Here is a 230,686-nt window from a genome sequence, read left to right as displayed (position 1 = left end):
ACTTCTTACAGACCTATTCCTATCCCCTGTATAAAGATTGTCTCCCTGGAAGCTCATGCTGGCAAAGCCGATATGGAGCTCCATCGACGAATCGAATCATTAATGTGGATGGCTCAACAGATTCAATTGCTCCTGCAGGTGCTCCTAAGAACGGCTTAAAAGAAACGCTTGGAAAGTTCATGGGCCAATATCAAAACCAAAACAAGCCTTTAGTCGTTGAGTTTGGCTTCCATACGCAGTGGTTTAACAACAATACGCCTACTGACCAAACGGCAGGATTGCAATACGATATCGCCGCTAAGAACACGGCCCTTACGGCAGCATACAATTACTTTAAATCATACTCACCTAATATGATAAAAGGTGCAATGTATTTTGGATGGAACCTTGTTAAGGATGAAGGAAATCCATCAGCAGCTATGGATTGGAGTCTGCAGTATCCCTACTCGGGATTTCTTGAAGCTGAAAATCCAATAACGACATCAACAAATGCCATAACTTTTAACGATGCCAGCACTGGGATAAATGGCGTTGCTTTAAGTGCTTTAGGGAAATATGCTGTTTTTTTTAACTCAAGGAAAGATACTATTCTAGCTATAACCTATTCCAATGGTGCAGCTGCGGATGCGAAATTGCATCTCTATATCAACGGCGGTACAAATGGAATACCCGTAACTTTTCCAACAACCGGAGCTTGGACAGGGCCAGGCCACTACTCAACAATTTATTTAGGCAATCTTAATATACCTTGGGGAGCTAGCATTAAATTACAATTTGATAATGGGGATCAGCCTGTAAATATTGATAAAATTTTTATAGGTACGTAATCAAGGTCAAGAAAAAGTTTCGTCACGGAATAGCATTTATTAAAGTGAGCGCCCCTATAGGATGGGTTAGTTCAAGGGTATATTTTACCCTGACCATCATGGAGGCGCTCTTCTTATTTCAAGTTTAAACTGCGGGACATGTAAGAATTGACATCCTCGTGACCGTAGATCATGATGTATAAACAACAATGGACATAGATGGGGAGCAGATCGTACAGATGAAATTGAACTTCTCTTCGAAAAAACAAGTAATCTTGATCATGATGATTTTTATTGTACCGCTTGTCTTGCTGTTGATTCTTTATAATTTCTATGTGATTCAAGTCTTGAATAACAAAATCGAACAAACGAATCGAAACTCCATATTGCTCTACCAGGACGCGTTCGAAAAAAATTTAAGAAATGCCGATTTATTTATGTCCAATTTAGTATCTAACGATATCAGTTTCATGAAATTGTTCATTACGCAAGATCCGATTGATCTGCAGTATTATGCACAAGACATTATGAACAAATATCAAGGCTATTTTGACACGAATGAAATGGTTGGGGGCATGTTCGTGTATTCTAAATCGAACCAGCTCTTTTATAAAACGTATAGTCAAAACTATGTGCATAACATACGCCAGGGAGCCGAAAGCTATTTGAAAACCATTCTCCAAACAAAAGAGAATTATCGGTCATGGGGATGGTTTGTACATGAGATTGACGGTCGCTATTATTTGTTTCGGTTACTGGGGACACGGGATACGTATACGATCTGCATGATCGATTTCGCTAACGTAATCGTGCCTCAAAGCTTCAGCCAGAACCAAGGAGGCGGTTTTTTTGCTTTCGCCAATCAGGAGGGCGAACCGCTGACTTCAATTGATGAAATCAAGGCCAAGGGAATTTTGATTCGTTCTCATAGCGACTCTCATTATATTTCCGGCAGTTCCCATAAGTTTTTTGTCGTTCAGAACTATTCGGCGTCGACCCAGTTGAACTATATTTATATTATGCCTTACCGTGGACTTTTGTTTTATTTGGATGCGGTGCAGATTGCTTTTCTGGTTGGTTCCGTTTTTATCTTGCTGTTGATGCTTATCTCGTTCCAGTTATTGGAGCGCTCTTATTTCAAACCTCTTAAGCGAATGATGGCCACGATGAGGCAGATCAAGAACGGACATCTGAACGCCACGATGAACACGACTTCTGGGGTCATCGAGTTTAGGCAAATGAGCAGCACCTTTAATCAAATGATGGCGGAAATCAAAGATTTGAAAATCGAGAGCTATGAGAATGAGATGAAAAAGCAGCAGGCAGAGCTGCAGTTCTTGCAAATCCAGATCAAACCGCATTTCTACTTGAATGTGCTTAAAAACTTGTTCGGCATTGCGGAACAGAAGAAATATGATCAAATTCAGGAGATGATCCTCCTGCTATCACGGCATTTAAGATACATGTTCCATGAGAACGACTCGCTGGTGTCGCTGCAAGATGAAATAACCAATGTGCGAAATTATATGCAGTTGCAGCAAATGAGCGCTTCTCGCGAATTGATCTGCAAAGTGTATGTGGACGAGCGGTTGAAGGAGTTTCGGATCCCGCCGATTTCGATTCTAACATTCATTGAAAATGCCATAAAACATGCCGTTCCGATTCATAACCAGCTGATCATTTCGATTAAAGCCAGCTTGCTTGAAAATGAAGACGGTCATTTTGTGAATATTTCAATTATTGATAATGGGACTGGATTCTCGGACGCAACGCTGTCTTCGTTGAACAATAAATCTCCCAATGCGTCAAAGGAGAATGTCGGGATTATGAATGTGATACGAAGATTCAACGTAATCTATCAAAACCAGTGCACTTTTCTATTCAGTACTTCGAATGGTGCTTGCATTGATATTTTTATACAATTTCATATGGATAACACGACAGGGAGAGTTTTCAAGTGAACGTACTCATCGTTGATGATCAGACACAAGTGGTGAACGGATTGATATTCGGAATCGATTGGACGAAAATCGGAGTGAATGAAGTACTGAAAGCGTATAATGCGTTCGAAGCGCGCGAAATTATTAACAGCTACTCGATCGACCTTTTATTATGTGATATTGAAATGCCGGCCGAGAGCGGTTTGGATTTATACCAGTGGATTAAGGAACAGAACATCGATATCGAGTGTATTTTTCTGACTGCTCATGCGGACTTTACTTATGCAAAGATGGCGATGCAGTTGGGAGGGTTCGATTATATCCTTCAGCCTGCCAAATATGAAACGATTGAACTTACGATTATGAATGCGATTCAGAAGATCACCTTGAAAAAAGAAACAAAAAAGTACTACGCTTACGGCAAACTCCTCCAGCAAAACACAGAAATCCTGCTTGATAATCTGGTCAAGGATTGGATCATTCGCAAAAATAAAGATTCCTCGCGATTCATCGAGGTTTTAAGTCAAATTCACGTTTCCCTGGATTCGAGTGACCACATTTACCTCGTGATGTTGGACGTCTTCCATGTGAAAGAAACGATGAAATCGTGGTCCAACGGGTTGTTGAAATTTTCAATCGGCAATATTGTCAAGGAACTGTTCGCGCGATACGGCCAGAACGTATTGGTTGCCCAAGTCGACGATCAAAAACTCGTATTTATCATTTATGCAATGAATCGTCGACTCATCGATCCGGAAGGTGTTACGCGTCAGCTAAACCGATTGATTGAGGTATACCAATCCTATTACGGGTGCGATATCGCCTGTTATACCGGCGATAAAATAGTCGTTGCCGAAGCGCCCGATCTAGCAGCACAGCTACGGGAGATGATGCAAAATAACGTTTCCTTAACGAGCAAAGTATTTCAGTTGAAAGATCGAACCGATCAACAGACCGTAACCAATCCAATTCCGAATATGAAAATTTGGAGCAAATTGCTTGAACAGGGCGACTCGGAGGTCGTGCGCGATCAGGCGTGCGAATTGCTAGATCACCTTGCAATGCAGGGTAAAATCGATGCCGAGTTTTTGAAACGGTTTTATCAGCAGTTTATCCAAATGCTTTATACAACGGCGGAGATTGTGGATGTTCCGATCCACCGAATACTCCAAGAGGAAGATCGTCTAGAGAAATGGTTAAGTTCATATACGAACGTGGACAACATGAAAGAACTGATCGCATACGCCTCGCAATGTTTCAAGTCGTTTCCAGGATCTGAAGATGAAATGAAAAATCAAGTGGACATCATCCTTCAATATATCCGCGATCACATCGATCAAGATATTCGGCGAACGGATATTGCCCGGGAGGTGTACCTGAATCCGAACTACGTTTCACGTTTGTTTAAGTCTGAAACGGGCATCTCTTTAAAGGAATTTATTATTATGGAGAAAATGAAATTGGCGCAAGCATTATTGAAATCAACTAAGCTTCCGATCAGTATCGTTGCCATGAAGGTCGGATATACGAATTTCTCGCACTTTTCGCAGGTGTACAAGAAGACCTGGAATGTCACGCCCGCCGAGGAGCGCCAATAACGGGATAATGACAATGAATGCCCTCCGAATGCCAGCTAGCATTTGAGAGGGTATTCGCTTTTTTCGCAAAAGTAACAATTTTTATAATAGAACGATACATTTTCGACAATTATCGGTTTTATTGGTTCGAGATCGGATTAAAAGTGATAATGTCCGTCACAAGTTTGGTAGAGCGGCAACCTGCTTTTCATTAAGATGAATATGAGCTCAAAAATCGAGGGGAGTCTATAAGAAATGAAAATGAGACGGATGTTAACTTTAATGTCGGCAATTGCTTTATCGGCCGGATTGCTGACCGCCTGCGGCGCCAATTCGAATGTCAACGACGGAATGAAAGCGAGCGGAAGCACGAATGCAAGCGCAAACACAAGCGCAAACACAAGCAAGGAGAAGCCGTACACAATCGATATCATGATGGTAGGTGACGCCAAAACGGAGGATACGGAAAAAGTATCGGAAGCCGTCAGTGCAATTACAGAAAAACTGATAAATGCAGATGTCAACATTACAAGAGTCGGCTTTGGATCGTTCCAAAAACAAGCAAACCTGGCGCTTACCTCCGGCGAAAAAATGGATCTCTTCTTAACCTTCGCTCTGGATATCAGCACACTCGCGAATAACGGCGAGATTATGCCGATGACAAAATTTCTGGAGAGCCATGGCCAAGATATTATGAATGACTTGAGCGAAGGGGACCGGCGTGCGGTGTCGGTTAACAATGAAATCTACTCGATCCCTACCGCAAAAGAAAAAGCAACGAATTACGGTTATATAATGCTGAAAGATGTTGCCGATGAAATCGGCCTGACGCCTGAAGCGGTTACGAATTACGATCAGCTTGAAGCATTCTTGGTCAAAGCGAAGAATCTTCATCCTGACATGTATCCGATCGGGGTTGATTTCACGAACGTTTACCGTCCGAATTCGGAAGACAATTTGGGTACGGGCGCAGGCGTTATCGACGCCTTGGGAACTAGTACGAAAGTCGTCAATCAGATCGAAATGACCGGCTATAAAGACTTCGTGAACCATATGTATAAATGGTCCCAAGCAGGATTGACCTTGCCTGATGCAGCCAACAATTCCGAAAGCGAAGTGAGCTTGTTCAAAGCCGGAAAAATCATGGGCAGTTTCAGAGGACTTAACCCGGGTAACACGGACGATCTTGCGAAACAATCGGGCAAACAATTCGTAGTCATCCCTCTGAACAAACCGTTCTCCGTAACTGGTCATGTTTCGGGATTGGGTTATGCGTTGGCGAGCGGCAGCAAAAATCCTGAAAAAGCAATCGAGTTTTTGAACCTTACGCATACGAATAAAGAGATTTCGAACTTGCTCACGAACGGAATCGAAGGTCAACATTACGTGTTCTTAGATAAAGATAAAGGCATTATTGATTACCCGCAAGGTATCGATTCTAGCACCACGGGTTATAGCTCATTGCCTTGGGCCGCTCCAGATGCTGCGATCACCTATCTCTGGAAAGGCGAACCTGAGGATAAATGGCAAGTTTTGCAGGACTATAACAGCTCGGCGCATCAATCTCCAGGGAAAGGCTTCCGTTTCGACCCGACAAGTGTAGCAAACGAAATTACGATGGTTAGCAACGTGGACGCAAAATACGCTTTGGCGCTCGAAACGGGCATTCTCAATCCGGAGACGACACTTCCTAAATACATGGATGAGCTGAAGGCGGCCGGCGTCGATAAAATTATCGCTGAGAAGCAAAAGCAGCTTGATGCATGGCTGGCACAACAAAACAAATAATCGGTATCGATTTCTTCAGGTCAGAGAGGATTGAGGACACAATGAATCGGGAAACAAATTCAATGCCGCTATTTCTAAAAAAAAAAGAATCACTAAATTCATAAATTTCCTTCCGCTATACTTAATGCTCATTCCGGGATGTATTTATATCATCATTAATAACTACATCCCGATGGGCGGTCTTCTGATCGCTTTCAAAAAGATAAACTATCGGGTAGGGATCTGGAACAGCCCTTGGGTCGGGTTCGAAAATTTCGAATTCTTGTTTAAAACAAATGTGGCTTGGACGATTACCCGAAATACAATCCTGTACAACATGGCTTTTATTTTGATTGGAACTATTTTCGCAGTTGGCGTTGCCATGCTGCTCAATCAAATTCGAAGTAACTCGGCGAGGAAGACCTACCAAACGGCGATTCTGCTGCCTAATTTGATCTCGATCGTCGTCGTCAGCTATCTTGTGTATGCTTTTTTAAGTTCGGATGCTGGTTTTATTAACAATAGTATTTTAAAGCCTCTAAAGATGAAACCGATCTCTTGGTATGCGGCTTCTGCATATTGGCCGTATATTCTCGTTATCGTTAGCGTTTGGAAATCTTTCGGGTATAGCTGCATTATTTATTACGCGACGATTGTCGGCATCGATAGGTCTTATTACGAGGCCGCGGTAATCGACGGGGCAAATCGTTGGAAACAAATGTTGCATATCACGCTTCCGGGATTGAAGTCGGTCATCGTGATTTTGACGCTTTTGAGTATCAGCAGAATCTTCTACTCCGATTTTGGATTATTTTACCAAGTGCCGTTGAATAGTGGGGCTTTAATCGATGTAACCAACACCATCGACACGTATGTATTCCGAGGATTAGTTCAATTGAACAATGTAGGTATGGCATCTGCAGCCGGATTCTACCAATCGATTGTCGGATTCTTCCTCGTCCTGATCGCGAATTTTGCGGTCAAGAAAATAGACGAAGACAGCGCCTTGTTTTAACGGATTGGAGTGAAACCATATGATTGAGACTAAAAACGGGTTTCGAGTTATCGCGCATGTCGTAATGATTTTACTGGCGCTATTTTGCTTGCTGCCTTTTGTACTGCTTATCGCCTCTTCCATTACGGATGAATCGGCGCTCATCCGAAACGGATATTCTTTTCTACCGGCGGCATTTGATTTTTCAGCCTATCGATTTCTTTTAATGGATTCGAACTCGATCGTTAGAGCCTATGAAATCACTGTGCTCATAACGGCAATCGGTACAGCAGCGAATATTGGATTGACCACTTTAATGGCCTATCCGTTATCTAGAAAAGAACTGCCGGGCAGAAACGTTGTCGCCTTCTTTATTTTCTTTACCTTGTTATTCAGCGGGGGGTTAGTGCCTTCGTACATCATGTGGACGCAATATTTCCATATTAAAAATACGCTGTCGGCACTTGTCGTTCCCGGCTTGCTGCTTAACGGGTTTAATGTAATTCTGATGCGAACCTACTTCACGACAACGATCCCTTCTGAGGTCGTAGAAGCCGCGAAAATCGACGGGGGAAGCGAGTACAACATTTTAATGAAAGTTGTCCTTCCATTGTCGTTGCCAATTATGGCCACTTTGGGCGTTCTTGTGGGTTTGTCCTATTGGAACGATTGGTTAAACGGACTCTATTACGTAACGGATGACCGTTTGTTTAGCATTCAGTTCCTATTGAATAAAATGCTATTGGACGTTCAATTTTTGACAAGCAGCGCTTCAGCCGGCCTTAGCAGCGACTTGTCTGCAAGATTGCCTTCCACCGCGATTAAAATGGCCGTAGCGGTGCTGGGCGTGCTGCCAATCATGGCAATCTATCCGTTCTTTCAAAAATTTTTCGTCAAAGGCGTTACTGTAGGCGCTGTCAAAGGATAAGAAAGTTTCAGGAACAACGGGGGATGTGGTTGATAATGCCGCATCCCCTTTTTTAAATCCGACTCATGCTGATGCAAATCAAGGAGGCATTTTTTGAATGCAAAGACAAATATCAATCTTGATTCTATCACTAAGCATCATGCTTTCTCCTCTAGCAAGCGCAATAGGGGCATCTTCTACCGCATACGCCGATCCGATCGACACGGGAACCGTGACACCATATGAGGCGCCGTTCGTCGATTTGTACGACAATCCGGATGGAGCGCTAACTGGAAGCACTTATATTTTTAACCCCAATGCCAATTTTTATGAAAGAATCGCTTTCGATTTTAAGCGGATGAGAGAACGCGATCATGTGAATGCCGTTGGCTTCTATGATATTGTGCATATGACCGATGGGGATCGTAATAGTCTGTTCGACGAGCTCGAAAAAAATCGCCAAAAGGCCGTCATCCGTATCGAAAATTATGACGCAGGCACCTTCGATTGGGATTTCAACGACCCGACCCATCATGATGCGATCAACGTGATCAACCAGTATAATACGGACGATGCGGCGCACGGATACACGGCACTGCTGCATTATTTGGTCGCTAACGACCGGTTGAAAGACGTCGCTTATTTCGCGGTGAATATGCCGGTTGACGATGGCACGGTTGCGAACCATTTCAAGAACGATACCTACGCAGACGGCAGAGCAAACCCGGATTGGTCCACGAGCCAAGTCGCGTACGTGGATGATTTGATCAGCCGCTTGAGGGGTATTGTCGGCTCAGCTAAATTATACCTTAGTGTTTTCTATGGCTGGGACTTCGTTTACAATACGCCGTCTTATGCCAATATCGCGCATAAAGCCGATGGATACTTCCTTAATAATTACAGCTATCCAAGCGGCAGTCCTCCGGATGAAAGCGCTTTACCATCCGAACTGATTAATCAGCCGAGGCTGCAGCAGGGGATGGACCGCTTCATGGCGCAGTATCCCGACGACCTCAAAATCATCGAGTACGGGTTCCATACGAATGAGTTCAACAAAGGAAAGCCGAATAATCAAACTGCAGGTCTGGTGAAGACCCTAGCGGCGAAAAAACTGGCGACGAAAGCTACGACCGCTTTCTATCAGAACGGTTCATCGAATGGGAAACTGTTCAATGTAAGAGGGACGCTATACTTCGCCCAGAACCTGTACAAAGAAGAAGGCAGTCCGCTGACGGTCAGCGACTGGTCGCTTAATTATCCGTATACCGGAGATATGGAAGCCGAGGATCCGCTATCGGCGATTCAGCTCATGAACGGCGATGTTGTCGATGCCGTCTATGCAGACGACAGTACGGCTTCAGGCGGCCGGTACGTCGACCTTGACTCGGAAGGCAAGGCAGTTGAATTTTTCGACACAAACGCGGGATCGATTCTGAAAATGAGGTACGCCGCGAGCAGCCCTGCCACCTTGAGTCTTTATGTGAACGGCACTTTCCGGCAAAAAATCAATTTCCCTGCTTCCGCAACTTGGACGGATACATACGCTCATATCGCGGTACCGCTTCTTGGCTCTATTGAGCTGAAACGGGATTCCGGCGACGGGGAAATCTACTTGGACACGCTGCGAGTGCTTGCCCACGACGAAGCGGAAATCAGCACGCTGACGGACGGCGTTCCATATATCGACACTGATGCTTCGGGCGGCCAAGGGATTACGTTGTCCCCATCTGAAGGAAGCTACTTGGCATATAGCGCCGGCGAGGTGTCGCCAGGTACACAATTGTTGATTCGTTACACGTCAGAAGCCGATACCGAGCTTGGCCTATATGTGAACGGCAAACGAGTCCGGACTGTAAGTCTGGAAGCAACCGGCGCAATGACGGGCAGCGATGCCTACGTCTCGGCGATGGTGCCGGTCTCTATTCCCCACAATGCCGTTCTGCAGCTCAAACGGGATTCGGCGGAATCAGGCGATGTAAATATCGACTATATTCAGATAAGCGGCCAATATGAAGCGGAGTTTGCCTCCGGGTTGTACAACGGCGCCCATGGACAAACAAATATGGCCGCTTCAGGCAATGGCACGGCAACGGATCTGGATGTAGTCGGGGCGTCTGCCGTCTTTAATGGCATGCAAGAAGGGAAGCAGCTCAAAATTCGCTATTCGAGCACGCAGAACGACAGCATGACCGTGTACATCAACGGAGATGGGACTCGTTTGAATTTGCCTAGCACCGGTAGCGAAAGCCAGTTTAAGGAGGCATTTATCAATCGTCCGATACCAAGCGACGCAACGGTCGTCATTCAGCGAAACGACGATAACAGTGCGGCAGGCTTGCAGTTGGACGCCATCTCCAGCTTGAACTGGTACGAAGCGGAATCCGGCGCTCTTGCCGGGGGGACAGTCTTGAACAGTGACCCGGATGCCTCGAACGGCGAACAGACGGTTCTTAGCGGTACGGCCGATTCGGTTTCCTTCGATAACGTCGCGGAGGGAAGCCAGCTGCAGCTGAGATATGCCGCAGCGAGCGACGCGCAGCTGTGCTTACTCGTAAACGATCGATGGATCGCGAACGTTGACTTGCCTTCCACGGGTGCGGCAACGGGCAGCTACTTGACGACAACAGTGAATGCGGACATTCCGGCGAACGCAGCCGTCAAGTTCCAACTCCGTCAAGGAAGCAATCCGGTAAGCCTGGACTCGATCTCGGTGATTTTGAACAACGAGGCTGAAACGGCGAATTTGATTCAAGGTACGGCTCTATACGCCGATGCTGCCGCTTCCGGAGGAATGGGCGCAGACGTGCAGCATGACGGAGATGGCATCTCGTTCGCGAATCTCAAAGCAGGTAACAAGCTGCTGGTAAGATACGCGGCCGACGGAGACGGCAAGCTTGCCTTATATGTCAATGACGTGAAGAAACAAGACGTCGTATTTCCGTTCATCGGCACTTGGAAGGGCCAATACAACATCCGGACGATTGATGCGGACATCCCATCCGGCGCAACCGTCAAACTCGTGTACGAGAACGGTGGGGGACGGGTTCGAATCGACAATGTGAACGTAACCGGCGTTACCGAAGCGGAACATTTCGCTGACAAATCGGCGGACGTACAGCTTCAGCTCGACGAGGACGCTTCAAGCGGGGCCGGAATGACCGGATTTGGCGCGGACGGCAGCTATATCGCTTTCCTGAACAAGAACGGAGCAAGCTCGCTGTCTGTACGGTATAAAGCCGCTGCGGACTTCGAATTTACCGTTTACGCCAAATACAGGGATAACGTGGACGACGCCTCGATTTACAAAACCGACACGCTTGGCGTGCTGAAGCTGCCTGCGACAGGCAATGTTTATCGTATGGCTGTTCTGAATGCGTATATTCGAGACGGCATGCAGATTATTTTGAAGAAAGAGACTCAGAATGCGGTTGATGCTTCACTCGTCGTGGATGACATCGGATTCTCCGATAAGATGGAGGCGGAATCGGCGATTCTGAGCGGAGGAGCAACAGCGCACGATGAAGGTCCTGGATCGTCCGCCTCCAATCAGATGCAGGTCATCGGGACCGACGTGCAAGGCGCATCCGTCACTTTCGAGCATGTCAAAGCCGCTAACCGGCTGATTATCGGCTACACTGGCGAGAATACCGGCACGACAAGCCAATTTAGCTTATACCTTGCAAAACCCGGTCAAGACTTTGTTTTCTCGCAGAAAGTAACGTTTGATCCAACGGGCAGCTGGAGCGGGCCTTTCGCAGAGCGTACCCTTGACGTCGACATCCCTTACGGGTCGAGCATCAAGCTTCAGAACGACGGAAACGGAGATACGCCCGTTCACTTCGATTACATCAAGCTGACAGGCGTCTATGAAGCGGAGAACGGGAACTTCTACGGAAATGCGAGAACCTGGTACAATGCGGTGACAGATCCGAACGGCCCCTCAGGAAATTATTGGGCATGGGCCTTCGCCGATATCGGGGATGGTGTAGAGATTCCTCAAGTTCGCGGCGGAAACGTGATAAAGGTTCGTTACTCCGAAGGTGAAAAGCCAGGGACGGACGGCCAACTCGGGCTATTCTTGAACGGCAATCTCCTTCAAGATGTAGTGATGCCTTATACGGGCTCATGGGGCAATTACAGAATCGCAGAAGCGGATGTTTCCGTAGCGGACGGGTCCGTTTTAAAGCTTCAGAATACGAAACAGGCGGACCATACGGCACCAATCGACGAGATCGAGGTTCGGGACAAGCAGCGCGAAGCGGAGAACGCGAACCGGTATGGCGCGGCGCAAATTACTGCGGACGCGCAAGCCGTTTATGGTTATTCCGTGAATGCGTTGGGCACAGATGGCGCCTCCGTTGAATTCCCCGGCATGAACGCCGGCAGCAAGCTTGCGATCCTTTATGCTGGCGCAAATGACGGCACGTTGAGCTTGTATGTCAATAACATGAAGAAAAAGACGATCGAATTCCCGCCAACGTCGGGCAGCGACTATGGAACGTTGACGATCGACGCGGTAATCCCGCAAGGCGCAACCGTGAAGCTCCAGCATGACGGTGACGATACGTTCGCCGATTCGTCGGCCATCGATTCAATTGAAGCTGAAGGTTCGTATGCTGCCAACCGGCATTACGAGGCGGAGAATGGTGTACTGAACGGAAATGCAGCTGCCGTTACTGGCAACGGGCTCTCGGATGGATGGAAGGTCAGTTTGGCGGACGAGGGTGATTCCGTGCAGTTCCCGGAAGTTTCGGGCGGCAATGCCATTCTTCTTCGGTATGCCGCAGCGAACGGCGGAACGCTGAATCTGGATGTGAATGGCTTACTCCTGCAATCCATTCCGCTCGCATCAACGGAACCGGGAGCGTTTGCTACCCAAGAAGTGAAATTGCATGTCCCGAAAGGCGCAAGCTTAACGTTCTCGAAATCGAGAGGCACCGGTGCAATCGAGCTGGACGCCATCCAAATTTCCGATCGTTACGAAGCGGAATATGCGAAGATGAACGGCCAGTCGGATGACGGCTATTCGCCAATTGCCGTGGATGACGCGGCTGCTTCGAACGGCAAAGCGGCTGCCAGATTATGGGCTCCGCCTAATGGAACGGGATCTTTCGAGTTCCCGGCGGTCAAAGATGGCACACAGTTGACAATCGCTTATGCGAACGGTGATACCAACACGCGGAAATTGACATTGTACGTGAATGATATCAAAGTGCAGGACGTCGAATTCCCGGCCTATGAAGGCGGCGGTTGGGACGGGAAATACAACGTGATTTCCGTACCGGTTCGCCTTCATGAGGGCGATATCGTCAAGCTGCAGAAGGATGCCGGCGACAGCGAAGTCAATCTCGACTATATTCAGGTCGACGGCGATTACGAGGCGGAAGACGCAGCATTGTTCGGCAGCGCTTATGTATCGACGGATGTTAGCGGCAATACCGCGAATGCCTCGAGAGGGCTTGCAGTCTCTAGCATCAATACAGCGGGCTCCGGCATTGAATTCGTCAATGTCATTGCGGGCAATAGCGTTCGTATTCGCTACGCAAGCCAAGATACCGGCACGCTCTACATGTATGTGAACGACGGCTCTAAGAAGAAGGTTGTTTTCCCGAGCACGGGAAGCTTTACGGGCACCTATAACGAGATATCCGTCTCGGCGGACGTTCATGCCGGCGATTCCGTAAAGTTCGTGTTCGAACAGAACCCTGGAGAAATGCCGGTCAGTCTGGACCGAATCGCGATTGAAACAAACGATGATCAAGCGCCTATCAACGGTATGACCGTAACAAGCACCTCCGCAGGCATATCCTTGCTGGTTAAATACGCAAGCAGCGTTGCGGGGCAAATGAGCTTATACGTAAACGGCACATTTAGCCAAAAGATCATTTTCCCTAATACGAATGGCCAAGATGGTGTTGTTGAGGTCAAAACTCAAATTCCGGCCGGCGCGGAAGTGAAGCTTCAAGATGACGGGGCTCCGGATGTCGCGGTCAATCTCGTCGACATGACCGTCTCCGACAAATACGAAGCGGAATATGCGAATCTATTCGGACAGGATGCGGAAGGGCATCAGACATCCGCTTTCAATGACAGTCCTGCGGCTTCGAACGGCGAAGCGGTTCATTTCATCTGGGGAGACGGCAGTTATTTGGAGTTTCCTGGCGTCATTGCGGGCAACAAGCTGATCGTCGGCTATTCCAGCGGCGAGGATGGTCGCCACTTAAGCTTCTACGTCAACGGCACGAAAGCGGCGGACATTCCATTCGTGAACACGGGCGGTTGGACAGGGCAGTATAAAGAGGCCACGGTTCACGTGGATATTCCGACGGGAGCTACGGTCAGAATTCAAAGGGATTCGGGCGATTCGGACGTCATCATCGACTATATCAAAATAACGGGCGGTGAAGGCAGCACCACAGATCCTGTGGATACGGAAAGGCCGACTGCGCCGCAAGATTTGACTATCTCCGGCAAGTCGGCTCGTACGGTGAACTTATCGTGGACAGCATCCACGGATAATGTTGGTGTCATGTCCTACGACATCTATCAGGATGCCGTGAAGATCGGGTCCGTTCAAGGAACGAGCTTTAACGCAAGAGGACTTGCACCGAGCACGTCGTATCATTTTGCGGTAATGGCCAACGATGCGGCGGGCAACATCTCGGAGGCCGCCACGGCAGAAATCGCGACGAATGCCGTGGAGACCGGCTCCGACGTTCGTTATGAAGCGGAAGAGTCCGTATTGTTCGGCGTCGACGGTGACGGTCACCGCACCTCGGCATTCGAGGATGGATCGGCTTCGAACGGCGAAGCGGTTCATTTCATCTGGGGAGACGGCAGTTATTTGGAGTTCCCGAGCGTGATCGCGGGCAACAAGCTGATCGTCGGCTATTCCAGCGGCGAGGATGGTCGCCACTTAAGCTTCTACGTCAACGGCACGAAAGCGGTCGACATTCCGTTCGTGAACACGGGCGGTTGGACAGGGCAGTATAAAGAGGTCACGGTTTCCGTAGATATTCCGGCCGGAGCTACAGTCAGAATTCAAAGGGATCCGGGCGATTCGGACGTCGTCATCGACTATATCAAAGTAACGGGCGGCAAAGGTGGCATCATTATGGATACGGAAAAGCCGACTGCGCCGGTCATTCATCTCTCGGGTAAAACAACGACATCTGTCATGCTGTCGTGGACAGCTTCGACGGACAACGTGGCCGTTACTGGATACGATGTTTATCTAGGAAACACGAAAGTGGGCTCCACGGCCGATACTCAGTATACAGTTACACAATTGCATGCTAATACGTCATACAACTTTACGGTGACCGCGAAGGATGCGGCAGGGAATGTTTCCAATCCAAGCCAAATCTTAACGGTGAGCACCAAGGAGACGGTTTCTAACCCGCCGCAGACCAATCCGCCTGCGGATCAACAGCCGCCTGCGGTTCCGATGCCAACGGACGGAAACATCGTAGTGAAGCCTTTGGGAACCGACGGGAAGGCCAAGGTTGAGGTCGTTGCTTCCACGATTACGGCGGCATTCGATCAAGTGACTGCCGACGCTGAGGGAGTCAAGACGATTCGGATGGACATCCAGGCATTGGAAGGCAGCTCGGAATACATGCTCCAATTGCCGATTGAGCCTTTCGCCGGAGGAGATGCCGAACTGCCGAATAGGCTGGACAAACGGATCGAAGTGACTACGCCGATTGGCACCATCGTCATTCCGAATAATATGTTTACTTCGAACGAACTTAAGAATCATCAATCGCTTCAATTCAGCATAAGGTCTGCCGATCTCACCGGTCTGGACGCCGCAACTGCAAGCTTGCTTAAAGGCAAGCCCGTTATCGAATTACACGCCGCAATCGACGGCAATGACGTGGCATGGAATAACGCGAACGCGCCTGTACAAGTTCGGTTGGCTTACAGTCCGAACGCAGAGGAAAGGAACAATCCAGAACAGATCGTTGTCTGGTATATTGACAAGGAAGGCGGTATTCACCCGATTACGAATGGCAGATATGATACGGCAACAGGGGAAGTTACTTTTAAGACAACTCATTTCAGCGAATTTGCTGTCGCCTACCATCCCGTAGCGTTCCGTGATACGGGTAAATACACATGGGCGAACCTGCAAATCCAAACGATGGCAGCGAAAGGGATCCTCTCGGGTAAGTCCGATCAAGAATTCAGTCCGAATAAGGAAATTTCGCGGGCAGGGTTTTTGGATGGCTTGATCAAGGCTCTCGATCTCTCGGTTGCATTTGATTCCAATTTTGCAGATGTATCCGTCGACAATCCGTATTATCATTCGCTTGGCATCGCAAGGAAGCTCGGCATTGCGCGGGGCACTTGCAGCGGCTCGTTTATACCTAATGCCTCGATTACAAGAGAAGAAATGGCCGTGTTGGTCATTCGGGCGATGACTGCGGCACAGCGGACATTCTCGGCAGGATCAGTAGCCGAGTTAACCACATTCAAAGATGCCGCCCGTATTTCCAAGTATGCAGAGGCTGATATGGCCTCGTTGGTCAAATCTGGAATTATTATCGGTAGTGGCGGTGGCCTGCTTGATCCGAAAGGCAAGGTCACAAGAGCGCAAACCGCGGTCTTGCTGTACAAAATCTACATGAACTCGTAACTTGAATAGAATTTCGGAGAAATTGGGGCGATGCAATTCATTTTGCATCGCCCTTATTATAGAAGAACTACACGCCGCGAAAGGACTAAAGCAAAGGGGAGTCAAAGCTACCTAAATCCGGTTGCCTTTAGCAAAGGCATTGGGGCAATGGTATCGCTTGAGGCTTGGTTCCGTTATCTGGACAGCAAGGAATACGAGAACACGACATCGAATAGAAAAATATGTTGGTCACCTCTTGTCTATATCCAGTGTGCCAGTCAAAGGTCAATCTTAGACAATCAACCTTTTTGGTTTGAACGACCAGACTTAAATGTAAAATGGTTCTGCTAATTTATTATGGGGAGAGAGAAGAGTGGCTGATACCAGAGAAAATTTTTATCGACATATGGGAGTTTATGGGGTTTGTGTATCTGATAATAGTATTTTAGTCATTCGGAAAATCTTAGGTCCCTACACAGGGAAATATGATTTACCTGGTGGTCGGCTAGAAAAGATGGAATCCTTGGAGCAAGGAATTACAAGGGAACTCCGAGAAGAAACGGGATATACAATTCAAAAACTTGAAAATATAGGTATCTGTGATTTTTCTGTGGTGTGGACACCACAAGAAAATAGGGTCGAAAATTTACATCATATTGCAATTTTGTATAAAATAGATGTCTCTTTAGAAGAGATAACTAATACCGTTGAATCCTTTGAAGGGCAAGATTCAAACGGAGCTATATGGTTGGCTCTTAATGAAGTAACAACTAACAATTCATCGCCCCTCGTTTTGCAGGCGATTGAATGGATACGTTCTGGAACTATTCCTATCGTGAGTGGTTCTTTTGATTATAGAATTTAATAACCGCCTTTATTTGTAACAGATCCGCATTGAAAGTGAACCTCTTCCAAAAGTTCGCACCTCGAGGACATTACAGAATGTCGAAGAATACGAACTCTATCTCGAAGTTGATGGCGACGAGGAAACCGAGTTGATTCCAGACGATGGTCCGGTTGTAGTCCTGGTTGATGACATGACGTTCTTCGTGAAACACCTCGTCAATCCAGACGTTCGCATTACAATTGACGCTGTTGAGTATACCTCACTTAAGCATGTGATGAAAGGCCGGGAACTGAAGCAACTTGCTCAGATTCCTCCAGAATTCGCTTTATACTTAATTCAAAGTTCGCGCAGCGACATTCAAATCGCTGACGAACAAAAAATGTACCTAATTACGGACGAGCAGTTCGTTTCAATGAAAAGCAACATTAATAACGGTAATTTGGTTATTAATGCAGCGACAGTACTCCCATCGCGCGAAGTAAGCTATCTAGAAGCTCAAGGTTATCAGTACGAACTGCAGCGTAACCCAATGAATCAGAATGAGTTGTTCCTGATTATTAAAAATTTCGACTTAGGCGAGAAATATGTGCCTAATGATGTGACTTTAATGGTGAAGATCCCTGCAGGTTTCCCTACAGCTGAAATGGATATGTTCTGGGTTCAGCCAGCTGTTCAAAAGAAGGACGGCCAGCAGCCGGCTGCCGTGTGCGATGAACAATATCTGGGTACCACTTGGCAGCGCTTTTCACGTCACAGAGATGGTGGAAGCTGGAATCCGCTTATGGGCGGACTTCGAACACATTTCACCTTTGTCGCGGAGGCATTGCTTAAAGGTGAGTAATGTATCCGAACTACCAGCAGGGTAAGAAGGAGGCTCCTCGAGGAGCCTCTAACCATTTTAATGTAGGAGATCCCAATGAAATATACGATGACGTTTATGGAACGTGAATTTGAACGGCTGGTTTGCTGTCTTTTCGGTGATGACTCCGTGGAGCAAGCAGCAATCGTTTTCTGTAAAAAGTCTATCACCGATTCTGAGACACGCCTGTTGGTGAAAGAAATACAGCATATTTTGCCAACTGAAGTGCTTGAACAAACTGCATTAAATATCCGGGTCCCCGTCTCCGTTTATTCAGAAGCATTTCAGAAAGCAGCTAGGGGAGGGTACTGTTTCTTTTGGATACATACCCATCCTGGGGGCTATCTTGAATATTCTGACGTGGATAATATAGAAGAACCACACATGTTCAAACCCGCCTATGTTCGAGCTCCTGGACAAGTTCATGGTAGTTTGCTCATGAACACTCCAACTAGCATGACAGGTCGTGTTTGGTTACAGGATGGTCGTGGTGGCGTATCTGCAGAGATGCTCGATATCATCCGAGTTATAGGTAGTCAATATCGCTTCTTTTTCCCAACCGGACGACCAGATCTCGATTTATCCGCTTTCGACCGTAATGTTCGTGCCTTCGGGAGTGACATGCAGAAGCTCCTTCAAAATCTTCACATCGGAGTCGTTGGCGCTAGCGGGACGGGATCGCCTATGATTGAACAATTAGCACGACTTGGGGTAGGGACAATTAGCATTTATGATGATGATACATTATCCGAAACAAATCTGACCTCCAGTCGATACTCCCGTAGTAAGAGGTGGTCGATCTGATCCATGAGCTCCCGGAACTTGCGGGAGAAAACGCCGATTTCATCCTGGCTGTTTATTGGGATGCGGATCTGCGGATTACCGGCTTGCATGACCTGTATGGAACGGTTCAGCTGTTTGATGGGCTTGGTGATCCGGTAAGAAATGTAAATCGTGGCCGCAGCGGAAATAATCAAAAAACAACCGAATATAAGGCCATGGATTAGGCTCATCTGATTGGCGAAGAGATAGAGATGACTGTAGGGAATCCGTTTCACGATCGTCCAGTTCACGTAGGGCGTCTTGAGCTTCTCGTACAGGATGATGCCGTCGAACGAACCGGAATGCGATCTGTATTGGCCGTGGGGCATCGTCGTTCCTGATGCTTGGATTGCCCAGTTCTCCTGAAGTTTGTCGCCTATCCGACGCTCATCCGAGCTATAGACGACCTGATCCTGCCCATCCAATATCCACAATTCTTCGGAGCCGCCGTATAGCATTTCGCCAACGGAGCGAATGAAATCGAGCGTGATATCGATGGAGAGGAAGCCGATTTGCTTCTCGGAAGACAAATCAAGGATTGGACGATGCAGGGAAACGACCGTTTTCGGAGCGTAATAGGGGAATTTTATCCTTTCGTCAATGCCATAGGTATGGCTGGTATGGGAAGCTTCCATAGAGCCCGAAGGTTTCCGGTCAGCCGAATTGCCGAATGGCGATCGAACGTTCGTCTCGCTGCGAATGAGATCGTTGACTAACAAATAGGTGCGCTTGTCCTTATCCACATTCAGACGGATCTGGTAGATGTCCGGATTCGTCTTCGCCATGCTGCGTAAAGTTTTATTCATTTCACTTTCTTTCATGTACCGATCATTGCCGATTGTTACGCCGTCCCTAATGATTTTGAACAAAGTGAATGTTTGATTTGACAGGTTTTCATAATAGACCGAAAGGGACAGCTGCTTAAACAGCTCGAGGTAATTGTGCAGGTTCGTCTTCCCTTGATAGAGAAGCTTGGAATTCTCCTCAATCGCGTGATCCGATATGGATGAGGTCGAAATCCGGCAGGCCATGTACATTGAAATGGAAATAGGCAGGATCGTGGCGGCCAATAAGAATAAAATCATTTTTTTGCGAATGCTGGATTTCAATGCGCCCTCCCCTTTCAAATCGATCTGCCGTTGTAAACGATACTCAGATGATGAGTTTCCTCGCCTGTTGCCAACACCTAAGTATAGTAGCCATACACTATGATTATCGGTATAAAATATTAGCTCGTTCTAGAAAGATATTGACAAGATTGAACCCTAGCGCATCAGAAGAGTCATGACTTCAGGGCGTTCCGATAGTGCTGAGGCGAATTTCCAGTCGTTTTCTTGAACACCTTGGTGAAATATTTCATATCTGGATAGCCCACCATTTCGGCGATCTGCGAGATTTTGAGACAAGGACTCGATAAAAATTGCTTGGCCTTAGCGATTCGGATTTGCTCTAAATAATCCGATACGTTCACGCCGAAATCCTGTTTAAAACGCCGTGAGATATGCTCGCGACTAAAATGGAACGTATTCGAAAGATGCATGAGCGACAATTCGTTAAAATAGTGCGTTTGGATGTATTTCTGAATGTCTGTCATTACGTTGCTGTCTTGCGCGCTTTCAAGTACATAAATACGGTCGTTTGCCTTTTGAACATTGCGCTGATGCAGCGCGGCTTTCGCCTCAAGATAAGCCTGCTGAACTTCATGGTGGAACTTTTTCTCCGTGCCGATTCCGAAGTCGAATCTGGCGCCTAGGGATTTGAACAAGCTATGATTGATCTCCTCGATGATTTTCTCCGCATGGTCCAGCTTATTCCAGTGCAGGAGCACGATCTCATCCTCGCTTGACCAATAACGGAAGGCAAACCCGGACATGGACTTTCGCAGAATTTCATTGCACACATTGGTGAGCGCGAAGAAGAGCAGGTCGTGATGCTTCCCAAACTCATGTTGGATGCGCTCGTCAATCGTCGTTAGGCTGAGTATGGAGCATCTGCACGAGGCCATGTCCCCGAAGGACGAGAACTCTCGTTTGATTTCGGATATTTGCTTGTGGTTATCGTCCGGGTGCTGGATTAATTGCGTGAACAACTTCTCCCAACATATCGGTTTGAGCTGATTTACCTCAATATTAATGCTGCACTGCAACTTGCGCGAGTCGGCTTCTTGTTTCCAAAGCAGAACGGCCCGCTTGACCGCTGTTTGAATTTCACTCTCGTTGATCGGTTTGAGCAAATAATCCAAACCTCCGGTCTTCATCGAATGCCGTACGAGCCGGAAATCATTATATCCGCTAATCACGATTGTCTTGCTGCAAGGCGCATGTTCCTGGATCCAACTCAGCAGTTCGGTTCCGTCTACGCCGGGCATCATCATATCCGTTATGATAACTTCCGGATGATGCTCCCGAATCATCAGAATGGCCGACTCTCCATCCGTTGCCTCGAATACATCCCGAATGCCGTGCCTTTCCCATTCTACCAACAGCTGTACAGCTTGCCGGACATGTCGTTCGTCATCGATGATGAGCGCCTTGAGACCTTGACTTCTATCGCCATCGGTTTCAATCAAAACGCTGCTTTCATAAGGTGGGGAGCTTATGGCTCTGTCATGGTTGAACTTCTTTTCCACGAGCGGCTGTAGTATCATGTTGATTCCCTCCAAGTTGTCAAGTCTGATGTTTCTTCGAATACTTGATCCCGTTTCGTTAACCAGGCTGCCTTCCCGGCATCAATATATTCTACCTAACCCATCATTGCTATCTGTTTATTTTTTAATATTTAGTTATTAGTATATAATATATATTAACAATATCTTAATTTTCAAGTGAAAAGGAGTGAACATTATGCGCGGAACTCGCACATATAAAGGCCGAACAGGCGAATGGTAACTAGTCCCATCGATCGAAGAACGCTGGATTACCCATACGGAACAGTCTTTTCGTCGATACCTGGGGCTATCAAAACACAATGCAACAGGAGGGCTATATGAGGAGAAGCTTTGGATTCTTGGCCATAAGCGCAGTCCTAACCTTCTCTCTTCAGACGGCAAACGGCAGTATGAAAGAGACGACATCCAACGCCAATCAAGACGCGCCGTCCAGTGCTTCTTCAGTACCGAGCGCAACGCCGAATTCGCTGCAGGCAGAGCGGCTATGATGCAGCAGGGGAACTGGACGCAAGTTAAGCTCGACAGCATAGACAAGGAATTGAATCTCGGGCTTGCGCCGATGCCGATCAATGATGACCCTGCTCTGAATGACAAGATTTTCGTAGACGTGCCGTCCAACTGGGTCGTAAATAAGCACTCGAGCATGAAACAGGAGGCGAAAGACTTCCTGAACTGGATGGTCACTTCCGAAACGGGCAGACGTTATATCGTCGAAGAGTTTATGTTTATTCCGGCTCTAGCTACCATTCCGTTCATTCCCGATCAACTGGGAGATATCGGCTAGCGCTGTTTACGAATATAGTAAAGCAGGCAAAACCCTGCCATGGGCTTGGTATAGAATGCCGGACGGCGCCACGCAGGAATTCGGATCATCCATTCAGGCGTATATTGCGGGCAAGCTGACAAAGGACGAGCTGTTGGAGTCGTTTGATGCGGCGAGAATAGAGTAATGCACGAAGTGGTTGTTCATAATGCTTCATGGAGGACATGTTTAATGAGATTAACGTTATCGATCGAAACCGATACGGTATCGCGTTCCGGTACTGCCTGCTATTATCATTAGGAAATTTATTGCATGAAAGTCAGCAGGCTTGGATATCGGAAGAGGATTGAAGGAGGAACACTGAAATGTTGGAAACCATCGAGAAGCAAGAAGAGTTCGCACGGCAGACAAAAGAGGTAAACGTCGTCCTGAATCATCTATCGAAGCCGGAGGTCCAAGAGGCGTTGACGGTTCTGGTTACGAACTTGCCAAAACTCGCCGAGATGACGACGTTGCTAACCAAGACCTACGATTTGGCCAAACAGGCCGCTGGCGACCGCGTACTGGTTCAGGACACGCTGGGCGCCATCATGGAAGTTATGAAGCCTATCGAGGAGAATGTGAAGCATTACGCGTCGGCTGCGATTGAAGCCCGCGGCCGGGCGGAGAAAGACGATTCCACGATCGGCCTGTTTGGTATGCTGGGACTGCTCAAAGATCCGGAGTTTCAGCGGGTGCTTCGCTTCGGTCAAGCGTACTTGAACATCCTTGGCGATAGAAGGAAACAGGAATAGGAGGATGAGAACAGTCATGAGCAAACACATTATTATTCTTGGCGCTGGTTACGGCGGACTTCTCAGTGCGCTATCCGCTCGCGAGTACTTCTCGGTGGAGGAAGCAAAGATTACAGTGATTAGCCAGTACGAATCTCACCAAATCATTACTGAGCTTCATCGTCTGGCGGTGGGCAACGTCACCGAGAAAGCCGTTTCTTTGCCGCTCGCCAGTCTCTTTAAAGGCAAAGATATCAACCTGCACATCGGTATGGTGACCGCGGTAGATCCGGAAGGCCATAAAGTCGTTTTGGCCGATGGAATGGCCTACGCATACGACGCGCTCGTGCTTGCGCTCGGAAGCGAATCGAACTTCTTCGGCGTCCCGGGTCTACAGGAGAATAGCTTCACGCTGAAGTCCGTCGCGGACGCGAACAGGATTTTCGCTCACGTTCATAATAAAATCGCCGCGTATGCAAAATTGAGCAACAAAGCGGATGCAACCTTCGTAGTCGGCGGCGGCGGCTTAACTGGGGTTGAACTCGTTGGCGAGCTAGCGGACGAGCTCCCGGGCATTTGCCGCGCGCACGGAGTCGACTTTGGGGACGTATCCTTGTACCTCGTCGAATCCAAGCCGTTTATTCTCTCGTCGTTCTCCCAGGACCTGATCGGGCGCGCGACGAAGAGCCTTAAAGCGCGCGGCGTTCGATTTCTGACAGGGCTCACGATTACGGCGGTGGACGGTTCGACGGTCACGCTGAAAGACGGCCGTACGATCGAAACGAGCACGCTCCTATGGGCCGGCGGCGTAAAGGGCAACTCAATCGTGGCAAACTGCGGAATCGAAGTAAGCCACGGACGCGCGACGGTCAACGAGTTTCTTCAGTCCGTCTCGCACCCGGACGTATTCCTTGCCGGCGACTGCGCCGTCGTCATCGGGCCAGATGGCCGCCCGTATCCGCCAACCGCCCAGCTATCTTGGCAAATGGGCGAACGCGTCGGCGGCAATCTGTTCGCCCACTTCAAAGACGCTAGAATGGCGGCATTCAAACCCGTCAATTCCGGTTCGCTCGCCAGCTTGGGCCGAAAGGACGGCATCGGCTGGATCGGTGAGAGCGGTATTGAACTGAAAGGCATGCCGGCGACGCTGATGAAAAAAGCGAGCGACGTGCGGTATTTGGCGCATATCGACGGGTTGTCGCTGCTGGCTTACTAAGCCGGTCGGCTATTGTGAATAACCACCCCCCGGTCCTCTAACCGGGGGTTTCTTTAACGGCAGGCTTTCTGGCATGGTTGTTTATTTCATTCCCATGAGGGAATAAAGATTAAGAAAGAAATAATTCCGTGAATAGTTTACTAGATTTTGTTACGATGATTTCATGCAACGATGCGGAAGAGACGGGATCGGGCGTAAACCTCGAATGGACATTCAGTAACGTTGTTACTTTACTCATTGAATATGTACATGGAGGAGAACCAATCAATGCCGCAAGAAATAAAAGGGCAAGGGATACAGTCATTGGAGGTAGGGCTGGCGATCTTAAAAAAGATAGCTGCGGAAAAAAGACCTCTGACGATAACGCATATTGCTGAGATTTGCGAAATGCCGAAGAGCAAAGTACATCATTATTTAACGAGCTTCTGCAGATCCGGATTTCTAATCAAAGGCGAGGACCTTAAGTATACGCTCGGATCGGAACTGGTATTATTAGGCCTCGAAGCAGTCGATGCCATGGATATTAGCGAAGTGGCGGTGCCCTACCTAAAAGAAATTAGCGATGCGGTCAATGAAACGGTGTATTTGTCGCTTTGGGGACTGAATGGTCCGTTTTTTGTCCGAAGCATCGAAAGCAAACGTGCCATAAACATAGGCATTCGCGTGGGATCGCAAGTAAGCGTAACGAAGTCTTCTTCGGGGAAAGTGTTCGCTGCCTTTTTACGAAACGAAGAAACAGCGGCCTTAATCAAAAGGGAACTAGAACAGAATCAGATGGAGCCGGAGTCGTTCGAGCAAGATATTCGGGAAATTCAAGAAAAAGGATATGCGCGAAGCGATTCAACTATTGCTCCCGGAATAGCAGGAATTTCATGTCCTGTGTTTAATAGAAAAAATCAAATTGTTGCTACCGTGACGATCCTCGCTTTGAGCGGGACAATGGACACATCCGAGAATGCCGTAACGGTCCGTTCGCTGAAAGAGAATTGTTTGAAGTTGTCTATTGCGATGGGTTTTAAAGGATAGTACGAGGTTGAGGGCCAATTCGGCCCTTTTTTTTTGTGCGGATAAACGGAGTCGGAGCAACCGGTCACGCCCTTGCGTACCTATAACCTTATCAATATTTTACTTTAAGGAGCTAATATATTGTACCGAAAAAAGCGGGGATTTCTTCTATACTGGGGGTGCCGGTAAAAGAGAAGAAAGGAGGTGCTCCGATGTCGAACATAATTCCAATGATCGCCAAGTGGCTGAACTGGATCGGAATCGCAGCAGGTATCGTAGGTTTGTTCTATGCATCCGAATGGCTGGGCAGTATGGCTGTTATTCTCGGAGTGATTTGCTTGGTGGCCCCTAACAAGAGGCTGGCATGGATTTCGATCAGTCTTGGTGTAATTGCGCTTATCATCCCTAACATTTGATAAGTAAGCTCGGTATGAAAGACCACGAACAGACTAGACTAGGAGGAAACTGAAATGAAAATTGTAATTATTGGCGGGACCGGATTTATTGGAACTAAGCTCGTGAACATCCTTCGCGGACTCGGCCACGAGGTCATCGCGGCTTCGCCTTCCCTGGGCGTCAATACCATTACCGGTGAAGGGGTGATCGAAGCGCTGAGCGGCGCGCAGGTTGTCGTGGACGTGTCGAACTCCCCGTCCTACGAGGACAAGGCGGTGCTTGAGTTCTTCGAGACGTCGACCCGCAACCTGCTTGCGTCAGGAGCGGCCACCGGCGTGAAGCATCATATCGTCTTGTCGATCATAGGCACCGATCGGCTTCCGGAGAACGGATATTTCCGCGCAAAGCTCGCCCAAGAGAAGCAGATCGCCGCTTCGGGGATTCCTTATACCATCCTCCGCGCATCGCAATTCTTCGAGTTCATTGATGGCATCGCCAATTCGTTTACGGAGGGGAACTTGGTCCGAGTACCGTCGGCCTCCGTACAATTCCTCGCCGGGGATGACGTCGCCTCCGCCCTTGTCGATTGTGCACTCGGCGCACCGGACAACGGCATCGAAGAGCTGGCTGGTCCGGAACGTTTGCGCTTTGACGAGCTCATCCGCCTCTATCTAAGTGCGAAGGCGGACATTCGCCAAGTGATAACGGATGATAACGTACGCTACTTTGGGGCATTGCTGGACGACCGTTCGCTTATCCCCGACGACCATTTGAAGCTTCGCATCGCCCAAACAAGATTCGAAGATTGGCTTCACAACCTTTCGCTGCGGGGAAAATAGACCTGCACGGCATGATTATGATACGGACGAATGAAATGGAGGATATCAACATGACCCAAACAGCAGGAATTCACCACATCACATCATTTGTCCGCTCTCCTCAACTGAATGTCAAGTTTTACTCCGGCGTGCTGGATCTTCGTCTCGTGAAGAAAACCATTAATTTCGATGCACCGGAAGTGTATCATCTTTATTATGAAGTCGGCAGCCCAGGGACAACCATGACGTTCTTCCCCTCCAAAGAAGCCCATCGCGGCCGAGTAGGAGGAGGCCAAGTGGGTTATACGACTTTTGCCGTTCCTATGGGAGCGTTGGGATTTTGGGAAGAACGCCTAGCAAGCAAGAGGGTTGAGTATGAGCGTAGGCAACGCTTTAATGAAACTTATTTGCAATTTACGGATCCTGACGGCTTGCAGCTGGAGATTGTGGAGAGAGAAGCGGGGGCTTGGAGTAATTGGTCGTTCGGAGGCGTACCTTGCGATAAAGCGATCAAAGGTTTAGGCGGGGCAATCCTGTACAGCGTCGATCCGGAACAAACGCAGAGGACGCTGCGGCACATCGTCGGCTTGGAAAAAGTCGATCGAGATGGCGGACTGGTTCGTTATCGTGCTCATGGCGATATTGGAAACATCATCGATATCAATGCCGAGCCCATGCTATGGGGAGAAAGAGGCGCCGGAACCGTTCATCATATCGCTTGGAGGGCCCGGAATGACGAGGATCATACGATGTGGCGCGAACAGATCATCAATCATGGTTTCAATGCGACATCCATTATTAACCAACAGTGTTTTAACGCCATTTATTTTCGTGAACATGGCGGAATCCTATTCGAAGTTGCCACCGACGTGCCGGATATCGTAACGAATGAACCTTCTGAAAATCCCATGGACAAGCATCAGCTTCCTCCTTGGTCGGTAGTCCATCGCGAAGTTATCGAGGGTAACCTCATGCCTATATAAGTGCGCATCTGGAAGGAAAACAAGAACTCGTTCTACCCTATTATCGCTTGTTGGAGAAGAGAAAACATGAACAATTACGATGAAGAAGTCGTCTTGCTTTTGCAGGATAAAGTCCGTCTGATTCCATCCGGAAGAACATCCATTTACCTGGTAGGACCCATTAAAATGCCGATCAATCTGCAAGGAAAAGTGGTCGATTTTACGTGGTATTCCTGGTTGAAGGGCGAAGAAACGATGGGAAATATCACGTGCATGATAGACAGATTGTCACGCGCCAATTTAGCCGAATTACAACAATCGAGCGTACTGGTCTATGGCGATATTCAACATGCCGAGCAATCCTTGATTCGCTTCCACTCCATTTGTCACACCGGGGATATATTCGGAAGCAAACGCTGCGACTGCGGATATCAGCTGAAGCAGTCGATGGCGCAAATAGTCGATCACGGCCATGGTGCGTTATTTTATTTGGCCAATCATGAAGGCAGAGGTATTGGATTGTTCAGTAAAGCCATTGCCTACATTTTGCAGGAAAATGGCTATGATACCGTGGATGCGAACCTTAAGCTTGGATTTGTCGATGATGCACGCGATTACGGCGATGCGATTGAGGTGCTTAAAACATTTCGAACAAAGCCGGTTACATTGATTACCAACAACCCGAGAAAATTAGAAGCCTTGCTCAAGGCGGGCATGTCCATAAGGGGCCGCGTTCCGCTGTGGGGAGACGTATCCGAATATAATGAAAAATATTTAAAAACCAAAATGGAGCGATCCGGTCACCTTAATTCTAGAGGAGACCACAAAGGCTTATTCACTCTAAATTGATCGAAATCAATTCTAAATGAAACTCTAAGGATGCTGCTACGAATGGATCACGAATTTTATATGAGACTGGCGTTGGAGAATGCGATGGCTATGAAAGGTCAGACAGATCCCAACCCGCTTGTCGGCTCCGTAATTGTGAAATGGAATCGAATTGTAGGTGTAGGGGTCCATATGAAAGCAGGCGAACCCCACGCTGAAATTCATGCGATCCATATGGCTGGAGATCATGCCCGGGGAGCGACAATTTACGTCACGCTTGAGCCTTGTTCCCATTACGGCCAAACGGGTCCATGCGCTATGGCTATTATAGAAGCCGGCATAAAGGAAGTTGTGATTGCGACGTTGGATCCTAATCCGCTTGTGTCGGGAAAGGGAGTACAACGTCTGAGAGACGCCGGCATAGACGTGATAATCGGAGTTTGCGAGAATGAATCCCGCAAGATGAATGAAGTGTTCAACAAATTTATCGTTCATCAGATCCCGTTCGTCACGCTAAAGTCCGCAATCACGATGGATGGCAAGATCGCGAGCTTCTCGGCAGATAGTAAATGGATTACATCCCATCAGGCCAGGGAGGACGTCCACTTGCTGCGAAATCAAAACGCCGCGATATTGGTCGGTGTCAATACTGTAATCTTAGATGATCCGCAGCTGACAACAAGATTACCGAACGGGAGAAATCCCGTTCGCGTTATATTGGATTCGACGCTGCGCTTACCGTTGAAATCAAAGGTTGTCGTCGACGGCCAAGCCCCGACGTGGGTGTTTACGACAAAGTCTCATGACCCCGAAAAGAGGAAAGCGCTGAACGAAGCAGGCGTCCACGTAATGGTGACCGAGCATCCCAGCAAGGTAAATCCGTCCGAAGTTCTGCAGTTGTTGGGCGAGCGGCATATCGCTTCTCTATTAATAGAGGGAGGCAGCGAGATCAACAGCTCATTCGTTGAGCGCAGGCTCGTCGATAAAGTTGTTCTTTATATGGCTCCTAAATTAATCGGCGGTCGAAATGCACCGATGTTTCTAGCAGGAACGGGGATTGAGAAAATGAGAGACGCGATTGACCTATCGGATGCAAGTGTTCATTCATTAGGTAACGATTTCAAATTTACCGGTTATCCGGTGTATGTTAAGGGATAGCATGAATTAAAATAGCTGCAACGGGCAATAACAGTGGAATAAATTGACAGGGTAAGTTGAGTGTGCTAAAGTTGCTTTAATTTAAAATGAAAAGGCTATGATGAGAAATAGTAGGTATTAGGGATCTCACAGAGAGAAGATGGTTGGTGCGAATCTTCAGTGATCTAATAGTGAAGCAGTCTCGGAGCTGTGAACCGAACAGAGAAATCTTAGTAGGCTTCAACGGAGTTCCACCGTTACTCAGGAAACAATATCGGAGATATCCCGTATTGATAGAGTGCAGAGAAATCTGAATTTAGGTGGTAACACGGACATAATAGTTCGCCCTAAGTTGACAAGAAATATGTCAGCTTAGGGCTTTTTTGCTTTTATTTCTATTGGTTTGGATTTTTCCATAATAAATAACAATTCAAATGGAGGTATTGAGCATGGTGAAAATGACACCGGATGAGTTAAGAAGATCATATCTTGCTTTTATGAAAGGAATAGGGGCTAGCCAAGTGCCCTCTTCCAGCTTGTTACCAGAAAATGATCCCTCAACGTTATTTACAGGAAGTGGAATGCAGCCTATGGTTCCCTATTTATTGGGGGAAAAGCATCCTATAGGCAATGAGATTATTAATATTCAGAAGTGTTTAAGGACAGTGGATATTGATGAAGTAGGAGATACGTCGCATCTGACATTTTTTGAAATGATAGGTCGATGGGAATTTAAAGCAAATGAAAATAACTATAAGAAAAAGCAAATCGATGCTATTTGGAATTGGCATATTATCGAATTAGGAATTGATCCTGGCCGGCTGTATATCAGTGCTTTTATAGGAAGTGATGATTTGAATATACAGAAAGATACGGAAGCCATTCAAATCTGGTCAGAAAAATTTAAATCAGTTGGGATCGAACCGATCATCGAAGATGATCCCTATCAATATGGGGCATCTAGAGGTGGAAAAATATTCTTATACGATGAAAAAGAAAATTGGTGGAGCCGAGCCGGAAGTCCATTGGATATGCCTGTCGGTGAACCGGGTGGGCCTGATAGTGAGATGTTCTATGATCTTGAACCAGACGGTGATCCACTGGATCATCCAGCTTCTGAAAGTGAGAGGTTTCTAGAAATTGGGAACAACGTATTTATGTGTTACAAAAAAGAAGGCACAGGATTTGTAAAAATGCAAAATCCAAATATTGATTATGGAGGCGGATTAGAAAGGGTTGCAACTGCCCTTAATGGTGACAAGGATATTTATAATACGGCTTTCTTCCTTAACCCTAAGAATAAATTGATGGAGTTAAGTGGTAAACAATATACGGAAGATTTAAAGTCGTTTAGAATCATACTTGATCATGTGAGAGCGGCTACTTTTCTAATTAATGATGGTGCGGAGCCAGCTAATAGTGATGCAGGGTATATAACAAGAAGGTTATTAAGAAGAGCGATCCGTGCAGGTAAAAAAATCGGTATACAAGGAAGTTTTGTAGGTGAGTTGTCTGAAGTTTATATAGATGAAGCAACGGCTTATGAAGATTTGATCGGGAATAAACAGAAAGTGATCGAAATCGTAAATAAGGAAGAGAATCTTTTCTATAGAACGTTACTGCAAGGAGAAGTTGAAATACAAAAACATCTTAAGAATAAGGGTAAAGTTACAGGCGCAGATGCCTTTTATTTTTACGAAACATATGGGTTTCCCTTGGAGTTGACGGAAGAGTTCCTAACAGAAAGTGGATACAGCATGGAGGACAAGGCGTCTTATATAGAGGCGGCAAAGAAACATGCTGAAAAGAGCAGAACTGCTTCTGCGGGTAAATTTAAAGGCGGATTAGCGGAACATTCAACAGAAACAACAGCGCTGCACACGGTATCTCATTTATTACTTGCTGGTTTAAGGGAAGTTTTGGGTAATCATGTTCATCAACAAGGAAGTAATATTACTTCAGAACGATTACGGTTTGACTTCAACCATGATGAAAAACTTACACCAGAGCAAATAGCTGAGGTGGAAAAGTATGTGAATGATGCGATTTCGTCAAAAGCAGTTACCTCTATTTCAGAGCTGCCTAAAATGGAAGCGAAAGAAAGTAATGTTGAAGGGAATTTTTGGGATAAGTATCCGGATATCGTCAAGGTGTATACAATCAAAGATAACGAAGGAAAAGTTTGGAGTCGAGAAGTATGTGGAGGACCTCATGTAGAAGATACAACAAACTTAGGAAAGTTCAATATTAAGAAAGAGCAATCTTCTGCTGCCGGAGTTAGAAGGATTAAAGGCGTAATTAATAAAAGTCCCGAGGAATAATTACTCGGGACTTTTATTTCATCTAATGAAGGAGCCGCTATTTGCTACTAATGATTTTAGGCACGTGCTGTTCAGGACTTATGAATCTCCCTGAACTGCACCGGCGTCATCCCCTCCATCTCCCGAAAACATTTGCTGAAATAGCTCGTCTGCGAGAAGCCGGTTTGGAGCGCGATCAGCTTAATCGATAAGCTGGTCGAAGCAAGCAGCCGCTTCGCTTGTAAAATCCGGGATTCCAGCAGAAAATCGGAGAAGGACATGCCGAATGTGCGATTAAACCTCCGGCTGAAATAATGCGGGCTGTATCCGGCTATGGATGCAGCCTGTTCGAGCGTGAAGGGCTGGCTGCAATGGGAGCGCACATAATTGGCTGCCGCACGGATCTTGTCCGTCGCCTGATGAACAGATACGTTCAGCTGACTGGCCGTCGTCTGAATTCTCGTAAGCAGCTCGTATAACGTTCCGGCCGCCGCATATTCGTCATCCACCTCATACGTTCTGCCCAGCTCCAGCAGCTTCTCGATTAACGGCTCGATCGGCGCAGGATCGGACAGGTCAAACAGCCACGGTTCATCCAATCCCTTCCCATCGAGCAATTCCTCCAGCCTGATTCCGAAAAAATGAACCCATCGGATATCCCAAGGGGTAGCAGCGTCTGAATGATAGCTTTGTCTCAGCCCGGGACCGTAGAGAAAGCCTTGGCCTCTGGTCAACTCATAGGACATGCTGTCCGTATGCAAATAGCCTTTGCCGCCCAAAACAATGTGCAGGTTGTAATAGCGATCGAGATTGTTTTCCTTCGTCGCATACTCGCGGTTGACGGCGTGCTCGGGGAAATCGCTGTAACCGCCGACAAAATCGGGGAAGCAGCTATGTCTCGGGAAAATCGGCTTCGGCAGGAAGATATGCTCTTTCACAGGCGATCTGAAACCTCCTTTAACGCAATATTTTCACATATCGATTATTAATTAGAGAATTTACAGGAAGATGCAACACATTGTATGACAATATATTAATACAGTTCGCATCTTTTTGTCATATCGTTCTACCTGGCACGTCGACTAGAATGGAAGGAGTTACGAGATCTGTTAGGGGGATGCTGGCATGGGACAATCGATCCAAATGAACGAATTAACGTTAGGGGTCTGTTATTATCCGGAGCATTGGCCGGAGGAACTGTGGGAAGATGATTTCCGGCGCATGCGGGAAATGAATATTACGGTTATTCGTTTGGCAGAGTTCGCATGGGCGATGATGGAACGCGAAGAAGGCGTGTTTGATTTCAGCTTCTTCAACCGGGTGATGGACCTTGCGCATCAATATGGCTTGAAGGTCATTCTCGGCACGCCGACAGCAACGCCGCCGGCATGGTTGACGCATAAATACCCGGAAGTGCTGAATGCCAAGATAGACGGAACGCCAATCAAGCACGGCATGCGCCGCCACTACAACTATTCGAGTCCTAAGTATCGGGAGCTGTGTGAGCGAATTACGCGCGAAATGGTGAGTGCTTACAAGGATCACCCTTCTATTATCGGCTGGCAGCTGGATAACGAGTTCAATTGCGAGAAGAACGTCTTCTACGCCGAGGCTGATCATGCTGCTTTCCGTGTATGGCTGAAGGAGAAGTACGGTACGCTTGATGAGCTGAACAAGGCTTGGGGAACGGTGTTCTGGAGCCAAACCTATACGGACTGGGAGCAGCTGCATCTCTCGCAGACCGAATCGCCCAATCCGCATTTGGCGCTGGATGAGAAACGATTTATTAGCGATAATGTCATCTCGTTTGCCAAGCTGCAAGCCGACATCATCCGCGAACTGGCGCCACAGCACTGGGTCACGACGAACGGATTGTTCGGCCATCTGAACAACCACGAGATGACGGACCAGCTGCTCGATTTCTTCTCGTACGATTCGTACCCGCAGTTTAGCACGGTCTTCTACAACGGGAATGAGGATAAGCCGATGCTGGACCGTCAATGGAGCATCAATCTGACGAATGTGAGGTCCATCTCGCCGAACTTCTGCGTCATGGAGCAGCAGTCCGGACCCGGCGGCTGGTATGACCGGATTGAGATGGGTACGCCTAGACCCGGTCAAATTCGGTTATGGTCGTACCAGTCGGTTCTTCACGGAACGGATCTTCTCGTCTATTTTCGCTGGCGGACGGCGACATTCGGCACCGAGATTTACTGGCATGGCATCAATGATTACCACAATCAGCCGAATCGGAGAGTCCGTGAAGTGGCGCAGGTCGGCAGTGAATTCGCGAAGATCGGCACTCTGATCGCGGGAACGACTTATCAAGCAGAAATCGCTTATTTGCAAGATTACGATAACAACTGGGATGCGGAGATGGACGTCATGCATGGTCCTCTGCAGTGGCAGAGCATGCGCTCCTGGTTCAAGCAGCTGCACTATCGGCATATTCCGATTGACTCGCTATTCTTGCGTAACGATACGAGACTAGAGGAGCTGACCAAGTATAAAATCATCGTTTATCCGCATGCGGCTATTATGACGGATGATACGGCGGCGTTGTTGACGCAGTACGTGGAGCAGGGCGGCAAGCTGTTCTTCGGCGCTCGAACCGGCTACAAGGATAAGCGCGGCCAGTGCTACATGCGGCCTTTCCCGGGTCCGGTTGCCGAGCTGTGCGGCATCAACGTCGAAGATTTCACGCTAGTGAAAGGGCTGGTGAAAGCGGCTGCTTTGAGTTGGGAAGAGCGTCTGCCTGGAGGGACTGCAACGGTAGGCTTTAACGAGGTTATTAGTGTGCTAAATCCCGAGGCGCAAGTTGTAGCCCGCTATTCCTCGGAGTATTACAAAGGCGAGCCGGCCTTAACCCGCCGCTCTGTCGGCGACGGCCAAGTCTGGTACTATGGCTCCGCCTACAGCGAGCCGGTTGTGGATGCCATCATCGATGAGCTAAGATTATCGTCGCTTATTGATGCGCCGGCTGAAGTTGAATTCGGTATTCGAGCATCCAAGGATGCTTCAGCTTCGTATGCATTCCTGTTGAACTATTCCGAGCAGCCGGCGACCGTTCAGGTGAAGCAGTCTGCGAAGGACCTTCTTACAGGCGCAATGATCGACGGTACTGTCGAGCTGCCCGGTTATGGCGTTACGATATTGGAGCTGCTGTAATAAGGAGTCCCCGCGGAATTGTTTGAGAAGGGAAACATTCTAAGGTAAACAAGAAAGAGGCAAGCATCGGATCGCTGATGCTTGCCTTTTTTGCTTTGTCTCATTTCCACCGCCTGAATCGTTTACTTAGAAGGACAAAAAATTAAACATAAACAACACGATTTCTTTTATTGTGCGGTGGAATCGCGATGGTATAATCGACTAGCACATGATTAGCATGCCATATTCCCGCTATAACGAAGGAGACCCGAATGATCAAGCGGCTGTTTATCAACCGGAGCATACGTACCAAACTCGTCATGAGCAGCGTGGTCATCTCCCTTATCCCCATGCTCTTCCTATCTTTCCTATTCTACAGGTCAAGTTCGCTGTCGCTGGAGCGCACCATGGTCAGGAGCGCCGATCAGAACGCCGAATATCTGTCCAATTACTTGGATCAATTCTTCCGCGGCTTCTCTTCGTCTGCCTTGCAGGTCTATGGCTTCAACCAATTGGTCAATCTGATGCGCTTTGGTGCGAATAACAACAATGCGGATTTCTTTCAAACCAAGGATGCGCTCGACAGCTACTATCGCCTCGTTCAAAGCAAGAATAAAGATGTGATCAAGATCATGATGTACGGTCAGGACAATCAGCTGAGGGATTCATGGTCGAGAGCGGCCAGCTACGAATCGATTCGGTTCGACGATTCCGTCCCCCATGCTGATGAAATATTGGATTTGCCGTTTCAGCATGCCCTGATGTTCACCTATTTGGACAAGGAGCAGGGGGAGCGGTTTTTCGTGTATGCCATCACGATCTATGACCCTTTCTATCGAAATAAATACGGGACTTTAGTGTTCTATACGAAAATGAGAGATTTCGTGAAACAAATCGAAACCTATAATCGATCCCCGAACAATATTGTCCTTCAGAACGATAAAGGCGAAACCTTCTATCGCACGAACGATCAATTCAGTGACGCAGTTCAAACCTACTTTCGCTCCGATAACTTTGCCTCTTACGGCAAGCGCGAGCTTCAATTCACGGACCACCGTCAGGCTTTGATCAGCACGTCTTCACTTGATAATGGCAACGTCGGGCTTACGCTCCTATACTCGAGCAGCGAGCTCGCGCAGAACCGTAAAAATACGCTGTGGCTGACGGTCGGAGCTCTTGCCCTCGTGATGCTCATTATTGCGTTATTCTCATCGATGGCGCAGCAGTTTATAACGAGGCCGGTACAGTCGCTAAGCAAGGCCATGCGGGCTGTCCGTAAAGGGGATTTCCATGTCACACTGAAGCCGAGCCCTTGGCGCGACGATCTGTCCGAATTGACAAGAAACTTTAATTTCATGACCAACAAGATTCAAGAATTGATCGAGCAGGAGTATCAGCTGCTCATTCGTAACAAGGAAGCGCAAATCATGGCGCTGCAAATGCAAATCAACCCGCATTTTCTATACAATACTCTCCAAACGATCGGTGGCAAAGCCGTATTGGTCGGGGAATATGACATCCATGAAATGTGCAGGGCGCTTGGTGATCTGTTCCGTTACAATTTCTACGAAGGGAACAGCGAGTCTACAATCGGCCTGGAAATGGTGCACCTGAAGAATTATCTGTATATTCAGCAGCTTCGTTTCGAAGAATCGCTCGTGACCGAATTCGATGTGGAGCATGCGCTGCTAGAGTGCAGCGTCATTCGCTTCGTCCTTCAACCGATTGTAGAGAACGCAATTGTTCATGTACTGGGCAAAACGCAGGATAGACAGCTTCATCTGCAAATAACAGCGATGCAGCAGTCGGATCGGGTCATCATTAAGGTGCGGGATAACGGCCCAGGTATAGACGCCCAGCAATTGGCGGGGCTTAGAGCGGTTCTGGAGCATAGAAACACCGAAGTATTCAGCGGCATATCGATCGGCTTGAAGAACGTAAACGAGAGAATTCGCATGTACTACGGAACCGAATACGGGCTCAGAATCGAAAGCAGCGAAGGTGAGGGCACGGAAGTTATGGTAACGATTCCCTACAGGAATAGAGGTATGCAGCATGTATAAGGTGATGGTAGTGGACGATGAGCAGTGGAGCCGTAAATCAATCAGTAGAATGATCAGTGAGCTTGCGCTGGACGTCGAGGTCATCGCGGAAGCGAGGAACGGTGAAGAGGCGCTTGCGCTGATCCCGATTCGACGCCCCCATATCGTTGTGACCGACATGCATATGCCGGTATTGGATGGCCAACAATTCTTGGAAGCGCTTCATGATCGGTTCGGCGACATCAAGGTCATCGTCATTAGCGGGTATTCGCAGTTTGAATATATGAGGGCGGCTGTCACGTACCAAGCATGCGAATATGTACTAAAGCCGGTTTCCGTTACGGATCTTGAGCATGCCTTCCAGAAGGCGATTGAAGCCTGCAACACGTATATGAGCATTCAACAGCAGAAGCGGTTCAATCAGGAGGCACGGCATCTCAAGCGGGAGACCTTTCTGCAAACTGTTACAAGCCATCGGATTACGAATACGGCGGATATTCAGCGGGAGGCAGGAGAGCTCGGTATAGCCGTGGACGGCGGTTATCGGGTGGCTGTGTGCATGTTCAGGCAGTTCAACGAGGTGTCCCGAACCAAATTTCACGGTAACGCGGATCTGTTCTTATTCAGTCTGGAAAATATTCTGTACGAAGTGATGCGGGAAGACAAGCTGCATGTCTATAAATCGGATGACCGCACTCGCATATGCCTGCTCTTCCCGGCTGCCTCCTATGATGAACGACAGGCTCGGCAGCTATTGCTAGAATATCATGAAGCTGTTAGCAGAATGCTGCTCGTCGGCGTGGTAGTCGGGCTTAGCCGTGCTTATACAAGGCTCGAAGAGCTGCCTGCCGCTTATCAAGCGGCGAATGATGCGCTCCGCAATAATCGCCTGCTGGAGGAGTCGTTCGCATTCTCATCGGCTGAAAACCCGGGAGCGGTATCGCCGCTAGAGCTGCTGGGCTCCTTTGATCTCAAATCGATGAGGCAAGCGATCGGAGCGAATAATGCGAAAGACTTCAAGCGGCTGTTGAACGATTACGGCCAGAAGGTCGGCAGGCAGCCTACGATTGCGATTCGCCAGATCCAACGAGATTTGAGGCAGATCATAGAGCTGTCGCTTTCGGAATTGAAGGGGATTGAGGCCACCCAGTCCGCGTGGCTTGACGCTGACGAAGCATCCCGAATCTTGGATGTGAAGGAGCTTCAAGCGTTCCTCGATCAGCTCTCGCAAGCCATAGAAGCCTATTGTGCCAGCGCGGGTGAAGCGGAGAACGTTCGCTCGGTTCGCGAAATCGCGCTGTTCCTGGACGAGCATTATTTTGAGGATTTCAGTCTTATCGATGTCGCGACGCGGTTCCATATGGATGCGGCGTATTTGAGCAAGCTGTTCAAAAGCATCACGCGCGAGAACTTCACCGAATATGTCACCCGTAAACGAATGGAGAAGGCTTGCGAGCTGTTGAAAGCGTCCGAAAGCAAAATCAACGAAATATCCGAACTGGTCGGTTATGAGAATCAGCGTTATTTCAGCCAGGTATTCAAGCGGTTCACCGGGCAGACGCCTTCCGAGTATCGGGATGGAGTGATCGGAGCAGCGGAAATCACAAAATATTGAACATGGCAAACACAAATTAATTCATTACGTGAAAAGTAACCGACCGATAAGATAGACTCATGGACGAAACAACGTCCTCAGACAATACACGAAAAGGGGACTGGAACATGAAAAAGAGTTTGGTCGGTCTGAGTGCCATCATCGCGATGCTTTCACTGGCGGCATGCGGTAACGCGAACAATGATGCGTCGAATGCCGCGAATACCTCTTCAAATGCAGCATCGAATACCGCTTCAACGGAGAACACTTCCGAGGGTGCTTCAAACACAGCCGCAAACAACACAGCGTCGTCTAATGCAACGGAAGCGAGCACGGAACCGGTAACGATTTCGTTCATGCACTTCAAGAGCGACGTGACGGACGGCATTCAGAAAATCGTCGATCAATTCGAAGCGGCGAATCCGAACATTAAAGTCGATGTTCAGCCCGTGAAATATGACGACTACTACACGATTCTGAAAACGAAACTGGCTGGCGGAGACATTCTGGACGTGTTCACGCTGAATGCCGGAGCGCAAGCCAAATTGTTTGTAGACGGCGGTTACGTGGAGGATTTGACCGGACAGGAATTCCTGAATAATTTCGATGCGGACGTGCTGACTTCGCAGGCATCGGACGGCAAGAACTATATTATGCCGCTGAACGCCGGACCTATCGCCGTATTCTATAACAAGAATATCTACAATGAATTGAATCTTGAAGTACCGAGAACGTTCGACGACATGATCGAGAATGCAAAGAAGATCAAAGCAGCGGGTAAAACGCCGTTTGCGCTCGGCTGGAAGGATGGCTGGCCGCTCGGCATGTGGATCGGCCGCGATTTGCCGAGCAACACGGCGCTTGCCGTGAACCAGCCGGACTTCTTCGACAAGCTGGAGACGGGCGGAGCCAAATTCGCTGACAATCCTGCGATGCAAACCACGCTTGACCATGCTCAGCAAATATTCGATCTCGGCAACAAGGACCAGCTCGGTCTCGGCTATAACGACGTCGTCGACCTGTTCGCCAAAGGCGATGTCGGCATGATGTACATGGGCACTTGGCCGCTTGCGGATATTCAGAAGAAGAATCCGGACTTGTACAATACCGGCATCGGGTACTTCCCGTATCCGTTCAGCAATGACGAAAGCTTGAACAAATTGGAGTTTAATCCGGATGCGTCGCTTGCGCTCGGAAGCAAATCCCAGCATAAAGAAGCGGCATTGAAATTCCTTGCATTCATGGCGAGCAAAGAAGGCGGAGACGCTTGGGTTAAGAATACGAACACGCTGAGCTACGTAAAAGGCGCAACGACCGACATCGCGCCGGCGTTGAACGATCTAAAGCCTTACTTCGACAACGGTCAGCTGTACAACTCGCAAGCGTATATGGCGAAAACGACGATCGACTGGACCGGTCAGCTCATTCAACATCTCCAAAAAATGTTCTTTAAGAAAGAAACGCCGGAACAAGTCATTACCGCACTGGATGATTGGGTGTCCAAGAACCATAAATAAATGTATCTCAGATGACGGCATAGGCGGCGCCTATGCCGTTACCTATCGGAAAGGAATTCGTCTATGAATAGCTTAAAGCGATCGATCCGCAGCGAGATGTGGTATGTGCTGTTTATACTCCCGGGGTTGTGTCTGTTTGCATTTGCGGTAATCGTCCCGTTAGTCATCGGCGCGAAATATTCGTTCACGGATTGGGACGGAGTCGCACCTACTGCCAAATATATCGGGTGGGACAATTATGCGCAGGCATTGCGTGATCCTGACCTGTGGGCGGCGCTTCGCAATACATTCAAGTACGCGATACTGGTAACGGTGCTTGTGAACCTCGTGTCGCTGCTGCTTGCCGTATTGCTCGACTCTTATTTGAAATTCAGAAAGGTATTCCGCACGATCTTCTTCTTGCCCGTTGCGATCTCCACGGTGCTGTCCGCTTATATTTGGAGCTACAACTACAGTAACGGACTGCCGAAGCTGCTCAGCTATTTCGGCGTCGATATGACAAGTCCGCTCGGCAATCCGGATCATGCGATGACGGCGCTCATCGTCATCTCGCTATGGCAAGGAATCGGTTCTCCCATGATTATCTACATCGCCGGTTTGCAGGGCATTCCCGGGGAGCTGACCGAGAGCGCGCGGATTGACGGGGCCGGCTGGTTCGGCGCTTTCCGTCATATTACGCTGCCGCTGCTTGCGCCTTCGGTCACGATTAATTTGCTGCTCGTGCTGACAGGCTCGCTCAAAGTGTTCGATCTCGTCTTCTTGACGACCGGCGGCGGTCCTGCCTTCTCGACTCAGGTCATCTCGACGTTTATTTACAATGTCTCCTTCAACTCCGCCAAAGCGGGGTACGGTACGGCATTGTCGATGCTGTTCTTCCTCATTCTCGTCATCGTCACCATCGTGCAGCTGACTATATTTAGAAGACGGGAGGTGGATATGTAATGAAACTGACGCATGCGATCATCCTTACACTGGTTGCCTTGCTGGCGCTCCTATTTGTTTTTCCGCTGTACGTCGCACTGCTCATGGCGCTGAAGTCCGCGAAGGAAACGTTCGATTCCTTCTACGCGCTGCCGACAACCTTGCATCTTGATAATTTCGTGCACGCATGGAAAACGTCGAAGTATCCGTCCGCGATCCGAAACAGCCTGTGGGTCAATCTGATTTCCGTAGCGTTGATCATCTTCGTATCCGCGCTTGCCGGGTATTCAATCGCTCGGCGGAATAAACCCATCTATAAATTCATCTATGTGCTGTTTCTCTCCGGACTGATGGTACCATTCCAGGTCATCATGCTTCCGCTGTATAAGATGGGCAAGATGGCGCATATGATCGATACCCACTGGGGAATCGCTTTGATTTACGGCGGCTTCGGCGTTCAGATGGGGGTGTTGTTCTATGCGGGCTTCATTCGGGGCATTTCGCTTGAGATCGAGGAAGCGGCGCGGATCGACGGCTGTACGACACCGGGCATATTTGCCCGCATCGTGCTTCCGCTGCTGAAGCCGGTCACTGCTACCGTCGTCGTGCTGAATGCGCTGTATATTTGGAACGACTTTCTGCTCCCGCTGCTGTATCTGCAGGATAAAGCCTATCGCACCATTCCGCTGCAGCAGTATTACTTCTTCGGCCAGTACAGCAGCGATTTGAATTTAGCCTTCGCTTATGCCGTCATGGGGCTAATTCCGATTATTGTCTTCTTCCTCTTCATGCAGAAATTCATTATTAAAGGCATTGCAGCAGGCGCGATTAAAGGATAATTCAGCATCATCATTATGGGAGGGGCGTACAGAATGAAACGAAGCTATCTGGGATTGTTCGTTTTGCTGCTCATATTTACGATGATTGGACCTATTAACGTTGCGGAGGCTAAACCAACCAAAGTATCCGTAGGACAGACGGGATCTGTCGTAACCGCTGACAATGGCGCGATCGCGCTCACGTATGATTTGGCAACGGGGCGCGGCAGCTTCAAGCAAGGCAGCACTACGCTGATCTCCAATTTCTATTCCGATTATGAGCTTTACGGGACGAGCTCCCGCATTCATTCCTACGATCCCGGTACGCGTTCGGCGAAGTGGGAGGCCATCGGCAATGACGGATATGGCAAGCATGGCGAGCGCATAACGATCAAGAGCGTACTCGATTCAGGCTCAACCATCACGCTGCGGCTGACGATGTACGAGGACCAGCCTTATTTTCTGTCCGACATGACAGTGAGCAATGCGGCAAGCCAAACGATTAGTGTGCTGGAGCCGATTGCATCCGACAATCTCGATATCGGATCGGGCACGGACAAACGGATCTATACGACGCCTTATACGAATAATTATGATTTTGGCGTAGCGCCTGTGGACAATTTCGGCAAAAGCCAGAATGGCTATGATCGCCCCTACGGTGTAGAGGATCAGTGGAGTGCGTTCAATGGAACAAGCTACTGGGTTGCTGCAGTATTCGACAATACGGCGAAGAACGGCATCGTTGCCGGAGCAGCCACGACAAAAGCTTGGAAAAGCATGCAGCATCTAGGCCAGGCGGCAGCACCGAACGGCCCGCTGACCGGCTTCTCCATCTACAATGCCGGCGGACAGCAGAGCGGTACTTCGGTGTCGTCGGATGCATTCTTTATGGGGTATTTTGATAATTATGAGACGGGCCTTGAGACTTTCGGGGAAGCGTATGCCGTCGAAGAGCCGATGCTGCAGTGGAAGGGCGATGTACCGAGGGGCTATAACACGTGGTACAACTTCTACAGCCAGTACGCCACAGCCGATGCGATGTATGCCATGACGGATTACTTCGTTGCGCATCTGAAGTCGCTTGGCTACACCTATATGAATTTGGACGCCAGCTATCAGGGAATCAAAGGGCAGGAGCAAATCCGAAATTTGAAGGATTACGTTACTTATGTACATAGCAAAGGCATGAAAGCCGGCTCCTATGAAGCGCCTTTTGCGATTTGGAATAAGCTGACTGACACTGTACCGACGACGAACTATACGTTCGGCGATATCGCGCTGAAGGATACGAACGGCAATCCGGTCATGTCCTATCTCAACACGCCGATTGTCGATGCGACGCATCCGGGCGGACAGGTGTATTTGAAGTGGTTGATGAATACCAATCATGTCGAGCCCGGCTTCGACTACGTCAAGCTCGACTTTATTGATTTCGGCATGTACGAAGGCAGCTTCTACGACAAAAGCAAGAACGGGATACAGGCTTACCGGATCGGAATGAAAATCATGCGGGATGCGCTTATCGGTGCGCGGCAGAAGATCTTCATCGACGAATCGATCGCACCGCTGCTGCCTTCGGGATATGCCCACGGCAGAAGAACCGGCTGCGATACGGTCATCGGTCTCGATGACGGTGCAGGCATCCGTTATTCAGGCATTGAACGCCAAGCGTTTAATGCGGCTGCATCGTGGTGGACTAACGGTACGTTGTACCCGTTTAACGATGCGGACATGTCGATGCCTGAAAATATCGTGCAAGGCGTGTACGGGAAAACGACGCTGAATCAAGCAACGCTGCTAACGACTGCGATCGTAATGGGCGGCGGTCATTTGCTGCTAGGCGACGATATTCCGTTCATCTCGGACGACCGGATGAAGAGGCTCGTCATGAACAAGGAGCTGCTGGACGTTGCGAGTCTGGGCAAAGCGGCAAGACCGCTGAGCATGACGAACTTCTATTTGAAAGGCGAGCATTCGCCTGCGGTTACGTATTTGAAGGACAAGAACGGAGATATCCTCGTCGGCATTTCCAACTGGGACATGAATAACAGCCAGCCGGTCACTGTTCCGTTCCCGGATCTGGAGCTCAGAGCGGACAAAGCTTATACGCTCTCCGAGCTATACAGCCAGACAACGATAGGATCGTACACCGGCAGTTACTCACGCATGTTGAGAGCGGGCGAGTCGATTATCATTCGGATCTCGGCTAAAGGCCCCCGCGGTAACACGGAAGCGCCTCTCAACTTAGCGCTCGGGGCAGGTGTTACGGCGTCGGCATCCACCTCCTACGGTGCCGGTTATGAAGCCTCCAACATTATAGATGGGAACCTTGCGACACGCTGGAGCGCTGGTTGGCCGGCGAATAATGATTTCAGCAACCAGTGGCTTGAAATCAACTTTGGCGCTCCGGTGAGTGTAAACCGCGTTGTTGTCAGCGAGTACGGTTACGATAAGCAAGAATATGAAACTTGGGCTTATGCGCTCCAGTATTGGGATGACGCTGCATCGCAGTATGTCGACCTGACCAAAGGACTGACGCTTGGAGACAGGAGAGAGTTGGACTTCAAGACGGTCACGACTTCCAAAATCAGACTGTATATGAAGACCAGCCACTGGCTTGGCTCAGTTAACGAAATCGAAGCGTACAACATTCCGGGCAATACTGGTTCTGTCATCGCTCAGGACGACAGCAACGAATCGTTCTCGGGTTATTCGGACATCCGCGGGCAAACGCAGAGGATGCAAACCTTCACGCTGACGAGTAGATCTCTGCCTAAGTTGGACGTGTATTACTATGAAAGTTACGTCAGTAAGGTACCGGAAGACAATTTGTATATCGACATCGTGGAGCTCGATAGCAACTTAAGACCGGCGAAGAAACTGTTTACCGCTGCTGTTCCGCCTTATAATCTCATGGGATCTCCGCAGCCGTATTCGATTTATCCAAGGCTGAGCGGACTTGATACGGCGAAGAAGTACGGATTTATTCTGCGATCCCCGAATACGCTCGATGATGGTTCAACCGATAACAAATATGGCTTCGGCTACAGCAGCGACGTTTATGCCGGCGGGATCGCTCAGTATTCCGGCGATGGTGGGCAGACCTGGTCGCCTCAAACGGATACGGATTTAATCTTCACGATCTATCAGTAAAGCAACTTAACAGCGAAGAGGAGTGCTGGATGTGCCGATCAGCTATTTAGAAGAATCTCATATTTTCGCGATCCGCACTGCACGGTCGTCCTATCTGTTCGGCATTAATGATAGCGGAACTGTGCAGCATCTCTATTGGGGGTCCCCGGTTCATGCCGGGGATTGCGCTGACTTGCTTCGAGCGAAACATCACAGCTCCTTCGATGCGGCCGTAGACCGCGAAACGGAAGAGTACGGGGGCTGGGGCGGCCTCTTATATGCGGAGCCAGCATTGAAGGTGACGTTCGGCGACGGTGTGCGCGATCTGTTGCTGCGATATGACGGCTACTTGATGGATAAGCCCGAGGAGCTTGTCATCCGTCTTGCTGATGAGTATTACGCACTGAAGGTGAATCTGCATTACCGCGTGTTTCCCGAATTCGACCTGATCGAGCGGTATGTAACGATAACCAACGGCGAGCCTTCAGCTGTTCGCATCGAGCAAGCGATGTCAGCCATCTGGTCGGTGCTTTCCCTGCCCGCATACCGTTTGACACATGTCACGGGGCGGTGGGCAGGCGAGTATCAATTAAGGTCAGATGTGCTCTCAGAAGGCAAGAAAGTGCTGGAATCAAGAAGAGGCTTTACAGGTCCGCACGCCAATCCATGGTTTGCGATTGATGACGGGACCGCCAGCGAAACGAGCGGTCATGTGTGGTTCGGCGCGCTTGGCTGGAGCGGCAATTGGAAGATCGCAGCCGAGAAGACGACGTTCGGGCATCTGAGAGTGAGCGGAGGCATTAACGATTTCGATGGAAGCTTCGCGATCGCACCGGGCGAATCTTATACGTCGCCCGTCTTCACGGGGGGATTCTGCGAGAATGGCTTTGGCGGGATGAGCCGCCAGCTTCACCGCTATCAGAAAGCAGCGATTCTACCGGGCTCTCGCGAACGCAAGGTGCTCTACAATTCCTGGGAAGCGACGGAATTCGCGGTGAACGTGCAGGACCAGAAGGTACTCGCGCACAAAGCGGCGCGAATCGGCGTCGAGCGGTTCGTCGTCGACGATGGCTGGTTTGGCGCGCGCAACAGTGACCGAGCAGGCCTTGGGGATTGGCAGGTCAATCCCCAGAAGTTCCCGAAGGGCTTGAACGAGCTGATCGACGAGGTCAAATCGCTAGGCATGGATTTCGGAATCTGGGTAGAGCCCGAATCGGTGAATCCGGACAGTGATTTGTACCGTGCGCATCCGGAATGGGTTTATCAGTTCCCTACGCGTGCCGGTTCTCAGCTGCGGAATCAATTGCTGCTGAACCTCGGGCTTCCGGAAGTGAAGCAGTTTGTTCTCGATTTCATGACGAATCTGCTGAGCTCGTATGACATTTCCTTCATTAAGTGGGATATGAACCGAACGGTAACCGAGCCGGGAATAGCAGATGAGCGGCAGCAAAGGGAGCATTCGGACTGGATTCGACACGTGAACAACCTGTATGAAATCTGGGGCGAGCTTCGCAGGCGGTTCCCGAACGTCGAGTTTGAGACTTGCGCGGGCGGCGGAGCCCGAATCGACCTCGGAATTCTGCGTTTCGCGGACCAAGCTTGGATCAGCGATAATACGGACGCGCTCGATCGGCTTCATATTCAGGAAGGCTTCACTTACGCCTATGACCCGTCTGTCATGATGTGCTGGGTCACGGAGTCGCCTCACGGCATGAATGGAAGAAGGCTGCCGCTTTCCTTCCGGTTTCATAGCGCCATGATGGGCGGTCTCGGTATTGGTGCGAACATCGACCGCTGGTCGGAGGATGAGCTGGCCGAAGCGAAGGACTACGTGGAGCAATATAAACGAATCCGATTGATTACGATGCATGGCGACTTGTACCGCTTATCGTCATTGCGGCATTCGAACGTTGCGGCATGCCAGTATGTAGCCAGAGACGGGCAAGAGTCCGTCGTGTTTGCTTTCCAGAACGCGCAGCATTTCGGCGCTTGGGAACGCCGGCTTACTCTGCAGGGGCTTGATCCGGATGCCTTGTATGAGGTTGATGCCGGAGACGGACGAGCGGTTACTCAGCACGGAAGCACGCTCATGCAAGTTGGCGTGGCGTTAGGGTTCTCCGGTGATGGTCAGAGTCGAATGATCCGCATCGCTCGAGTTGAGAGATAATCATAAACATCTAAGTAGGCTGCGTACCACGCAGCCTGCTTTTTTTTATAAGTTAGCCTTTCGGGATTTTGCGATATTCGGTAGGCGAGTAGCCCATGAGCTTCTTGAATAGGCGGGAGAAATAATAGGGGTCGGCAAGTCCGACGGAGACGGCGATCTCACGCACGGTTAAGTCCGTTAAATCGAGCATGCTCGCGGCATGCTGCATCTTCATGCGAAGGAAATAATCGATGGGGGAGAAGCCGGTTTCCTTATTGAAGAGGTGGATCAAATGCTGCGTCGAAATGCCGGCGTATCTGGCAAGCTCAGGCAGCCGAACGGCAGTCCCCACGTGTTCGTTCATATACCGCATGGCTTTCTCAAGATACTGGTCCCGTTTATGGTCCTGGCTTACGTTCATAAGCTCTTGGCCGATGACACTCAACACCCAGCGCATGGTCTGCGAGACGTATACATGGGAGTGAATCGAATAGGGTCTGTCCGAGATGATCGCAAGCGATTGTTCGATGTTGGAGACGAATTCGGAAACAATGGAGCGAGGAAGCGGGACAGCCTTGCACTCCAATCCATACAGGCGGGTCAACTCCTGAGCGTGCTCTCCCTTCAGGTGGAACCAATAAATACTCCATGGTTCTTGTTCGGAAGCCCAATAGCGGTGAGGCATGCCCGCCGGAATCACGATAAGGCTTCCTGGCCCGATATCGAGAGGTTCTCCGCCATTTAGTTGCACGTTCCCTTGGCCGTCGATGCAATAGATGAAGATATAGGCGTCCGTGCCTTCCGGCCGCTCCCTGTAGTGGTGCTTGGCATGCGGGAAGAAACCGATATCGCTAACGTACAGCTGCCGGGTCAGCTCGGTTCCGGCAAGCTCGCGCTGCATGTACTCAGGAAGGACGAAGAGACGCTGTTCTCGAAATCCTTCCATTTTCTTCGTAGCGTTTATAAGATCAAATCCCTTCACTCTCAAAGGTGCAATATTACTGCTATTGTATAGAGAGTTGTGTTGGGATGCAATATCAGTAAATCAGAATATAGTCCATCATTATCAGTTGATGCTCAATTGTTCTTATAGACGCCGTTCGTTAAAGTAGGGATAAGAAATCATACTTTACAAGGGAGTGACTGCAATTGACTCACCAAATGGGACGTTCCCGCGTCTGGGAAGAGGTCGTCGAAATTCCTACGTACGATATAGGGAAACCCGACAAAAATCCAATGTTTCTGGAAAAGCGCGTATATCAGGGCAGTTCCGGCAAAGTGTATCCCCATCCGGTCATCGATAAAATAGAGGACGAGAAAAAGCCGCATCCCTATCGCATCGTCATCCTAGAAAACGATTATTTGCGCATCGAAATCATGCCCGAGCTCGGCGGCCGGATCTATCGCGCGGTCGATCGTACGAACAATTACGATTTCGTTTACTATAACCAGGTGATCAAGCCTGCGCTCGTCGGATTGGCGGGACCGTGGATTTCGGGAGGCATCGAGTTTAACTGGCCGCAGCATCACCGTCCGAACACGTACGGCCCGGTAGAATACCTGCTGGAGGAAAATGAAGACGGCAGCGCCACCGTATGGGTGAGCGAAATCGACCGCATGCACGGGACGAAAGTTACGGCCGGTTTCACGCTATATCCGGACAAAGCGTATCTGGAAATAGCAGCACAGCTCTACAACCGGACGCCGGAGCCGCAAACCTTCCTGTGGTGGGCAAACCCCGCGGTAGCGGTCAATGATCATACGCAATCGGTGTTTCCGCCGGACGTGAACGCCGTATTCGACCATGGCAAACGCGACGTGTCCAAATTTCCGATCGCTACAGGCACATATTACAAAATGGACTATTCCGAAGGCGTCGACATCTCCAGGTACAAGAACATTCCCGTTCCAACCTCTTACATGGCCTACAAATCCGATTACAACTTCGTTGGAGGTTACGATCATGCACGGCAAGCGGGCTTGCTGCATGTCGCGAATCATCATATTTCGCCGGGCAAGAAACAATGGACGTGGGGGAACGGGGAATTCGGGCAAGCGTGGGACCGGAATTTGACCGATGAAGACGGACCGTACATCGAGCTGATGACAGGCGTGTACACGGACAACCAGCCTGATTTTACATGGCTGCAGCCTTACGAAGAGAAGTCCTTTAAGCAATACTTCATGCCGTACAAAGATATCGGAGTCGTCAAGAACGCGACGACCGAAGCCGCGATAAACTTGGAAGTCGACGAGAATCTTGCTCTGGCTGCCATTCAAGTCTACACGACATCCCGAGTGGAAGGCTCGACTTTGGTGCTATCGGGCAATGGCCAGTCGTATTACTGCGAAGTCTTGACGCTCACTCCGCTGCAGGGCTTTCGAGCTGAAGTTCAGCTTGATGCAGGCGTTAAGGCGCACGAGCTAACGTTGTCATTAAGAGATGTGTCCGGTTCATCGCTCGTGAGCTACACGCCTAAGAAACCGCAAATCGAAGAAATGCCCGAGGCGGCGAAACCTCTTCCCGAGCCAGAGGAACTGAAGACAAACGAGCAGCTGTATTTGGCGGGGCTTCACCTAGAGCAGTACCGGCATGCGACCTTCGAGCCGGAAGCCTATTACCTCGAAGGACTGAAGCGGGATCCCAGCGATATCCGTATCAATGTCGCTTACGGAACGCTGCTGCTTCGCAAAGGGCTATTGGAAGAGAGCGAGCTTCACTTCCGCGCTGCGATTAAGAGCTTGACTTGGCGCAATCCTAATCCTTACGACGGCGAAGCTTACTATCAATTGGGCGTTTCTTTAAAGCTGCAAGGTAGGCAGGAAGAAGCGTTCGCGGCCTTCTACAAATCCGTATGGTCGGCAGCATGGCAAGACAGCGGCTACTTCTCCTTAGCACAAATCGCCACCGAGCAAGGGAGGTTGTCCGAAGCATTGGAGCTGGTCGAACGTTCGCTCGTCCGTAACTCGCGTAATTACAAAGCAAGAAATGTGAAGGCGGCGCTGCTGCGCAAGCTCGGTCGCACGGAGGAAGCGATTACGTTCGGCAACGAAACCATCCGACTGGATATTGCTGACTTCGGCGCGTATAACGAACTGCGGTTGGCCTTGGAGACGGCAGGGGATATCGAGAAAGCGGAATCGGTGTATGAGGAATTCCTATTCTTGTTGAGAGCGGACGCACATAACCACTTGTCATTAGCTTCTGACTATGCCGACGCCGGGCTTTACGCCGAGGCGATTGAAGTATTGAATATGATAGCAGACAACCAATCGGACAATACGTATCCGATGATTCATTACACGCTTGGCTATTTGTATGGCAAGACGGGTCAAACAGAGCTGTCACTCCAGTATTTGCAATCCGGAGGAGAGGCGTCCTCGGACTATTGTTTCCCGAATACGTTATTCGATTTAACGGTGTTAACATATGCAACGAGCAGGATGCCGAAAGATGCCAAAGCGCACTATTACATGGGCAACCTATATTATGACAAGAAACTCGCAGACAAAGCGATCATGCATTGGGAGAAGTCGCTGTCCATGGATTCGACCTTTCCGACTGTGAGCCGCAATTTGGCCTTGGCATACTACAACAAACGCGGCGACCGTGATGAGGCTCGCCAAGCATTGGAACGAGCTTTCGCTTACAATCAAGACGATGCAAGGGTCTTCTACGAGCTGGATCAATTGGTTAAGAAATTAGGTGTCTCACCTGAAGACCGACTCGCTCGATTGTCCGCACACGTACATCTCGTAGAGCGCAGAGACGATCTCTATTTGGAGTATGTCACACTCCATAATCGACTTGGCCGCCATCAGCTTGCCTATGAACTTCTTGCAGCGCGGCAGTTCCATCCGTGGGAAGGCGGGGAAGGTAAAGCGACAGGCCAATACGTTCTCTCTCACGTAGAATTGGCAAAGGTATGCTTGTCCGAAGACAAATATGACGAAGCGATCGATTGGCTGAAGAAGGCACTCGTCTATCCGGACAATCTCGGCGAAGGTAAGCTCACGGGAGCGCAAGAAAACAACGTTTACTATTATCTCGGCTGTGCTTATGCGGCGTTAGGTCAAGCGGAAGAGGCCGAAACTGCATTCCGCGCCGCATCGGTTGGACTCGAGGAACCGGCCAGTGCGATGTTTTATAACGATCAGCCGCCGGATATGATTTATTATCAAGGCTTGGCGTGGTTAAAGCTCGGTGATGTCAAAGAGGCCAAAAGACGCTTCTACAAGCTGATCGACTACGCGGAGAAGCATGTGTTCGCCGAAGTCAAAATCGATTATTTCGCGATTTCGCTGCCGGATTTCCTCGTCTTCGAGGACGATTTGAACTTCAGGAACGAAATTCACTGCCGGTATATGAGAGGGCTGGGCTTGTTGGGACTCGGACAGGGCGGGGAAGCAGCCGAAGAGCTTGCTGCCGTTCTGCGACTTGACGTCAATCATCTCGGCGCATACCATCATTCCTTAAATGCCACCTATCTAAATAAGTCATCATAATCTTGTCCGAGATAGAAGCCTCCATCCTCTTATATAGAGGATGGAGGCTTATTTACATTCTTCAGTCGGTATTCCGTTAAGGACACGCCGAAGTATTTCTTGAACGTGGTATAGAAGTAGTTCGATTTCTCGATGCCGCATCGCTCCAAAATATCATTGATCGGCAGGTTGGTCGTTTCAAGATAGCCCCCGATCTTCTCCATACGAATCATTGTAATGTATTCGGCTACGGAGTTTCCGGTGGCGCTTTTGAACAGTTTGCCAAGGTAGACAGAGGAGATGGACAGATGTTCTGCGCAGCTGCCTAGCGATAGATTCTTGTCCGAATAGTTGGATTGTATAAGTTCAACAGCAGACTCGACGATTTCATTCTTTTTCTTATCCTTGTTGCCATCCTTTAACTGAACGATCTCATCGATCAGAGCGCTGAATCTCTGCTCAATCAGTTGAAGCGTTTCGAATGTCGGGATCTTGTTGAGAAACTCCAGTGTAAAGCTGTTTATACGTGAACTCGTACCGTCTTCGACCCTGTTAAGTGAATTGTAGATGGAGAAAGACAAGTACAGGATGGATCGAATGATGTTATCGTAGGACGAATGCTCAATGGCTCGCATCAGCTCTCTATAAGTTTCCTTGGCACTCTCCCCGTTACCTAGCCGGAGCGCATCGAGGAGCTGCTTCTCTTTGGATGATGGGAATAAATTAGCCCCATCGTCGATTTGCTTCAGTATTTCCGGCGTAATGATACTTTGGTGTCCGACTTTTAATCGGTACATCGAGAGGTTCAATGTTTCTTCATAAATTAGTTTGAGCTGCTCGTAAGATTCAATTACGTAACCGAGTGTGACGGATACCGTGAAAGGCAAGAAGCGCTGAATATTCAATTGAATGTCCGTGACGAGCGCGCGGAATATATCGTCATTTAACTGCTCCTGATTAACCTCCAAATGCTGCATATCAACGAGAACGGTAAAATGATCAGAATCATGATTAATGATTTCGCATTTGTAATGGGCAGACACGATTTCTTTGGTAATATTTTCAATAGAGTATTTGAGCAAAACGCGATCTTTCTCATTATGTTTATTGACAAACTCATGATAGTCATCGATTTTTAGAATAAACAGAAATAATGAATGCGTAAACGAGATATCGAAATGATGTTCTTGTTCTTTCGCCATTACTTTCTCAATGGGAAGCATCGCTGAGGCTGATAGCATTTGCTTCATAAATTCATTCTTCAATACAGCCGCGCTGTCTCTCTTCTGACGTTCGAGCAGTGTAGTCTTATCCATAAGTACAGCAAACGGATGGTAGAGCTTCTTGGACGCGATGACCGCAATGAAAAGTCCGAGAACGAGCACAATCACACAGAACAGCAGCGTTAGCCAGCCATTCCACTGCACACTGGAGAAGACGGAGCTGTAGGGCGTCAGACTGACAAACTTCCATTTGAGAATGTCGGAGGATACATAGGAAACTACATATTTCTTGCCGTTTAGGACATTGAAGAAGGTGCCTGACCCGTCTGCTGTGGTAAGCACTTTACTCGCGTAGGGCTCCCCGGACACATTATTCATGAACATACTCTTGGTCGGATGACTTACGATGGTTCCATTCTCGTCCAAGATCAGAATGTCTCCGCTGCTGCCGGAGCTGTTCTTCTTCTGATCGAGTGATGAAATGGTTAGTCGCAGCCAATCGGCATCGACATTCAGCACGATGGCGTTCGTGGAATTACCATTGTAGTCGCTGGTGTCAAACAGGATATAGGTGTAGACGTTATAATTATCGATTTTACGCGGAATTGGATATAGGATCGGTGTAAAGTTTTTTCGTTTCTGTGCATCTTCGAGCAGCTGCTTGATTTCTTTGTCCGGGAAATCGGAGCTGCTAAAGAATGTGCTGGGAGGCGAAGAGATGAACGTATCGATCTTCTTATTATAAATATAGGCGGAATGGATGTAGGTGTTCGGCAGCGTCAGTGAATCAAGCGTTCGGATGGCATTGCCGGTCGTTATGATATCGAGCTCATTGCTATTGGCGAATGCAATGATGTAATTATTGAGCGAGAGCGATTGGCAGAATTTCCTTGCCATGTTATCCATATATACCGAGCTGTAGCTGATTTTGGATAAGACATTTACGTTCATGTCTTTAATTAAGGAAATGGACGAGCTCTTATAACTGTAGAAAAGCACGGAAGAGAGAATTAGGATTAATGCGGTCATACATACGACAAAGGTTAGCAGAAGTTTTTTGTACAAAGAGAACCACCCTTATCGAATATATTGTTTATTTAAAAGTCTAACTACCATTTAAAAGTTTCAACTTGATTGTGCCAAACGGAGGCCGTTTTGACAATATCAGTTCCGTTTTTCAGAGAAAAATCAATTTTTAGAGAAGGATTTTGCCCTGATATCAGTGATTATTCGAATTTTGTTGTATCCGCTTTCGCTTGATCGGTCGTATGCTGAGCTTACCAAAACCGATGCTGCAGCACGTGAAGGAGGATACCCATGCAAGACAGCAAGTTAAGTCGCTCGCTCCCGAGATCGATCCCTATTATAAACGAGCTTCTGAGAAACAAAACCTTCTATATGATGATGCTTCCGGGCTTGCTCTTCATCATCGTTATGTACTACTTGCCCATGATTGGCGTTGTTATCGCATTTCAACAGTTCAATCCGTTCAAAGGAATTGGCGGCAGCGACTGGATCGGCTTTACCAACTTCAAGTTCTTATTTCAATCCGACAGCGTTCTGAAAGTTACCTTGAATACGATCTCTTATAATTTGATTTTTCTCGTAACCGGCATTGGCCTTGCGCTTGTAATGGCGATTCTGATTAACAGTATCGGCAATCGCTTCTTGGCCGGTGCGTACAAGAGTATCCTGCTTCTTCCCTATCTGTTGTCTTGGGTTGTTGCGGAGTATTTACTCTTCTCTTTCCTGAGTATGGATAAAGGCATTCTGAATCAAGTCCTTACTTTAATTGGCATGGAGCCGATTCAATGGTACATGGAGTCGGAGTACTGGAGATTTATTTTGCCGGCCGCCTATATATGGAAGAACGTGGGCTATTTTGCGGTCATCTACGCGGCTGGAATTGCCGGCATTTCCTCCGAGTATTACGAAGCAGCCGAGCTTGACGGAGCTACGAAATTTCAACAAGCGCTGAGGATTACGATTCCTATGCTCATGCCGATCACGTTGACGTTGGTACTGCTGCAAGCAGGTAAAATCTTCTATGGCGCGTTTGGAGATTGGGGATTATTCTACAACCTTCCCATGGAGTCCGGCGTGTTATATAGTACCACCGATGTCATTGATACCTATATTTACAGATCGTTAAAGCAAATGGGCGACTTTGGCATGTCGTCGGCAGCGGGACTGTACCAGTCGTGCGTAGGCTTCGTGCTTGTCCTGGTATCCAATGCTATCATCAGACTCTATGATCGCGACAGCGCATTATTCTAGGGGGAAATTAGGTGAAGTCGTTATCTGTATCCAAGCTCGTCATCAATGTAAGCTTCATGGTGTATTCGGCAATCTGCTTGATTCCGTTGATTGTGGTCCTATCGATTTCGTTATCGGAGGAACAGTCCATCTTTCAAGGCGGGTACAGTCTGATTCCCGAGAAGTTCAGTTTCAAAGCCTATGAGTTCATTCTTCTGGGCAACACACCGATTCTGCATGCCTATTTCGTTACAATTATGGTCACGATCTGCGGTACGCTGTTGCATCTCATCATCTCCTCGATGTTTGCTTATTCGCTCTCGCGAAATGAAGTCAAATATCGCAATATCGTCTCGTTTCTCGTGGTGTTCTGTCTGTTGTTCAGCGGTGGTTTAGTACCATGGTACATCTTGCTCACGAAGTATCTCCATCTCAAAGATACATTTCTTGGACTGATTTTCCCTTACTTGGTCTCCTCGGTGAATGTGCTGATCATGCGGAATTTCTTCAAGGGCATTCCGGAGGAGATTGTGGAGTCGGCGCGAATCGATGGTTCAGGCGAGTTTAATACCTTTGTAAAACTGGTTGTGCCGTTATCGACGCCGGTGCTCGCGACAATCGGATTGTTCGTGGCCGTATTCTACTGGAATGATTGGTTTACGGCTGCGATGCTGGTAGAAGACAGTAAGCTGTACACGCTGCAGTTCCTCCTGCAATCAATCATGAATAACATCGCATACCTTCAGGGGAATTCGCTGGTAGAGGATATTGCGGCGAATCTGCCCGACGAAACCGCGAGGATGGCTACATGTGTGCTGGCCGTAGGGCCGATCGTAGTCGCGTATCCGTATTTGCAGAAGTATTTTGTCAAAGGACTCACTTTAGGCGCTGTAAAATCGTAACGGTTACACCAGGCTTTCGCCTGTTTTAACGATAGAAATAACCATAAATGGAGGTCTGATTCATGAACAGTACAAAGAGAAAGATTAGCTTGGCTACAGCACTTTGCCTCATGACGCTCACTCTGGCCGCATGCGGCGGTGCAAAGGACAACAATGCCGCTGCAGCTAACGAGGCAAACGCCGCGAATGAAGCAGCAAACACAGCAGCAACTAATTCATCAGACTCCAATACGGACGCTGCGGCACCCTCAGAAGAACCAGCCAAGCTTGAACCGGTAGACCTCACCTATTATTTCGTAAATACACCGCAGCAAGATCTGACAACGGTTGAAGCGGAACTCAATAAACTCGTACAGCCTAAGATTAATGCTACCATTCATTTGAAATTGGTGGACTGGGGCGCATACGATGAGAAAATGAAACTCGTAAATGCATCCGGCGAACCTTATGATCTGGCCTTTACATCCACATGGACGAACAACTTCTACCAAGGAGTTTCCAATGGTGTATTTGCTCCTCTGGATGACTTAATTGCCAAGTATGCGCCTGACACGAAAGCCGGTGTCCCGGATATGTTCTGGAACACGGTGAAAGTTAAAGGTCAAACGTACGGCGTTCCGAACTTCCAGCAGGCAACAGCTGGTTACGGCTACTTGATTCAGAAAGCAATTGCCGACAAGTACAGCTTAGATTGGAAATCCGTAAAGAGCTTATCCGATCTGACGCCATTCTTGGAAAAAATCAAGGCCGGGGAGAAGACCCTTGTTCCTTACGGCTACAGCAAGCAGAAGGATGCCTTCTTGCTCGCTACTCCGATGTTTAATATGGAAGCGCTTGGCGACGCGAAGACACCGGGCTCCATCTATCTGAACGACAGCAGCTTGAAGGTCATCAACCAATTTGAATCGCCTGAATTTAAGACTTTTGTCTACATGATGAGAGATTGGTATACGAAAGGGTATCTGCGTAAAGATGCAGCCACGCTGAAGGATAATCAAGCGGATCAAAAAGCAGGTAAAAATGCAATCGAATTGGGACAAATCGATCTGGATACACCTACGCTTGAAGCTGCCGGGCTGGCTCCAAGCGGACGCATGAGCAACTACAATCCGGATGTTCCATCCTATGACTATCAATTCGTAAAACCATTGTTGACGACCGATAAAGCTGCAGCTACCATTACAGCTATTTCAGCAAACTCACCAAACAAAGAGCGTGCGATGATGTTCATCAACCTACTGAATACAGATCCTCAAATCTACAATTTAATTAGTTGGGGGGTAGAAGGCAAGCATTATAAGAAAATTTCCGATAACCGTATTGAAACGATCAAAGAAGGCGGCTATCAGCTGTTGTCTCCTTGGGAGTTCGGCAATATGACGCAATCGTTCTTCTTCGAAGGTGATTCGAAAGGTGCGGAAGTGAATGGAGTCGGCACCCAACTGTGGGCTGACTTGAACCGTAACGCAACACCGTCGAATGCGCTTGGCTTCGTATTTGATTTTACCCCTGTCAAGACGGAGAAAGCGAATTGCGATGCGGTCATCGACGAGCTGTACTATGCGCTTTCGACAGGTTCTGTTGATCCGGATAAGTACTTGCCTACGTTCATCGACAAGCTCAAGAAAGCTGGCGCGGATAAAATCGTTGCCGAGAAACAAAAACAGCTGGATGCGTGGAAAGCAGTCCAGTAACGATTAGCCCAATTAAGGCTCTCTCCCGAGACGGAGAGAGCCTTATCACTTTATTCACGTGAATTTCACTTTTCTGCGAAAGGGTATTTCATCGTGGTTATCGAATGAATAGGGGATAGGGAAATATTAACAATAGCGTAAGGGTGACATGGATATGGCAAACAGTATTCTGTTTAAAATATTGCTCCCTGTCCTGCTAGGGATTATTTCGTTTTCATCCATCTATTTAGAACGAACGGATCATCCGCTCTTCATGATCGCTGCGGGTATTGCGGTGTTTCTATCCATTAACCTCATGCGGAATTCTACCAAGCAAATCTACTTGCAGATTGCATGTTTAATCGTGTTTCATTGGTTGAGTGAGCTGAATTGGTGCTTGACTCTCTATATAATTGAACTTATCAGACTTCTCACACGCAGCGAAGATATGAAACGGAGTTACTACCATGCACTGCTGCTGATGGGTTTATACAGTGTGGTGCGCTACACGTATGCGGAACTCAATGATTACTCCATATTAGTTACGTTATCTGATATGGCAAGCTCGTTAGTACTTGTGGCCATGATTTGGATTATCAAGAGCAAACAAAAGGAAAAAGACGACCTTCAGAAAAAGAACGATGAGCTGCTGAAAAGGGATGTTCTTACGGGGCTGCTGAATTACCATGAATTTCGTCATGAACTCAATCGGATCAAAGAGAACGGCGAATATGGCTTAATCATTTTGAACTGTCAGGATTTGAGAGTCGTCAATAATCAGTATGGGTTTGAGAAAGCCAACAATGGACTGAAGGATATCGCCAGACAGTTAACCGCCCATTTCGGCTCCTCGAGCGTATCCCGTTACGGCGGGAGTGAATTCGCTATTGCGATGGAGTTTGCCGATCAACAAGCTACAGAAGATGATGTGATGCCAATTATAGAAACCATAATCGAGCAATCCTCCCACTTAGATATCATCTACGCTTATGCTTTCTCTAATGGGCGCACGCCGAATGAAACGATTGAGGATGTAGAAAATCAGCTTTTCCTTCAGAAGAAAGAGGTTTGGCTGAAACGCGACGAACATTTCTTCCGTTCAGATAAGCTTAAAGTGATTGGCGAGCTGGCAGCGGGAATGGCGCACGAAATCCGGAACCCCCTGACAACGATAAAAGGGTTTCTGCAGCTGGCCTATCAACATGACTATAAGGATATCCATAAATACCACCCGATGATCATGGATGAAATCACGAGGGTTAGCGAGCTGACATCGGAGTTTTTACAATTCTCCAAACCTAACCTCTCCCAAATGAAAACCGAAGCGATCCGCTCCTGCGTGGACAGGGCGCTCTCCATAATGGGCACCGAAATTGAGAGAGAAGGACATGAACTTATCGTCGACTATCCCGAGCATCCCTTATATGTGCGGATAGACAAAGACAAAATCGTGCAGGTGCTCGTTAATTTGTTCAAAAACGCCATCGACGCGATGGACGACATCGGGAGAATCGGCGTTAAGATTTACGGCATGGAGAACGGCGTATTCATCGAATTGTCCGACACGGGTAAAGGGATGTCCGAGGATACCAAAGCCAAGCTGTTTGAACCTTTCTATACGACGAAAGCGCAAGGAACAGGACTGGGCTTATCCATTTCGCATAAGATTGTCCAAGATCATGGCGGGCGAATGGAAGTGACAGCGACAAGTCCGGCGGGAACCGTCTTCACGATCATGCTGCCTGCCGCTGCTCCAATTGAAAACGAATAATCGAGCCATCTATCCATTATAGGTTGTGAAATTGTTCAATAAAGTATGTGTCCAATAAAGAAAGCCGCCTCCCGGTCTATGGGAAGGCGGTTTTTTGCGTTTCAAAAACAACAAAGAAATCATCTTTATCGTAACCATCAAAAATAATTTAAGTAGTTACTTGCTAATGTGGTTGGGCCGTGATATAGTACGTTAAGTAACTTGTTAAAACAATTTAGATGGTTACAAAAACTCAGCTAAAAGGAGATTATATAAATGACACAACAACAAGCCATGAACGCTATTCGCCCGTTTCAGGTGAATATTTCGGAAGAGGAACTTACGGATTTGCGCAATCGCATCAACGGGGCAAGATGGCCGGAGAAAGAAACGGTCTTGGATCAATCGCAAGGCACGCAGCTGGCAACGATGCAAGAACTTGCACGCTATTGGGCTAATGAGTATGACTGGCGCAAGATCGAAGCGAAGATGAATGCCGTTCCAAACTTCCTTACCGAAATCGACGGCCTGGACATTCACTTCATTCACGTTCGTTCGAAGCATGAGAATGCGATGCCGATTATCATTGCACACGGATGGCCGGGCTCGATCATCGAGCAAATGAAGCTTATCGAACCGCTTACTAATCCTACGGCGCATGGCGGAAGCGAATCGGATGCGTTCCATGTCGTGATCCCATCCATGCCGGGCTATGGTTTCTCGGGCAAGCCGACCACGACCGGCTGGGAACCAAAACGTATCGCAAGAGCTTATGGAGAACTGATGACTCGCCTTGGTTATGAGAAGTATGTTGCACAAGGCGGGGATTGGGGTGCGGTAGTCGTTGACATGATGGGCGTTCAGGAGCCTAAAGGTTTGATTGCGCTACACAGTAATATGCCCGGCGTTATTCCGGCCGACGCCGATGCAGCGATCTGGACCGGTAATCCGCTGCCGTCCGGTCTCACGGACGAAGAGAAGAGAACGATCGAACAAGTTTGCGAGAATAAATTCCACTATGCCTTCCTAATGGGATCTCGCCCGCAGACGCTGACTGGACTTGCGGATTCACCTGTCGGATTGGCAGCTTTTATGCTCGACCATGACTGGAAGAGCCTTGCCTTGATTTCGAGATCTTTTGACGGGATCCAAGAAGGCTTAACGCGCGATGATGTGCTCGACAATATCACGCTCTTCTGGCTGACGAATACAGCGGTTTCTGCGGCCCGTCTCTACGCGGAGAACGGCAAAGCCGGCATTTCCTTCTTCGGTGTCAAAGGCGTCAAGCTGCCAGTTGCCGTTAGTGTCTTTCCTGACGAGCTTTATGAAGCACCGAAGAGCTGGACAGAGAAGGCTTACCCGAATCTGATCCACTATAACAAACTGCCTAAAGGCGGGCACTTTGCAGCTTGGGAGCAGCCGGAGCTGATGACTGCTGAACTTCGCACAGCATTCAAGTCATTGCGATAAAGCTAATCATTATGGGGAGGGTTTCAAATGAGCGATATGAGGACGGATAAAGGACAAGAGGTTTCTTTAGACACTGCTGTATTTGCAGGCGGCTGTTTCTGGCACATGGAAGATGCTTTTCAGAAGCTTGACGGTGTCTCGACTGTGTATGCGGGGTATACGGGTGGAGTCATGAAGGATCCGACCTATCAACAAGTTATTTCTCATGCGACGGACCATCTCGAAGCAGTCGAGGTGCATTATAATCCGAAAGTGATTACGTATAACGAATTGCTTCAGCAGTTCTGGAAGAACGCCAGTCCTGCAGAAGCTGCTATTTTCTACACAAGCACGGAACAAATGGAGCTGGCCGAAGCATCCCGTAAGGACGCTGCCAAACGTATTGGCAACGCAACGAAGATTACGGCTGCGACTACGTTCTACAAAGCGGAGGAAGAACACCAGGACTATTACGAGCGACATGGTATGGCCTGTATAGTGAATAAAGTCTTTAGATTGGGCAGATGACAGCATGAAAGTGTAACGGTTGCCAGCGTGGCTATTTCATGCAAATAAGCCGTTTTGAAATTGTAACGGTTGTGACAGAGCTTATTTGCAGCAATTTGGTCGATTCCCAGTGAGAAACGATCAAATAAGCTCGCTGGCAACCGTTAGAAAATAAAAAGGGTGAAATTAGGCCTAATAGCCACTGTCACAACCGTTAAAGCTGGAACGCCTCACAGGGTTTTCTCGATTTCTCGCTCTCGCCTCTTAATCGTAAGAGTCGAGAGCTTTTTGTTTTCGGTCGATGTGATAATTGCGTACTTTTTAGCATGGCTGCATTTACCATATCGAAACATATCATCTATCAGTGTTAATATGAAAGAGTTCTACTGATAGAGGAGGGATACGGTGATACACCGATTTATGCTATGCATGTTAGGGTTATCCTTACTGCTGCTTCATGCATCGCCGAATGTGCAGTCTGCCGCGCAGTCGCCGCAGTTCATATCGGTTTACGTCGAGGGAGTACCAGTTGCGATGACGGCTAAGCCTTACATCGCTCGCGGCGTGACAATGGTGCCGTTCAGAGCGATCTTCGAAGCGCTAAACTTAAAGGTCACATGGGACAAGACTACGGGGACCGTTATCGGATCGAACGCATGGACAGAAATTGAATTGAAGGTCGGCAGCCTTCCTTATAGGGTGAATGGGAACTGGGATACCATGCAAGTGCCGATTGAAATTAAGGATGGAGCTGCGTACATACCTCTGCGCTTTGTCGGGGAAGAGACCGGAAACGATGTCACTTGGCATGCGGCGAATCGGAGGATTGATATCCGTGCCGGACATGCGACGAAGGGGAAATTGTACACGGCTGATGGCAGGGAAACGATAAGCGGAAAACAGGTCCGGCTGTTAGTGCTTAAAGGCGACGAGCTTCTACAGGTTGCAGAGGTTCAGACCGGCCCTAACGGGGAGTACCGATTCGAAGGACTCGTGACCGGGAGCGACTATGTCGTCGAAGGAAGCTGGCCGGAGGATGCCGACATCCATCCCTGCGCTTTTCGGTTTCACGTGTCGGGCAACTGCGCACGACTGGCTGTAGCGTCTCATCAAGCTGCAATACAGGTGCTCTCACCTGGCGGAAACCCGATGGTGGCTGGCGAACTGCAAGTTGCCATTTCCGAGAACGGGCTGGTGACCAGCTACATGGGTCAAGCGGGGGGCTTGTATGTAACCGATCTTTTGGAGGATGGGCACACGTATACGATTACGGCACAGCTGCCGGATACATGGTCCGACAGATATGCTGTTCCGGAGCCGTACACGTTTACCTACTATGAAGGGGTTAAGATTCAACATCAGTTCGTTCTGTCCAAATTGACGGAGTCTCAAGTGACAGGCCGGATTACGGACGAGACGGAAAAACCAGTAGCCGCAATAAATGTATCGCTTACTACGGAACCTGGTCAGGAACACATTGCAACTTATATTTCCAAAAAAGACGGAAGCTTCTCGTTCCGAGGGCTTGAAAAAGGACATTCCTATTGGCTCAACGTTTACGTTCCGTTATCAGGGAGAACGGGGAATGAGAAACCAACGATCGGTGCCTTGCTCGCTCCGATCGCTCGAAAAATCACCTATGACGGATCGTTGCTTCAACTGGGCAATGTAAAATTGAACCGCATTCAACTGATCGCAAAGGTTGTCGATGCGAAAGGCAACCCGCAAAGTGCAATCTCCATGCTACAAAATGCAAACGGTCAGAAGGACGGTCAGGCCGTCTTTGCCGGAAAAGGATACATTGCTGCCGGCGGTATGACCGAAGGGGAGCGCTATACATGGAAAGTGATGATCGGCGACTTCGGTCATGCGTCAGGAATGAACGTAAAGGTTTCCCAAAAGGAATACACATTCGTCTACCGTCCGGGGATGGAAGAACATACTTTCACAGCCGATAACTGAGAGAATCCCGCCTGAGAAGGCGGGATTCTTCATGCAATAGAATCGTTTGGAGAAAATAGGAAATAACAGTTGACGACAAAAAGGTTCGCATGCTACTATGAAACACATAATAACTGAGTAATCTCATCGGAATAATAAAATATCAACCGGACAACCGGAGACCACGCCTTACAGAGGCGATGAGTCTCCTTTTTTTATGTTTGGATGAGAGGAATACGAAGTCGACCGTTCGATCGGAGACACAGCATGCATGCCAATGTTGTGTCTCTTTTCATTTTATCGTAAAGGAGCAATTAGTATGGCATACGTCGACAGCGAGGTCGTTGTGAAAGAGGTCAGAGCACTGCCACCAGAGCCCATTCGGCGAAAATCAAAGCTTGTGAGGTACGTCTGGTTTAATCGTTATCTGTATTTGATGCTGGTACCCGCGCTTCTCTATTACTTGATCTTTCATTACATCCCGATGTACGGAGCGGTCGTTGCCTTCAAGGATTTCAGCATTATGAAAGGGATATTGGGCAGTGATTGGGCCGGTATGAAGCATTTCGAGTACCTGTTCTCTCAGGATAAATTCTGGCAAGTGATCAAAAACACGGTGATCATCTCGCTTTACCGGCTTACCTTCGGATTTCCGGCTCCCATTATCGCTGCCTTGCTATTGAACGAGGTCAGGGCGAGGCTGTTCAAGCAGACGATACAGACGATCATTTACCTGCCTCACTTTATTTCCTGGGTTATTCTCGGTGGTATTCTGATTAATTTGCTTTCCACGGACAGCGGTATCGTCAATAACTTGATTAAGGTATTTGGAGGTACGCCTGTTGGATTCCTGAGTGATGAATCTTATTTTCGCAGCACGCTTGTCTTCTCGATGATATGGAAAGAATTCGGCTGGAACACGATCATCTACATGGCAGCCTTGTCCGGGATCAGTCCTCATCTGTACGAAGCGGCGGTCATCGACGGGGCAAATCGCTTGCAGCGGCTTGTGCATCTCACGATCCCGCTGATCCGAAGCACCATCGTGCTCATTCTTATTCTTCGGCTGGGCGGAATAATGGAAGCCGGCTTCGAGCAAATCTTCGTGCTCTATCATCCGGGTGTATACCGTGTCTCGGACATTATTGACACCTATGTATACCGAATCGGCTTAACGGACGGACGATTCAGCCTTGCGGCAGCAGTTGGATTATTCAAATCCCTGATCAATTTCGCTCTGCTCGTCGCGGCAAATTGGCTTTCCAGGCGGATGGGCGAACAGGGTGTTTACTGAAACAGGAGGGGGACTATGCAGTACACAAGCAGGGCAGGTAAGCTATTCAATTCGTTTAATCTCGTATTTCTGACTATCGTGGCCGTCGTTACGGTGTATCCGTTCTGGGATACGCTCGTGGTATCCGTCATTCCGCTGGAGGAGTACCTTAGTTCCGGCATTCACCTCTTCCCTAAGCAGATTACATTTGAAGCTTATACCTACTTATTCTCGATGAACGAATTGTGGAGGTCTTACGGAGTGACGTTGTTCGTTACGGTCGTGGGAACGGCGCTTAATATGATTCTTACGGTGCTGGCGGCTTATGCGCTGTCGAGGCCCGGACTTAAGGGGCAGCGCGTAATTATGTTTCTGCTCGTGTTTACGATGATGTTCAGCGGCGGCATAATTCCAACCTATCTATTGGTTAAAGACCTCGGCATGATGAATTCGGTATGGGCGTTGATCATCCCAAGCGCGCTCAATACCTATAACCTGATCATTATGAAAAACTTCTTCTCCTCGATGCCGGATGGGTTGGTTGAAGCAGCGAAGATCGACGGCAATAATGACCTGGGGATCCTGTTCAAGATTGTCATTCCTTTATCGATGCCGGCAATTTCGACGATTACGCTCTTCTACGCTGTAACGCGGTGGAATGATTTTTTCAACGCGATATTCTTCATCAGCGACAAGGAGCTTTGGCCTTTGCAGTTGTTCTTGCGAAGCATGCTGTTCGAGAACGAATCGTCCTACTCGGGAGGCGGCGACAGCCTTTTCCTCCTTGGACCATCCATCAAGATGGCGACCGTTATGGCGGCCTCTATTCCGGTCATGCTGATTTATCCATTTTTCCAGAAGTATTTTATCAATGGCGTGTTGATTGGCGGGGTCAAGGAGTAAATCCTTCACTATAAAAAATGATCAAACGGGAGGAAAGAGAAATGGTTTATCGAAAAGGAATAAAGATGAAGAAATGGGTGATCGGACTGGCGGCGGCAGCGCTGATCATAACGGCGGGCTGCTCGAATAAGCCGGATGCGAACGAGGCGAGTACGAATGGCTCTACTTCCGCTTCCGGTGCCAATTCCGGTTCAGCTTCTGCTGCCGAAGAGCCGTACGAACTCGTGTATTTGACCACCGGCGATCAAGGCGCAAAGCCGCTGGTACCGAACGATCGTATTATTGCCGAAATTAACAAGCGACTGAACATCAAGCTGACGATCAAGATATCACCGGAATTCTCGTATGACAAAATCAACGTGGCTATTGCAAGCGGCGATCTTCCTGACGTTGTGACAACGCAGTATCCATCCTCTTCCGTTTCCCAATGGATTAAAGAAGGCATTCTTCTTCCGCTAAACGATTATTTCGACAAACTCCCTACAATCAAAGCCAAGCTCGACAACGGACTGCAGTGGACGGCCGTAGACGGCAAATATTACGGATATCCCTTCGTGAGCGGCATGGAAAAGTCCAATTACACCGTTCAGTTTCGCCAGGATTGGCTGGATAAGCTGAGCCTGCCTCATCCGAAAACGTTAGATGAATTTCACAGCACGCTGAAAGCCATTGTGGAGAAAGACCCGGATGGCAATGGCAAAGCCGACACCTTCGGTTTTATCACGAATAAGCCGGTTGCCGGGGACGCACTCACCGCATTCGATTTTGTTCTATATGCGTACGGACTGCCATACGCTGACTATGCCTTGAACGATAAAGGAGAAGTCATTCCGCGGTTCGAAGATCCTGCTTTCAAGAAAGGGATTGAGGAGCTGCGGAAATGGTACGAGGAGAAGTTGATCGATCCGGAATATATCATTTATGACCGGCCGACAAAGGAGCAGAAGTTTTTTCAGGGTAAGGCAGGCGTGATGGATGGTCCATTGTTCCGCCACGTGAGCCGCATTGAAGGCAGCTTGAAGCAGGTTAACCCCGATGGCGTGCTTGGTTTCGATGCGCCGCCGGCAGGACCGGAAGGGAAACAAGGGATGGCAACACGTCCGAAGACCGCTTTGTTCACAGCAGTTACCAGTAAGGCTAAGAATCCTGAGAAGGCGGCCGAGTTCATCGAGTTTATGCTGTCCAAGGAAGGACGCGACCTGCTTCAGCTCGGCATTGAAGGCGTCCACTACACGAAAGAAGGAGACAAAATTACTTATAACGAGGCGGAACGCGAGAAGGATGGATTTGCTCCGAACGGCTGGGGTCATCCGCTTGCATGGGGGAACGTGACTTGGCCAATCGACGAGAACTACTTGCCGCAGACGGAGCTGAACATCGATCGTGCCCTCGACTCGGTCAAGATCGCTTCACAATACTATGTGCCGAATCTCATTATCCGCAAGACGGAAGCTGAGATTGAATATGGAAAAGCGGTTAATGAAGTGTATAACCAATATTTCGTGAACCTGTTGAATGGCAAGCTTGATGTGGATAAAGGGATCGCAGAGCTCGGCAATGAATGGCGTCAGGCCGGGGGCGAGGACATCCTGAAGGCAATCAACGAGGAATACAAGAATCAAAGTGCTGCCAAATCATAATAGAGAGGAGAATGTACGATGGCTAAAACGATTACGACGGAGGAACGTCCACGGCATATTCCGGACCGAGGCCTTAAAGGAGGCCCACGCATTATTAATCGATTGCCGGAGGGCGTAGATGAGCAGCCGTATACGCTGTTCCAAGTTAAACCTTATGGCCCGCTTATCGGAGCAGAGATCGAAGGTGTTGACCTCCGAAATCCGGTCTCGCCGGAGCTTCAGAAGGAGCTGAACCGCGCTTTGCTGGAATGGAAAGTGATTTTCTTCCGTGAGCAGGACATTACCAGTGAGCAGCAGCAGGCGTTCGCCCGACTATGGGGAGAGCTGGAAACTCATCCTTTCCTGCCTCAGGGTAATTCGAATGAGGTCGTACGCTTCGCGAAGAATGACAAGAAGCCCGGGCACGAGAACAACTGGCATTCGGATGTCAGCTGGAGATTGACGCCTGCGCTTGGGTCGGTCTTGCGTATTACGGAGGTGCCGCCGCTCGGAGGAGACACGCTGTGGTCGGATCAAGCAGCTGCATATGACAATTTGCCCGATGAGGTGAAACAGCGCATCGACGGGCTGACGGCGATTCATGATTTCACCCACGTCTTCGGGGTGAATCTTGCTCCCGAGGAATTGCAACGTCGGCAGGAGGAGTTTCCGGCGGCCGAGCATCCGGTCGTGCGTACGCATCCTGAAACGGGAAGAAAGACGCTGTTCGTCAATCCGAACTTTACGGTGCGAATTGCCGGCTTGGAAGCGGAGGAAAGCGAGGAACTGCTGACGTATCTGTTCCGCCATTCGCAGCTGCCCGAGTTTCAAGTCCGCTTCCGCTGGCAAGCGAACTCTATCGCGTTCTGGGATAATCGCGCAACTCAGCATTACGCGAATTCGGATTATTACCCGAACCGCCGCGTAGCGGAGCGGGTGGCGATTGTAGGCGATCGGCCTTATTAAGAAAGAGTAGAGCCCGCGAGTGACGCGGGCTCTCTTCCCTATTTATAGATTGGAGGAGAACAATTGGTGGGTGTGCCGAAGGATAAACCAAATCTGCTATTTATTCTAATCGACGACATGGGCTGGATGGATCTCGGATGTTATGGCAGCCTCTTCTATGAAACGCCGAACCTGGACCGACTTGCCGCCGAAGGTGTTCGATTCACCGATGCTTATGCTGCCGCTCCGGTCTGTTCGCCTACCAGGGCCAGCATGATGAGCGGCAAATATCCGGCACATGTTGGCGTGACCAACTGGATCGGCGGCCAAACGAGCGGGAAACTGATCGATGCGCCGTACATCCGGCACCTTCCGCTGCAGGAGAAAAGCGTGGCGACCGCATTGAAGGAGCAGGGCTATCAGACGTGGCACGTGGGCAAATGGCATCTCGGCGAACGTGAGCATTATCCGGACCGACACGGTTTCGATGTCAATATCGGAGGCTGCAGCTGGGGGATGCCGGTGAATGGCTTCTTTAGCCCCTATGGCATTGAGACGTTGGAGGAAGGGCCTGAAGGAGAATATTTAACGGACCGGCTGACGGACGAGGCAATAGAGTTGATCCGGCAAAATGAAGGGGCACCTTTCTTTCTGAATTTATGGCATTATGCCGTGCACATCCCGATTGAGGTCAGCGCAGAGCTCACCAAGCGTTTCGCGGAAAAGGCCAAGGCTCTTGGGCTGGACCGGGTGGAAGCGTTCGTCGAAGGGGAGTTCTTCCCTTGCGAACATAAGAAACATTTGCGGGTGCAGAGGCGCATTGTGCAGTCGGACCCTGCTTACGCGGCGATGATCTATAATCTCGATTGGAATATCGGCCGATTAGTGAAGGCTTTGGAAGAAACTGGCCAGTTGGATAACACCGTCATTGTCTTCACATCCGACAATGGCGGTCTCGCAACGGCCGAAGGTTCGCCGACCTGTAACAGTCCGCTTCAGGAAGGGAAAGGCTGGATGTACGAAGGCGGCGTGCGGGAGCCTCTCATTATCCGATGGCCTGGAGTTGCGAAGCCGGGCAGTGTGAGTGAGGTCCCGGTAACGAGCCCCGATTTCTATCCGACTCTGCTGGAGATGGCGGGACTGGACCTGCTGCCGGAGCAGCATAAGGACGGCGTAAGTTTAGTTCCCGTACTCAGAGGTGAGGAGAGCCTGAGCCGGGAAGCGATATTCTGGCATTATCCCCATTACGGCAATCAAGGGGGAACGCCGGGGTCGTCGGTGAGAGAGGGCGATTACAAGCTCATTGAGTTTTTTGAAGACGGTCGTTTGGAGTTGTACAACTTGCGAACAGATCTGTCGGAAGAGCACAATATCGCTGAGTTGCATCCAGAGCGGACCGAACGACTGCGTCAGATGCTTCACGAGTGGCGTGAGCAGATCGGTGCCGTCATTCCGGAAGCCAATCCGGAAGGTGGCGTCGCAAGCATAGTGAAGTAGAAGGCTGCCAGAGCGAGAATCGGGCAGCCATGGGCGAGATGGGGTTAGTTTGCTAGCTGCGAGTCCCGTATCGGGACTCTCGGCTTTCGTTTGATGCGTTTACGACGACTGAGAGTTCCATTTCCGCATTCTCAGTATCCACAAAAGGCGAGCCTCTCGGCATTCAGCGCGGGGCGAAAGTGGTTAGTTTGTTTTAGAGAGCGCATGCGAAATGTTGCAGAAAATGCAGCATTACGCGATGATTTCGCTGCTTTAGCGAAAATGTTGTAGAAAATGCAACAATATCGATGCAATCGGGCTTAAATGTCACTTATCCGAGGAAAATGCTGCCTTTTGTGCAACATTTTCGCGGGATAAGAGACATGGAAGTTAAATTGTTGCACAATTTACATCACTTCAGAGATGAGAGTCCTCTGTCCTTGCGGAATGAAGCAGATGCGGCTCCCTCACCTCGTTACAAATGGGGTGGAGGAGCCGCATGTTTATTTGAATTTAGCCCGCATACGCTCCCCCATCCATAAGCAAGTGTCCCATAAATCGGACACCGGCTGGCGGGTGAAGGGGAGCGTATGCATATACCCGGGCGGCCCGAATTCAGGAGTAACGGTTGTTGATGTGAATCCTTGCTTCTCGCGCTGTGCAAGAATGCTGCTCCACCATAGTTCATGCCGCTGTAATTCCGGCGCATATTCCGGGGCGGCAGGATGCGGAACTTGCGGTCCTTGCGCATAGCCGACGCGTGCGTGGATGTGAATCGTGCGCTCGAAGGCGATCCGCAGCGCATCCCCCTGATCCTCGAGCAGTGTTTCACAGACACAGCACCAATGGCTGAAATCCGCCGTAATGCGCAAATCCGGCAGCTCCTGGAGCAGCTTCGCCGTGTTCCATGGCGTGTACATGGCACGGTGACGATGCGTTTCGTGCCCTACCCGTACACCGGCTGCCTGCTCTGCGCGAAGCGCCGAACGGAAGAAACTGAATTGATCCTCGAAGGACCAACAATCCCGGGCACTATGTGAAATAGCGAGCAGCGGGCGGAAAGCCGCTGCTCGTTCTATTCCTGCAGCAAACACCTCTTCATGAGCGCTGACTGTTGCGCCGCTTGAGCCGATAAGGGCGATAAAGCCCAGCTGATGCTCCTGCAGCAGCTCCATAAATTCGTTCGTATGCTCAGGGGCAGGCAAGGTCGACTCCACGCCGTCGTAACCGGCTGCCGCAATTTGCTCGATACTTTCCCGGTAGGACAGATGCTCCATGCCCCAAAGCGATTTAAACAACTGAATGCTCATCGGTGGTTGACTCCTTTATGCCTCATAATTGCTTCCATATCGGTTCATCGTAGCATCAGGCAGCGGACCGCACCATTTCTATTCGTCCTGCATGTTTGCATATTTGTAGATAAAAAAGAACCAAGCAATGGGCTGCGCCTGTGAAGGCTAGCTTGCTTGGTTCGTTTACTCTCTAGTTGTGCTAGTGAAATGTCGGAATTGCTGAGGCGAGACCCCCATAGCCGTCCGAAACGCATGGCTGAAATGGCTGGTTGAAGAATAGCACAGGGAATGCGCGATTTCTTCCACGCTGATCGATTGGTTTTGCAATAATTTCTTGGCCTCGCGAATGCGGATTCGCTGCAGGTACACAGAAGGTGAGAGGCCATAAACGAGTTTGAAGCATTCATGCAAGTAAGTGCGGTGAACATTCAATTGTATCGATAGCGATGATATGTTCATCGGCGTATGGAGATGGTATTCCATCCAATAGGCTGCCTCCCGCGCAAGCTTCATCTGGGAAGGCTTAATGCCGGAAGTGGGCAGCTGATGATTTTGCGTGGAAATGAGCTCCGATGCCAAGTTGCCGATAAAATCCAAAATGCTGGAATGGATCTGCAGCTGCTTAACAGAGGCGGCCATTTCGTCTGTAATCGATGCTCTCTTATCCTCGCGAGCCACCATCATTTGCTGCAAGTGTTCACCGAAACGAGTAATGAACTGCGTCACCCATTCCGATACGTTCCCATGCGATTCACTGCGAAATACAGGATCCGAGGTGAGCTGGAAGATCATATTGATAGCATTGATTTCGACTTCAAAATGAAAATCGAAAAAGCTGCAGCCTACCCGCGTTTCGGTACGATGAAGCATGTCCGATTGGATGATAATCGCATCTCCGGGGTGCAGATGATACATCCGGCCGTTGACCCATTGCTCGATTTCACCGGAAATGCAAAACAGAAATTCGAAGAAAGGGTGCCGATGATCCGGATAGGACCATCCGGCTTCTTGTTTGGCGTATTCGATGCCGGGAATGCGGATGGCATTGTACAAGTTGGGCAATCGGAACATATGATCCATCGAGATGACCTCTATAACAGGTGGTTTTCCTACAAATCTATCAGTATTTGAGGGATAACCATTATTATAGACTACATTTATGCAAAAAATCCATACCGTTCTGAATGGTTGACTTCCATACCCGGTGTTATGATTCGGTTATCAAGAAGAAACCACTCAAACGGGAGGAATTATGAATGAAGATCATGATGGGAAATGCGGAACTCGAGATGGGCAGCAAGTATTTGACGGAGCTTCGCAGTGCCAATGATTTGCTGCACGATGTAGATGCGCTAAGACAACGGCTGGAAGAGGATGGCTATCTGCTTATTCGCGGTTTCCATGATCGGGCGGATGTGATGAGCGCACGCAGCGGAATATTGCAAAAGCTTCATGACATGAATAAACTGGATGCCGGCTTCCCGATTGAAGAAGGTGTCATTGCGCAAGGCGCCAAAGGTGCGATGTTCGGCGGCGCCGTGAATGAAGAAGATGAGAACATGATGCCATTCTATCATCTCGTTAACAGCGAGAAAGTGATGAGCTTCTTCGATCGTCTGCTCGGCGGAGAAGCGATGACCTATGACTACAAATGGCCGCGTGCAGTAGGAAACGGCGACTTTACCGGAGCCCATTACGACATCGTTTATATGGGACGCGGGACCAAACAAGTGTATACGATGTGGACGCCGCTCGGTGATGTTCCATACGAGCAGGGGCCGCTATCCATCTGCCTGGGATCGCAAAACTTCGAGAAAATGAAAGCGACTTACGGACAAATGGATGTCGATCGTGACAATATCGAGCTTGGCTGGATTTCCAAAGATCCGATTGAATGCGTGGACAAGTTCGGCGGACAATGGGCAACGACGCCATTTGAGGCGGGCGACATGATTATTTTCGGCATGTTCCTGCTGCACGGCTCGGTCAATAATACGACGAGCAGATTCCGCATCAGTTCCGATACGCGCTATCAGCTTCGCTCGGAGCCCGTCGATGAGCGCTGGGTAGGCGTGAAACCGAAAGGCCATTATGCGTGGGGTCAAGAGAAGTCGAAATCGATGGAAGAAGCACGTAAAGAATGGTCGATCTAATATAAAATAAACAGTCCTGATCATCAAGGGTTCTTGGTGGTCAGGACTGTTTGTGGTTGTTCGCGGGGGCTTACTTGCCCGCAAGCTTGTTCTCTTTGGTTTCGAATAATTCCACTGCTCGATCTTCCCCGTACAGCTCGTTCAAATGCTGCACATGAGTCATTCCCCAATTGCCGATCGCTTGCAGCAATGGCGTCATCTTCGTACCGTACTCTGTGATGGAATATTCCACTTTAGGCGGTATCTGACGATAAACCTCGCGGTGTACGATATCGTGATACTCCAGTTCCCGAAGCTGTGAAGTGAGCATTTTCTTCGAGATATCGGGCATTGCACGCTGCAGTTCGCTAAATCTCATCGTACCGTTGCCGAATAGATGAAAAAGAATAATGGGTTTCCACTTGCCGACTAGAATCTCTAACGCGGTTTCGATCTTGCACCCATCGTCATTCATCATCGTAATTCCTCCAGTGTTTATCTATGGTTTCATATTGGATACTAAGTCATTCCAATGTGCCTACTTCCTGAAAATACGGCTAGGCTATATTATAAACCCATAGCTATATTCATACAAGGGGATCTGCATGTCTCCATACAGGCAGTCCACTTAGGAGGTCACCTTATGATTTCACCTGTATTTCTGACGCATGGATCGCCATTTACGATTTTCGAGCAGTCCGAATTCACCGCTTTCTTGAATCGCTTCGGTAATTCGGTTCGTCCCAAAGCGATCGTGATCTTCTCCGCGCATTTCGAGAGCCAAATCACGACGATCGCGGCCACGGATGACATTCATGAGATGGAATACGATTATTACGGGTTTCCGCCCGAATACTATCAGGTGCAATATCCGGCAAGAGGATCGAATATCGTGGCCTCTATTGTAGAGGAGCGGCTGCGCAAGCATAACATCCCGGTTCAGCGTAAGTACCGAGGGCTCGATCATGGGGTATTTCCGATTATGCGGCATGCTTACCCGGAGGCCGATATCCCCATTGTCCCTGTTTCCGTCAATGCTTTCTTGCCGGCTAGGCAGCAGATTGCCATCGGAGAAGCGCTTCAAGGCCTTGAGAAGGATGGCATTCTCGTAATCGGGAGCGGCTTCTTGACGCATAACTTCAATGAGTTTGATCGAAATATCGATGCGCCGCCCCGTCCATGGGCCGTTGAATTCACGGATTGGATTACCGAGAAAGTTCTCGCGCGAGACATGGAGGCACTAAGCAACTATGAAACGTTAGCCCCGCATGCGAAGAAGGCCGTACCTCGTGCCGAACATTTCGTACCGCTGCTCATCGCGCTGGGGAGCGGAACGCCGGGACATGAAATTCGCGTTCTGTACGATGAGCCAATCAAATATGGCTCCATGAGCAATCTCAGCTATCAGTTTTAAGTAAAGCCCACTCGTCGATCGGACGGGTGGGCTTTTTTTGATTAGAGAGGCTCGAAACAAACATTATAATGTTTGTTGACGGTTGTTTTGTTTCCATGTAGATTAAACATTATAACGTTATAATCGTGGAAATAAGAATTGGCTATTCGTTGCAGCAAAATAAAGGTGGGCTTACGATGACGGATCGATTGGTTTTGCGAGGGGCAACACTCATGGACGGTCGGCAGGTTGATCTTGTCATCGCAGCCGGTATCCTCGCTGAAATAACGACAGCAGGGGCAAGCAGCGGCAGCGGCGCCTCCAATGTCGGTCGAGAGATTGATTGTTCCGGCTTGTATGTATCGAGCGGATGGATCGACTTGCATGTTCATGCGTTCCCGGAGCTTGATCCTTATGGTGATGACATCGACGAGATTGGTGTGAAGCAGGGCGTTGCGGTGATTGTCGATGCCGGCAGCTGCGGTGCGGATCGAATCGGCGAATTGTCGGCAAGCCGCGAGAGCGCAATGACGACCCTGTTCGCGCTGCTGAACGTATCGCGGATCGGCTTGCAGCGAATCGATGAACTGTCCGATCTGGCTTGGCTGGATAGAGAAGCTGCGCTGGAGGCTGTTCAAGCTTATCCCGACTTCATCGTCGGCTGGAAGGCGAGGATGAGCGGCAGTGTCGTTCGCGATAATGGCATCCAGCCATTGCGCATAGCAAGGGAGCTGGCTGAAGAGTCCGGCTTGCCGCTGATGGTTCATATCGGATCCGCTCCGCCGAGAACCGAAGACATTCTCCCATTGCTCGCGAGAAACGATGTCGTCACGCACTATTTGAACGGGAAAAGCAATAATTTGTTTCGCGAGGACGGCAGTCCGATCCCGGAGTTAGGCGAGGCTATCGCCAGAGGGGTTCGTATGGATGTCGGTCATGGTACGGCTAGCTTCTCCTTCAAGGCGGCAGAGGCGGCGAGGCGAAACGGAATTCGTTTCGATACGATCAGCTCAGACATTTATCGCGGGAATCGGCAGCATGGTCCTGTTTATAGCTTGGCGCATGTGATGTCGAAGTTTCTATGCCTAGGTTATTCGCTAAACGAAGTGATTGAAGCCGTGACAGTGAACGCGGCCGCTTGGCTCGGAAAGCCAGAGCTCGGCCTTATTCAAGTAGGTGACCCGGCGAATCTCACTTTGTTCTCTCTCGAGACCGCAGAACGTATCGTGTTCGTGGATTCCGAAGGAGACATGCGCGAAGGCGAACATCAAATAAAAGCTAAGGGAGTATATGCGAATGGGCGATTCATTGAATGCTAAATATGGCTTGAAACGCGTTATTAATGCCAGCGGCCGAATGAGCATCCTCGGTGTGTCGGCACCGTCGGATTCCGTCATGGAAGCGATGAAGCTGGGCGGACAACGATATGTGGAAATCGCCGATTTGGTGGACAAGGCAGGCGACCATATTGCGGCAGTGTTGGGTTCCGAAGCTGCAATCGTCGTCAACTCAGCATCAAGCGGGATTGCATTATCTGTTGCGGGTATCGTTACGCAAGGCGATCGGCGCTTAAGTGAACGTCTGCATCAAGAGCCAATCGCCAAGAACGAAATCATTATTCTCAAAGGACATAATGTCCAGTACGGGGCACCAGTTGAAACGATGGTTTTTCTAGGCGGAGGTAAGCTCGTTGAAGTCGGTTATGCGAATGAAGGCAAAGTCGAGCATGTCGAAGACGCGATCAACGATCGCACGTCGGCAATTCTATATGTGAAGTCCCACCACGCGGTTCAGAAGAACATGATTAGCGTGGAGGAAGCTTGGGAAGTGGCGCAGCGAAATGGAGTTCCTCTGATCGTGGACGCAGCTGCGGAAGAGGATGTACGCAAGTATGTGAAGTGCTCGGACCTCGCGATCTATAGCGGATCGAAGGCGATTGAAGGGCCGACCTCCGGCATTGTCGGAGGCAAACGTGCCTATATCGAGATGGTCAAAGTGCAGCTGCACGGGATTGGCCGCAGCATGAAGGTCGGGAAGGAAACGACATTCGGACTGCTCCAAGCGCTTGAAGAGTATATGGTTAAGCAGGATAACAGCGAGCAAGAGAAGGCTGCGCTGCAGATGCTGATTCCGCTGAACGAGCTGCCAGGCATTAAAGTTACTGTAGTTCAAGATGAAGCGGGCCGCGTGATATTCCGTGCGCGCATTCAGATCGATCCGGAGCTGTCCGGCACGACGGCGAAGGCAGTCGTTGAAGGACTGCAAGGTGGCGACATTGCCATCTACACGCGCGATTATGGCGTGAAGCAGGGTTATTTTGATATCGATCCGCGTCCGCTGCTTGGTGACGACATGGATGTCATCGCGGCAAGAATACTTACGCTTACGGGAGGCCGTTAACATGAACAACATGACGAAACGATTGTATAAAGGCCGCGCAGCCCTTAATGTGCTGGCGAACAGCGTCGAGAATGCGAAGGAAGTTTTCGAAGCCGCAGAAGGCCATGTGCTTGTCGGTGTCCTCTCCAAGGACTATCCGACCGTCGAAGCTGCCGTTACCGCTATGAAGCTGTATGGGGAAGCGATTGATGATGCGGTCTCCATCGGACTCGGCGCAGGGGACAATCGGCAAGCAGCGGTTGTCGCGCAGATCGTGAAGCATTACCCAGGCACGCATATCAATCAGGTTTTCCCGGCAGTTGGCGCCACACGGGCGAATTTAGGCGAGCGGGACAGCTGGATCAATAGCCTCGTTTCACCTACAGGACAAGCAGGCTACGTGAATATCTCGACAGGTCCATTCAGCGCGGCGCAGCCGGAGCAGGCAATCGTGCCCGTGAAGACAGCAATCGCACTCGTGCGTGACATGGGCGGCAATGCGCTCAAATTTTTTCCGATGAATGGCTTGAAATGCGAAGATGAGCTGCGAGAGGTAGCGAAGGCTTGTGCAGAAGAAGGGTTCGCACTGGAACCGACTGGCGGCATCGATATGGACAATTTCGAGCCTATACTGCGCATTGCGCTTGAAGCTGGCGTACCGCAGGTTATACCGCATGTCTATTCGTCGATCGTCGACAAAGCAACCGGCAAGACGAATGCCCAGGATGTTCGCAAGTTGCTCGAAATCATGAAGAAGTTGGTCGATCGCCATGGCTAATCGCTCGCGTGTCGCCGCTTTCGGCGAAGTCATGATGCGTTTGCAAGTGCCGGGGTACGAATTGATGTCCCAAGCAGACAGCCTGCGCTATTCGTTCTCCGGTACCGGCGTGAACGTTGGTTCCGCACTTGCGCGATTCGGACATGACAGCAGCCTCATATCGCGGTTGCCGGACAATGCACTCGGAGAAGCTGCCACGGCGAATCTGCGCAAACTGGGCTTGTCACTGGAACACGTAAGCCGCGGAGGGAATTACCTTGGCATGTATTTTCTCGAGAATGGGTTCGGTGCTAGACCTGGCCGTGTCACGTACTCCAATCGGCAGGAGAGCAGCTTCAACACGGCTCCACCTAACGCTTATGATTACGACACGATCGCTGCACGAATCGAGCTCGTTCATTTCTGCGGGATTACACTAGCCATGAACGATAACGTGAGACAGCATATGTTTCAGCTTGCTAAGGCAGTGAAGAGAAACGGCGGAACGGTCGTCTTCGACTGTAATTACAGGCCGACCCATTGGGGGGATGGAGGTTACGCGAAAGCAAAACCCCATTACGAACAAATGCTGGAGCTTGCGGATATCGTCATGATGAATGAGCGAGACATGATCCACATTCTTGGCATGTCGACAGACAAGACTGATCGAATGGAGCAGCTGACGGAATTGCTGCCTGTGATCGCCCAGCGATTCGCCGGCATCTCCGTGATCGCGGGCACGCATCGCTCCATTAACCGAGACAACTCGCATTCGCTGCGTGGTTTTATATATAAGTATGGCGCTCTTACGATTGCTCCAGAGCCGCTCACTTTCGCCGTCTACGATCGGATTGGAGCGGGCGATGCATTCGCCAGCGGCATCATTCACGGCGAGCTCTCCGCCTTCGAGCCGGAGCGAACCGTTCGCTTCGCAACCGCTGCCGCAATGCTCGCTCACACGGTCGCCGGAGATACGCCGATGTCGACGGTGCGCGAAATCGAGCGTGCGATGACGGATCTTGCGAACGGAGACGTGATTCGATAATGAAGCAATTACGCAGTAAGAAGCCATTGTATGCGCAGATTGCGAGTATCGTGAAGGATCGTATTCTGCACGGGGTTTACCCCGTTGGGACGAACATCCCATCCGAGCCTCAGCTCGAGCAAGAGTTCCAGGTCAGCAAAGTTACGGTTCGCAATGCCATCAAGGAGCTGGCGCAGGACGGTTATGTGGAGAAGGGCAGCGGTAAAGGTACAAAGGTGATCCGCAATACGTCTGCTTCCAAGCTGTCTAAGTTGAAACGGTTTACCGAGGTATTGGTCGAGGATGGACATCAGATCAGCAAACAGCTGCTCTTCGCAGAGAATGTCATCAACGATGAAGGGACGACGGCGAATCAACTGTTCGGTGAGCGATGCTTGCGAGTCGAGCGATTATATCATTTGAACGGCGAGCCTTACATTCATTACACGCATTACTTGTCGAGTCGTGCTTCCAACATCGAGTTGTCTGACCTAGGTGCGCAATCGCTATACGACTTGCTGGACGAACAGCGTATTTCAATCAGCAAGTACCGGGATGAATTCTCCGTATGTGCGACGGTGCAGGCTTACGTCACGGCTGCGCTGCACATCGAGGCGGGAACGCCGCTGCTTAAGAGGTCGCGCTATGCGTACGACGAGAGCGACGAATTGATCGAATACAGCGAAGGCTACTACCATACCGAACGGCATCCATACGTCGTCAACTACGACGTATAAGTGAAGAGCTCTCGTCGCGAATAGGTTGCATTCCATGCAGCATTTTCGTGACCAGAGCTCTTTTTTTACGTAAAAGTGTTGCATTTCATGCAGCATTTATCGTGCTCGCTAGCAAATTCCTGCTCAGCCTTTCAATTGCTAACGCAATGAGAATTTATCAAAGTACTCAATAAATCGAGTCGCGGTAATGGATAGCGGCATGTTGCGCATAATCATGATACCCACTTGCGAAGGCGGCAGAAGCACGTCCAGCTTAATTTCGAATAGAGAGCCCTCTTCGAGCTCCTTCTTCACGAATTCCCTTGTGACGTAGGAGATACCAAGTCCGCGCTTCGCAAACTCGATCAGCAGATCTACGCTGCCGACTTCAATTTCAGGCCTAAGGGTGTAACCGTAGTTTTGGAACAATTCCGTGATCGCCATTCGTGCCCGACTATTGCGTGAGAACAGAATCAGATGGTGCTGAAGCAGCATTTCCAGCGAAAGGACGGTCTCCTTCAGATCGGCGTAACGAGCTCCCGCAACAAAACAATCCTGTAACTGAATACTCTCCTTCACCTCAAGCTGAGGATCCACAATCGGCATGCGCACGACGCCTAAGTCTATTTTGCCCTCTTTAAGAAAAGAAATGACCTCAGGTGTCGTCCCATGATTTAGATGAAGCCGGATGCCTGGATACTTGCGATTAAAGTCCTCCAAATACGGAAGCATGTAGTGCTTAAACAAGGAATCACTGCCGCCGATGCGCAGCTCACCGCTGTCGAGATTTTTGAGTGCGGCCATTTTCTCTTCAGCTATAGAGATCAAGATATGGGATTGCTCGATATAGGAATACAGCAAAGAACCTTCTTGCGTAAGCGCGACGCCTTTGGAATTTCTGTAAAACAGCGTAATGCCAAAGCTGTCTTCCAGCTGTTTGATCGCATGACTGACGCTAGGTTGGGTAATATAAAGTGCCTTAGCAGCTTGCGTTAAGCTTCCTGTCTTCGCGGCCCAATAGAATACTTTGTACAACTCATAATTGTTGGTCATAGACGTGGTCTATAGCTCCTCTGAAATATATGTATTACTTGTATAGATGTATTTCGTATTATAGTGGAACTACAGAAGAGATACCAGCGATTAACTGGAAGGAGTATGGAATAATGGAACCGACCACGTTTGTACTGTTTGGCGCAACCGGTGATTTAGCGAAACGCAAAATATACCCGGCATTATATAACTTATTCATCGATGGAAAATTACCGGAAGCTTTCACACTAATTGGTCTTGGCAGAAGAGAGCTGTCTAACGATACCTTTCGCTCCAATGTCGAGAAATCACTTCGTACGTATTCGAGACGTGAGGTAGTTGATGATCCAGCCTCGCTGGAGCGTTTTCTAGAAGCATTCCGCTACAACATATTGGATGTGGGCCGAATTGAAGATTACCGCAATTTGTTGAACCTCATCGAAGAGAGGGAGCAGCAGCTTCACATTACGAAACCGAATCGGATGTTTTATTTGTCCGTGGGTCCGGAGCATTTCGAAACCATTGCAGCTAATATCCAAGCAAGCGGACTTGGGGCTTCCCAGAAACGTCTCGTGATCGAGAAGCCTTTCGGTTATGATTTGCAATCTGCCCGGGATTTAAATGAAAAGCTGAGCAAAGCTTTCGCGGAAGAGGAAATTTACCGTATCGATCATTATCTAGGCAAGCCGATGGTGCAGAAGCTCGAGATTCTGCAGCAATCGAATCCGGTTCTGCAAGCCTTGTGGACCAACCGTTACATTGCAAATGTGCAAATTACAGCCAATGAAACGGTAGGCGTGGAGGAAAGAGCCGGTTATTACGATCATGTAGGCGCTGTGCGAGACATGTTCCAGAACCATATGCTGCAGCTTCTCATGATGCTGGCAAGCCATCTTCCTAATCACAGCGACACCGAGATGGTCCGTTTCAAGAAGAAGAAGGTCATGGAAGCACTTGAGCCGGTACAGAAACAAGAAATCAGCGCGAGCATTATCCGTGGGCAATACAGAGCTGGCACCATTCAAGGGAAACCCGTTGCCGGTTATCGTGATGAGCCGGGGATTGCGGACACATCCATGAACGATACGTTTATTGCGGCTCGATTGCAGATCGATGATTACTTCTGGCGCGGCGTTCCTTTCTATATACGAACAGGCAAACGCATGAAAGAGAAATCGACTCGAATTGTCATTGAATTCAAGGAGCCGTTAAAGGAGACATCCAAGGAGGCGCAGGCGTATGACCACAGACAAGCGCCTAATCTTCTGGTCTTTGAGATCAGTCCGAACGAAGGCATCGTGCTGCAGTTAAATACAAGGGACCCGCAGCATAAAGGGGAGTTCAAGCCGATCAATATCGACTTCCATGCCAGCCAAGACGACACGCCGGAAGCGTATGAGAACTTGATTCATGATGCCCTGAACGGCGATCCTAAATTCTTCGCGCACTGGGATGAAGTAGAACTGTCCTGGCAATGGGTGCAGCCGATCTTGGATGCTTTCCAAGCGAACACGGTTCCGCTCTATCCTTATGAAGCAGGCACTTACGGACCAGCCGCATCCGATGCGTTATTGGCAGAGGATGGCTATCACTGGTGGTTCGATGAACATACAGAACGTGAGAATGAAACACACGAAAAGGAAGGGGAACACTATGCTTACATCACAAACAATTGAGCAACTCGCAATCGATACGATCCGTACTTTATCCATTGACGCTATTAACAACGCCAATTCCGGTCATCCGGGATTGCCAATGGGTGCAGCACCGATGGCTTATACCTTATGGTCCAAGTCATTAAATCACAATCCGAGTCATGCCAAGTGGTTCAACCGCGATCGTTTCGTATTATCAGCGGGACATGGTTCCGCATTGCTCTATAGCCTTCTGCATTTGTCCGGCTATCAAGTATCGATCGATGATCTCAAACAGTTCCGCAAGCTGAATAGCTTAACGCCCGGTCATCCCGAATATGGCCATACAGACGGTGTTGATGCAACGACTGGCCCGCTTGGACAAGGGATTTCGATGGCAGTCGGCATGGCGATGGCCGAAGCGCATCTTGCGTCTAAATACAATCAAGAAGGTTTCCCGGTTGTCGATCATCATACGTATGCGCTGGTTGGCGACGGTGACCTAATGGAAGGTATTTCTTATGAGGCCATGTCGATGGCCGGACATATGAAACTGGGCAAGCTAGTCGTATTGTATGATTCTAACGACATCTCCCTGGATGGAGCGCTAAACCTTTCCTTTGGGGAAAATATTCAGAAGAGAGCGGAGTCGGCGAACTGGCAGTATATCCGCGTGGAAGACGGCAATGATATTACGCGAATTGCTGCAGCGATTGAAGCGGCTAAGCAGAATAATACACAGCCAACCTTGATCGAGGTTCGGACAATTATTGGTTACGGCAGTAAAGTAGCGGGTACAAACAAAGTACACGGCAATCCGATCGGTAAAGAAGAAGCCATCGCAACGAAGAAAGTATATGGCTGGGAGTATGAGGAAGAATTCACGGTACCGCAAGATGTGAAAGCTCATTTCGAACAACTGAAGCGTAATGGTGAGGCCAAAGAAGAAGCGTGGAATCAATTGGTTGCTTCCTATAAAGCCGCATTCCCGGCACAAGGCCAAGAACTGGAGCAAGTCATCGACGGATCCGTGGTGATTGCACCGGCCGATATTCTAACCTTCGATTCCGCTAAGACGGTTTCAACTCGTATTGCAAGCGGAAATGCAATCAATCATTATGTGAAAACCGTACCTTCCATCTTCGGCGGCAGCGCGGATTTATCGCACTCGACGATGACGGATATCAGCGGCGAGCAAACCTTCGCAGTGGGGTCATACTCAGGACGCAACGTTTACTTCGGCGTGCGGGAGCATGCAATGGGCGCTGCCGGTAACGGTATGGCTTTGCATGGAGGGGTAAAACCATTCGTTAGCACCTTCTTCGTATTCAGCGATTACTTGCGCCCGGCCATTCGTCTGGCGGCGCTGATGAAGCTGCCTTTGACTTATGTATTCACGCATGATTCCATCGCAGTCGGCGAAGACGGCCCAACGCATGAGCCTGTTGAACACTTGGCTGCCCTGCGCACCATTCCGGGCTTGACCGTCATCAGACCGACGGATGCCAATGAAACAGCAAGTGCATGGGCATATGCGCTGCAGCAGAAGGAAGGTCCGGTTGCACTCATCTTGAGCAGACAGAACCTCCCTGTATATGAAGAGACCAAGGGCAATATTGATGCGGTAGCAAAAGGGGCTTATATCCTGTCTGAAACGAACGCTCAGCCGGATGTGATCCTGATTGCAACAGGATCGGAAGTTTCGCTGGCCGTAAACGCCAAAGCTGAACTTGAGCAGGATAACATCTCCGTTCGCGTAGTAGCAATGCCGAGCAGAGAGCTGTTCGATCGTCAGTCGGCAGCCTACAAGGAAAGCGTTCTGCCTGCAGCTGTGACGAAGCGAGTTTCCATCGAAGCCGGCATCTCGTTAGGCTGGGAACGTTACACAGGGCTTGGCGGCAAGAATATATCGATTGATACCTTCGGTGCATCCGGCGCGGGTACAGAAGTGTTAGAGTACTTTGGATTCTCTACGGCAAATGTAGTACGTCAAACGAAAGAATTACTGAACTAATAGGCTGTTACATTACACCATAATGGAGGTCGTAAACCATGAAATTTTTTATCGATACTGCCAATGTAGAAGACATCAAGAAAGCCTATAAAACCGGCGTCCTATCCGGCGTAACAACGAATCCGTCCTTGGTTGCCAAAGAAGGCGTAAAGTTCGAGGATCGCATCGAAGAAATTTTAAAATTAGTGCCCGAAGTTGAATCCGTTTCGGCGGAAGTCACACCTGACGCTCTTAATGCCGAAGAAATGATCGCACAAGCCAATGAGCTGATCAAGATCAACAATAACGACCCTAACATCACGATCAAGCTCCCAATGACGCTTGCAGGTTTGGAGGCTTGCCGTTACTTGACTAAGAAAGGCGTCAAAACGAATGTAACGCTGATCTTCACGGTCAATCAAGCGCTTCTGGCCGCTCGTGCCGGCGCAACTTACGTGTCTCCGTTCCTTGGCCGCTTGGATGACATCTCCGAAGACGGTGTTCTATTGGTCTCGAAGGTCGCTGAGTTGTTCCGTATTCATAACCTGGATGCGCAAATTATCGCTGCTTCCGTCCGTCACCCGGATCACGTTACTCGCGTAGCGATGGCCGGCGCACATATTGCTACGATTCCATTCTCGGTCATCGAGCAAATATCCAAGCATCCGCTGACGGATCAAGGCATGGAGAAATTCGCTGCCGATTGGAAGAAAACTGTACAATAAACCCAGCATTAAGAGTAAAATCAGACCACTCCTCGGAGTGGTCTTTTTTGGGCACTCCCCGCTTTACATTTTCGAATAGAAATCAGCCATTTTACTGGATATAAGCTCTGTCACAAGCGTTAGCGATCTAAAAGTCGATTTTTTTGTGAAATAAGCACGCTGACAACCGTTACAAAGGCGGGGCTACCAGAGCTCAAGCGACTGTTATGATTTACCGGATTTTGAATTTGATCTAAACAGTGGAAACCGCCAATACGTGAAAGGACGTATTGGCGGTTTGTTTTTTGGCCAGACAACGCTTGCAACTGTCAACGAAAACAAACCAAATGTAATATTTCTTCACATTCGACGTTAAAATAATGATATTTTTTAAAGAAATAGTAGTTATGCATAAATATTCATTGCGTTGTAAGTCCGTCCTATAAACTGCCTACATTAAAAGCAGCTGGCTCGTACTTGTACTCCGCGCGGTCTATTTCGGGATGCATTACATTTTGCCTGCCGGAAAAAAATAATCCCTGTAACTGGAAACGATAAATTTAAAAAACTAGTAAAACCAACGGTTTGTAAACCTGTAAGAAATACTAATCACCCAACTGCTTTAATGAAGTAATCGGTAAACGCGTTGAAGAATATTGTCACTTTGAGGCGCCGCGTCGACGCGTTGAAGCGAATTAATCACATTGCATAAAGATACATACAGCCTACTTTAAGCCTATTTTTCGAAAATAACCCGAAGCAACCGATCCCTCCAATTCCCCCAACTCATGACATGTTTAAATCTTGTAAATGCAAGACTTCGGTAGATTGAGATGCTAAAAACGCTTTCGATTATGCTGAAATTCCCCCAATATACTGTAAATGTCAAATGGATTACAATGATTTCGAAGTCAAGCAGCCTAACTGCAGCATCAAATACTAGCGTTCGAAAGGAGTCATTTCATAGGGGATTTGGTCGTTTGAAGGCGCACTTGGTAAAGAAGTTCTAAAGATTTCAGAAAAGGCTACGAATCTCGCAAAAAAGTTTTGAGAAAATTCTAATAGTTTGGTATATTTCAACAAAAGTCAATGTAATCATTTTGTTGAGATCATGGGGAGGAATGAACAAGATGAGGAAGGTATCGAATTGGTTTTCCTGTTTGTCTGTCATCGCTCTTGTTGGAGTAATGTTGGCGGGTTGCAGCGGTAATAACAATGCAAACAACGCCAATACAACAACGAATAACAAACCTGCTAACACAACTGAAGCAACGAACACAAATACTACCACAAACACCGACACTACGACTGAAACACCCGCGACTCCTGATCCAAATACGCCTGTAGACGGCGGAACCATGACGATTGGCACATTCTCCGATATCGTCTCTGTAAACCCTATTTATATCAATGACACTTCTTCCGGCGATATTGAAACCTTAATCAACGCCAAGCTATACGACGTAGACCGCAATGCCAACCTGGTAGTTGAGCCTTGGTCGATTGCTGCCGAGCTTCCAGTGATCAGCGCAGACGGCAAATCATATACAGTCAAAATCAAAAGCACGGCGAAATGGAACGACGGTCAGCCGCTTACTGCAGACGACGTTCTCTTCACCTTCAACACGGTTAAGAACCCTGATGCCGGCGCACCTGGTATCAGCACAGTCGACAAAATCGATACCATCACTAAAGTCGATGATACAACGATTGAATTCAAACTGAAGCAAGTGTATGCACCATTCCAATACACGCTTGCAAGCTCCCTGGTTCCTTCCCACATCTTGAAGGATGTACCGGTGAAAGAGCTGAGCAAGAACGCATACGGCGTAGACCCTGCAAAAACCGTTACAAGCGGTCCATGGAAATTTGCAGAGTGGAAACAAGGCCAGTACATTACGCTTGAAGCGAACCCGAACTACTGGGGTGAGAAGAAGCCGCACTTGGCTAAAATCATCTACAAAATTTACGCTGACCAAAACACGGAAGTACAAGCCTTGATCAAAGGCGACATTCAAATGTCTCCAGCGATTCCGGTTACCCAAATCGATGCAATTAAGGCCAAAGAGAATCTGAACGTGATTCTTGCTCCAGGTCCTCAATACGAATACGTACAATTCAACTTCAAGGATGAGAACTTCCCTGATAAATATTCACCGTTCAAAGGCCAGAAAACACGTCAAGCCATCGCTACTGCACTGAACCGTCAAGGTATGGTCGACAATGTTCTTAAAGGAACCGGTAAGCTGATGAACTCGCCATTCCTGCCAGGCTCATGGGCAGATCCAGGCGACCAAGCAGTGAACTACGCTTATGATGCTGAGAAGGCTAAAGCACTTCTAGCTGAAGACGGCTGGGTAGCTGGCAAAGACGGTATCCTTGTGAAAGACGGACACCGCTTCTCCTTCGAACTGCAATACAACGCCGGCAACAGCCGTCGTGAGCAAGTTGCCGCAATCATTCAGCAGAACCTGAAGGATGTTGGCGTTGAAGTAACGCCTAAAGGCATTGACTTTGCAACATGGATCGACCAGAACATCACGCCTGGTAAATTCCCTGCCATTCTGCTTTCCTGGTCCCTGTCTAACCCGGATCCGGATGCAGAGAGCATCTTCTCTTCGAAATATTACCCGCCAACCGGCCAAAACGGCGGCTGGTATAAGAACGAAGCAATCGACGCTTTGTGGACGAAAGGTCAACTGACTACGGATCAAACAGAGCGCGCAAATGTGTACCATGAAATCGGCAAACAAATCTCGGTTGACCTTCCTTATGTATTCTTGTACCAATATGGGCTTCCGCAAGTTATAGACTCCACGAAGATCCACTGGGCTGAAGAAGACAAACCGGAATCTGCTCTCGGCTACGGCTACTTGTACCATGCAATCAACTGGTGGGCAACAGAATAGGTTCGACAATCATACTGCATAACTGATCAGGGGAAGGGCCAACAGGCCCTTCTCTTGTGTTCAGTAAAAGGAGGGGCGCTGAAATGACTGAATATATGATACGCCGAACACTGCAATCCGTCCTTGTACTTTTCTTAATCTCGATTCTTACCTTCATCATGATTCACGCCGCACCTGGCGGGCCGACGAAGATCTTTCTGGCACCGGGCTTATCGCCGGAAGCCGGATTGGTACAAGCGCATAATTTGGGACTCGACCGTCCGATCTATGTGCAATATGCGATTTGGTTAGGTAATTTGCTTACGGGCGATCTCGGTTATACGTTTAAAAATCATATTCCGGTCGGTGATATTCTATGGCCAACCGTGCAGAACACGATGGTATTAATGGGCGTTGCCTGGCTCTTCTCACTCTTGATCGCAATCCCTTGGGGGATTTATAACAGTACAGCCGAATATGGACTATCCGACCAGACGGCCAACTTCGTTTCCTATGTCGGATTCGCGATGCCGACGTTCTGGTTTGGTATTATATTGCAGGAGTATTTCTCGCTCAAGCTCGATCTATTGCCTTTATCGGATATGTATACCATGGGCAAAGAGGGCAACCTCGGCGACCTGTTCATGCATCTCATTCTTCCGGTATCCGTATTGACACTCGGATTTCTGGCCGCGTACACGAAGTATTCGCGCGCGAGTATGCTGGAAGTTCTGAATCAAGATTATATTCGTACCGCTCGTGCAAAAGGGTTGAAAGAGGGAAGGGTTATTTTCCGTCATGCCCTGCGCAATGCACTGATTCCAATCATTACGATACTAGGTCTCGATCTGCCGATTCTCGTAGGCGGAGCTGCCTTAACAGAGCGCGTGTTCAACTGGCCTGGAATGGGACGCCTATTCGTAGATATGGCTGTAGCAAGGGAATATTCCGTGCTGATGTCCATTACGCTGGTCGTATCCGTGATCGTCGTAGTCGGCAACCTCATTGCTGATATCTTATACGCGGTTGTCGATCCGAGGGTGCAATTAGGTTCCAAAGGAGGCGCGGCATCATGAGCAATACTGTTCTTGAGAAGAAGTCCGCCTCCGGTACGCAAGCGGCCATGGGCAAACGTCCGGACGGTCCGTGGAAGACCGCGTGGAAGAAGTTCCGCACCAACCCTTTTGCCGTTACCGGACTAGTCATTCTCTCGATATTCGTCATTGCGGCGTTTGGAGCTAATTTGTTCTCGCCCTACGACCCTACGCGCATCGATATGATGTTTCCGAATTTACCTGCAGGTACGGATGGTCATCTGCTCGGTACGGACGAGCTGGGTCGAGATATTTTCTCCAGGCTGCTGCACAGCTCCCGGATCTCCCTTACGGTTGGTTTCTTAGTTGCGTTCGTATCCGTATTTATCGGTGCGCTGGTCGGCGCTTTTGCCGGCTACTTCGGCGGCTGGGTGGATACGATTGCGATGCGCTTCGTTGATGTCATGAACTCGATTCCGACGCTGTTTCTGAACATTTTGATTCTGGCGATGTTTGGCTCGAAGATTTCGTATATGATTCTCGTTCTGGCTTTGACGAGCTGGATGGGCGTAGCCAGGCTTGTCCGCGGTACGTATTTGCAGCTTCGCGAAATGCAGTATGTAGAGGCAGCTAAAGCTACAGGCGTATCGGATCTTGGTATCATTTTCAGGCACCTGCTTCGCAATGCTTCAGCTCCTATCATCGTTACGGCAACGCTGATGGTAGGCGGAGCGATTCTGAGTGAATCGGCCCTTTCCTACCTTGGACTTGGTGTTCAGACGCCGGATACAAGCTGGGGACTGATGCTGAGCAACGCGCAGGAATTTATGCTGACTGATCCGCTTCAGGCGATTTATCCGGGACTATGCATCTTGCTGGTTGTGCTGGCGGTTAACTTTATTGGGGATGGCATTCGTGATGGCCTAGATCCTAGGAAGACAACGTTACCTCGAAGGAGGCTAGACAGATGGCGGAAAAAATTCTCCAAATCCGGAATTTAACAACTGGCTTTCTGTCTGATAAAGGTTTGGCCAAGGCGACGGATCGGGTTTCGTTTGATTTGGAAAAAGGGAAAACGCTTTGCGTCGTCGGCGAGTCCGGCAGTGGCAAGAGTGTGACGGCAATGTCCGTCATGCGTCTTATTGATTACGCAGGCGGCTTGATCGTAGATGGCGAGGTTCTATTCAACGGTCAAGATCTAGTGAAGAAGAAACAATCCGACATGCTCAAAATCCGCGGCAATTTGATCACGATGATCTTTCAAGATCCGATGTCTGCGCTCAACCCGGTCTTTACGGTAGGTGATCAGATCTCAGAAGCGCTGCGTATTCATAAAGGCTTGAAGAAACAAGAAGCATGGAAGCAAAGCATCGAGATGCTGCGCCGCGTCGGCATTCCGGCACCGGAAATTCGCGCGAAGCAGTATCCGTATGAAATGTCCGGAGGGATGTGCCAGCGTGTCGTCATCGCAATGGCGCTTGCCTGCAACCCCGAGCTGCTGATTGCGGACGAGCCGACAACGGCGCTGGACGTAACGGTTCAGGCGCAAATTCTGGACCTGCTGCTCCAATTGAAGAAGGAGTTCAACATGTCGATGCTGCTGATTACCCATGATATGGGCGTAGCGGCAGAAGTGGCGGACCGCATCGCGGTCATGTACGCGGGGACCGTAGTGGAAGAAGGAACGGTGAAGGAGATCTTCAACGGGCCTCGTCATCCGTATACGATTGGATTGCTTAAATCCATACCGGGCTTAGAAGGGGAGCGGGGCGGCGATCTGTATACGATCAAAGGCTCGATTCCACCGATCAGCCAGCTGCCGGAGGGCTGTCGTTTCCACCCGCGCTGTCCGTATGCCATGGATATTTGCCGTCATAAGGAGCCGGTTATGCAGACTTCAGCATCGGGGCATAAAGCCGCATGCTGGCTGGATGACCAAGATGGAGCAGACCCAAGGCCTGGTGCATTAAGCGGCGGCGAAGAGCTGAAAGTGACGATTAAGAGCAAGGTGGAGGTGGCACATTCATGAGCGGCCAATATTTAGTCGAAGCCTCCAATGTGAAGAAATATTTTCCGATTAAGAGCGGCTTGCTGAACCGTGTCGTGGGACAGGTTAAGGCGATTGACGACGTTTCATTCGGTATCCGTGCCGGAGAAACCTTCGGTCTTGTAGGCGAGTCCGGCTGCGGCAAGTCTACGCTTGCCCGCGTATTGCTGAATCTGAAGCAAGCGACAGCCGGAGAAATTAAGTTCGAGGGCCGGAATATTCAAGAGGTAGGAAAGAGCGAGCTTCGCAAGCTTCGCGAAGAGATGCAAATTATTTTCCAAGATCCGTTCGGATCGCTGAACCCTCGGTTTCTTGTGCGGGATCTGATTGGCGAGCCGCTCAAGGTTCACCGCAGGATGACGGCCAAAGAAATCGATGACCGCGTCGTGGAATTGATGGAGCTGGTCGGCTTGGATGCTTCCCGGCGCAATCGGTATCCGCATGAGTTCTCAGGCGGTCAGCGTCAGCGGATCGGCATTGCCCGGGCAATAGCGCTCAATCCCAAATTCATCGTGGCCGATGAAGCGGTGTCGGCGCTGGACGTTTCCGTTCAGTCGCAGGTGCTTAACCTGATGGTGAAGCTGCAGAAGGATTTGGGGCTGACTTATCTATTCATTGCGCACGGCCTTAATGTCGTTCGGCATATTTCCGATCGCGTAGGGGTCATGTATTTGGGCAAAATGGTCGAAGTAGGGCCGACAGAGGAGCTGTTCGCGAAGCCGCTTCATCCTTATACGTCGGTACTGCTGTCGGCGATTCCGCAGCCGACAACGGAGCGGAAGAAGGATCGCATCATATTGGAGGGGGACGTTCCGTCTCCGGCCAACCCGCCTTCGGGCTGCCGCTTCCACCCGCGCTGTCCGTTCGCGCAGGAACGGTGCAAGACAGAGCAGCCGCTGCTGCGCGTCGTCATGGATGAGCGGCAAGTCGCGTGTCACTATCCGCTGCAAAGCTAATTTGTTTAGAAGAAGCTGCCCCAAAAGTGTATGTAACACTTTTGGGGCAGCTTTTTTTGCGCGTTTGGGAGTGTCTATAAATAGGTGCAACACCACTTTCGAAGCAGGCTCGCGTTTATCATAGGTGCATTATGGAAAAAATTAACCTATTACTTACAAGGAGCCTGCCTATGGATGCGTCCACTCAGTCACAACCGTTTTCCGCCGCGCTGGCTGATAATAATGATCTGCTGCATGCGATTTATTCGGATTGCAAAGATGTGATGTTCCGCGAATTCTTGATAGGGAATACCACGGAAGCATTTGTTGTATATATTGATGGATTGGCTAATGTAGAGCTGCTGGATCAGCATGTCATCAGGCCCTTGCTAGAGCTGCCGGCTGAGTCATCCGGCGACCTGACGTCGGGGCGGCTTGCTTCTATTCTGACGTTGTCTCTTATGCTGGAGCATGATCTGGTGGAGGAGGCGATCGAATGTTTAGGCAGAGGCTGCGGGCTGCTCGTCATTGATGGCATGAGCAAGGGGATGTCCATTGGCATTGCCAAGTGGGAGAAACGTTCCATTGAGGAGCCGGGAGCGGAAGCAGTCGTTCGTGGACCAAGGGAAGGGTTCACCGAGACCATAAGCGTCAACACGGCGATGATTCGCCGTAAAATCAAAACGCCTTCGCTCAAGATGGTTCCTTACTATCTCGGACGCCAAACCCGTACGGAAGTGCTCATCTCGTATATCGAAGGCATCGCCGAGCCGTCATTGATCGAAGAGGTACGAGAGCGTATCGAGAGGATCGATATTGACGGCATATTGGAGAGCGGTTATATCGAAGGATTAATTGAAGACAATCCGTTCTCGCCATTTCCGCAAATTCAAGTGACGGAGCGGCCGGATGTCGTGAGCGCATCCTTGCTCGAGGGGCGAGTCGCGATTCTCGTTGACGGAACACCGTTTGCGCTGATTGCTCCTGCAACACTGTTCACGATGCTGCAATCGCCGGAAGACTACTATCAGCGTTTCTTGATCGGTACGTTCATCCGTTGGCTGCGCTACCTATTCTTTATTATTACGCTCATCTTGCCGTCCCTCTACGTAGCGATTATGACGTTTCACCAAGAGATGGTTCCGACCTCGCTGCTGCTCAGCATCGCGAAATCCAGAGAGGATATTCCGTTCCCGGCGCTTGTGGAGGCTCTACTCATGGAGGTCTCATTCGAGGCGCTTCGCGAAGCCGGCGTACGCTTGCCAAGACAAGTCGGCGCTGCAGTCAGTATCGTAGGCGCGCTGGTCATCGGACAAGCAGCGACTTCGGCTGGACTGGTATCCGCACCAATGGTCATGGTGGTGGCCATCACCGGTATCGCCTCATTCATGATGCCCCAGTACAGCAGCGGTATCGCGATTCGGATGCTGCGTTTCCCGATTATGGTATTATCCGGCATGCTTGGTCTGCTTGGCCTCATGCTCGGTGTTATTGTGGTTGTCATCCATCTGTGTTCCCTGCGCTCTCTAGGAATTCCATATCTGCAGCCAATCGCGCCGATGAAAGGAAGCGAGATGAAGGATGTGCTTGTGCGTGCACCAATTTGGATGATGCGCAAGAGACCTTATCTGTCGAACAAGGCACCGAATAGTACAAGACAAGCAGCAGGACAGAAGCCGGGTCCGACCCAAGGGAATGAGTCGCCATGATGGAGAAAGGCCGAATTTCACCGCTGCAGCTTTCCTATATCATGCATCCGTATATTCTGGCGACGTTAGTCTTAAGCGCTCCGGCTATATCTATGGTCACAGCGGGCCGCGATATGTGGGCAACTCCGATTCTTGCGGGAGTATTCGCCTGCTTGATTGTCGTTCTGATGTACGCCTTGCATCTCAGGTACCCGAATGAAACCTTTATCGAATACATCGAATCGATCCTTGGGCGTTATCTGGGCAAGAGCTTGGCGCTGATCTATGTGGTATCGATTATTTATACGAACGCGATGGTGCTTCGCCAGTACGGCGAATTTATTGCCACAACGTTTCTCATTCAGACGCCGATGATCGTGATCGTCACTTGCATGATGATGGTTTGCGCATATGCCTTGTATATGGGGATAGAGGCATGGACTCGTGCAGCCCAGCTGCTCATTCCAATTGCGCTCGCCATTATCCTCGTGATGCTCATCATTATGACCCCGGATATGAGTTTGAAGGAAATGTACCCCATTATGGAGTACGGACCGTTTCCCTTGCTTAGAGGCTCGATTCTTCCGGCTTCGTGGTTCTCGCAGTACTTTATTATCTCGACGTTCCTGCCCTATGTGACTAAGAAGTCAGGAGAGAAGCTCAAATGGTCGTTGATCAGTGTGGCATCCGTCACGATTACGATGGTATTGATCAACCTTTCCATCCTGTTCATGTTCGGTAACTTAAGTAAAGCGTTCAACTATCCGTTTCTCGTAGCGGTTCGCTATATATCGTTATCGGACTTTCTGGAACATATCGAAGCGCTGCTGATGGCAACGTGGTTGATCGGAATTTTCATTAAGGTGACCGTTAATTTCTATGGCTCGGTCCTGTGGACCGCCCAGTGGCTGAAGCTGCCGAATTATCGGACGATTATTGCACCGATCGGGCTGCTGGTAATCCTAGTCAGCATTTGGTGTGCGCCTAACTATCAAATGCTGCGAGTTATCTTGAATTCCAGCGTGCCGGTATACACGTTTCTCATGCAATTGCTCGTTCCTGCTTTGCTGCTCCTAATCGCCATCCTTAAGAGGAGGAAAAGGCATGAAAGCTAAGTGGTGGTCTCGTTTATACCCTCAAGTTATGTGCGCAAGCTTGCTGCTTCTGCTTACCGGCTGTTGGGATCGGATCGAAATCAATGATCTTGCGCTGATTACGGGAGCGGCAATCGATAGGACAAACAGTAACGAAGTCGATTTGTCCTTGCAAATTTATGTCCCCAGAGCCGCTGGCGGAGGCGGAATGGGCATGGGAGATAAAGGCGGGAGCGGGAACTCCAACACATTCGTGCTGACATCGACAGGGGTGAATATTGCCGATGCCCTATCCCATATGCAGGACAAGCTGTCGAGGAAACTGTTTTGGGGACATGCCGAAGTCATCATATTCGGTGAGGGAGCGGCTAAACTTGGCATCCGTGACGACGTGGATTACCTCATGCGTGCACCGCAGCCAAGGGAGCGTGCCTATATTTATGTCTGTCGTAATAAGGCGAAGAGCGTGCTCGCTTTCCAGTCCACATTGGAGCGAGATACATCTGAGGTACTGCGGGAGCTCGCCAAGAGCAAAAGCATGATGAGTTTTACGCTGGCCGAGGTCTCCGAAATGCTGACGGAGAAGGCCGATGCCTTTGCGCTGCCATGGTTAAGGGAACTGAAGCCGCCTAACTCAGATAATATCGGTTCGGCACGCTATCAGAATGGAACGGCGATTTTCAAAAACGGCCATATGGTGGGGCTTGTTGACGAACAGACATCGAGAGGCATGCTATGGCTTCGCAATGAAATCGATTATGCGATCGTAACAGTAGTCCCTAAAGGAGAAGACGGGTCCATATCCGTACAGATGCTGAGAAGCAAAACCGAGCTCATTCCGCATATCAGGGATGGGAAATGGAGTATGACGGTACGTATTCATTCCGAGAACGATACGCTGCAGAATGCGACCAGTATCAATTTGGCTTCAAGTGAAGCAGGCGTTAGGAAGGTGGAACATGCGCTTGAGCAGGACATGAAGAAGCAGATCGGAAGTGCGCTTAGACGAATTCAATTGGGGATGCAGGCCGATGTATTTGACTTTGCAGGTGAATTCCACCGGGCTTATCCGCAAATATGGAAAAGAACCGAGAATGACTGGGATGAGCAGTTTCCGAAAGTAGAGGTTAAGATAGAGCCCGATGCCGTTTTGCTGCGTCCGGGATTATCTAATGTAAAGGCAAAATCTAGCGATTAGGAGCGAAGGCTATGACTTGGAAATCCATTCCCGCGTTATTGACATGCAGTTTAATCGTGAGCGTTCTACAGTGGTACTGGGTACGCAATGCTCCGAGGAAAGAGCGGATCGCTTATTTAGCCTTATTGGCGTTTGGCTTCGGGCTTGGCGTGCTGCTGTATGTTTATCCTCTCCTTCCTGGTCCTTCGGAGCTTCTGGAGCTGTGGTTTGGCCCGCTTGGCAGGATGCTGATCGGCAGCGGACAGGGACAATCATGAAAGAGATGCGAATCGGCGGCAAGCAGCTGTTCTGGTTGATCGCGACTATGCAAGCAGGCATGACCATATTGCTAACGATTAATCCGGCTCTTGTAACCGCCAAGCAGGATGCGTGGCTGTCGATGGTGTTTGCAAGCGTCTTTAGCGCGTTTATTGCTTTTGTATGCGCGCGGCTCAGTCAGCTGTATCCCGGGAAAACCTTCGTGGAGTATGTGCTGCTCATTGTCGGCAAATGGGCAGGTCATTTTCTTATTTTCCTGTACTTCATTTACTGGTACAGCGTTCTTGCGATCATCTTGCGCCAATATGCGGATTTTATTGCAGCTACGATATTGCCGAAAACGCCTATGATTGTTCCGATTCTCGGTATGCTCTTTGTTGCGATTTACGTAGCGAGTGCCGGAATTGAAGTCATTGCACGGTGCAGCGAGGTATTCGGGCCACCTATCCTCTTTGGCATCTTCTTGCCGCTCGTCTTGAGCTCCAAAGGCTTTGATTGGAATCATATCCTTCCTGTGTATAGCGATACAGGCATCAAAACGATCTTGATGGGCTCACTTCCGACGACGACCTTCTTAGGCGATTGCATCATTCTCATCATGCTGTTTGCCTTCGTTTCGAATCCGAAATCGGGCACGAAACCGGCCATGCTTGGCGTAGGGACGGCAGGCCTGCTGACGGCTATCTCGACCTTTCTGCTAGTGGCAGTCATCGGTTATGGCGCAGGAGCGGGGCTGACCTATCCATTCTTCAATTTAATCCGTTACATGACGTATTTTGATTTTCTTCAGAATCTAGACTCACTTGTCATCGCCATTTGGATCATAAGTGTGTTTATTAAAGTCTCGCTCTATTTCTTCGTCAGCACATATGGGACTGCCCAGTGGCTGGGGGTGAAGAAGTGGAAGCGGCTCATGTGGGGGGTAGCGCCTTTGGTCATGCTGCTTTCTCGTATTCCCAAAGATTTCATCGAGAGCTCAATCTATTTCCCGCAGAAAATCGCCATTCCTTATCTGCTTCCGATACATTGTGTAGGTGTGCCGCTTCTGCTGTGGGGCATTGCTAAGTTAAGGTTAAGGGGCCGCAGCGCCGAAGGCAGAAAATAACTATTGCGGACAGGGGAGCAAACAGGCGATACTTGTTCTATACAATCATAGACGGACGACTATATTCCCTCCCGCAGCCGCGTCAGAGGGAATTTTAATGTTTATGCAATGGAAGGGACATTTCGGAAATGGCAGGAACGATGGATTTTTTCGCTAGAAAGAAAGATGAGCTTGGCGTTGCGCTGAATGAGGTGCAGAAGCAGGCGGTTATGCACACCGAAGGTGCGCTGCTGCTGCTCGCTTCGCCCGGATCAGGGAAGACGACGACAATTATTATGCGAATCGGCTACTTAATCGAAGTGAAACGTGTCCATCCTTCGCGTATTAAGGCGGTTACGTTCAGTAAAGCCTCTGCGCAGGATATGAAGGACCGGTTTAGTCGGTTTTTCCCGGAGATGCCCTCCGGCAGCGTCGATTTCTCTACCATACATAGTCTCGCATTCGAAGTCATGCGGGAATATTTGCGCCGCACGCAAACTTCCTTTCAAATAATAGAAGGCGCAGTAGAGGTTGAAAACGAAGGAGAGACTGAGCAAACCGGCGGTTTCGATGACCATCATCCTCCCCTTCATAAGAAGCTGATCCTTCGGGATATTTACCGAAAGGTTCGGGGCGACAATATGACGGAAGAGCAGATGGAAGAGCTCACAACCTATATTAGTTTCATTAAGAACAAGCTGGTTCCCGAAGCGGAGTGGGCGAGCGTGAAATGCGATGTCCCGGATGCTGCACTGCTGCTCAAGGAATACGAGGCATTCAAGCGTACGCGAAGCGACAAGCTGCTCGTAGATTACGACGATATGCTTGTCATCGCGAACCGCGCGCTGGAGCAGAGCAATGAGCTCCTCTGGAAGTATCAGAACAAATTCGACTATGTGCTGACGGATGAAAGCCAGGACACTTCCTTGGTCCAGCATGCCATCGTCGAGAAGCTGGTACGCAGGCATGGCTGCTTGTGCGTCGTCGCCGATGACGATCAGAGCATCTATACCTGGCGGGCGGCGGAACCGCAATATTTGCTCGATTTTAAAGAGGTCTATCCGGACGCCGCGATTCTGAAAATGGAGCAGAACTACCGTTCCTCGCGCAACATCGTCAGCATCGCGAACCGGTTCATCAAACGTAACCGCAACCGTTATGATAAAGAGATGTTTACCCGCAATCCCAGCAACAGGCCGATTCAAATCAAGAGTTTGGCCGACTACAAGGTACAGGCTAAGTATGTCGGCGACAAGGTGGCGCTGATCGAGAATTTAAGCGAGACAGCCGTCTTGTATCGGAACAATTCATCGTCGATCTCGCTCATGAATGAGTTTGACCGCAGGGGCATTCCGTTCTATATGAAGGACGGCGATAACCGTTTCTTCTCCCACTGGATTCTGGAGGACATCCTGAATTTCATGCGAATGGCCTACACGGACAAGCGCCCGGACTTGCTGGAGAAGATTCATACGAAGCTGAACGGTTATATTACCAAAACGCAAATGGCGGCGCTTAGCCAAATTCAGAATAACGAATCCGTCTTCGACAATTTGATTCGATTCGTGCCGCTGCAGGACTACCAGCCGAAGCAGCTGCAGGATTGCAAAGATACGTTTGCTTCGTTGAAGGAGACAGCTCCCCAGTCGGCGATTCGTACGATCCGTTATAAGCTGGGGTACGAGAAAGCGCTGGAGAAAATGTGCGAGCGGCTCGGTTTCCGCAAAGAGAATCTGATCGGCATCCTCAATACGCTGGAGGATATTGCGGTGGGACTGGAGACGCTGGAGGATTTCGCGAATCGGCTCAAGTATCTGGAAGCGGTCATGAAGGCGTCCAAACGCAACAAGAACGCCAACGCCGTTACGTTCTCCACGCTGCACAGCGCCAAGGGCTTGGAGTTTGAGCGCGTATATATCATTGATCTGATCGACGGCATCCTGCCGTCTAACGATGATATGAAGAAAGTGGAAGGCGAAGTGTCGCCGGAAATGGAAGAAGCGGTTCGGCTGTTCTATGTCGGCATGACGCGGGCGAAGCAGCAGCTCGTACTGCTGAGTTATGGACAGCGAGACGGGGAAGAAGTGAAGGAATCCCAATTCGTGACGGCTGTTCGACATCTTCAGACGCCGCCGGGTGCAGCACAGACGGGGACAGCATCGGCGGAAATTGCGGCAACCTCTTCGGTTGGCGGGCAGAGGAAGTCTGCTGCCGGATCGCGCAAATCTGCGGGAACGGTGACGGTTACAAGCTCGGCGAAGTCGTTCGTACCGCCGAATCCGAATGCGCTGAAGAACGTTGCTTCGTTGCAGCCGGGTCAGCAGCTGAAGCACCGCGTGTTTGGCAATGGGAAGCTGATCTCGGTTGGGGCGGAATTTATCGAAATCCGATTTACGACCGGCGTCCGTAAATTGTCGGTTAAAGCTTGTCTCGAGATGGGGCTTCTTGAGCTGCACTAGTTGTCTTCTTTTTTGGACGGTCTCTGCATAAGCTAGCTTGGAGTGGAGATGTGGAAGACCGTCCACGAAGGAGGCCGTCGCATGCGCAAATGGGGAAGACGGGGCTGGCGAAGCAGCGGCAGGCGGCGCCGTTCGTCCGGAAAGCCTCGGAAGAAGATGAGCAGGCGCAAGCTGCTGATCTTTCTGATGCTGCTCTTTATTCTGTTCTTCGCGCAGACGTTTATCTTCATTGAACGCAACCTGCAAGGCCCGCTCATGACCGTCGCTACCGTGCGCGTGAAGCAGGTGGCGACGCAATCCATCAACAAAGCGATAACGGAACAGGTCGCCGGGAACTCCAATGCGGATAAGCTGATTGACTGGAAAACCAACGCCAGCGGCAAAATATCCGGCTTCATGCTCAACTATGCCGAGCATATGAGGATTACGTCCGAGACGATCGATACCGTGCAAACGACGCTGAACAAGATGGGCGATCTTCCGGAGCGGATTCCCCTTGGTCAAGCGCTGGGCAGCGCGATTATCGCTTCTTTCGGTCCGCGTATACCCGTGAAATTTGAGCCGATCGGAGCGGTGAAGGTCGATCTGAATACGCGGCAGAAGGATGCCGGGATCAATATGATTTTGGTTGAGGTTTACATGCACATCGTAGCGGAGGTTTCGATCATTATCCCGTTCGATACGAAGCCGGAGCTTGTGGAAACCGAAATTCCGATTTCGTATTTGCTCGTAGTCGGTGATGTACCGATGTACTATTACGATAACAAAGGCAATCCCGTCGGTGATTCGGCGCCTGGCGCTCCGAATATTTCACTGCCGATGGAGCAAGGCGGGGATGGTGTGTCCACCACGACGGAGACGCATGACGCTGAGGGGAATAGCGGCGGTAATGCTGATGTGCCGACGCTTGCGCCTGCAGACGAACCTTAAACAAAGAGCGCTAATCACGGCAAAAGGCCTGTGATTAGCGCTCTTTGTTTACTTTCTGCGTAACCTGCGCCGTTCTTCTCGCTCCCACTGCCGCAGCATTGGATAGGGATCGAACGACCACTCCACTAACCCTCTGTCGCGATATACCCCGTAATGCAGGTGCGGAGGGAACTTCCCTTGCGTTCCGGGCTTGCCATATCCGGAGCTGCCGACCCATCCTACAACTTGGCCGGGCTTTACGACGCTGCCAACGGCTAATGTCTTGTCATAGCCGGACAGATGCGCATAATAATGATAGTAATTATTGAGGTCGCGGATGCCAAGACGCCAGCCTCCATAAGGGTTCCAGCCCTTTACCTCAATAATGCCGTAGCAAGTGCTGCGAACCGGAACGCCATGATTGGCGAAGATATCCGTTCCTTCATGAATCCGGTAACCTCCCCAGCTGCGGCGGGTACCCCAAGTTCCCTTGTAGGAATAATTAGTTCCGACTGGGACGGGAAAGGCATGCTCGAACAAATCCAGCTTGCCATATGTTTCATACAGCCGCGCAAACTGGCGGATGCGTTGTACCGCCCTGGTATTGTGGTAATACTGCCACACACCAATGGAAAAATCATCCTCTTCTGTGCCAAATTGCATGAAATGATTGGCTACAGAATACAGTAAATCTGTGTCATTCGTGCGTATCGCACGCCCGTCTCCGTCCCCATCTACACCAAGTCCGCTGAACCACCGAATGGAGCCGGGCGACTCATCCGACATATCGGGATTGAGCACGCCGACCCAAGCACTCTCGGTCATAAAGATACCGATAAACTGGCCCAGCTGAGCCCTCGTCTTGGGCCGGGCTCTTGTCATGGTTCGCTCGTATTGGTCGACAGCGGCCAGACGGTACCAGGGAATACGGGTTACGATGCTAATTTCATCGTACAGCTCTCTTCTTTTGGCGAAAGCATCGTCTTTAGGCGCCGTGTCCTTCGCCTCTGCGTAAGCAGCGGTGCCTTGCAGAAGCCCTGCCATCACCACCATCACCAAGAATAGGCGTATTACAAATGATCTCAGATGTATCAGCCTCCACACGCGCCAACTAGCCAAACTTTCATTTTAGGTTTCGGTCGAATGTCTGAAATGGGTGCAATTGGTTTGAACTGCCCTGCTGTTATGATTTGCAAATCATTGGTTTTTATCCGAAACGTGCTATAATAAGACGCAGAGATTACAGAAAGCAGGTACACCTTCCATGAAGACAAAGCTCACCGAAAGAGCGCCGAAGCCGGATTGGCTTCGTATCAAATTAGCGACAGGCGGCAACTATGCCGAAATTAAAGAGATGATGCGCACCAAAACTTTGCATACTGTATGTGAAGAAGCGCGTTGTCCAAATATCTATGAATGCTGGGCGAATCGGACGGCTACGTTTATGATTCTTGGCGATATATGTACACGTGCATGCCGATTCTGTGCAGTGAAGACAGGCTTGCCGACCGAGCTCGATTTGCAAGAGCCGGAACGCGTAGCGGAAGCTGCTGAGCAGATGGGTTTGAAACATTGCGTCGTGACTTCGGTCGCTCGCGATGATCTGGCTGACGGCGGCGCGATGATTTTCGTCGAGACGATTAAAGCCATCCGCAAGAGACTGCCTCTATGCAGCGTAGAAGTGCTGATTCCGGATTTTATGGGCAATTGGGATGCACTGCAAGCGGTTATGGATGCGAATCCGGATATTCTTAACCACAATATCGAAACCGTTGCACGGCTTTCCAACCGCGTACGTGCGAAAGCGAAGTATGCACGTTCGATGGAGCTGCTGAAGCGAGCCAAAGAAATGAAGCCGAATATTCCCACGAAGTCCAGCATCATGCTTGGCGTCGGCGAGGAATGGGACGAAATCCTGCAGGCGATGGATGATCTGCGTGCGGTGGATTGCAACATATTGACCCTGGGCCAATACTTGCAGCCTTCACCGAACCACTTGCCGATTGAGCGATATGTGCATCCAGACGAATTCGCGAAGCTTAAAGAAGAAGGACTTAAACGCGGCTTTAGCCATGTGGAATCGGCACCGCTCGTACGCAGCTCGTATCACGCGCATGAGCAAGTGAAATCCGCAGCACAGGCCGAGCCTGCATCCCTGTGAGAAGGAGTGAGAAGCAGACTTGATCCATATCAGCGGCAGAACCTACGAATTAATACATGAGAACAGAAACGGCTGGAATTTCGAAGCCTTTCGAGAACGATTCAGTGAAGTACTGGAACGATACGATTACGTAATCGGTGATTGGGGATATAATCAGCTTCGGCTCAAGGGATTCTTTCGTGATCATCATCCGAAGGTGACGCGCGAGAGCGCGTTCTCCTCGATGACGGATTATATTAATGAGTATTGCAATTTTGGATGCGCCTACTTCGTGCTGGAGAAACAGCCGGGTGGTGCGAAATCCGGTGAAGACGGCGATCTGACCGAAGATCAAGATGGCGAAACCTATGAAACGGCTGATGGCGTGGAAGCTTATGTAACCGCCTCCCGTGCCGTCGCTGCCGGTCAAGCCGCTGATGCTCCGGTCTCGGAGCATCAGCAGGTGAAGTTCATGCCGCGGCATGAGCGGGATCAACGCAGAGAGCAGCAGCGCAACAGCAACCGTAAGGATGCGGCGAAGGATCCGGAGAAGGAAACGCCTCGCGAGGGACGTAAGCCTTTCAATAAGGACCGTGAGCATGGCGGCAAGCAGGCTGCTCGGAATAATCAGCATGAACGTCCTGAGCGCGGCGAGCGCCAAGAACGGGGCGAGCGTCAAGAACGCGGAGAACGCAGCGAGCGCGGTGAACGCGGCGATCGTGGAGAGCGCAACAATGAGCGCCCTGATCGCGGCGGCGAGCAGCGTTCAGAGCGTAATGAACGTCCGGATCGGCCGGAACGGAATCGCAACAAACGCCCTCATTTTAACCAGAAGGCTCCCGTTGCGGCCGCATCGGAGAACCCTTCCCATCCGCCCCAAGGGCGTGGCGGCAAGGAACAGAGCCCTAAACATTAAATCAAAGGCCAGTCTCAAAAGTAGTTACTTTTGAGAACTGGCCTTTTTTGTTGTGGCTGGAAAACTTGCTCCCAGCTATAAATACTGCACGTTATACAACCGGGCGTAAGCTCCTCCGTTACGCATCAGCTCCTCATGGCGGCCTTGCTCTACGATCTGGCCATGCTCGATGACGACGATGAGATCAGCATGCGTGATCGTTGAGAGTCGGTGCGCAACGACAAGCGTTGTACGGTTCTGCGAGAGCTCCGCGAGCGACTCCTGGATGGCGTGCTCAGATTCCAGGTCAAGCGCCGAGGTTGCCTCATCCAGCACGAGGATGGCGGGATCCTTCAGGAATACGCGGGCAATCGCGATTCGCTGCTTCTGCCCTCCTGAGAGCTTAACGCCGCGTTCGCCGATTTCCGTGTCATAGCCTTTGGGCAGCGACATGATGAACTCATGGGCGTTGGCTCTTTTGGCTGCATCGTAAATCTGCTCTTCCGTGCTCTCCGGATTGCCCAGCAGAATATTCTCGCGAGCAGATCCGCTGAACAAGATGTTATCCTGCAGCACCATCCCGATCTGTGATCGAAGGCTATGCTGCGTCACACTGCGAATGGGCTGGCCGTTAATTGTAATTTCGCCCTCTTGCGTATCGTAGAAGCGTGCCAGCAAGCTGACTAACGAAGATTTACCGCCGCCGCTCATGCCGACTAAAGCGACGGTGTGACCTCTTGGAATGTGCAAGTTGATATGGCGCAGCACCCAGTCCGATTCCTTCTGATAGCGGAACGATACATTGCGGAACTCAATATCTCCCTGCACGCTGCGAAGCGGGGCAGCGTCCGGCGCATCTGTGATTTCAGCCTGCTCGCCGAGCAGCTCCATTACACGCTCCAGCGATGCGGATGCTTGAGTGAGCTCGGTAGACGAGTTGACAAGCCGGCGAAGCGGCGCGTACAACCGATCAAGGTAGCCATAGAAGGCGACAAACTCGCCTAACGTAAGCGAGCCTTGCACAACCAAATAACCGCCGCAGGCAAGCACCAGCAGCGGTGCGATTTCGGTCAGCGTATTAATGATGGATTGCGTGAGCGCATTCCAACGCGTTAAGGCGAAAGCGCGTTCCAGAAAGGTCTGGTTCCGATTGCCGAATTGCTGCTGTTCATACGACTCCAAGGTAAAGCTCTTCACTACGGGAATACCGTTCACATGCTCATTGAGATACCCCTGCATCTCAGCCATCGCTTGCGATCTCGAACGGGAGTAGCCTCGCAGCCGTTTATACAGCTTCTTCACCGCATAGCCGTAGAAAGGCAGAATCGCAATAGCTACAAAGGTCAGCATGACATTCATGTTGAACATGATGATGAGTGCAATGACGAGCGTGAACATATCCAGCCAGATGTTCATGAGTCCTGTCTCTACGAGCGACTTGGTCTGCTCGGCGTCGTTCATCATCCGCGATATAATCTCGCCGGATTTGCGGTTCTGGTAGAACCGAATGGACAACCGCTGCAGGTGAGCGTAGAGCTTGTTGCGCAAGTCAAAAAGCACGCGGCTCGTTGTCAGCTGCGCGAAATATTGACGGTAATATTCGACTGGATATCGGACCACGACGAAGAGCAAGAAGGCGAGCCCTACCGCCTTAAACAGCTTTGCGGTTTTGTCTTCAACCGAGAGTGCAGCAAGCAGCACATCGTCGACGACATATTTGAGAAATAAGGGAAGGGTCAGCGGAATCGCGAACTTAATGATGCCAATCGCCAGCGTAATCGCAATCAGCCAGCGATAAGGTTTAACAATTTGCAGATAGGCGCGAAAATGGTTCATCTATTTCACATCGTAACCAAGAAACGCTTCGCGCACTCGGTTCCAGAACGGGAATGGACGGTAGCGTGCGAAGCTAACCTTGCGTGTAGCCACGCTGCACCGAATGGAGTGAATATCGTCCCGTTTAATGGTAAGCTGATCAACTGTCAGCTGCAGACGCTGATCCTTGCGTGGAATGATGTCGCAGTGATGGTGCTGTGGCAGGACAATAGAAGAACCCAGCGTACGGTAGACCCGGTTGTTGATCGATGCAATTTCGGCCAGCTGGAGCGATTCGATCGAGGGATGGATGATCGCGCCGCCAAGGCTTTTGTTATACGCCGTACTGCCCGATGGCGTGGAGACGACAATGCCGTCGCCGCGGAACATTTCAAACATTTCATCATTGACGTTAATTTGAGCGACTAACATATTGTCGAGGCCCTTAAGAGTAAATTCGTTCAACGCCGTATGCGTCACTTTGCCTGCGTCTGTGTCCAGCTCGATCTGGGCAAGCGGGTAACGTACGATGCGAGGCTCACTTTCCGCCATCATGCGGACCAGCTCTTCCAATTCGTCGGCTTTCCAATCGGCGAAGAATCCTAGATGACCGGTATGTACGCCGATAAAAGCGAGGTCATCGATTCTGTCGACATAGGTGTGGAATGCCTTCAAGAGCGTGCCGTCGCCGCCGATGGAGATCACCATCTCAGGACTCTCATCATTACGTATTAATCCTCGTGCTGCTGCAAGCTCATGAAAACGAGTGACAAGCTCTTTCGATAACTTATCTCCTCGATCAATTACGACATAATTCAAATCCAGGCGCCCCTTCCGCGCAGTTAATACTTGAATCATAGCGGATATCAGTGGCGAATTCAATGTCAAAGCGCCGGACCGAGCGCACCCCAAAGCAGATAGATTAAGCAGGAGGCAATACAGCCATGTACGAACCGAGCAATCAGAAAAGGCTTATAGCGCAGATCCGTATGACTGAGCAGACTGGCGATTTGGGCATGGACGGACAAGCCGCCCCAAGAGAGGATGAATGCGGCAATTGCCGCTTGATGGACGAGACCGCTGCTGACTGCCGCACCTGCAGAGCGCGCGCCGAGCGTAACCTCGAAGATGCCGTTTACTACGGCGTCTGAGAGGGCAGGCGGAACATGAATCAGGCTGAGCAAGGACTGAATGCCTTGTGCTAAAACCTGAATACCTCCAGCTTGCCGCAACAGCTCCATGATGACAGAGAACACCACGACGAGACCGCCGACTACGATCATGAGCCGCAGCGCAGCTTGTATGGCGTCTTGAAGGAGAACGCCGAATTTGCGTCCATCCATTAAACGCGCGAAGTGCATGGCGTGTATAGCCTCGGAGAGACGGCTTTTTCTCTTCCCGTTTGTGCTGCTCTTGCCTCCCGTGCTGCCTGCTGCTGCGGGTAGAGTTGCCTCTGCCTTACGATCATGAAATCGCATCAGCAGTCCGATGATGAGACCGCCGCCATAATGGGCTGCGGCCAGAACAGGCGCGAGCGCAACATTGTGGAAGAAGCCGACGGAAACCGCGCCGATGAGGAAAATGGGGTCCGAGGTTGTCGTGAACGCTACGAGCCGCTCGCCCTCCGAGCGATTAATAAGCTTTTGTTCCCAGAGCTGGGCCGTAAGTCTTGCCCCTACAGGATAACCGGATGCATACCCCATCGTCACGACGAAACCGCCTATACCGGGTATACGGAAGAGCGGCCGCATGAGCGGATCCAATATTTTGCCGAAGAAATGGACGATGCCTAGTCCAAGCAGCAGCTCTGAAATGACGAAGAAGGGGAACAGAGCCGGAAATAGCACTTCCCACCAGATGGAGAGCCCCCGAATGGAAGCGGAGAGCGCCTCGGCGGGAAAGCCGATCATCAGCAGAACGAACAGAACCGCTGACCAAGCCGGTATGATGGACGGACGAAGTAAATAGCGAACGACATGCACGCAGAGGCCCTCCTTGAAAATCGTAAAATGCCTACTATTACTGCTATATGTGAGAGAGAGGACAAACATCACTTGTCCGAAAAAATGCTTTTAACTAGGGCTGTAATGGGGGTGTAAAAGAGCTGTAATCTGGCTGTAATATGGGGAAAAAATGTTTAGAAAACGCTTGCAAAACAATATGTTATTTTTATTCTGGGTATGCTACAATTGTCTTACATCAATCGAACGCCTTGAGGTGATGACTATGAGTATAATTGCTGGCATCCTCGTCTGCGCATTCATCTACGTCATCCGCGAGTCCCTGATGGCTCCCGGAGAAGAGGATTACGAAAGCTGAATTATCCCGACTCTTATTCGTACCAACACCTATTGCCGTAATGCCCTCTTCCTAGAGGGCATTTTTTTGTGTGCCTATAGATTCATGTTTTATGTTAAAATAATTAAGGAAAGTGCTACAAAAGACCTACAAAACGGAGTGAGTAATGACGATGAATAACTATAACACTATATATGAGGCTGTCGGAGGAGTAGCCGGTATTAAAGGCATCGTAGAATCCTTCTATTCTAAGGTTCAGAAGAACCCATTGATTGGGCCTTTATTCCCACCGAACATACAACCTGTCATGGAGAAACAGACGATGTTTCTGACGCAGTTCTTCGGCGGCCCTTCCCTGTACTCTGATGAATATGGACATCCCATGATGCGGGCAAGACATTTGCCGTTTCCTATAACACCTGAACGTGCGGAGGCTTGGCTTGGTTGCATGCGGGAAGCCCTTGCTGAAACGGACTTGCCTGCAGAGCTGCAGGAAGCAATGCTTGACCGTTTATCGGGACCGGCGCATCACTTTGTTAATCAACAACCATAACAATAGGGAGACGTGACGAAATGGATCCACTCTATTTAACTTCAATTACCTGCATTTGCTGTGAGTCCACCTATAAGACGTCACGTGTGCGCCCAAGCTTTAAGAAACCTTCCGGTCGGGATACCGATTTCTGTTCGCATTACAAGACGGATTGCAACCCTGATTTCTACGTGGTACGTGTATGCCCGAGATGCGGATTCTCTTCTACGGAGAACGGCAAGACGTCAATGACAGCAGCCCAGAAAAGCCTCTATCAAGAGATGCTGGGAGGCCGCTGGAGTTATCGCGATTACGGCGGCACGCGTACGAGGGAGCAGGCGCTGGAATGCTACAAGCTTGCGCTTCTCTGTTCAGGCATTATTGACGAGAAGGAGCGCGTCATAGCGGGTATCCTTCATCATATTGCATGGCTGTATCGGTATGAGAATAAGAAGGAACAGGAGCTGCGGTTCCTCCGCTTCGCACTGGATGCTTACGTAGCCGTATTCGAAACAGAGAGCGGTTCGCTCAATAATGCGAAGCTGATGTATTTGATGGGGGAGCTGAATCGACGGATCGGCGAGCCGAATGCCGCGGTGAAATGGTTCTCGCGTGTCGTTAATGACAAGCGGATTGAGGATGCTTCCATGATCCGGGCATGCCGCGATCAATGGCAGCTGCTTCGCGAGCAGCAGCAATTCGGAGACAATTTCGAGGATGAGCCCGCCGCTATGAACGCGTAGGGATAATAATAAAAAGCCGCCTGAGCCTTTGCTCGGACGGCTTTTTTGCGTACATGGAAGCGGAATTAGGCGTGGCGAAGCGTCGTATCCGTAAGGAGATAGTCCTGGTCTGCATCGATCACCGTTACCCGGCTATGGCAGCATGGGAAGACGAGAAGTCTTTTCTTGCCTGTGCGAATATCGCCAAGCTCCTTAGGTCTGATTGGCAGCAGGACATTGTCTTTCTTGCAGAACGGGCAGCTCGGCACATATACGTCTTTCATGATAATGTCATAAGGCCAGGCACGTTCAAAAGGAATCACGGCGTGGAAGCTCCTTTATCCTCATTGTCGCTTGCGGCATTCTTCGCGAGCTCGGCGATCTTCTGCAGCAAAATATGTTTTGGCATATGCATCAAATGCTCCAGCGGAACATTCAATTCCTTCGCCAGCTTAACCGCGGTTTCCGCTGAGAGCTGTAACGGTTGAGACATCGTAAACACTCCTTATCGTTGGGGCTTGTCTGCATAGGCAGCGCCCAGATTTGCATGGGATGGAAAAAGGGACATGGATAACGGTATAATTCAGTTATACACTGCGACGATAGAATTCGCAACGCGCAGACAAGAGGAGGCTCTTATGCAGTCCATATTGCCGACAACATGGAATTTAGAAAATATCTATGCGGGAGGTTCCGGATCTGCCGCATTTCTTCAGGAATTAAGCGGCATGGAGCACGATATTGATGTCCTGACACGTGAGCTGTCCGCGGCATCTGCAAGCGGTACGCCGGCTTCACCGGATCAGCTGTCAGGATGGACGGAGGCGGTTCAGTCGATTTTGCTTCGGCTTCGTCAATCGGATTCCTTCGTAGGATGCTTGCAAGCGCAGCAAATGAAAGATTCGGCGGCAAACGGGCTTAATGATCGGGTCAAAACCTTATCGGCCAAGTTCAACGGGGCACTCACTAACTTTGATGAGCTGCTGCTGCGGACAGACGAGGAGAGCTGGGGGAATTGGCTTCGTTCAGCTGAGGCTTTACCGGTTGCATTCGTGCTGAATGAGCGGCGTGAAGCCGTTAAGGAGAAGCTGCCGCCTAAAGAAGAAGCGTTGGCAGCGGAGCTGGCGGTTGACGGCTATCACGGCTGGGGAGATTTCTATAACACGATCGTTTCGCGTATTCGATTCGAAGTCACCGAGAACGATGGGACTGTGAAGCAGCTCTCTGCAGGACAAATGCACAATAGGCTTAGTCATAGTGATCGCAGCGTGCGAGAGGCTGCTTTCGCGGAGTGGGAGCGCGAGTGGTCGGAGCAGGGGGATCTGTGCGCGGATACGATTAACCGCATCTCCGGCTTCCGGTTGAAGCTGTATGAGAAGCGCGGCTGGGTTACGGCGCTTAAGGAGCCGCTTGCGATTAATCGGATGAGCGAGGCTACGCTGAATGCGATGTGGTCTGCCGTAACCGAAGGGAAGCCGCGGCTTGTCCGCTACATGGAGCGCAAGGCAAAGCTGCTAGGCCTCTCGCAGCTGGACTGGCATGATGTCAGCGCGCCGCTTGGCTCAGCGAGCAAGACAGTACCGTATAGCGACGCAGCGGCGTTCATTACGGAGCAGTTCCGTGCGTTCAGTCCGGATCTGGCTACGTTTACGGAGATGGCATTCCGCGAAGCGTGGATCGAAGCGGAGGATCGCCCCGGTAAACGTCCGGGCGGATTCTGTACGTCGTTTCCTAAGAGTGAGGAAACACGGATTTTCATGACCTATTCCGGTACGCCGTCGAATATCTCGACGCTAGCTCATGAGCTTGGGCATGCGTATCATCAGCATGTTATGAATGATTTGCCGCCGCTGGCACAGGAGTATGCGAGCAACGTGGCCGAAACAGCGTCTACTTTTGCCGAAATGCTCGTGTCTGATTCCGCGCTGAAGGCTGCGGTTAGCCGGGAAGAGAAGCTGGCCTTGCTCGATGATAAGCTGAATAATGCGGTTTCATATTTTATGGATATTCATTCTCGGTTCTTGTTTGAGAAGAGTTTCTATGAGCAGCGAAAGCAGGGTATGCTGACCCAAGAAGACCTGTGCAAGCTCATGGAGGAGGCGCAGAAGGAAGGGTTCAGCGGCGCGCTTGGCAAGCTGCATCCGCATTTCTGGGCATCGAAATTGCATTTCTATTTGACGGACGTACCGTTCTACAACTTCCCGTATACATTTGGATATTTGTTCAGCTGCGGTATCTATGCGCAAGCGAAGAAAGAAGGCGAGACTTTTGCGGACCGCTATGTCGCATTGCTTCGCGATACCGGATTGATGAGGGTCGAGGATTTGGCGCAGAAGCATCTTGGCGTACGCTTGGACGAGCCGGACTTCTGGCGTGAAGCGGTTAAGCTTGCTTTAGAAGACGTTGAAGAGTTTCTTGCTCTGACAGAAGAAGCGTAAGATTGTGAGACGACTCAGGGATAAAACCTGACATAATGTGGAATAATGATTCATAGAGAACGGTGCGGCCTTATGGGGACGGCGCCGTTTTTCTGTCACTGGAATCTGGATTTGGATTTGTCCGCTTATGGAAGGAGTTCGAGGAGTATGCAAGTAGAGCAGACGTTTGTGATGGTAAAGCCGGATGGAGTGAAGAGAGGGCTAATTGGCCCTATTATTACACGCTTTGAGCAAAAAGGCTTCGAGCTGGCCGCGATATCGCTTCGCACTATTGACCGAAAGCTGGCCGAGACGCATTACGGGGAGCTGAAGTCAAAGCCATTCTTCGGTGAATTGGTCGATTATTTGACGTCCGGGCCGGTGTGCGCCATGATCTGGCAAGGACCTCATGCGGTTGAGAATGCGCGTGCAATCATCGGCAAGACGAATCCGGTGGAAGCTGGGCCGGGGACGATTCGAGGCGACTTCGGCATGGATATTTCGGGTAATATTGTGCATGGATCGGATTCTGACGCAAGTGCTGCGCGTGAAATCGGGCTGTTCTTTGATCGCGAGCATGCTGTGCAGCCTCCGGCTCAATTATTTGGCAGAACGGCTGTGGCACGAGATGAGCATTCCATTCATTAACGGCACATGGAGTGCAATTACAAAGAAAGCCCTCACGTATCTCGATTAGAGAGAACGGAGGGCTTTCGTTATTGTGTGTTTGTTTGATGAGTGGGAATGAATTAGAACGATTCGTTGATAACCAAGCTGCTAAGCGGCAAACGAGGAGTCGGACGACCCGGTGCAGCTGCCTCACCGATTGCAATCATCATAACCGGGATGTAACGTGCAGGGATGTTCAAAGCTTCAACTAGCTTCGCTTTGTCAAAACCGCCCATTGGAACCGTGTCATAACCTTTCGATTTAGCTGCGAGCATTAGCTGCATAGCGCCAAGACCTGCATTCTTGTTAGCTTCGTCGCGTGCAACTTGCTCGAACGAATAAGCGCCTTCGATTTGACTAACCATATTGTCACGGATTTCTTGTGTCACATGGCCTGCTGCAAGCATGCCGTCAAAGATTTCGCGGCCGGTAATTTGCGCTTGCAAGTCGCCAAGAATAACGATAACAGCGGAAGCGTCGGATACTTGTTGTTGACCGTAAGCGATCGGAAGAATAAGATCTTTCTGTGCTTGGTCTTGGATAACGAGGAAACGCCATTGCTGAAGGTTCCAAGAAGATGGTGCGGTTGCTGCCAGTTCAAGAATTTCGTTCAATGTTGTTTCTGGAATAACTACATCTCTTTTGTATTGACGTACGGATGTACGCTCGCGCATCACTTGCTCGGCGGATGGTGCTGCTACAGTATTGTTTTGGGTCATTTTAGGTATCTCCCTCTCCAAATGGAATGAATGTAAAAATAAGTAACTAACTTTACCCATCTTACTTACAATATTATAAGTCACTTACAAAAGATAAGCAACTACATAATTCAGGAATTCGAAAAGCGAAATTGCTCTAAATGCAGGTTGACTCCACAATGAAAAATGTGGTAAATTATGGTCAAATCAATTGTACAAGGACGCTACGGAAGCACCGTAACGCGCAGATGATCTGCGTTGTTATGGTGCTTTTTTGCGTCCTTTTTTTCTTTATTAGGATGCCAAGAGGAGTGTGGAATTGATCCGTATGAGCAAACGAAACCTTATTGTTGCTGTACAAGAATCGAGTTATATCGAGCGACTTGGCGACTACCTGCGTCAGAGCTCCTTCGGAACGGGCTGGCAGTTAACGGCCTTCACGAATCCGGCAGCACTTCGCAGTTACATGCGCGGAGGATATGCCGTCGATCTGCTCGTCGCAGAACCAAGCTTATTGGATGAGCTGGGAGAGCTGGCTGAGAGCGTGTTAGCCGCTGCTCTTGTAGGGCAGATTGGACGTTCAGGGCATAAGCACCAAGTGCTGCAGTATCAGCCATTGCCGCAGCTCCTGCAGTCGTTCGCGGCCCTATATGCCTCTTCGGAGCAGCGTCCGGTAAAGCTGATGGGTGAGGGGAATACCGAATCCGATGCTGGGTCTGAAGCCGGGGCAAGCATCATCTCGGTGTATTCCCCTGCCGGTGGAATCGGTAAGACCACGCTTGCGCTTCAGCTTGCGAGGCAGGCAGCCGCCTGCGGTGCTCGGGTCTTTTATTTGAATTTGGAACAGTGGAATGCCGCACCGCTCTGGGACAGCAGGGATGGCCGAGAGGATCTTTCGAATTTGTTGTACACGCTGCAAGCGGCCCCTGATAAAGCGGTTGCCCAAATTATCGCGCTGCGCAAGCGGCATCCTTGGCTCGGCATCGATTTTATCGTGCCTTGCGAGAATGCGGAAGAACGACTGTCTCTTACGGCTGAGCATGCGAAGAGTCTGCTGGGCGCCATTAAGGGGACGGGGGAATACGACAAGATTGTGGTGGACTTGGACAGTCGATTGGATGCCGTACACTTCGGAGTGTTTCAAGCAAGCCGCCATGTGCTCTGGCTCTTGAATAACGACCCGAGCAGCTTGCGTAAGACCGAGTTAGCCATGCAATATGGCGAGCAGAAGCATGGTGCTTCCTTTGCGGAGTTGAAACCGAAATTTCAATTTATTCAGCTGAAACGAATTGGCAGTCCAGAAGCGGAATGGCATAGCGGAAGAATGGCATCACTGTCGATTACAGCTTCTGTTCCATTCGTGAAGGAATGGGCTGCTTGCGGACAGCAGGGCGGGGCTGGGTGCTTCGATGCTCCGCAGTATCGCGGTGCGATCGAAACGCTGCTAGGCAAGCTTGGCGAGCTGAAGCCGGGAGGTGATGACCGTGACGCCTTTGAACGAAGAAACAATCCAGCTGCTCAAAGAGCGAATTCGCAACCAGCTTGAGCTGGGGAGCGCCATGTCGGATGAAGATTTCAGCTCGCGGATTGAAGGGGAGGTTTTTCGGTGGAGCTTGGATCATCCCATTACGGCAGGTGAGAAAATCCAGCTGGTTCGAAGATTGTTTCATTCTTTCCGAGGCTTGGATTTGATACAGCCGCTTATGGATGACCCGGCCATTACGGAGATTATGATCAACTCCCATAAGGAGATGTTCGTGGAACGCGCGGGTCAATTGTCGAGGCTTTCAATGGCTTTTGAAAGTAAGGAACGGCTGGAGGATTTGATTCAATCTGTAGTTGCAGGTGTTAACCGCGTAGTGAATGAATCTACGCCCATTGTGGATGCCAGGCTGAAGGACGGCTCGAGGGTGCATATCGTATTGCCGCCGGTTGCTCTGAAAGGACCAACGATGACGATCCGGAAGTTTCCTGAGCGTCCGCTGCTGATGGATGATCTGATCGCGTGTGAGGCGCTCACTTCCGAGGCCGCGTCCATGCTGAGCAAGCTGGTGAAGGCCAAATACAATATCTTCATTAGCGGAGGGACAGGCTCGGGCAAAACCACCTTCCTTAATGCTCTTACTCAGTTCATACCGGAGGACGAACGCATCGTAACCATTGAAGATGCAGCCGAGCTGCAAATTCGTTCCGTTCCCAATTTAGTATCGCTGGAGACGCGTAACGCGAACACGGAAGGGAAAGGCGCCATTTCCATGCGAGAGCTGATTCGAGCTTCGCTGCGAATGAGGCCGAATCGTATCGTTGTAGGCGAGGTGCGGGGCGGCGAAGCAATCGATATGCTGGCTGCAATGAATACCGGACATGATGGCAGCTTATCCACCGGACATAGCAACAGCGCTCGGGATATGATTGCCCGATTGGAAACGATGGTGCTGAGCGGTGCGGATTTGCCGATCGCCGTCATCAGGCAGCAAATTAGTTCGGCAATCGATATTATCGTGCATTTATCCCGCTTGCGTGATCGTTCGAGGCGCGTAATTGAAATATCCGAGGTCATCGGAGTTCAGGACGGTGAGGTTGTACTGCAATCCCTTTACCGGTTCCAAGAGGATGGTGAACGTGAAGGTCGTGTGTCCGGCGTATTACGGCGTTGCGAGAATATGAAGTTGTACCGGACGTGGAAGCTGCAGATGGCGGGAATAGAAGAAGCTGGAGTCTTGGAAGGTGAAGGTGTTTGAAGAGAATGAAGAGCACGCAAACGAATTGGATGCTTTGGCTTGGATGGACGAGTGCAGCGTCTGCAGTAGGACCAGGCGGCGCAGAGGGGCTTCCTTGTTACGGAGAGTATCGTTTATCCGGTCGGCAATTCAAGGCAGCAGTGGTTGTTGGAGGGGTTATGGTCTTTGCTGCTTCGTTCTTGTTTTATCGTTCTGTTATGGCTGCGCTTGTGCTGTCATTAGCTGGGATTATCGCTCCTCGTATCCATAGGCGATCCTTGCTGGAACAGCGGCGAATGCGGCTGGCCATTCAATTTAAAGAAGCGCTCTATTCAATCGCATCTTCACTTGCCGCAGGACGCTCTGTAGAGAATGCCTTCGTAACCGCGCTTGAGGATCTTAGACTGCTCTACCCGAATCCGAAGACTGAGATTCTAGTCGAATTTGAAATTTTATCAGCGAGATTGGGTTACGGGGAAACGCTTGAACAGGGGCTGATCGATTTGAGCCAACGTGCCCAGATCGATGATATATCGCAGTTCACCGATGTCTTTACAACCTGTAAACGATCCGGAGGTGATTTGGTTGAAGTGATCAGACGAACCTCACAGATGATTGGCGAGAAGCTGGATGTGCAGCAGGACATCGCGGTCATGGTAGCGCAGAAGCGGTTGGAATCACGCATTATGATGGCGGTTCCGTTTGTTTTCCTAACCTTCCTCAGCCTGACAGCGCCGGACTATATGGCACCTTTATACAGCGGGATTGGCTACGTCATACTGACAGCGGCGCTTCTTCTTCTCGGACTTTGTTTTATGCTGATGACGAGAATTATGAATATCCGCATGTAATTGTTGAAGGGGGGTTGCAGCTTGCTGCCGGCCATTATTATAGGGTCTTTATTGACTGCCTTATGGAGTTGGGCTTTGCTGCGATGCAGGCGGCATGACAAGAGAAGTCGGCTGAGCACGGCAGAACGATTAGTGGCATCCCCCATTCGTTATTTGCTGGAGCAGAGCGGATTGCTGAACCGAATTCAGCCCTTTCTTGCGAGCTTGCATGGAAGGCTGTTCATTCTTAACGGGCGGAGCTGGACGGTAGATGCAACAGACGGCTTTGTCGCCATGTCCATCGGTACAGGATACGCGGCAGCATGTGCGGGAGCATGGCTTAGTGTACTCAGCAAGGAGCAGACGCTGCTGTATATAGGCATGCTGCTTGGTATCCTTCTGCCTGCAGCGAAATGGCGGGATACCGCCACTAAAGTGGAGCGCCGCAAGCAGGATATTTTACTGCTGCTGCCCGAGGTGATCAGCAAGCTGATGTTATTGCTTGGAGCGGGAGAGACGCTGCAGCGCGCATTAGTGCGTGCCGGTGAACGAAAGGATGAGAAGGGCGGAACTCCGCTGTTCATCGAGCTTCGCAAAGTAAACGAAGCCGTGCGTAATGGCGAATCCTTCGCAGCGGCAATGGAGACGCTGAGCCGGCGATGCGGTGTGCAGGAGGTGTCGCTTTTTACGACGACATTGCTGCTGAATTATCGCCGAGGCGGCGATCAGCTTGTCCTTTCTTTGAAGGAGCTCTCTTATTCCTTATGGGAGAAACGTAAAGCTGTAGCTCGTGCCAGAGGTGAAGAAGCTTCCTCGAAGCTTGTTTTTCCTCTAGTCGGTATCTTTATGGTGCTTATGGTGCTTGTTGCCTCACCTGCGATCTTAATGATGCGCGGTTAACTACTACTAATAGAGGAGTGAATGGATATGAAGAACATGAACAACGCACTGCGTGAATTTTGGAAGGATGAGGAAGGCCTTGGAACGCTGGAGATCGTACTTATCATTGCTGTAGTCATTATATTAGCTCTGCTTTTCAAGGATTGGATTATTGCGTTGATGGAGAAATTGATGGGCGATGCGGATGATAAAGCGAACGAAATCTTCAACTAGTTTCGCGAGGTGTCGTACGCTGGCGTTGCAAGAAGAAGGCAGCTTTACGCTTGAAGCAAGCATGGTGTTTCCTATGATTTTTGTTGCCCTCATTACGCTGCTCATGCTTAGTATGTATACCTACCAGAAGGTTGTCTTGTATTCAGTTGCCTCACAAACGGCAGAGAGAACAGCTTTCCGCTGGGATAACAGTGCCAGAGCTGCTGTCAGCGGAATAGGCGTGACCGGGAAGTACGACGGATTATATTGGCGGCTGTCCGATAATGGGGCACTGCGAACGTTATTCGGATCAGCTGGCGGCAATGAGAACAGCTTGAGTGTTCCGATTGGCGACACCTCAGTCAATGCTTCGGATACGTCCAACATTCCCGCTGAATCCCTTCCCCTTAAGAAGATGGCTATTGGAGCAGTCAGAGTTCGGGAGCCGCTTGAAGGGGTGATGACGTATGAAGGGGTATGGGTGAAAAGAATTGACGTGAAGCTCCGCCAGCCGTTATCTATCCCTCCTCTGGAAACGATGCTTGGCCATTCGGAGCCGATGGCTATAACGGATGCAGTCATAGTCGACCATGTTGAGCTCATCCGAAATGTGGATCTCGTACGGTATTATGCAGGAAGATTTGCCGGTGAGTCCGAGCAAGGCAAGGCACAGGCCCGTGAAGTGCTGCAAAATCGGCAATCTCTTCAGAATCAGGAGCAGTAGGAGGCAGATCAAATGCAACGATTGCATGATAAGGGTCGGCATGATGCCCCTAACCAGTCGTTCTTCTGGAGGAGCAGTGACGGTGCTGTTTCGATTTACTTGATCGTTTCGACTGCAGCCATGCTGCTGTTCACGGCGCTGCTCATCGATTTAGCGCGAATAGCCGCTTTTGAACAACAAAGCAGGCTTGCTGCGCAATCCGGCATCCGTTCCGCTTTATCTGCTTATGACGGGGCGTTATACGAGCAGTATGGTCTGTTCGGTACAGGCGGTTCTGATCGTGGTGAGTTGTTCGCGCAAGCTGTGTCGCACAACTGGACTTCGGATGAGGGCGGATTCAAGCTCCTCGACGGGAAGACGGAAGCATCGCATGTGGACAGCTATGAGGTATTAGGCCTTCATCAGGTCTTCAACAGGCAGGTGCTGGAGGAAATGAAATACAAAGCGCCGATTGATTTTACATTAGAGGTAGCCTCCAAGTTCGCCCCGATGGCCTCTGCTATGAAGGAAGCCGCCATGTCAGTGGAATTGCTGGAGCAGCTTCGTCAGCTTTACGATGAACGAGAGAAGCGGCTGCAGGAAGTGATCACGATTCAGAAAGAAGCCGCTGCCAGCGTCAAGAAGGCAATAGGGTCACGAATGACAGGATCGGCTCGAGATATAGTCAGCCTCTATGGTTCCTATGAGCAATGGATCAGTGAAGATACGATACGCTCCATGAAGAAATTGCCCCCTCTACGCACGGATGCAATTAATTTCTATCGGAACTATGCGAGTAATGAAGCTGATTCGATCGTGGCAGTGCTGGATGAAGCGGCCATTCTTCATCGTGAATCGGGGCGAAAGGCCATGATTTTACTTCAAGAAGCAAAAGGCTTGAATAGCGCTATGGAAGATGCGGTTAAGCGGATGAGTGAAGAAGGAACGGGCGACGGCTATGACCGGATGAATCAGCAGAAGCTTACCGGCGCGCGATCCGGTTCATTGCAAGCGGGGGAGCTGTCAACTCTTCGAGAATCACGTGAGGCTGCAGAAGGGATCGTGCTGGATCAAGCTTGGTTTGAGGCGTATGAAGAAGAACTTAGGCATCAAACAGTCGATATTCAGCAAGCAGCTGCAAAGGCTGCTCCGTTTCGTCAGGTGGTCCTCGCTTCAATTGGAGGTATCGGTATGTCCGAACTATTACAGGAATCCTTGCAACAGCTCGAAGGTGCTTATGGCATCTATGGGGATCGCTACATTCAACCGGGCACGGTCATCCTTAGCCGGCAGAAGGAGATGGAGAGCCGGCAGTCCAGCGATCAGGAACGAAAGTCGAATGAAGCGGCAGCTGAGAGCAAATGGCTTCAAGTGAAACAGCAGCTTCAATCGATGACGTCTGCTCCGAATCAGGAGGACCACCAAGAAGCATTTCGTGAAGTGAAGGAGCGAATGGAAGCGAATCTGAAACTCAATGAAGCTGCGGCGTCGCCGCTAATCGATGATGACCTGGCTGGTGGTGAAGACGCTGATGTCGATGCCGGTGAGAAGACAAGGGGATCTATGACTTCCATGGGAAAGATCTTCAGCGGGATGGCGGATGTTCTGGAAGGGATCAGAGATCCGCTCTATGTGAATGAATATATCGTTCATCGGTTTCATTCGTTCGATCCTAAGCTGTTCTCTTCTTCGCCGGCAAGCGGTCAATCGACTGCAGAAGCCTTCTCTTCGGGACTTGCTCTCGAGAATCAAGAGGTCGAATATATTTTGTATGGATTTAACGAGCCCGCTGCTAACGTGGCCGCCGCTTACGGTGAAGTGTTCGCAGCAAGGCTGGCGATACGAACGATGGAAGGGATTATTGCCTGCAAAGGTTTGGGACATCCGTTATTGATACTCTCCGCAGCGGTACTGTACGGGTTAGAGAAATCGCTAGCCGATATGATTACGATTGCGCAGGAAGGAAAAGTGGAGCTTTCCAAGTATACGCCCGTGGAATTCAGTTATTTGGATTATTTAAGGGTTTTTCTGCTGCTGCATGGCAGCAGCGAAGCCAAGACAGCACGAATTATCGCGGTCATTGAGCGTAACCTAGGCGGTGTTTCATTATCCTCTGTCTCCACAGGTTTGACTGGAGAATTGACCTCCTCCGTGAAGCTGTGGTTTCTGCCCGGGCTCATGAAGAGCTTTACCGGCACAGGTATTCTGAACGGAAAGGTTAAGGGCAATCGATATGAAGCGACGCATACCATTGGCTGGTCGTACGGGTAGACGGAGCAGCGAAACCGGAAGCATTACACTTGAGGCGGCTTTATTACTTCCGATTGTGCTAATGGTCGTTATTTTCTTTATTTGCTTGATCCGGCTTAATACGGTGCAGATGGCGCTTCATAGTACAGTATCCCAAACGGTAAGGCAGGCAGCAGCCAATATCCATCCCGTCGATCTAGCTCTTCAGCAGCTGCGTGCATCCGTGGGGGAGAACCATGAACTGGGGGTTGCAGATCATTCGGTGACGGAGCCGCAGGCAGATGCGGAAGCGGGAACTCGAACAGAAGCCGCTTTACCACCGGTGCTGCAACAATTACCGGGCGTCGATTTCATTGCTGAGAAGCTGGAAGACTGGCTTCCGGCTCCGGCAGGGCTTCTCCTTTCATCGGCATTGCAAGGGGATTGGAAGCCGATAGTCGATGCTGCAGCAACTGAAGCCGGCAGAGGCATTATTGAACCGCTGCTTCGCCAAGAAGCCGATAATTCCGTGCTCGATCCTGAGAGGCTGCGTCTCAGTAAGCTTTCGCTTCCTGATTTGAAGAATAGGTCAGATGTTTCCCTTCTCATCGAGGCAGAGTATGAGTTCAAACTGGGATTTCCGTTTACGAAGAAGTCGATTGTACTGAGGGAGCGTGCTGAAGAACGTGTCTGGGTACGCGATTCGATTCCGGTAGCGCAGGATCAAGAGTCGGCATCAATAGATGAAGCGCCTATTCAAATTGTACTTCTCGAGCCGTCACCGGCTAATCCGGGAAGACGGGCACGTGTTGTTGTTCTGACGACGCCGGGGCGAAAGCTGTCCATTCAGGTAATTTATAAGAGTGGGCACAGCGTGGCAAAGCATCTCGGCGATACCTACACAGACAACGAGGGATTTGCGGAATGGACATGGCTAATATCGGGCAATACCACTCCAGGTGTTTGGGAGCTGATTGTTTCGGCAAGTGAAGGTTCATCGCGTGCGGCCAGACATTTTGTAGTGGAGAAGAGGGCTGCTCTGTAGCTTGGAAGGAGGTTTCGGATGATGGCTCATATCGAGCTCGGTTTAGCAGCACTGCTGCTTGGAATTGCTTTTGTCTGTGATGTGCGAGCGATGCGCATTCCGAACAAGTTGACACTAACCTTCTTCGCTTCCGGACTCATTTATCATTTGAGCAGCGAAGGTTTGAGCGGAGTGATTTTCTCGGTTATAGGTGTACTAGCGGGAGTACTGCCTCTGATTGCCTTGTATATGCTGAAGGGAATAGGAGCGGGGGATGTAAAGCTGTTCGGAGCACTTGGTGCGATTGTTGGGGCAGCCTTGTCGATGCAGGTCCTGATGTATTCCATTTTGTACGGAGGGCTGTTTGGTATCGTGCTCCTGGTCCTGAATCAAACCTTTGCAAAGCGAATTGTGGCATTTGCGGTTTCACTGTTTGCCTTGCCTCGAAACCTGCATACAGATGGCTTCATGACACTGAAGAAGAATGGTTTACGATTCCCGTTCATGATCGCAGTGGTGCCAGGGGCCATTACGACCTGCTGCTTCATGCGTGAGTGGCCGTTCAACGGATAGAAAGGAGAGCGACGTTGATGGTGATTAAAGAATTAAGGGTTGATTTCACGATGAAGCATGGACTTGAAATGATCGTAGATTTGGAATCCGGCATTTCGAGGGAGCAGCTTGATCCAATCGAAATGAAGATGCTGCATAGCCAGCGAATTCCGAAATTGCTGGCTGTGGAATGGGTTGATATTGACGGGAAGATAACCTTGCGGTATCGCATTAACGGCAAACGGATCTTGCTTCATCGCATGCAAACTCAGCCACTGACGATGATTCAATTCTATGCCCTGCTGCTCGCTATCGTGGAAACGCTGGATGATTGTAAACAATACATGCTTCGAGAAGAAGGCTTTATGCTTCATGAGCAGTACATCTATATCGGTGAACATTGGGAGGATGTCGAGCTTGTGTACGTGCCACTTCAAGATACAAGCATTGTATCCTCAGCAAGTGAGGCGGTACTTGCTATGGCGATTCGCTGGGTTGGTTATATCGTCGAGCCCGATGGAGTGGGTTTGCAGCACATTTTCCAGCATTTAAGAGGGGAATGTGAGGCTTGGGGGCAGCTCAGACGGTCCCTTCTTGCCCTTCTTGGAAATGAGTACAGAGAGTCAACAAACGAATCGCCCGGAAAGCCGGATCATGCAATAAAGCCGGTAGATAAAGTGGCTGCTCCTTTATCTACCCAATCTTCGTTCGTATGGAAGAATGAGTCAGTGCCGCCGAGAGCTCCAAGTGCAGTTCGAAGGGAAGAAGGAAGTGACCTCAATCAACAGGATAGGGGAGTTGAGCTTCCACTAACGGAACTGCCGGTCCAAGAGCAACCCACTTCCTTAAAGAAGACGGGCTGGATATTAGGAGCGGGAGGACTGATAATTGCCGCGCTCATTTGGCGCTTTCTCTATTTGCCCTCCCCATCTCAAAGCAATCTGCTGATTTGCTGTGGATTGACGCTCATGACAGCAGCGGGAGGACTCATTGTGAATCGAAGGATGAGTTCAGGCACGAGTAAGGAAGAAGAGGGCATTGGTTGGAATGAGAGGCAGGCATGGCCTGTCGAAGATGGATTCGTACCTAATTCCATGCCTATCCACGTTCAAAGGCAGCTGAAGTCATACCAAGAAGAATTCATAGAGGACAATGTTCAACCTGCAGTTCAGTCAAACGCAATTGCATTCACACCACTATCACACAGCGGACAGACAGCATCTCCGGAGTCATTGCCTAATGATGCAACAGTGTTGCTCAATCAGAATCCAGAGTCGCCAAGCGGAGCTGCTAAGCGTGCCCCGTATCTCGAACGCATGGTAGAAGGAGAGTCGACGGTGATAGTCAGACTGGAACAGAGTCAGTTTGTAATCGGCCGAGTGAGTGAGGGCGTGGATCACGTGGATGTGTCTTCAGGAATTTCCAGAGCCCATCTGGAAGTAAGTGTGAAGCAAGGCAGCTGGTCAGTGAAAGATATGGGCTCTCGAAACGGTAGTACCCTTAACGGAGTCACGATGATTCCATACAAAGCCTATCCGCTAAATGATCACGATTCGATACAGCTGGCCGGTGATAGCGGGCCACGATATAAATTCCGATCAGGCGTACCCTCCAGTCCTGCACAACAAGCAGGATGAAGGAGTGGCCCTATCGTAAGATTCTTGAGGAGTGAGCTGTAAGGCCGACCAGTTAAGGAACCTGTTACTTCCGGGCTAATAACTGACGCAGCGCTTCTTGAACAGTATCGTAGCGGAACTCGAACCCTAACTCCATAGACTTCCGCGGGACCGCTCTTGAGCCTTCGAGCAGCAGGAAGGAGAGCTCGCCGAGGACGGCTTTGAGTACGAATGCCGGCACCGGAAACCAATGCGGTCTTCTCATGGCCTTGCCGATTGCTCTTCCAAACTCATTGTTCGTTACCGGCTCTGGTGCACATGCATTGACGGGTCCATTTATTTCCAGCTCATCGAGGCAGAATAGGATCAGTCGAATCATATCGTCCTCGTGAATCCAGGGGATCCACTGTTTGCCGCTTCCCATTCTTCCGCCTGCCATTAACCGATAGGGCAGAAGCATCTTCGGAAAGGCTCCGCCTTTCATGCCAAGCACTAGTCCGATTCGCAGCTTTACAAGGCGTTGAACCTCAATGCGATCTGCAGCGGCTTCCCACTTCTCAACGACAGAAGCGAGGAAATCCGTAATGTGAGCAGGGCTCCGCTCATCGCTGACTTTACTGCCATCGGTCCCGTAGATGGAGATGCCCGATGCATTTATGACGACGGACGGCTTGCGCTGAAGGGCTTCTACGACTCTGCCGATCGCGCGCGCTGCATTTAGTCTCGAATGCAATATTGCGGATTTGCCTTCTTTGGTCCAGCGGCGACTGATGGATTCACCTGCTAAATTGACGATGGCGTCGATCCCTTCCAGCTTCACCGGAGACTCGGCCAGTTTGGACCAAGTGATCGTATGCAGCTTTGGATTCGGGCTCATCTGTTTCTCAGACCTAGAGATAATCCATACTTCATCTCCTCGCTGCAGCAGTGCATCGACAAGCATAGCTCCTACATATCCCGTTCCTCCGGTAACCGCTACCTTCATACAGAGACCTCCTTAGCATCCATTCAGAGCATCCAATTGCTTCAATAATACTGCAAAAGCCGCCCAAGCGGGCGGCTTATTTGTTAAGTAAATGTGTATAGGCGGAGTAGTCGATCTGTTCCTTCTCCAGAAACGAAACCAAGCTGCGGTAATCCCGCTTAGGCGTTGCCCGAATATAACCTTCGATACAGTGATTGCGCGACACTTCCGAAGCGCCGCCTTCAACGGCTACTTGAGCGATTTTGGCTGCAATGGAATGTTTGGCAATGTCCCGAAACGCACTTGGCACAGGAGAGACAAGCTGATCCAGAAAACTCTTGGAATCCTCGGGCCACATGCCGCGGCTGCGCTCTACCCAATAGTTCTGCCAATCGAGCTTCGATTTGCCATCCCGCATCGGGAGCACTTTAAGGAATTTACGAAACATAAAAAAGCCGCCGATCGACATAAAGACAATCATCACAACTGCCCAAAACACGATAAAATACATAAACCAATTCGGTGCCATTCGATTAATTCACCTCGAGCCAACTCAGATATACGAATTATGCGTAACAAATTGTTTCCATTATAAGCGATGACGTCTATCTCCCGCAACCGACAAGGCATTTCCGGCCCGATACGACAGCATCCAAACTTTCCTTACGGTCACACACCTAGATTTATTGGCGTATTCCTTGTAAAATAGGAAGGACAAGCGTTTGCGAGGAACAGGACACCTAGTAGTCCCGCCTTGTAACGAAAGGAGCGAATGAGTCCATGTTAAAGATCGGATCCCACGTATCATTTTCCGATAAAGGTCTGCTAACAGCAGCGAACGAAGCCGTATCCTACGGATCAAGCACATTCATGATTTACACCGGAGCACCGCAGAACACACGGCGTAAACCGATTGAAGATTTATATATTCCTGATGGCAGAGACGCAATGGGCAAGGCGGGAATCGACGAGATCGTCGTTCATGCCCCTTACATCGTAAACCTCGGTTCTTACAAAGACGATACGTTCGAATTGGCGGTCCGCTTCCTTCAGGAAGAAATTCGCCGTACAGACGCGATCGGCGTACGCAATATCGTGCTTCATCCGGGTGCTTTCACCGACAAGGATGCGGAGTATGGAATTGCTCGCATCGCGGAAGGCTTGAATGAAGTGTTGAACGGCACAAAAGAAACAAACGTGAATATCGCGCTTGAAACGATGGCAGGGAAAGGCACTGAAATCGGCCGCAGCTTCGATGAACTTGCATCCATAATTGACAAAGTAGCCTCCAATGATCGACTTACCGTTTGTATGGATACATGCCACATGCATGATGCCGGTTATGACATCGTCGATGATATCGATGGCGTACTGACTGAGTTTGATCGCATTGTCGGCCTTAACCGTGTCGCTGTTGTCCATGTCAATGACAGTAAAAATCCGCGCGGAGCGGGTAAAGACCGTCATGCACCGATCGGTGCCGGCTGGATCGGGCATGATGCAATTCGCAATATCGTTCATCATGAAGCGCTCAAAGGACGTCCGTTTATCCTTGAGACGCCATGGATCGGTCAAGAAGATAAAACGCAGCGTCCGATGTACGAAGCGGAAATTGCTTTGCTTCGCGGCGATGCACATACACGCTTTGGCAGCGAGTTCTTGGAGGATGTGGAGCGTCTGCACCATTTCTTCAATAAACAGGACATTAACCACCGCGGCTACGTGCTGTCCGTGTGGGATGTGCTGAAGAACGACGCGAAAGCGAAGAAAGCCGATCCTCGCGAGCCGATGGATCGTTTGTATGATCTTGTAGCCGAGCATCGCATTCTGCCAGAGCTCTCGGAAGAAGCCATTAATCAGCGGATTACGGCTTGGTTCGCGGGCAAAACGCTACTTGTGAACGCATAAGCTGACCTATAGCTACTCTACTCGTTGACGGAAGGAAGACTTGTCTATTATGCAAAACATCTATCAGCCCGGACCGTCCTCGCAGCGCCCGGATAAGCGCAATCGCGCGACTATGCTCATCTCTTGCCCGGATCGGTCCGGAATTGTAGCGGCCGTCTCGCACTTCTTGTACGAGCATGGCGCGAATATCGTGCAGTCCGACCAGTATTCCATGGATCCCGGCGGCGGCATGTTCTTTATCCGTTTTGAATTTGATCTGAGCGATCTGGACGCCGAGCTGCCGGTCCTCCAGGAGGATTTTGCCCGCGTGGCAGATCGCTTCGAGATGAAATGGCATACGTTCCGCGCGAGCCGCAAGAAACGTCTGGCTATCTTCGTTTCCAAAGAAGATCACTGCTTGCTGGAGCTGCTGTGGCAGTGGCAAGCAGGTGATCTGGAAGCGGATATTGCCATGGTAATCAGTAATCATCCGGACATGAAAGCGCTCGTGGAATCGTTCGGTATCCCGTTCCACCACGTTCCGGTTACGGCTGACACGAAAGCCGAAGCGGAGAAGAAGCAGATGGAGCTTGTGTCCGATAAAGCAGATCTGATCGTACTGGCACGTTATATGCAAATTATTTCGCCTAAATTCATCGAGCAGTTCCCGAATCGGATTATTAACATTCATCATTCCTTCTTGCCTGCCTTCGTTGGCGGCAAACCTTATGCCCAAGCGTATACGCGCGGCGTGAAGATCATCGGAGCTACAGCGCATTACGTAACCGAAGAACTAGACGGCGGACCGATCATCGAGCAGGATGTACAGCGCGTCAGCCACCGTGATGAAGTGGACAACCTGAAACGCATCGGACGTACGATTGAACGTGTTGTACTTGCGCGTGCGGTAAAGTGGCATGTGGAAGACCGGATTCTTGTGCACAAGAACAAGACGGTCGTATTCAATTAATTGAAGCCAACGTCAGCATCCAGCTGACAGCAATGGCGCGTTTTCGCGGAATTCTCCGTGTGAACGCGCCATTTTTATGTCGATTTTTAGCGCAGTAACGCATTAAGGATGGAAAAGGCGCAGTGGTAATGGTACAATATTTCAAAGCCAGTGCGGGTATACCGCCTATTTAATTAAAGAGAGCGTATGACATGAAACGGGCCGCGCCTTCCAAGGATGCGAAAGCCGTTTCACTTCGATGCAAGCCTATTCGGATTTAGGAGGAGTTTACGTAATGACAGTAACACAGAAATCCATCGACCAGCTTTCCATTGACACGATCCGCACACTAGCGATCGATTCGATTGAGAAAGCCAATTCCGGCCACCCGGGCATGCCTATGGGAGCGGCTCCGATGGGGTATCAATTGTTTGCGAAGACAATGAACCACAATCCGTCCAACCCAACATGGATCAACCGCGATCGTTTCGTACTTTCTGCGGGTCATGGTTCCATGCTGCTTTACAGCCTGCTGCACCTGACAGGTTATGACCTTCCAATCGAAGAACTGCAAAACTTCCGTCAATGGGGCTCCAAGACTCCGGGTCACCCCGAGTTCGGTCACACAGCCGGCGTAGATGCAACAACCGGTCCGCTTGGACAAGGGATTGCAATGGCAGTCGGTATGGCGATGGCTGAAGCTCATCTTGGCGCAACTTACAATAAACAAGATCTGAACGTGATCGACCACTATACATTCGCAATCTGCGGCGACGGCGACTTGATGGAAGGCGTTGCAAGTGAAGCAGCTTCGCTCGCAGCTCACCTGAAACTTGGCAAACTGGTTGTCCTATACGATTCAAACGATATCTCGCTCGACGGCGAGCTGAACCTGTCGTTCTCCGAGAACGTACAAGGCCGTTTCGAAGCTTACGGCTGGCAAGTCATTCGCGTAGAAGACGGTAATGATCTGAACGCACTTGCTAAAGCAGTAGCTGCTGGACAAGCGGATACAAGCAAACCGACACTGATTGAAGTGAAAACGACAATCGGTTACGGCAGCCCGAACAAAGGCGGCAAAGGCGGTCATTTAGGTACGCACGGCAGCCCGCTTGGCGCTGACGAGACTGTCCTGACGAAACAATTCTACGGCTGGGAGAACGAAGCTTTCCACGTGCCGGCAGAAGTTGCCGCACACTTCGCGGAAGTGAAAGCAAACGGCGAGAAAGCCAATGCAGCATGGGATGCTATGTATGCAACTTATAAAGCGGCTAACCCTGAGCTGGCAGCACAATTCGAAACGGCAATCAGCGGCAACCTGCCAGAAGGCTGGGACAAGGATCTGCCTGCATACACACCTGCAGACAAAGCACTTTCGACTCGCGTAGCTTCCGGTAACGCGCTTAACGGACTTGCGAAGAACGTTCCAAACCTAATCGGCGGCTCTGCTGACCTGGAGAGCTCCACAATGACTCACCTGAAAGGTGTGCCTGTATTTAAACCAGGCAGCTACGAAGGCCGCAACGTCTACTTCGGCGTACGTGAGTTTGCAATGGCAGCAGCTATCAACGGTATGACCTTGCATGGCGGCGTTAAATCATTCGGCGCTACGTTCTTCGTATTCACGGATTACCTGCGTCCGGCAGTACGTCTGTCCGCGCTGATGAAATTGCCGGTTGTCTATGTACTGACGCATGACAGTATCGCAGTTGGTGAAGACGGTCCTACGCATGAGCCGATTGAGCAAATCGCTTCCCTGCGCATCATTCCGCAATTGACTGTATTGCGTCCTGCGGATGCGAACGAAACTTCGGCAGCATGGGCTTATGCGATTTCCAAAGCGGATCAGCCGGTTGCGCTTGTTCTGACTCGTCAGAACCTGCCGGTGCTTGAAGGTACCAATGAACAAGCTCGCGAAGGCATCGCGAAGGGCGCATATGTCGTTTCCGATGCGGCTGACGGCAAGCCTCAAGCTCAGTTGATTGCCACCGGTTCCGAAGTGCAGCTTGCGGTTGCAGCTCAGAAAGCACTTGCAGCAGAAGGCATTCAAGTTCGTGTCATCAGCATGCCAAGCTTCGATCTGTTCGAGCGCCAGCCTAAGGCTTACAAAGAATCCGTTATTCTTCCGAGTGTTAAAGCTCGTCTTGCCATCGAAATGGGTTCACCATTCGGTTGGGAGCGTTATGTGGGCGACGGCGGTGAGGTACTGGGTATCAATACCTTCGGTGCTTCCGCAAAAGGCGATCGCGTAATTGCAGAGTACGGCTTCACGGTTGAGAATGTTGTAAGCAAGGTAAAAGGTTTGCTGTAGTTTGTAGTAGCTAATACACTGCGGGGCTGAAAGCCGCCTCTTGTAGCGCGGCAGGAAGCCCTGCTTTTCTATCCTCATTCTAAGCGTATACCCCAAAGGAGCTAATGCCGAATGTCTCAGTTCGAGAATGTGTCAATCGTCAAGAAAGCTAATGTATACTTCGATGGTAAAGTAACAAGCCGCACGGTGCTGTTCGCGGATGGAACGAAGAAAACGCTCGGCATCATGATGCCAGGCGAGTATGAATTCGGTACGGACGTGAAGGAAATCATGGAAATCGTGGCAGGCGATTTGAAAGTGCTGCTGCCAGGCGATTCCGAATGGATCAGCATCTCCGGCGAAGGCGAGTTTACGGTTCCGGCACATGCAAAGTTTAAGCTTCAAGTAACAACGGTTACGGATTATATCTGCTCTTATATTCAAGAATAGTCTTACTAAAAGAAAAGCTGCCCCGCTCGCTTTGGACATGATCCAAGGAGAGTGGGGCAGCTTTTTGTACGTTAAAAAGTCGATTAGTCAGCCGTAATGCGTTGTTTCTTAATATAAGCTTCCAGCTGCAAACGCTGATAGGGAGCGAGTCCTGCCAGCAAGCAGCCGTAACGGAAGCGACTGCCATTGGTTTCAATGCGAATTATGCGTCCGGTTACCGGAGGAAGCTCCGAATCCTGAGGGAAGTGGATGACGACGAACATATCGCACTCCAGCGGGAAGTTGGACGAAATTTGAAGTCCGCTTTCGGAGATATCGCAAAGCGTCCCATCAATCAGTTGACCGGAGAACGAACCTTCTTGAGCCCATTGATAGACAGAGAGCTTCAGCGGTACATTCAGTGCAAGACGTTCAGCCCGGCGACGGTTCTGCCCGGTATCGGATACTTGGACAGCAGTCGGTGCTTCCGAAGTGGCTGCAACGATTTCTTCAACATCGTTGTGCGTCGTAATCCGTTTGTTGATCCATTGCTCATAGCCGTGAGCGAGCGCGGAGAGATCGAGCTCACCAAGACCCATCGCATCACCGACTTGATAGAGGCTCTTTACCGTTTCCAGAATCGGCGTTGGCGTCTTCAGCTCATCGGAGAGCGAAGAAGCAAGGCGCAGATCCTTCAGCATGAGCGCGAGCGAGAACTGCACGCTGAAATCGCGTTCCAGCAGCTTCGGCGCTTTAAGCTCGGCCATCTTGCTCGCTGCTCCGCCGGATTGAACGAGCTCCAGGAACGACTTGGCGTCGATGCCGCCGCTTGCGGCTATGGCCATCCCTTCAAGCAGGGCGGCAACGTTGATGCCGACAATCGTATTATGAGCCAGCTTAGCAGTTGAACCGCTTCCGCCCGGACCCATCGGAATGACTTTGCGTCCCATCGCGTTCAAGACGTCGTGTACCTTGTGGGTGACTTCAATATCGCCGCCAACCATGAAGACAAGGGAACCGCTCTCTGCAGCAGGCTTGCTTCCTGTAACCGGGGCATCGAGGAAGTCGCCGAATTTAGCTGAAACATCCGTATGTAGTTGGCGTGCCAAAGCCGGAGATATCGTACTGCTGTCGATGACAATCGTTCCCGGCATCATAGCGCCGAGCAGGCCGTTCTCACCGTAGTAGACTTCACGAATCGCGTCATCGTTGCTGATCATCGTAATAATCAGATCCGATACGCGCGCTGCTGCTGCCGGCGATGAAACTTCATCCGCACCAAGCTCGAGAAGCTTGTCCGCTTTGCCCGGCGTACGGTTAAATACAGTAACGGAATACCCTTTGCGGAGCAAATTGGCAGCCATAGGCTCGCCCATGACGCCTAGGCCGATAAATGCAATTTTGAACATGAATGTTCATCTCCTCGAAAGCGGATTTTATGTGATTCCATTTTATCACAAAAACCCGGAAGAAGTATTGGCCCCCTCAATCGCTTGTTTTTACCTAACAAATCCATTATCCTTATGCTAGTTGTAAGCAGGATAATTTGTGGGAGGTTTAATACGAATGAGTAAAGCAGTTCAGTTTGATTATAGCAAGGCATTGTCGTTCATCGGCCAGCATGAGATCGATAATCTGGCAGGGCAAGTACGTGCTGCACATGACCAGCTTCGCGAAGGTACAGGCGCAGGCTCGGATTATCTGGGCTGGATCAACCTGCCGACGAATTACGATAAAGAAGAGTTTTCCCGCATTCAGAAAGCAGCTGCGAAGATCGGATCGGATTCCGAGGTGCTGATCGTTATCGGCATCGGCGGCTCTTACCTGGGCGCTCGCGCTGCAATTGAAATGCTGTCGCACTCTTTCTATAACCTGCAGCCGAAAGAACAGCGCAAGACGCCGCAAATTTTGTTCGCAGGCAACAACATCAGCTCTACATACGTAACGCATTTGCTTCAATTGCTGGAAGGCCGCGACTGGTCGATCAACGTGATCTCCAAGTCCGGTACAACTACTGAGCCGGCAATCGCATTCCGCGTATTCCGCGAAGCATTGGAAGCTAAGTATGGCAAAGCGGAAGCTCGCACACGTATCTATGCGACAACAGATCGCGAGAAAGGTGCACTGAAGAAGCTGGCAACGGAAGAAGGCTACGAGTCCTTTATCATCCCGGATGATGTAGGCGGACGTTATTCCGTGCTGACAGCGGTTGGTTTGCTGCCAATCGCAGCTGCAGGCATCAATATCGAAGAGATGATGAAAGGCGCAGCGGATGCGCAGCAAGCCTACAGCAGCCCAGTGCTTGCCGAGAATGAAGCGTACCAATACGCGGCAGCGCGTAACGCCCTCTACCGTAAAGGCAAAGCAACGGAAATTCTCGTAAACTACGAGCCTGCGCTTCACTTCGTGTCGGAGTGGTGGAAACAACTGTACGGCGAGAGCGAAGGCAAAGACTTCAAAGGGATTTTCCCGGCTGCCGTAGATTTCTCGACTGACTTGCACTCCATGGGTCAATTCATTCAAGAAGGTAACCGTAACATCTTCGAAACGGTCATCCAAGTGAAGAACGTAGCGGAACAAATTACGATCGGTCATGATTCAGGAGACCTGGACGGGCTTAACTTCTTGACCGGCAAAACGATGGATTTCGTAAACAAGAAAGCCTTCGAAGGCACGCTTCTTGCACATACAGACGGTCAAGTACCTAACTTTGTTGTCAACATCGCCGACATGAAGCCTTACACATTCGGTTACCTGGTGTATTTCTTCGAAATCGCGTGCGGCATCAGCGGCTACCTGCTGGGCGTCAATCCGTTCGATCAACCGGGCGTCGAAGCGTATAAGAAGAACATGTTTGCCCTGCTTGGCAAACCGGGCTATGAGAAAGAGAAGGCTGAGCTGGAAGCTCGCCTGTAAGCTCTACTCGCCATGCAGCCCAGATACAAAACGCTGCGTCAGCAGGCCAGCAAAGAAATCGTGATTAAGAAATCGCGTTTCATCGGTTATGGCAAGCCGGTCACTTCAGAGGCAGAAGCGATCGCGTACATTGAAGAGCTGAAGAAGCTTCACTGGAACGCGTCTCATAATTGTTCGGCTTACGTCATCGGTGAACGCGATGAAATCCAGAAGCAATCCGATGATGGGGAGCCAAGCGGTACGGCCGGCAAACCGATTCTGGAAGTGATTAAACATCATGGCCTCAAGAATGTTGTCATTGTCGTGACTCGTTATTTCGGAGGCATCATGCTCGGTGCAGGCGGCCTTATTCGCGCCTATACGGACGGTGCCGTCGCGGCAATTGAAGCGGCCGAGCCCATTGTGAATATTCTGCATCGCGAGGTAATCGTCGATGTCGATTATACATGGTATGGCAAGCTCGAAAATGAATTCCATGCCCGTCATGTGCGAATTGGCGGGACCGAATTCACCGACCGTGTCGTCATCACGTGTCTGCCGGAAGCGCCGGAGGCAGAGCGATTCAGCGCGTGGATAACCGACGTCACGCAAGGACAAGCCGTACTCTCTCTTGGTGAAGAGAAGTACTACATTGAAGGCGAATAACGCAATTAGCAGCTCCCCGGACCAACCTGTGCCGGGGAGTTTTCTTATTCCTGCACTTCATCACCGGGCTGAATGAAGAATAATTAGGATTGACTAGACGCGCCTCTGTCTGCTACATTTAATACCAAGTAGTTTGATGGGGATTAAACCACTACAACGATTCCTCAAGGAAAGTGTCAGGGGGTAAGTCAGCTTGAATATCATCATGCGCAGCCGCTTGTGGAGCTTTGGCTTCCGCAGCACCATTATGCTTTATTTTGTATTGCTGATTGTTTTGCCGATTATAGGAATCTACTCGCAATCCTTTGAGCTTGGCCTGCAGCCTTTCTGGGACAGCATCACAGACCCATTGGCATGGAAGGCCGTGCTGCTTACCGTTAAACTCTCCGTAATAGCTGCACTTATCAACGTATTTCTTGGCACGATGATTGGATGGGTATTGATTCGTTATCGGTTTCCGGGGCGAAGAATACTTAATAGTTTAGTAGATTTGCCATTTGCGCTGCCGACGGCTGTCGGTGGCTTGATGATATTGCTGCTCTTGGGTCCGAACAGCTTCGCAGGCGGAATCGCCGACAAGCTCGGATTTCAGATCGTATTTCATGAACCCGCTATCATAATAGCGATGGTATTCGTGACGTTTCCCTTCGTCATTCGCGGCGTTCAGCCCTTGCTTGAAGAGCTCGACAAATCGGAAGAAGAAGCCTCGTATACGCTTGGCGCATCGAGGGCGAGGACCTTCTTTCAAGTGATATTCCCTTCCATGCTTCCGGGTATTATTAGCGGAGCGATGCTGGCTTTCTCGAGAGCACTCGCAGAATTCGGAGCTGTCGTACTCGTGGCAGGCAACATTCCGGGAAAAACACTGATCGCGGCTGTTTATATTTTCGGTGAAATTGAAAGCGATAACGTGCAGGGGGCTGCGGCCGTTTCCGTTATGCTGCTGACACTGTCGTTCCTCATTCTGTGGGCGGTTAACTTCGTCCAATCGAGGAGGCACGGCAAATGAGAAAGCTATGGATTACGTTAACCTATCTGGTGTTTCTGATTCTGCTCATTGCTCCGCTCGTGAAGATTTTTACCGGCTCCTGGGGAGATGGCTGGAGCGGCTTCGCAGAGGCGCTGACACGCAAGCAATCCTTACATGCGCTTATGATGACCGGCTTGATCGTTGTCGTCGTAACGCTCCTAAATACGCTGTTCGGCGTTATGCTTGCCCTCTATCTCGTTAGAGGCACGTGGCTTAGCAAGCGGCTCAAAGGGCTGATGAACAGTATTGTTGATTTGCCGTTTGCGGTTTCGCCTGTCATCGGTGGATTGATGATCGTTCTGATGCTCGGTCCGAGCTCGGTAATCGGTACATTCTTCGAAGATATCGGCTTTAAAGTAGTCTATGCATTGCCCGGTATGATCCTTGCTACGCTCTTCGTGACGTTCCCGCTTATGGTGCGTGAAGTTATGCCGGTGCTGCAGGAAATCGGCTCTCAGCAGGAAGAAGCGGCATCTACGCTTGGCGCTTACTCGTGGTACACCTTCTGGAAGGTGACCTGGCCGTCGATTCGCTGGGGCGTCATCTATGGGGTTGTGTTGACCGTCGCAAGATCGCTCGGCGAATTTGGTGCCGTACTGGTTGTCTCAGGCAATATCATGAACAAGACGCAAACGGCGACAACGCTCGTATATCAGGATGTCGAGAATTTCAATGTGATCGCGGCGAGCAGCGTGGCGCTTGTACTGGCTGCATTCTCTGTCGGATTGCTGCTGCTTATGGAATGGGCGAAGAAGAGAAAGGAAGTGCATTAAGCGATGCATATCGAGGTGCGCGGTTTAAATAAACAGTTCGGCGATTTTCAAGCGGTCAATGATGTTAGCTTCGATATTGCCAAAGGTCAATTGATCGGTCTGCTCGGACCAAGCGGCGGCGGCAAAACGTCGATTCTCCGCATGCTTGCGGGGCTGGAGACACCAACCTCCGGCGATATCGTGTTTCATGGCAAACGGGTCAATGACCTGCCGCCGCAGGAACGCGGAATCGGGTTTGTATTCCAGAACTATGCTCTGTTCAAACATATGACGGTCTATGATAATGTCGCGTTCGGCTTGAAGGTCAAGAAGGAGCCTAAGGATGCGATCCGCGAGCGCGTTATGTCGCTGCTTGAGCTTACCGGCCTGAAGGGCTTCGAGCATCGTTATCCGCATCAGCTCTCCGGCGGTCAACGCCAGCGTGTAGCTTTTGCCCGGGCGCTTGCACCGCAGCCGCAGCTGCTGCTGCTGGATGAGCCGTTTGCGGCGATTGATGCGAAGATTCGTCATGAGCTTCGGACATGGCTGAAGGAAATGATTGAGCGTCTTGGGATTACGTCGATTTTCGTTACGCATGATCAGGATGAAGCGATCGAAGTAGCCGACGAAATCATGATTATTAATAAAGGCCGCCTGGAACAGAAGGGTACGCCTTGGGATATTTATAAAAGCCCGCAAACTCAATTCGTGGCCAGCTTCATCGGGGAGTCCACGATCGTCGATAAAGTGGAGAAGCTTAAAGGCTTCGAAGAAGCAAAGAACTGGCCGGGTACTAAAGCACTCATTCGTCCCGAGTATATTGAGATCGGCAAGCGCCATGAATTCCGTCTTCCGTCCGCAACGGTACAAGGTAAAGTGAAGCATCTGCATTTCCGCGGAAGCGAATGGATGGTTGAGGTTGAGGTCGGCGACATTAAATTAATTACGTATCGTTCGCTTGAGAAGGATGTGCTGCAGCCGGGCGAAGAGATCAGTGTCATGATTCACCGCGCCTATCTGTTTAACGACAACGACACGTGGATTATGGAGAACAAACTCAAAGAAGATCCGATGCCGATGCATATTTAACTTAAGAAAGCGTTGTGTACACAATGAAATCATTCCTAACAAAAGGTTGGCGCATTGCAGTGACCGCGCTTATGACATCCTCGCTTCTCTTCACAGCAGCGTGCGGGACGTCGAATACGAATAGCGCCGAGCCTACTGCAGCACAAGGTGATCTCACGCTCGTCATCGGTGCTTACTCCGTGGCTAAGGATGCATTCGATATCCTATTACCGAAGTTTGCAGCGCATTGGAAGGAAGAGACCGGGCAGACGATTGCCTTCCAGGAATCGTATGAAGCATCCGGTACCCAAGCTCGTGCAATTGCAGGCGGATTCGAAGCGGATATAGCGGCTCTTGCGATGGAAAGCGATATCGATAAGATTCAGAAGGCAGGCTTCATTACGAGCGACTGGCGGAAAGTCGGTAACGGCGGGATGATTACACGCTCTATCGCAGTGATGGGCACGCGTGAGGGCAATCCCAAAGGCATTCATGATTGGGAGGATCTCACCCGTAAAGGCGTGAAGATTCTATACCCGAATCCGAAAACCTCCGGCGGCGCGCAATGGGATATCAATGCGATGTACGGTGCGGGACTGAAGGAGTCGGAAGCGAAGACAGGACAGAAAGATCCGGCGTATGCTAAGGCTTTTCTGGAACGGATCCATCATAACGTAGAGTCGCTGGATAAGAGCGGCCGTGCATCGATGGCTGCTTTTGAATATGGGGTAGGCGATGTCATCATCACCTATGAGAACGAGCTGCTGGCGCGAATCAAGAAAGGCGTTCCGTATGAGGTAATCGTACCGAAATCAACCATTCTGATTGAGAATCCGGCTGCGATTGTCGATAAGAACGTCGATAAGCACGGCACTCGTAAAGCGGCTGAAGCGCTGCTCGCCTATTTGTACACGGAGGAAGCGCAGCGTATCTTCGCGGACAACGGCTTCCGACCGGTGAATGACAAGGTCATGGAAGAGGTCAAAGGCAACTATAAGACCCCTGAGGATTTGTTTGATATCAGCTACTTGGGAGGATGGGCTGAAGTTCGCGAGAAGCTCTATTCACCGAAAGGCGTATGGTATCAAGTGTTGGCTGGTATTTAACGATCTTATGGTTGAAAATAGTAAAAGCTCCCTGCTGCAGGGAGCTTTTTTTGTGACTTCAATTCGATTTAGCCGATGACTACGGCATCCTTCGAGTAGGCAACTGTAACTTTCAGCACTTTGGAGAAGAAAGACAACGGCACGTAGAGCGTATTGTCTTTCATGATAGGTACGGCACCAAGCGTAACTTGGGCAGTAGCTGTGGCATAGTTGTCTTTGCCAACTTGCAGAGAGACATTCTGATTACCTTTATCTACATCGATCCAGCCCGCATTCCAACTAAGCGCATAGCCTAATTGTGCCGAAATGGCGCGAAGCGGAGCCATTGCGATGCCATTCTTGCCAACGAAGAGGTGAGCGCCGGAGATGGTTTTGCCACCGATTTTTAGGGACAAGGAACTGAGATTGCCCGGAACGGCTGCAGCTGGTTTGCTCCCCGGAATGACCGCATCGATTTCCCGAATACCTGCTGCATAAGGCGCGATCTCATATTGCTGGAAGACGAGAAAGGCTTTGCCATTCTTGATGTAGAAGGGCTGGTTGTCTGCGATCGATTTGAAGGTATCTGGGAAATAAATATCCGAATGTGCGGCTATTTCAGCGTTAACCACTTTATTGAGAATGGTTTTATAGCCTTCGCCGAATAGTTCTTTAAGTTTCACGGCGGAAGCTTTCGCTTCATTGCGGACATTGTAAGTGTCGATGCGTGTCCAGCCGTGAGCGCCGCCGGTATAGGCAGAGGTAATCATTTTGAAGGATAGGACGCCACCTGCGCCTGTGCTGCCATCGGTAATCCGTTCATAGCTGACTTTAAACATATACGGTCTGAATTCGTAAACACCGACTGAAGCTGCTGCATCGTCTTTGGCCTGTTTCTTCAGCTTCTCAAGCTCTGCATGTGCACGGGCCGCAAGGTTAGCATTGAGCGTGTTCTGGTAGTTCTTATCTTGCATCCCGCTGATGACGGGGATCGTAAGCTCGGACTCATAATAGTCGTTTTTGTCGCTGATTGTCTTGGAAGTCAGTTGAACAGCACCGGCTTGAATGCTAACTTCCGCTTGAGTAGTTACTGGTGCGACGGCTTGATCCGCGAAGGCTAGCGGTGCAGAAAGAGTAAGAAGAAGTGAGCTTACGGCTCCGATTGCGGTAATCCGCTTAAATGGTTGTTGTATGTTGAACATGAATAATCCCTCCAGGGTTGTTGTAGGCTAGGACCTCAGTATAACGGGCATGATCCAATTAGGAGTGACAAAATAGTAACGACGATATTTCTAAAGGACCAACATAACAATCCTTTATTCTTTTCATCATAATGATTGATTTCTCTTATCAACTGCTGCCACGTATAATGAAAATCAACAACGAGACACGGAGGTGGCAAGGCGGCTATGACGCTCCAGCAGACCATAAAACCGATTGGTTCCTATATAGCAAGCCTCAACTCTTCAAGCGGCAAGAAAGCAGGCGGAATCGGATTTACCCTTCTATTGGCGGCTGCGGGATATGGCTTATCACAGCTGCCGGTTCTCCATTACGTAGGGCAGATGGCATGTGCCATTATGCTTGCGGTCATTTATCGACAGGTGTGGGGTTATCCGGAGGCTCTACGCGCAGGAATCACAATCTCGGGAAAAAGCTTACTCAGACTCGCCATCATCCTCTACGGGATCAAGCTTAATGTGCTACAAATTTTCCAAGATGGACCGGCACTGCTCATTCGGGATATCGCTGCTGCCGTATTCGCCATAGGCTGTACCCTGCTGCTGGCTAAGCTGATGAAGGCGGATCAGAAGCTGTCGCTGCTGCTTGGCATTGGCACCGCGATCTGCGGCGCGGCGGCTATTGCAGCCGTATCGCCGATCTTGCGCAGCAAGGAGGATGACACAGCCGTAAGCGTCGGCCTTATCGCGCTTGCAGGGACGGTATTCGCAGTCGGCTACACGATGCTTCGTCCCGTGCTTGCGCTGACGGAGCTGCAGTACGGCATCTGGTCCGGAACGAGTCTGCATGAAATCGCGCATGTTGCATTGGCGGCTGCGCCAGCCGGAGAAGATGCGCTCGCAGGTGCACTGCTCGCGAAGCTCGGCCGTGTATTCCTGCTTGTGCCGCTAAGTCTTGTGCTTATTCTTGCGCAGCGGTACAGGCGGCAGCGCAAGCTGCGGCGCTTAAAGCAGCAGGCACCTGGAGAGGAAGCTGCTATTCATCAAGCTGCTAAGCTGCAGCTTCCATGGTTCCTGCTTGGTTTTCTGGCGCTAAGTGCGCTTGGCAGCACCGCTGCCGGACAGAGTTTTATCCACGAAGCGCCGGAGGTCATGAATGCCGTTACCAAGGTAACCACCTTCTTGTTGACCATGGCGATGGTAGCGCTGGGACTCAACGTAGATTTACGCGGAAGCGGCAAGGTAATTGTGAAGCCTCTCGCGGCCATGTTCATCGCTTCTGTACTGCTCGCTGCGGGCACTTATTTCACCATCTGATGTAGCAAAAAAGAGCTGCACCGTCACAGTCGGTAGTAAATCGACTGTTGGTGCAGCTCTTCCTGTTTATACGGTTTGAAGAATGAATTTCTCGATGACATGGCGTACGCCTTCATCATTGTTGGTTTTCGTTACATATTGCGCGATATCCTTCAGCTTCTGCACGGCATTGCCCATCGCTACGCCAAGTCCGGCTGTTTCGATCATCTCGTGGTCATTCCAAGAGTCGCCGATTGCGATGACTTCATCCAGCGAGCAGCCGATATGCTGCGCCATAAACGCGATCGCATGCCCTTTCGTACCTTCCTTGTGGGTAACTTCCAGGAAGTGCGGCTTGGATTTCGTAATATGTGCTTGATCGCCGATTAATGGAGCAAGATCTGCGGCAACTTCATCGAGGCGAGCTGGATCGTCGATCATCAGCATTTTGGCTGTCGGGCGTTTGATCAGCGTCTTCAGATCCGGCTCTACTACGAATGGAATGTTCGCAAGCTTCGAGTAGTCGCGCGCTTTCTGATTATCTTCTTTGACATAAATAACATCATCCGTATACAGCTGCACGTGGATGTTATGCTCCTCGCAGTATTGCATTAGCAGCTCTGCAGCAGTCTGTGGAACGAATCGCTCATAAAGCACTTGCTCATCGAGCAATGTTTTGACACTGGAGCCTTGGTACGTGATGATGGGAACATTCAGCGCAATTTGATGAGCGATCTTCTTCGCGGACGGGAACATGCGGCCTGTCGCCAACGTAACGAACACGCCTTGCTCCATCGCTGCTGTCAGTGCTTCCTTCGTTCCCGGTGTAACCGTATGTTCATCGGTCAAGAGGGTGTCATCGATATCAATGGCAATTAATTTATACATGAGTTCTCTCTGCTCCTTCTCTATCTGGGATAACGCATTTTCATTGATTGTAGCGGAAATCAGAGGCAGGAACAACCCTAACCCTTATGTCGACATTGTAAATTGCTGACGATAGGAAGTCGGCGTCATGTTCTCGCTTTCTTGAAAGCGCTTGTTAAAATAACTCGGATGAACGTAACCCGACAACCTCGCTACCTCATTCACACTGAGGTCCTGTTGTTCGACGAGCAGCTGCTTAGCCCGCTGAATGCGGCACATCGTCACGAATTCGAGCGGCGTTTGACCGGCGGCGCGGCGGAACCACCTGCAGAAAGCAAATCGATTCGTTCCCGCGCGTGCTGCCCACTCGTCAAGATCGAAGGGCTCGGCTGCCGCCGCTTGCAGCTCAGGCAGAAGCTTGAGCATTCGTTCAATCGCGGATGCACCGGCACTAGGTGCCGTAATAGGCTCGGCCTGCTCGATGAATTCGGCAATAATGCCGTACATGAGCATGGAGATGCGGCTGGGATGCAGCATTTTGTGCTGATTGATTTCACTAAGCAGCTCATCGATTAAGCTCTCGAGCACTAACGGAGAGCGTACTCGCCATCCGATTGAACGGTGGAAGCCCCTTTCGGTCAGATCAGCGAGGATGCCGCTGCCGTAGAAATGAATCCACTTGAAATCCCATGGATGATCATCATCGGCGAAATACGCCTGTTTATCGCCCGGGAAATAAAGAAAGGCATCACCTGCACTCAGCTCGTGGCGCTGCCCGTCATGCTCGACATAACCATGGCCAGCGGTAACCAGATGCAGGTTGAATTCCTGCAGCATGCCTGCCGATCGGCGCACATCATGCCCTTCATTATGCTCGTAATAGCCGGCTGACTCCGGAAAGCAATAGAACCTATTCCTCCGCAGCAGCGGCAGCGTCAAATGTTGCTTAGCCATTGGTGCACTCCTCTTATGAGCAATATCGTTGTAGTCTATGCAATATATTTCGATTTTTGAAAGTGAATTCCTTTACTATAATGATCAATATAACGATATGAAGGAGCGCAGATGGATGACGACTATGAAACGAATCGCAATTGCAGGCATTGAGCAAGGTGTTACGCAGCTCATACAAGGCTCAATGATGCTTGATATTAATCGAATGGATTATTCCGCTGAGCTGCTTGATGCATATGTCGCTGCCGGAGGCAACGCTATTGATACCGGACATATTTACGGCGCGAGCTCGGCACAGGCAATCGGACAATGGATGGCAGATCGGGGGAACCGCAGCGAAATCGTCATCGTCGGGAAAGGCGCGCATCCCTATGAGCAATCCCGAATGACCAAAACCTGCATTCAAAGCGATTTGGTGGAGTCGCTTGAGCGGCTGCAAACGGATTACATGGATATGTACATGCTTCATCGCGACGATCCTAACGTGAACGTCGGATACATTCTTGAGGGACTCAACGATCAGCTGGCAGCCGGTCGCTGCCGTGCAATCGGCGCATCGAACTGGAGCGTGGCACGCATTCAAGAGGCTAACAACTATGCAGCCAAACACGGGATGACAGGCTTTGCTTGCAGCAGTCCGAACTTGGCGCTGGCACGACCTAATGAGGCGCGCTGGGCAGGCTGCGTAACGACAACGGCAGAGGACGAAGCATGGCATGAGCAATCGCAGCTGCCGATCTTATCTTGGTCTTCGCAATCCGGCGGGTTCTTCACGGACCGCTATTCGGAAGATAATCGCGAGGATGCCGAGATGGTTCGCGTCAATTACAGCGCCGATAACTGGGAGCGTAAGCGCAGGGCGACGCTGCTGGCGGAGAAATACGGCGTAACCGCTAACCACATCGCACTGGCCTATGTATTGAATCAGCCATTCCCGGTTGCAGCTATCATCGGACCGCATAAACCAAGCGAGCTGCATGACAGCCTCAAGGCATTGCCGGTTACGCTGACTGATGCCGAGCGCGATTGGCTGAACCTGCTTACAGAGAAAGCGGCGCTGTAGCCAACCAACATACCTGAAATTCAAGGGCGTTCCCTTGCACGAACAGACTGCTGCAGCCATGCAGCGACGAGGTCTGTTTCATGTGCGCGGGAACGTCTTTTTGCTTGAACTGGGCGGAACTTGCGACAGCCGCTCGAATGCGATAGAGTGAGTTACAGGTTCATTTTGGAAGAGGTGTCTAGGTGAGTATTTATGGTGAGAAAGCGGTAAAACAGCGGCGGCGCGTTTCCATGGCTGTGCTGCTGACAGTGGCGGTAGTGGTCGGATTTGCAGGGGGAAGGTTCAGTATGATGCTTCAATACCCCATTATGAAGGAGCCCGCATTCCGCAATTTATCTTACGCGTATAAAGAAATCATGAATCGTTACTTGGAAGGCGCGGATTCGAAGGCACTCATCGACGGTGCTGCGGAAGGCATGGTCGGCTCGCTTGGCGATCCTTATTCGGTCTACTTAACGGGAGATCGTGGGGAGCAGTACATAAGCTCGTATGAGGACCATTTTGTCGGGATCGGCGTTGAAATTCGTGAGGAAGATGGCCGGTTTATTATCGATAAATTGATTAAGAGCGCTCCGGCGGAGAAGTCGGGCTTGAAGGCCGGCGACGTGTTTGTCTCGATCGACGGCACATCGGCTAAGGGACTCGACTTAACGAAGCTGAAGGAGCTTGTGCAAGGCAAAGAAGGAACGACTGCTAAGCTGACGGTAGAGCGTGAGAGCTCAAACAAACCGCTCGCTATATCTGTTGTGCGCGGTGCCGTTCCGGTGCTCACGGTTACTTCGAAGATGTTGTCAGACGGAATAGGTGAAATTACCATCAGCCGGTTTGCCGAGAAGACCTCGGATGAATTTAATGCTGCCACTGAAGCACTGCAGAAGAAAGGAATGAAGTCGCTTCTGCTCGATCTGCGCGGTAACCCGGGCGGGTTGCTGGAGCCGACCATTACGATTGCTAATCGGTTTGTTCCGAAAGGGAAAACAATCGTACAGGTCGTGTATAAGGGCGAGACACGCGTTATTACACATACATCAAGTCAGAAAGAACCATGGAAGCTGCCGATTGCGATTCTGGTGGATGCTCATACGGCAAGCTCTGCCGAGGTGCTGACTGCAGCGCTTAAAACAACTGCGGGTGCCAAAGTCGTAGGGCAGAAAACCTTCGGCAAAGGGATCGTGCAGAACTTCCGTCAATTGAAGGATGGTTCTGTGCTTAAGCTGACGGAGGCGCAGTGGCGTTCACCGGATGGACAATGGATTCATAAGAAAGGCATTGTGCCGGAATATGCGGTGGCAGCACCGGATTATATACAATTACCACGTCTTGCAGCCGGATTGAAGCTGGGGATTGGCGATTATGGCGACAAGGTACAGACGGTGCAGAGCATGCTGCAAGTACTCGGTTATGCAGTAGGAGCCGGTAAAGGGATTTATGATGAAGACACAGCTTCAGCCGTTCGCAGCTTCCAAGCGAGTGAGGATCTGCCGCAAACCGGTGCGATGAATGATAAGACCGCCTACCGTATGATGGTGAAGGTGACGAGTAAATTCGAGGTCGAAGATCCACAACTTATCAAAGCGGTTTCTTTGCTCCAAGCTGCCAAGTAGCAACCTTTTCGGCGAAATCGTCGTTGAAATACTGGAGTAAAGTCGAACGACAACTTCCATTGCGCGATTGTGATCGCTGTGATATGCTTGTAAGAATTTATCCGGAATTGGATTGCAGGAGGCGACATCTTTGGCTCATTATTACATGGAACCATCCCGCACCTTTAGCGAATTTCTACTGGTGCCGAATTTGACCACGAAGGATTGTAATCCTTCAAACGTAAGTCTCAAAACACCGATCGTGAAGTTCAAGAAAGGTGAGAAACCGGCCTATTCCTTGAATATTCCGTTCTCATCCGCTGTAATGCAGGCTGTATCCGACGATCGTATGGCTGTTGCTCTTGCACGAAGCGGGGGGATCTCGTTTATCTTCGGCTCTCAATCTGTGGAAAGCCAAGCGGAGATGGTGCGTAAAGCGAAGAGCTACAAGGCGGGCTTCGTTGTCAGCCGCTCGAACCTGACGCCAGAGCACACCTTGAAGGATGTGCTGGAGCTCAAAGAGCGTACCGGCCATTCCACCGTTGCGATTACAAGCGACGGTTCACCGAAAGGCAGGCTGGTCGGCATAGTAACCGGCCGTGATTATCGGATCAGCCGTGACCCGCAGTCCAAGACGGTTAGTGAGTTCATGACACCGTTCTCGAAGCTGATTTATGGCAAGTCCGGGATTACGCTTTCGGAAGCGAATGATCTCATCTGGGATCACAAGCTGAACTGTTTGCCTGTCGTAGACGAGCAGGGCAATTTGGATTATTTGGTTTTCCGTAAGGATTATGATGAGCACAAAGAAAACCCGTCCGAGCTGCTGGATGCGAATAAGAGTTATATCGTAGGCGCGGGTATTAATACGAAAGACTATACGGAACGTGTACCTGCACTTGTCGCGGCTGGCGTGGATGTGCTTGTTATCGATTCCTCCGACGGCTATTCGGAATGGCAGAAGGAAACGATTGCTTTCGTGAAATCAAACTCCGATGTCAAGATCGGCGCAGGTAACGTAGTTGACCGCGAAGGTTTCCTCTATCTGGTAGAAGCAGGCGCAGACTTTATTAAAGTCGGTATCGGCGGCGGTTCCATCTGCATTACGCGAGAACAGAAGGGGATTGGCCGCGGGCAAGCTTCGGCGATGATCGAGGTTGCTGCAGCGCGCGACGAGTATTTCCAGCAAACCGGCATCTATGTGCCGATCTGTTCGGATGGCGGTATCGTGCATGACTATCACATTACGCTGGCGCTAGCGATGGGGGCGGACTTCGTTATGATGGGCCGTTATTTTGCCCGTTTCGATGAGAGCCCGACTCGCAAGCTGAAGGTCGGCAACAACTTTGTAAAAGAGTTCTGGGGCGAAGGCTCCAATCGTGCGCGCAACTGGGAGCGTTACGACACCGGCGGCAAAGCGGGCCTGATGTTCGAGGAAGGCGTAGACTCTTACGTTCCTTACGCGGGAAGCTTGCACGAGAACTTGAGCAAGACGATTCACAAAATCAAATCGACCATGTGCAACTGCGGATCGCTTACCATCCCAGAACTGCAGCAGAATGCGCGGATTACGCTGGTTTCGGCGACGAGCATTATTGAGGGCGGCGCGCATGACGTTATTTTGAAAGAAAACAGCATTGCCGGAGAATAATTATAATAGGGCTGCTCGGATGGAATCTGCAACGATTCGCCGGGCAGCCCTTTTCTTTGCTACATGTTAATACTAGAAAAAATAATTACGCTCCACACGGCTGATTCGCACGCCGTAGGAGGCGTACCAGTCAGTTCTGCCTTTATCCTGCGCGGTCAGGTGGCGAGGATTGGCTTTCCAATTCTTAATGGCATCCAAGGATTCCCAGTAGGAAACGGTGATGCCGAGCCCATTGCTGTCGCGTGCGCTTTCAACGCCAAGGAAACCAGGCTGCACGGATGCGAGTTTGCTCATCTGTTCTGCCATATCGCCGTAGCCGTTGTCGCCGGCTGTCCGGAGCGAGGAGAAGATGACGGCGTAATAAGGAGGCTCCGGTGTCTTGGCGATGCCGGAAGGCTCTTGATGCTCGTTCGAATGGCTGCTCATCGGTTGTACTACCTCCCAAATAGAATCGATTGGATTAGGATAACGTTTCCCAGCGTTCCCACATTTCTTGCGGGTTCCGCTCATACACTTCCTGCTCGCGGTACAAGTAAGCATGCATGATAAACTCGCGGCGAATGGTGGCGAAGTCGGGATGGAACTGCTTGATAAATGCGTTGAGCTCCTTCTCGGTGTAGCTTCTGCCTTCCTCCAGTTTCTGCGCCAAATGCTCCAGCACGATCCGTTTCTTCTTCAGTTGAGCGGGGATATGCTTAAGCTTACCATCTGCAGTGATGAAATTGCGCAGGACGGATTGTTTTAATCGTTCGTTCTTCTCGTCCATAGGTTCGATCTCCTTCGTTTCCTTAATTGCAGGCTGCGTAAGGATTGCTTGCAGCGAGCCTTCGTATTGCCTTAGAAAATAATGATCCAGCGAGAAGAAAATCGCATTCTTGTCGCGGCGTTCGTGAATGAGGCTGACTGCCCGTAGTTTGGCGGCATGATGCGTGATGGTAGCGGGGGATAGGCAAAGCTTCTCCGCAAGCAGTTGTCCGGTCATTTCACCTTCCGCCAGCAAAATAAGCATACGGATGCGAGTAGGATCAGCGAGTGCTTTATGATAGTTGACGATCTTATCAAGCTGCATCATGGCTGTGGCCTGCCTTTCGATATATGTTAGATGTTCATCTAATTAGAAGATAATCTAATTAGATGAACATGTCAATCCGCAATATGTAAAATAGGCATCGTATGGATTCGCGGTTTCGCCATGAACGCAATATAATAGGGATTTCGCTTGTCTATGACAACCGAAATCCCTATCGATAAGAACCGTTCCTATTCAATTTGGATACTGCAACTCCATTCTAATTTCCAAACAACAACCGTTGCTAATCAAATTTCGGACTGATCTTGCTCTTACAGTTGACTGTTGATGGATCCTCATTCTTAGATTTTTGGTGATCTGACCATTGTCATTCAATTGCTTACTGTTTCCCGCATGCCCCGAAAACAATTATACCGGATAACTCCTTTCCCGAATCATTGAGGGACATACTTCGCTAACCTTCTTCAATGGACTATCCCCTCTCACAGAAAGTGGAGATCTTCTCGATCAACCTGCTTTCGTCTCTACCCGAACCTCTCGGCTTGGGGGTGAGCTGCTTGTTTGATCTGACCTTAGTGTACAGGCAACTCGCCTATTATGTAAATATTCAGAAAAATCAAAATAATGCCGATATGATAAAAAATCCGCATGTTATCTCGTCTTCTCTCGCGATTCTTTACAATTCCTCCATATATCGAAAAATGTCGTTTTGTGAAGTTAGGAGAAATGATGTTGACAGAACGGGAGACGAAGCATATATTATAACCAGTGGTTAGTAACCGTTGGTTATGAATTGACGAAGCTGTGTATAATCATGGAATAGGAGTGGATAGCGTATGAAAACCGAGCAAATTTCAGAGCATGTATGGTGTTTACGGACATGGATGATCATCCCCTTCCGGGTATGGGTGGTACGCGAGGAGGATGGCGTTACGCTGGTGGATGCGGGCATTCCGCTCATGACGAAAGGTATTATTTCTTTTATAGATGGATTGCAGGCGGGGCCGCTGAAGCGTATTGTGCTTACTCACGGGCATTCGGATCATGTAGGTGCGATTACGGGATTATTGGCTCGATACCCGGATGCCGAAGTCTATGCGCATGAAGTTGAATTTCCGTATATGGAGGGAAGCAAGCCTTATCCGGGGCGCAAGAAAGCGGGGCAGACAGTCAAAGCAGGATTGGCCAAACGGCTGGGGCAGGTTAATGGGGAGCTTGCCAATGTCGGCAGCTTGAGCGTGTATCATACGCCGGGTCATGCACCTGGGCATGTGGTGTATTTCCATGAGCAGGATGGCATGCTGTTGGCGGGAGATCTGTTTACTTCGAAGAAAGGCCGTTTGCGCAGGCCGATGGCGATGTTTACGGCAGACATGGCAGAAGCGATTCGCAGCAGCGAGATCGTACGGAAGCTGAAGCCCAAACGATTGGAGATTTGTCATGGAGGACCGGTTATGCAGCCCGCTGCACAGCTCGATGAGTACCAAGCTGCAAGCAGGGCGCATTAACGGGAATGGTGCTGAAGAAGCTTGCCGGCTATTTCGACCAATTTATCCTGCAGCAGCAACGGCTCCAGCACTTGAATGCGAGTTCCGAAGCTGAGCAGGTGATAAGGTACGAAGGATTGAAGCAAATGCTCCTCTATCATAAAGTGGGCGGTATCGGCGGAACGATTGACGAGCGCGTCACTGAACAACCAAATTTCGCTTAGTGCATTCAGTGCTTGCAGGTTGCCTTGAATGACGACAGAGGTGAGCTGAACGTCACCTTCGGGTTGTCGTTTTAGATTCTGGAGTAGAAACGAACGTGCCGAGAAAGCCTCGGGACGTTCGAATACGTGGTCCGTACCGTTCAGCGCCGTAATGCGGTCCACACGGAAGCTCCGCGTGGATTGCCGGAGATGGCAATGCGCGATCATGTACCATTTGCCTCTCCAATGCACGAGGCCGTAGGGGTCGATTGAACGCTCCTGTTCGTCCAGACCGTAGCCTTTCTGATACACCATATGCTGCGTCGTGCAGCTTGCGACGGACTGCTCCAGCTGTTGAAGGAATCCCTCGATATTGGATTGTGGAGCGGTTGGATTACCAACCTCGAACCCTATCATATGCCGTTCAATCTCGCTGCGCTGCGCCTCATTGGTGTAGCGTTTTAATTTGGTAACGGCTTGTTTCAGCACGTCACCGTAGGGATAACCCGCTTCCTGTGCGAAGAGTGCGGCATGGATGAGCGCCTTTTGCTCCTCCAGATCGAAGAAGAGCGGGGATTCCTTGAAATGCTCAAGCAGGCTGTACCCGCCATTATGGCCGGAGTCGGCTACAATCGGGACGCCGCTCGCACAGAGCGCATCGATGTAGCGGTATACGGTTCGGATGTGCATTTCCAGGGAGTCAGCCAGCTGCTTGGCGGTCATGCGTTTGTTTGCTTTGAGCAGCCACAGAATGGCCAGCATGTTGTCTGCTTTGGACAAGGTGGCTGCCTCCTTATTATTTGGGAATAAAGCCGTCCTTGAACGGATTCAAGAATAGCTTCGGAATATCGGTCTCGAAGCGAACAAGTTTGCCTGTCGACGGATGCAAGAAAGCTAAGAGCCGCGCATGGAGACCGAGGCGAGGAATGGCTCTGGATTTCGAGCCGTACTTCTTATCGCCGACAATCGGATGCCCGATATCTTCCATGTGGACGCGGATTTGATTTTTGCGGCCGGTTTCAAGCGATACCTCGAGCAGGGAGTAATTCCGATTGCTCTGCAGCACTTTGTAGTGCGTTACGGCATGCTGGGCGTCGGTTGGATTGGAGGTGGAGTACATTTTGAGCGTCTTGCTTTCTTTGAGATACGACGAAATGGTGCCTTCCTGCTTCTTGACTTGTCCTTCGACAAGCGCGATGTACGTACGTTCCTTTACCGTGTCCTGCCACGTATGCTGAAGCTCTTGCTGTACGCGTTCACTCTTCGCGAACATCATGACGCCGGAAGTATCGCGGTCCAGTCGATGGACAACGAAGATCCGATTGTTTGGATCCGTCAGGCGAACATGTGCAGTTAGCTGGCGATAGGCGGTCAGCTCCGACTCTTGATCGGAGGCGATGGACAGCAGTCCCGCTTCCTTCACAACGACGATGAGATCATCATCTTCATAAAGAATCGACAGCCCAATCAGCGGAGGCGCCTCAACGATGCGCTCTTTGGACACGGTTACGGTTTGTCCGGGCTTCAGCGCGTAGTTGAACACTTTCTGCGTCTTGCCGTCCACCGCGATTTGCCCCCGGCTCAGCATCGCCTTAATGGCGTTGCGGCCTTCGCCTTTGACGGTTTGGAGCAAGAACGCCAGCAGCTCGGCGTTTTCTTGCACGGGGTAGCTGCGGCTCGGCGCCGGCGCAGCTTGGCGCGGCGCTGCTTTGGCGGCGCCTCGCGGAGCGGAAGCGCCGCGGGAGCCGGCGGCGAAGCTGGCGAAGCCAGGCTTGCCGCGCGAAGCGGAAGCGCCGCGGTAGTCGGCAGCGGAGCCGGCGAAGCCGGGCTTGCCGCGCGAAGCGGAAGCGCCGCGGGAAGCTCCCGATTCGGATCTACCGAATGCCGCGGACTGCCTGTTCCCGGTATTCGTTTTGTGCTTAGGTGATCGTGGTTGTTGCTTATTATCCATCTATAACGCTCCTAGTACGAATTGTATATTCATTTTACTATACCGAAAGAAGCGCGGTCATACAAATAAGTCATTGTTGGCGGTGTGGGCGATACTTGTGTGGTGAGCGTATAGGTTGCTCGAAATGTTACTGGTATGAGCAGGTTTAGTATGTTGCGGCTTGCTTTCGGATAGCATTAAGAGGATATTCCGCTTAAGAAGTGGCACAATCACCAAAACTAGAGTAAATTCATCCATTCTTGAAGCTGTAAGAGAATATCCCGCTTAAAACATCAAAATGGGGTCGAAGTAGGGCGCATAAGAGGATATACCGCTAAAGTAGTGGCACAATCGCCAAAACTAGAGTAAATTCATCCATTCTTGAAGCTGTAAGAGGATATCCCTCTTATAACATCAAAATGAGGTCGAAGTGGAGCACATAAGAGGATATACCGCTTAAGAAGTGGCACAATTGCCAAAAATGAACTCTCACCAATCTAAACAGCCCAAACTAACCCATAACTCCCGTTCCGGAAACTGAGAGACGCCAAACGCGACTCTCACCTCCAAAACCATGAAAAAATTAGGCTGAGAGTAGGAAAAACCGACTCTCAGCCAAACTAACCCCATAACAACCGTTCCAGTAGCTGAGAGTCGCCAAACGCGGCTCTCACCTCCAAAACCATGAAAAAATAAGGCTGAGAGTAGGAAAAACCAACTCTCAGCCTCCAAACTAACCCCATAACAACCGTTCCGGTAACTGAGAGTCGCCAAACGCGACTCTCACCTCAAAAACCATGAAAAAATTAGGCTGAGAGTAGGAAAAACCGACTCTCAGCCTCTAAACTAGCCCCATAACTACCGTTCCAGCAGCTGAGAGACGCCAAACGCGTCGCCAAATGCGACTCTCACCTCCAAAACCAAGAGAAAATAAGGCTGAGAGTAGGAAAACCGATTCTCAACCTCCAAACTAACCCCCATATCTACCGTTCCGGTAACTGAGAGTCGCCAAACGCGACTCTCACCGCCAAAACCAAGAGAAAATAAAGCTGAGAGACGCCAAACCCGACTCTCAGCTTCTAAACTAACCCCATAACTCCCGTTCCGGTACGGAAACTGAGAGTCCCCAACCGCGACTCTTACGAGCACCGGCCCTTCGCCACCGCCACCGCCTAAACAAAAAACCGAGGCGCAAGCGCGCCTCGGCTCCAATCACTTACACCTGTACCCCTTGCCTCCGGTACACCTCCGGAAAATGCTCCCCGACCAGCAGCTCGCCCGGCTGGACGTTCACATAAGAGAGCATGACGTGCTCGCCTACAGGCTCGTAGCGGGTATGGCCCGGCATATAATGAACCGCGATAGCGCGGCGTTTCATGTCGGAGCGATTATGCGGGCTGCCGTGCCAAGTCAGGCAGTGGTGGTAGCCCACTTGGCCTTTCTTGATTTCGAACGGCACCGCTTCGACGACGGCGTTGTTGGGCAGCATCTCCGGACGCTTGTGGAACGGCTTGAATTCCTTCGTGCTCGAGAGGTAGCGCTGGTGGTTGCCCCACTTGTGACTGCCCGGCACCATCCACATACAGCCGTTCTCGATGACGGCATCATCAAGCGCGACCCAAGCACTCACAAGATCAGCAGGCTGGATGATCGGCCACAGCGGATGATCCTGATGCCAAGCAGTCGGTCCGCCGGTTACCGGAGGCTTATACTGAATTTGATCATGCCAGATCCGCAGCGAGTTGGTGTGCGACAGTTGTGCAACCTCCTCGCAGATGACCGGATGAGCGGCATGCTGCAAGAATCGATCACTTGCGAGCCAAATATTCACGATTTGAACGACTTTCTCGCTCGCGATCATTTTCATATTGTCGTAAGGGGAGTCCGATGAGAGCATATTGTGGTTCAGAACCGGCTTCGTCACGGATTCACCATTCATGACTTTATCCAATTCTTCACGCAGCGCCTCAACCTCCGAATCGCTGAGCACGACGTCGCCTTTCAGAAACCCGTTGTTTTCAAATTCCTCAATCTGTGCTTGACTTAACATAGTATAATTCCTCCCTGACCCCTAGTTAGTTTGCTTTGCCTGAACTGCTATGTGCTAAGCATATAGCAGATTGAAAGCGGTGTATTTACACATACACAAGAGGGCTTTGCACTTTTCTAATATTGTTTCAACTATTGTTTCAACTATTGTGATGAAGGAGTTGAGCCCACTTGTCGCTGCCACATCCCGAATATGTAATCGGAGCGATCGAAGAGCTGCTGCCTACCGTAAATTTCGCAAGCCATGCCCTAGCAGAGCCACAGATGGTATTCGGACCTCGAATCATCCCGGATTACCAGCTATTCTACATCCTCTCAGGAGAAGCCGAAGTGTGTATCGGATCTGAACGCTGCATCCTGGGACCGGGAGACAGCGCGCTCTATGGCCCTCATTGTCCACATAAATTGACCATTTCCAGTGAGGTCGTCTTTATCGGCATCCATTTCACCTACCGCGGATCGACACTTGAGCCCGTGCATCCCGCTTTTTCAATTGAGAGCTGTAGTGAGGAGACACTTCTAGCGAGCAGGAGAAGCAGCTATAAACTCGACATTGCAGGCCAAGAGGGGCTGGAGCTGCCGCCTTTTTTCACGATACCAGGTCTTGAACCGATACTGATGCGGATTGTAAAAGAGTACTTAAACGAACAGCCCGGCTACACGATTGTGATGCGCGCTCTCATGACAGAGCTGCTGGCGACTATTGTGCGGAACCAGCTGACGAAACGGCCGAAGTCGCAGGAGCAGCGCAAGATCGATCCGGCTCTTCATGCCATGAATAAGGAACCGGAGAAGAACTGGAGCGTCGCCGAGCTCGCTGCGCTATGCGGTTACCATGTGATCTATTTCTCTTCGTTATTTCGCAAATGCACCGGGGAGAGTCCCAAGCAGTATCTCATCTCCGAGCGAATTCGCAAGGCCAAGTACTACTTGTTAAGCGGGGACAAAATGGAGGTTATTGCGGAGCGGCTCGGCTATGCGAGCGTTCATTATTTTTCGCGGAATTTCAAAGAAGAGACGGGGCTCACGCCCACGGAATTCAAGCAGCAGTAGCATAAGTTTTTCAAGTTGTCCCATGGTTTTCTAGCATCTAGCAATCTGCATTTGATAGACAAAATAGAGGGTGAATGATACGATGGTTTGATGTAAGATTTAGGGATTATTGGAGGAAACACGCGTGAGTCTGACTATGAAATTGAAGCAAAAATGGCTCTTATCCGTCTTATCCGCAGGACTTGTATTCGCACCGCTTTCCATGAACGTGAAACTGAATTCAGCTGAAGCCGCAACAGCAGGCACAGCAGCACCAACTCAGGCAGCCTATGCCTCCGCAACGGCTGCTGCTAAATCGAATAACCAAACAACTTCTGTCTTCGTAGACGGGAAGAAGCTATCGACCAGCCCCTCGCCGCTAACATTGAAAGGGACGACTTTTGTTCCTATGCGAGTGATCTTTACAGCGTTAAGAGCAAGCGTAACCTGGGAACCGACGACCAAGACTATTATTGCTGTTAAGGGACGTACAACGATATCCCTGCAGCTTGGCAATAAGAAAGCGGTCAAGAATGGCAAGACCATTCTGCTTACGCAAGCACCGCAGCAGTTGAATGGCGCTACAATGGTGCCGCTTCGTTTCATTGCAGAGGCGCTTGGAGCCGATGTGCAGTTCGATTCAGCGAAACACGTGATTCGCATCACGTCAGCCGAGGCTATCGAACAGAAGCAGCAGAATGCCAAGGATCTGGCTGAGCAAGAGAAACATCCCGTTCTTATGACGACCAAACAAATCGTCGCGAAGAACGATAATAAGGTCGTCATGATCGTGACGGACACGGCGCAAGGCAGTGGCGTTGTCATTGGCAAAGATGAAATTCTGACCAATTATCATGTCATAGCGGATGCGACCAAAGGAAGCGCGCTGCTTCTGAATGGCACAGAACTGGAAATCCAAGGCGTAGTCGGGTATAACGAGAATTACGATCTCGCTATCGTGAAGACGAAGACCGCGCTGAAGGTGGACCCCGTTGATATCGGAGTCGGCGCATCCAAAGGCGATCATGTCGTTGCGATCGGCAGTCCGCTGGGTCTGCAGAATACGATCTCTGACGGCGTAATCAGCAACATTACCTTTGATGGCGCACAATATTATCAAATCAGCGTGCCAATCGATCACGGCAGTTCCGGCGGCGGTTTGTTCAATGATTACGGCGAGTTGATCGGGATTACGTCTGCGGGTATTGATACTACGCAGGCTGATTTGAATTTCGCGGTATCTTCTATGAATATCTTAATGCTGAAATACGATTTGGAAGAAACACCGCCGAAGAAGATCGAATTCCTGCCTCCTACTCTTCCGGCGACACTGGTAGGGGAATCAACCGATACGATTAAGCAACTGATTAAGGATCAATTCGCGGAGCTGCAAACGACAGGCGGCACAACGGAGCTCGGTCAAGTGGACGTGAAGCGGGATGCGCAAGGGTGGCTCGTCGTAAGCGCCGTAATCGATCCGGCGATCTATATGCAGTACGGTCATGCGTCCAGTGAAGAGTTGCGCACATGGGCACTGAACACCGGTTATGAGCTGCGCCGCATGCTCCCGGACGATACGATCCAACTGCTTGTGTATTATGATCAAGAGTTCAGCTTCGAGCCGCGCGGCTTCGCGCAGGATGAAGTAACCGCGCTTGGCAACGGCAAATGGCGCGTGAAATTCCCGGTTATTTCGTACCAAGGCAAAGATAAAGTATTCGTAAGCGTCCGCGCATAGCGGATGGAGCAGTCCGGTTGAGCCAGGCAGGATGCGTTAGCGTCCGCCGAGCCCAAGGGGCTGCTCTTCTTTTTTAAGTTGATTTTCGTTACAATGGGATAGTTAGGCCAGTCCAGATTCATATTCAAGCCAATGAAGGAATGACGTTCAATGAAAGTAGTGCTCTCCACCTTAAACGCTAAATATATACACACCTCGCTCGCGCTGCGCTGTATAAAAGCCTATGCGGAGAAGGATTTTGATATCGATATCGCGGAGTTTACGATTAAGGACCCTGCGATGAATATCGTCGCCGACCTGTTCGCCCGCAATCCGGATGTTGTGGGTTTCTCCTGCTATATTTGGAACATAGAAGAGACGATTACAGTAATCGACATGCTGCGCAAAATCAAACCGGAAATCCGCATCGTCCTTGGCGGTCCGGAAGTGAGCTACGATACCGCATTCTGGCTCGAGCGTCTGCCTCAGGTCGATTATATCGTCGTTGGGGAAGGCGAAGAGACGTTCCATCACCTGCTCACGGAGCTGGCGGATACGCGCAAATTCCATCTGGTGTTTGGCCTTGCCTATCGCAAGGAGCACCAAGACGGCCGTATGGAGATTATCGTAAATCCACCTCGTCCGAAGCTTGATCTGGCTACGCTGCCTTCGCCGCACCGTTTCGAGGAGGATGTCCCTCGCCTGGCAAGTCGCGTTGTCTACTTCGAGACCAGCCGAGGCTGCCCGTTCAGCTGCCAATTCTGCTTGTCGAGCATCGAGGTCGGCGTCCGTTACTTCGATATGGAGCGAACCAAATCGGATCTGCTCTACCTGATTAATGCCGGCGCGAAGCTGATCAAATTCGTTGACCGTACCTTTAATATTAAACGAGATTACGCGCTGGAGATTTTCCGTTTTCTCATTGAAAATCACGGCGGCTGTGTATTCCAGTTTGAAATCACGGCGGATATTATGCGTCCGGAAGTGCTGGATTACTTAGCGGAGCACGCGCCGCCGGGCATCTTCCGCTTCGAGATCGGCGTTCAATCGACGAATGATCTGACGAACGAAGCCGTGCAGCGCCGCCAGAATTTCATGAAGCTGACGCGAACGGTCATGAAGGTCAAGGAAAGCGGCAAAATCGATCAGCATCTCGATTTGATTGCCGGCCTGCCGCATGAGAATTACGATTCGTTCCGCAAGACGTTCAACGACGTGTTTGAACTGCGTCCGGAAGAGCTACAGCTTGGCTTCCTCAAGATGCTGCGGGGCACGGGCATGCGCCTTGACGCGGAGAAACACGGTTATATCTATATGGACCGTGCGCCTTACGAGATTCTCGGCAATGACATCATGCCGTTCTCAGACATCGTACGGATCAAACGAGTAGAAGACGTGCTCGAGAAGTATTGGAATGCGCATCGGATGGATCATACGCTCCTTTATCTAGTGGAGCGGGCATTCCCGTCCGCCTTCGACTTCTTCCAGCAGTTCGGCGATTATTGGGAAGGCCGCGGCTGGCAGAAGATCGGTCACCAGCTCGAGGATCTATTCTCACGGCTGTGGGCGTTTCTCACGGAAGCCCACAAGAAGGATGAATCGGCAACTTGGCAGCTTGATGTCGCGCTTGGCCTCATGAAGCTGGATTACTTCTTGAATCACAACTACAAGCCGCGCAAGGTGTGGTGGGATTTCAGCATGGAGAAGTCGGAGTGGAGCGGCTGGATGCAGCGTCTTGCTGAGCGTCCGGAGGATGTATCGGAAGCTTTTGCAGCGCTGGGGCTTGGCGAGAAAGAGCTTCAGAAACATGCTGTCATTGAGAGACTGCCATTCCAATTGAAGCGGTATTTGGAGGAAGGCGTCGTTTCGACGGAAGAAGAAACGCTGCTGGTCGTCATCTACAGCGGAGGCGGCAAGGGAGATTCCAAGTCTCCTGAATTCTTTACTCTATCGCTGGTTCCCTCGAGCTTAACTTGAGCCGGGTTGGCATATGGTGTAAACTCTAAGAGGTTTAATATAATCCGGATTACTAAGGAGCAGTGAACATGGTATATGCAGCTAATCAAGAGCGTTATGCAACGATGAAATACAATCGTTGTGGACGTACAGGCCTTAAACTGCCTGCGATCTCGTTAGGGCTTTGGCATAATTTCGGCGGCGTAGACACGTATGAGAACGGCCGTGCGATGCTTCACCGTGCTTTCGATTTAGGTATTACACATTTTGACTTGGCGAACAACTACGGACCTCCGGCAGGATCTGCAGAAGAAATGTTCGGCCAAATGATGCTCAAGGACTTTAAACCGTACCGTGACGAGATGATCATCTCGTCCAAAGCCGGTTACTATATGTGGCCTGGTCCATACGGCGAGTGGGGCTCCCGCAAATATCTGATTGCAAGCTTGGAGCAAAGCTTGAAACGGATGAACCTGGAGTATGTTGATATTTTCTACTCGCACCGTCCGGATCCGGAAACACCGCTTGAAGAAACAATGGGCGCGCTGGATCACATGGTTCGCTCCGGCAAAGCGCTTTATGTCGGAATCTCCAGCTACAGTGCAGAGCAAACGGCAGAAGCCATCGCAATCATGAAGCAGCTCGGCACGCCGCTTGTTATCCACCAGCCAAGCTATAACATGTTCGACCGCTGGGTGGAGAACGGTTTGCAGGATGTACTGGAAGAGAACGGCGTTGGCAGCATCGCGTTCTGTCCGCTGGCACAAGGTCTGCTGACGAACAAATATTTGAACGGGATCCCAAGCGATTCGCGCGCGGCAAGCGCAACAGGCTTCCTGAGCGAAAGCGCAGTGTCACCGGAGCGTGTAGCACAGCTGCAGAAGCTCAATGCCATTGCGGCAGAGCGCGGTCAGTCGCTGGCTCAGATGTCGCTGGCATGGGTGCTTCGCGGCGGACGCGTCACTTCGGCCCTGATCGGCGCAAGCCGCGTCAGCCAAATCGAAGACAACGTTGCAGCGCTGAACAACCTGTCATTTACGAGCGAAGAGCTGGCGAGCATCGAAGATATCCTGCGTCGCTAACCAATAAATAAAAGCCTTGGAGGCATGCCTCCAAGGCTTTTTTATATATCCGAATCAGTCGCTAAATTTACAAAGAACTCACTCAACATCATAACATCCGGCTCCGAAACAGTCTATATTTTTGACCGTTTTTTCGGTACATTTTGAAGGAATCGCAATATGGTCTGAGGGAGCTGTTGAGGATGAGCGAGCGTTGTCCGATTGAGCTTAGTGAGTTGACTGCATGTATGCGGGAGGCACTTGGAAACGGATTTACAGCGGTGAAGGCAAAGCGGCTGCATGGCGGGGCACAGAAGACTGTATACCTTGTCCAAGCCCAGAATGGTTTTAAGCTCATGTTCTACATATGGGATTTAAAGCAAAATTACTTTGAAGAAGAGGTGGCGGCTAATTATGCGAATGGGGAGCAAGGCTCGTTCGGAGCTGAGCTCTTCCGTCGTAACAATCAATATTTGATCGAACAAGGCGTACGGACTCCCGCTTTGTATGCCATGGATTCGTCACAGGAGAAATATCCGTTTGACTTTGCCCTTGTTGAATATGTGTCCGGCGGCGACTTACTCCCTTATCTGGAGCATCCGTCTGAGGCGCTTCGGGATCAGGTGTTTGGCAAGTGCAATGAACTGCTGCGCAGCTTGCACCAGATAAAGCGGTCATCTTGGGGAAAGGTGTGGCACCCAGCCGATCGATATTCGAAGCCTTGTGAGACAGGGATATACGATAATGCGATCATTCAACTTGATTTCCTTGCAGGTGAGGTAAGCCGGGTTGCGCAGCAGCACGAGAGGCTGCTGGACGTGTTGGAAGGCATGCGCTGTACAATCGTTCCACGTGCGGAGTATAGCCTCATCCACAGTGAATTGGGGCCGGATCATATTTTGCTGAATGAGAGCTTGGAACCGTACTTCATCGATATTGAAGGAGCGGAGTTCTTCGATTTGGAATACGAGCATAGCTTCCTACAATTTCGCTTCCCGAATTACGAACAGTATCTGTCCAGAGACGACTTGGATGAGCAGAGATTACGATTCTACCGATTCTGCCATCATATTTCTTGCGCATCGGGAGGGCTTAAGCTGCTTCAGAGAGGGTTTCCGGACCGGCAGCTTGCGATGGAGATTCATGCCTCGAATCTGGCCCAAACGTTGTCCTACACCTGACAAAGCGGCTATAATGGGCTTATCAGATGAAGGAGTGAAGTGAAGATGAAAGTTGAAATTTGGTCGGACATTGCGTGTCCGTTTTGTTATATCGGCAAGCGTCTCTTCGAGAAGGGGCTGGATCAGTTCGAGCATAAAGATCAGGTGGAGGTCGTCTATCGCAGCTTCCAGCTGGACCCGAATGCGGAGAAATATCCGAAGCATGATGTGTATGGATTGGTAGCGGACAAATACGGTGTAAGCCGTGAGCGTTCCATCCAGCTTCATGAGAATTTGGTGCAGCAAGCTGCAGCGCAGGGGCTTACGTTCAACTTTGAGCATGCGATTCCGGCGAATTCGCTTGATGCGCATCGTTTGATTCATTTTGCAGGCATGCACGGCAAACGGACGGAGGTAGCGGAGCTGCTGTTCAAGGCGTATTTCACCGATTCCAAGCATATTGCCGAAATGGATACGCTCCGCGAGATCGCGGCTGAAGCCGGCTTGAACCCGGATGAAGTGGAGACGATGCTGGGCGGCGATGCGTTCATGGCCGAAGTGCAAGCAGAGTCCAGCGAAGCAACCATGCTTGGCGCGAATGGTGTACCGTTCTTCGTGATCAACCGCAAATACGCGGTAGCCGGGGCGCTGCAAAGTGACGTGTTCCTCGATGTTCTGCAGAAGGGCTGGGAAGAAGAGAAGCCGCTGATCATTCTTGATCCTTCTTCGACCGGCAGCACGGGTGTTTGCACCGATGACGCCTGCGGAATCGGCGAGAACGAGCAGAACTAAAACACCGCGGTGTTTAAACAAGTAAAGCACGGTAAAGTCTGCAGGAGCCAATCGCTCCTGAGCTTTACCGTGCTTTTTAGTTGCTACGCATAACGAGCTGACAAGCCGATGCATGCGACGCCTGCAAGAATGAGCAGACAGCCGATGATTTTGAGTGCGGACAATGATTCTCCGAACAGGTAATAAGCGCCGATGATGGAGATGATGTAGGCCAGACTCTGGATGGGATAAGCCAAGCTGAGGTCGACCTTCGATACGATAAACAGCCACAACACCGTTGCGCAGCCATAGATGAACAATCCGCCCATAATATAGGGCGAGAACATGAGCTCCACAATCGTGCGCAGCGATTCGAATGGCTTAGCGCGCTGCATGAGTCCGTATTTCCATAGAAATTGTCCGCTTACAAGCATGAGCGTATTGGCGAGAATGAGAAGGAATTGGACCAGGTTCACAGGGTCTCACGTCCTTCCATTGTCTTCTGAAGATCGAGCAGCTTCTTCTCCATGACGGCGAATTCCTGCGTCAACGTCTTCATTTTCTCCGACTGGTTCGACAAGCTCATCGTCTGCCGCACGAGCAGCGCAAGGATGAAGATGATGGTGACCAGAAACACGAAGGTAGGCATGTAGGCGATGCCGATCCACAAGGCAAACCGGTTGAGCAGCGGGATGCAAGCCGCGGCCAGAACGCCGGCAATGGCGGTGATCAGCCAGAGAAACGCGTAGCGATCCTTTAATTTATGGGTTACCGTGAACGATACGATAAGCCCGAGGAAAAACAACGTAATGAGAATAGCAACAAGCTGATTCATCTAGGGGAGATCCTTTCGTTTAAGAGAAGCTTTTACGAATGAGCGAGAACATCGTAACCTTCATCATATAATAGATCGATTTGGACCAGTTGATGGAGGAGGAGCCGCCTTGACGGTTGCGCATCTCGACACTGATCTCTTTGAGCTTGTAGCCTCGCTTGGACAAGCTGACGAGCACTTCGACCTCCGGATAATCCGTCGGGTAGGTGCGAGAGAACAGCTCGATCGCTCGGCGTCCGACGATGCGGAAGCCGGATGTCGGGTCGTAGACCGGCACGCCTGTCAGCATCCGAATCAACCAGTGAAAGTAGAATATTCCGAGTCGGCGGGAGAGGCTTCCCTTGTAGCTGCTTGCTTCTACAAAACGCGAGCCGATAACCATGTCATAGTCATGACTAGTAATTTCGTTCACAAGCTTCTCAATATCCGCAGGACGATGCTGCCCGTCCGCGTCCAGTTGAATCGCATATTTATAACCGCCTCGGTCTGCATACTTGTAGCCGCTTTGCATCGAGCCGCCAATTCCGAGATTCACGGCGTGGCGAAGGGAAGGATAGCCCTCTTCGCGAATGATCTCAGGCGTGCGGTCCTTAGAGCCATCATCGATGACGACAAAATCATAAGGTGTGTGACGTTTGAGCTCCTGCACGGTGCGGGCAAGAGTATCTTCTTCGTTATAGGCAGGAATAATGACCAATATATCGCTGCTCCGTTGCTGCTGCATCTCGTATTACCTTCTTTCCCATCCTTCTACTTGCGCGGCTTGCTTTTCAACAAATCTTTTATAGTATAATAGAAAACGGTTCTTTATAGAATACCAGTTAAATGGAAAGGGAGTTATGCTTTGTTTTCACTACGGTCCGAAACGTCCCGGATGCGGAAGTTCGTTTGGATTCTAATGGCGGCTGTTTTACTCATCCATGTGATTACGGTCTTGTCGCTCGGCGACCATTTCTTGCTTGGCTCCTATGAGAAACGCAACAATGATGACGTCAAATATGTACATGCCGCGCAAGTGCTGCTCGAGCATCATACGCTTGTTTATAACAGCGGAATGAACCCGACCAACTACATCATGCCGGTGGTTCCGGTTGTGCTCAGCGGATTTCTGTCGTTTCTGGATCGCGATGCTGCTGTAATGGGCTTCCGTTTGCTCCAGTGCTTGATGCAGGCGGCCTCGGTTTATCTCATCTTCATCATCGCTCGCGAAATGCTGGGCAGGCGCGTCGCGGTTGTGGCTGTGCTGCTCGATGCGCTTTATGTGCCGAACTTGTTTGCCTCTGGTGCGATTCTAACGGAATCGACGTTTAAACTGCTCTTTTTGTTGCTGATTTGCAGCATTATTTATGCGCTGAAGCGTCGGAAGGCATCTGCCTATGTGTTTGTTGGCATCATGCTGGGGCTCGCCTGTTACGTCAAACCGCAATGTGCACTGATACCGATCTGCTTGCTGATTATCTGGCTGGTGCAGCGTTACAACTGGAAGGATATATTTAAATATACGGCTATCGTTGGCGTTTGCAGCATGCTGCTGCTCTCACCATGGTGGGTTCGCAACTACGTCGACTTTCATGAATTTATTCCATTCACCAAATCCACCGGTAATCCCATGCTGCTAGGAGCGCTGATCAAACGGGCCAATCCGCCAAAAGGGTTCTTCGAGCAATATCCGGAATACAAGGACCAGAAGCTGTTCGTGGGCAGCGACAGTGCGGAGAAGCTGGCCGCGCAGCGTGTCATTGCTTATGGCTTCAAGCATCACCCGTTCGATTATGCGTACTGGTTTACGGTCGGGAAGTCCATCCAGCTCTTCGAGAGCCCCTTCTACTCCAAGCCGGTACCGGGCTTGCCTAGACCGGCGATCAACGTGGTGCACTGGCTGTACGTGCTCGCTGGTTTTGCGGGACTCGTCGTACTTGGCATCCGCAGACGGTTGAAGCTGATTTTGCCGGTGCTGCTGCCCTTTCTCTACTATTGGTTCATTCATCTACCATTTATTACCTTCGGACGCTATGGTTATCCGCTCGTCTGTCTATTAACGATATTTGCTGCTGCGGCCATTGTTGCGCTGCTGGAGCGAAGAGGCGTTTGGAAGAAGCAAGAGGAGACTGCCTTTTAATCGAGGCCACCGAAGAACTTAGGTTTTCTAGCGATCGTAGCGATTTTTTTGCGACATTGCTCTCTGGTTGCCAAAGTGATGAGCTTCGAGGGATCATCTGTCACACGGCTCGAAAATGAGATGTAAGGCGTACAACACATTAGCTGCTTTCTGGTGTCAAATGACGTATGACGTGTACTTCGTACACTTCATACGTTTTTTTAAGTGAATATAGCTGGTTTTCCGTATTTCAAATGCATGTTATACACGTTAATTGCTTTTTTTCTCGGCAGGCTTCGGTTTGTCGTGTAGTTAATACAACTCAAGGAGGAAGCCGAATAAACTGCTATATAAACCCTTGGCTACGGCAATTGAAAGTCTGTGTCTTTCATTAGTTGAACTTTTTCAACGGCCTCGTTTAATCGGCAGCTTTCTTTTTTTAGCCAGCCAGGTAGTGGAAATACAAACCGGCATAGTACAATAAGACAAGAATGTGAAGGCGTTTACAGCCTTTGCAAAATGACAATCCCGGAGGGACGCGCCATGCAAGCAGTTCCGATTCAGGCTATGAATACACGCGTAGTACGAGTGAGCACGGCGAAAGAGTATTGGACGATTGTATTTGGCATCTGGCTGATCGGCGGTATCTTTGTGGATGGATATGCCCATAATCACGGGGTCGTCGAAACGTTCTTTACAAAGTGGCATGCGATTCTTTATTCGGGTTTTATGGTTTCAGCGATGTGGATGTGCTGGCTGCTGTACCGATCCAAGCGGACTACCGGCTTGCCTTGGACGAAAGCAGCGCCTGTCGGATATGGGCTCGGTCTAATCGGCGTTGTGATCTTCCTGCTCGGCGGACTGTTCGATATGTATTGGCATGTTGTGTTCGGCATTGAGCAAAACACGGCAGCGCTGCTGAGTCCGTCACATCTGATGCTGCTGTTAGGCGGTTTATTGATATTATCGAGTCCGTTTCGGGCCAGCTGGCATAATGAGAAAATGACAAAACCCAGTTGGGTGGAGTTCGCGCCTGCTTTCCTATCCCTGGTCATTACAGTCGGCGCCGTCAGCTTCTTCCTCATGTATGCCTGGGCGTTCCGGTACAATTTGCCGTCGGCCTCTGTGGTTGATTGGTATGTAAGCCACTTCAGTAATGGGATTGTTGCTGAAAGTAACGAGATGCGCGGTCTTACATACATTTTGCTGGATACGCTTATCTATATGTATCCGGTGTTTCTGCTAATGAAACGGTGGCAGCTGCCATTCGGCACCATAACGCTGCTGTTTGCGATCATTACGACGATGATGAATGTACTGGACGGGTTCGTGTACTACCAGTCTATTATTATGGCAGGTGCCGCAGGTCTGCTGGGTGATCTGCTTTACCGATATTTGAAGGCTGGCGAAGGCAGAATATGGGCTCAGCGAATAATCGCAGGGGCACTGCCGATTGCGCTGTGGGGCTTTTATTTCGGGTACATGAATGCTGTGGATGGCATCGGATGGTCGGCAGAGCTATGGTCAGGCTCGATTGTAGAGGCGACCTTACTTTCACTGGGCGTTCATTTCCTGTCTGCTTCCAAGGGGAAAGGATAAAAGTCGGATGCAGCACAAGAGGTTGAGACTAAGATGTCTGGTAATTGCAGGTTTCGTAGTGCTTCTGTTGGGAGGCTGCTCAGGCAAACCGCTTCGCAACGTGGAGATTGATCCGCCGACGAGAGGTCTGCTTCATTATCTGCAGCAGGATCAAATGACTAACGTATCTGACCGGGGATATAAAGTGATCGTAGCCGAAGAGGAGGAGAAGTCCGCCCAGAGCGGGCGAGAGATCGGATTAGAGCTGCAGGTGCTTGATCCATCAGGTGTACCGGTCGAGCGATTTACAGAAGATATGACGAAGCTGATGCATCTGATCGTAGTTAGCGCTGACTTATCCACATTCTCGCATGTGCATCCGGTTCATGAGGGCCAGGGGAAGTTCAAAGTAAAGCTGAGCTTTCCGCATGGCGGTCGGTTTCTGCTTATATCGGAATTTATGCCGGATGACGTCGGGCTCACGGTATATAAGAAATGGATCACGGTTGGCGGTGAGGAGCCGGCAAGTGAGAAGCTTACGGTTAGCGAGTCTATGCAAACGGTTGTCGCCGGTGTAGAGGTTACTCTCACAGCTATGCCTGACGTGCAGGAGATAAAGGCAGGGGAAATGGCGATGCTGAACTTTACGTTGAAGGATGCCGCTACCGGCAAGCCGATTAAGCTGGAGCCCTTTCTTGGAACAGCGGGACATTGCGTCATATTGGATGAGAGCGCTACGCAGTATTTGCATGTGCATGCCGTAAGCGGGATGAGCTCGGGATCGAGTTCAAGCGTCATGTTCCATACTCAGTTTCCCAAAGCAGGCTTGTATAAGCTATGGGGACAATTTCAGTATCAGGGGAAAGTGCTTGTTGTTCCGTTTGTGATTAAAGTGTGAGGTAAACAAAGAGGCTGGTTCTCGCCATCATCTCAGTCGATGATTCGAGAGCCAGCCTCTTCTTCGTTCGTATTAAGGCGTTACGCTGCGCAGAACGGTCATGCTGCCGTCCAGCTCGTAGCCGCCAAGGCTTGCAGGGAGCAGGAAGCATTCGCCGGCTTTGACGGCTTGTGTGCCGCCATCCCAGCTTAGCGAGCCTGTTCCTTCTGCAATCACGAGAATGACAAATGATTCAGGTGTCGTTGTCAGCTTCCAAGGAGCGCGTACAAGACCTTTCTCAACGACAAAATAAGGGGACTCTGCAATCGTGAGCCATTCATTGTCGCCGATCGCATCGGTCTTCATGCGGCTCGCGCCAGCGCCTTCATAAGCGGTAACATTGAGGGAGTCTTCCACGTGCAGCTCACGAAGCTTGCCGTCCAGACCCGGGCGATTGTAGTCAAACACCCGGTAAGTAGTGTCGGAGTTTTGTTGAATTTCAGCGACTACAACGCCTGCGCACAGCGCGTGAACCGTGCCGGCTGGAATATAGAACGCATCTCCGGCTTCGACCGGTACTTCTTGCAGGCAATCCATAACGCGGCCTTCTTCGATTGCAGCTGCGAGGGCAGTGCGGTCAACGCCTTCTTTGAGGCCGTAGATGATTTTAGCGCCGGGCTCTGCAGCCAATATGTACCACATTTCGGTTTTGCCAAGCTCGCCTTCGGGAAGTCCCTCGTAAGCATCGGTAGGATGCACTTGAATGGATAGATCGTCATTGCAATCCAGCAGCTTGATCAGAAGCGGGAAACGGCCATTCTCGGCGTAGCCTTTCGTACCGAAATATTCGCGACCGTATTTCTCGCGAATGTCGTCCAGTCCAAGTCCGGCGAGCGCGCCGTTCATGACTTTGGTCGTGCCGTTCGGATGATCGCCGATCATCCAGCCTTCGCCGATGGCGCCTTCCGGCAGCTCAAGGCCGAATTGCTCCAGTGCGCGGCCTCCCCAGATTCTTTCTTTCATTTCGGGTTTAAATTGCAACGGGTAAGTCTGTGTCAATTCAATCACTCCTCTGTCTAAACTTCCTGGTTTCCTCAAATTACAATAAGGCTTGTGGTTGTGCAGCAGGCTGGAACATTTCTAGGAACTCGCCGTCCGGGCCGTAGAAGAAGAAATAACGAGCGCCATTAGGCAACATTGTAATTTCGGTATCTTTAAGCGGGACGCCAAGATCCGTGATGCGTTTAAATTCTGCATCCACATCGTCGACCGTGAATGCCACATGATGCGTGCGTCCTTCATCTGACAATTGACCGTTGTAACCTTCGATCAGCTCGACTTCGGACTCCCCGCCATCTGTGCCGGAAAGGAAAGCAAGGCGGATGACGTTGTTGGAATGCTTCAACGTGTACAGGTACTTCAAACCAACAATCTCGGTATAGAATGCGATCGATTTCTCCAAATCGGATACCATGATGCCTACATGCTCAAGTTTACGAACTGCCATGAATAATGACCTCCTCATAATTTAGCTAATCAGGTTTTCCTCAAGAAGCCGGCTTGTCCCACCACGATGATTACACTATCGTTTCTCGATTGCAAGCAAATAAGGTGCCTCAGGTTTCTGCGCCATACGATACAGGATCGTTTGCGCTACCGACTGAGGCAGCGCGGAAGCCCATTGCACGGCAGCATCGGCTTCCTCGGCGCCGCCGGGGTGACCGGGATAAAGAACAACGGTCAAGATACCGGAAGGCCGAAGGACCGTAAGAGCGGCCTCCAGAGCGGCGAGCGTTCCATCAGGCGTCGTAATGACGGACTGATCCGCGCCGGGCAGATAGCCGAGGTTAAACATTACCGCGGCTGCCTTCCCGCACGCCTCTGCAGGGATATGCGCCACCATATCGGCATGACTCGCATGCACGAGGTGAAGCGCCGCATCTGCCGCACTGTCGTTCAATCGCTGCCGCGTTCGCTCCAGCGCTTCCTCCTGGATGTCGAAAGCATAGACGGCCCCGCGTGAGCCAACGAGTTCCGCCAGGAACAGCGTGTCAACGCCGTTGCCGCAGGTGGCGTCTATGACGATGTCGCCGGGTGACACTCGTTCCTTCACGAGCTTGTGAGCCATGCTGAGTACGCTCAGGAAGCCCATCCTACTGCGCCTCCCACAAGCGGCCTTGCCAAGTGTTGCGCGTAGTCAGCTCGCGGTCGATCGCGTTGAGCACTTCCCATTTCTTCAGACTCCACATCGGACCGATCAGCAGATCGCGAGGCGCGTCGCCCGTAAGCCGGTGAACGATCATCTCCGGTGGAAGCAGCTCCAGCGTATCGACGATGAGCTTCACATATTCATCTTGATCTAGGAAGCGGAGCAGGCCTGCTTCATATTGCTTGACCATTGGCGTCTTGCGCATCAGATGCAGCAGGTGAATTTTGATCCCCTGCACATCCATGGCGGCAACAGCTCTGCCGGTATCAAGCATCATTTCATGCGTTTCCTGAGGCAGGCCATAAATAATATGCGCGCAAACGCGAATGCCGCGCGCCCGAAGACGCTTAACCGCATCTTCGTAGCAGGCTGTATCGTGAGCGCGGTTAATCAAGGTGGAAGTGGACTCATGGATCGTTTGGAGTCCCATCTCGACCCACAAATAAGTCCGCTCATTCAGCTCGGCCAAATAATCGACAACGTCATCCGGCAAACAGTCCGGCCGTGTTGCAATGGACAAGCCGACGACGCCGGGCTGAACGAGAATGGCTTCGTAATATTCCCGCAGCTCTTCAACCGGCGCATACGTATTCGTATACGCTTGGAAATACCCGATATACTGCGCTTCCGGCCATTTCTGATGCTGCAAATCTCGGATCTTATTGAATTGGGTGACCAGGTCGTCTCTGCGGCTGCCCGCAAAATCACCCGAGCCTCTCGCGCTGCAGAAGGTACAGCCGCCGGTCGCAATCTTCCCGTCCCGATTCGGACACGTAAATCCGGCATCCAGCATGACCTTGAATACTTTGCTCCCGAATTGCTCTCGCATTTCGTAGTTCCATGTATGAAACCTTTTGTCGCTCCACAGGCTAGGCTGTAGGGAGTCGGCATCCGGCTGAATTTGCACTTTCATGGGTAGGCTCCTCTTGCTTTTAATAAACTTTATATCCCCAATCATAACGAAAAAAGAGACAAAACGCTACGCTGAGGCAGTAACGGGTGACACGATTGCCCTTCACTAGAAGCAAAAAAGCGGTTTCAAAATAGTCGCAATGCTGTAAAAAAGATTAGAAAAGGGCTTGCTAAACCTAACATGAAGTGTTATATTAAAAGTGCGACAGAACAGCAAAAACACTACATTTAACCCTCTTCCAACCACTTGTCATAGCAGGTCGATTTTCTGGAAATTCGCTTGAAAATAATCAAGTTGAGGTGATGAGGAATGGATTCACAAGTTAAAATTCCACATGGTGACGAGAAAGTTACGGTTGAATTAACGAGAAAAGAATTGATGTCGCTCGCAGGTATCCGTTTTTACGGTAATCATAATGTTGAGGTTTCCGCCCGGAAAAAACTGCATGACATTTTGGAGTCGCAAGAGACCGCTCAGAACCAAATGTTGAACTAAACCAAGCTATTCGCACCAGAAACAACTTCAGCCGAAGGCGCTAACTGCGCACTCGGCTTTTTATATGCACGGAAACCGGCGCAGCTTGCATTTGCGCAGACTTTACAAGTGATGCGGAATTCGGGCACAATATGGGATAGTAGCGCTGGATGCTTGTACAGCATGCAGCCATTTAACAATGGAGGAATCAGATCATATGCGTCTTAGAGGAAGAAAAGGAATATTGGAGAGCTTGGAAGCACAGCCGGAGCTTGTGGTGCTGGATGCAGCGCCTCATAAAGGACGCTGGCGCGAATTTTTCTGCAACGATAACCCGATTTATGTGGAACTTGGCATGGGAAAAGGGCGGTTTATCAGCGATATGAGCGTTCGGAATCCTCATATTAATTACATCGGCGTGGATATGTACGACGAGTTGATCCGCCGTGCAAGCGATAAAGCGCGTTTGGCATGGGAGAAGGAAGGCGTTGCACAGCCGCCGAACTTGGCACTGCTGCGTGCGAATATTGAGGGCATTGAAGAGATGTTTGCGCCCGGGGAAATTCAGCGCATCCACTTGAATTTCAGCGATCCATGGCCCAAAGCAAAGCACGGGCGCAGAAGACTGACGCACCCGCGCTTCGTCAAGAAGTATATGGAGATTCTAAACGAATACGGCGAAATCCACTTTAAGACCGACTCGCAGCTGCTATTCGAATTCTCGCTTAACAGCTTCGCGGATATGGAACTGCATATGCGTAATATTTCTCTGCATCTTCACAAAGAAACGCTGCGTGATGATCTTGTGCTGACGGAATATGAAGCGAAGTTCGTCGAGAAGGGCAACAATATTCACCGCGTCGAAGTCGTGATCGGCGAGAAGGCGATTGCGGCTCATAGAGAGGCTAAGCTGGCCGCTGCTCAGAAGAGTGACCAAGCTGCGGATACGGACAACGAAACAGACGAACCAATTACCGCACCTGCCGCAATATCGGAAGGGTAATGGAGACCGAGATACATTCTTGACCAGCCAACGGACACACCGAGGATGATTGCAGCCGGAAGAATGATCGGCAGCATAGCGGTATCCGCCACGAGCCAAGGCAAGAGCCAAGCGAATATAGCCGTTGTGTGACCCGAAGGAAACGAGGAGTCGCGCAGCGGTTTTTTGCATACATGCACACTGCTGAGTGCTTGATAAGGGCGGAGCCTGCTGAACTTGCGTTTCATGATGGCAACGGGGATATGACTGATAATGGTGGCTGCGAAAGCTTGCCAGCCGACGGTACCCCATACGCCAGGCGCGGACAATCCGCAAAGCAAAGCAGTCAGTAACGTGAACGTTGCCCCGCCTGCATGGGTAATCGTCCCGAGCCATCCTCCTAACAAGCGGTTGACAGTTCGGTGCGCCGACCTGCGATTTGCCCATAATAATAAGCGCTGCTCCTGTGTTAAAGCCCAGAACACGACATTAACCACATGAATCCCCTCCTGGTTGTATGCAAATGTCACGCCCATTCATCAGCTTCAAGCCACCGATCACTTGCCACCTGCAAATCAAGTATAGGTTGGAATTGTTTCTGCCGTATTAACGAATAAATAACCGATTATGAAGTAAATTTAATGCTTCTTTATAATCAGAGGAATGTACAAGCGTCATCAGCTTCATTCTTCACGTAGTCTTCATTTTCCACAAATACACTGGAAATACAACTCGTGTAAACTGGCTCCACAAGCTTGCCGCGCATTCAGGCGGTACTAGCGGATGGAGGCGATGACCGATGCGTCTTGCTTTATTTACGGATACGTTCACCCCTGAGGTCAACGGAGTGGCCCGAACGCTTGAACGGTGGGAGCAATACCTGCGCCGCCGCGATATTCCATGTCTTGTTTTCGCTCCTCAGCCTGCTGCCGCCGCGCATGAAGAACCTGAGCCCATGGTTACCCGGTTTGCCAGCATGCCCTTCTTCCTCTATCCCGAATGCCGCCTGGCATTGCCAAATCCGATTCATATCAATCGCACCTTGCAAGCGTTCAGGCCTACACTTATTCATGTTGCGACCCCGTTCAATCTTGGGCTTTGCGGCATTCATTATGCGCATAAACACCGAATCCCGCTGGTTGCATCCTATCATACACATTTTGACCGCTATTTGGCGTTTTACAATACCCGTTGGATGGTTAAGATGTTATGGAGGTATATGGAATGGTTTCACCAGGAGTGCAGGTTCATTTTCGTACCCTCCGCATCGACGCTTCTTGAGCTGAAGGAACGGGGGTGGGATGAGCATCGTCTAGCCGTTTGGACGCGAGGAATGGATACGAAGAGCTTTCATCCCAATGTGGATAAAGCCGCGCTGCTGGCGCAGTATGGAATTCCGAAGGACCGCTTCATCGTGCTTTATGTAGGCAGACTGGCTCCTGAAAAAAACGTGGATTGTGCGATTGCCGCATTTGCAAAGTTTCAACGAGAGGTATGCAAAGACGCCGTTTTCGTAATAGCCGGCGACGGTCCATCCATGAATACCTTGAAGCAGCAAGCTGTCCGAGAAGGGATTTCGACCTGCTTTCTTGGATTTACTGCGATGCCGGCGCTTCAACAATGGTACGCGGCAGCGGATGTTATGCTGTTTCCGTCACCTACCGAAACCTTCGGCAATGTCGTATTGGAAGCGATGGCTTGCGGTACGCCTGTCATCTGTGCAGATACGGGAGGTGTGGTGGATACGGTCGTCCACGAGTGGAGCGGGTTGAGGTGCGAGGCCGGCAACGTGAACGCCTTCAGTGCAGCGCTGGAACGCATGTACCGAAACCCGGAGCTGCGCAAGCGTTTCACAGCGAGGGGTTTGGCACATAGCCTAAGACAATCATGGGATGCCATCTTCGATGAGCTTCTTATGAGGTTCCGGCAAGCGGAAAGCGAAGTCCCGAGTTCAACAAATCGTCACACTAGGGGATAATTTACTTGAAACCTTTGCCAGTTCAATACGTTTATTGAAAAAGAAACATGTTTTTATCGTAAATGGCTGAAAATAAGGGTGAGACGGACGAAAACAAGGGATCAGTACTGTCAGCACCCAATGCAAGCGCTTTTCTTCGACTTCTTGGCGGTTAAGCGACATTTTCTACTTTTGACAAAAGGACACATTGTGTGGAAAATCAGTAGGGTTGCGGAATAAAACAAAAAGAACTGCCGCGATTCACTGACAGCGAGATCAAACAAAACTAGAGAGAATATAAAAATGGGGTCTCAAGGGGGTAGTAAAAAATAATGGTTAATACAATCATTATTATGTTTCAAATCTTTTTGGCTTTTGTCGGCGTGTATCAATTCAGTATTTCCCTGTTCGGTATTGTAAGGAAACGTAAGGAAGTGAAGCATGCACCTCAGAAATCCTTTGCCGTTCTGGTCGCTGCACACAATGAAGCACAGGTAGTCGGAGCGCTTGTTGAAAATTTAAAAAAGCTGGATTATCCGAAGGAACTTTACGATATCTTCGTCATTTGCGACAACTGCACGGACAACACGGCAGAGATCGTCCGCAGCTATGGCGTGCAAGCATGCGAGCGTAAGAACCCGCATCTGCGCGGCAAAGGCCATGCGATCGAATGGATGCTGAAGGAATTGTGGGCGATGCCCCGTCAGTATGATGCCATCGTGATGTTCGACGCAGATAACCTCGTCGGCAATGACTTCTTGATTCATATGAACAATGATTTATGCGAAGGCCACAAGGTCATCCAAGGCTACTTGGATACTAAGAACCCGACGGATTCGTGGGTTACGGCGTCTTATGCGATCACATACTGGTATTGCAACCGGTTGTGGCAGCTGTCCCGCAGAAACTTGAACATGGCCAACTATCTTGGCGGCACGGGCATGTGCTTTGATACCGCGCTCATGAAGGAAATGGGCTGGGGTGCGACAAGTCTCGTTGAGGACTTGGAGTTCTCGATGCGCTGCGTGAAACGCGGCATTCATCCGGTCTTGAATTACGATGCCAAAGTGTACGACGAGAAGCCGCTTAGCTTCAAAGCTTCTTCCAGACAGCGTCTGCGCTGGATGCAAGGTCACTTTACCGTAGCTCGCAGTTATTTCTTCCCGCTGCTATGGGCAAGTATTAAAGAACGCAGCTTCGTGAAGTTCGATGCGGCGCTGTACTCCATCTCGGTGTACAACACCTTTATCGGCTTCCTGGTTACTGCGCTGCTGTGGATGGACAATATCATCCCGGCTAAGAATGCTTTTTCATCCATCTACTACTACATGCCGTATTGGGTAGCAGGTGTTGCGATTGCGGCTACCGTAATCATGTTCCCGCTCGTTATGATGCTAGAAGGCATTCGCTCAGGGAAGATGTATGCACATCTGTTCTCGATGGTGTTCTTCCAGCTTTCCTGGCTGCCGATTACATGCTACGCGTTCTTCACGCAGAACAACAAGCAATGGAGCCACACGCAGCATACGCGCGTACTTCGCTTGGAAGAAGTGCAGAGCAAACAGGTTTAATGAGCTTCGAGGCAGCTTCGTCGTCGACGCTTGACATTCCTGAATAGGCTATGCTATAGTATTTCAGTAACATGTCTTACAGTAACTCAAACATGTATACGCACAAGTAGAGGCACCCGCTTCTCACCTACTCGACGATGGTCGAATGGTTCGCGATCGATGATTGGAACAGGCTCGGCGTAACAGCTGCTTGAACAGCCAACAATCTTGATTATTGGAATGCGGGTCCCGAGCGGATCCGCATTTTTTGATTTTTGCTTGCGTGATTCATAATTTTTGGAGGTGGCAGGTTATTAGCAGGGAACATCAAATCAACGATGAAATTCGGGCCAGAGAAGTGCGTGTAGTCGGTGCTGAAGGCGAACAACTAGGCATCAAGCAATTCCGCGAGGCACTGCAATTGGCAATCGATTTGAACTTGGACCTAGTGAACGTTGCACCGACAGCGAAACCGCCGGTGTGCCGGATTATGGACTATGGCAAATTCCGTTATGAGCAGCAAAAGAAAGAAAAAGAAGCTCGCAAGAATCAGAAGATTGTAGACACGAAGGAAGTTTGGTTCCGTGCCAACATCGACGAGAACGATTACCAAACGAAATTCCGCAATGTTGTAAAGTTTCTGGGTGAAGGCGATAAAGTGAAATGTTCGGTTCGTTTCCGCGGACGTGAAATTACACATGCTTCTGTCGGTCAGAAGATTCTTGATCGGCTTGCGACAGAGGTTGCTGATCTGTGCGTCATGGAGCGTGTTCCTAAACTTGAGGGCCGCAGTATGATTATGATTTTGGCACCGAAACAGACTAACTAACATTCTTTGAGGAGGAACACCACATGCCTAAAATGAAAACTCACAGCAGTTTGAAAGATCGTTTCAAAATTACGGGTACTGGTAAAGTAATTCGTTATAAAGCTTACAAAAACCACCTTCTTTCCGGCAAATCGTCCCGTCAGAAGCGTGTTCTGAACACTCAACCAAACCTGGCTAAAGGCGATTTCAAACGTCTGCAACAAGGCCTGGCAAACATCAAAGGTTAATTAGATCGATCTAATTCGTATAACTATTACTCGGGAGGTTTCTACTCATGGCAAGAGTTAAAGGCGGATTCGTCCGCGCACGTCGTCGTAAAAGAATTTTGAAGCTAGCAAAAGGTTATTTCGGTTCCAAGCATCGCCTGTTTAAAACAGCAAAAGAGCAAGTAATGAAATCCTTGCTTTATGCATACCGTGACCGTCGTCAACACAAACGCGACATCCGCAAACTGTGGATCGTTCGTATCAATGCTGCAGCTCGCCAAAACGGCCTGTCCTACAGCAAATTCATGTACGGCTTGAAACTTGCTGGCATCGAAGTAAACCGCAAAATGCTTGCTGATCTTGCAGTTAACGATATCAACTCGTTCAACACGTTTGCAAACCTTGCAAAACAAAAAGTAAACGCGTAGTCTTCGGATTACCGTTTTATGATAAAAGCGCCCTTCCGCTCAGCGGAAAGGCGCTTTTTTTGTTTTGACCGATATGGACAGCGGTACAATCGCATGCGGATGCTAGTGAATAGAGTATAGGACAACGCCGTTTATACTTCCGAGATAAATATCCTCTATGAGCATTTGTCATCGGAGGCAAATCACATGCATTGTAAGCTATGTTGAGGAGGGAAATCCTTTATGCAACGCGTTACGAAAGAACAAGTTCAGAAGATGGTCGGCAAAACGGTCTATGCGGTTCGCAAAGACGGTTCTGTTGTCACCGGCAAACTCGTTCGCGCCCATCACAATCAATTGCAGCTTATGCCGCTTAGCAATGGTAAAGAGGTTCAAACAAGAGCGATCATAGCACTTGTATTATTCGATCTGCTAGCAATCGGTCTATTTGCCGGAGGCGGCTTTGGCTGGGGCGGCGGCTTCGGCGGACCTGGCTATGGGCCGGGCTTCGGAGGACCAGGCTTTGGTGGCCCGGGCTATGGTGGCCCAGGCTTCGGTGGTCCGGGCTTTGGCGGACCAGGCTTCGGAGGACCAGGCTGCGATTGCCAGCCTATTGCCGGATACAATAACACGCCATACTACTAATCGCTCGCATCCATGATCGATGTCTGTCCGAACCAGTGAATTAAGTTACTAATGGTTTAACCATCTCGTAGCAGCGAACCTCAGGAATGAATCTGACGGTCTGATAGCCCAGCCTCGAATAGAGCCGCTGGGCTTTTGGATTTCCATGATCGACAAACAATCTGGCGACGCTGCAGCCCTTTTCTTTGGCTTTTGTTTCCGCTTTGGTAATAAGATGCGTGCCGATCTGTTTACCGCGATGCTGCGGATGGACGACGAGCATGTCGAAGAGAAGGATGTCTCCACGCGTATAGTAATGGAGGAAGCCAAGGGGGATGCTTCTTTTGGAACGGGAGTAAACAAGCGAGACTCCATCGCTAATTCGTCTGGGCAGCTCGCGAATGGTTTGTGCATCTCTTGGCGAAGCTGTATACGAGAGCGGAATAAGCTCGCTCTTGATTAAACGGATGATCTCCTCATCATCCGTGCGTGCTATCCTTGCTCGAATCATAGGGCTACCTGCTTTCTGTGGATTGTATGGATGATTACGTTGCGCGTAAGCCGTTTCACCGTTGCGCATGATTCTTCATCTTATGTAGCAGATAGCGGAGCGGCGCGCCTAAGAATGGCGTATACATAACTTTTTATAATTATGCTGCTGCAAGTCCTTGACGAATGAAATCGTGGAGCATATAATAAGCGATAAGCTAATAAGTAAACGGCTATGAAGAGGACGAAGTGTTAAGGGCTCTTTTGCTCCAGAGAGCGATCGGATCTGCTGAAACCGACGCCAATACCCCTTTCCAACGAGCTCACCTCGGAGCTGTTTCCCTGAAAAGATCGATGATCGTATTAGGGGAAATCGTAAGGCACACGTTATTGTGCCAAGGTAATGAACGACGGTTCGTTCTTACCTCATGAGGTTATGCGCTGTGAGGCGTATAACATATTTGGGTGGTACCACGGAAGCTAAACCTTTCGTCCCTAGACGCAATTGACGTCTGGGAACGAAAGGTTTTTTTGTTTTTCTACAATTCTAACTCGTTTCACCTAGGAAGGGAGGACGACTTAATGGTCGCTCAACATGCAACGTTAAGGTCAAAAGAAGAAATTAAGGAAAACCTGAGAAAACCGGAGGTTATTACCGGCTCAGAAATTTTGCTTCGCAGCTTGGTGCTCGAGGATGTGGAGTGCGTGTTCGGCTATCCAGGCGGAGCTGTGTTGTACATTTATGATGCCATGCACGGATTTTCGGATTTTCAGCATCTGCTGACCCGTCACGAGCAAGGCGCCATTCATGCGGCCGACGGCTATGCGCGGGCTAGCGGAAAAGTTGGCGTATGTATCGCAACATCAGGACCGGGAGCTACGAATCTCGTCACAGGAATCGCAACTGCGTATATGGACTCGGTGCCGCTTGTCGTCATTACCGGCAACGTAGCGACAACTCTTATCGGTACGGATGCTTTCCAAGAGGCTGACATTACCGGCATCACGATGCCGATTACGAAACATAGCTATCTGGTACGCAAGGCTGCTGATTTGCCGCGTATCATTCACGAAGCGTTCCACATCGCCAATACCGGCCGTAAAGGTCCCGTATTAATCGATATTCCGAAGGATGTTTCCGCCGAGCTCGCGATGTTCGAACCGGTGACGGAAGTGAGCATCCGCGGCTACAACCCAACGGTGACGCCGAATAAACTGCAAGTCGACAAGATGATTAAAGCAATCACGGAAGCTGAGCGTCCGATCGTATTGGCAGGCGGAGGCGTTGTTTACTCCGGCGGACATGAGGAACTGCTTGAATTCATTACGAAATCGGGTATTCCGATTACGACGACATTGCTTGGACTTGGCGCATTCCCAAGCGGCAACGAGCTGTGGCTCGGCATGCCGGGTATGCACGGTACCTACACAGCGAATACAGCTATTCAATCGGCAGATTTGCTGATTAATATCGGCGCACGCTTCGATGACCGCGTAACGGGCAAACTGTCCGGCTTCGCACCGAAGGCGAAGATCGTTCACATCGATATTGATCCAGCCGAAATCGGCAAGAACGTTCCGACAGACATTCCGATTGTTGGCGATGTGAAGACTGTGCTCCAAATGGCTAACAAAGAAGTGAAGTATGCGGAGAAAGCCGATGCATGGCGTGCGCAGCTTGCCGCTTCTTGCAAAGAAGTACCTTACAGCTACACAGATTCCGAAGAAGAGCTGAAACCGCAATGGGTTATCGAGATGCTCTACGAAGAGTCGAAGGGCGAAGCGATTGTAACGACTGACGTTGGCCAGCACCAAATGTGGGCAGCGCAGTACTATAAATTCAATCAGCCGCGCTCGTGGGTAACTTCCGGCGGACTAGGTACGATGGGCTTTGGTTTCCCGTCGGCAATCGGCGCCCAAATGGCGAATCCGGACCGTCTGGTTATCTCAATTAACGGTGACGGCGGCATGCAGATGTGCGCGCAAGAGCTTGCGATTTGTGCCATCAACAACATTCCGGTTAAAGTCGTTATCATTAACAATCAGGTGCTAGGGATGGTTCGTCAGTGGCAAGAGCTGATTTATGACAACCGTTACAGCCATATCGATCTCTCCGGCAGCCCTGATTTCGTGAAATTGGCCGATGCTTACGGCGTACGCGGATTCCGCGCTTCCAATAAAGAAGATGCACGTGCCGTTTGGCAAGAAGCGATGAATCATCCGGGACCGGCAGTAGTGGAGTTTGTCGTTCGCAAACATGAGAATGTGTATCCGATGGTTACACAAGGCTCCACAATTGACCAAATGCTAATGGGGGATTCCGAATGATGAAGAGACATACGGTAGCAGTTCTCGTAAACGATCAGCCAGGCGTCCTTCAACGCGTTTCCGGTTTGTTTGGACGTCGTGGCTTCAATATTGAAAGCATCACAGTAGGGACGAGCGAGGAAACTGGCTTGTCCCGGATGGTCATCGTCACTACAGGCGATGACAAGATGCTTGAGCAAGTTATCAAGCAGCTATACAAGCTCATCGACGTTATTAAAGTCGTAGACTTGAGCGCCAATCCGATGGTTGGCCGCGAGCTGGCGCTTATTAAAGTAAGTGCGGAACCAACGTCCCGTCCTGAAATTCTCGGCGTAGTGGAAACTTTCCGTGCTGCTGTTGTCGATATCGGCACAACGTCGCTGATGGTGCAAGTAGTAGGCGATACGGAGAAAATCGATGCGATGATCGAGCTGCTGAAGCCTTATGGCATTCGCGAGCTGTCTCGTACGGGCGTAACGGCAATGGTTCGTGGAAACGCTAGATAACTAGATCATAGGTCATGCAAGCACGTACATTTTCAGACCAAATCATAAGGTCGACGCCGCTTTTGAGCGGGGGTTAGAGCGAGGGAACCGAAGAAGTATTCAAAGCGAAATGCTCGGGACAAGTCCCTTCTGTAACACCCGCTCAAAAGGGTTAAATTAAAGGAGGCAACATTCACATGGCAGTTACATTGTACTATGAGAAAGATGCAGACCAAAGCGTTCTGCAAGGCAAAACAATCGCAGTTATCGGTTACGGTTCCCAAGGTCATGCTCAAGCACAAAACCTTCGCGACAGCGGTCTGAAAGTTATTATCGGCCTTCGCGCTGGTAAATCTGCTGAGAAAGCTAAAAACGACGGCTTTGAAGTATTGTCCGTTGGCGAAGCTGTAAAACTTGCTGATGTTGTTCAAATCTTGATGCCTGACGAAACGCAAGCTCGCGTTTACAAAGAAGAAATCGAGCCGAACCTGAAACATGGCGCAGCTTTGATGTTCTCCCACGGCTTCAACGTTCACTTTGGTCAAATCAATGCTCGTAAAGACACAGATGTATTGCTAGTTGCTCCTAAGTCCCCGGGCCACATGGTTCGTCGTACTTATGTTGAAGGCTTTGGCGTACCTGGTCTTATCGCTATCGAGCAAGATGCTACTGGCAACGCAAAAGCAATCGGTCTTGCATACGCAAAAGGTATCGGCTGTACTCGTGCAGGCGTTATCGAAACTTCGTTCCGCGAAGAAACAGAAACAGATCTGTTCGGCGAGCAAGCTGTACTTTGCGGCGGAGCAACTGCACTTGTTAAAGCAGGCTTTGAAACGCTTGTTGAAGCAGGTTATGCACCAGAAATGGCATACTTCGAGTGTCTGCATGAGCTGAAGCTTATCGTTGACCTGATGTATGAAGGCGGCCTTTCCACTATGCGTGATTCCATCTCCAACACAGCTGAATACGGCGACTATGTAACAGGTCCTCGTATCGTAACTGACGAGACGAAGAAAGCTATGAAAGCTGTTCTTACAGATATCCAACAAGGTAAATTCGCTCGCGACTTCATCTTGGAGAACCAATCCAACAATGCATTCATGTCGGCAACTCGCCGTAACGAAGCTCAACACCCAATCGAAGTGGTTGGCGGTCAACTTCGTGAATTGATGCACTGGATCAAGAAATAATAAGGCATTATCCGCGTAACCGGTTTGTATAATTATGCATACCCGGATAAAGTGACCGGTCCCTGCGTCTCCTACTGGAGGCGTCAGGGCCGTTTCGCTATCCGGGATTATTCTTGAGTCCGAGGTGTAGCTAATGCGTAAAATTTATATTTTCGATACGACGCTTCGTGACGGCGAGCAATCTCCGGGCGTTAACCTCAACACGAAGGAAAAGGTTGAGATTGCGTACCAGTTGGAGAAACTTGGCGTCGATCGGATCGAAGCCGGCTTCCCGGCTGCGTCCCCGGGCGATCTTGCAGCGGTGAATGCCGTTGCGCGTGCCGTCAAGAATGCTTCTGTCATCGGCCTGGCGCGTTCTCGCGAACAGGACATCGATGCGGTCGCTGAAGCGCTTAAGGGCGCTCAAGATCCATGCCTGCATCTGTTCCTGGCGACGAGCCCAATCCACCGTAAGCACAAGCTGCGTATGGAGAAGGATCAAGTGCTGGAGACTGCGGAGCGTGCGATCCGTTATGCGAAGCAATATTTTAGCAAAATCGAATTCTCGCCTGAGGATGCAGGCCGTACGGAGCTTGATTTCTTATGTCAGGTAACGGACATGGCGATTCGTGCAGGGGCAACGGTTGTTAATATTCCGGATACGGTTGGCTACATGAACCCGTCCGAATATGGTCATATCTTCAAGACGCTTAAGGAGCAGGTGCCGGGCATCGAGAAAATTCAGCTTAGCGCGCACTGCCACGACGATCTTGGCATGGCGACAGCCAATGCACTGGCAGCGATTCTAAACGGTGCGGATCAAATCGAGGGTACGATCAACGGAATCGGCGAACGTGCCGGTAACACGGCGCTGGAAGAGATTGCTATGGCACTAGCTACACGTGCGGATTACTTCGGGGCGACAACGACGCTCAACCTGAAGGAAATTGCGAAAACCAGCCGCCTCGTGAGCAAGCTGACGGGTATGGTTGTCCCTGGCAACAAGGCTATCGTAGGCGCGAATGCGTTTGCGCATGAGTCCGGTATCCATCAGGATGGCATGTTGAAAGAGAAAACGACATACGAAATCATTTCTCCGGATTCAATCGGTCTGCGTGATTCCAAGCTCGTCCTTGGCAAGCATTCCGGACGCGCTGCGTTCCGCGAGAAGCTGATTGATCTAGGCTATGAGCTTGATGATGAAGCTGTAAACACGGCTTTCGCGAAATTCAAAGACCTGGCGGACAAGAAGAAGAACGTCATGGACGAGGACATTCGCGCCATGCTAGAAGAGAAGCTTACCGATACGCCTGAGGTGTACTCGCTGGAGACGATCCAAGTCAGCTATGGCAACAAGTCCGTACCTAGCGCAACCATCCGTGTTCGCACGGCTGAAGGCGAAGTGAAGGAGCAATCCGCAGAAGGCAACGGTTCTGTTGATGCGATTTACAACGCGATTGATGCATTGACGACAGAAACGGTCGAGCTGGAGGACTACTCCATCAAGTCGGTTTCGCATGGTAAAGATGCGCTTGGCGAGGTGCATGTGGTGCTGAAGCAAGATGAAGTATCCGCTCAAGGCCGCGGCCTTAGCACGGATATTTTGGAAGCGAGCGCACGTGCATACATCGACGCACTGAACCGTCTCGTGGAGAAGCGGAAGTCCCCGGTCAGACGCGACAAAATGAGCTTGATCTAGTTTGTAGTTATGAAAGACGCCCTGGCGGCCGATAATCGGCTGTCAGGGCGTTTTTTGCCGTTGTGGATGAATCGGGGGGATGTTGTTAACAACGGTCATGTTATAATATAGAAAAAAATCGACATTTGTGGCCGCCTCGGATAGTAACCGGGATGCAGGCGCGGTGCCGATTGGGGGAACGTTAATAGATGCTGTTCGTGTGGATTGTGCTATGGATTACTGCGGTACTGCTTGTTACGGCCAACCGGAGGAATGCTGCCGGCCGCTGGCTCAGCTTAGTCGCCTTCTGCGGGGGAATGGGGGCGCTGGCATCCGTACTGGAAGGCTGGATCATCGCGATGCTGGCCAATCAAGATATCGATGCTGCAGGCGAGCATGTGCTGCGGATCATTCAGCGCACCTGCTCATGGACAAGCTACTACGGATTGCCATTCGGATTTCTATGCTTCGGGGCAGCCTATAATTCGGAACGCGTCCCAGCTGTGCTCTCGCGTAGATTACCAGCTATAGCAGCGGCACTGCCTCTTGGGATGCTAGCGGTGCCGCTCGCGGAGTCGTATCCCGTGCATTACAATATACTCGCCATCTGGGCGATTCCGTATTTTATTCTCGGAGCGTTACTGGTGCTGACGAAGTCGCATGTGCATCCGGCGGAGCGCCGCGCTCATGCGGTGCTGTTAATTGCGGTGCTGCCTGCAGTGCTCATTGCGCTGACGATGAATTTCATTATGCCGCTGTTCGGCCTCTATGGACTCTGGCGTTATAACGTTTGGCCGATCAGCATAGCTTTCGTCATCTTCATCTTCGCCCTGTTTAATTTCGGTTTCCTCGGTGTTCAACTGCTCATTGAACGTCGGCAATTGAATTACTCGCTGCGCGCGATTACGAGCGGTACGGCGATGCTGAATCATGCGATCAAGAACGATATCGGCAAAATCAAACTGTTTACCGATAAAATGAACCGCGAAGCCGGAGCGAATGAGGAGCTGCGCAGCGATCTGAGCGTCATCAGCACGGCGGCCGGACATATTGAAGCGATGATACGCAGCGTGCATGAACGGACGCAGGAGCTGCGCCTGCAGCTGCAGGAGGTTCATCTGAAGGAGCTGGTACGCGGTCAGCTGGCGATGCTGGAGGAGCAGACGAGCAGCCGCGGCATAGGTGTAACCGTGAACTACGACGAGCAGGCAACGGCAATGGCAGATGCCGAGCAAACATCGGAAGCGATACATAATGTACTGCAAAATGCGATCGATGCGATGCCTGGCGGCGGAAGTTTATCCGTCACCGTAATCGGCGGCAAACGCGGCAGCACGATTGAGATCAGCGATACAGGCGCGGGTATTGAGCGCTCGCAGCTGAGGAAAGTCATTGAGCCGTTCTTCACGACGAAGAGCGGCAAAGCGATGAATTTTGGGCTGGGATTGGCTTACTGTGCCCAGCTAATGAGCCGCCAAGGCGGGGAGCTGCGGATCAGCAGCGAGGCAGGTGTCGGTACGGTGGTTCGGTTTCATTTTAGAGCGGTCAAGCGGGGTAAAGGAGCAGGAAGATGAGCGAAGGTGTAATTTCAATCGTGCTGGTCGAGGACGATCCGGATTGGCGCAGAGGATTAATCGCCTATTTAAACGGCGAGCCTGATATGAAGGTTGTTGGCGAAGCCGATCATGCGGATGCGGCACTCACTGTTGTGGCAGAGAGGAACCCGGATGTCATTCTACTTGATATTATGCTTGCTGACAGTCCGGAGGGCTTACGGCTGGCAGCGGAGCTGTCAGTTGCGTCGCATGCACGCGTAATTATGCTGACTTCGATGGAGGATCGTGCTTTTGTCGTGGAGGCATTCCGTGCAGGTGCGGTCAATTACTTGGTGAAGTCGGATTTCACTTCCATTCCAAGCGCGGTACGCAAAGCGGCTGAGGACCGATCGGCCATCGACGGCTCCGCGGCAAGGCTGATGCTCGAAGAGTTCAGGCGCCTCAAGAAGCTCGAACGCGAATACGAAACGGACAAGTTCAAACGGATGCTGACGCCATCGGAGGTTCAGCTACTGTCGATGATTCACGAGGGCTACAGCCAGACGCAAATCGCTGAGAAATCATTTCTCTCGCTCCGCACGGTGAAGAACCATGTGAACAACATCCTGCGCAAGCTCGGCGGCAAGAGCAGCAAAGAAGCAGCTCAGCGAGCGAAGGATAATGATTTGTTTTAAGCTGATTGGTTTGCATGTTCGTTAGGACATGCAGCATTCAGCTAAGCTGATTGGTTTGCATGGTCGTTAGGACAGCCAGCAAATGAATCTCGGTTGGGAGGTGGCGACAAGGCGAAAATGTTGCAGAAATTGCAGCATTTCGGCCGTGTTTATGCGGTCTCGAGTGAAATGTTGCAGATTATGCAACATCTCACTGGGGATCAGGCTAATAAGGCTGATTGGAGGATCAAATGTTGCATTTTGTGCAACTAATGTGAGTTTGGAGCATGTAGCTCGATAAAATGTTGTATATTATGCAACAATTGAAACTCCTGAGCCGGTCTGGGAGCGGGTTATGCAGATGTGAGGCTGATTCCTATCATTCGGAGCCAATCTACAGCCGAGCCCGGGCCAATTCGGAGCCAGCCGATCCCGACCCGTTACGTTCCGATTGGCTGTCTGAAATGCTAACGAATCCAGGAGGTCTTATTTGCCCCATTTTGATGGGTAATAAATTCTAACGGATCGTACAGGTCTTATTTAGCCGAATCCTCGCCGCAAACCGCCCTTTTGGGTGAAATAAGACCTCTGTGATTCATTAGAATTTTCGAGGGGCCATAATCTCATAAATAAGACCTCTGTGATTCGTTAGAATGTTTGGAGCTAGGCAGTCTCGCCGATTGGTTTGCGTTACATAATCGAAAATCGAGATAGAGCATGCAGTATACAGCTACGCCAATTCGTTCGCCTGTACATATTTGAGGACTTATTCACTCAGCCTATAAAAGTCATAGCTTTCATATCTTTGTCAACATCGGTTTCTTATGGTACAACTAGGAGTAGAGTGAGAATCATAATCAAAGGACGGCAATAGAAGAACCTTACTGCGCCGCACTCAGGCTGGTGACAATCGTTCTTCTGGAGTCCTGAATAAAAGGGAGAGTCAATCAAACATGGCAGACGTGAAAAAGATTGCAGTTATCGCCGGTGACGGTATTGGACCGGAGGTTGTTGGCGAAGCGATTAAAGTAATGAAGAAAACAGAGGAGCTGTTCGGCCTCCAGTTCGAGTTTGAGCATGGTTTGTTCGGCGGTATCGCGATCGACGAGAAAGGTACTCCGCTTCCGCAAGAAACGCTCGACATTTGTAAGAATGCCGATGCCGTTCTGCTTGGCGCAGTTGGCGGCCCGAAATGGGATAACAATTCCAAAGAGCTTCGCCCGGAAACAGGCCTGCTCGGCATTCGTAAAGCACTGGGACTTTTCTCCAACATTCGCCCAGCTAATGTATTCGACTGCTTGATGGAAGCTTCCACGCTGAAGCCGGAAGTGCTTGAAGGCACAGACCTGATCGTTGTACGCGAGCTGACAGGCGGTATCTACTTCGGTGAAAAATTCCGCCGCGAAGGCGCTAACGGTGAAGAAGCTGTTGATACTTGCGTGTACAACGTGCAAGAAGTAGAACGTATCGCTCGCCAAGGCTTCGAAATTGCACAAACTCGCCGCAAGAAATTGGCGTCTGTTGATAAAGCTAACGTACTTGAAACTTCCCGTCTGTGGCGTGAAGTGGTAAACCGGATCGCTCCAGAGTACCCGGATGTTGAGCTTGAGCACGTTCTGGTCGACAACTGTGCGATGCAATTGCTTCGTCGTCCTGCGAGCTTCGACGTTATCGTAACAGAGAACATGTTTGGAGATATTATCAGTGACGAGGCAGCGATGCTGACTGGCTCCATCGGTATGCTTTCCTCCGCTTCGCTTGGCGAAGGCAGCTTCGGCTTGTACGAGCCGGTACACGGCTCCGCTCCTGACATTGCTGGACAAGGCATCTCGAACCCGATTGCTACAATCCTTTCGGTTGCGCTGATGTACCGTTTGACGTTTGGCTACGCAGAAGCAGCACAAGCGATCGAAGATGCTGTTAAATCCGTGCTGGACGCTGGCCACCGTACAGGTGACATCGCAGTCGATAAGAGCAAAGCAATCGGTACCGTTGAAATGGGCGACCTTATCATCGCGGCTTTGAAGAAGTAATACTGGGGGTAATAACAACTATGGCAGAACGTTTGGTAGGTCGCCTTGCTCCGGATTTCTCGATGGAGACGGCAACAGGCAACGGTCAAGGCTTCAGCACGGCGGCGCTTTCCGATTTCAGAGGCAAATGGCTGGTCCTTTTCTTCTATCCTCTTGATTTCACTTTCGTTTGCCCGACTGAAATTACGGCGCTTAGCGAGGCTTATGGTCAATTCAGTAAAGTCGGCGCAGAAATCCTTGGCGTGAGCGTGGACAGCAAACATTCCCATCGCGCTTGGATCAATACACCGACTACAGATAACGGTCTTGGCCAATTGAACTTCCCGCTTGCTTCAGACCTCACCAAGAACGTTGCTCGTGACTACGGCGTACTGATCGAAGAAGAAGGGATCGCGCTTCGCGGTTTATTCATTCTCGATCCGGAAGGCGAAGTCAAATACCAAGTTGTGAACCACAACAATGTAGGTCGAAGTGTTGAAGAAACCTTCCGCGTCTTGCAGGCATTGCAATCCGGCGGTCTGTGCCCGATTGACTGGAAACCGGGCGATCAGCACCTCGTTGCGAAATAAGAATCGACATCTTGCATACGATTAACCCGAGACCTTCAAGAGGCCTCGGGTTTTTCTATACTCTGGAAACGCAGGAAAGCAGGAATTATGCCACAGAGACGCGAATAAGTTATACAAAGTTTCAGATGTGATTGATGAAGGGTAATGGAGGCTAAGGAGGAGACTGACATGAGCTTTTGCTGTGGAGCAAGCATGATCGGCACGAATGGCACGCTGAAGCATTTTCGCACGCATATTCATAATGTTCCTATTCTTTTCTGTCCAGTATGTCATCGCGTTGAAATTCATCACATGATTGAGAATGAATATGAGATTCTTGCGGAGTATGCACACGGCGACGGCGCATCGGAAGTCGACTTTATCGAATATGTGGAGCAGGAAGATAAAGAACTGTTCGAGAACTGTGTGAACAATGAGAACGAAGACCCTATGGATGTGGTCACGAATCAAATTGATATGGCACTTGATCTCTTGAGCTTCGCGAAGCAAATCGCGGATGAGGCTTGGGAAGCGGAATTGAAAAAGCGGCTCGGCGTACTAAACCAGCGGCGTAATAAGCTACTGCAGCGACGAACCTCCGAAGGATATTGTTAAGAACGCAACGCCTCCTGACGAAGGAGGCTTTTTCTTTTATATACCCCTATGTTCGACCCCCTCAAGCTAAAGGGACATCACGAAAAATGTAAATGTGAGGTGGAGCGGTTTGTTACTTGTTCTGTTCAAACGGATTTTTGGCGGTAAGCCCGATACGTCCGCTGTCACCTTAGATACCAAGATCACTCCGGAAGATATGGTGGAGATGATTCGCAGCGGTGAAGCTTCGCGGAATGATTTTATCGCGTCGTATAAGCCGTATATTGCGAAGGTGACAAGTCGATTCTGCAAGAGATACATAGATCCTACTCGTTCGGATGAGTTCAGCATTGCGCTGGCTGCTTTCGACGAAGCGGTAGAACAATTCTCAAGTCAGGCAGGAAAATCGTTTCTCGGCTTTGCCGAAACGGTTATTCGGCGCAGGCTTATTGACTATGTGCGAAAAGAACAAAGGCATGCCGGCACTGTTCCATACAGCGCCTTTGACCAGGATGACGAGGAAGAAATGACCGTCAATCCTATAGAGATGAAGGAAGCACTGCAGCGCTACTCCGTATCGCAGGATGTGGAGGCCAGGCGCCTTGAAATCAGCGAGTACGATATTCGGCTCAAGCAGTTTGGCATCTCGTTTGGCGAGCTGCCGGATCTATCACCGAAGCACTCCGATTCAAAGGTGCTGCTGATCTCGATCAGTAAGCTGCTCGCAAACGCACCGGAGCTCTACGAAATGATGGAGACGAAGCAGAAGCTTCCCATTAAAGAATTATGCGAAATGGCAGGCGTGTCTCGCAAAACGATCGAGCGAAATCGTAAATACATAATTGCCATTGCTCTACTACATAACGGTGATTATCCTTACCTGCAGGAATATATACAGCCCCATGAGCCACCACAGCAGGAACAACCCCAGGTGAAAGGAGTGAGAGCATGAGTCGTGGAATTGTGATGGAAACAGGCCAGAAATACGTCATTCTACTAATGCCGGATGGGCAATTCCGCAAGGTGCCGACAAGCCGGAAGCCGCAAATCGGCGAAGAGTTTAGCTTCACCGAGCAGCGAAGATTCGCCCAGCCGCGTAAATTGTACAGCTTTAGTGCAGGTGCAGCAGCGATTCTGCTTCTCCTCTTTGTTCCGTTTCTGCTAAATCAACTGAATAAGGGACCGCAGGTTGTCGCTTATCTGACGATGGATGTGAATCCAAGTATCGAGCTTGGCATCACGGAAGATGAGCATGTGGAAGAGCTGCGCGCAATCAATAGTGATGGCAAGGATGTTACGGAAGGTTTGACGTATAAAGGGCTTACGCTTGAGCAAGTTACGGAAGCCATTATGGATCGAATCAGTGCCGGCCCGTATCTGAACAGCGGTGAAGGCGACGTCATCATTACAAGCGTACTGGTGGCCAATCCGGCAGTGTCGGAGTACGAGAATACGGTAACGACGCATATGGATGCGGCCGTGCGCAAGTCGCTTTCGAAGACGGACAAAGGCCGCAATTTGAAGGTCGAAGTGACCAAAATTTCAGCGCCCGAAGAGATTCGGGAAGAGGCGAAGCAGGATGGTCTGTCTGCGGGCAAGCTGGCCTTCTACCTCATGGCGAAGAAGCAGGGCCATAAGGTGTCGATTGAGCAGTTGAAGACGCAGTCGATTCACAAGACAGCGAAACCATGGGGCGGCGTAAAAGCGGTCATTAACGAGAACAACAAGCCGGCGCCTACTGTTGCGAAGAACGATCAAGAGCAAGGGGATACGGTGAGAAAGACGGAACAATCGACTACTACTCCGGCGAAGCAGTCATGGGAGCAGCAGAGAGAGCAGTTAAGAGAGCTGCTGAAGAAAGAGCAAGAGAAGCGGGATAAGAAGAACGACGATCACCGCGGCAATCATTCGGGTTCTGATAACAAATCAGGATCGAACAATAACAAGGGTCACGCGAACATTGGCATAGGCAAGGTCATTAGCGCGGAGACCAAGAAGGACGATAACAAAGGAAACAATAAAAACAATAACAAAAGTAACTATAAAGGCAACGGCAAAGAGGATAACAAAATCATCAACAAAGGCTGGAATCACGGGAATCATTTCTCAGGTGGAGGCATTAAAGTCGGAGCTCCAACTCAGAACCCGCCTCAGAAGGGGAATGTCATTCAGAAGGATGACAAACCCAAAGACCACAGTCGTGATGATGACCAAGGAAAAAGCGACAATAAGCCAAACGTTGACGATCGCAAGAACGATGATCGCAGCAACGACCAAAGAGGCGGCCAAGGCGAAGTGAAAAACACTTCCGATGGTCGTCATAATGGCGTTTCTGACGATGATAAGAAGCAGGACGATCGCAAGAACAATAATAAAGCCGATAACAAAGCGGATAACAAAGACAATAAGAACAACAATAACAAAGACAATAAGCATGATAATGATCGCAATCAAGGAAAAGACAGCAACGGCAGGGGCAATAACGAGTGGAAGAACGGCCGCGGACAAGGAAAACAGAATTAGCATAGGACCACGGAAGGCGCAGGCATCAGAGCTGCGCCTTTCGTACTACTTAGATTCGGTATGATTCGACAGGATCTCCTGTTGACAGAAAATGGACATCATAACTATGATTATTGTAAGCGATCTCAGACTCGGAACCTGCATAAAGAAAGCAATTTTTTGATGTGCGGAGGCGAGAATAAACGTGGAAATGCTCCATATTCGGGTAAAGGCTGATGCGATTAAGGCAAGGCAAAGAGGAAGAGACATCGCGAAGGCGATCGGCTTCAGTCTTGTTGATCAGACGGTAATTGCGTATACGATATCCGAACTAGCCCTTCAACTCATTACATTCTTGGAGAAGGGGCATATGACCATTCGGCAAATCAGCACGTCAAAAGCGGAAGCCGCGAGCGGCATTGAAGTCAGACTTTTCGATCATTTTCGCGGAGCCAGTCGTATCCAACTTCAGTTGGTTGAGAAACTGGCAGACGATATTGAGCTGTCCCATGATCAGTTGCGAGGAACCATGATCACGCTTCGTAAATGGATTGTTACTCCATTGCGCATGGATTCACCGAACTGTGCAGCAGGAGAGGAGTAAATCCATGCAAGCCATTCGAAAGCGATATTTCCCGGCGCTTGCTGAATATATTCGAAGCGGCAGCGAGGCATCGCTTTTTGAAGCGACTGAAATCGGCAAGCAGCTTCACGGCATTCATCCGGAGGATATTATTGCGATTCATGAAGAATCGATGCAAATGCTCGTTGCCAACGTCGAATCAGAGGAAGCGCTCCAGCTGTACAGCCGGTCGTTTATTTTTCTGATTGAGTTAATGGTTGCTTTCCGATTCCGACTCCAGCCGGAGCAAACGCCGGAGCAGCGCTTTAGCGAGATGCGGGACATGCTGCTCAGCTCGCACCGTTCATTCCGTATGGTGAAGAACAAGTATGAGAATGTACTGCAGCATATGGACAGCGGCATTGCGATTCTGGATAGCGATGGGATTGTCTCCTTTATCAATGTTCAGATGGCCAAGCTGCTCGACATTCCCCGCAAAACATTAATCGGTTGCAATTTGACCGATATCCTATGGCATAATCAGCTTAGCCGGAGCAAGAAGCGCATTATTCTCAGGCTCTACAAAGAAATGTTTCTGCGAAGAAGCCGTTACTTGGAATTCCAAGATGTGAACGGTCGCTTCCTGCTCGTAACCGTTACGTATGGGGACCAGCTGGACGGTGATTATTTATTCAGTGTCAAGGATGTCACAGAATACAAGCAGATTGAACAATCGGCTTATCAGAACGATAAGCTGGCGATGCTGGGTAAGATCGCTGCAGCGATCGCGCACGAAATTCGCAACCCTCTTACTTCCATCCGTGGTTTTATCCAACTCTTGAAGCCTCACCTCACCCAGTTAGGGAAAGAAGAATATTCCCGCATCATCTTGACTGAAATCGATCGCGCCAACGATATTATATATGAGTTCTTAAACTCTTCGAAGCCGTCTGCCCCGATGAAGCAGAAGGTGCTTATTAATTCGTTACTGAAAGAAGTCATTCTCCTATCCGACAGCGAGGCGCTTATGAAGGGCTGCCAAATTCATCTGGAAACGTATGATGAGGATCTCTCCACCTCCATTGATGTGAAGCAGGTCAAGCAAGTTATTTTGAATATCGTACGCAATGCCATGGAAGCCATCGAGGAAATGGGCAGCGATCGAAGCGGCCGAATTGACATTATTACGAGGCGAGATGGCAAAGACGCCGAAATTACGATCCGCGATAATGGGAAAGGTATGGATGTGGTCACCAAATCCAAGCTGTTCGACCCCTTCTTCACGACGAAAGCAGCAGGTACCGGGCTTGGCCTTTCGGTCAGCTACCGCATCGTCCGCAACCATGGCGGGAAGATCCGCGTTTCGAGCAGCAGCGGCGAAGGTACGGAGTTTAATATCTATTTGCCATTGGCGGAATAAAGGATTAGAATCGGGGTATAACCCGTGTTAATTGCAGAAGTTGTCTTGCAGAGGCTGATTATGCTTGCCTCAGAGCTGCATGACAAGGACGAACCAGGAAATCGGGGAAACCCGGTTTTTTTGTGTTGATTAGCTTTGTGCAGCATACGAGTTTCAAGACAGGAGTTGTTCACACACGATGAGCATTACATTTATATATGAGACGAAGAGCGCGCGGAATGAGGTAGATGCGGCCGATGTTGTCGTATCCTTCATCAGTAAAGAAGAACTAAAGCAGCCCGGAGGGGCGGTAGCGGGCATCCATCCACAGCTCGATGAGGCGCTGCGGAAGCATGTGGAGAAAGAGCTTTTCAAGGGCGATCTCCGTGAAACGCTGGTGCTGCCAACGTTAGGGCTGCGGCCGGAGTCGCATGTCATCTTCGTTGGGATTTCTTCGCAGGACCATCTCACGGTTGACGGACTGCGAGACGCGGCAGCCACTGCGGCTAAAGCGGCTAAACGATTAAAGGCCGTGAGCGTGCAGCAGCTGCTGCCTCAAGTGCTGGCCATCGGAACGCCCGTGTTTACGGTGTGTCAAGCTGCGCAGGCAATGACGGAAGGTTATATTCTTGGTTTATTCACACGTAAGACGGCGAAGAAAATTGATAATCGCAGACAGTCGCTTGTGCGTAAAGTAGCGTTCACAGGGACACAGGCATTGCCGGAGCCGCTGGCTGCAGCAGCAGCGGAACAATGGGAGAGCGGTATCCGCCGCGGTGTCGTATTCGCAGAGTCCGTTGTGTTTGCTCGGGATTTGACCAACTTACCGGGTAACACGTTGACACCGGAAGTGCTGGCAAACGAAGCACGGACGCTGGCGCAAGCCTACAGTCTCGATGTCGAAATTATGGATGAACAGACCTGTGAGAAGCTCGGCATGGGTGGACTTATCGGCGTTGGCAAAGGAAGTATTAACCCGCCGCGCATGATTGTTATTCAGTATGAAGGCGCTCCGGGGGACGAGGACAAATGGGGCATCATCGGCAAAGGTATCACGTTCGATACAGGCGGGATTTCCTTGAAGAAGGGCCTTGGGATGGAAGAGATGATTTCCGATATGGGCGGGGCTTCTGCCGTACTGGGTTTGGTTCGTATTCTAGGTGAGCTGCGGCCGAAGCTCAACGCGGTCATTGTCATTCCAACCGCGGAGAATATGCCTTCCGATCGTGCGATGAAGCCGGGCGATGTGCTCACGATGATGAACGGCACCACAGTTGAGATCGTGAATACCGATGCTGAAGGACGGCTCGTTCTTGCGGATGGACTCACAACAGCAATCCGCCGCGGCGCAACCAAATTGATTGACGTTGCGACCTTAACCGGTGCGGTTATGGTAGCACTGGGGGATGTTGCTACAGGTGCCGTCACGAATGATGAGACGCTTCAGCAGCAGGTTATTCTCGCTTCCAAGCGAGCAGGCGAACGCATTTGGCCGATGCCTGCATTCCCGGAATTCCGCAAGCAGCTGGACAGCGATGCTGCGGATATGAAGAATGGCGGCGGACGATACGGTGGCGCGAGCATCGGCGGGTTGTTCATCGGCGCCTTCGCAGAGGAGAAGCCATGGGTGCATTTGGATATTGGCGGTACAGCATGGCTGGAGCGGGATCGTTCATGGGAAGTTAAAGGCGGTACAGGTGTCATGGTGCGCACACTTGGCGAACTGCTCGTTTAAATCTTTATTAGTAGCGCGGCCATTCATAGGTGGAACATCACGAGGGAGATAACCGCATGAATTTCTGGAATCACTTAATGTCTGTATTTCGCCGAAAGCAAATGTCCGATCAGCGCAGAGGGTTGTTGACTTCCATCATGGAAGGCATACCGGCTGTCATTATTGCGAACCTGCTTGGCGGTCCAATCTTAACGATTTATGTTGTATACTTGGGTGGCTCGGCATCGGATGTCGGGCTGGTCATGGCGATTCCGGCGCTTGCCAATCTTGTGCAGCTGTTGGCGGCTTTCTACATGCAGCGGTTAAATAATCGCAAATTGCTCCTCACGATATTCGGTACGGTCCATCGACTTTTCTGGGTTGCAACCGGGCTTATTCCGTTCTTCGTTTCGAAAGGACTCCAGGTTGAGGTCTTCATCGGTTTATTTCTCATCTCTTTTATCTGCGCTTCTACCAGTGCTGTCTTCTGGACCTCGATCGTTGCCGATATGGTGCCGGCGCAAGTGCGCGGAAGATATTTTGGCATTCGAAACACCATCCATTGGGCCGTTGGCAGTATAACGCTGCTTGTTGGCGGTCAGATCCTGGAACGAATGAATGCAGAGACCGGATTTGCCGTTCTTTACATTGTTAGTGCATTATGCGCGGTATGGAACGGGCTGGAGCTGTGGCGTTATCCGAATCCACCGTTCGAGAAATCAGCAGCATCGAGCTCGGCAGCACTCTTCCTTAAACCTCTTAGAGATAAAGGTTATATGAAAGCGACGATATTCATTGCGGTGTTTATTTTGCTGCAAAATGCGGTCGTCCCGTTATTCTCGTATGTAATGCTAGAGACGCTGCATATCAGCAAGTGGGGCATTACGGTACTCACGACGGTTCAGATGCTGACGACGATGTTCAGCTACTATTATTGGGGCAATCTCAATAGTAGATTTGACTCGCGGACGCTGCTGCTGTGGGCGCTGCCGATTATTGCCGCGTCCTGCGTCCTCTGGGTAGGGATAGAAATCATGCCCGTCCTGCTTGTCCTGACCATCGTTAATATCGCGCTTGGTGCAGGGCTTGGCGGCTACAATTTGCTTGTCTTTAACTTTATTATCGGCGATACGCCTAAGTCTGATCGACCGATGTATGTTGCGGTATTCTCCGCGCTTACAGGCGTGACAGGATTTATCGGGCCGCTCTTCGGCGGCTGGGTGTATAAGCAAATCGAGGACAGCCCGTACTGGCTGCAAAGCTATGGCATCTCCCTGATTACAGGAGCAGCACTTTTGCTGCTTGCGCTTACTGTAGGGCCGATCGTGTTTCGAGCGGAGCGCAGTGAAGAGCAGACGACTTTGATGGAGTGAGAATGTTGTAATACTTTAGTCCCGTAGGTAAGTGGTGGCTGGCTGGGACGGGGAGGAACGTCGCGTACGTCGCGTTCCGTTCCGACGGGACAGCCGATTGCCGTGGGGCCGGGCAAATGTTGCAGGAAATGCAACATTTGTCCCCACTGAGACGGAAATCTTATCTATTGTTGCACAAAATGCAACATTCCAGCGCAGATTGACGCTCATAGGGCGATTTGAAAAGAAAATGTTGCATATAATGCAACAATCCTGCCTCAAGCTCCTTATCGACAATAAAATGTTGCACAATTTGCAGCATTTATTTAATTGTTCGATAATAATATCCCTACTGTTATTACCACATCTCCAAGCATTTCGCCGTGTTGTCACTGATACTGGCCTAGTGAATACTTTCTCGCAATGTCTTCTACCGTAGAATGCGGCTATCCCGCTTACTGCGTACAAACTAGGTCGCTTGGGTAGGGGGCTGAGAGTTCGATTTCACTACTCTCGAGGCAGAATCATAGTGGTGGCAGGCTACTATTGCTGCTGAGAGACGGATTTTCCGACTCTCAACAACTTTTTTCAATAGTTTTTCAATTGAGAGTCGGGTTTTCCGACTCTCGGGGCACGGTAATGGTGATAGTAGGCGACTTTGGCTGTTGAGAGACGGATTTTCCGACTCTCAACAACTTTTTTCAATGATTTTTTGATTGAGAGTCGGGTTTTCCGACTCTCGCAGTCGCGAGGTATGGTCAAGGTGGAGGTTCGCAGTGCGCGACGTAATCTACGATAGAAGTGATGGTACGCCTAAGCGGCGCGGCCGTCGCTTTTTTTGTCATGTGGTTTATTGTTTGTTTTCGATTGTAAAAGAGTATTAACTCCGTGTTAATTTTACGAAAATCGATTGAATGACATGGTTTATCGATGTATCCTAATAATAAACCACATAAAACAATTTATAAAACAACAACAAACCAAGTGGAGGTAAAGCATATGAAGAATGTTATTTTGCTCGACCGCAATAAACCGCTGTACAAAGGGAACCTACACCTTCACACGACCTGGTCAGACGGTCGTTTGCCTGCCGCGGATGTCGTGCAAGCTTTCAAGGAGAAAGGCTATCATTTCATTTCTCTGAGCGATCATGATATTTATACACGTACAGAAGAGTTCAACAAGCAGGACTTTATTACGATTCCGGGAACGGAGCGTGGCGAGCTGAACCCGGTACCGGACAAGAACCCGGGTTATCACTTTGGGGTGTTGGACGATCCAACCGTTCAACCGGAGCAGCCGCGCTACGAGCATCTGCACGCTTTCCCTACGCCTGTGCCATGGGTTGGCGACCATTCGCCGCAGTTATTGATCGACGAACTTCGCTCGCATGGCAATCTCGTCGTCTTCAACCACCCGGAATGGCACTTAACGAGGTTCGAGGACATGGTGAAATACGATGGATTCTTCGCCGTCGAAATCTACAATCATGCTACGGAATGGTCTACAGCCAGCTCATACGGTGCCGCTTATTGGGACCATGCGCTGCAGAACGGCAAACGCGTGTACGGCATTGCCGCGGACGATTCCCACAGCCACGACCCGAATTGGAAAATCCCGGAGTACGGCGGTGGTTGGGTCCAAGTGCAAGCGGACTCGCTTACGCATACCGATGTGATTCGCAGCCTCAAGGCAGGACAATTTTACTCAAGCTCCGGTCCGGAAGTGTACGATCTGCGAGTGGAGAACGGCAGACTTAAGATCGAGTGCTCCCCGTGCAAGTTCATTATGTTCAAAGCATTCCCGCAACGCGGTCCATTCTTCGGCAACTTTATGACGGGCGAGCCGCTTACGCAAGCGATGATGGAAATTGAAGAGGACATGACTTATATCCGCGTGGAATGCGTTGACTTCGATGGCAATGTGGCTTGGACGAATCCCGTATTCGTGGGTGATCTGCTATGAACATGAAATCCCTCATTTTTCTAGATGGCAGCAAACGCAAATACAAAGGCAATCTTCATACCCATTCGACGAGAAGCGATGGACAATACGAGGCGGAAACGGTGATCAGCGCTTACCGTGAAAAAGGCTACGATTTCATGTGCCTGAGCGATCACGAGATCTACTGGAAGTCGGAAGCCTATGACGATGAAAATTTCCTGATGCTAAGCGGATATGAAATGGCATGCGAGATGAGCTGGAGAGAGACGGGACAGCAATACCATATCCACGGCCTGCTTGATCCGTCGCTCGGCTCCACGTCCGAATTCGAGCATGATGAAGAACACGCCAAGCCGGATTATACAAGCTTGGACACGATTCAAGAGCTGATCGACGAGATGAAGGCCAAAGGCAATCTCATCATCATGAATCATCCGACGTGGTCGCGCAACAAACCCGAGGATCTGTTACAGCTTCAGCACTATTTTGCCGTCGAAATTTACAATCACCAGTCCGAGCTCGACGAAGCGGTCGGCTACGGGGTAAGGCACTGGGATTACTTGCTCAGCCATGGACGCAAAGTATTCGGAATCGCTGCAGACGATGCGCCCGGCGGTCCGATGGACAGCGCGATTTCGGAATTTTTCGGCGGATGGATTTCGGTTCAGGCAGAGAGCCTGCGACAAGAGGGCATTATTGAGGCCTTGAAAGCCGGCAGTTATTACTCCTCAAACGGACCTGCCATTCACGATATGCGATTGGAAGACGGCTATCTCAAGATCGAATGCTCGCCCGTCAAGTTCATCAAATTTATTACGCATCCCTTCAATGGCCGCACGGTGTTCAATCGGGATGCTTCGGCCATAACGGAGGGAGCGTTCCTGCTGGATGCCGGAATGAAATACGTTCGAGTCGAATGTATTGATTTCGAAGGCAATGTCGCTTGGTCCAATCCGATCTTCCCCGATGAATGGATGTAGATAGCAGCTATGAGCAACGCAGCATTGCATACTGAATTTCGTCAAAATCTGATTAAGCTGGTCATCCCGACTGTGCTCCAGATGCTGATAGGCAACTCGTTCTCTCTTGTTAATACGCTTATGGTCGGCGGGCTTGGCGATACGGCCATTGCGGTCGTTGCCGCTGTCGGACAGATCGGATTCATCCTGAGCATGATCTTATCGGGCGTATATGGTATTACAGCTTTCATCACGCAGTTCCATGGCAAAGAGGATCGAGAGTCTACGCAAAAGGCATTCTCCTTGATGCTCACCTCCAGCATTGGCATAACGCTAGTGCTGGCAGGGGTTACATTTGCTTTCCGTCACGGGATATTAACGGCTTTCATTAATGATCCGTCAGCCGTGGCCTACGGCGTGCATTATCTGACCATTCTGTTAGCGGTCTATCTCATTAATTCGGTGAAGGACACGTTCGGCCAAGCGCTTGGATCCATCGGTTTGGTGAAGCCGACGCTCATCGTGGGCATCATCTCGATGTCCGTTAACGTCTGTCTCGATTACGTCTTGATTTACGGCAAATTCGGGTTTCACGCCTATGGGGTCGAAGGAGCGGCTTGGGCGACGCTTGTATCATCCGTCATCAGCGGTGTTGCGCTTATCGGATACGTGTATGCCAGGAAAGCTGCTTTCAACGTTCCTATCAAGTCGCTGTTCTCGTTCAAATTATCGTTTGCAAGAAGCTTGTACCGAACGACGATGCCGCTTGTTCTCCATGAAGGACTGTGGTCAGTCGGCAACATGCTGTATGCGGTGGCATTCGGTTACATGGGCGTGACTGCGCTCGCTACCTTTCAGCTGTCTCGGACATTCAATGGCTATTTTATGATGGGAATATTCGGATTCGCTTATGCGGCCAAAGTCATGATTGGACAGAAATTAAGCCATGAGGACCCAAGTGAAGCCATCCTTTATGGAAAGAAATTTACGAAAATAACAGTCTTGCTCGCGCTCGCAGCCAGCATTGCCGTCGCCGTGTTCAGTCCCTTTATCGTGAAGCTGTTCGGCAACACGAGCGAGGAAGTTAAGACGGCTTTCGGACATGTCATGCTGATCCAATCGCTCGTGCTCACCGCTTATTTTCTCAATAATGTGTGGATCGTCGGCCTGTTCCGCGCAGGCGGAGATAACGTCTATACGATGAAGCTGATCCTGGTTACGACTTGGTTCATTGCACTACCGCTCGTCTTTGCCGCTGTTTATATCTTTCATTGGCCGGTGGAATGGGTCTACTTCGTATTCGCTCTGGAAGAAGTATCGAAAGCTTGTATCGGGTATTTCCGGTATCGATCGAATAAATGGGCCAAAAACTTGGCGCAAAGCATCTAATCTAGCACTTATATAGCACCTAGGAAAGGGGAGCGACCAGTTGGAATTAAAAGCCTTTATGAAGACGGAAGGGGACATCAACCTTACTTCTGAGCGGAAGCTCTGGCAAGAAACGCATTTGAGCCAAGAAACGATGGATGTGCTGCAAGAAGACAGCGAATATTTTATCCATCAATCGATGTCGACCCCGTGCCTTAACGTGGTTACCGATGCGGATGGCATCTACCTCATCGACATGGACGGCCGCAAATATATGGATTTCCACGGAAACAGCGTCCATCAGGTCGGCTACAAGAACCGATATGTGATCGATGCGGTGAAGAACCAGCTCGACGATCTGCCGTTTCTACCGCGCCGATTCACGAACCCCGTCGCCATCCAACTGGCGAAGAAACTCAAGGAACTCGCGCCTGGCGATCTGAACAAAGTGTTGTTCACACCCGGCGGCACAAGTGCAATCGGCATGGCCCTGAAGCTCGCGAGAAAAGCTACGGGCAAATTCAAAACCATCTCGACTTGGGATTCGTTCCACGGTGCAAGCCTCGATGCGATCTCGGTCGGAGGGGAAGGTGTATTCCGCAACTCCATGGGTCCGCTTCTCCCAGGTACGGAACATATGATGCCTTTCAACAGCTACAGATGTTTCATGGGGGATTGTGATGGCTGCGGCTTGAAATGCTTGGATTACCTGGAGTTCATGCTGGAGCGGGAAAGCGACGTTGGCGCAATTATTTTGGAGCCGGTTCGGAGTACGGATGTGCAGATTCCGCCTAAGGCGTATTTCAAACGACTGCGTGAGCTGTGCGATCGATATGGCGTACTGCTTATATTGGATGAAATTCCGACGGCGTTCGGCCGAACCGGGAAGATGTTCGTGCACGAGCATTACGACATCGTGCCGGATATCGTGGTCATCGGCAAAGGTTTTGGCGGTGGCGTGTTCCCGATGGCAGGCATCATCGTTCGCGAAGGGCTTGACGTAGCTCAAGATATTTCGCTTGGTCATTATACGCATGAGAAAAGCTCGGTAGGCTGCGCCGCGGCGCTCGCCACGATTGAATATATCGAACAAAACGGACTCGTAGAGCATGCCAGCCAAATGGAGAAGGTGCTTAAAGCGAGACTAGAAGACATGAAAGCACGTTACATGCCGATCGGAGATGTGAGAGTCATCGGCATGATGGCTGCAGTCGAACTGGTTTCGGACCGCACAACGAAGGAAAAGGCGAGCGATGAGGCGGAGAAAGTCATGTACCGCTGTATGGAACGAGGACTTAGCTTCAAGGTTTCCAGCGGGAACGTGCTTACGTTGGTACCGCCGCTAATTGCAACCGAGGAACAGCTTGTTCTGGCATTGGACATCGTAGAAGAAGCGATCCAACATGTTTTCGGTGTATAAAACAACAAAACATCAATATAAACAACAATAAACAAAATCTTAACGTTGTTTTTATAGCGAGTTTACAAACGAGCTCTATACTCAATCTTGTAAGGAATCATTTCGAGAGACTCGAAGGAGGAAGTATAAGCTGTGAAGAAATTTGCTGGTATTGCATTGACAATGGTCATGAGTGTGGGTGTCTTGGCGGGGTGCGGAACAAGTAACAACAGTAACACATCCGCTGATGCTTCAGCTAACAACGCGAACTCGGCGGGAAATAAAGAGCCTAAGGTCGTGACGATTTCGGTTCGCGAAAATACATGGGGTGCACGTAAAGATAACTTCATCGAAGCGGAGAAACGCACGAACGAGCAGCTGGCTTCCGAGAACGTGCAAGTGAAGCTCGATTGGTGGCCTGGCATCGGTGATGACGAACTCGTCTTGCAAGCACAAGCCGGCAAAGTTGCGGATGTATTTATCAACTCCAGCGTTGACATCGGTTGGGAGAAGGACGCAGGCCTGATCCGCGATATCGACTGGGTGAAGGATTCTGCCGTGTTCAAGAGCGTACCGGCATCCTACACGAACATTATGAGCTACGACGGCCATTACTATGGCGCGATTCAAGATATGGATGCTTCTCCTGTATTCATCAGCCGTAAGGCGCTGGAGGGCATCGGCTGGACGAAGGACCAAATCGATGGCTTGAAAGCTAAAGTAGACAGCGGTGAATTTACGTTCCCGGATCTCGTTAACTTGGCTGATGAAGCGAAGAAGAAGAAGCTCGTGAAGACCGGCTTCGCTGTAGAAGATACGCGTTTCGAAGGCTGGAATTACGCGTTTGACTTCGTGAACTACGATGCTGCACAGAACAAAATGATGCTGACGCCTAAAGCGAAGGACGTATACGCATTCTGGGCAGATGCCAAGAAACGCAGCGTTATTGCAGAGAATATCGGCGACGTTGACACCGACATGTCCGCGCCAATGTTCGTGAAAGGCGAGATCTTCGCTCAATTCGCGCGTACGGAATTTTACCAAATGATGCGCGAAGCAAACGGCATGAAAGATGATGTGCAAGCTTACAACACATGGTTCGATCAGAACGTAGTTTGGATCCCGGTTCCTTCCGCAACGAAGGGCGGCAAGCCTGTTTCTTACAGTAACCCAGCTATGATCTTCGTCGGTTCAAGCGTTGACGATGAGAAAATGCCTTACGTGCAGAAGCTGATCGAGAATGTACTCGCGCCTGACCTGCAAATCAACCATACGGTTGCAAGCGGCAAGCTGCCGGTAACGCCTGAAGCACAAGAGGATGCGCGCTTCAAAGAAATGTCCTTCTACAAGGATCACGCCTACCTGGTCGAGTTTACGAAGACACGTCCGGCTCTCCCGGATTACGCGGTATTCACGAAAGGCTACACACTTGGCATCGATGCGATTTTGACCAAAAACGCAACTGCCGAAGAAGCTTATGAGTTGTTCGAGAAGGAAGTTAAGCAAAACGTACCAGCCGATCATCTGATCATTGAGGAATAAGGCATAAGCGGAATAGGCGCTCAAATCCCGATTAAGGCGCCTTTCCGTTTCCTTTAACAACGCCGCACAACGGATGGAGGCCGCAACGAAATGACTCAAGCGCAAGCACTCGAATCAAAGCCATACAAGAAACCTGTTCGCAAAATCATTTATCCTTATCTGTTCATCATGCCATTCGCTTTACTCGTCCTTGTCTTCTTCGTCTTGCCGGCGATTGCGACGGTAGGGATGGCTTTCACGGATTTAAACGCATCCATGAAACCCCATTTCATTGGGCTAAGCAACTTCAAACGAATCATGACTGACTACAACTTGCCGCAAATTCTGGGCAATACCGCCGTATTCGCCATTCTAACTTTGGTCATCTCGCTGCTCTTTGCGCTTGTGATTGCCATTGCGACGCAATATTTTCTTAAAGGCAAAGTGACGGCTGTCATTTATAGAGTGTTATGGCTCATCCCGAGCATCATTCCGTCTGTCGTGTACGTCACCTTCTGGAAGTTTATTTTCGACCCGACCGAAGGCGGCTTGATTAACGAATTCCTGCAAAATATGGGCATTATCTCGGAGCCGGTCTCTTGGTTCACCAAAGGCGCAATGGCCATTGTCATCCTGGCGACAATCGTATCGACGGTGTCAGGCGGCATGATCTTGCTGTCTTCGGCAATCAACTCCATTCCGGAGGATTTGTACAAGGCGGCGCGCGTCGATGGTGCAAGCGAGAAGTCCGTTATTCTGAAAATCATTCTGCCGACGCTCAAATGGCCGCTCATGTATATCACGATTTCGGATCTGATCGGCTTCGTATCCTCGTATTTCTTCATTATGCTGCTTACGAACGGCGGGCCGATGCGGGATACGACGACATTATCGCTTTACGCCTTCCAGCAAGCATTCAATCTCAAATATTATGGCTACGGGGCAGCGGTATCGCTGATCGTCGTGTTCATTTCCTTCGTGCTGACGCTGCTATTGATCCGCCTGTTCGATTTCGATCAGATGATCAAGCCTTCTCGCATCGAAGACTAATCTAGGAGACCGGTGGTGAATCCCGATGTCGACCAGCACGTTAAAGAAAGTGCTAGTGCACACCTATATGACGCTATTTACGCTTCCGATTGCTGCCATGATCGTATGGTATTTTCTCGCCGCGACGATGAATTTCACGACCGGGGAGTTCTCTCTCGATAATTTCTCCTTCTTCACCAAACCGGTGGAATACTCAGGCGTGAAGCTGCCCATGATCTGGCCGATTGTACTCAATACAATCGTGTACTCCTTTCTTATTGTCATAATTGAGGTTGGCATTTCCGTGCCCACAGCCTATGCGTTCTCGCGTCTTGATTTTGTCGGCAAAGGGGCGGCTTTAAAGTTTCTGTTCCTGATGCGTTCGTTTCCCGGGATTACGCTTATCATTGCCACGTTCTTCATTCTTGTCAAAATGGGACTGGTGAACAACTACCTCGGCGTTATGCTCGTGGCAACAACAGGCTCGCTTCCGGGACTGGTTTATATCATGAAAGGCTTCTTCGATGAAGTGCCTTGGGATATTGAGTGGGCCGCAATGGTTGATGGATCGAGCCGATTCGGCGCATTCCGTAAGGTGCTCGTTCCTTATGTGTTTTCCGGTATAGGGGCGATCGCGGTATTCGCTTTCCTAGGCGCTTACGGCGAGTGGTTCCTGTTTACCTTGCTCATCTTCGATGACAAAATGCTGACGCTTGCCGGTTACTTGGCGAAGCTAGTCACGAAGGAGAACCATATTATCAACTACGGCCTAATTACCGCGATCGGCTTGTTCTACACACTGCCGGTTGTGCTGTTCTATATTTTCACGCAGAAGATGTTCATGAAGGTCAATATGGGAGGGGCGAAACAATCGTGATTACAATGAGGAATATCGTCAAATCCTACGATGGCAAAAAAGAAAGCGGAAGAGCCGTAGACGGGCTCGACCTGGAAATCCCAAAAGGGGAATTCGTTGCGTTGCTTGGCCCTTCCGGCTGCGGCAAAACGACAACGCTGATGATGCTTGCGGGATTGCTCAAGCCTACCTCGGGCGAAATTTTCTTCGGCGACCGGATGGTCAATCACGTGGAGCCCAAGGATCGCAACATTGGGATGGTGTTCCAATCCTATGCGTTGTACCCGCATCTTACGGTTCGCGACAACATCGCTTTCCCGCTGAGGGAGCGTAAAGTGCCGAAGGCGCAGGCATATGAACGCGCTAAAGAAATGGGCCGTATTCTGCAGATTGATCATCTTCTCGATCGCAAGCCATCGCAGCTGTCCGGTGGTCAGCAGCAGCGGGTAGCGATGGCGCGCGCCTTGGCCAAAGACCCTGAGATTCTGCTGCTCGACGAGCCGATGTCCAATCTGGATGCGCGGCTGAAGCTGGACGTTCGCGATGAGATCCGTAAGCTGCAGCGTCAGCTCGGCGTGACGACGATTATCGTGACGCATGATCAGGAGGAAGCTCTTGCGATCTCCGACCGTGTCGCGATTCTGAACGGAGGCAAGATCCAACAATACGCGCCGCCGGAGGAACTGTTCAACCACCCGGTGAACCTGTTCGTCGCCAGCTTCCTTGGTAACCCGCCGATGAACTTGATCGCGGGAAAAATCGAACAGCGCGATGGCGTGCAAATCATCGTGACGAAAGGGTTTCAGTACACCTTGCCGGAAGCGCGCAAAGTGGATGTGAAACATATCGGCAAGCAAGTGCATTTAGGCATACGGCCGCATGATATCTCGTTGACCGATGCTGCGGACGCGCTCGGGATTGCGATGAAGGTTGACCTTATCGAGCATCTGGGCAGCGGCAAGCTGGTGAAGGTCATCGATACGCGGAACCAGCTCGAGGGGATGATTCGTTTCCTAGTCGATAACGAGGCGGATGTTCATTCCGGTGATATTATTCACATTCGATTCCGCGATGATAAGTTTCACGTATTCGATTCGACGGATAACGGGCTCAATCTGATGCAGTACCGATAGATGATTATGATCAGCGGAGGAATTAGGTCATGGAGATGAGCAGGGAGCAAGGAGACATCAACCAAACCGACGCGCGGAGCCGTTATTGGAGCCGTAATTTGAGTGCAGCTGCACAAACTGTTTTCGAGGATGACAACCGCTATTTTCTCCATCAAAGCTTGTCTACGCCGGTCATGAACGTCTTGTCGAAGACGGAAGGCATCCATATCTATGACATGGACGGCAAGGCGTACATCGACATGCACGGGAACGGCGTCCATAACGTCGGTTTCAATAATGATGATGTGATCGAAGCTGTGATTGCGGCATTGCGAAACAAGCAGACGTTCACGCCAAGGCGGTACACGAACGAGTATGCGGTCGCGCTGGCCAAGAAGCTCGTCGAGATCACGCCGGCTGGGCTTGATCGCGTGCTGTTCGCTCCCGGCGGTTCGGAAGCCATTGAGATGGCGGTTATGCTGGCGAAGCAGATTACGGGCAAGTGGAAGACGATCTCGTTCTGGGATTCCTACCATGGGAACGGATTTCAGGCTTCAAGCGTAGGCGGCGAACGGTTGTTCAAGGCAGGCAACGGTCCAATGGTGCCGGGGGCGCTCCATGTGGAGTTCCCGAATTACTATCGTAATCCGTGGGGCTTCGATTGCGATGAGGCCGTGGACGATGAAATTCTGCGTCAGATGGAGCTGCTGTTCGAGCGCGAAGGCGATATCGCTTGCGTCATCGGCGAGCCGATCTCGGCTACTCCGATCGTGCCAAGCCTTCGTTTCTGGGAGCGGGTGAAGGCGCTGTGCGAGAAACACGGAGCATTGCTTATTTTTGACGAGATTATTGAAGGTTTCGGTCGTACGGGTAAAATGTTTGCTTGTGAGCACAGTGTGACGCCGGACATTCTTGTACTCGGCAAGTCGCTTGGCGGCGGGCTTCTCCCTATGGCTGCCATCGTAACCAGAGAGAGCTTCAACGTGCTGGGCCACTTGTCCATCGGACATTTTACGCATGAGAAGAATGGGCTGTCTGCTGCGGCGGGGCTGGCCATGATTGCCTATCTGGAGAAACACTCGCTTGTTGATCATGCAGAGAAAGTTGGCCAATTCACGCTGGAATGGCTTGAAGGGCTTCGCGAGCGCTGTCCGATGGTGGGCAACGTCAACGGGGTCGGCTTGCATCTAGGCGTCGAGCTCGTGAAAGATCAGCGGACCAAAGAGAAAGCCGTCACGGAAGCCGAAGCTGTCATGTACAAGGCGATGGAAAGAGGCGTGGCATTCAAGATCATTGAAGGCAATGTCATTACGCTGCGGCCCTCTCTATTAATTACAATCGAGCAAATGCGATGGGCGCTTGAGCAAATCGAGCTGTCGATTCATGAAGTTGCAAGCGGAAGCTATTACGAATGAATCCCCTTTTGATATAATGGCACTAATAAGTTCAAGGGGTGAACAGCATGTCGCTGGCAAGTGAGGAAAGAAAGAAACGCGTTCTTGAGCTGTTGGTCATCCAAGGGAAGGTTCAGGTGAACGAGCTCGCGCAGAAGTTCGAGGTGACGACGGAGACGATTCGGCGCGACCTTGATGATCTTGAGAAGGACGGCAAGCTCAAGAAGGTTTACGGCGGGGCGGTTAAAGTACAGGCCGATTTCGAGCCTGCCTATCACGAACGTGAGGTCATTCATGCCGAAGAGAAGCGGAAGATCGGGATGCTGGCGGCGAATTTAATCCAAAATGATGACGTTATCGTGATCGATGAAGGCAGTACCGCTATGCAGATTCTTCACCACCTGGCAGACAAACGCAATCTTACCATTCTCGTATGCTCCATTCCGACGCTTATTCTTCTTGTCGACTATCAGAAGCGAGGGTTATTCGACGGTAGAATGATCTTCATCGGGGGAGAAGTCAATAGCAAGCATATGCGGGTATCGGGCCCGATCGCAGAGAAAGTGATGGAGGACTTCTATGTGCACAAATCCTTCCTCTCCGTGGATGGCGTCTCGCTCGAGAACGGAATTACGAGCTACGACTTCGAGCGGGCCTTATTCACGCGCAAGCTGATCCGCTGCTCGGAAACGTCGATCGTCGTCGCCGATTCCTCGAAGATCGGCAAACGAACGGTCGCGAAGATCGCCGACCTGACGGATATTCATTGCATCGTCTCTGATAATGAGCCCCCTGCCGGCTGGAAGGGATCGTTAGAGGAGATGGGGGTTAGTTGGTTGACTTGATCCTAATAAGCGAATGCATCTCCTTTGCGGGAAGTGCATTCGCTTTTATTTTATTCGCAGGGATATCGCAATCTAACAGGTTTCGATAGAGGCGAAGCAGAATAAGAATCAATAGTGATAACGTGACCAGTCGGTTAGGGAGGATAGGAAGATGTATTTGACGAGAATGCGTCCTGAGCAAATTCGAGCAGCGGTGAAAGACGGCTTGCCGCTTATTATGGCAGCTGGTGTGGTGGAATATCATGGGCCGCATCTGCCAATTGGAACGGATGTTATGCTTGCGGACTATATTTGCACCGAGGTGGAGAAGCAGTGTCCATGTGTCGTCGCGCCGCCGATTTCGTTCGGTCCGACGTTGTCTTGGGCCGGCGGGCCTCAGGATGGCGAGATAGATTTTGACCCGGCGCCTTTCTATGCGTATGTCAAGGAGCTGCTGAAACGGTTTCGGATGATCGGCTTCAAGCGGATCTACATAGTGCAGCATCATCAAGGCATGGAAGGACTGCAGGCGCTTAGCCTTAGACGTGCGGCGGCAGAGCTGACGCGTGAGGAAACGCTGGAGTGGGGGCATTCCTGGGGATGGAAGGCGATGGAGGAGCTGCCGAATCCACTTGTATTCGAAACGATCCAGGTTGGCGGCATCGATAAATATGTGGCGTATCCGCCTGACAACGCCGGGCCGATGCCGATCGGTCATGCAGGTAAAGGCGAGACGCAGATGATTCAGCACATCGACCCGCTAACGGTTCACATGGAGGCGCTTGGCAGCATTGCTCGGGAGCAATTGCCGGAATGGCTGCTTGATGCGGCAGAGGCGGATCCGGCAGTAGGGAAGTACTGGCTGGACTTGTGCGTGGATGGCTGGGTGCGCACGATTAAACAATAAGCCGCGACCGCATGGGAGGAAACGGTGGTTGGCCGACTTCTTGCTGGATTAGCTATTCTGGTTCCATTCACAATTGTTGCGCAATATGCAACATTGCGCTCTATTTTGCGTGCCAAACATGTGAATGTTGCACTAATTGCAGCATTTATTCCCAAATAGGGACTTTCCCGCCCGTTTAGATAAAAAGTGTTGTAGAATCTGCAACATTTTCTCTCAGATGCTCATCTATATGGGAAAATGTTGCATAATTTGCAACTTCAGCAAATCAACTCGCAGGAGGTAGGTATGAACAGGAGATCAGTTGGAATTATTCTCATCTGTATTGCGGCTTTTCTCTATGGCATCTGGTACGTCACAGCCGCCATATTCGGCTCGAACGTCACTTCCTGGAACAGTGATTTATTCGATGCCATGCTGGATTATGTAGGCAACGGCCCCTTAGTCATGAGCAGGTTCGCCTTCATTGCGGGCATCTGCTATCTGGTTGCTGCAGAGTTTGAGCGGCCGCTCTCCAAGCTGATGAACCAAATTAAGACTAACTGGAGAGAGTTCGGCAGCAATGAAAATCAGGATAATAAGCCACAACTTTGAGAGGCGGTTCCCTTATGACAAGAACAGAGCTGCGCCTGCCCAGAAGCCGGCCGGAAGAGCTGGGCATTCATCCGCAGGCGATTACGGCCCTGCTGAATGAGTGGCAGGAGCGTCAAATCGAAATCCATAACATGATGATCATGCGAAATGGCCAAGTAGCAGCCGAGGGCTGGTGGGCGCCTTACGCGCGCCAGCTGCCGCATATGCTGTTCTCGCTAAGCAAGAGCTTCACCTCTACAGCAATCGGAATGGCCGTGGCGGAGGGGCTGCTATCGATCGATGACAGCGTTAGTTCCTACTTTCCGGATGAGACGCCGCTGAATCCGTCACCGAATTTGCAAGCGATGCGTATTCGCCATTTGCTCATGATGGGAACCGGTCATGAAACGGACACGATCGTGAACCTCATTACCAGTGAAGACGGCAACTGGGCGAGGGCCTTCCTTCAGCTCCCAGTGGAGCGGGAGCCTGGCACTCATTTCGTCTATAACAGCGGAGCGACCTATATGCTGTCGGCCATTCTGCAGAAGGTAACCGGACAGAAGCTGCTCGATTATTTGCAGCCGCGATTGTTCGAACCGCTTGGCATTATAGGCGCGACATGGGGAGAGTGCCCACGTGGAATCAATGTCGGCGGTTGGGGATTGGCGCTGACTACAGAAGGTATTGCGAAGTTCGGGCAGCTCTACTTGCAGAAGGGACTGTGGGAGGGAAAACGTCTCATCTCCGAAGCTTGGGTCGAGGAAGCGACTTCGAAGCAAATCGAAAATGGCGATGGCGGGGACAACGAGTGGGCACAGGGGTATGGCTATCAGTTCTGGCAATGCCGGTACGGTGCGTACCGAGGAGACGGCGCATTCGGCCAGTTCTGTATCGTTATGCCAGAGCAAGATATGGTCATTGCCATTACAAGCAGCACGAATGACATGCAAGGTGTGTTGGATGCCATCTGGACGCATATTCTCCCGGCTGCTCAGGACCTGCCTATCCCGCTGGGAGCAAATGCCGAACAAGCCGCACTGCTTTCCACGCAGCTCGCATCCTTAGCTCTTCACCCTCCGGCATTCGGCGCTAGCTCTGCGCAGGAGGAATTGGTTTCCGGCGTAAGCTATCAGCTGGAGGAGAACCCGCAGCAATGGGAGTCCCTTACCCTCCGCTTCGACCGGGGAGAAGTTGTAATGGCGTTCGATGGAGCAGAAGGACCGTATATCGTGAATGGCGGACGCGGTACGTGGAAGGAAGGCAGCAGCAGACTCCTCCATCCGGAACCGAACGCGCGTGACAGGCAGCGGACGATGGCCAGCTTTACCTGGCAGGAGCAAGACACGCTGCTCGTAACGCTGCGTTTCGTCGAAGCCCCTTTTACGGTGACTTTCGAGATTCAATTGGGGGATCAAGAGCTGGAGCTGCGTTACCGGCAAAATGTTTCTTTCGTATCGGCCGACACGACCATCGTTCGCGGAATCCGCTAAATCATGAACATCATGATTTGGGTCGGATTGCTGGCACTCCTTCTGGTATCGTATCTCGATCAGCGTAAAGCCATGACTGTGCGGATGTGGCTGATGATCGTCGCGATCTATTGCTTATGCAATTTCTACGTCAATATTAGTAAGGTGTTGATCCCGGTCGGGTTCCTCATCGGACTGTCCTACATGAACAAGAAGAAGCATGGCTTCTTGCTGAGAGCGCTGATCTTCGGCTTGGTTACGGTTGCGGCGAATTTCTATTTACCTACCCTCTCGTTCCACGAGCTGAGCGTGCATGCCAAGGCGGATCAATATGCCGCACAGTTCAATAAAGTGCGTTCCATAACGACCATTACAGCGGATTCGGAGATTCATGAGCTGCTTCGGAAGGAAGCGGAACGTTTAAAGAACGTCAAGCTTGCGTCGCAAATCGATATCAAGGATCCGCATGTGCTGTTTCAAATTTGGGTGCTGACACATCACAATCAGAGCATCCAAGACTTGGATTGGCTATGGTATGATGCACCGCGCGAGCTTCATTACTATTGGCAGTCCAGCCGCAGCGACGAGAAGACGTCCGTGGAAACGATGATTTTCGCCGATGTCGGTTACATGGGCCTTTTTCATCGGGATGATGAGAACAGCGAGTTTAAGCTGCAAGCGATCTATGAATTTGACCGTTTGAAGAATGGCAATCCCTCGATCCCTTAACCCTATGCTAGAATGAGAGGTATCGGCGACTATGCAGCTAACAGGCAGACAGATAGATTGGATGGGGATTACAAGTGAATCAGTACTTGATTAAGCTCCTTCAACAGGCGGAGCTGAACGTGTCGGAGTTTGCCATTCATACGCGCAGGGAAATGAATTTCCGTGACCGAGCGTTCTCAAGCGAATATATGATGTCCTATCACAAAACAGGCACCGCGAAGCTGCGTATTGGCGATGCGATCTATGATATCGTGCCGGGCAGCGTCATCTTTATCCCTCCGCATTTGGTCCATGATCAATATAAAGATACGGATGACGAAGCGGTTATTCTATGGTGGCATTTTACGTACAAAGTGGAGCGGGTGTTGGATGTGCTGCCGCTGTTTCAAATTCCGTATATCTATCAGCTGAAGCAGAAGGAACGCTTCGAGGCCGTCTTCGAGCAGCTCATGGAATCGAGGCGCAATGCCTCGTCGTTGCCGGCGGCGATTCTGCAGAAAGCGAAGTCTTTGGAGCTGTTGTATCTCTTGTTTGATGAGGCAATCGGACAGCGAGCGGTTGCGGATTCGGCAGCAGGAGGGCAGCAGAGCTTCCTCGGCATGTTATGCCAAATCGTGCAGCAGCCGGAGAAGCCGATCTCGTTAGCGGAGATGGCACAGCAGCTGCACTTGAACACAGCCTATGTAAGCAGCAGATTCAAGGAGCTGTACGGCATGTCGCCGATCGGACTGCAGCGCAGGCTGCGAATCGAGAAAGCCAAAGCGCTGCTGCTTACCGATCTGGATATGAGCGTGACTCAGGTGGCGGAGGCTCTTCACTTCTCCGAGGTTACCAACTTTACTCGGCTGTTCAAGAAGCATACAGGCATGGCACCCATTCAGTACCGCCGCCTCATGCAGGTAACGATAACCTAAAGAAATGATCAATATAGCGATAAAACTGCTCTATTGTAAGCGCACTCTTTTCTCCTACAATGTCCGTATAGACGAATCGGGAGGGAACTGATCCAATGAATACCAAGAATATTATTTTTCCGGCGGCGCAGGTCGTTGAAGTACGTGAAGAAGAACTAGCTCCGCTGCAGCCCGGCGAGGTGCGCTGCAAAGCCAGAAAATCGCTAATCAGCACGGGCACGGAAACGCTATGCCTGCGCGGTATTTTCGATACGAATACGAACTGGGAGTCATGGGTCCAGTACCCGTTTAACCCGGGTTATTCCATGGCAGCAGAGATTATTGAAGTGGGCGAAGGCGTGGAAGGCTTAAAGGTTGGCGACCGGATTACGTCCAATATGTCGCACCGACAATATTTCAACACGCATGCAAGTAACGCTAAACTGATTCCGGACGGCATCTCAGATGAGCAAGCTTCCTGGCTGACGCTTGGTCAAATTACGCAGGTAGGCACGCGCCGCGCGGAGCTGAAGCTCGGCGAATCCGTTGCTATCATCGGACAAGGCTTGCTAGGCCAGCTGGTCGTGCAGTATATGAGAGCCGCCGGAGCCAGACATATCATAGTCATTGATCAGGCGGAATCGCGCCTGGAGTTCTCCCGCAAGAGCGGAGCGACCCACACGATCTGCGCCGGTGCCGATGTTGCGGCAGAAGAAGTACGCCGAATTACGGGCGGAAGCATGTGCGACGTGGTGTATGATATTACGGGCCATCCGGCCGTATTGGCACCTGCAACGCTGCTTGCGAAGGAAATGGGCCGTGTCGTATTGCTCGGCGATACAACGCAGCCATCCCAGCAAGTAATCGGACCGCGCGTCGTTTCGAACTCCGTCGCCATTCTTGGTGTTCATGCCAGCATGACGCGGAACTACAACGGCGTGACCGGCGATCAAATGACAGCCGTATTCTACGATTACCTGCTCCAAGGTCGTATGAACCTCGAACATTTGATGACCCATACGTATTCGCCGCTTGAGGCGCCTGCTGCGTATGACTTCCTGATGAAGGATCGTACCTCGGCGATTGGCGTTATGTTTGACTGGGATTTGTTGTAAGAGTTGAGCGCATTTGCTATTACGGAGAGGCTGCCCAGACGGGCGGCCTTTTTTGCGTTTGTATCTTCCGGAGGAGAAGGTAACGAAAACGTTCAAATGTGCACCGTATAGCGTGGACGCCTTTTCGCGCTGTGTGAGATAATCGAATGTACCCAACTCCATCCACTGTAAAGGATCGATTCCGATGAAAGTATTCCAGTCGCTCCAATTTAAACTGATAATCGGCATATTCGCGGTGCTTGTCCCACTTGTGGCCTATCATCTCTATACGAATTTCTATGCGATTCATGTCGTACGAGAGAAAGTAGCGTCCTCCAATAATGATTTGGTCGACTTGTTCATGCAGAGCAAGGTGGATCAGGTGCTTGAGGATACGAGCAAATATTTGCTGACGAGAGCTGCCAGCGATCCTGACGTGCTGTCTTTGAATCTATTCTCGGACAGTGACGGGGAGTATCAGATGCGCAAGGCGCGCATCATTAATCGGCTGCGCGATGATCTCGTGCTGTACAGTACCATCAATACGTTCTTCGTCTATTCTCGGGGCGGGCAGGATTTAACCGTAACGGATGGCAACTATAAAGATTTCGGTGAGCTGGCCAACTGGCTGGACAAAAGCAGCGTGAACGACAATGCCGGCTGGACGGTATTGCACAATGGTCGGGGATACGGATTGTTCACTGCCGTTCATGCTTCTCCGGACGTCATGCTCGGCGCCTGGATAGATGTGAAGAGCCTGCTTGTCCCATTCCGACAATTGAACCTCGGGGGAGGCGGGGAGGCAATGGTACTCGGAGCGAATGGCGAGCCGCTAACCTCATCCTCCTTAACGGATGCCGGATTGGACGATCTTCGCCCTCGCTTGGATCTGCTTGACGATTCCTATGCCGTGCTGGACCAGCCGGAGGGAAAGAAGCTGGCTGTCGGAACGAAATCCGCGCTGTCGGATATTCGTATCGTTGTACTCGTTCCAGAGCGAAGCCTGCTTCAGAGATTGACCTTCTTCATACGGGCGGCATGGATCATTCCGATCTTCGCCATATTGGTGTTAGGCTTGTATGTTCTGCTGCTCAGGCGAGTGTTGTTCATGCCGCTTAGCGACTTGATGCGCGGTATGCGGCGAATCATTCAAGGGGATTTGAATTTCAGGTTGGCCGAAGATAAGACAAGCGAGCTGTCGTTCTTGTCGTCTACTTACAATCATATGGCCGATCAGATCAAGCAGCTTCGGATCGGCATTTACGAACAGGAGCTTCGCGTCAAACAAGCGGAGCTGAAGCATTTGCAGGTCCAGATTAACCCCCATTTCTATTTAAACAGCCTTCATATCATATACAGCTTGGCAACGTTGAAGTTGTATGGGAACGTGCAGAAGATGGCGTTATACTTAGCGGACTACTTTAAATTCACAATAAGAACAAACCGCTCGCATGTGACATTGAACGAAGAAATGAAGCATATTCGCAATTATTTGGAAATCCAGAAGCTGAGATATCCCGATATGCTGGATTTTGAGATCGACATCCCGGCACCGTGGGGAGAGGCATCCATCCCGGCACTGTCGATTCAGCCCTTCGTCGAGAACGCCATCGTTCATGGCATGCGAATGGAAGGCGAATCGTTCTTTGTTCGCATGGTTGCGGAAGCGCTTCCTAATGATCCCGAGCGATTCGTCGTTGTCATCGCCGATAACGGAGAAGGGTTTCCGGCCGAGCAGCTATCGAAGCTTGCTTCAGGAAGCTATATGGAGGAAGCGGACGGCAGCCATATTGGCATCTGGAATGTCATTCATCGGCTGCAGCTGTATTTCGGCGACAAGGCGTCAGCGCATTTCGCGAACGGCGATCCGCATGGCGCGATCGTTCGACTGACCTTGCCTTACAACTTGGGGACGGACGGAGGAGGCAATGAGCATGTTTAATCTATTGATCGTGGATGATGAGAAATACTCGGTTGCCGGCATCACGCAGGGCATTGATTGGACAGACGTACCTATCGACAACATCTACGAGGCTTACAGCGCTAAGCAAGCGAAGGAGCTGATGAACCGAGTGAACGTCGATCTGCTGATCTCCGACATCGAGATGCCGGGCGACAACGGAATCCAGCTGCTTGAATGGACGCGCGAGCAATTTCCCGAGACGGAAACGATCTTCCTGACCGGTCATGCCAGCTTCAGCTATGCCCAGCAGGCGGTGCATCTCGGAAGCTATGAATATATCGTGAAGCCGATCGATTATGAGGAGCTAAAGCAAGTAGTCGTTAAGGCTCTGAAGGAGATCAGGGAGAAACGAGAAGCCAAACAATATCAGGAAACGTATCGTCGTTATCACGATCGATGGGTGCAGCAGAAGCCTCTGCTTATTGAACGCTTCTGGCAGGATCTCTTGAGCCGGCGCATCTCTTCATCGCCGGACACGATTGACGAAGCGATTCATCTCTATAATTTGCCGCTGTCCGCTCATCAAACGGTACTCCCCATTCTAATTAGCGTGGAACAGTGGAACAAAGAGCTCGATACGCGGGATGAAGAGATCATGGAGTATGCCATTCGGAATTCGGCTGCGGAAATCTTGCTTGCGGATAGCCGAGGCGTGGTGCTGCAAGACAGATCCGGTGTTAATGTTGCCCTGCTCTATGACGGCGTATATGATGATGCAGGCTTGGAGCGTTTAAGGGATCGCTGCAGGAGCATGCTCGAAGCGGCTAAGCGGTATTTCTACTGCGAGGTTTCTTGTTATATCGGAGAAGGGACAGAGCTTTGCCGACTTCCGGGTTCCTATCAAACCTTATTGGAGCAGGAACAAGATAATGTGGCGGAGTCGAACGACGTGTTTATGTGGTCGGAAACGGCGGGGAGAACGGCACAGCAGGTGATTCCTTTTGCACCTGTCGATGATTGGCTGGTACTCTTCGAAGCGGGAAACAAACAGGAGCTTCTGCGTCGATTAGACGATACGGTTAAGGCTATGAGAGAACGGGAAGCGACAGCGGATATGGTGGATATGCTGACGACCTCGATCAAGCATTTGCTCTATCGTTCGTTCCATCGCCAAGGATTGCCGATCCACAGCGGATATGCCGCGAGAGTCGGGATAAGGTCGTTGTCTCAGTTCCAGGCTTGGGCGAAGCAAACGCTGGAGGAGGCATTCGAGGTTTATCACGGTCAGGTGCCGGACACGCGGGCGGTTATCGATAGGATCCATCAGTTCGTGGCGCTGCATCTCATGGATGAAGAGTTGAAGCGGGAAGATATCGCGAAGCATGTTTATCTTAATCCGGCCTATTTGTCCCGATTGTACAAGAAAGAAACGGGTATCGCTTTATCCGACTACATCATGCATATTCGAGTAGAGAAGTCGAAATCGTTATTGTCGGACACGGATCGTAAGGTATCCGATATTGCCGAAGCGGTCGGTTACACGAATTTATCTCACTTCGCCAAGATTTTCCGCAAAATCGTCGGCATTGGCCCTAAGGAATACCGGCAAAAGTTTAATAAATAGCTGTCCTAAACCTCCGATGACGGCATCGGAGGTTTTTTGCATCGCAAACTTGCCGACGAAGTAACGGAAACGTCGGAATTGTCACCGCACATCGTAGAGAAACCGCTTCCAAACACGATAGTATTCAGGATGACATCGATAAACGGTGTGGTTATGAATGGATATGGAGGATGGAGGAGGAAGCGAATTGGGGAAGCAAGTGAAGGCAGTGAAGGCAGGAATACTTATCAAATGGTTGATGGCACTCGTTGTAGCGGTTCCGTTATGGATGCCAAATCAAGGCGCGTCTGCTGCAGAAACGGCCGGGACATGGACGAATAGCTTCGATCCCGATGTGTTTACGGGCTGGGGGTTATGGGCCGGCGAAGGCAGCTCGGTTAAACAAGAAAGCGTGAACGGCGTGTCCGGCAAGGCGGTGCGCATCGACTACGATCGCTCGTCGCTTGGTTGGGGGCTGGTTGCGCACGCAGAGCTGCCAGCGGAGTGGCAGCTGGACGACGGCATGAAGACGATCCAGTTCTATGCCAAAGGCGACGGGGAAGAGCAGACTTTCTACGTTGGCGTGGAGGAGAAGGACGGAGGAGACAAGTACCGGAAGCTGGTATCCATCGGGGATAGAGATTGGACCCTCATCACGATTCCGGTATCGGAGCTGACTTATCAGGATGGCGGAGATCAGCATCTCGATTGGGGGAAAGTCAATGCAATCAATATAAGTCCCGAAATGAACCGCTCCGGTCAGCTCACCATTGACGACCTGACCATCGGAGCATTCGAACCTAGCTACACGAACGCCTTCTCGCCGGATTCATTCGGGGATTGGGGATTGTGGGCGGGGGATGGCAGCCAGATTGCAAAAGCGGAGACGGCAGGCGTGGAAGGTGCTGGAGCACGATTCACCTACACGCGTTCGGATGCCGGATGGGGGCTTGTCGCCCACGGAAACCTTCCTGCGGGCTGGAAGCTTGACGGCACGCAGGCGTTGAAGTTCATGATGCGCGGTGACGGGACGACGCGGCATTACTCCGTTGGGGTTGAAGAGAAAGACGGCGGAGATAAGTTCCGATCCGTTATCGAAGTGAAGGGCAATGGTTGGACGCCGGTATCCATCGCGGCATCGGAGCTCTCTTACCAAGATGGCGGCGGTGACGGGAAGCTGGATTGGAAACTAGTCAACGGCCTTAATATTAGTCCGGAGGAGAACGGTTCCGGCTACTGGGAGCTGGATAACTTTTCGTTCTATAAAGGCGGCTTGCTGCCTCCGGTTGTGCGTGAGCCGTCGCTGAAAGTGACGAAGCTGGCCGCATTGAAACCGGGATCGGTATTCGAAGGCAAGAGCGTCAAGATCGAGGCGAAGCTGAGCAACAGCGGCTCCTCACCGACATCGCAAACGCGAAAGCTGAACTATACGGTGAAAGATGCATCGGAGACGAAGGTGCTGACAGGCACGCTTACGATTCCCGTCATCGCTGCAGGAGGAGAAGTGAGCGTGACCGCGTCATTCGCGGCCCCTCGCTATGGCTACTTCACATTCGAAGCGGTCACGGAGGATGATGGGGGCTTAACGTCGGCGTTGACGACTGCATTCGCAACTGTAGCACCGCCTGCCTCGCCTGCGAAGCATTCGCAGTCCGATTCGCGTTCGATGAACGGCTTCTCGACGCATTACGATTATCTTGCGAGTGACGCTCTCCGTCAGCAGGAAGCGGAGCTTATCCGGTTATCGGGCGCTGAGCTTGTCCGTAATGATTTTCTGTGGAATACGATCGAGCCATCGAAGGGGCGCTATGATTGGTCGCTCTATGATCGAATCGTGGCTGCAAACAAGAAGAGCGGCCTTCAAATGATCGGCTTGCTGGCCTATAGCGCGACTTGGGCGAGCACCGCACCGCAGGGGGCCGAGATGTCGGAGCATTACCCGCCTCGTACAGTCGGCGAATACGCAGACTTTGTCTACAAGACGGTAAAACGCTACAAAGATACCGTCCATCTATGGGAGATTTGGAATGAGCCGAATCTCGATGGGTTCTTCAGACCGACGCATTCGGCTGAGGCTTATGTGGAACTGCTGAAGGCCGGATATTTGGCGGCTAAGCGGGCAGATCCTTCCGCGACCGTCGTCATGAGCGGTCTATCGGGAACGGGCGGCAGCTATTTGGATGACATGATCACTCATGGAGCAGTGAATTACACAGACGCGGTCGTTATTCATCCTTATCAGGCAGGAGACCCGGAGGCCGGAAATGCGTTCGTCCACGATATTGCAGGCGTCCAGGCGAAAATGCCGAATAAGCCGGTATGGCTGACAGAGTGGGGCTGGAGAACGGACGAGCAAGGTGCGAATAACCAAGCGCTCTACACGGTGAAGGGGTATCTGCTTGCAGATGCAATGGGCGTACAGAAGAACGCGCTATATTCGTTTAATATCGCTACAGATACGCAATTCGGACTTGCCGATTCCGGCATTGGCGGTGCAGTGAAACCGATCTATCCCGCTGTGGCTGCGATGAACCGGGTGTTGTCGGATCGCGTCTATGTCGGCGACGTCGGGCTTGGCAGCGATGGCGTCACCGCTCTTGCATTCGACCGTCATGGCGTGGACCCTGTTATGGCGCTATGGTCGACGGCTGCCAAGAGCATTCAGCTTGCCTCATCCAAAGCGGTGACCGTATACGATTTCTACGGCAATGCCTCTTCAGTTGCACCAACCAAAGGGAAGGTGACGATAGCGCTGTCCGCACAGCCGATCTATGTGCAAGGAATTGACCTCCGGTCGTACGTTAACCGAGCTGTCCCTAGAACGAAGAAGCTCTCTACAGGAAAGCCTGTCGATGCTGCGGAAGCGTGGATAATGAACAGTCCCTATACGCGGATTGGCAATGCAAAGCTGACGCGCGGCTTCGAGAATTCGTTCTCAGTCGAAGTCTATAACTATAGCAGCCGCAAGATCGCAGGGACTCTGGAGCTGAAAGGCATCCCGAAGAGCTGGTTTACCTCCTCTTCAGCGAAGGGCATGCTTCGCGAGTATGAGGTGAAGCCTTACGCAAGCCAGACAATCACCTTCCAATTGAAGCCGCCGGCATCTGCTGACCTGGGTACGGTCAAAGCGACGATACAGCCGCTTGGATCAAAGCCGGCATTAGCTGCCAAAACCGTTGCGCTCGACGTCGTTCCTAAATTAGCGGTTCAAGTCGATAAGAAGGTCGTTCAACTCACGAATACGACGAACCTTCCTTTGACGGGGACAGTGGTATTGCCTGCTCCCGCAGGCTGGCAGCTGACGATGGGACAGACGGCATTCGAACTAGCGCCGGGAGCTTCTGTATCGCTTCCGTATACGCTTGCTCCGCTTAGCGGCACGAAAGCAATGAGTTCGTTATCCATTGCGGGAAGCGTAAATGTGGGCGGAGAAACGATACCTTTTGGGCAGAAGCTTTATGTAGTGACCGCCTCCCATGTCGCGGTGGCTCCCGTTATCGACGGACTGGTGGAGGATAGCTGGCAATCTGCCGCATCTGCGATTGCGAACGAGCAGGCACAGGTGAGTGCCAATTATCGCGCGAGCTGGCAAGTGAACGATGTTTCTGCGAATGTGAAGCTGATGTGGGACGCGTCGAAACTGTACGTACTTGCGACGGTGAAGGATGAGAAAGCCTTCCAGCCGCAGTCCGGAGGAGCGATGTGGCAGGGGGATTCGCTCCAGCTGGCTTTTGACGCGACCAATGCGGCAGGTGCCGGATACGGTGCGCAGGTATACGAGATGCAGATCGGTAAACCGGATGGAGCAGCTCCGCAGTTATTCAAGGGGATGGGCTTCGCCAAAGGCGGTTTGATGGAGAATGGGGAAATCGCCGTCACCCGGGACGAAGCGAACGGCACGACGCTCTATGAGCTGAGCATTCCGTTTGCCGAGCTTGATGGCTTCGGCGTAGGAGCGGCACTGAAGGCGGCAGGCTTCTCCTTCCTCGTCAACGATAACGATGGCAGCGGCCGTGAAGGGTATATCGAATGGTCTTCCGGCGTGGGAGACGCGAAGAATGCCTCGCAGTTTGGTACGCTCTGGCTCATGAATTAGTTAGGCAGTACGAAGAGGATGTTATGGAGCCTGCAGCTTGCAACTTCAGCAGCGTCCTCCTCTTCTTATAGCTGCATAAATCTATGGGAGCAGGTGAATTAGTGAAGAACACAAGTTGGATGAAAGCAGGGTGGAAATTAGGCATTACGGCAGCGGTGGCACTTACGATGTTATTTCCCGCAGGCGTCAGCTTCGCAGGTACGGCAACGACGATTACGGTGGATACGGCTTCGAATGCGGGAAGCGTCAATCCATTCGCATGGGGCGTCGGGGCACCGGACAAGTATGCTTGGTGGGCAGGCAACACGGCACTGAAGACAAGAATCAGCGATGCGAAGATTAAGCTTGTGCGCGTGAATCCGATTCAGAACATGCTGTATAACGGTAGAGACCCTTATCCATCTGCCGGTACTTTTGCCCTGACGGACATGGATGCGATACTGAATACGATCTACGATGCCGGAGCAGAGCCGCTCTTTGTCATCGCAGGGTTCCCGGCAGGCGTACCGAATACGCGCGATGCAAGCGGCACGATTACGTCCGCTAATTGGACCGAATATGCCAATTTCATGAAAGGCGTAGTGAAGCGATATAACACGGACCATGTGCTCGGGGCTTCGAAGACCATTCGTTATTGGGAGCTTTGGAACGAGCCTACGATCGAAGGAGACGGCAAATTCTCGAGCCAAGCCAATTACAAAACATTTGCGCAGACGGTTGGCAATGCGATGAAAGCACAAGATTCCACCATTAAGCTGATCGGACCGGTAGATGCATGGTCGGATTTAAGCTCAACCGGATATGTATCCTATGCCGCCAAACAATTAGAGAGCCAAATTGATATTTTAAGCTGGCATGACTATGGTCCGGATCCAACGAATTCGGATGCGACGCGCCTTGCATGGACGAAGCCGCACTATCAGGATAATGTGGCAACGGTGAAGTCCGGCGGTGCGGGGGATATCTTCAAAGGGCCATCCGGCAAGCTGTACGGAGCGGCGATAACCGAATATAACATGAGCCACCAAGACGGAGGAAGCACGTATAACGCGAAGTACCACAATTATTTTAATGCTATCTATTCGGCGAGTGCCATTGTGAATGCGATGAAGGGTAACGCGGATATGCTTATGTCCTACAATTTAGCGGAGACCGGCACGAATTTGCTGGGTCTGCTCGATAACACTTCATACAGTCCTTATAAGCCTTACTATGCGTACCATCTGTTCGGCAATCATTTCGGCAACCAGAAGCTGACCGGTACGGGCGGCACGACCAATCTGGAATTTGTCGCCTCGAAAGATACGGCAACCGGTAAAACCTATGTGATTGCGGTGAACAAAGATGCCAGCGTGACCTATGATGCAGCGGTACAATTGCAAAATATTTCGTCTGCTACCGGTACTGTGAACGTATGGAAGCTGGATGCAACAACGAATCCGACTTCCAGCACGTCTCTGGCCTATTCCGGCAGCCAGTTTACGTACTCCATCGCGCCGATGACGGCCGTTGCCTTCGAAGTGACGCCGGGCAGTGGAGGCGGTGGTGGTTCGACTCTGTTTACCAGTGGTTTTGAAAGTGGGGATACAGCGCCAACCTGGCTCGATACATTGGACGGGAGTCTGAACGTTAGCGGTTATACCGCGGGTACGAATCCGGAGTGCTCGCCACGTCTTGAGTCTCCGCATGCGGGCACGGCTGCGCTGATGTTCTCGGGTACGGACAACAGTACGTCGCAGTCCTATGCGAAGTGCAAGGTGTTTGACGTGAACATTGCCATTACGGCATCGACGAAGCTCGGCTACTGGTTGTACCCGCAAGTAGATCGAGCACGGTACGTTGCGGTGGACTTGATCATGACCGATGGCACGACTCTTCGTGACAGCGGGGCCGTCGATTATAACGGGTTCAGCATGCATCCGAATGCGGGGCATGGCGGTGCTATCGCACTGAACGCATGGACGAATATTAAGTCCAACATCGGTACGGTGTTATCCGGCAAGACGATTGACCGGATTATTCTGAATTACGACCGTGCTGCCGACTCGGGACAATATCGCGGCTATGTCGACGATATTGTGATTACGAATGGGACGCTTCCTTGATGCGGTAAAGCCGGGTAGAGCGAAATAGAAAGCCATACAAACCCGAATAGCTGTTCAATAGCTGCCTCGAAAGCGCGCCATGCGACTTTTGAGGCAGTTTTTTATCATTGGGGTTTTCTTCGGTATGAGAAATGTTGCAATTTAAGCAGCATTTTCGGGGGAAATGAGCTTCCGGACGGAAAATGTTGCAGAAAATGCAGCATTTATTTCTCATTTCAGCCCATTGGTGCCATTTCGCTGCCAAATGTTGCATTTCGCGCAACATTTGGCAGAAGTAGTCCATTGTGAGGGGAAAATGTTGCATTTTCTGCAACACTTGTTGGTTAGCCAATAAAGGACAGTGGTGGTGGAGTTGCGGTAGAGGTGGAGGTAGAGGTAGAGGTAGAGGTAGAGATAGAGGTAGAGATAGATGTAGAGGTAGAGGTAGAGGTAGAGGTAGAGGTAGAGGTAGGGGTAGGGGTAGAGGTAGAGGTAGAGGTAGAGGTAGAGGTAGAGGTAGAGGTAGAGGTAGAGGTAGAGGTGGAGGTAGAGGTAGAGGTAGGTGGAAGTAGTGGTGTGGTGGCAGAGACCTTGGTGGTGGCAGACCTAGACCGGCTCAGTTGGAACGTCCAGTCATCCGGACCGTCCAGCCGTGTAACCAAAACGTTCATCATGTCACTTGCATGCGTAGAGGGGGGCAGTGCCGCTCTTCTATAATTCAGATAGAGACGGAGAGTGAGCAGCACCATAGAGAAAGAGAGAAAGCGAGGCCATGAATGATGAAAACCATACCCGCGAAGCTGAACGCCGCCGGCGCAGTCGCCAAGGTCGAAGGAAGGCTGGCCAGACCTAGCCGATTTCGCAGCATAATCCGCTTCCGCATGCTCTACCTGATGATGCTTCCGACGATTGCGCTCGTCATCATCAATAATTACTTGCCGATGTTCGGCATCCTCATCGCGTTCAAGAAGATTAACTACGAGCAGGGGATACTGGGAAGTCCGTGGATCGGCTTCGAGAATTTCAAGTTCCTGTTTGCCACAACGGATGCTTGGAATATTACGCGCAACACCTTGTTGTACAACATTGTTTTTATCGCGACGAACCTGGTGCTTGCCGTTGCGTTTGCACTGATGCTGAACGAAATGCGCAGCCGAGTATTGGCGAAGTTTTTCCAGAGCGCGATGTTCCTGCCTTACTTCCTGTCCGCGGTCGTGATCAGTTATCTCGTGTTCGCCATGCTGGGCGAAGAGCATGGATTCGTCAACAATGTGCTGCTGAAGTCACTTGGCCTTGATCCGATCTCCTGGTACGCCAAGCCGGAAGCATGGCCGATCCTGCTGCCCATCATCAACGCCTGGAAGAACATCGGTTACTTCTCGGTTGTGTACTTGGCCGCCATTGTCGGAATCGATGAGGAGTATTATGAGGCGGCATTGATCGACGGCGCAAGCAAGTGGAAGCAGATGACCAGCATAACCCTTCCGCTGCTGATGCCGGTTATGGTCATCATGACCTTGCTGCAGATCGGGCGAATCTTCTACGCGGACTTCGGATTGTTCTTCCAGGTCACCCTAGACACCGGCGCGTTATATCCGACGACGAACGTAATCGACACTTACGTGTACCGATCATTCATGGTCATGGGCGACATCGGAATGTCCTCCGCGGCAGGCTTGTACCAATCAGCCGTCGGACTTGTACTCGTATTCGCATCCAACTTTATCGTCAAAAAAATCAATCGCGACAACGCGCTGTTCTAAGGAGGCTCCCAAGATGAAAACAACTCGATTACCACATTCGCCTAATGCCATCTCGAAGCGCTCCAATTATATAATCAGCGCGCTGTTCTGGCTCTACACGATTGCATGCGTATTCCCGCTGGTGCTCATTATCGTCGTTTCGTTCACGGACGAAATGTCCATTCTGAAAGACGGCTACCAGCTCTTTCCGAAAGCATTCAGTACCATGGCTTATCAACTGCTGTTCGAAGATTCCGCGCAAATCGTCCGTTCTTACGGCATCTCCTTATTCGTTACGATCATCGGCACGATGCTGAGTCTGCTGCTCACAGCCGCCTTCGCTTACCCCATATCGCGCAAGGAGCTTCCGTACCGCAACAGCTTCACGTTCTTCATCTTCTTCACGATGCTGTTTAACGGAGGGCTTGTTCCGTGGTATCTCGTGTACGTCAAATATCTCCATCTGGGCGACTCGATCTGGGCACTTATCGTGCCGATGCTCGTGCAGCCATTCAATATCCTCATCATGCGCACCTTCTTCCAAACGACGATTCCCGGCGCATTGCTGGAAGCGGCGACGATTGACGGAGCGGGCGAGTTCAAAATTTTCTACAGCATCGTCCTCCCCTTATCCTTGCCGGTCGTTGCGACAATCGCTTTGTTCAATACGCTGATGTACTGGAACGACTGGTTTCTAAGCCTCATCTTTATCAGCGATAACGCAACGGTCAGCGTGCAATATCTCATGTACAAAACGATGTTGAACATCCAATATCTCACTTCCAATGTGCAAGCATCAGAAGCCCTCACTCGCGGAGGGGGAACGCTTCATCTGCCGAGCGAGGCTATCCGCATGGCGATGGCGGTTATCGGCATCGGACCTATTATTCTCGCTTATCCGTTTTTCCAGAGCTATTTTGTAAAAGGCCTCACGATCGGGGCTGTCAAAGGCTGATTCCGGCAAGCTATACTACTGATATTGGTTTGTCCGGTTAGCATAGATTAAGAGTCATCCACTTGGGAGGGTAAACGAATGATTTCGAGAACAAGAAAGAGCTATTCAGCAGTCGCTTTAACCTGCGCGCTTGGTCTGGTATTGACGGGCTGCGGCAGCAATGGCAACAACACCGGCAATAGCAATAACGGGGGAACGACGAAGCAAGAGAACGCAGCCAATACGACGGCAGCTGCCGAAACGAACACGAACACGAATACCGCGGCCGAACCTGCTGCGCCGAAGCTGGAAGAAGCGGATTTGACGCTTTATTATCCGGGATCCCCTCAGAAGGATGAGCAAGAAGTGGAAGCGGCGGTTAACGAGTATTTGAAAGACAAGATCAATGCCAAGCTGGATTTGATGCCGATCGATTGGGGCAGCTGGGACAGCAAAATCAACCTGATGATTTCCTCCTCTCAACCGGCCGATCTTATTTTCACGGCTGCTTGGAACGGATTCACCGTTAATGTCGGCAAAGGCGCATTTCTGGATCTGACCGATCTGATCGACGAGTACGGCAAAGAGATGAAAGCGGTCATGAATCCGGCCTTCCTGAGCGGGTCCAAGGTAAATGGCCGCAATTACGGCATTCCGACGAACAAGGAGCTGGCTGCGACACGCGGTTTGCTGCTGCGCAAAGACATTGTGGAGAAATACGGTTTCGACTTAAGCACCATCCATACGACAGCTGATCTGGAACCGATGCTGAAGACGGTCAAAGAGAAAGAAGCCGACATGACGCCATTCTACGTATCGAGCGACAGCGGTTTGCTGACGAACCTGAATTTCGACACGCTGGGAGACAACTCGGTTCCCGGCGTCCTGCACAAGATCGGCACGGAAACGACGATATTAAACGAACCTTCTACTCCGGAATTCAAAGATGCAGCCGTGCTAAGCCGCAAATGGTACCAAGCAGGCTACATCAACAAAGATGCCGCAACGACGAAGGTTAAACCGGATGAGCTGATGAAAGCAGGCAAAGTATTCAGTTATACGGCTTCTCTGAAGCCGGGTGCAGCAGAAGAAGTCATGCGTTCGGTTGGTGTGCCTTTAGTTCAAGTCGAACTGACAGAGCCGACTACGACAACAGGCGACACGACAGGTTCGATGCTCGCAATCTCCCGTACTTCGAAGAATCCGGAGCGCGCCATGATGCTGATCAACTTGCTGCATACCGACAAAACGCTCAACAACTTGATCAACTACGGCATCGAAGGGAAACACTATGTGAAGGTTGAGGGCTCGGAAGATGTTATCAAATATCCGGATGGCGTTGATGCTACAACTTCGACCTACAGCCCGGGTACGAACTGGCAAATCGGCAATCAATTCCTCAACTTCTTGTTTAATACCGAGAATCCGAAGAAATGGGAAATGTTCAAAACCTTCAACGATTCGGCGAAGCCTTCCATCGCGCTTGGTTTTACCTTCAACAGCGACAGCGTGAAGAGTGAAGTAGCCGCATGTGTTAACGTCTATAAGGAGTACTTCGGCACATTGAATGCAGGGACCGTTGATCCGGACAAATATATTGCGCAATTCCTCGATAAATTGAAAGCTTCCGGCGTGGATAAGATCATTGCCGAGAAACAAAAGCAATTTGACGAGTGGAACAAATCGAAAGGTTAAGTTGTAGTGAGCCGTCCAAGCTTCCTCTTATAGAGGGGCTTGGGCGGCTTTTCTTCGGTAATGCGGTTCTCTCAACATTGCGCTATAAAGGCAGGGAATATATACTACATGGAAAGTGATGAACATCGAAATACATACACAGGCACAGCGCGAAACTTGTATGTGCCCGGCGGGGAAGAAGGCTTAACAATGAAGAGCGAACAGATGAATTATATGATTGGCGTGGATATTGGGACGACGAGCACGAAGTCCGTTCTGTTCCGAGAGGACGGCAGCATCGTCACCTCGGCACATGTGGAATATCCGCTCTACACGCCCACACCGGAAGTGGCGGAGCAGGATCCGGATGAAATTTATGCGGCGGTAGTGTCGACAATGAAGCAAATCATGCAAGGCGTGAATGCGGCGGATGTGCTGTTCGTTTCCTTCAGCTCGGCCATGCATAGCGTGATTCCGGTGGATGCCGATGGGAAACCGATCATGAGATGCTTGACCTGGGCGGATAATCGCAGCGCAGCATGGGCGGCTAAGTTCAAGAACGAGATGGGTGGTCATGAGGTCTACCTTCGGACAGGTACGCCGGTTCATCCGATGTCGCCGATTACGAAGCTGCTATGGCTGCGACACGACGAACCGGAGCTATTCAGCCTTGCGAAGAAGTTTATTTCCATTAAGGAATATGTGTTCTTTAAGCTGTTTGGCGTCTATGTCGTCGATCATTCGATTGCATCAGCAACCGGGATGATGAATTTGGAAAAGCTGGATTGGGATGAGGAAGCGCTTCGTATTGCGGGTATTACGAGTGATCGGCTGTCGGAGCTAGTTCCGACGACGCATGTGCTTAGCGGGTTGAAAACGGAAGCAGCAGAACAAATCGGATTACTGCCAAGTACGCCATTCGTTGTAGGTGCAAGCGATGGTCCGCTGTCCAATCTAGGCGTGGATGCGATTGCTCCGGGCGTCGTGGCGCTTACGATCGGAACAAGCGGCGCGATTCGCACGATTGTCGATAAACCCGTAACGGATCCGAAGGGCCGTTACTTCTGCTATGCGCTGACGGCGGACAAATGGGTCATCGGCGGGGCGGTTAACAACGGCGGCGTCATCTTCCGCTGGCTCAGAGATGAGCTTGCTTCGGTGGAAGCGGAAGAAGCGAAGCGTATGGGCTTAGACCCGTACGATGTGCTGACGCAAATGATGGAGAAGGTGCGTCCCGGCTCGGACGGATTGATTTTTCACCCCTACCTGACGGGTGAACGTGCGCCGCTCTGGAATCCCGATGCGCGCGGTTCTTTCTTCGGCCTGTCGCTGCATCACCGTAAGGAGCATATGATGCGCGCTGTGCTGGAAGGCATCAACTACAATTTGTATTCCGTTCTTCATGCCTTGGAGGAAACGATCGGCAAGCCGGCCAAAATCCATGCCACCGGCGGATTCGCACGCTCTGCGCTCTGGCGTCAGATGATGGCAGACATATTAGGGCAGAGGATCGTCATTCCGGAGAGCTTCGAGAGTTCCTGCTTAGGGGCGGTTGTGCTCGGATTGGTGGCGATCGGCCGCGCCGATTCATTGTCGATCGTCTCGAAGATGATGGGCTCGACATTCGAGCTTACGCCTAATAAAGAAGCAGCAGCCCACTATGAGGAGCTGCTGCCGATTTACTTGCGCCTATCGGAGAAGCTGACAGATGAATACGCAAGTATTGCCGATTATCAGCGCAAATTGTTTCAGTAGTTCAACTGTCAGCGAATATCGTGATTAATGGCGATGATCCCGATCACCTGAGGCTTATCCGCGCTGCCGCCGAACCAGATGTCGCCGTTGCCGACCATGACGCCTTGATAATTTACGAAAACTTGATCCGCTTCTTGCCCAGCAATCGCTTGTTTGATCGACTTGTCGATGATGGTGTCGTATTGATCGACAAAATCACGGCGTGTCTTGATCAGCTGCGAACCGGATGTGCTGTTCACTCTGAGCGGGTATAGAATATGATTCGCTACAGTGACCTTATCGTCTTCGGCGATGGCTTTCTTGACCGCATCGAATACGTCGAAGAATGCTTGCGGATCCTCGATGCCGGCTACTTCGAACGGATTGGTTCCGGCTTTGATCTGACTCGTGATGGTCGGCAAATTACGGACTTGGTGCTCCGTCGTGCTCTTATCTTGATTCGATTGGCCGCAGCCAACTACAGTCAAGACGGTGACGGCTATGAGAACGGCTGATGTCAGCCTGTACCAGACATTTGAACGCTTACCAATATGTGCTTGCATTACCATCATCCTTTCTATCCTTTATGCTTTCACTTTATGGACGAATAGATACAGCGTAATGTTTCGATCTGCCAAATAGAAAATTGTACTAATCCGCAGAAAAGACCAGTGAACGTTCGGCTAACGAACGAATCACTGATCTTTTCTTAATAACGCCTATTACGAACGGTCGATAATCGTCTGGTAGGTCGTGCGGTCGCAATGCTGCACCAATTTCACGAGCAGCTCCTTAGCTGCATCGTAGTCATCCGTATGCAGGACGGAAGCCGAAGTATGAATGTACCGTGCGCATACGCCGATAACGGTTGAAGGGATGCCGATTCCTTGCGTATGTACGGCTCCAGCGTCAGTACCGCCTTGGGATACGAAATATTGGTACGGGATGTTGTGCGTTTGCGCCATGTCGAGCACGTACTCCACCATACCGCGGTGAGTCAGCATGCTTGGATCATAGAGACGCAGCAGCGTGCCTTGACCAAGCTGGCCGAACTGCGATTTGTCGCCGTTCATGTCATTCGCCGCGCTGGCATCCATGGCGAAGAACAGATCCGGTTTAATCATGGCAGAGGCTGTTTTGGCACCGCGCAGCCCGAGCTCCTCTTGTACGGTTGCTCCGGCATACAACACATTGGGGAGCTTCTGTCCGTGCAGCTCTTTTAGCAGCTCGATCGCAAGTCCGACGCCGTAGCGGTTATCCCAGGATTTAGCCATGATTTTCTTCGGATTCGCAAGCGGGGTGAACGGACAATACGGAACGGCTTGCTGTCCGATACGCACGCCGACTTCCTCCGCATGCTGGCGGCTGTCCGCGCCGATGTCGATATACATCCCCTTCACATCCAGCGGCTTGCCGCGTGCTGCTTCATCGAGCAGATGAACAGGCGTCGTCCCGATGATGCCGACAATCGGCCCGTTCTCGGTCATCACTTGAATGCGCTGCGCTGGCAGCACTTGGCTGAACCAGCCGCCAAGCGTCTGGAACTTGAGCATACCGTTCTCTGTTATTCCCGTAATCATAAAGCCGACTTCGTCCAAATGACCAGCCGCCATAATGACCGGACCGCTCTCATCGCCGCGCATGACGCCGAAGATACTGCCTAGCCGATCCTGCACGATTTCATCTGTATATTTCGTAATCTCACCGCGCACGAAACTCCGCAGCTCCCGCTCAAAGCCGGATGCCGCTTGAAATTCGGTTAATGTACGCATCAATTCCATTGTTTCTTGATTCATAGTAATTCCTCGCTATCGTAATGGGATGGGATATGCATGCAGGTTCACCAAACAACCCTATTCTACCCCCTTTCCAAACGAAGGTAAATGAGACTTGTTGTCGAACTGTAATAAAGCGCTTCCATAGTTGGTTTCGA

The 230,686-nt window shown here is 50.4% G+C and carries 190 protein-coding genes and 1 other annotated feature (1 of these 191 only partly in view); of the genes, 152 read left to right on the top strand and 38 right to left on the bottom strand.

The window, feature by feature from the left end:
- The 10 genes from BLW29_RS07145 to BLW29_RS07100 form a co-directional block, all read left to right on the top strand.
- A protein-coding gene (locus tag BLW29_RS07145) for a hypothetical protein (RefSeq protein ID WP_090977702.1) crosses the window boundary here: on the top strand, window positions 1-827 show its 3' portion. The gene continues 691 nt to the left of window position 1, outside the view; 827 of the gene's 1,518 nt are visible here — the last part of the coding sequence; its start codon lies off the left edge, out of view; its stop codon occupies window positions 825-827.
- 218 nt (window positions 828-1,045) lie between these two features.
- Window positions 1,046-2,767, top strand: a complete 1,722-nt coding sequence (locus BLW29_RS07140) for a sensor histidine kinase (RefSeq protein WP_177186515.1) — start codon at window positions 1,046-1,048, stop codon at window positions 2,765-2,767.
- Window positions 2,764-4,344, top strand: a complete 1,581-nt coding sequence (locus BLW29_RS07135) for a response regulator transcription factor (RefSeq protein ID WP_090977698.1) — start codon at window positions 2,764-2,766, stop codon at window positions 4,342-4,344. The genes BLW29_RS07140 and BLW29_RS07135 overlap by 4 nt, the downstream gene beginning before the upstream one ends.
- A 234-nt stretch (window positions 4,345-4,578) precedes the next feature.
- A complete protein-coding gene (locus BLW29_RS07130; RefSeq protein ID WP_090977696.1) occupies window positions 4,579-6,111 on the top strand; it encodes an ABC transporter substrate-binding protein in 1,533 nt (510 codons plus the stop codon).
- Between the two features lie 262 nt (window positions 6,112-6,373).
- The gene (locus BLW29_RS07125; RefSeq protein WP_371264685.1) at window positions 6,374-7,105 is read left to right on the top strand and encodes an ABC transporter permease subunit; all 732 of its coding nucleotides are present in this window, start codon (window positions 6,374-6,376) and stop codon (window positions 7,103-7,105) included.
- 19 nt (window positions 7,106-7,124) lie between these two features.
- Window positions 7,125-8,012 carry a carbohydrate ABC transporter permease gene (locus BLW29_RS07120; RefSeq protein ID WP_090977692.1) on the top strand — a complete coding sequence of 296 codons (888 nt, stop codon included), beginning with the start codon at window positions 7,125-7,127 and terminating at the stop codon, window positions 8,010-8,012.
- Between the two features lie 97 nt (window positions 8,013-8,109).
- On the top strand, window positions 8,110-16,632 hold the full coding sequence (locus tag BLW29_RS07115) for an S-layer homology domain-containing protein (RefSeq protein ID WP_090977690.1): 8,523 nt from the start codon (window positions 8,110-8,112) through the stop codon (window positions 16,630-16,632).
- 352 nt (window positions 16,633-16,984) lie between these two features.
- Window positions 16,985-17,476, top strand: a complete 492-nt coding sequence (locus BLW29_RS07110) for an NUDIX hydrolase (RefSeq protein WP_256208423.1) — start codon at window positions 16,985-16,987, stop codon at window positions 17,474-17,476.
- A 130-nt stretch (window positions 17,477-17,606) separates the two neighbouring features.
- The gene (locus BLW29_RS07105; protein ID WP_090977688.1) at window positions 17,607-18,299 is read left to right on the top strand and encodes an E2/UBC family protein; all 693 of its coding nucleotides are present in this window, start codon (window positions 17,607-17,609) and stop codon (window positions 18,297-18,299) included.
- A gap of 75 nt (window positions 18,300-18,374) precedes the next feature.
- Complete coding sequence (locus BLW29_RS07100) at window positions 18,375-19,121, top strand: ThiF family adenylyltransferase (protein WP_090977686.1); 747 nt, start codon at window positions 18,375-18,377, stop codon at window positions 19,119-19,121.
- Here BLW29_RS07100 and BLW29_RS07095 read toward each other — a convergent pair.
- Together BLW29_RS07095 and BLW29_RS07090 are read right to left on the bottom strand one after the other, a co-directional pair.
- The gene (locus BLW29_RS07095; protein WP_090977684.1) at window positions 19,046-20,248 is read right to left on the bottom strand and encodes a sensor histidine kinase; all 1,203 of its coding nucleotides are present in this window, start codon (window positions 20,246-20,248) and stop codon (window positions 19,046-19,048) included. The two genes, BLW29_RS07100 and BLW29_RS07095, sit on opposite strands and share 76 nt — an antisense overlap.
- A gap of 173 nt (window positions 20,249-20,421) precedes the next feature.
- A complete protein-coding gene (locus BLW29_RS07090) occupies window positions 20,422-21,786 on the bottom strand; it encodes a response regulator transcription factor (RefSeq protein WP_090977682.1) in 1,365 nt (454 codons plus the stop codon).
- Between the two features lie 338 nt (window positions 21,787-22,124).
- Here BLW29_RS07090 and BLW29_RS31355 point away from each other — a divergent pair, with 338 nt between their 5' ends.
- From BLW29_RS31355 to BLW29_RS07040, 11 genes are all read left to right on the top strand, one after another.
- Window positions 22,125-22,295 (top strand): hypothetical protein, encoded by a 171-nt coding sequence (locus tag BLW29_RS31355; protein WP_177186514.1) that lies wholly within the window; start codon window positions 22,125-22,127, stop codon window positions 22,293-22,295.
- Complete coding sequence (locus BLW29_RS07085) at window positions 22,292-22,591, top strand: extracellular solute-binding protein (RefSeq protein ID WP_090977680.1); 300 nt, start codon at window positions 22,292-22,294, stop codon at window positions 22,589-22,591. The genes BLW29_RS31355 and BLW29_RS07085 overlap by 4 nt, the downstream gene beginning before the upstream one ends.
- A 344-nt stretch (window positions 22,592-22,935) precedes the next feature.
- Entirely contained in the window at window positions 22,936-23,364 is a 429-nt protein-coding gene (locus BLW29_RS07080) for a DUF1641 domain-containing protein (protein ID WP_090977678.1), read from the top strand.
- Between the two features lie 16 nt (window positions 23,365-23,380).
- Entirely contained in the window at window positions 23,381-24,559 is a 1,179-nt protein-coding gene (locus tag BLW29_RS07075; RefSeq protein WP_090977676.1) for an NAD(P)/FAD-dependent oxidoreductase, read from the top strand.
- Window positions 24,560-24,826: 267 nt separating this feature from the next.
- The gene (locus BLW29_RS07070) at window positions 24,827-25,585 is read left to right on the top strand and encodes an IclR family transcriptional regulator (RefSeq protein ID WP_177186513.1); all 759 of its coding nucleotides are present in this window, start codon (window positions 24,827-24,829) and stop codon (window positions 25,583-25,585) included.
- Between the two features lie 191 nt (window positions 25,586-25,776).
- Window positions 25,777-25,980: a hypothetical protein gene (locus BLW29_RS07065; protein WP_090977672.1), complete on the top strand. Its 204-nt coding sequence runs from the start codon at window positions 25,777-25,779 to the stop codon at window positions 25,978-25,980.
- 54 nt (window positions 25,981-26,034) lie between these two features.
- Window positions 26,035-26,799 carry an SDR family oxidoreductase gene (locus tag BLW29_RS07060; protein ID WP_090977671.1) on the top strand — a complete coding sequence of 255 codons (765 nt, stop codon included), beginning with the start codon at window positions 26,035-26,037 and terminating at the stop codon, window positions 26,797-26,799.
- Between the two features lie 50 nt (window positions 26,800-26,849).
- The gene (locus tag BLW29_RS07055; protein ID WP_090977668.1) at window positions 26,850-27,761 is read left to right on the top strand and encodes a VOC family protein; all 912 of its coding nucleotides are present in this window, start codon (window positions 26,850-26,852) and stop codon (window positions 27,759-27,761) included.
- A 66-nt stretch (window positions 27,762-27,827) separates the two neighbouring features.
- Window positions 27,828-28,589, top strand: coding sequence for a GTP cyclohydrolase II (locus BLW29_RS07050; RefSeq protein ID WP_090977667.1), 762 nt, complete (start codon window positions 27,828-27,830; stop codon window positions 28,587-28,589).
- 42 nt (window positions 28,590-28,631) lie between these two features.
- Window positions 28,632-29,726, top strand: a complete 1,095-nt coding sequence (ribD, locus tag BLW29_RS07045) for a bifunctional diaminohydroxyphosphoribosylaminopyrimidine deaminase/5-amino-6-(5-phosphoribosylamino)uracil reductase RibD (protein ID WP_256208422.1) — start codon at window positions 28,632-28,634, stop codon at window positions 29,724-29,726.
- Between the two features lie 88 nt (window positions 29,727-29,814).
- Window positions 29,815-30,058 (top strand) — a binding site (T-box leader).
- A gap of 96 nt (window positions 30,059-30,154) precedes the next feature.
- Window positions 30,155-32,026 (top strand): alanine--tRNA ligase, encoded by a 1,872-nt coding sequence (locus BLW29_RS07040; protein WP_177186512.1) that lies wholly within the window; start codon window positions 30,155-30,157, stop codon window positions 32,024-32,026.
- 71 nt (window positions 32,027-32,097) lie between these two features.
- Here the strand turns inward: BLW29_RS07040 and BLW29_RS07035 are convergent, their stop codons facing one another.
- Entirely contained in the window at window positions 32,098-32,943 is an 846-nt protein-coding gene (locus BLW29_RS07035; protein WP_090977665.1) for a helix-turn-helix domain-containing protein, read from the bottom strand.
- Window positions 32,944-33,130: 187 nt separating this feature from the next.
- Here BLW29_RS07035 and BLW29_RS07030 point away from each other — a divergent pair, with 187 nt between their 5' ends.
- From BLW29_RS07030 to BLW29_RS06995, 8 genes are all read left to right on the top strand, one after another.
- On the top strand, window positions 33,131-35,173 hold the full coding sequence (locus BLW29_RS07030) for a beta-galactosidase (RefSeq protein WP_090977664.1): 2,043 nt from the start codon (window positions 33,131-33,133) through the stop codon (window positions 35,171-35,173).
- A gap of 251 nt (window positions 35,174-35,424) precedes the next feature.
- The gene (locus BLW29_RS07025) at window positions 35,425-37,215 is read left to right on the top strand and encodes a sensor histidine kinase (protein ID WP_090977663.1); all 1,791 of its coding nucleotides are present in this window, start codon (window positions 35,425-35,427) and stop codon (window positions 37,213-37,215) included.
- Window positions 37,208-38,809, top strand: a complete 1,602-nt coding sequence (locus BLW29_RS07020) for a helix-turn-helix domain-containing protein (RefSeq protein ID WP_090977662.1) — start codon at window positions 37,208-37,210, stop codon at window positions 38,807-38,809. The genes BLW29_RS07025 and BLW29_RS07020 overlap by 8 nt, the downstream gene beginning before the upstream one ends.
- Before the next feature lie 107 nt (window positions 38,810-38,916).
- Complete coding sequence (locus BLW29_RS07015; protein ID WP_090977661.1) at window positions 38,917-40,305, top strand: ABC transporter substrate-binding protein; 1,389 nt, start codon at window positions 38,917-38,919, stop codon at window positions 40,303-40,305.
- A gap of 63 nt (window positions 40,306-40,368) precedes the next feature.
- Window positions 40,369-41,247, top strand: coding sequence for a carbohydrate ABC transporter permease (locus tag BLW29_RS07010; protein ID WP_090977660.1), 879 nt, complete (start codon window positions 40,369-40,371; stop codon window positions 41,245-41,247).
- Window positions 41,247-42,065, top strand: a complete 819-nt coding sequence (locus BLW29_RS07005; protein WP_256208421.1) for a carbohydrate ABC transporter permease — start codon at window positions 41,247-41,249, stop codon at window positions 42,063-42,065. Before BLW29_RS07010 ends, BLW29_RS07005 begins: the two co-directional genes overlap by 1 nt.
- Window positions 42,066-42,098: 33 nt before the next feature.
- Window positions 42,099-45,197, top strand: coding sequence for a discoidin domain-containing protein (locus BLW29_RS07000; RefSeq protein ID WP_090977658.1), 3,099 nt, complete (start codon window positions 42,099-42,101; stop codon window positions 45,195-45,197).
- A 31-nt stretch (window positions 45,198-45,228) separates the two neighbouring features.
- Window positions 45,229-47,343, top strand: coding sequence for an alpha-galactosidase (locus BLW29_RS06995; RefSeq protein WP_090977656.1), 2,115 nt, complete (start codon window positions 45,229-45,231; stop codon window positions 47,341-47,343).
- Window positions 47,344-47,395: 52 nt separating this feature from the next.
- Here BLW29_RS06995 and BLW29_RS06990 read toward each other — a convergent pair whose 3' ends face one another.
- Window positions 47,396-48,304 (bottom strand): AraC family transcriptional regulator, encoded by a 909-nt coding sequence (locus BLW29_RS06990; protein WP_256208434.1) that lies wholly within the window; start codon window positions 48,302-48,304, stop codon window positions 47,396-47,398.
- Window positions 48,305-48,483: 179 nt separating this feature from the next.
- On the opposite strand from BLW29_RS06990, the gene BLW29_RS06985 reads away from it, so the two are divergent.
- On the top strand, window positions 48,484-51,828 hold the full coding sequence (locus BLW29_RS06985; RefSeq protein ID WP_090977652.1) for a DUF5107 domain-containing protein: 3,345 nt from the start codon (window positions 48,484-48,486) through the stop codon (window positions 51,826-51,828).
- A gap of 29 nt (window positions 51,829-51,857) precedes the next feature.
- On the opposite strand, the gene BLW29_RS06980 is transcribed toward BLW29_RS06985, so the two are convergent.
- A complete protein-coding gene (locus tag BLW29_RS06980; protein WP_090977650.1) occupies window positions 51,858-54,095 on the bottom strand; it encodes an AraC family transcriptional regulator in 2,238 nt (745 codons plus the stop codon).
- A gap of 252 nt (window positions 54,096-54,347) precedes the next feature.
- Here BLW29_RS06980 and BLW29_RS06975 point away from each other — a divergent pair, with 252 nt between their 5' ends.
- From BLW29_RS06975 to BLW29_RS06920, 12 genes are all read left to right on the top strand, one after another.
- Window positions 54,348-55,307, top strand: a complete 960-nt coding sequence (locus BLW29_RS06975; RefSeq protein ID WP_256208420.1) for an ABC transporter permease — start codon at window positions 54,348-54,350, stop codon at window positions 55,305-55,307.
- A gap of 11 nt (window positions 55,308-55,318) precedes the next feature.
- Window positions 55,319-56,188, top strand: coding sequence for a carbohydrate ABC transporter permease (locus tag BLW29_RS06970; protein ID WP_090977648.1), 870 nt, complete (start codon window positions 55,319-55,321; stop codon window positions 56,186-56,188).
- A gap of 62 nt (window positions 56,189-56,250) precedes the next feature.
- The gene (locus tag BLW29_RS06965; protein WP_090977646.1) at window positions 56,251-57,882 is read left to right on the top strand and encodes an ABC transporter substrate-binding protein; all 1,632 of its coding nucleotides are present in this window, start codon (window positions 56,251-56,253) and stop codon (window positions 57,880-57,882) included.
- A 154-nt stretch (window positions 57,883-58,036) separates the two neighbouring features.
- Window positions 58,037-59,632: an ATP-binding protein gene (locus BLW29_RS06960; RefSeq protein WP_177186511.1), complete on the top strand. Its 1,596-nt coding sequence runs from the start codon at window positions 58,037-58,039 to the stop codon at window positions 59,630-59,632.
- 255 nt (window positions 59,633-59,887) lie between these two features.
- Entirely contained in the window at window positions 59,888-61,081 is a 1,194-nt protein-coding gene (locus BLW29_RS06955) for an epoxide hydrolase family protein (RefSeq protein WP_090977642.1), read from the top strand.
- A 27-nt stretch (window positions 61,082-61,108) separates the two neighbouring features.
- Window positions 61,109-61,588, top strand: coding sequence for a peptide-methionine (S)-S-oxide reductase MsrA (gene msrA / locus BLW29_RS06950; RefSeq protein WP_090977640.1), 480 nt, complete (start codon window positions 61,109-61,111; stop codon window positions 61,586-61,588).
- Between the two features lie 384 nt (window positions 61,589-61,972).
- Window positions 61,973-63,529 (top strand): stalk domain-containing protein, encoded by a 1,557-nt coding sequence (locus BLW29_RS06945; RefSeq protein WP_143044360.1) that lies wholly within the window; start codon window positions 61,973-61,975, stop codon window positions 63,527-63,529.
- A gap of 298 nt (window positions 63,530-63,827) precedes the next feature.
- Window positions 63,828-64,802: an ABC transporter permease gene (locus BLW29_RS06940; RefSeq protein ID WP_090977637.1), complete on the top strand. Its 975-nt coding sequence runs from the start codon at window positions 63,828-63,830 to the stop codon at window positions 64,800-64,802.
- Between the two features lie 15 nt (window positions 64,803-64,817).
- Window positions 64,818-65,684 carry a carbohydrate ABC transporter permease gene (locus BLW29_RS06935; protein ID WP_090977635.1) on the top strand — a complete coding sequence of 289 codons (867 nt, stop codon included), beginning with the start codon at window positions 64,818-64,820 and terminating at the stop codon, window positions 65,682-65,684.
- 41 nt (window positions 65,685-65,725) lie between these two features.
- On the top strand, window positions 65,726-67,324 hold the full coding sequence (locus BLW29_RS06930) for an extracellular solute-binding protein (protein ID WP_090977633.1): 1,599 nt from the start codon (window positions 65,726-65,728) through the stop codon (window positions 67,322-67,324).
- A gap of 18 nt (window positions 67,325-67,342) precedes the next feature.
- Complete coding sequence (locus tag BLW29_RS06925) at window positions 67,343-68,269, top strand: TauD/TfdA dioxygenase family protein (protein WP_090977631.1); 927 nt, start codon at window positions 67,343-67,345, stop codon at window positions 68,267-68,269.
- Between the two features lie 66 nt (window positions 68,270-68,335).
- Window positions 68,336-69,745 carry a sulfatase gene (locus BLW29_RS06920; RefSeq protein WP_218147091.1) on the top strand — a complete coding sequence of 470 codons (1,410 nt, stop codon included), beginning with the start codon at window positions 68,336-68,338 and terminating at the stop codon, window positions 69,743-69,745.
- 482 nt (window positions 69,746-70,227) lie between these two features.
- Here BLW29_RS06920 and BLW29_RS06915 read toward each other — a convergent pair whose 3' ends face one another.
- The gene (locus BLW29_RS06915; protein WP_090977629.1) at window positions 70,228-71,034 is read right to left on the bottom strand and encodes a sugar phosphate isomerase/epimerase family protein; all 807 of its coding nucleotides are present in this window, start codon (window positions 71,032-71,034) and stop codon (window positions 70,228-70,230) included.
- A gap of 165 nt (window positions 71,035-71,199) precedes the next feature.
- Window positions 71,200-72,096 (bottom strand): helix-turn-helix transcriptional regulator, encoded by an 897-nt coding sequence (locus tag BLW29_RS06910; RefSeq protein WP_090977627.1) that lies wholly within the window; start codon window positions 72,094-72,096, stop codon window positions 71,200-71,202.
- A gap of 176 nt (window positions 72,097-72,272) precedes the next feature.
- Here BLW29_RS06910 and BLW29_RS06905 point away from each other — a divergent pair, with 176 nt between their 5' ends.
- Window positions 72,273-73,169: a phytanoyl-CoA dioxygenase family protein gene (locus BLW29_RS06905; RefSeq protein ID WP_090977625.1), complete on the top strand. Its 897-nt coding sequence runs from the start codon at window positions 72,273-72,275 to the stop codon at window positions 73,167-73,169.
- Between the two features lie 70 nt (window positions 73,170-73,239).
- On the opposite strand, the gene BLW29_RS06900 is transcribed toward BLW29_RS06905, so the two are convergent.
- The gene (locus tag BLW29_RS06900) at window positions 73,240-73,623 is read right to left on the bottom strand and encodes a winged helix-turn-helix transcriptional regulator (protein ID WP_090977815.1); all 384 of its coding nucleotides are present in this window, start codon (window positions 73,621-73,623) and stop codon (window positions 73,240-73,242) included.
- 168 nt (window positions 73,624-73,791) lie between these two features.
- Between BLW29_RS06900 and BLW29_RS06895 the strand changes: the two genes are divergently transcribed.
- From BLW29_RS06895 to BLW29_RS06870, 6 genes are all read left to right on the top strand, one after another.
- The gene (locus BLW29_RS06895) at window positions 73,792-74,562 is read left to right on the top strand and encodes a DODA-type extradiol aromatic ring-opening family dioxygenase (RefSeq protein WP_090977623.1); all 771 of its coding nucleotides are present in this window, start codon (window positions 73,792-73,794) and stop codon (window positions 74,560-74,562) included.
- Window positions 74,563-74,738: 176 nt separating this feature from the next.
- Window positions 74,739-75,860, top strand: a complete 1,122-nt coding sequence (locus BLW29_RS06890; RefSeq protein WP_090977621.1) for an amidohydrolase/deacetylase family metallohydrolase — start codon at window positions 74,739-74,741, stop codon at window positions 75,858-75,860.
- The gene (locus tag BLW29_RS06885) at window positions 75,838-76,941 is read left to right on the top strand and encodes a DgaE family pyridoxal phosphate-dependent ammonia lyase (protein ID WP_090977619.1); all 1,104 of its coding nucleotides are present in this window, start codon (window positions 75,838-75,840) and stop codon (window positions 76,939-76,941) included. Before BLW29_RS06890 ends, BLW29_RS06885 begins: the two co-directional genes overlap by 23 nt.
- 1 nt (window position 76,942) lies before the next feature.
- Window positions 76,943-77,698 carry a 2-dehydro-3-deoxy-phosphogluconate aldolase gene (locus tag BLW29_RS06880; RefSeq protein WP_090977617.1) on the top strand — a complete coding sequence of 252 codons (756 nt, stop codon included), beginning with the start codon at window positions 76,943-76,945 and terminating at the stop codon, window positions 77,696-77,698.
- Window positions 77,691-78,722: a sugar kinase gene (locus tag BLW29_RS06875; RefSeq protein WP_090977615.1), complete on the top strand. Its 1,032-nt coding sequence runs from the start codon at window positions 77,691-77,693 to the stop codon at window positions 78,720-78,722. Before BLW29_RS06880 ends, BLW29_RS06875 begins: the two co-directional genes overlap by 8 nt.
- Window positions 78,722-79,438, top strand: coding sequence for a GntR family transcriptional regulator (locus tag BLW29_RS06870; RefSeq protein ID WP_090977613.1), 717 nt, complete (start codon window positions 78,722-78,724; stop codon window positions 79,436-79,438). Before BLW29_RS06875 ends, BLW29_RS06870 begins: the two co-directional genes overlap by 1 nt.
- Before the next feature lie 138 nt (window positions 79,439-79,576).
- Here the strand turns inward: BLW29_RS06870 and BLW29_RS06865 are convergent, their stop codons facing one another.
- Window positions 79,577-80,470, bottom strand: a complete 894-nt coding sequence (locus tag BLW29_RS06865; protein ID WP_090977612.1) for a LysR family transcriptional regulator — start codon at window positions 80,468-80,470, stop codon at window positions 79,577-79,579.
- Between the two features lie 113 nt (window positions 80,471-80,583).
- Here BLW29_RS06865 and zwf point away from each other — a divergent pair, with 113 nt between their 5' ends.
- From zwf to yunB, 15 genes are all read left to right on the top strand, one after another.
- Window positions 80,584-82,125 (top strand): glucose-6-phosphate dehydrogenase, encoded by a 1,542-nt coding sequence (gene zwf, locus BLW29_RS06860; RefSeq protein WP_090977610.1) that lies wholly within the window; start codon window positions 80,584-80,586, stop codon window positions 82,123-82,125.
- Complete coding sequence (gene tkt, locus BLW29_RS06855) at window positions 82,103-84,097, top strand: transketolase (RefSeq protein ID WP_090977608.1); 1,995 nt, start codon at window positions 82,103-82,105, stop codon at window positions 84,095-84,097. The genes zwf and tkt (BLW29_RS06855) overlap by 23 nt, the downstream gene beginning before the upstream one ends.
- A gap of 38 nt (window positions 84,098-84,135) precedes the next feature.
- The gene (gene fsa, locus BLW29_RS06850) at window positions 84,136-84,801 is read left to right on the top strand and encodes a fructose-6-phosphate aldolase (protein WP_090977606.1); all 666 of its coding nucleotides are present in this window, start codon (window positions 84,136-84,138) and stop codon (window positions 84,799-84,801) included.
- Window positions 84,802-85,910: 1,109 nt separating this feature from the next.
- A complete protein-coding gene (locus BLW29_RS06845) occupies window positions 85,911-87,689 on the top strand; it encodes an ABC transporter substrate-binding protein (protein ID WP_090977604.1) in 1,779 nt (592 codons plus the stop codon).
- An 83-nt stretch (window positions 87,690-87,772) separates the two neighbouring features.
- Window positions 87,773-88,744 (top strand): ABC transporter permease, encoded by a 972-nt coding sequence (locus tag BLW29_RS06840; RefSeq protein WP_090977600.1) that lies wholly within the window; start codon window positions 87,773-87,775, stop codon window positions 88,742-88,744.
- Entirely contained in the window at window positions 88,741-89,703 is a 963-nt protein-coding gene (locus BLW29_RS06835) for an ABC transporter permease (protein ID WP_090977598.1), read from the top strand. The genes BLW29_RS06840 and BLW29_RS06835 overlap by 4 nt, the downstream gene beginning before the upstream one ends.
- A complete protein-coding gene (locus BLW29_RS06830) occupies window positions 89,670-90,731 on the top strand; it encodes an ABC transporter ATP-binding protein (RefSeq protein WP_090977596.1) in 1,062 nt (353 codons plus the stop codon). Before BLW29_RS06835 ends, BLW29_RS06830 begins: the two co-directional genes overlap by 34 nt.
- The gene (locus BLW29_RS06825) at window positions 90,728-91,705 is read left to right on the top strand and encodes an ABC transporter ATP-binding protein (protein WP_090977592.1); all 978 of its coding nucleotides are present in this window, start codon (window positions 90,728-90,730) and stop codon (window positions 91,703-91,705) included. Before BLW29_RS06830 ends, BLW29_RS06825 begins: the two co-directional genes overlap by 4 nt.
- Window positions 91,706-91,875: 170 nt before the next feature.
- On the top strand, window positions 91,876-93,393 hold the full coding sequence (locus tag BLW29_RS06820; protein WP_256208412.1) for a spore germination protein: 1,518 nt from the start codon (window positions 91,876-91,878) through the stop codon (window positions 93,391-93,393).
- Window positions 93,390-94,487 carry a GerAB/ArcD/ProY family transporter gene (locus BLW29_RS06815; RefSeq protein ID WP_090977588.1) on the top strand — a complete coding sequence of 366 codons (1,098 nt, stop codon included), beginning with the start codon at window positions 93,390-93,392 and terminating at the stop codon, window positions 94,485-94,487. Before BLW29_RS06820 ends, BLW29_RS06815 begins: the two co-directional genes overlap by 4 nt.
- Window positions 94,477-95,664 (top strand): Ger(x)C family spore germination protein, encoded by a 1,188-nt coding sequence (locus BLW29_RS06810; protein ID WP_090977586.1) that lies wholly within the window; start codon window positions 94,477-94,479, stop codon window positions 95,662-95,664. The genes BLW29_RS06815 and BLW29_RS06810 overlap by 11 nt, the downstream gene beginning before the upstream one ends.
- Window positions 95,665-95,675: 11 nt before the next feature.
- Window positions 95,676-95,921 carry a hypothetical protein gene (locus tag BLW29_RS31350; RefSeq protein ID WP_177186510.1) on the top strand — a complete coding sequence of 82 codons (246 nt, stop codon included), beginning with the start codon at window positions 95,676-95,678 and terminating at the stop codon, window positions 95,919-95,921.
- The gene (locus BLW29_RS06805) at window positions 95,918-97,027 is read left to right on the top strand and encodes a GerAB/ArcD/ProY family transporter (RefSeq protein ID WP_177186509.1); all 1,110 of its coding nucleotides are present in this window, start codon (window positions 95,918-95,920) and stop codon (window positions 97,025-97,027) included. Before BLW29_RS31350 ends, BLW29_RS06805 begins: the two co-directional genes overlap by 4 nt.
- Window positions 97,028-97,155: 128 nt before the next feature.
- On the top strand, window positions 97,156-99,465 hold the full coding sequence (locus tag BLW29_RS06800; RefSeq protein WP_090977582.1) for an ATP-dependent helicase: 2,310 nt from the start codon (window positions 97,156-97,158) through the stop codon (window positions 99,463-99,465).
- 81 nt (window positions 99,466-99,546) lie between these two features.
- A complete protein-coding gene (yunB, locus tag BLW29_RS06795; protein WP_090977580.1) occupies window positions 99,547-100,395 on the top strand; it encodes a sporulation protein YunB in 849 nt (282 codons plus the stop codon).
- Window positions 100,396-100,443: 48 nt separating this feature from the next.
- Here the strand turns inward: yunB and BLW29_RS06790 are convergent, their stop codons facing one another.
- Window positions 100,444-101,418, bottom strand: a complete 975-nt coding sequence (locus tag BLW29_RS06790; protein ID WP_256208411.1) for a M23 family metallopeptidase — start codon at window positions 101,416-101,418, stop codon at window positions 100,444-100,446.
- Window positions 101,419-101,638: 220 nt separating this feature from the next.
- On the opposite strand from BLW29_RS06790, the gene lipA reads away from it, so the two are divergent.
- Together lipA and BLW29_RS06780 are read left to right on the top strand one after the other, a co-directional pair.
- On the top strand, window positions 101,639-102,535 hold the full coding sequence (gene lipA / locus BLW29_RS06785) for a lipoyl synthase (RefSeq protein WP_090977576.1): 897 nt from the start codon (window positions 101,639-101,641) through the stop codon (window positions 102,533-102,535).
- A gap of 19 nt (window positions 102,536-102,554) precedes the next feature.
- Window positions 102,555-103,430, top strand: a complete 876-nt coding sequence (locus BLW29_RS06780) for a YutD family protein (RefSeq protein ID WP_090977574.1) — start codon at window positions 102,555-102,557, stop codon at window positions 103,428-103,430.
- Between the two features lie 75 nt (window positions 103,431-103,505).
- Here BLW29_RS06780 and BLW29_RS06775 read toward each other — a convergent pair whose 3' ends face one another.
- The 3 genes from BLW29_RS06775 to ylbJ form a co-directional block, all read right to left on the bottom strand.
- Window positions 103,506-105,245, bottom strand: coding sequence for an ABC transporter ATP-binding protein (locus BLW29_RS06775; protein ID WP_090977572.1), 1,740 nt, complete (start codon window positions 105,243-105,245; stop codon window positions 103,506-103,508).
- On the bottom strand, window positions 105,246-106,043 hold the full coding sequence (locus BLW29_RS06770) for an NAD kinase (protein WP_090977570.1): 798 nt from the start codon (window positions 106,041-106,043) through the stop codon (window positions 105,246-105,248).
- Between the two features lie 65 nt (window positions 106,044-106,108).
- On the bottom strand, window positions 106,109-107,206 hold the full coding sequence (ylbJ, locus tag BLW29_RS06765; protein ID WP_256208410.1) for a sporulation integral membrane protein YlbJ: 1,098 nt from the start codon (window positions 107,204-107,206) through the stop codon (window positions 106,109-106,111).
- Window positions 107,207-107,694: 488 nt separating this feature from the next.
- Between ylbJ and BLW29_RS06760 the strand changes: the two genes are divergently transcribed.
- Window positions 107,695-108,075, top strand: coding sequence for a globin domain-containing protein (locus BLW29_RS06760; protein ID WP_090977813.1), 381 nt, complete (start codon window positions 107,695-107,697; stop codon window positions 108,073-108,075).
- 20 nt (window positions 108,076-108,095) lie between these two features.
- On the top strand, window positions 108,096-108,797 hold the full coding sequence (locus BLW29_RS06755) for a DUF2225 domain-containing protein (protein ID WP_090977566.1): 702 nt from the start codon (window positions 108,096-108,098) through the stop codon (window positions 108,795-108,797).
- Between the two features lie 65 nt (window positions 108,798-108,862).
- On the opposite strand, the gene BLW29_RS06750 is transcribed toward BLW29_RS06755, so the two are convergent.
- The gene (locus BLW29_RS06750) at window positions 108,863-109,099 is read right to left on the bottom strand and encodes a hypothetical protein (protein WP_090977563.1); all 237 of its coding nucleotides are present in this window, start codon (window positions 109,097-109,099) and stop codon (window positions 108,863-108,865) included.
- Window positions 109,096-109,269, bottom strand: a complete 174-nt coding sequence (locus BLW29_RS06745; RefSeq protein ID WP_090977559.1) for a YycC family protein — start codon at window positions 109,267-109,269, stop codon at window positions 109,096-109,098. The genes BLW29_RS06750 and BLW29_RS06745 overlap by 4 nt, the downstream gene beginning before the upstream one ends.
- A 145-nt stretch (window positions 109,270-109,414) precedes the next feature.
- Here BLW29_RS06745 and BLW29_RS06740 point away from each other — a divergent pair, with 145 nt between their 5' ends.
- Both BLW29_RS06740 and ndk read left to right on the top strand, forming a co-directional pair.
- Entirely contained in the window at window positions 109,415-111,214 is a 1,800-nt protein-coding gene (locus BLW29_RS06740; protein ID WP_090977557.1) for a M3 family oligoendopeptidase, read from the top strand.
- A 147-nt stretch (window positions 111,215-111,361) separates the two neighbouring features.
- Window positions 111,362-111,841 carry a nucleoside-diphosphate kinase gene (gene ndk, locus BLW29_RS06735; protein WP_090977555.1) on the top strand — a complete coding sequence of 160 codons (480 nt, stop codon included), beginning with the start codon at window positions 111,362-111,364 and terminating at the stop codon, window positions 111,839-111,841.
- A gap of 101 nt (window positions 111,842-111,942) precedes the next feature.
- Here ndk and BLW29_RS06730 read toward each other — a convergent pair whose 3' ends face one another.
- Entirely contained in the window at window positions 111,943-112,581 is a 639-nt protein-coding gene (locus tag BLW29_RS06730) for a nitroreductase family protein (RefSeq protein ID WP_090977553.1), read from the bottom strand.
- Window positions 112,582-112,888: 307 nt separating this feature from the next.
- Here BLW29_RS06730 and BLW29_RS06725 point away from each other — a divergent pair, with 307 nt between their 5' ends.
- From BLW29_RS06725 to BLW29_RS06680, 10 genes are read left to right on the top strand one after another with little or no spacing between them, the layout of a single operon-like run.
- Window positions 112,889-114,106 (top strand): P-loop NTPase family protein, encoded by a 1,218-nt coding sequence (locus BLW29_RS06725; protein ID WP_143044359.1) that lies wholly within the window; start codon window positions 112,889-112,891, stop codon window positions 114,104-114,106.
- Complete coding sequence (locus BLW29_RS06720) at window positions 114,054-115,301, top strand: TadA family conjugal transfer-associated ATPase (protein WP_090977812.1); 1,248 nt, start codon at window positions 114,054-114,056, stop codon at window positions 115,299-115,301. Before BLW29_RS06725 ends, BLW29_RS06720 begins: the two co-directional genes overlap by 53 nt.
- Window positions 115,302-115,306: 5 nt before the next feature.
- Window positions 115,307-116,131 carry a type II secretion system F family protein gene (locus BLW29_RS06715; protein ID WP_256208433.1) on the top strand — a complete coding sequence of 275 codons (825 nt, stop codon included), beginning with the start codon at window positions 115,307-115,309 and terminating at the stop codon, window positions 116,129-116,131.
- A 21-nt stretch (window positions 116,132-116,152) separates the two neighbouring features.
- Complete coding sequence (locus tag BLW29_RS06710) at window positions 116,153-117,010, top strand: type II secretion system F family protein (RefSeq protein WP_090977549.1); 858 nt, start codon at window positions 116,153-116,155, stop codon at window positions 117,008-117,010.
- A 27-nt stretch (window positions 117,011-117,037) separates the two neighbouring features.
- Entirely contained in the window at window positions 117,038-117,223 is a 186-nt protein-coding gene (locus BLW29_RS06705) for a Flp1 family type IVb pilin (protein WP_090977547.1), read from the top strand.
- A gap of 25 nt (window positions 117,224-117,248) precedes the next feature.
- Window positions 117,249-117,926, top strand: a complete 678-nt coding sequence (locus BLW29_RS06700; protein ID WP_090977545.1) for a hypothetical protein — start codon at window positions 117,249-117,251, stop codon at window positions 117,924-117,926.
- 12 nt (window positions 117,927-117,938) lie between these two features.
- Window positions 117,939-120,176 (top strand): hypothetical protein, encoded by a 2,238-nt coding sequence (locus tag BLW29_RS06695; RefSeq protein ID WP_090977543.1) that lies wholly within the window; start codon window positions 117,939-117,941, stop codon window positions 120,174-120,176.
- A complete protein-coding gene (locus BLW29_RS06690) occupies window positions 120,139-121,179 on the top strand; it encodes a TadE/TadG family type IV pilus assembly protein (RefSeq protein ID WP_143044358.1) in 1,041 nt (346 codons plus the stop codon). Before BLW29_RS06695 ends, BLW29_RS06690 begins: the two co-directional genes overlap by 38 nt.
- Before the next feature lie 18 nt (window positions 121,180-121,197).
- Window positions 121,198-121,731, top strand: a complete 534-nt coding sequence (locus BLW29_RS06685) for an A24 family peptidase (RefSeq protein WP_090977539.1) — start codon at window positions 121,198-121,200, stop codon at window positions 121,729-121,731.
- A 17-nt stretch (window positions 121,732-121,748) separates the two neighbouring features.
- Window positions 121,749-123,347 carry a DUF6382 domain-containing protein gene (locus tag BLW29_RS06680; RefSeq protein WP_090977538.1) on the top strand — a complete coding sequence of 533 codons (1,599 nt, stop codon included), beginning with the start codon at window positions 121,749-121,751 and terminating at the stop codon, window positions 123,345-123,347.
- 64 nt (window positions 123,348-123,411) lie between these two features.
- Here the strand turns inward: BLW29_RS06680 and BLW29_RS06675 are convergent, their stop codons facing one another.
- Together BLW29_RS06675 and BLW29_RS06670 are read right to left on the bottom strand one after the other, a co-directional pair.
- Window positions 123,412-124,311 carry a TIGR01777 family oxidoreductase gene (locus tag BLW29_RS06675; RefSeq protein WP_090977537.1) on the bottom strand — a complete coding sequence of 300 codons (900 nt, stop codon included), beginning with the start codon at window positions 124,309-124,311 and terminating at the stop codon, window positions 123,412-123,414.
- 76 nt (window positions 124,312-124,387) lie between these two features.
- Complete coding sequence (locus BLW29_RS06670) at window positions 124,388-124,819, bottom strand: DUF2621 family protein (RefSeq protein WP_090977535.1); 432 nt, start codon at window positions 124,817-124,819, stop codon at window positions 124,388-124,390.
- A 251-nt stretch (window positions 124,820-125,070) separates the two neighbouring features.
- On the opposite strand from BLW29_RS06670, the gene BLW29_RS06665 reads away from it, so the two are divergent.
- From BLW29_RS06665 to BLW29_RS06650, 4 genes are all read left to right on the top strand, one after another.
- On the top strand, window positions 125,071-126,198 hold the full coding sequence (locus tag BLW29_RS06665; RefSeq protein ID WP_090977533.1) for a deoxyribonuclease IV: 1,128 nt from the start codon (window positions 125,071-125,073) through the stop codon (window positions 126,196-126,198).
- Window positions 126,199-126,247: 49 nt separating this feature from the next.
- Complete coding sequence (purU, locus tag BLW29_RS06660) at window positions 126,248-127,147, top strand: formyltetrahydrofolate deformylase (protein WP_090977531.1); 900 nt, start codon at window positions 126,248-126,250, stop codon at window positions 127,145-127,147.
- Between the two features lie 274 nt (window positions 127,148-127,421).
- Window positions 127,422-129,437 (top strand): transketolase, encoded by a 2,016-nt coding sequence (tkt, locus tag BLW29_RS06655; protein WP_090977529.1) that lies wholly within the window; start codon window positions 127,422-127,424, stop codon window positions 129,435-129,437.
- A gap of 111 nt (window positions 129,438-129,548) precedes the next feature.
- A complete protein-coding gene (locus tag BLW29_RS06650; RefSeq protein ID WP_090977527.1) occupies window positions 129,549-129,866 on the top strand; it encodes a pyrimidine/purine nucleoside phosphorylase in 318 nt (105 codons plus the stop codon).
- Between the two features lie 83 nt (window positions 129,867-129,949).
- On the opposite strand, the gene BLW29_RS06645 is transcribed toward BLW29_RS06650, so the two are convergent.
- Window positions 129,950-131,254 (bottom strand): NAD(P)-binding domain-containing protein, encoded by a 1,305-nt coding sequence (locus BLW29_RS06645; protein ID WP_090977525.1) that lies wholly within the window; start codon window positions 131,252-131,254, stop codon window positions 129,950-129,952.
- Between the two features lie 157 nt (window positions 131,255-131,411).
- On the opposite strand from BLW29_RS06645, the gene BLW29_RS06640 reads away from it, so the two are divergent.
- The 6 genes from BLW29_RS06640 (at window position 131,412) to BLW29_RS06615 (ending at window position 137,362) form a co-directional block, all read left to right on the top strand.
- Complete coding sequence (locus tag BLW29_RS06640) at window positions 131,412-132,761, top strand: glucose-6-phosphate isomerase (RefSeq protein WP_090977523.1); 1,350 nt, start codon at window positions 131,412-131,414, stop codon at window positions 132,759-132,761.
- A 12-nt stretch (window positions 132,762-132,773) separates the two neighbouring features.
- Window positions 132,774-133,406 carry a YigZ family protein gene (locus BLW29_RS06635; protein ID WP_090977521.1) on the top strand — a complete coding sequence of 211 codons (633 nt, stop codon included), beginning with the start codon at window positions 132,774-132,776 and terminating at the stop codon, window positions 133,404-133,406.
- Window positions 133,407-133,611: 205 nt separating this feature from the next.
- Window positions 133,612-134,415: a sulfate ABC transporter permease subunit CysT gene (cysT, locus tag BLW29_RS06630; protein ID WP_371264686.1), complete on the top strand. Its 804-nt coding sequence runs from the start codon at window positions 133,612-133,614 to the stop codon at window positions 134,413-134,415.
- Window positions 134,412-135,209: a sulfate ABC transporter permease subunit gene (locus tag BLW29_RS06625; RefSeq protein ID WP_090977517.1), complete on the top strand. Its 798-nt coding sequence runs from the start codon at window positions 134,412-134,414 to the stop codon at window positions 135,207-135,209. The genes cysT and BLW29_RS06625 overlap by 4 nt, the downstream gene beginning before the upstream one ends.
- Window positions 135,210-135,212: 3 nt before the next feature.
- The gene (locus tag BLW29_RS06620) at window positions 135,213-136,277 is read left to right on the top strand and encodes a sulfate/molybdate ABC transporter ATP-binding protein (RefSeq protein WP_090977514.1); all 1,065 of its coding nucleotides are present in this window, start codon (window positions 135,213-135,215) and stop codon (window positions 136,275-136,277) included.
- A 23-nt stretch (window positions 136,278-136,300) separates the two neighbouring features.
- Window positions 136,301-137,362 carry a sulfate ABC transporter substrate-binding protein gene (locus BLW29_RS06615; protein ID WP_090977512.1) on the top strand — a complete coding sequence of 354 codons (1,062 nt, stop codon included), beginning with the start codon at window positions 136,301-136,303 and terminating at the stop codon, window positions 137,360-137,362.
- Between the two features lie 68 nt (window positions 137,363-137,430).
- On the opposite strand, the gene BLW29_RS06610 is transcribed toward BLW29_RS06615, so the two are convergent.
- Complete coding sequence (locus tag BLW29_RS06610) at window positions 137,431-138,543, bottom strand: PdaC/SigV domain-containing protein (RefSeq protein ID WP_090977509.1); 1,113 nt, start codon at window positions 138,541-138,543, stop codon at window positions 137,431-137,433.
- 207 nt (window positions 138,544-138,750) lie between these two features.
- On the opposite strand from BLW29_RS06610, the gene BLW29_RS06605 reads away from it, so the two are divergent.
- Window positions 138,751-139,839, top strand: coding sequence for a YeiH family protein (locus BLW29_RS06605; RefSeq protein WP_090977507.1), 1,089 nt, complete (start codon window positions 138,751-138,753; stop codon window positions 139,837-139,839).
- Between the two features lie 66 nt (window positions 139,840-139,905).
- Here BLW29_RS06605 and BLW29_RS06600 read toward each other — a convergent pair whose 3' ends face one another.
- Window positions 139,906-140,706 carry a Cof-type HAD-IIB family hydrolase gene (locus tag BLW29_RS06600; protein ID WP_090977505.1) on the bottom strand — a complete coding sequence of 267 codons (801 nt, stop codon included), beginning with the start codon at window positions 140,704-140,706 and terminating at the stop codon, window positions 139,906-139,908.
- A gap of 84 nt (window positions 140,707-140,790) precedes the next feature.
- Window positions 140,791-141,639 (bottom strand): helix-turn-helix transcriptional regulator, encoded by an 849-nt coding sequence (locus tag BLW29_RS06595; protein ID WP_090977503.1) that lies wholly within the window; start codon window positions 141,637-141,639, stop codon window positions 140,791-140,793.
- A gap of 115 nt (window positions 141,640-141,754) precedes the next feature.
- Here BLW29_RS06595 and BLW29_RS06590 point away from each other — a divergent pair, with 115 nt between their 5' ends.
- The 3 genes from BLW29_RS06590 to BLW29_RS06580 all read left to right on the top strand — a co-directional run bounded on the left by BLW29_RS06590 (window position 141,755) and on the right by BLW29_RS06580 (window position 145,936).
- Window positions 141,755-142,702, top strand: coding sequence for an aldo/keto reductase (locus tag BLW29_RS06590; protein WP_371264684.1), 948 nt, complete (start codon window positions 141,755-141,757; stop codon window positions 142,700-142,702).
- A 182-nt stretch (window positions 142,703-142,884) separates the two neighbouring features.
- On the top strand, window positions 142,885-144,306 hold the full coding sequence (locus tag BLW29_RS06585; protein ID WP_256208407.1) for a S41 family peptidase: 1,422 nt from the start codon (window positions 142,885-142,887) through the stop codon (window positions 144,304-144,306).
- Window positions 144,307-144,436: 130 nt separating this feature from the next.
- Entirely contained in the window at window positions 144,437-145,936 is a 1,500-nt protein-coding gene (locus BLW29_RS06580) for an IMP dehydrogenase (RefSeq protein ID WP_090977501.1), read from the top strand.
- A 72-nt stretch (window positions 145,937-146,008) separates the two neighbouring features.
- Here BLW29_RS06580 and BLW29_RS06575 read toward each other — a convergent pair whose 3' ends face one another.
- Complete coding sequence (locus BLW29_RS06575; protein ID WP_090977499.1) at window positions 146,009-146,362, bottom strand: antibiotic biosynthesis monooxygenase family protein; 354 nt, start codon at window positions 146,360-146,362, stop codon at window positions 146,009-146,011.
- Between the two features lie 34 nt (window positions 146,363-146,396).
- A complete protein-coding gene (locus BLW29_RS06570) occupies window positions 146,397-147,005 on the bottom strand; it encodes a DUF2087 domain-containing protein (RefSeq protein ID WP_090977805.1) in 609 nt (202 codons plus the stop codon).
- Window positions 147,006-147,802: 797 nt separating this feature from the next.
- On the opposite strand from BLW29_RS06570, the gene BLW29_RS06560 reads away from it, so the two are divergent.
- On the top strand, window positions 147,803-148,474 hold the full coding sequence (locus BLW29_RS06560; protein WP_090977495.1) for an MBL fold metallo-hydrolase: 672 nt from the start codon (window positions 147,803-147,805) through the stop codon (window positions 148,472-148,474).
- On the opposite strand, the gene BLW29_RS06555 is transcribed toward BLW29_RS06560, so the two are convergent.
- From BLW29_RS06555 to BLW29_RS06545, 3 genes are all read right to left on the bottom strand, one after another.
- The gene (locus BLW29_RS06555) at window positions 148,471-149,436 is read right to left on the bottom strand and encodes a helix-turn-helix transcriptional regulator (RefSeq protein WP_090977493.1); all 966 of its coding nucleotides are present in this window, start codon (window positions 149,434-149,436) and stop codon (window positions 148,471-148,473) included. The genes BLW29_RS06560 and BLW29_RS06555 overlap by 4 nt on opposite strands.
- Window positions 149,437-149,452: 16 nt before the next feature.
- Window positions 149,453-150,607 carry an RluA family pseudouridine synthase gene (locus BLW29_RS06550; RefSeq protein ID WP_090977491.1) on the bottom strand — a complete coding sequence of 385 codons (1,155 nt, stop codon included), beginning with the start codon at window positions 150,605-150,607 and terminating at the stop codon, window positions 149,453-149,455.
- A gap of 1,195 nt (window positions 150,608-151,802) precedes the next feature.
- Window positions 151,803-152,636 (bottom strand): phytanoyl-CoA dioxygenase family protein, encoded by an 834-nt coding sequence (locus BLW29_RS06545; protein WP_090977490.1) that lies wholly within the window; start codon window positions 152,634-152,636, stop codon window positions 151,803-151,805.
- 170 nt (window positions 152,637-152,806) lie between these two features.
- Between BLW29_RS06545 and BLW29_RS06540 the strand changes: the two genes are divergently transcribed.
- The 6 genes from BLW29_RS06540 to BLW29_RS06515 all read left to right on the top strand — a co-directional run bounded on the left by BLW29_RS06540 (window position 152,807) and on the right by BLW29_RS06515 (window position 160,353).
- Entirely contained in the window at window positions 152,807-153,688 is an 882-nt protein-coding gene (locus BLW29_RS06540) for an AraC family transcriptional regulator (RefSeq protein WP_090977488.1), read from the top strand.
- A gap of 124 nt (window positions 153,689-153,812) precedes the next feature.
- Complete coding sequence (locus tag BLW29_RS06535; protein WP_090977486.1) at window positions 153,813-155,405, top strand: stalk domain-containing protein; 1,593 nt, start codon at window positions 153,813-153,815, stop codon at window positions 155,403-155,405.
- A 150-nt stretch (window positions 155,406-155,555) separates the two neighbouring features.
- Window positions 155,556-157,361: a B12-binding domain-containing radical SAM protein gene (locus BLW29_RS06530; RefSeq protein ID WP_090977484.1), complete on the top strand. Its 1,806-nt coding sequence runs from the start codon at window positions 155,556-155,558 to the stop codon at window positions 157,359-157,361.
- 68 nt (window positions 157,362-157,429) lie between these two features.
- Window positions 157,430-158,422, top strand: coding sequence for an L-glyceraldehyde 3-phosphate reductase (mgrA, locus tag BLW29_RS06525; RefSeq protein ID WP_090977480.1), 993 nt, complete (start codon window positions 157,430-157,432; stop codon window positions 158,420-158,422).
- Window positions 158,423-158,604: 182 nt separating this feature from the next.
- Window positions 158,605-159,582: a phosphotransferase family protein gene (locus tag BLW29_RS06520; protein WP_090977478.1), complete on the top strand. Its 978-nt coding sequence runs from the start codon at window positions 158,605-158,607 to the stop codon at window positions 159,580-159,582.
- Between the two features lie 45 nt (window positions 159,583-159,627).
- A complete protein-coding gene (locus BLW29_RS06515; protein WP_090977476.1) occupies window positions 159,628-160,353 on the top strand; it encodes a DsbA family oxidoreductase in 726 nt (241 codons plus the stop codon).
- An 83-nt stretch (window positions 160,354-160,436) separates the two neighbouring features.
- On the opposite strand, the gene BLW29_RS06510 is transcribed toward BLW29_RS06515, so the two are convergent.
- Genes BLW29_RS06510 through BLW29_RS06500 form a run of 3 tightly spaced genes read right to left on the bottom strand, consistent with a single transcriptional unit; the run spans window position 160,437 to window position 161,891 of the window.
- Entirely contained in the window at window positions 160,437-160,808 is a 372-nt protein-coding gene (locus BLW29_RS06510; RefSeq protein WP_177186508.1) for an EamA family transporter, read from the bottom strand.
- A complete protein-coding gene (locus tag BLW29_RS06505) occupies window positions 160,805-161,167 on the bottom strand; it encodes a DUF2304 domain-containing protein (protein ID WP_090977474.1) in 363 nt (120 codons plus the stop codon). The genes BLW29_RS06510 and BLW29_RS06505 overlap by 4 nt, the downstream gene beginning before the upstream one ends.
- Before the next feature lie 19 nt (window positions 161,168-161,186).
- The gene (locus BLW29_RS06500) at window positions 161,187-161,891 is read right to left on the bottom strand and encodes a glycosyltransferase family 2 protein (protein WP_090977472.1); all 705 of its coding nucleotides are present in this window, start codon (window positions 161,889-161,891) and stop codon (window positions 161,187-161,189) included.
- Between the two features lie 120 nt (window positions 161,892-162,011).
- Here BLW29_RS06500 and BLW29_RS06495 point away from each other — a divergent pair, with 120 nt between their 5' ends.
- From BLW29_RS06495 to BLW29_RS06485, 3 genes are all read left to right on the top strand, one after another.
- On the top strand, window positions 162,012-163,286 hold the full coding sequence (locus tag BLW29_RS06495) for a glycosyltransferase family 39 protein (RefSeq protein ID WP_090977470.1): 1,275 nt from the start codon (window positions 162,012-162,014) through the stop codon (window positions 163,284-163,286).
- Window positions 163,287-163,808: 522 nt separating this feature from the next.
- Window positions 163,809-164,864, top strand: a complete 1,056-nt coding sequence (locus BLW29_RS06490; RefSeq protein ID WP_090977468.1) for a hypothetical protein — start codon at window positions 163,809-163,811, stop codon at window positions 164,862-164,864.
- A gap of 58 nt (window positions 164,865-164,922) precedes the next feature.
- Window positions 164,923-165,741: a hypothetical protein gene (locus BLW29_RS06485; protein WP_090977466.1), complete on the top strand. Its 819-nt coding sequence runs from the start codon at window positions 164,923-164,925 to the stop codon at window positions 165,739-165,741.
- A gap of 72 nt (window positions 165,742-165,813) precedes the next feature.
- Here BLW29_RS06485 and BLW29_RS06480 read toward each other — a convergent pair whose 3' ends face one another.
- From BLW29_RS06480 to BLW29_RS06465, 4 genes are all read right to left on the bottom strand, one after another.
- Window positions 165,814-166,779 (bottom strand): type I phosphomannose isomerase catalytic subunit, encoded by a 966-nt coding sequence (locus tag BLW29_RS06480; protein WP_090977464.1) that lies wholly within the window; start codon window positions 166,777-166,779, stop codon window positions 165,814-165,816.
- A gap of 40 nt (window positions 166,780-166,819) precedes the next feature.
- Complete coding sequence (locus BLW29_RS06475) at window positions 166,820-167,227, bottom strand: VOC family protein (protein WP_090977462.1); 408 nt, start codon at window positions 167,225-167,227, stop codon at window positions 166,820-166,822.
- Between the two features lie 75 nt (window positions 167,228-167,302).
- Window positions 167,303-167,872: a tRNA 5-(aminomethyl)-2-thiouridylate-methyltransferase MnmM gene (locus tag BLW29_RS06470; RefSeq protein ID WP_090977460.1), complete on the bottom strand. Its 570-nt coding sequence runs from the start codon at window positions 167,870-167,872 to the stop codon at window positions 167,303-167,305.
- Window position 167,873: 1 nt separating this feature from the next.
- Window positions 167,874-168,842, bottom strand: a complete 969-nt coding sequence (locus BLW29_RS06465; RefSeq protein WP_090977459.1) for a tRNA modification radical SAM protein MnmL/YtqA — start codon at window positions 168,840-168,842, stop codon at window positions 167,874-167,876.
- 309 nt (window positions 168,843-169,151) lie between these two features.
- On the opposite strand from BLW29_RS06465, the gene BLW29_RS06460 reads away from it, so the two are divergent.
- Complete coding sequence (locus tag BLW29_RS06460) at window positions 169,152-169,337, top strand: hypothetical protein (RefSeq protein ID WP_090977456.1); 186 nt, start codon at window positions 169,152-169,154, stop codon at window positions 169,335-169,337.
- Between the two features lie 196 nt (window positions 169,338-169,533).
- Window positions 169,534-170,319, top strand: a complete 786-nt coding sequence (gene trmB / locus BLW29_RS06455) for a tRNA (guanosine(46)-N7)-methyltransferase TrmB (protein ID WP_090977454.1) — start codon at window positions 169,534-169,536, stop codon at window positions 170,317-170,319.
- Here trmB and BLW29_RS06450 read toward each other — a convergent pair.
- On the bottom strand, window positions 170,238-170,795 hold the full coding sequence (locus tag BLW29_RS06450; protein ID WP_256208405.1) for a phosphatase PAP2 family protein: 558 nt from the start codon (window positions 170,793-170,795) through the stop codon (window positions 170,238-170,240). The two genes, trmB and BLW29_RS06450, sit on opposite strands and share 82 nt — an antisense overlap.
- A 302-nt stretch (window positions 170,796-171,097) precedes the next feature.
- Here BLW29_RS06450 and BLW29_RS06445 point away from each other — a divergent pair, with 302 nt between their 5' ends.
- From BLW29_RS06445 to BLW29_RS06420, 6 genes are all read left to right on the top strand, one after another.
- On the top strand, window positions 171,098-172,276 hold the full coding sequence (locus BLW29_RS06445) for a glycosyltransferase family 4 protein (protein ID WP_090977450.1): 1,179 nt from the start codon (window positions 171,098-171,100) through the stop codon (window positions 172,274-172,276).
- A 311-nt stretch (window positions 172,277-172,587) separates the two neighbouring features.
- Window positions 172,588-173,826 (top strand): glycosyltransferase family 2 protein, encoded by a 1,239-nt coding sequence (locus BLW29_RS06440; protein WP_090977448.1) that lies wholly within the window; start codon window positions 172,588-172,590, stop codon window positions 173,824-173,826.
- A gap of 265 nt (window positions 173,827-174,091) precedes the next feature.
- Complete coding sequence (infC, locus tag BLW29_RS06435) at window positions 174,092-174,634, top strand: translation initiation factor IF-3 (RefSeq protein WP_177186524.1); 543 nt, start codon at window positions 174,092-174,094, stop codon at window positions 174,632-174,634.
- A 23-nt stretch (window positions 174,635-174,657) separates the two neighbouring features.
- Window positions 174,658-174,861, top strand: coding sequence for a 50S ribosomal protein L35 (gene rpmI, locus BLW29_RS06430; RefSeq protein ID WP_090576365.1), 204 nt, complete (start codon window positions 174,658-174,660; stop codon window positions 174,859-174,861).
- 47 nt (window positions 174,862-174,908) lie between these two features.
- Window positions 174,909-175,268 carry a 50S ribosomal protein L20 gene (gene rplT / locus BLW29_RS06425; RefSeq protein WP_090977446.1) on the top strand — a complete coding sequence of 120 codons (360 nt, stop codon included), beginning with the start codon at window positions 174,909-174,911 and terminating at the stop codon, window positions 175,266-175,268.
- A 222-nt stretch (window positions 175,269-175,490) separates the two neighbouring features.
- Window positions 175,491-175,892, top strand: coding sequence for a hypothetical protein (locus tag BLW29_RS06420; RefSeq protein WP_090977444.1), 402 nt, complete (start codon window positions 175,491-175,493; stop codon window positions 175,890-175,892).
- Between the two features lie 40 nt (window positions 175,893-175,932).
- On the opposite strand, the gene BLW29_RS06415 is transcribed toward BLW29_RS06420, so the two are convergent.
- Window positions 175,933-176,382, bottom strand: a complete 450-nt coding sequence (locus BLW29_RS06415) for a GNAT family N-acetyltransferase (RefSeq protein ID WP_177186507.1) — start codon at window positions 176,380-176,382, stop codon at window positions 175,933-175,935.
- A gap of 560 nt (window positions 176,383-176,942) precedes the next feature.
- Between BLW29_RS06415 and ilvB the strand changes: the two genes are divergently transcribed.
- The 40 genes from ilvB to gntK all read left to right on the top strand — a co-directional run bounded on the left by ilvB (window position 176,943) and on the right by gntK (window position 228,774).
- Window positions 176,943-178,688 carry a biosynthetic-type acetolactate synthase large subunit gene (gene ilvB, locus BLW29_RS06410; RefSeq protein WP_090977439.1) on the top strand — a complete coding sequence of 582 codons (1,746 nt, stop codon included), beginning with the start codon at window positions 176,943-176,945 and terminating at the stop codon, window positions 178,686-178,688.
- Entirely contained in the window at window positions 178,685-179,173 is a 489-nt protein-coding gene (gene ilvN / locus BLW29_RS06405) for an acetolactate synthase small subunit (protein ID WP_090977437.1), read from the top strand. Before ilvB ends, ilvN begins: the two co-directional genes overlap by 4 nt.
- A 176-nt stretch (window positions 179,174-179,349) precedes the next feature.
- Window positions 179,350-180,342 (top strand): ketol-acid reductoisomerase, encoded by a 993-nt coding sequence (ilvC, locus tag BLW29_RS06400; protein ID WP_090977435.1) that lies wholly within the window; start codon window positions 179,350-179,352, stop codon window positions 180,340-180,342.
- A 133-nt stretch (window positions 180,343-180,475) separates the two neighbouring features.
- Complete coding sequence (locus BLW29_RS06395; RefSeq protein WP_090977433.1) at window positions 180,476-182,020, top strand: 2-isopropylmalate synthase; 1,545 nt, start codon at window positions 180,476-180,478, stop codon at window positions 182,018-182,020.
- A 188-nt stretch (window positions 182,021-182,208) separates the two neighbouring features.
- Complete coding sequence (locus tag BLW29_RS06390) at window positions 182,209-183,573, top strand: sensor histidine kinase (protein ID WP_090977430.1); 1,365 nt, start codon at window positions 182,209-182,211, stop codon at window positions 183,571-183,573.
- A complete protein-coding gene (locus tag BLW29_RS06385; protein WP_090977428.1) occupies window positions 183,570-184,229 on the top strand; it encodes a response regulator in 660 nt (219 codons plus the stop codon). The genes BLW29_RS06390 and BLW29_RS06385 overlap by 4 nt, the downstream gene beginning before the upstream one ends.
- 932 nt (window positions 184,230-185,161) lie before the next feature.
- Window positions 185,162-186,241 (top strand): 3-isopropylmalate dehydrogenase, encoded by a 1,080-nt coding sequence (leuB, locus tag BLW29_RS06380; RefSeq protein ID WP_090977425.1) that lies wholly within the window; start codon window positions 185,162-185,164, stop codon window positions 186,239-186,241.
- A 20-nt stretch (window positions 186,242-186,261) separates the two neighbouring features.
- Entirely contained in the window at window positions 186,262-186,810 is a 549-nt protein-coding gene (locus BLW29_RS06375) for a peroxiredoxin (RefSeq protein WP_090977423.1), read from the top strand.
- 168 nt (window positions 186,811-186,978) lie between these two features.
- Window positions 186,979-187,404 (top strand): hypothetical protein, encoded by a 426-nt coding sequence (locus tag BLW29_RS06370; protein ID WP_090977421.1) that lies wholly within the window; start codon window positions 186,979-186,981, stop codon window positions 187,402-187,404.
- Window positions 187,405-187,513: 109 nt separating this feature from the next.
- Window positions 187,514-188,335 (top strand): RNA polymerase sigma factor SigI, encoded by an 822-nt coding sequence (gene sigI / locus BLW29_RS06365; protein ID WP_090977419.1) that lies wholly within the window; start codon window positions 187,514-187,516, stop codon window positions 188,333-188,335.
- Entirely contained in the window at window positions 188,332-189,906 is a 1,575-nt protein-coding gene (locus tag BLW29_RS06360) for an anti-sigma factor domain-containing protein (protein ID WP_090977417.1), read from the top strand. The genes sigI and BLW29_RS06360 overlap by 4 nt, the downstream gene beginning before the upstream one ends.
- A 184-nt stretch (window positions 189,907-190,090) precedes the next feature.
- Window positions 190,091-190,489, top strand: coding sequence for an ATP-binding protein (locus BLW29_RS06355; RefSeq protein WP_090977415.1), 399 nt, complete (start codon window positions 190,091-190,093; stop codon window positions 190,487-190,489).
- A 4-nt stretch (window positions 190,490-190,493) separates the two neighbouring features.
- Window positions 190,494-191,867, top strand: coding sequence for an ATP-binding protein (locus BLW29_RS06350; RefSeq protein ID WP_090977413.1), 1,374 nt, complete (start codon window positions 190,494-190,496; stop codon window positions 191,865-191,867).
- A 178-nt stretch (window positions 191,868-192,045) separates the two neighbouring features.
- Window positions 192,046-193,581, top strand: coding sequence for a leucyl aminopeptidase (locus BLW29_RS06345; RefSeq protein WP_090977411.1), 1,536 nt, complete (start codon window positions 192,046-192,048; stop codon window positions 193,579-193,581).
- A 56-nt stretch (window positions 193,582-193,637) separates the two neighbouring features.
- Window positions 193,638-194,933: an MFS transporter gene (locus tag BLW29_RS06340; protein ID WP_090977409.1), complete on the top strand. Its 1,296-nt coding sequence runs from the start codon at window positions 193,638-193,640 to the stop codon at window positions 194,931-194,933.
- 978 nt (window positions 194,934-195,911) lie between these two features.
- Window positions 195,912-196,877, top strand: a complete 966-nt coding sequence (locus BLW29_RS06335; protein WP_090977407.1) for a PHP domain-containing protein — start codon at window positions 195,912-195,914, stop codon at window positions 196,875-196,877.
- Window positions 196,874-197,836, top strand: a complete 963-nt coding sequence (locus BLW29_RS06330) for a CehA/McbA family metallohydrolase domain-containing protein (RefSeq protein ID WP_090977405.1) — start codon at window positions 196,874-196,876, stop codon at window positions 197,834-197,836. The genes BLW29_RS06335 and BLW29_RS06330 overlap by 4 nt, the downstream gene beginning before the upstream one ends.
- A 9-nt stretch (window positions 197,837-197,845) precedes the next feature.
- On the top strand, window positions 197,846-199,204 hold the full coding sequence (locus tag BLW29_RS06325; protein WP_090977403.1) for an MATE family efflux transporter: 1,359 nt from the start codon (window positions 197,846-197,848) through the stop codon (window positions 199,202-199,204).
- 40 nt (window positions 199,205-199,244) lie between these two features.
- Window positions 199,245-200,603: an aspartate aminotransferase family protein gene (locus BLW29_RS06320; RefSeq protein WP_256208403.1), complete on the top strand. Its 1,359-nt coding sequence runs from the start codon at window positions 199,245-199,247 to the stop codon at window positions 200,601-200,603.
- 132 nt (window positions 200,604-200,735) lie between these two features.
- Entirely contained in the window at window positions 200,736-202,124 is a 1,389-nt protein-coding gene (locus tag BLW29_RS06315; RefSeq protein ID WP_090977401.1) for an ABC transporter substrate-binding protein, read from the top strand.
- A gap of 90 nt (window positions 202,125-202,214) precedes the next feature.
- Window positions 202,215-203,153 carry a carbohydrate ABC transporter permease gene (locus BLW29_RS06310; protein ID WP_090977399.1) on the top strand — a complete coding sequence of 313 codons (939 nt, stop codon included), beginning with the start codon at window positions 202,215-202,217 and terminating at the stop codon, window positions 203,151-203,153.
- Between the two features lie 25 nt (window positions 203,154-203,178).
- On the top strand, window positions 203,179-204,009 hold the full coding sequence (locus tag BLW29_RS06305; RefSeq protein ID WP_090977397.1) for a carbohydrate ABC transporter permease: 831 nt from the start codon (window positions 203,179-203,181) through the stop codon (window positions 204,007-204,009).
- 5 nt (window positions 204,010-204,014) lie between these two features.
- The gene (locus tag BLW29_RS06300) at window positions 204,015-205,121 is read left to right on the top strand and encodes an ABC transporter ATP-binding protein (protein WP_090977797.1); all 1,107 of its coding nucleotides are present in this window, start codon (window positions 204,015-204,017) and stop codon (window positions 205,119-205,121) included.
- A gap of 29 nt (window positions 205,122-205,150) precedes the next feature.
- Window positions 205,151-206,515, top strand: coding sequence for a (R)-1-hydroxy-2-aminoethylphosphonate ammonia-lyase (locus BLW29_RS06295; RefSeq protein WP_090977394.1), 1,365 nt, complete (start codon window positions 205,151-205,153; stop codon window positions 206,513-206,515).
- A gap of 47 nt (window positions 206,516-206,562) precedes the next feature.
- Entirely contained in the window at window positions 206,563-207,339 is a 777-nt protein-coding gene (locus BLW29_RS06290; protein ID WP_090977392.1) for a DeoR/GlpR family DNA-binding transcription regulator, read from the top strand.
- A 151-nt stretch (window positions 207,340-207,490) separates the two neighbouring features.
- Window positions 207,491-208,225 carry a creatininase family protein gene (locus BLW29_RS06285; RefSeq protein ID WP_090977390.1) on the top strand — a complete coding sequence of 245 codons (735 nt, stop codon included), beginning with the start codon at window positions 207,491-207,493 and terminating at the stop codon, window positions 208,223-208,225.
- A 285-nt stretch (window positions 208,226-208,510) separates the two neighbouring features.
- A complete protein-coding gene (locus tag BLW29_RS06280; protein ID WP_090977388.1) occupies window positions 208,511-208,816 on the top strand; it encodes a hypothetical protein in 306 nt (101 codons plus the stop codon).
- Between the two features lie 14 nt (window positions 208,817-208,830).
- On the top strand, window positions 208,831-210,288 hold the full coding sequence (locus BLW29_RS06275) for a serine hydrolase domain-containing protein (RefSeq protein ID WP_090977387.1): 1,458 nt from the start codon (window positions 208,831-208,833) through the stop codon (window positions 210,286-210,288).
- 3 nt (window positions 210,289-210,291) lie between these two features.
- Window positions 210,292-210,996, top strand: a complete 705-nt coding sequence (locus tag BLW29_RS06270; RefSeq protein WP_090977386.1) for a hypothetical protein — start codon at window positions 210,292-210,294, stop codon at window positions 210,994-210,996.
- A 74-nt stretch (window positions 210,997-211,070) separates the two neighbouring features.
- Window positions 211,071-211,910: a helix-turn-helix transcriptional regulator gene (locus BLW29_RS06265; protein ID WP_090977384.1), complete on the top strand. Its 840-nt coding sequence runs from the start codon at window positions 211,071-211,073 to the stop codon at window positions 211,908-211,910.
- A 95-nt stretch (window positions 211,911-212,005) separates the two neighbouring features.
- On the top strand, window positions 212,006-213,004 hold the full coding sequence (locus tag BLW29_RS06260) for a zinc-dependent alcohol dehydrogenase (protein WP_090977382.1): 999 nt from the start codon (window positions 212,006-212,008) through the stop codon (window positions 213,002-213,004).
- Window positions 213,005-213,188: 184 nt separating this feature from the next.
- Window positions 213,189-214,925 carry a sensor histidine kinase gene (locus tag BLW29_RS06255; protein ID WP_090977380.1) on the top strand — a complete coding sequence of 579 codons (1,737 nt, stop codon included), beginning with the start codon at window positions 213,189-213,191 and terminating at the stop codon, window positions 214,923-214,925.
- Window positions 214,918-216,510, top strand: coding sequence for a response regulator transcription factor (locus tag BLW29_RS06250; RefSeq protein ID WP_177186506.1), 1,593 nt, complete (start codon window positions 214,918-214,920; stop codon window positions 216,508-216,510). The genes BLW29_RS06255 and BLW29_RS06250 overlap by 8 nt, the downstream gene beginning before the upstream one ends.
- 187 nt (window positions 216,511-216,697) lie before the next feature.
- On the top strand, window positions 216,698-220,585 hold the full coding sequence (locus BLW29_RS06245; protein WP_177186505.1) for a sugar-binding protein: 3,888 nt from the start codon (window positions 216,698-216,700) through the stop codon (window positions 220,583-220,585).
- Between the two features lie 101 nt (window positions 220,586-220,686).
- Window positions 220,687-222,690 (top strand): hypothetical protein, encoded by a 2,004-nt coding sequence (locus BLW29_RS06240; protein WP_090977374.1) that lies wholly within the window; start codon window positions 220,687-220,689, stop codon window positions 222,688-222,690.
- Between the two features lie 363 nt (window positions 222,691-223,053).
- Window positions 223,054-223,386, top strand: a complete 333-nt coding sequence (locus tag BLW29_RS31345) for a hypothetical protein (RefSeq protein WP_090977372.1) — start codon at window positions 223,054-223,056, stop codon at window positions 223,384-223,386.
- 59 nt (window positions 223,387-223,445) lie between these two features.
- Window positions 223,446-224,432, top strand: coding sequence for an ABC transporter permease (locus BLW29_RS06230; RefSeq protein WP_256208401.1), 987 nt, complete (start codon window positions 223,446-223,448; stop codon window positions 224,430-224,432).
- A 13-nt stretch (window positions 224,433-224,445) separates the two neighbouring features.
- Window positions 224,446-225,366 carry a carbohydrate ABC transporter permease gene (locus BLW29_RS06225; RefSeq protein WP_090977370.1) on the top strand — a complete coding sequence of 307 codons (921 nt, stop codon included), beginning with the start codon at window positions 224,446-224,448 and terminating at the stop codon, window positions 225,364-225,366.
- A gap of 78 nt (window positions 225,367-225,444) precedes the next feature.
- Entirely contained in the window at window positions 225,445-227,040 is a 1,596-nt protein-coding gene (locus BLW29_RS06220; RefSeq protein WP_256208400.1) for an ABC transporter substrate-binding protein, read from the top strand.
- A gap of 189 nt (window positions 227,041-227,229) precedes the next feature.
- Complete coding sequence (gntK, locus tag BLW29_RS06215; protein ID WP_177186523.1) at window positions 227,230-228,774, top strand: gluconokinase; 1,545 nt, start codon at window positions 227,230-227,232, stop codon at window positions 228,772-228,774.
- An 8-nt stretch (window positions 228,775-228,782) separates the two neighbouring features.
- Here gntK and BLW29_RS06210 read toward each other — a convergent pair whose 3' ends face one another.
- Window positions 228,783-229,316: a hypothetical protein gene (locus BLW29_RS06210; protein ID WP_143044356.1), complete on the bottom strand. Its 534-nt coding sequence runs from the start codon at window positions 229,314-229,316 to the stop codon at window positions 228,783-228,785.
- Between the two features lie 159 nt (window positions 229,317-229,475).
- The gene (locus BLW29_RS06205) at window positions 229,476-230,549 is read right to left on the bottom strand and encodes a M42 family metallopeptidase (RefSeq protein WP_090977366.1); all 1,074 of its coding nucleotides are present in this window, start codon (window positions 230,547-230,549) and stop codon (window positions 229,476-229,478) included.
- Between the last annotated feature and the right edge of the window lie 137 nt (window positions 230,550-230,686).

Origin of the sequence: Paenibacillus sp. CF384 (genome assembly GCF_900106745.1) — a bacterium.
Classification (GTDB): Bacteria; Bacillota; Bacilli; order Paenibacillales; family Paenibacillaceae; genus Paenibacillus_Z.
This window is presented reverse-complemented; position numbering and strand designations above follow the sequence as displayed.

Bases quoted from the DNA above. Each gene is read 5' to 3' on its own strand.
- BLW29_RS07140 (WP_177186515.1), top strand. From the start codon at position 1,046: ATGAAATTGAACTTCTCTTCGAAAAAACAAGTAATCTTGATCATGATG.
- BLW29_RS07130 (WP_090977696.1), top strand. From the start codon at position 4,579: ATGAAAATGAGACGGATGTTAACTTTAATGTCGGCAATTGCTTTATCG.
- BLW29_RS07120 (WP_090977692.1), top strand. From the start codon at position 7,125: ATGATTGAGACTAAAAACGGGTTTCGAGTTATCGCGCATGTCGTAATG.
- BLW29_RS07115 (WP_090977690.1), top strand. From the start codon at position 8,110: ATGCAAAGACAAATATCAATCTTGATTCTATCACTAAGCATCATGCTT.
- BLW29_RS07100 (WP_090977686.1), top strand. From the start codon at position 18,375: ATGAAATATACGATGACGTTTATGGAACGTGAATTTGAACGGCTGGTT.
- BLW29_RS07090 (WP_090977682.1), bottom strand. From the start codon at position 21,786: ATGATACTACAGCCGCTCGTGGAAAAGAAGTTCAACCATGACAGAGCC.
- BLW29_RS31355 (WP_177186514.1), top strand. From the start codon at position 22,125: ATGAGGAGAAGCTTTGGATTCTTGGCCATAAGCGCAGTCCTAACCTTC.
- BLW29_RS07085 (WP_090977680.1), top strand. From the start codon at position 22,292: ATGATGCAGCAGGGGAACTGGACGCAAGTTAAGCTCGACAGCATAGAC.
- BLW29_RS07080 (WP_090977678.1), top strand. From the start codon at position 22,936: ATGTTGGAAACCATCGAGAAGCAAGAAGAGTTCGCACGGCAGACAAAA.
- BLW29_RS07075 (WP_090977676.1), top strand. From the start codon at position 23,381: ATGAGCAAACACATTATTATTCTTGGCGCTGGTTACGGCGGACTTCTC.
- BLW29_RS07070 (WP_177186513.1), top strand. From the start codon at position 24,827: ATGCCGCAAGAAATAAAAGGGCAAGGGATACAGTCATTGGAGGTAGGG.
- BLW29_RS07065 (WP_090977672.1), top strand. From the start codon at position 25,777: ATGTCGAACATAATTCCAATGATCGCCAAGTGGCTGAACTGGATCGGA.
- BLW29_RS07060 (WP_090977671.1), top strand. From the start codon at position 26,035: ATGAAAATTGTAATTATTGGCGGGACCGGATTTATTGGAACTAAGCTC.
- BLW29_RS07055 (WP_090977668.1), top strand. From the start codon at position 26,850: ATGACCCAAACAGCAGGAATTCACCACATCACATCATTTGTCCGCTCT.
- BLW29_RS07050 (WP_090977667.1), top strand. From the start codon at position 27,828: ATGAACAATTACGATGAAGAAGTCGTCTTGCTTTTGCAGGATAAAGTC.
- ribD (WP_256208422.1), top strand. From the start codon at position 28,632: ATGGATCACGAATTTTATATGAGACTGGCGTTGGAGAATGCGATGGCT.
- BLW29_RS07040 (WP_177186512.1), top strand. From the start codon at position 30,155: ATGGTGAAAATGACACCGGATGAGTTAAGAAGATCATATCTTGCTTTT.
- BLW29_RS07030 (WP_090977664.1), top strand. From the start codon at position 33,131: ATGGGACAATCGATCCAAATGAACGAATTAACGTTAGGGGTCTGTTAT.
- BLW29_RS07025 (WP_090977663.1), top strand. From the start codon at position 35,425: ATGATCAAGCGGCTGTTTATCAACCGGAGCATACGTACCAAACTCGTC.
- BLW29_RS07020 (WP_090977662.1), top strand. From the start codon at position 37,208: ATGTATAAGGTGATGGTAGTGGACGATGAGCAGTGGAGCCGTAAATCA.
- BLW29_RS07015 (WP_090977661.1), top strand. From the start codon at position 38,917: ATGAAAAAGAGTTTGGTCGGTCTGAGTGCCATCATCGCGATGCTTTCA.
- BLW29_RS07010 (WP_090977660.1), top strand. From the start codon at position 40,369: ATGAATAGCTTAAAGCGATCGATCCGCAGCGAGATGTGGTATGTGCTG.
- BLW29_RS07005 (WP_256208421.1), top strand. From the start codon at position 41,247: ATGAAACTGACGCATGCGATCATCCTTACACTGGTTGCCTTGCTGGCG.
- BLW29_RS07000 (WP_090977658.1), top strand. From the start codon at position 42,099: ATGAAACGAAGCTATCTGGGATTGTTCGTTTTGCTGCTCATATTTACG.
- BLW29_RS06985 (WP_090977652.1), top strand. From the start codon at position 48,484: ATGGGACGTTCCCGCGTCTGGGAAGAGGTCGTCGAAATTCCTACGTAC.
- BLW29_RS06975 (WP_256208420.1), top strand. From the start codon at position 54,348: ATGCAAGACAGCAAGTTAAGTCGCTCGCTCCCGAGATCGATCCCTATT.
- BLW29_RS06965 (WP_090977646.1), top strand. From the start codon at position 56,251: ATGAACAGTACAAAGAGAAAGATTAGCTTGGCTACAGCACTTTGCCTC.
- BLW29_RS06960 (WP_177186511.1), top strand. From the start codon at position 58,037: ATGGCAAACAGTATTCTGTTTAAAATATTGCTCCCTGTCCTGCTAGGG.
- BLW29_RS06955 (WP_090977642.1), top strand. From the start codon at position 59,888: ATGACACAACAACAAGCCATGAACGCTATTCGCCCGTTTCAGGTGAAT.
- msrA (WP_090977640.1), top strand. From the start codon at position 61,109: ATGAGCGATATGAGGACGGATAAAGGACAAGAGGTTTCTTTAGACACT.
- BLW29_RS06940 (WP_090977637.1), top strand. From the start codon at position 63,828: ATGGCATACGTCGACAGCGAGGTCGTTGTGAAAGAGGTCAGAGCACTG.
- BLW29_RS06935 (WP_090977635.1), top strand. From the start codon at position 64,818: ATGCAGTACACAAGCAGGGCAGGTAAGCTATTCAATTCGTTTAATCTC.
- BLW29_RS06930 (WP_090977633.1), top strand. From the start codon at position 65,726: ATGGTTTATCGAAAAGGAATAAAGATGAAGAAATGGGTGATCGGACTG.
- BLW29_RS06925 (WP_090977631.1), top strand. From the start codon at position 67,343: ATGGCTAAAACGATTACGACGGAGGAACGTCCACGGCATATTCCGGAC.
- BLW29_RS06915 (WP_090977629.1), bottom strand. From the start codon at position 71,034: ATGAGCATTCAGTTGTTTAAATCGCTTTGGGGCATGGAGCATCTGTCC.
- BLW29_RS06910 (WP_090977627.1), bottom strand. From the start codon at position 72,096: ATGGATCATATGTTCCGATTGCCCAACTTGTACAATGCCATCCGCATT.
- BLW29_RS06905 (WP_090977625.1), top strand. From the start codon at position 72,273: ATGAAGATCATGATGGGAAATGCGGAACTCGAGATGGGCAGCAAGTAT.
- BLW29_RS06900 (WP_090977815.1), bottom strand. From the start codon at position 73,623: ATGAATGACGATGGGTGCAAGATCGAAACCGCGTTAGAGATTCTAGTC.
- BLW29_RS06895 (WP_090977623.1), top strand. From the start codon at position 73,792: ATGATTTCACCTGTATTTCTGACGCATGGATCGCCATTTACGATTTTC.
- BLW29_RS06890 (WP_090977621.1), top strand. From the start codon at position 74,739: ATGACGGATCGATTGGTTTTGCGAGGGGCAACACTCATGGACGGTCGG.
- BLW29_RS06885 (WP_090977619.1), top strand. From the start codon at position 75,838: ATGGGCGATTCATTGAATGCTAAATATGGCTTGAAACGCGTTATTAAT.
- BLW29_RS06880 (WP_090977617.1), top strand. From the start codon at position 76,943: ATGAACAACATGACGAAACGATTGTATAAAGGCCGCGCAGCCCTTAAT.
- BLW29_RS06875 (WP_090977615.1), top strand. From the start codon at position 77,691: ATGGCTAATCGCTCGCGTGTCGCCGCTTTCGGCGAAGTCATGATGCGT.
- BLW29_RS06870 (WP_090977613.1), top strand. From the start codon at position 78,722: ATGAAGCAATTACGCAGTAAGAAGCCATTGTATGCGCAGATTGCGAGT.
- BLW29_RS06865 (WP_090977612.1), bottom strand. From the start codon at position 80,470: ATGACCAACAATTATGAGTTGTACAAAGTATTCTATTGGGCCGCGAAG.
- zwf (WP_090977610.1), top strand. From the start codon at position 80,584: ATGGAACCGACCACGTTTGTACTGTTTGGCGCAACCGGTGATTTAGCG.
- tkt (WP_090977608.1), top strand. From the start codon at position 82,103: ATGCTTACATCACAAACAATTGAGCAACTCGCAATCGATACGATCCGT.
- fsa (WP_090977606.1), top strand. From the start codon at position 84,136: ATGAAATTTTTTATCGATACTGCCAATGTAGAAGACATCAAGAAAGCC.
- BLW29_RS06845 (WP_090977604.1), top strand. From the start codon at position 85,911: ATGAGGAAGGTATCGAATTGGTTTTCCTGTTTGTCTGTCATCGCTCTT.
- BLW29_RS06840 (WP_090977600.1), top strand. From the start codon at position 87,773: ATGACTGAATATATGATACGCCGAACACTGCAATCCGTCCTTGTACTT.
- BLW29_RS06835 (WP_090977598.1), top strand. From the start codon at position 88,741: ATGAGCAATACTGTTCTTGAGAAGAAGTCCGCCTCCGGTACGCAAGCG.
- BLW29_RS06830 (WP_090977596.1), top strand. From the start codon at position 89,670: ATGGCGGAAAAAATTCTCCAAATCCGGAATTTAACAACTGGCTTTCTG.
- BLW29_RS06825 (WP_090977592.1), top strand. From the start codon at position 90,728: ATGAGCGGCCAATATTTAGTCGAAGCCTCCAATGTGAAGAAATATTTT.
- BLW29_RS06820 (WP_256208412.1), top strand. From the start codon at position 91,876: ATGGATGCGTCCACTCAGTCACAACCGTTTTCCGCCGCGCTGGCTGAT.
- BLW29_RS06815 (WP_090977588.1), top strand. From the start codon at position 93,390: ATGATGGAGAAAGGCCGAATTTCACCGCTGCAGCTTTCCTATATCATG.
- BLW29_RS06810 (WP_090977586.1), top strand. From the start codon at position 94,477: ATGAAAGCTAAGTGGTGGTCTCGTTTATACCCTCAAGTTATGTGCGCA.
- BLW29_RS31350 (WP_177186510.1), top strand. From the start codon at position 95,676: ATGACTTGGAAATCCATTCCCGCGTTATTGACATGCAGTTTAATCGTG.
- BLW29_RS06805 (WP_177186509.1), top strand. From the start codon at position 95,918: ATGAAAGAGATGCGAATCGGCGGCAAGCAGCTGTTCTGGTTGATCGCG.
- BLW29_RS06800 (WP_090977582.1), top strand. From the start codon at position 97,156: ATGGCAGGAACGATGGATTTTTTCGCTAGAAAGAAAGATGAGCTTGGC.
- yunB (WP_090977580.1), top strand. From the start codon at position 99,547: ATGCGCAAATGGGGAAGACGGGGCTGGCGAAGCAGCGGCAGGCGGCGC.
- BLW29_RS06790 (WP_256208411.1), bottom strand. From the start codon at position 101,418: ATGGCAGGGCTTCTGCAAGGCACCGCTGCTTACGCAGAGGCGAAGGAC.
- lipA (WP_090977576.1), top strand. From the start codon at position 101,639: ATGAAGACAAAGCTCACCGAAAGAGCGCCGAAGCCGGATTGGCTTCGT.
- BLW29_RS06775 (WP_090977572.1), bottom strand. From the start codon at position 105,245: ATGAACCATTTTCGCGCCTATCTGCAAATTGTTAAACCTTATCGCTGG.
- BLW29_RS06760 (WP_090977813.1), top strand. From the start codon at position 107,695: ATGAATAACTATAACACTATATATGAGGCTGTCGGAGGAGTAGCCGGT.
- BLW29_RS06755 (WP_090977566.1), top strand. From the start codon at position 108,096: ATGGATCCACTCTATTTAACTTCAATTACCTGCATTTGCTGTGAGTCC.
- BLW29_RS06745 (WP_090977559.1), bottom strand. From the start codon at position 109,269: ATGTCTCAACCGTTACAGCTCTCAGCGGAAACCGCGGTTAAGCTGGCG.
- BLW29_RS06740 (WP_090977557.1), top strand. From the start codon at position 109,415: ATGCAGTCCATATTGCCGACAACATGGAATTTAGAAAATATCTATGCG.
- ndk (WP_090977555.1), top strand. From the start codon at position 111,362: ATGCAAGTAGAGCAGACGTTTGTGATGGTAAAGCCGGATGGAGTGAAG.
- BLW29_RS06730 (WP_090977553.1), bottom strand. From the start codon at position 112,581: ATGACCCAAAACAATACTGTAGCAGCACCATCCGCCGAGCAAGTGATG.
- BLW29_RS06725 (WP_143044359.1), top strand. From the start codon at position 112,889: ATGAGCAAACGAAACCTTATTGTTGCTGTACAAGAATCGAGTTATATC.
- BLW29_RS06715 (WP_256208433.1), top strand. From the start codon at position 115,307: ATGAAGAGCACGCAAACGAATTGGATGCTTTGGCTTGGATGGACGAGT.
- BLW29_RS06705 (WP_090977547.1), top strand. From the start codon at position 117,038: ATGAAGAACATGAACAACGCACTGCGTGAATTTTGGAAGGATGAGGAA.
- BLW29_RS06695 (WP_090977543.1), top strand. From the start codon at position 117,939: ATGCAACGATTGCATGATAAGGGTCGGCATGATGCCCCTAACCAGTCG.
- BLW29_RS06690 (WP_143044358.1), top strand. From the start codon at position 120,139: ATGAAGCGACGCATACCATTGGCTGGTCGTACGGGTAGACGGAGCAGC.
- BLW29_RS06685 (WP_090977539.1), top strand. From the start codon at position 121,198: ATGATGGCTCATATCGAGCTCGGTTTAGCAGCACTGCTGCTTGGAATT.
- BLW29_RS06680 (WP_090977538.1), top strand. From the start codon at position 121,749: ATGGTGATTAAAGAATTAAGGGTTGATTTCACGATGAAGCATGGACTT.
- BLW29_RS06675 (WP_090977537.1), bottom strand. From the start codon at position 124,311: ATGAAGGTAGCGGTTACCGGAGGAACGGGATATGTAGGAGCTATGCTT.
- BLW29_RS06670 (WP_090977535.1), bottom strand. From the start codon at position 124,819: ATGGCACCGAATTGGTTTATGTATTTTATCGTGTTTTGGGCAGTTGTG.
- BLW29_RS06665 (WP_090977533.1), top strand. From the start codon at position 125,071: ATGTTAAAGATCGGATCCCACGTATCATTTTCCGATAAAGGTCTGCTA.
- purU (WP_090977531.1), top strand. From the start codon at position 126,248: ATGCAAAACATCTATCAGCCCGGACCGTCCTCGCAGCGCCCGGATAAG.
- tkt (WP_090977529.1), top strand. From the start codon at position 127,422: ATGACAGTAACACAGAAATCCATCGACCAGCTTTCCATTGACACGATC.
- BLW29_RS06650 (WP_090977527.1), top strand. From the start codon at position 129,549: ATGTCTCAGTTCGAGAATGTGTCAATCGTCAAGAAAGCTAATGTATAC.
- BLW29_RS06645 (WP_090977525.1), bottom strand. From the start codon at position 131,254: ATGTTCAAAATTGCATTTATCGGCCTAGGCGTCATGGGCGAGCCTATG.
- BLW29_RS06640 (WP_090977523.1), top strand. From the start codon at position 131,412: ATGAGTAAAGCAGTTCAGTTTGATTATAGCAAGGCATTGTCGTTCATC.
- BLW29_RS06635 (WP_090977521.1), top strand. From the start codon at position 132,774: ATGCAGCCCAGATACAAAACGCTGCGTCAGCAGGCCAGCAAAGAAATC.
- cysT (WP_371264686.1), top strand. From the start codon at position 133,612: ATGCGCAGCCGCTTGTGGAGCTTTGGCTTCCGCAGCACCATTATGCTT.
- BLW29_RS06625 (WP_090977517.1), top strand. From the start codon at position 134,412: ATGAGAAAGCTATGGATTACGTTAACCTATCTGGTGTTTCTGATTCTG.
- BLW29_RS06620 (WP_090977514.1), top strand. From the start codon at position 135,213: ATGCATATCGAGGTGCGCGGTTTAAATAAACAGTTCGGCGATTTTCAA.
- BLW29_RS06615 (WP_090977512.1), top strand. From the start codon at position 136,301: ATGAAATCATTCCTAACAAAAGGTTGGCGCATTGCAGTGACCGCGCTT.
- BLW29_RS06610 (WP_090977509.1), bottom strand. From the start codon at position 138,543: ATGTTCAACATACAACAACCATTTAAGCGGATTACCGCAATCGGAGCC.
- BLW29_RS06605 (WP_090977507.1), top strand. From the start codon at position 138,751: ATGACGCTCCAGCAGACCATAAAACCGATTGGTTCCTATATAGCAAGC.
- BLW29_RS06600 (WP_090977505.1), bottom strand. From the start codon at position 140,706: ATGTATAAATTAATTGCCATTGATATCGATGACACCCTCTTGACCGAT.
- BLW29_RS06595 (WP_090977503.1), bottom strand. From the start codon at position 141,639: ATGGCTAAGCAACATTTGACGCTGCCGCTGCTGCGGAGGAATAGGTTC.
- BLW29_RS06590 (WP_371264684.1), top strand. From the start codon at position 141,755: ATGACGACTATGAAACGAATCGCAATTGCAGGCATTGAGCAAGGTGTT.
- BLW29_RS06575 (WP_090977499.1), bottom strand. From the start codon at position 146,362: ATGAGCAGCCATTCGAACGAGCATCAAGAGCCTTCCGGCATCGCCAAG.
- BLW29_RS06570 (WP_090977805.1), bottom strand. From the start codon at position 147,005: ATGCAGCTTGATAAGATCGTCAACTATCATAAAGCACTCGCTGATCCT.
- BLW29_RS06560 (WP_090977495.1), top strand. From the start codon at position 147,803: ATGAAAACCGAGCAAATTTCAGAGCATGTATGGTGTTTACGGACATGG.
- BLW29_RS06550 (WP_090977491.1), bottom strand. From the start codon at position 150,607: ATGGATAATAAGCAACAACCACGATCACCTAAGCACAAAACGAATACC.
- BLW29_RS06545 (WP_090977490.1), bottom strand. From the start codon at position 152,636: ATGTTAAGTCAAGCACAGATTGAGGAATTTGAAAACAACGGGTTTCTG.
- BLW29_RS06530 (WP_090977484.1), top strand. From the start codon at position 155,556: ATGAAAGTAGTGCTCTCCACCTTAAACGCTAAATATATACACACCTCG.
- mgrA (WP_090977480.1), top strand. From the start codon at position 157,430: ATGGTATATGCAGCTAATCAAGAGCGTTATGCAACGATGAAATACAAT.
- BLW29_RS06520 (WP_090977478.1), top strand. From the start codon at position 158,605: ATGAGCGAGCGTTGTCCGATTGAGCTTAGTGAGTTGACTGCATGTATG.
- BLW29_RS06515 (WP_090977476.1), top strand. From the start codon at position 159,628: ATGAAAGTTGAAATTTGGTCGGACATTGCGTGTCCGTTTTGTTATATC.
- BLW29_RS06505 (WP_090977474.1), bottom strand. From the start codon at position 161,167: ATGAATCAGCTTGTTGCTATTCTCATTACGTTGTTTTTCCTCGGGCTT.
- BLW29_RS06500 (WP_090977472.1), bottom strand. From the start codon at position 161,891: ATGCAGCAGCAACGGAGCAGCGATATATTGGTCATTATTCCTGCCTAT.
- BLW29_RS06490 (WP_090977468.1), top strand. From the start codon at position 163,809: ATGCAAGCAGTTCCGATTCAGGCTATGAATACACGCGTAGTACGAGTG.
- BLW29_RS06475 (WP_090977462.1), bottom strand. From the start codon at position 167,227: ATGGCAGTTCGTAAACTTGAGCATGTAGGCATCATGGTATCCGATTTG.
- BLW29_RS06470 (WP_090977460.1), bottom strand. From the start codon at position 167,872: ATGGGCTTCCTGAGCGTACTCAGCATGGCTCACAAGCTCGTGAAGGAA.
- BLW29_RS06465 (WP_090977459.1), bottom strand. From the start codon at position 168,842: ATGAAAGTGCAAATTCAGCCGGATGCCGACTCCCTACAGCCTAGCCTG.
- BLW29_RS06460 (WP_090977456.1), top strand. From the start codon at position 169,152: ATGGATTCACAAGTTAAAATTCCACATGGTGACGAGAAAGTTACGGTT.
- trmB (WP_090977454.1), top strand. From the start codon at position 169,534: ATGCGTCTTAGAGGAAGAAAAGGAATATTGGAGAGCTTGGAAGCACAG.
- BLW29_RS06445 (WP_090977450.1), top strand. From the start codon at position 171,098: ATGCGTCTTGCTTTATTTACGGATACGTTCACCCCTGAGGTCAACGGA.
- BLW29_RS06440 (WP_090977448.1), top strand. From the start codon at position 172,588: ATGGTTAATACAATCATTATTATGTTTCAAATCTTTTTGGCTTTTGTC.
- rpmI (WP_090576365.1), top strand. From the start codon at position 174,658: ATGCCTAAAATGAAAACTCACAGCAGTTTGAAAGATCGTTTCAAAATT.
- rplT (WP_090977446.1), top strand. From the start codon at position 174,909: ATGGCAAGAGTTAAAGGCGGATTCGTCCGCGCACGTCGTCGTAAAAGA.
- BLW29_RS06420 (WP_090977444.1), top strand. From the start codon at position 175,491: ATGCAACGCGTTACGAAAGAACAAGTTCAGAAGATGGTCGGCAAAACG.
- BLW29_RS06415 (WP_177186507.1), bottom strand. From the start codon at position 176,382: ATGATTCGAGCAAGGATAGCACGCACGGATGATGAGGAGATCATCCGT.
- ilvB (WP_090977439.1), top strand. From the start codon at position 176,943: ATGGTCGCTCAACATGCAACGTTAAGGTCAAAAGAAGAAATTAAGGAA.
- ilvN (WP_090977437.1), top strand. From the start codon at position 178,685: ATGATGAAGAGACATACGGTAGCAGTTCTCGTAAACGATCAGCCAGGC.
- ilvC (WP_090977435.1), top strand. From the start codon at position 179,350: ATGGCAGTTACATTGTACTATGAGAAAGATGCAGACCAAAGCGTTCTG.
- BLW29_RS06395 (WP_090977433.1), top strand. From the start codon at position 180,476: ATGCGTAAAATTTATATTTTCGATACGACGCTTCGTGACGGCGAGCAA.
- BLW29_RS06390 (WP_090977430.1), top strand. From the start codon at position 182,209: ATGCTGTTCGTGTGGATTGTGCTATGGATTACTGCGGTACTGCTTGTT.
- BLW29_RS06385 (WP_090977428.1), top strand. From the start codon at position 183,570: ATGAGCGAAGGTGTAATTTCAATCGTGCTGGTCGAGGACGATCCGGAT.
- leuB (WP_090977425.1), top strand. From the start codon at position 185,162: ATGGCAGACGTGAAAAAGATTGCAGTTATCGCCGGTGACGGTATTGGA.
- BLW29_RS06375 (WP_090977423.1), top strand. From the start codon at position 186,262: ATGGCAGAACGTTTGGTAGGTCGCCTTGCTCCGGATTTCTCGATGGAG.
- BLW29_RS06370 (WP_090977421.1), top strand. From the start codon at position 186,979: ATGAGCTTTTGCTGTGGAGCAAGCATGATCGGCACGAATGGCACGCTG.
- BLW29_RS06360 (WP_090977417.1), top strand. From the start codon at position 188,332: ATGAGTCGTGGAATTGTGATGGAAACAGGCCAGAAATACGTCATTCTA.
- BLW29_RS06350 (WP_090977413.1), top strand. From the start codon at position 190,494: ATGCAAGCCATTCGAAAGCGATATTTCCCGGCGCTTGCTGAATATATT.
- BLW29_RS06345 (WP_090977411.1), top strand. From the start codon at position 192,046: ATGAGCATTACATTTATATATGAGACGAAGAGCGCGCGGAATGAGGTA.
- BLW29_RS06340 (WP_090977409.1), top strand. From the start codon at position 193,638: ATGAATTTCTGGAATCACTTAATGTCTGTATTTCGCCGAAAGCAAATG.
- BLW29_RS06335 (WP_090977407.1), top strand. From the start codon at position 195,912: ATGAAGAATGTTATTTTGCTCGACCGCAATAAACCGCTGTACAAAGGG.
- BLW29_RS06330 (WP_090977405.1), top strand. From the start codon at position 196,874: ATGAACATGAAATCCCTCATTTTTCTAGATGGCAGCAAACGCAAATAC.
- BLW29_RS06325 (WP_090977403.1), top strand. From the start codon at position 197,846: ATGAGCAACGCAGCATTGCATACTGAATTTCGTCAAAATCTGATTAAG.
- BLW29_RS06310 (WP_090977399.1), top strand. From the start codon at position 202,215: ATGACTCAAGCGCAAGCACTCGAATCAAAGCCATACAAGAAACCTGTT.
- BLW29_RS06305 (WP_090977397.1), top strand. From the start codon at position 203,179: ATGTCGACCAGCACGTTAAAGAAAGTGCTAGTGCACACCTATATGACG.
- BLW29_RS06300 (WP_090977797.1), top strand. From the start codon at position 204,015: ATGAGGAATATCGTCAAATCCTACGATGGCAAAAAAGAAAGCGGAAGA.
- BLW29_RS06295 (WP_090977394.1), top strand. From the start codon at position 205,151: ATGGAGATGAGCAGGGAGCAAGGAGACATCAACCAAACCGACGCGCGG.
- BLW29_RS06290 (WP_090977392.1), top strand. From the start codon at position 206,563: ATGTCGCTGGCAAGTGAGGAAAGAAAGAAACGCGTTCTTGAGCTGTTG.
- BLW29_RS06285 (WP_090977390.1), top strand. From the start codon at position 207,491: ATGTATTTGACGAGAATGCGTCCTGAGCAAATTCGAGCAGCGGTGAAA.
- BLW29_RS06280 (WP_090977388.1), top strand. From the start codon at position 208,511: ATGAACAGGAGATCAGTTGGAATTATTCTCATCTGTATTGCGGCTTTT.
- BLW29_RS06275 (WP_090977387.1), top strand. From the start codon at position 208,831: ATGACAAGAACAGAGCTGCGCCTGCCCAGAAGCCGGCCGGAAGAGCTG.
- BLW29_RS06270 (WP_090977386.1), top strand. From the start codon at position 210,292: ATGAACATCATGATTTGGGTCGGATTGCTGGCACTCCTTCTGGTATCG.
- BLW29_RS06260 (WP_090977382.1), top strand. From the start codon at position 212,006: ATGAATACCAAGAATATTATTTTTCCGGCGGCGCAGGTCGTTGAAGTA.
- BLW29_RS06255 (WP_090977380.1), top strand. From the start codon at position 213,189: ATGAAAGTATTCCAGTCGCTCCAATTTAAACTGATAATCGGCATATTC.
- BLW29_RS06250 (WP_177186506.1), top strand. From the start codon at position 214,918: ATGTTTAATCTATTGATCGTGGATGATGAGAAATACTCGGTTGCCGGC.
- BLW29_RS06230 (WP_256208401.1), top strand. From the start codon at position 223,446: ATGATGAAAACCATACCCGCGAAGCTGAACGCCGCCGGCGCAGTCGCC.
- BLW29_RS06225 (WP_090977370.1), top strand. From the start codon at position 224,446: ATGAAAACAACTCGATTACCACATTCGCCTAATGCCATCTCGAAGCGC.
- BLW29_RS06220 (WP_256208400.1), top strand. From the start codon at position 225,445: ATGATTTCGAGAACAAGAAAGAGCTATTCAGCAGTCGCTTTAACCTGC.
- gntK (WP_177186523.1), top strand. From the start codon at position 227,230: ATGAAGAGCGAACAGATGAATTATATGATTGGCGTGGATATTGGGACG.
- BLW29_RS06210 (WP_143044356.1), bottom strand. From the start codon at position 229,316: ATGCAAGCACATATTGGTAAGCGTTCAAATGTCTGGTACAGGCTGACA.
- BLW29_RS06205 (WP_090977366.1), bottom strand. From the start codon at position 230,549: ATGAATCAAGAAACAATGGAATTGATGCGTACATTAACCGAATTTCAA.